The 230686-nt window shown below is 61.0% G+C and carries 198 protein-coding genes, 1 tRNA gene, 1 pseudogene and 1 riboswitch (1 of these 201 cut by a window edge); of the genes and pseudogenes, 96 read left to right on the top strand and 104 right to left on the bottom strand.

What is annotated here, in order from left to right; all coding sequences use genetic code 11:
* From AC1RT4_RS07410 to madM, 8 genes are all read left to right on the top strand, one after another.
* Positions 1-570 carry the 3' portion of a triphosphoribosyl-dephospho-CoA synthase gene (locus AC1RT4_RS07410; protein WP_493084716.1) on the top strand. The gene continues 303 nt to the left of window position 1, outside the view, so the window shows 570 of its 873 coding nt (coding positions 304-873); the start codon falls outside the window, past its left edge; it ends in the stop codon at positions 568-570.
* Positions 570-869 carry a malonate decarboxylase subunit delta gene (locus AC1RT4_RS07405; protein WP_039767948.1) on the top strand — a complete coding sequence of 100 codons (300 nt, stop codon included), beginning with the start codon at positions 570-572 and terminating at the stop codon, positions 867-869. The genes AC1RT4_RS07410 and AC1RT4_RS07405 overlap by 1 nt, the downstream gene beginning before the upstream one ends.
* The gene (locus tag AC1RT4_RS07400) at positions 862-1713 is read left to right on the top strand and encodes a biotin-independent malonate decarboxylase subunit beta (protein WP_493084713.1); all 852 of its coding nucleotides are present in this window, start codon (positions 862-864) and stop codon (positions 1711-1713) included. The genes AC1RT4_RS07405 and AC1RT4_RS07400 overlap by 8 nt, the downstream gene beginning before the upstream one ends.
* On the top strand, positions 1710-2495 hold the full coding sequence (mdcE, locus tag AC1RT4_RS07395) for a biotin-independent malonate decarboxylase subunit gamma (protein WP_493084711.1): 786 nt from the start codon (positions 1710-1712) through the stop codon (positions 2493-2495). Before AC1RT4_RS07400 ends, mdcE begins: the two co-directional genes overlap by 4 nt.
* Positions 2489-3109 (top strand): malonate decarboxylase holo-ACP synthase, encoded by a 621-nt coding sequence (locus AC1RT4_RS07390; protein ID WP_493084709.1) that lies wholly within the window; start codon positions 2489-2491, stop codon positions 3107-3109. Before mdcE ends, AC1RT4_RS07390 begins: the two co-directional genes overlap by 7 nt.
* Positions 3106-4026, top strand: coding sequence for a malonate decarboxylase subunit epsilon (gene mdcH / locus AC1RT4_RS07385; RefSeq protein WP_493084707.1), 921 nt, complete (start codon positions 3106-3108; stop codon positions 4024-4026). The genes AC1RT4_RS07390 and mdcH overlap by 4 nt, the downstream gene beginning before the upstream one ends.
* 64 nt (positions 4027-4090) lie before the next feature.
* A complete protein-coding gene (gene madL / locus AC1RT4_RS07380) occupies positions 4091-4507 on the top strand; it encodes a malonate transporter subunit MadL (RefSeq protein WP_433898640.1) in 417 nt (138 codons plus the stop codon).
* Position 4508: 1 nt separating this feature from the next.
* The gene (gene madM, locus AC1RT4_RS07375; RefSeq protein WP_007953314.1) at positions 4509-5273 is read left to right on the top strand and encodes a malonate transporter subunit MadM; all 765 of its coding nucleotides are present in this window, start codon (positions 4509-4511) and stop codon (positions 5271-5273) included.
* Positions 5274-5391: 118 nt separating this feature from the next.
* On the opposite strand, the gene AC1RT4_RS07370 is transcribed toward madM, so the two are convergent.
* Positions 5392-6312, bottom strand: coding sequence for a LysR family transcriptional regulator (locus AC1RT4_RS07370; RefSeq protein ID WP_493084705.1), 921 nt, complete (start codon positions 6310-6312; stop codon positions 5392-5394).
* A 141-nt stretch (positions 6313-6453) separates the two neighbouring features.
* Between AC1RT4_RS07370 and trhA the strand changes: the two genes are divergently transcribed.
* Positions 6454-7071 carry a PAQR family membrane homeostasis protein TrhA gene (trhA, locus tag AC1RT4_RS07365; RefSeq protein WP_011336351.1) on the top strand — a complete coding sequence of 206 codons (618 nt, stop codon included), beginning with the start codon at positions 6454-6456 and terminating at the stop codon, positions 7069-7071.
* Here the strand turns inward: trhA and AC1RT4_RS07360 are convergent.
* A complete protein-coding gene (locus AC1RT4_RS07360) occupies positions 7068-7979 on the bottom strand; it encodes a LysR family transcriptional regulator (protein ID WP_493084702.1) in 912 nt (303 codons plus the stop codon). The two genes, trhA and AC1RT4_RS07360, sit on opposite strands and share 4 nt — an antisense overlap.
* A gap of 108 nt (positions 7980-8087) precedes the next feature.
* On the opposite strand from AC1RT4_RS07360, the gene AC1RT4_RS07355 reads away from it, so the two are divergent.
* On the top strand, positions 8088-9329 hold the full coding sequence (locus AC1RT4_RS07355; RefSeq protein ID WP_493084700.1) for a D-amino acid dehydrogenase: 1242 nt from the start codon (positions 8088-8090) through the stop codon (positions 9327-9329).
* A gap of 11 nt (positions 9330-9340) precedes the next feature.
* On the opposite strand, the gene AC1RT4_RS07350 is transcribed toward AC1RT4_RS07355, so the two are convergent.
* Both AC1RT4_RS07350 and AC1RT4_RS07345 read right to left on the bottom strand, forming a co-directional pair.
* Entirely contained in the window at positions 9341-10060 is a 720-nt protein-coding gene (locus AC1RT4_RS07350) for a 16S rRNA (uracil(1498)-N(3))-methyltransferase (RefSeq protein ID WP_493084698.1), read from the bottom strand.
* Positions 10061-10211: 151 nt separating this feature from the next.
* Entirely contained in the window at positions 10212-11618 is a 1407-nt protein-coding gene (locus AC1RT4_RS07345) for an adenosylmethionine--8-amino-7-oxononanoate transaminase (protein WP_007953301.1), read from the bottom strand.
* A 223-nt stretch (positions 11619-11841) separates the two neighbouring features.
* On the opposite strand from AC1RT4_RS07345, the gene AC1RT4_RS07340 reads away from it, so the two are divergent.
* Complete coding sequence (locus AC1RT4_RS07340) at positions 11842-13620, top strand: flavin monoamine oxidase family protein (RefSeq protein ID WP_493084695.1); 1779 nt, start codon at positions 11842-11844, stop codon at positions 13618-13620.
* Between the two features lie 121 nt (positions 13621-13741).
* On the opposite strand, the gene AC1RT4_RS07335 is transcribed toward AC1RT4_RS07340, so the two are convergent.
* Together AC1RT4_RS07335 and AC1RT4_RS07330 are read right to left on the bottom strand one after the other, a co-directional pair.
* Positions 13742-13897 carry a hypothetical protein gene (locus AC1RT4_RS07335; protein ID WP_493084693.1) on the bottom strand — a complete coding sequence of 52 codons (156 nt, stop codon included), beginning with the start codon at positions 13895-13897 and terminating at the stop codon, positions 13742-13744.
* Positions 13884-15833 carry an anti-phage dCTP deaminase gene (locus tag AC1RT4_RS07330; protein WP_493084690.1) on the bottom strand — a complete coding sequence of 650 codons (1950 nt, stop codon included), beginning with the start codon at positions 15831-15833 and terminating at the stop codon, positions 13884-13886. Before AC1RT4_RS07330 ends, AC1RT4_RS07335 begins: the two co-directional genes overlap by 14 nt.
* Before the next feature lie 248 nt (positions 15834-16081).
* Between AC1RT4_RS07330 and AC1RT4_RS07325 the strand changes: the two genes are divergently transcribed.
* Positions 16082-16633, top strand: a complete 552-nt coding sequence (locus AC1RT4_RS07325) for a cytochrome b (RefSeq protein WP_166221461.1) — start codon at positions 16082-16084, stop codon at positions 16631-16633.
* Between the two features lie 32 nt (positions 16634-16665).
* Positions 16666-17244, top strand: a complete 579-nt coding sequence (locus AC1RT4_RS07320) for a YceI family protein (RefSeq protein WP_493084687.1) — start codon at positions 16666-16668, stop codon at positions 17242-17244.
* 139 nt (positions 17245-17383) lie between these two features.
* On the opposite strand, the gene rhlE2 is transcribed toward AC1RT4_RS07320, so the two are convergent.
* The 4 genes from rhlE2 to ahcY form a co-directional block, all read right to left on the bottom strand.
* Complete coding sequence (rhlE2, locus tag AC1RT4_RS07315; RefSeq protein WP_493084686.1) at positions 17384-19261, bottom strand: RNA helicase RhlE2; 1878 nt, start codon at positions 19259-19261, stop codon at positions 17384-17386.
* 222 nt (positions 19262-19483) lie between these two features.
* Positions 19484-20296: a substrate-binding periplasmic protein gene (locus AC1RT4_RS07310; RefSeq protein WP_258712487.1), complete on the bottom strand. Its 813-nt coding sequence runs from the start codon at positions 20294-20296 to the stop codon at positions 19484-19486.
* A gap of 147 nt (positions 20297-20443) precedes the next feature.
* Entirely contained in the window at positions 20444-21289 is an 846-nt protein-coding gene (gene metF / locus AC1RT4_RS07305) for a methylenetetrahydrofolate reductase [NAD(P)H] (RefSeq protein WP_114886047.1), read from the bottom strand.
* A gap of 189 nt (positions 21290-21478) precedes the next feature.
* On the bottom strand, positions 21479-22888 hold the full coding sequence (gene ahcY, locus AC1RT4_RS07300) for an adenosylhomocysteinase (RefSeq protein WP_007959684.1): 1410 nt from the start codon (positions 22886-22888) through the stop codon (positions 21479-21481).
* A gap of 23 nt (positions 22889-22911) precedes the next feature.
* Positions 22912-23010, bottom strand: a riboswitch (S-adenosyl-L-homocysteine riboswitch).
* A 197-nt stretch (positions 23011-23207) separates the two neighbouring features.
* Here ahcY and AC1RT4_RS07295 point away from each other — a divergent pair.
* On the top strand, positions 23208-23615 hold the full coding sequence (locus AC1RT4_RS07295) for an acyl-CoA thioesterase (protein WP_007959686.1): 408 nt from the start codon (positions 23208-23210) through the stop codon (positions 23613-23615).
* A gap of 73 nt (positions 23616-23688) precedes the next feature.
* Positions 23689-24594 carry a formate/nitrite transporter family protein gene (locus AC1RT4_RS07290; protein WP_129972224.1) on the top strand — a complete coding sequence of 302 codons (906 nt, stop codon included), beginning with the start codon at positions 23689-23691 and terminating at the stop codon, positions 24592-24594.
* On the opposite strand, the gene AC1RT4_RS07285 is transcribed toward AC1RT4_RS07290, so the two are convergent.
* Positions 24595-25860, bottom strand: a complete 1266-nt coding sequence (locus tag AC1RT4_RS07285) for a cation:proton antiporter (protein ID WP_085611954.1) — start codon at positions 25858-25860, stop codon at positions 24595-24597.
* 106 nt (positions 25861-25966) lie between these two features.
* The gene (locus tag AC1RT4_RS07280) at positions 25967-27136 is read right to left on the bottom strand and encodes an MFS transporter (protein ID WP_007959692.1); all 1170 of its coding nucleotides are present in this window, start codon (positions 27134-27136) and stop codon (positions 25967-25969) included.
* Positions 27137-27355: 219 nt separating this feature from the next.
* Here AC1RT4_RS07280 and AC1RT4_RS07275 point away from each other — a divergent pair, with 219 nt between their 5' ends.
* Together AC1RT4_RS07275 and AC1RT4_RS07270 are read left to right on the top strand one after the other, a co-directional pair.
* Positions 27356-28189, top strand: a complete 834-nt coding sequence (locus AC1RT4_RS07275) for an EamA family transporter (protein ID WP_258712485.1) — start codon at positions 27356-27358, stop codon at positions 28187-28189.
* 37 nt (positions 28190-28226) lie between these two features.
* On the top strand, positions 28227-28610 hold the full coding sequence (locus AC1RT4_RS07270) for an MAPEG family protein (RefSeq protein WP_007959694.1): 384 nt from the start codon (positions 28227-28229) through the stop codon (positions 28608-28610).
* Between the two features lie 49 nt (positions 28611-28659).
* Here the strand turns inward: AC1RT4_RS07270 and mltA are convergent, their stop codons facing one another.
* On the bottom strand, positions 28660-29832 hold the full coding sequence (mltA, locus tag AC1RT4_RS07265) for a murein transglycosylase A (protein ID WP_493084678.1): 1173 nt from the start codon (positions 29830-29832) through the stop codon (positions 28660-28662).
* Between the two features lie 128 nt (positions 29833-29960).
* Between mltA and AC1RT4_RS07260 the strand changes: the two genes are divergently transcribed.
* Positions 29961-30410: a c-type cytochrome gene (locus tag AC1RT4_RS07260; protein WP_007959696.1), complete on the top strand. Its 450-nt coding sequence runs from the start codon at positions 29961-29963 to the stop codon at positions 30408-30410.
* A 43-nt stretch (positions 30411-30453) separates the two neighbouring features.
* Here AC1RT4_RS07260 and AC1RT4_RS07255 read toward each other — a convergent pair whose 3' ends face one another.
* The 4 genes and pseudogenes from AC1RT4_RS07255 to AC1RT4_RS07240 all read right to left on the bottom strand — a co-directional run bounded on the left by AC1RT4_RS07255 (position 30454) and on the right by AC1RT4_RS07240 (position 34712).
* Entirely contained in the window at positions 30454-30849 is a 396-nt protein-coding gene (locus AC1RT4_RS07255) for a DUF1090 domain-containing protein (protein WP_007959697.1), read from the bottom strand.
* Between the two features lie 97 nt (positions 30850-30946).
* Positions 30947-32364, bottom strand: a pseudogene (locus AC1RT4_RS07250) (NAD-dependent DNA ligase LigB).
* Positions 32365-32507: 143 nt separating this feature from the next.
* Positions 32508-33698 carry a methionine adenosyltransferase gene (metK, locus tag AC1RT4_RS07245; RefSeq protein ID WP_011336330.1) on the bottom strand — a complete coding sequence of 397 codons (1191 nt, stop codon included), beginning with the start codon at positions 33696-33698 and terminating at the stop codon, positions 32508-32510.
* An 18-nt stretch (positions 33699-33716) separates the two neighbouring features.
* The gene (locus AC1RT4_RS07240) at positions 33717-34712 is read right to left on the bottom strand and encodes an ArsR/SmtB family transcription factor (RefSeq protein ID WP_007959700.1); all 996 of its coding nucleotides are present in this window, start codon (positions 34710-34712) and stop codon (positions 33717-33719) included.
* A 271-nt stretch (positions 34713-34983) separates the two neighbouring features.
* Between AC1RT4_RS07240 and tkt the strand changes: the two genes are divergently transcribed.
* The 6 genes from tkt (at position 34984) to fba (ending at position 41196) form a co-directional block, all read left to right on the top strand.
* Positions 34984-36981, top strand: a complete 1998-nt coding sequence (tkt, locus tag AC1RT4_RS07235) for a transketolase (protein ID WP_221535732.1) — start codon at positions 34984-34986, stop codon at positions 36979-36981.
* Between the two features lie 151 nt (positions 36982-37132).
* Positions 37133-38185 carry an erythrose-4-phosphate dehydrogenase gene (gene epd, locus AC1RT4_RS07230; protein WP_493084673.1) on the top strand — a complete coding sequence of 351 codons (1053 nt, stop codon included), beginning with the start codon at positions 37133-37135 and terminating at the stop codon, positions 38183-38185.
* Positions 38186-38197: 12 nt separating this feature from the next.
* Positions 38198-39361, top strand: coding sequence for a phosphoglycerate kinase (locus tag AC1RT4_RS07225; RefSeq protein WP_179693423.1), 1164 nt, complete (start codon positions 38198-38200; stop codon positions 39359-39361).
* Between the two features lie 34 nt (positions 39362-39395).
* Positions 39396-39617 (top strand): hypothetical protein, encoded by a 222-nt coding sequence (locus tag AC1RT4_RS07220; protein ID WP_085697808.1) that lies wholly within the window; start codon positions 39396-39398, stop codon positions 39615-39617.
* A gap of 56 nt (positions 39618-39673) precedes the next feature.
* On the top strand, positions 39674-40006 hold the full coding sequence (locus AC1RT4_RS07215; RefSeq protein WP_493084670.1) for an MliC family protein: 333 nt from the start codon (positions 39674-39676) through the stop codon (positions 40004-40006).
* 125 nt (positions 40007-40131) lie between these two features.
* Positions 40132-41196 carry a class II fructose-bisphosphate aldolase gene (gene fba / locus AC1RT4_RS07210; protein WP_007959708.1) on the top strand — a complete coding sequence of 355 codons (1065 nt, stop codon included), beginning with the start codon at positions 40132-40134 and terminating at the stop codon, positions 41194-41196.
* Positions 41197-41295: 99 nt separating this feature from the next.
* On the opposite strand, the gene AC1RT4_RS07205 is transcribed toward fba, so the two are convergent.
* The 3 genes from AC1RT4_RS07205 to AC1RT4_RS07195 form a co-directional block, all read right to left on the bottom strand.
* Entirely contained in the window at positions 41296-41547 is a 252-nt protein-coding gene (locus AC1RT4_RS07205; protein ID WP_493084668.1) for a helix-turn-helix domain-containing protein, read from the bottom strand.
* 95 nt (positions 41548-41642) lie between these two features.
* Complete coding sequence (locus tag AC1RT4_RS07200; protein ID WP_493084666.1) at positions 41643-42002, bottom strand: DUF6124 family protein; 360 nt, start codon at positions 42000-42002, stop codon at positions 41643-41645.
* 416 nt (positions 42003-42418) lie between these two features.
* Positions 42419-43087, bottom strand: coding sequence for a polysaccharide lyase family 7 protein (locus tag AC1RT4_RS07195; protein WP_007959711.1), 669 nt, complete (start codon positions 43085-43087; stop codon positions 42419-42421).
* Between the two features lie 351 nt (positions 43088-43438).
* Between AC1RT4_RS07195 and AC1RT4_RS07190 the strand changes: the two genes are divergently transcribed.
* The 3 genes from AC1RT4_RS07190 to AC1RT4_RS07180 are packed head-to-tail and all read left to right on the top strand — an operon-like array spanning position 43439 to position 46416.
* Positions 43439-45562, top strand: coding sequence for a putative bifunctional diguanylate cyclase/phosphodiesterase (locus tag AC1RT4_RS07190; RefSeq protein ID WP_493084663.1), 2124 nt, complete (start codon positions 43439-43441; stop codon positions 45560-45562).
* Between the two features lie 41 nt (positions 45563-45603).
* Positions 45604-46095 carry a M48 metallopeptidase family protein gene (locus tag AC1RT4_RS07185; protein WP_007959720.1) on the top strand — a complete coding sequence of 164 codons (492 nt, stop codon included), beginning with the start codon at positions 45604-45606 and terminating at the stop codon, positions 46093-46095.
* Between the two features lie 24 nt (positions 46096-46119).
* Positions 46120-46416 carry a winged helix-turn-helix domain-containing protein gene (locus AC1RT4_RS07180; protein ID WP_007894945.1) on the top strand — a complete coding sequence of 99 codons (297 nt, stop codon included), beginning with the start codon at positions 46120-46122 and terminating at the stop codon, positions 46414-46416.
* A gap of 42 nt (positions 46417-46458) precedes the next feature.
* Here the strand turns inward: AC1RT4_RS07180 and AC1RT4_RS07175 are convergent, their stop codons facing one another.
* Positions 46459-46911, bottom strand: a complete 453-nt coding sequence (locus AC1RT4_RS07175; protein WP_011336314.1) for a GNAT family N-acetyltransferase — start codon at positions 46909-46911, stop codon at positions 46459-46461.
* Between the two features lie 256 nt (positions 46912-47167).
* On the opposite strand from AC1RT4_RS07175, the gene AC1RT4_RS07170 reads away from it, so the two are divergent.
* Positions 47168-47905 (top strand): substrate-binding periplasmic protein, encoded by a 738-nt coding sequence (locus tag AC1RT4_RS07170; protein ID WP_064380188.1) that lies wholly within the window; start codon positions 47168-47170, stop codon positions 47903-47905.
* Positions 47906-47911: 6 nt separating this feature from the next.
* Here AC1RT4_RS07170 and yccS read toward each other — a convergent pair whose 3' ends face one another.
* The 9 genes from yccS to betI all read right to left on the bottom strand — a co-directional run bounded on the left by yccS (position 47912) and on the right by betI (position 61510).
* Positions 47912-50095, bottom strand: a complete 2184-nt coding sequence (gene yccS / locus AC1RT4_RS07165; protein WP_007959728.1) for a YccS family putative transporter — start codon at positions 50093-50095, stop codon at positions 47912-47914.
* 110 nt (positions 50096-50205) lie between these two features.
* The gene (locus AC1RT4_RS07160) at positions 50206-51384 is read right to left on the bottom strand and encodes a BaiN/RdsA family NAD(P)/FAD-dependent oxidoreductase (RefSeq protein WP_273904315.1); all 1179 of its coding nucleotides are present in this window, start codon (positions 51382-51384) and stop codon (positions 50206-50208) included.
* Between the two features lie 162 nt (positions 51385-51546).
* A complete protein-coding gene (gene dbpA, locus AC1RT4_RS07155; RefSeq protein ID WP_007959732.1) occupies positions 51547-52932 on the bottom strand; it encodes an ATP-dependent RNA helicase DbpA in 1386 nt (461 codons plus the stop codon).
* A gap of 57 nt (positions 52933-52989) precedes the next feature.
* Complete coding sequence (gene mdtD / locus AC1RT4_RS07150; protein ID WP_007959733.1) at positions 52990-54417, bottom strand: multidrug transporter subunit MdtD; 1428 nt, start codon at positions 54415-54417, stop codon at positions 52990-52992.
* A gap of 64 nt (positions 54418-54481) precedes the next feature.
* On the bottom strand, positions 54482-55819 hold the full coding sequence (locus AC1RT4_RS07145; RefSeq protein WP_007959735.1) for a TldD/PmbA family protein: 1338 nt from the start codon (positions 55817-55819) through the stop codon (positions 54482-54484).
* Complete coding sequence (locus AC1RT4_RS07140) at positions 55819-57261, bottom strand: TldD/PmbA family protein (RefSeq protein ID WP_493084658.1); 1443 nt, start codon at positions 57259-57261, stop codon at positions 55819-55821. The genes AC1RT4_RS07145 and AC1RT4_RS07140 overlap by 1 nt, the downstream gene beginning before the upstream one ends.
* Positions 57262-57524: 263 nt before the next feature.
* A complete protein-coding gene (gene betA, locus AC1RT4_RS07135) occupies positions 57525-59228 on the bottom strand; it encodes a choline dehydrogenase (protein WP_115079462.1) in 1704 nt (567 codons plus the stop codon).
* A gap of 107 nt (positions 59229-59335) precedes the next feature.
* Entirely contained in the window at positions 59336-60808 is a 1473-nt protein-coding gene (gene betB / locus AC1RT4_RS07130; protein ID WP_007959741.1) for a betaine-aldehyde dehydrogenase, read from the bottom strand.
* Positions 60809-60916: 108 nt separating this feature from the next.
* Positions 60917-61510: a transcriptional regulator BetI gene (gene betI / locus AC1RT4_RS07125; protein ID WP_007959743.1), complete on the bottom strand. Its 594-nt coding sequence runs from the start codon at positions 61508-61510 to the stop codon at positions 60917-60919.
* Between the two features lie 482 nt (positions 61511-61992).
* Between betI and AC1RT4_RS07120 the strand changes: the two genes are divergently transcribed.
* A complete protein-coding gene (locus AC1RT4_RS07120; protein WP_223290698.1) occupies positions 61993-63933 on the top strand; it encodes a BCCT family transporter in 1941 nt (646 codons plus the stop codon).
* Positions 63934-64023: 90 nt separating this feature from the next.
* Here the strand turns inward: AC1RT4_RS07120 and choV are convergent, their stop codons facing one another.
* The 3 genes from choV to AC1RT4_RS07105 all read right to left on the bottom strand — a co-directional run bounded on the left by choV (position 64024) and on the right by AC1RT4_RS07105 (position 67058).
* A complete protein-coding gene (choV, locus tag AC1RT4_RS07115; RefSeq protein WP_007959747.1) occupies positions 64024-65202 on the bottom strand; it encodes a choline ABC transporter ATP-binding protein in 1179 nt (392 codons plus the stop codon).
* The gene (gene choW / locus AC1RT4_RS07110) at positions 65199-66044 is read right to left on the bottom strand and encodes a choline ABC transporter permease subunit (RefSeq protein WP_007959749.1); all 846 of its coding nucleotides are present in this window, start codon (positions 66042-66044) and stop codon (positions 65199-65201) included. Before choW ends, choV begins: the two co-directional genes overlap by 4 nt.
* 66 nt (positions 66045-66110) lie before the next feature.
* Positions 66111-67058 (bottom strand): choline ABC transporter substrate-binding protein, encoded by a 948-nt coding sequence (locus AC1RT4_RS07105; protein ID WP_493084654.1) that lies wholly within the window; start codon positions 67056-67058, stop codon positions 66111-66113.
* Between the two features lie 434 nt (positions 67059-67492).
* Between AC1RT4_RS07105 and AC1RT4_RS07100 the strand changes: the two genes are divergently transcribed.
* Together AC1RT4_RS07100 and gbdR are read left to right on the top strand one after the other, a co-directional pair.
* Positions 67493-68869: an L-serine ammonia-lyase gene (locus AC1RT4_RS07100; RefSeq protein WP_007959754.1), complete on the top strand. Its 1377-nt coding sequence runs from the start codon at positions 67493-67495 to the stop codon at positions 68867-68869.
* A gap of 445 nt (positions 68870-69314) precedes the next feature.
* Complete coding sequence (gbdR, locus tag AC1RT4_RS07095; RefSeq protein ID WP_007959756.1) at positions 69315-70418, top strand: choline metabolism transcriptional regulator GbdR; 1104 nt, start codon at positions 69315-69317, stop codon at positions 70416-70418.
* A 78-nt stretch (positions 70419-70496) separates the two neighbouring features.
* Here the strand turns inward: gbdR and AC1RT4_RS07090 are convergent, their stop codons facing one another.
* The 6 genes from AC1RT4_RS07090 to choX form a co-directional block, all read right to left on the bottom strand.
* Entirely contained in the window at positions 70497-70757 is a 261-nt protein-coding gene (locus AC1RT4_RS07090; protein WP_007959758.1) for a hypothetical protein, read from the bottom strand.
* Positions 70758-71030: 273 nt separating this feature from the next.
* On the bottom strand, positions 71031-72194 hold the full coding sequence (locus AC1RT4_RS07085; protein WP_493084651.1) for a gamma-butyrobetaine dioxygenase: 1164 nt from the start codon (positions 72192-72194) through the stop codon (positions 71031-71033).
* Positions 72195-72218: 24 nt separating this feature from the next.
* The gene (locus tag AC1RT4_RS07080; protein ID WP_493084649.1) at positions 72219-72695 is read right to left on the bottom strand and encodes a thioesterase family protein; all 477 of its coding nucleotides are present in this window, start codon (positions 72693-72695) and stop codon (positions 72219-72221) included.
* Between the two features lie 226 nt (positions 72696-72921).
* Entirely contained in the window at positions 72922-73887 is a 966-nt protein-coding gene (locus AC1RT4_RS07075) for an L-carnitine dehydrogenase (RefSeq protein ID WP_493084647.1), read from the bottom strand.
* A gap of 70 nt (positions 73888-73957) precedes the next feature.
* A complete protein-coding gene (cdhC, locus tag AC1RT4_RS07070) occupies positions 73958-74845 on the bottom strand; it encodes a 3-dehydrocarnitine:acetyl-CoA trimethylamine transferase CdhC (RefSeq protein ID WP_064380223.1) in 888 nt (295 codons plus the stop codon).
* A gap of 75 nt (positions 74846-74920) precedes the next feature.
* On the bottom strand, positions 74921-75865 hold the full coding sequence (gene choX, locus AC1RT4_RS07065; protein WP_007959767.1) for a choline ABC transporter substrate-binding protein: 945 nt from the start codon (positions 75863-75865) through the stop codon (positions 74921-74923).
* Between the two features lie 191 nt (positions 75866-76056).
* On the opposite strand from choX, the gene AC1RT4_RS07060 reads away from it, so the two are divergent.
* Complete coding sequence (locus AC1RT4_RS07060) at positions 76057-77022, top strand: GlxA family transcriptional regulator (RefSeq protein WP_493084644.1); 966 nt, start codon at positions 76057-76059, stop codon at positions 77020-77022.
* 56 nt (positions 77023-77078) lie between these two features.
* Here AC1RT4_RS07060 and AC1RT4_RS07055 read toward each other — a convergent pair whose 3' ends face one another.
* The 3 genes from AC1RT4_RS07055 to AC1RT4_RS07045 form a co-directional block, all read right to left on the bottom strand.
* Positions 77079-79883 (bottom strand): RHS repeat domain-containing protein, encoded by a 2805-nt coding sequence (locus AC1RT4_RS07055; RefSeq protein ID WP_493084642.1) that lies wholly within the window; start codon positions 79881-79883, stop codon positions 77079-77081.
* A gap of 95 nt (positions 79884-79978) precedes the next feature.
* A complete protein-coding gene (locus AC1RT4_RS07050; protein ID WP_493084640.1) occupies positions 79979-80395 on the bottom strand; it encodes a DUF3010 family protein in 417 nt (138 codons plus the stop codon).
* Between the two features lie 47 nt (positions 80396-80442).
* The gene (locus AC1RT4_RS07045; RefSeq protein ID WP_007959774.1) at positions 80443-80844 is read right to left on the bottom strand and encodes a lysozyme inhibitor LprI family protein; all 402 of its coding nucleotides are present in this window, start codon (positions 80842-80844) and stop codon (positions 80443-80445) included.
* A 234-nt stretch (positions 80845-81078) separates the two neighbouring features.
* Here AC1RT4_RS07045 and AC1RT4_RS07040 point away from each other — a divergent pair, with 234 nt between their 5' ends.
* The 10 genes from AC1RT4_RS07040 to AC1RT4_RS06995 all read left to right on the top strand — a co-directional run bounded on the left by AC1RT4_RS07040 (position 81079) and on the right by AC1RT4_RS06995 (position 98650).
* Complete coding sequence (locus AC1RT4_RS07040) at positions 81079-82056, top strand: dipeptidase (protein WP_039768004.1); 978 nt, start codon at positions 81079-81081, stop codon at positions 82054-82056.
* 77 nt (positions 82057-82133) lie between these two features.
* Positions 82134-82664 (top strand): DUF5943 domain-containing protein, encoded by a 531-nt coding sequence (locus tag AC1RT4_RS07035; RefSeq protein ID WP_007959778.1) that lies wholly within the window; start codon positions 82134-82136, stop codon positions 82662-82664.
* A gap of 15 nt (positions 82665-82679) precedes the next feature.
* Positions 82680-84740, top strand: a complete 2061-nt coding sequence (gene dgcA / locus AC1RT4_RS07030; protein ID WP_007959780.1) for a dimethylglycine demethylation protein DgcA — start codon at positions 82680-82682, stop codon at positions 84738-84740.
* Between the two features lie 165 nt (positions 84741-84905).
* The gene (gene dgcB / locus AC1RT4_RS07025; protein WP_493084637.1) at positions 84906-86855 is read left to right on the top strand and encodes a dimethylglycine demethylation protein DgcB; all 1950 of its coding nucleotides are present in this window, start codon (positions 84906-84908) and stop codon (positions 86853-86855) included.
* A complete protein-coding gene (gene etfA, locus AC1RT4_RS07020) occupies positions 86855-88075 on the top strand; it encodes an electron transfer flavoprotein subunit alpha (RefSeq protein WP_493084635.1) in 1221 nt (406 codons plus the stop codon). Before dgcB ends, etfA begins: the two co-directional genes overlap by 1 nt.
* A gap of 9 nt (positions 88076-88084) precedes the next feature.
* Positions 88085-88855 (top strand): electron transfer flavoprotein subunit beta, encoded by a 771-nt coding sequence (gene etfB / locus AC1RT4_RS07015; RefSeq protein WP_493084633.1) that lies wholly within the window; start codon positions 88085-88087, stop codon positions 88853-88855.
* Between the two features lie 1230 nt (positions 88856-90085).
* Positions 90086-93538, top strand: a complete 3453-nt coding sequence (locus tag AC1RT4_RS07010; RefSeq protein WP_493084631.1) for a GMC family oxidoreductase N-terminal domain-containing protein — start codon at positions 90086-90088, stop codon at positions 93536-93538.
* Positions 93539-93700: 162 nt separating this feature from the next.
* Positions 93701-95569, top strand: a complete 1869-nt coding sequence (locus AC1RT4_RS07005) for a c-type cytochrome (RefSeq protein ID WP_493084630.1) — start codon at positions 93701-93703, stop codon at positions 95567-95569.
* Positions 95570-95594: 25 nt separating this feature from the next.
* Positions 95595-96839, top strand: a complete 1245-nt coding sequence (locus AC1RT4_RS07000) for a metallophosphoesterase family protein (protein WP_493084628.1) — start codon at positions 95595-95597, stop codon at positions 96837-96839.
* Positions 96840-97000: 161 nt separating this feature from the next.
* Positions 97001-98650 carry a phosphoinositide-specific phospholipase C-related protein gene (locus tag AC1RT4_RS06995; protein WP_493084626.1) on the top strand — a complete coding sequence of 550 codons (1650 nt, stop codon included), beginning with the start codon at positions 97001-97003 and terminating at the stop codon, positions 98648-98650.
* A gap of 65 nt (positions 98651-98715) precedes the next feature.
* On the opposite strand, the gene gbca is transcribed toward AC1RT4_RS06995, so the two are convergent.
* Positions 98716-100008 carry a glycine betaine monooxygenase oxygenase subunit gene (gbca, locus tag AC1RT4_RS06990; RefSeq protein WP_127800304.1) on the bottom strand — a complete coding sequence of 431 codons (1293 nt, stop codon included), beginning with the start codon at positions 100006-100008 and terminating at the stop codon, positions 98716-98718.
* Positions 100009-100289: 281 nt separating this feature from the next.
* Here gbca and gbcB point away from each other — a divergent pair, with 281 nt between their 5' ends.
* A complete protein-coding gene (gbcB, locus tag AC1RT4_RS06985; protein WP_493084624.1) occupies positions 100290-101390 on the top strand; it encodes a glycine betaine monooxygenase reductase subunit in 1101 nt (366 codons plus the stop codon).
* A gap of 450 nt (positions 101391-101840) precedes the next feature.
* On the opposite strand, the gene AC1RT4_RS06980 is transcribed toward gbcB, so the two are convergent.
* The 4 genes from AC1RT4_RS06980 to AC1RT4_RS06965 form a co-directional block, all read right to left on the bottom strand.
* A complete protein-coding gene (locus AC1RT4_RS06980; RefSeq protein ID WP_493084622.1) occupies positions 101841-103289 on the bottom strand; it encodes a hypothetical protein in 1449 nt (482 codons plus the stop codon).
* Positions 103286-103771 carry an Hcp family type VI secretion system effector gene (locus AC1RT4_RS06975; RefSeq protein WP_493084620.1) on the bottom strand — a complete coding sequence of 162 codons (486 nt, stop codon included), beginning with the start codon at positions 103769-103771 and terminating at the stop codon, positions 103286-103288. The genes AC1RT4_RS06980 and AC1RT4_RS06975 overlap by 4 nt, the downstream gene beginning before the upstream one ends.
* Before the next feature lie 87 nt (positions 103772-103858).
* A complete protein-coding gene (locus AC1RT4_RS06970) occupies positions 103859-104683 on the bottom strand; it encodes an SDR family oxidoreductase (protein ID WP_493084618.1) in 825 nt (274 codons plus the stop codon).
* A 121-nt stretch (positions 104684-104804) separates the two neighbouring features.
* On the bottom strand, positions 104805-105845 hold the full coding sequence (locus AC1RT4_RS06965) for a threonine aldolase family protein (RefSeq protein WP_007959802.1): 1041 nt from the start codon (positions 105843-105845) through the stop codon (positions 104805-104807).
* Between the two features lie 128 nt (positions 105846-105973).
* Here AC1RT4_RS06965 and AC1RT4_RS06960 point away from each other — a divergent pair, with 128 nt between their 5' ends.
* The 8 genes from AC1RT4_RS06960 to fdhA all read left to right on the top strand — a co-directional run bounded on the left by AC1RT4_RS06960 (position 105974) and on the right by fdhA (position 115616).
* Positions 105974-106684: a TraX family protein gene (locus tag AC1RT4_RS06960; RefSeq protein ID WP_493084615.1), complete on the top strand. Its 711-nt coding sequence runs from the start codon at positions 105974-105976 to the stop codon at positions 106682-106684.
* Between the two features lie 156 nt (positions 106685-106840).
* The gene (gene glyA, locus AC1RT4_RS06955; RefSeq protein WP_007959804.1) at positions 106841-108094 is read left to right on the top strand and encodes a serine hydroxymethyltransferase; all 1254 of its coding nucleotides are present in this window, start codon (positions 106841-106843) and stop codon (positions 108092-108094) included.
* 20 nt (positions 108095-108114) lie between these two features.
* Positions 108115-109365 (top strand): sarcosine oxidase subunit beta, encoded by a 1251-nt coding sequence (locus tag AC1RT4_RS06950; protein WP_003206307.1) that lies wholly within the window; start codon positions 108115-108117, stop codon positions 109363-109365.
* Positions 109366-109378: 13 nt separating this feature from the next.
* Positions 109379-109708: a sarcosine oxidase subunit delta gene (locus tag AC1RT4_RS06945; protein ID WP_007959805.1), complete on the top strand. Its 330-nt coding sequence runs from the start codon at positions 109379-109381 to the stop codon at positions 109706-109708.
* Entirely contained in the window at positions 109705-112722 is a 3018-nt protein-coding gene (locus AC1RT4_RS06940) for a sarcosine oxidase subunit alpha (protein ID WP_085608922.1), read from the top strand. The genes AC1RT4_RS06945 and AC1RT4_RS06940 overlap by 4 nt, the downstream gene beginning before the upstream one ends.
* A 55-nt stretch (positions 112723-112777) precedes the next feature.
* On the top strand, positions 112778-113410 hold the full coding sequence (locus AC1RT4_RS06935; RefSeq protein ID WP_064599941.1) for a sarcosine oxidase subunit gamma: 633 nt from the start codon (positions 112778-112780) through the stop codon (positions 113408-113410).
* A gap of 49 nt (positions 113411-113459) precedes the next feature.
* Positions 113460-114317: a formyltetrahydrofolate deformylase gene (gene purU, locus AC1RT4_RS06930; RefSeq protein WP_007959808.1), complete on the top strand. Its 858-nt coding sequence runs from the start codon at positions 113460-113462 to the stop codon at positions 114315-114317.
* A gap of 99 nt (positions 114318-114416) precedes the next feature.
* Entirely contained in the window at positions 114417-115616 is a 1200-nt protein-coding gene (gene fdhA, locus AC1RT4_RS06925; protein WP_007959809.1) for a formaldehyde dehydrogenase, glutathione-independent, read from the top strand.
* 54 nt (positions 115617-115670) lie between these two features.
* Here the strand turns inward: fdhA and AC1RT4_RS06920 are convergent, their stop codons facing one another.
* On the bottom strand, positions 115671-115970 hold the full coding sequence (locus AC1RT4_RS06920) for a hypothetical protein (RefSeq protein WP_493084611.1): 300 nt from the start codon (positions 115968-115970) through the stop codon (positions 115671-115673).
* Between the two features lie 266 nt (positions 115971-116236).
* On the opposite strand from AC1RT4_RS06920, the gene AC1RT4_RS06915 reads away from it, so the two are divergent.
* Entirely contained in the window at positions 116237-116794 is a 558-nt protein-coding gene (locus AC1RT4_RS06915) for a DUF2780 domain-containing protein (RefSeq protein WP_007959813.1), read from the top strand.
* A gap of 1 nt (position 116795) precedes the next feature.
* Here the strand turns inward: AC1RT4_RS06915 and yihG are convergent, their stop codons facing one another.
* The gene (gene yihG, locus AC1RT4_RS06910) at positions 116796-117683 is read right to left on the bottom strand and encodes a 1-acylglycerol-3-phosphate O-acyltransferase, YihG family (RefSeq protein ID WP_085608923.1); all 888 of its coding nucleotides are present in this window, start codon (positions 117681-117683) and stop codon (positions 116796-116798) included.
* Positions 117684-117858: 175 nt separating this feature from the next.
* Here yihG and rloA2 point away from each other — a divergent pair, with 175 nt between their 5' ends.
* The 3 genes from rloA2 to creC all read left to right on the top strand — a co-directional run bounded on the left by rloA2 (position 117859) and on the right by creC (position 120534).
* Entirely contained in the window at positions 117859-118362 is a 504-nt protein-coding gene (gene rloA2, locus AC1RT4_RS06905; RefSeq protein WP_007959815.1) for a retropepsin-like aspartic peptidase RloA2, read from the top strand.
* A 73-nt stretch (positions 118363-118435) separates the two neighbouring features.
* Positions 118436-119116, top strand: coding sequence for a two-component system response regulator CreB (gene creB, locus AC1RT4_RS06900; RefSeq protein ID WP_007959816.1), 681 nt, complete (start codon positions 118436-118438; stop codon positions 119114-119116).
* Positions 119116-120534: a two-component system sensor histidine kinase CreC gene (gene creC / locus AC1RT4_RS06895; RefSeq protein ID WP_493084608.1), complete on the top strand. Its 1419-nt coding sequence runs from the start codon at positions 119116-119118 to the stop codon at positions 120532-120534. Before creB ends, creC begins: the two co-directional genes overlap by 1 nt.
* Positions 120535-120558: 24 nt before the next feature.
* Here creC and AC1RT4_RS06890 read toward each other — a convergent pair whose 3' ends face one another.
* On the bottom strand, positions 120559-121569 hold the full coding sequence (locus AC1RT4_RS06890) for an acyltransferase family protein (RefSeq protein WP_493084606.1): 1011 nt from the start codon (positions 121567-121569) through the stop codon (positions 120559-120561).
* A gap of 167 nt (positions 121570-121736) precedes the next feature.
* Here AC1RT4_RS06890 and creD point away from each other — a divergent pair, with 167 nt between their 5' ends.
* Positions 121737-123107: a cell envelope integrity protein CreD gene (creD, locus tag AC1RT4_RS06885; RefSeq protein ID WP_493084604.1), complete on the top strand. Its 1371-nt coding sequence runs from the start codon at positions 121737-121739 to the stop codon at positions 123105-123107.
* An 87-nt stretch (positions 123108-123194) separates the two neighbouring features.
* On the opposite strand, the gene AC1RT4_RS06880 is transcribed toward creD, so the two are convergent.
* The 8 genes from AC1RT4_RS06880 to AC1RT4_RS06845 all read right to left on the bottom strand — a co-directional run bounded on the left by AC1RT4_RS06880 (position 123195) and on the right by AC1RT4_RS06845 (position 132135).
* Positions 123195-123824, bottom strand: a complete 630-nt coding sequence (locus AC1RT4_RS06880) for a glutathione S-transferase (RefSeq protein ID WP_493084602.1) — start codon at positions 123822-123824, stop codon at positions 123195-123197.
* A 64-nt stretch (positions 123825-123888) separates the two neighbouring features.
* On the bottom strand, positions 123889-124068 hold the full coding sequence (locus AC1RT4_RS06875; protein WP_493084600.1) for a hypothetical protein: 180 nt from the start codon (positions 124066-124068) through the stop codon (positions 123889-123891).
* Positions 124065-125195, bottom strand: a complete 1131-nt coding sequence (locus AC1RT4_RS06870) for a PepSY-associated TM helix domain-containing protein (RefSeq protein WP_273904272.1) — start codon at positions 125193-125195, stop codon at positions 124065-124067. The genes AC1RT4_RS06875 and AC1RT4_RS06870 overlap by 4 nt, the downstream gene beginning before the upstream one ends.
* A 74-nt stretch (positions 125196-125269) precedes the next feature.
* A complete protein-coding gene (locus AC1RT4_RS06865) occupies positions 125270-127696 on the bottom strand; it encodes a TonB-dependent siderophore receptor (RefSeq protein WP_493084597.1) in 2427 nt (808 codons plus the stop codon).
* A 197-nt stretch (positions 127697-127893) separates the two neighbouring features.
* Entirely contained in the window at positions 127894-128865 is a 972-nt protein-coding gene (locus AC1RT4_RS06860; protein ID WP_493084595.1) for a FecR domain-containing protein, read from the bottom strand.
* The gene (locus AC1RT4_RS06855; protein ID WP_039768032.1) at positions 128862-129380 is read right to left on the bottom strand and encodes an RNA polymerase sigma factor; all 519 of its coding nucleotides are present in this window, start codon (positions 129378-129380) and stop codon (positions 128862-128864) included. The genes AC1RT4_RS06860 and AC1RT4_RS06855 overlap by 4 nt, the downstream gene beginning before the upstream one ends.
* A 110-nt stretch (positions 129381-129490) precedes the next feature.
* Complete coding sequence (locus AC1RT4_RS06850) at positions 129491-130198, bottom strand: 3'-5' exonuclease (protein ID WP_493084593.1); 708 nt, start codon at positions 130196-130198, stop codon at positions 129491-129493.
* The gene (locus AC1RT4_RS06845) at positions 130195-132135 is read right to left on the bottom strand and encodes a putative nucleotidyltransferase substrate binding domain-containing protein (protein ID WP_493084591.1); all 1941 of its coding nucleotides are present in this window, start codon (positions 132133-132135) and stop codon (positions 130195-130197) included. The genes AC1RT4_RS06850 and AC1RT4_RS06845 overlap by 4 nt, the downstream gene beginning before the upstream one ends.
* Before the next feature lie 253 nt (positions 132136-132388).
* Between AC1RT4_RS06845 and AC1RT4_RS06840 the strand changes: the two genes are divergently transcribed.
* A complete protein-coding gene (locus tag AC1RT4_RS06840; protein ID WP_085609066.1) occupies positions 132389-132835 on the top strand; it encodes a response regulator in 447 nt (148 codons plus the stop codon).
* Positions 132836-132905: 70 nt separating this feature from the next.
* Here the strand turns inward: AC1RT4_RS06840 and AC1RT4_RS06835 are convergent, their stop codons facing one another.
* Positions 132906-135083, bottom strand: a complete 2178-nt coding sequence (locus AC1RT4_RS06835; RefSeq protein WP_493084588.1) for a malate synthase G — start codon at positions 135081-135083, stop codon at positions 132906-132908.
* A 454-nt stretch (positions 135084-135537) separates the two neighbouring features.
* Here AC1RT4_RS06835 and AC1RT4_RS06830 point away from each other — a divergent pair, with 454 nt between their 5' ends.
* Positions 135538-136056: a glycine cleavage system transcriptional repressor gene (locus AC1RT4_RS06830; RefSeq protein ID WP_007959830.1), complete on the top strand. Its 519-nt coding sequence runs from the start codon at positions 135538-135540 to the stop codon at positions 136054-136056.
* Positions 136057-136279: 223 nt separating this feature from the next.
* On the opposite strand, the gene rarD is transcribed toward AC1RT4_RS06830, so the two are convergent.
* From rarD to AC1RT4_RS06805, 5 genes are all read right to left on the bottom strand, one after another.
* Complete coding sequence (gene rarD, locus AC1RT4_RS06825) at positions 136280-137167, bottom strand: EamA family transporter RarD (protein ID WP_007959831.1); 888 nt, start codon at positions 137165-137167, stop codon at positions 136280-136282.
* A gap of 66 nt (positions 137168-137233) precedes the next feature.
* Positions 137234-138208, bottom strand: coding sequence for a serine/threonine protein kinase (locus tag AC1RT4_RS06820; protein WP_007959832.1), 975 nt, complete (start codon positions 138206-138208; stop codon positions 137234-137236).
* Positions 138209-138324: 116 nt separating this feature from the next.
* The gene (locus AC1RT4_RS06815; RefSeq protein ID WP_007959833.1) at positions 138325-140226 is read right to left on the bottom strand and encodes a PhoX family protein; all 1902 of its coding nucleotides are present in this window, start codon (positions 140224-140226) and stop codon (positions 138325-138327) included.
* 69 nt (positions 140227-140295) lie between these two features.
* Positions 140296-141060 carry a TOBE domain-containing protein gene (locus tag AC1RT4_RS06810; protein WP_115079425.1) on the bottom strand — a complete coding sequence of 255 codons (765 nt, stop codon included), beginning with the start codon at positions 141058-141060 and terminating at the stop codon, positions 140296-140298.
* 58 nt (positions 141061-141118) lie between these two features.
* Entirely contained in the window at positions 141119-141859 is a 741-nt protein-coding gene (locus tag AC1RT4_RS06805; RefSeq protein ID WP_493084582.1) for a ComFC family protein, read from the bottom strand.
* Positions 141860-141950: 91 nt separating this feature from the next.
* On the opposite strand from AC1RT4_RS06805, the gene bioB reads away from it, so the two are divergent.
* From bioB to AC1RT4_RS06750, 11 genes are all read left to right on the top strand, one after another.
* Complete coding sequence (gene bioB, locus AC1RT4_RS06800; protein ID WP_007959840.1) at positions 141951-143006, top strand: biotin synthase BioB; 1056 nt, start codon at positions 141951-141953, stop codon at positions 143004-143006.
* Positions 143007-143074: 68 nt separating this feature from the next.
* Positions 143075-144253 (top strand): 8-amino-7-oxononanoate synthase, encoded by a 1179-nt coding sequence (gene bioF, locus AC1RT4_RS06795; RefSeq protein ID WP_493084580.1) that lies wholly within the window; start codon positions 143075-143077, stop codon positions 144251-144253.
* On the top strand, positions 144246-144977 hold the full coding sequence (locus tag AC1RT4_RS06790; RefSeq protein WP_493084578.1) for an alpha/beta fold hydrolase: 732 nt from the start codon (positions 144246-144248) through the stop codon (positions 144975-144977). Before bioF ends, AC1RT4_RS06790 begins: the two co-directional genes overlap by 8 nt.
* Complete coding sequence (bioC, locus tag AC1RT4_RS06785; RefSeq protein WP_493084576.1) at positions 144970-145776, top strand: malonyl-ACP O-methyltransferase BioC; 807 nt, start codon at positions 144970-144972, stop codon at positions 145774-145776. The genes AC1RT4_RS06790 and bioC overlap by 8 nt, the downstream gene beginning before the upstream one ends.
* Positions 145773-146453 carry a dethiobiotin synthase gene (gene bioD, locus AC1RT4_RS06780; protein WP_007959854.1) on the top strand — a complete coding sequence of 227 codons (681 nt, stop codon included), beginning with the start codon at positions 145773-145775 and terminating at the stop codon, positions 146451-146453. The genes bioC and bioD overlap by 4 nt, the downstream gene beginning before the upstream one ends.
* A 106-nt stretch (positions 146454-146559) precedes the next feature.
* A complete protein-coding gene (locus AC1RT4_RS06775; RefSeq protein ID WP_007959856.1) occupies positions 146560-146856 on the top strand; it encodes a hypothetical protein in 297 nt (98 codons plus the stop codon).
* Between the two features lie 275 nt (positions 146857-147131).
* Entirely contained in the window at positions 147132-148937 is a 1806-nt protein-coding gene (locus AC1RT4_RS06770) for a phenylacyl-CoA dehydrogenase (protein WP_085609075.1), read from the top strand.
* Between the two features lie 259 nt (positions 148938-149196).
* The gene (locus AC1RT4_RS06765; RefSeq protein WP_493084573.1) at positions 149197-151311 is read left to right on the top strand and encodes a cytochrome-c peroxidase; all 2115 of its coding nucleotides are present in this window, start codon (positions 149197-149199) and stop codon (positions 151309-151311) included.
* 210 nt (positions 151312-151521) lie between these two features.
* Positions 151522-152811, top strand: coding sequence for a GGDEF domain-containing protein (locus AC1RT4_RS06760; RefSeq protein ID WP_064380305.1), 1290 nt, complete (start codon positions 151522-151524; stop codon positions 152809-152811).
* 90 nt (positions 152812-152901) lie between these two features.
* Positions 152902-154698: an acyl-CoA dehydrogenase C-terminal domain-containing protein gene (locus tag AC1RT4_RS06755; protein ID WP_493084571.1), complete on the top strand. Its 1797-nt coding sequence runs from the start codon at positions 152902-152904 to the stop codon at positions 154696-154698.
* 184 nt (positions 154699-154882) lie between these two features.
* Positions 154883-156661 (top strand): acyl-CoA dehydrogenase C-terminal domain-containing protein, encoded by a 1779-nt coding sequence (locus tag AC1RT4_RS06750; protein WP_102685698.1) that lies wholly within the window; start codon positions 154883-154885, stop codon positions 156659-156661.
* Positions 156662-156888: 227 nt separating this feature from the next.
* Here the strand turns inward: AC1RT4_RS06750 and AC1RT4_RS06745 are convergent, their stop codons facing one another.
* Positions 156889-157818 carry a LysR family transcriptional regulator gene (locus AC1RT4_RS06745; RefSeq protein WP_085609079.1) on the bottom strand — a complete coding sequence of 310 codons (930 nt, stop codon included), beginning with the start codon at positions 157816-157818 and terminating at the stop codon, positions 156889-156891.
* 169 nt (positions 157819-157987) lie between these two features.
* Here AC1RT4_RS06745 and AC1RT4_RS06740 point away from each other — a divergent pair, with 169 nt between their 5' ends.
* Complete coding sequence (locus AC1RT4_RS06740; protein ID WP_493084568.1) at positions 157988-159271, top strand: aspartate aminotransferase family protein; 1284 nt, start codon at positions 157988-157990, stop codon at positions 159269-159271.
* 206 nt (positions 159272-159477) lie between these two features.
* Positions 159478-159636, top strand: a complete 159-nt coding sequence (locus AC1RT4_RS06735; protein WP_003228885.1) for a YqaE/Pmp3 family membrane protein — start codon at positions 159478-159480, stop codon at positions 159634-159636.
* Between the two features lie 3 nt (positions 159637-159639).
* Here AC1RT4_RS06735 and AC1RT4_RS06730 read toward each other — a convergent pair whose 3' ends face one another.
* The 16 genes from AC1RT4_RS06730 to rpsU form a co-directional block, all read right to left on the bottom strand.
* Entirely contained in the window at positions 159640-161448 is a 1809-nt protein-coding gene (locus AC1RT4_RS06730) for a S9 family peptidase (protein WP_493084566.1), read from the bottom strand.
* A complete protein-coding gene (pqqE, locus tag AC1RT4_RS06725) occupies positions 161414-162586 on the bottom strand; it encodes a pyrroloquinoline quinone biosynthesis protein PqqE (protein ID WP_493084564.1) in 1173 nt (390 codons plus the stop codon). The genes AC1RT4_RS06730 and pqqE overlap by 35 nt, the downstream gene beginning before the upstream one ends.
* Complete coding sequence (gene pqqD, locus AC1RT4_RS06720; protein WP_476199381.1) at positions 162558-162833, bottom strand: pyrroloquinoline quinone biosynthesis peptide chaperone PqqD; 276 nt, start codon at positions 162831-162833, stop codon at positions 162558-162560. Before pqqD ends, pqqE begins: the two co-directional genes overlap by 29 nt.
* Positions 162830-163582 (bottom strand): pyrroloquinoline-quinone synthase PqqC, encoded by a 753-nt coding sequence (gene pqqC / locus AC1RT4_RS06715; protein ID WP_192559138.1) that lies wholly within the window; start codon positions 163580-163582, stop codon positions 162830-162832. Before pqqC ends, pqqD begins: the two co-directional genes overlap by 4 nt.
* A 21-nt stretch (positions 163583-163603) precedes the next feature.
* The gene (gene pqqB, locus AC1RT4_RS06710) at positions 163604-164515 is read right to left on the bottom strand and encodes a pyrroloquinoline quinone biosynthesis protein PqqB (protein WP_493084561.1); all 912 of its coding nucleotides are present in this window, start codon (positions 164513-164515) and stop codon (positions 163604-163606) included.
* 84 nt (positions 164516-164599) lie between these two features.
* A complete protein-coding gene (gene pqqA / locus AC1RT4_RS06705; protein WP_003444522.1) occupies positions 164600-164674 on the bottom strand; it encodes a pyrroloquinoline quinone precursor peptide PqqA in 75 nt (24 codons plus the stop codon).
* 159 nt (positions 164675-164833) lie between these two features.
* Positions 164834-167278, bottom strand: a complete 2445-nt coding sequence (pqqF, locus tag AC1RT4_RS06700) for a pyrroloquinoline quinone biosynthesis protein PqqF (RefSeq protein WP_493084559.1) — start codon at positions 167276-167278, stop codon at positions 164834-164836.
* Between the two features lie 38 nt (positions 167279-167316).
* Positions 167317-168111: a carbon-nitrogen hydrolase family protein gene (locus AC1RT4_RS06695; RefSeq protein WP_262159006.1), complete on the bottom strand. Its 795-nt coding sequence runs from the start codon at positions 168109-168111 to the stop codon at positions 167317-167319.
* Positions 168112-168123: 12 nt separating this feature from the next.
* Positions 168124-169806, bottom strand: coding sequence for a flavin monoamine oxidase family protein (locus AC1RT4_RS06690; RefSeq protein ID WP_493084556.1), 1683 nt, complete (start codon positions 169804-169806; stop codon positions 168124-168126).
* 146 nt (positions 169807-169952) lie between these two features.
* Entirely contained in the window at positions 169953-170414 is a 462-nt protein-coding gene (locus tag AC1RT4_RS06685; RefSeq protein ID WP_007959884.1) for an Lrp/AsnC family transcriptional regulator, read from the bottom strand.
* A 293-nt stretch (positions 170415-170707) separates the two neighbouring features.
* Positions 170708-170905 (bottom strand): hypothetical protein, encoded by a 198-nt coding sequence (locus AC1RT4_RS06680; RefSeq protein ID WP_493084554.1) that lies wholly within the window; start codon positions 170903-170905, stop codon positions 170708-170710.
* Positions 170906-170908: 3 nt separating this feature from the next.
* Positions 170909-170985, bottom strand: a tRNA-Ile gene (locus tag AC1RT4_RS06675).
* Between the two features lie 15 nt (positions 170986-171000).
* Positions 171001-174747, bottom strand: a complete 3747-nt coding sequence (locus AC1RT4_RS06670; RefSeq protein ID WP_493084552.1) for a bifunctional diguanylate cyclase/phosphodiesterase — start codon at positions 174745-174747, stop codon at positions 171001-171003.
* A 128-nt stretch (positions 174748-174875) separates the two neighbouring features.
* Positions 174876-176723: an RNA polymerase sigma factor RpoD gene (gene rpoD, locus AC1RT4_RS06665; protein ID WP_011336219.1), complete on the bottom strand. Its 1848-nt coding sequence runs from the start codon at positions 176721-176723 to the stop codon at positions 174876-174878.
* A gap of 67 nt (positions 176724-176790) precedes the next feature.
* Positions 176791-178758: a DNA primase gene (gene dnaG / locus AC1RT4_RS06660; RefSeq protein WP_007959890.1), complete on the bottom strand. Its 1968-nt coding sequence runs from the start codon at positions 178756-178758 to the stop codon at positions 176791-176793.
* A 480-nt stretch (positions 178759-179238) separates the two neighbouring features.
* A complete protein-coding gene (gene rpsU, locus AC1RT4_RS06655) occupies positions 179239-179454 on the bottom strand; it encodes a 30S ribosomal protein S21 (RefSeq protein WP_002551877.1) in 216 nt (71 codons plus the stop codon).
* Positions 179455-179653: 199 nt separating this feature from the next.
* Between rpsU and tsaD the strand changes: the two genes are divergently transcribed.
* Positions 179654-180679, top strand: coding sequence for a tRNA (adenosine(37)-N6)-threonylcarbamoyltransferase complex transferase subunit TsaD (gene tsaD, locus AC1RT4_RS06650; protein WP_039768071.1), 1026 nt, complete (start codon positions 179654-179656; stop codon positions 180677-180679).
* 23 nt (positions 180680-180702) lie between these two features.
* Here the strand turns inward: tsaD and plsY are convergent, their stop codons facing one another.
* Positions 180703-181272 (bottom strand): glycerol-3-phosphate 1-O-acyltransferase PlsY, encoded by a 570-nt coding sequence (plsY, locus tag AC1RT4_RS06645; RefSeq protein ID WP_007959895.1) that lies wholly within the window; start codon positions 181270-181272, stop codon positions 180703-180705.
* A gap of 74 nt (positions 181273-181346) precedes the next feature.
* Between plsY and folB the strand changes: the two genes are divergently transcribed.
* Both folB and folK read left to right on the top strand, forming a co-directional pair.
* Positions 181347-181703: a dihydroneopterin aldolase gene (gene folB / locus AC1RT4_RS06640; RefSeq protein WP_064599849.1), complete on the top strand. Its 357-nt coding sequence runs from the start codon at positions 181347-181349 to the stop codon at positions 181701-181703.
* The gene (gene folK / locus AC1RT4_RS06635) at positions 181694-182212 is read left to right on the top strand and encodes a 2-amino-4-hydroxy-6-hydroxymethyldihydropteridine diphosphokinase (protein WP_433898605.1); all 519 of its coding nucleotides are present in this window, start codon (positions 181694-181696) and stop codon (positions 182210-182212) included. The genes folB and folK overlap by 10 nt, the downstream gene beginning before the upstream one ends.
* Before the next feature lie 39 nt (positions 182213-182251).
* Here the strand turns inward: folK and AC1RT4_RS06630 are convergent, their stop codons facing one another.
* The 11 genes from AC1RT4_RS06630 to AC1RT4_RS06580 all read right to left on the bottom strand — a co-directional run bounded on the left by AC1RT4_RS06630 (position 182252) and on the right by AC1RT4_RS06580 (position 196462).
* Positions 182252-183481 (bottom strand): multifunctional CCA addition/repair protein, encoded by a 1230-nt coding sequence (locus AC1RT4_RS06630; protein WP_493084548.1) that lies wholly within the window; start codon positions 183479-183481, stop codon positions 182252-182254.
* Between the two features lie 63 nt (positions 183482-183544).
* Positions 183545-185116, bottom strand: coding sequence for a SpoVR family protein (locus tag AC1RT4_RS06625; protein WP_007959904.1), 1572 nt, complete (start codon positions 185114-185116; stop codon positions 183545-183547).
* Complete coding sequence (locus AC1RT4_RS06620; RefSeq protein WP_007959907.1) at positions 185113-186384, bottom strand: YeaH/YhbH family protein; 1272 nt, start codon at positions 186382-186384, stop codon at positions 185113-185115. The genes AC1RT4_RS06625 and AC1RT4_RS06620 overlap by 4 nt, the downstream gene beginning before the upstream one ends.
* A 205-nt stretch (positions 186385-186589) precedes the next feature.
* Positions 186590-188512 carry a PrkA family serine protein kinase gene (locus tag AC1RT4_RS06615; protein ID WP_493084545.1) on the bottom strand — a complete coding sequence of 641 codons (1923 nt, stop codon included), beginning with the start codon at positions 188510-188512 and terminating at the stop codon, positions 186590-186592.
* A gap of 297 nt (positions 188513-188809) precedes the next feature.
* Positions 188810-189139, bottom strand: coding sequence for a thiosulfate sulfurtransferase GlpE (gene glpE, locus AC1RT4_RS06610; protein ID WP_007959911.1), 330 nt, complete (start codon positions 189137-189139; stop codon positions 188810-188812).
* A gap of 33 nt (positions 189140-189172) precedes the next feature.
* Positions 189173-190054 (bottom strand): symmetrical bis(5'-nucleosyl)-tetraphosphatase, encoded by an 882-nt coding sequence (locus AC1RT4_RS06605; protein ID WP_493084543.1) that lies wholly within the window; start codon positions 190052-190054, stop codon positions 189173-189175.
* A complete protein-coding gene (gene apaG, locus AC1RT4_RS06600) occupies positions 190054-190434 on the bottom strand; it encodes a Co2+/Mg2+ efflux protein ApaG (protein ID WP_064380341.1) in 381 nt (126 codons plus the stop codon). Before apaG ends, AC1RT4_RS06605 begins: the two co-directional genes overlap by 1 nt.
* A gap of 116 nt (positions 190435-190550) precedes the next feature.
* The gene (gene rsmA / locus AC1RT4_RS06595; protein WP_493084540.1) at positions 190551-191369 is read right to left on the bottom strand and encodes a 16S rRNA (adenine(1518)-N(6)/adenine(1519)-N(6))-dimethyltransferase RsmA; all 819 of its coding nucleotides are present in this window, start codon (positions 191367-191369) and stop codon (positions 190551-190553) included.
* Complete coding sequence (gene pdxA / locus AC1RT4_RS06590) at positions 191366-192355, bottom strand: 4-hydroxythreonine-4-phosphate dehydrogenase PdxA (protein ID WP_102685686.1); 990 nt, start codon at positions 192353-192355, stop codon at positions 191366-191368. Before pdxA ends, rsmA begins: the two co-directional genes overlap by 4 nt.
* Positions 192352-193668 (bottom strand): peptidylprolyl isomerase SurA, encoded by a 1317-nt coding sequence (surA, locus tag AC1RT4_RS06585; protein WP_493084538.1) that lies wholly within the window; start codon positions 193666-193668, stop codon positions 192352-192354. The genes pdxA and surA overlap by 4 nt, the downstream gene beginning before the upstream one ends.
* A complete protein-coding gene (locus tag AC1RT4_RS06580; RefSeq protein ID WP_493084536.1) occupies positions 193649-196462 on the bottom strand; it encodes an LPS-assembly protein LptD in 2814 nt (937 codons plus the stop codon). The genes surA and AC1RT4_RS06580 overlap by 20 nt, the downstream gene beginning before the upstream one ends.
* 130 nt (positions 196463-196592) lie before the next feature.
* Between AC1RT4_RS06580 and AC1RT4_RS06575 the strand changes: the two genes are divergently transcribed.
* From AC1RT4_RS06575 to AC1RT4_RS06565, 3 genes are read left to right on the top strand one after another with little or no spacing between them, the layout of a single operon-like run.
* Positions 196593-197612 carry an aminoglycoside phosphotransferase family protein gene (locus tag AC1RT4_RS06575; RefSeq protein ID WP_493084534.1) on the top strand — a complete coding sequence of 340 codons (1020 nt, stop codon included), beginning with the start codon at positions 196593-196595 and terminating at the stop codon, positions 197610-197612.
* The gene (gene murU / locus AC1RT4_RS06570; RefSeq protein WP_493084532.1) at positions 197609-198280 is read left to right on the top strand and encodes an N-acetylmuramate alpha-1-phosphate uridylyltransferase MurU; all 672 of its coding nucleotides are present in this window, start codon (positions 197609-197611) and stop codon (positions 198278-198280) included. The genes AC1RT4_RS06575 and murU overlap by 4 nt, the downstream gene beginning before the upstream one ends.
* Before the next feature lies 1 nt (position 198281).
* Positions 198282-199049: a TerB family tellurite resistance protein gene (locus tag AC1RT4_RS06565; RefSeq protein WP_007959923.1), complete on the top strand. Its 768-nt coding sequence runs from the start codon at positions 198282-198284 to the stop codon at positions 199047-199049.
* A 60-nt stretch (positions 199050-199109) separates the two neighbouring features.
* On the opposite strand, the gene AC1RT4_RS06560 is transcribed toward AC1RT4_RS06565, so the two are convergent.
* Positions 199110-200099, bottom strand: a complete 990-nt coding sequence (locus AC1RT4_RS06560) for an alpha/beta hydrolase family protein (protein ID WP_273904202.1) — start codon at positions 200097-200099, stop codon at positions 199110-199112.
* 73 nt (positions 200100-200172) lie between these two features.
* Here AC1RT4_RS06560 and AC1RT4_RS06555 point away from each other — a divergent pair, with 73 nt between their 5' ends.
* The 10 genes from AC1RT4_RS06555 (at position 200173) to trpE (ending at position 212199) form a co-directional block, all read left to right on the top strand.
* Positions 200173-202572 carry a PAS domain-containing sensor histidine kinase gene (locus AC1RT4_RS06555; RefSeq protein ID WP_007959927.1) on the top strand — a complete coding sequence of 800 codons (2400 nt, stop codon included), beginning with the start codon at positions 200173-200175 and terminating at the stop codon, positions 202570-202572.
* Complete coding sequence (locus AC1RT4_RS06550) at positions 202573-203202, top strand: response regulator (RefSeq protein WP_179693504.1); 630 nt, start codon at positions 202573-202575, stop codon at positions 203200-203202. It begins immediately after the preceding gene.
* A 218-nt stretch (positions 203203-203420) separates the two neighbouring features.
* Positions 203421-204545, top strand: a complete 1125-nt coding sequence (locus AC1RT4_RS06545; RefSeq protein WP_007959931.1) for an ABC transporter ATP-binding protein — start codon at positions 203421-203423, stop codon at positions 204543-204545.
* 48 nt (positions 204546-204593) lie between these two features.
* Entirely contained in the window at positions 204594-205637 is a 1044-nt protein-coding gene (locus tag AC1RT4_RS06540) for an ABC transporter substrate-binding protein (RefSeq protein ID WP_007959933.1), read from the top strand.
* A gap of 66 nt (positions 205638-205703) precedes the next feature.
* Positions 205704-206951 (top strand): ABC transporter permease, encoded by a 1248-nt coding sequence (locus AC1RT4_RS06535; RefSeq protein ID WP_007959935.1) that lies wholly within the window; start codon positions 205704-205706, stop codon positions 206949-206951.
* 12 nt (positions 206952-206963) lie between these two features.
* On the top strand, positions 206964-207788 hold the full coding sequence (locus AC1RT4_RS06530) for an ABC transporter permease (protein WP_011336198.1): 825 nt from the start codon (positions 206964-206966) through the stop codon (positions 207786-207788).
* A gap of 108 nt (positions 207789-207896) precedes the next feature.
* Positions 207897-209045, top strand: coding sequence for an iron-containing alcohol dehydrogenase (locus AC1RT4_RS06525; protein WP_011336197.1), 1149 nt, complete (start codon positions 207897-207899; stop codon positions 209043-209045).
* Positions 209046-209159: 114 nt separating this feature from the next.
* Positions 209160-209834, top strand: coding sequence for a ribulose-phosphate 3-epimerase (gene rpe, locus AC1RT4_RS06520; RefSeq protein ID WP_007918813.1), 675 nt, complete (start codon positions 209160-209162; stop codon positions 209832-209834).
* Positions 209831-210649 (top strand): phosphoglycolate phosphatase, encoded by an 819-nt coding sequence (locus AC1RT4_RS06515; RefSeq protein ID WP_493084526.1) that lies wholly within the window; start codon positions 209831-209833, stop codon positions 210647-210649. The genes rpe and AC1RT4_RS06515 overlap by 4 nt, the downstream gene beginning before the upstream one ends.
* A 71-nt stretch (positions 210650-210720) precedes the next feature.
* Entirely contained in the window at positions 210721-212199 is a 1479-nt protein-coding gene (trpE, locus tag AC1RT4_RS06510) for an anthranilate synthase component I (RefSeq protein WP_493084524.1), read from the top strand.
* A gap of 69 nt (positions 212200-212268) precedes the next feature.
* On the opposite strand, the gene estP is transcribed toward trpE, so the two are convergent.
* Positions 212269-214179 carry an esterase EstP gene (gene estP / locus AC1RT4_RS06505; RefSeq protein ID WP_493084522.1) on the bottom strand — a complete coding sequence of 637 codons (1911 nt, stop codon included), beginning with the start codon at positions 214177-214179 and terminating at the stop codon, positions 212269-212271.
* 403 nt (positions 214180-214582) lie between these two features.
* On the opposite strand from estP, the gene AC1RT4_RS06500 reads away from it, so the two are divergent.
* The 4 genes from AC1RT4_RS06500 (at position 214583) to AC1RT4_RS06485 (ending at position 217864) form a co-directional block, all read left to right on the top strand.
* Entirely contained in the window at positions 214583-215176 is a 594-nt protein-coding gene (locus tag AC1RT4_RS06500) for an aminodeoxychorismate/anthranilate synthase component II (protein WP_007956309.1), read from the top strand.
* 9 nt (positions 215177-215185) lie between these two features.
* Positions 215186-216235 (top strand): anthranilate phosphoribosyltransferase, encoded by a 1050-nt coding sequence (gene trpD / locus AC1RT4_RS06495; RefSeq protein ID WP_007956310.1) that lies wholly within the window; start codon positions 215186-215188, stop codon positions 216233-216235.
* Entirely contained in the window at positions 216232-217068 is an 837-nt protein-coding gene (trpC, locus tag AC1RT4_RS06490; protein WP_493084520.1) for an indole-3-glycerol phosphate synthase TrpC, read from the top strand. The genes trpD and trpC overlap by 4 nt, the downstream gene beginning before the upstream one ends.
* A gap of 97 nt (positions 217069-217165) precedes the next feature.
* The gene (locus AC1RT4_RS06485) at positions 217166-217864 is read left to right on the top strand and encodes a lipoate--protein ligase family protein (RefSeq protein WP_493084518.1); all 699 of its coding nucleotides are present in this window, start codon (positions 217166-217168) and stop codon (positions 217862-217864) included.
* A 10-nt stretch (positions 217865-217874) separates the two neighbouring features.
* Here the strand turns inward: AC1RT4_RS06485 and crp are convergent, their stop codons facing one another.
* Complete coding sequence (gene crp / locus AC1RT4_RS06480) at positions 217875-218519, bottom strand: cAMP-activated global transcriptional regulator CRP (protein WP_493084516.1); 645 nt, start codon at positions 218517-218519, stop codon at positions 217875-217877.
* Positions 218520-218755: 236 nt separating this feature from the next.
* Here crp and AC1RT4_RS06475 point away from each other — a divergent pair, with 236 nt between their 5' ends.
* Both AC1RT4_RS06475 and speD read left to right on the top strand, forming a co-directional pair.
* On the top strand, positions 218756-219178 hold the full coding sequence (locus AC1RT4_RS06475) for an OsmC family protein (protein ID WP_003228794.1): 423 nt from the start codon (positions 218756-218758) through the stop codon (positions 219176-219178).
* Between the two features lie 237 nt (positions 219179-219415).
* The gene (speD, locus tag AC1RT4_RS06470) at positions 219416-220210 is read left to right on the top strand and encodes an adenosylmethionine decarboxylase (RefSeq protein WP_007956315.1); all 795 of its coding nucleotides are present in this window, start codon (positions 219416-219418) and stop codon (positions 220208-220210) included.
* Between the two features lie 61 nt (positions 220211-220271).
* On the opposite strand, the gene coq7 is transcribed toward speD, so the two are convergent.
* The 6 genes from coq7 to hemJ form a co-directional block, all read right to left on the bottom strand.
* Positions 220272-220919, bottom strand: a complete 648-nt coding sequence (gene coq7, locus AC1RT4_RS06465) for a 2-polyprenyl-3-methyl-6-methoxy-1,4-benzoquinone monooxygenase (protein WP_493084514.1) — start codon at positions 220917-220919, stop codon at positions 220272-220274.
* Between the two features lie 107 nt (positions 220920-221026).
* Positions 221027-221365, bottom strand: a complete 339-nt coding sequence (locus AC1RT4_RS06460) for a histidine triad nucleotide-binding protein (protein WP_003228789.1) — start codon at positions 221363-221365, stop codon at positions 221027-221029.
* A gap of 81 nt (positions 221366-221446) precedes the next feature.
* Positions 221447-222235 carry an SDR family NAD(P)-dependent oxidoreductase gene (locus tag AC1RT4_RS06455; protein WP_085697697.1) on the bottom strand — a complete coding sequence of 263 codons (789 nt, stop codon included), beginning with the start codon at positions 222233-222235 and terminating at the stop codon, positions 221447-221449.
* Between the two features lie 61 nt (positions 222236-222296).
* On the bottom strand, positions 222297-223247 hold the full coding sequence (locus AC1RT4_RS06450; protein ID WP_493084512.1) for a DUF805 domain-containing protein: 951 nt from the start codon (positions 223245-223247) through the stop codon (positions 222297-222299).
* A gap of 70 nt (positions 223248-223317) precedes the next feature.
* A complete protein-coding gene (locus tag AC1RT4_RS06445; RefSeq protein ID WP_192562595.1) occupies positions 223318-224286 on the bottom strand; it encodes an NAD(P)H-dependent flavin oxidoreductase in 969 nt (322 codons plus the stop codon).
* A gap of 33 nt (positions 224287-224319) precedes the next feature.
* Complete coding sequence (gene hemJ / locus AC1RT4_RS06440) at positions 224320-224748, bottom strand: protoporphyrinogen oxidase HemJ (protein ID WP_493084509.1); 429 nt, start codon at positions 224746-224748, stop codon at positions 224320-224322.
* Positions 224749-224883: 135 nt separating this feature from the next.
* On the opposite strand from hemJ, the gene argC reads away from it, so the two are divergent.
* Together argC and erpA are read left to right on the top strand one after the other, a co-directional pair.
* Positions 224884-225918: an N-acetyl-gamma-glutamyl-phosphate reductase gene (gene argC, locus AC1RT4_RS06435; RefSeq protein ID WP_493084507.1), complete on the top strand. Its 1035-nt coding sequence runs from the start codon at positions 224884-224886 to the stop codon at positions 225916-225918.
* A 168-nt stretch (positions 225919-226086) separates the two neighbouring features.
* Positions 226087-226437 carry an iron-sulfur cluster insertion protein ErpA gene (gene erpA, locus AC1RT4_RS06430; protein ID WP_003228776.1) on the top strand — a complete coding sequence of 117 codons (351 nt, stop codon included), beginning with the start codon at positions 226087-226089 and terminating at the stop codon, positions 226435-226437.
* A gap of 72 nt (positions 226438-226509) precedes the next feature.
* Here the strand turns inward: erpA and AC1RT4_RS06425 are convergent, their stop codons facing one another.
* Complete coding sequence (locus AC1RT4_RS06425) at positions 226510-227601, bottom strand: anhydro-N-acetylmuramic acid kinase (RefSeq protein WP_493084505.1); 1092 nt, start codon at positions 227599-227601, stop codon at positions 226510-226512.
* Positions 227602-227604: 3 nt separating this feature from the next.
* Positions 227605-229029 carry a peptidoglycan DD-metalloendopeptidase family protein gene (locus AC1RT4_RS06420; protein ID WP_493084503.1) on the bottom strand — a complete coding sequence of 475 codons (1425 nt, stop codon included), beginning with the start codon at positions 229027-229029 and terminating at the stop codon, positions 227605-227607.
* 210 nt (positions 229030-229239) lie between these two features.
* Between AC1RT4_RS06420 and tyrS the strand changes: the two genes are divergently transcribed.
* Positions 229240-230439 carry a tyrosine--tRNA ligase gene (tyrS, locus tag AC1RT4_RS06415; RefSeq protein WP_493085287.1) on the top strand — a complete coding sequence of 400 codons (1200 nt, stop codon included), beginning with the start codon at positions 229240-229242 and terminating at the stop codon, positions 230437-230439.
* Positions 230440-230686 lie beyond the last annotated feature (247 nt).

Below are 230686 nucleotides of genomic sequence, written 5' to 3'. Positions count from 1 at the left end.
AACGGCGTGAACACCCATCGCGGGGCGATCTGGGCGTTGGGCCTGCTGGTCACGGCTGCTGCGCTGGACACCAAATCGACCAATGCCAGTGCCGTGACCCTGCGCGCTGCGCGTCTGGCATTGCTCGATGACCGTTATGCGCCGCGCCCGCTGAGCCATGGCGCGCAAGTCGCCCAGCGCTACGGCGCTCGCGGTGCCCGGGAAGAAGCGCAACTCGGCTTTCCGTCCGTTGTGCAACGCGGTCTGCCGCAGCTCAAACGCAGCCGCGCCGCCGGCCACGGCGAACAGAACGCCCGGCTCGATGGCTTGCTCGCAATCATGACTGACCTCGCCGACACCTGCGTGCTGTACCGCGCCGGCGAACAGGGTCTGCACGCCATGCAGCACGGCGCCCAGGCAGTGCTCGACGCCGGTGGCAGCGCCAGCCTCACCGGTCGCCGTCGCCTGCACGAACTGGATCAACAACTCATCGCATTGAATGCCTCGCCCGGTGGCGCCGCCGACTTGCTCGCCGCCACGTTGTTGCTCGACCGGATCGAGCGCGACGGCATCCTTCAGGGAGCGTTTTGATGGAAACCTTATCCTTTGAATTCCCCGCCGGGCAGCCGCCGCGCGGTCGGGCGCTGGTCGGTTGTGTCGGCTCGGGCGATCTGGAAGTGCTGATCGAACCGGGCCTGGCCGGCAAGCTGACGATCAATGTGCAGACCTCGGTCAATGGTGCCGAGCAGCGCTGGCAGCATCTGTTTGCGCGGATGTTCGACGGCACCACACCGCCGGCGATGGCCATCGATATCCACGACTTCGGCGCGACCCCGGGCGTGGTGCGTCTGCGTCTGGAGCAAGGCTTCGAGGAGATCGGCCATGACTGACACCTCGGCACTTTTGCACAAACACAGCTTCGTCGAACTCGGCGCCCGGCAGCGGGCGAAAGCCTTGCTCGACGCCGGCACTTTCCGCGAATTGCTCGACCCGTTTCAACGCGTCATGTCGCCATGGCTCGAACGTCAGGGCGTCGTGCCGCAGGCCGATGACGGCGTGGTGATCGCCAAGGGCAGCCTCGATGGTTTGCCGGTGGTGATCGCGGCGATTGAAGGTGCATTTCAGGGCGGCAGTCTTGGTGAAGTCGGCGGCGCCAAAATCGCCGGCGCGCTGGAACTGGCCGCCGAGGACAACCGCAAAGGCATCCCGACCCGCGCCATCCTGCTGCTGGAAACCGGCGGCGTGCGCTTGCAGGAAGCCAACCTCGGACTGGCGGCGATTGCCGACATCCACGCGGCGATTGTCGATTTGCAGCAGTACCAACCGGTGGTCGGCGTGGTGGCCGGCAGTGTCGGTTGTTTTGGCGGCATGTCGATTGCCGTCGCGCTGTGCAGCTACTTGCTGGTGACCCAGGAAGCGCGCCTCGGCCTGAACGGCCCGCAGGTGATCGAGCAGGAAGCCGGGATCGAGGAGTACGACTCTCGCGACCGGCCCTTCATCTGGAGCCTGACCGGTGGCGAGCAACGTTTCGCCAGTGGTCTGGTGGACCGTTACGTTGCCGATGACGTGGCGCAGATTCGCCAGCAGGTCGGCGAGTTGCTGCAACAAGGCTTGCCGGCGCAACCGCGCAGTCAGCGGGCCGAATGGTTCCTGCAACGCCTGACGAGCCTGGACACTGACAAGCAAATCGAGCCTTCGGTGGTTCGCGATCTGTATCAAGGAGAGCGCTCATGAGCGGTTATTCCGTGCGCGGTTTGAACTGGTTCAACGCCTTGAGCGCTGGCGCGATTGCTGTTGAAGGTTTGCCGTCATCGTTGAAGGTCGCCGACGGGCCACTCGGGCGCTTTATTGCGGTGGTCGCCGATCCGCAAAACCGTTTCCCTCGCGCTCGCAACGGCGAAGTCGGTTTGCTCGAAGGCTGGGGCCTGGCGAAAGCGGTGGATGACGCAATCACCGCCGACCGTGACAAAACGCAAAAGCGTCCTTTGATCGCCATCGTCGATGTTCCGAGCCAGGCCTACGGTCGCCGCGAAGAAGCCCTCGGCATTCATCAGGCTTTGGCCGGTGCGGCAGATGCTTATGCCCGCGCCCGTCTGGCCGGGCATCCGGTGATTGCGCTGCTGGTGGGCAAGGCCATGTCCGGGGCGTTCCTCGCTCACGGTTATCAGGCCAATCGCTTGATTGCCCTGCGTGATCCGGGGGTGATGGTGCATGCGATGGGCAAGGCTTCGGCGGCGCGGGTGACCTTGCGCAGTGTCGAAGAACTTGAGGCGCTGGCGTCCAGCGTGCCGCCGATGGCCTATGACATCGACAGCTATGCCAGTCTCGGCTTGCTCTGGGAAACCCTGTCGGTGCAGCAAATCGAACAGCCGACGGCGGAGGATCTGGCGCGGGTGACCGAGTGCCTGACCCAGGCCATCGGCGATATTGGCGCGACGGATTTGAGCAATCGTCTCGGCGCGAAAAATCGCGAAGCCTCCAGCCGCGTGCGTGAACTGCTGAGGGCGCAGTGGTGAGCACGCCTCTGGCCCACGACCTGTTGTGGGGCATGACGCCGGCGCAGTTGCCGGCGGATGCGCCGCAGTGGGCGATTGATTCGCTGGCGGCCGGGCAACCGGTGGTGGTGCGGCGGGCGTTGAGTGAAGACGGGGTCGTGGCAGTGGGCGTGCGCGGTCGGTTGCGCGAGCAGCGGTTGGCGGCGTTCATGGCGATCGATTCGATTGCCTGCCGGGTCAGCCCGGAAGTGCTTTGTCAGGTCGAGAGCGAGCGTGATCTGCCGGTCATGCACGCGCTGCGGCAATTGCGGCCGGTGCTTGATGATTGCGGCTGGATCTGGGGTGTCAGCGGCAGTGCCGGGTTTGAATTGGCGAGTGGATTTATCGCGATGCACGAGCGCAGCGATCTCGATTTGATCCTGCGTACACCGCAACTCATTACCCGAAATCAGGCACGTAAACTGGTCGCGGTTTTCGATCAGGCGATCTGCCGGGTCGACCTGCAATTGCAGACGCCATTCGGTGCCGTCGCCCTGCGCGAATGGGCCGGAAACGCTTCGCGGGTGCTGCTGAAAAACGCCCATGAAGCCTGTCTGGTGTCTGATCCGTGGAATCCGCAGGAGCAGGCAGCGTGAGCAGTCTGCTGGTGTTTCCCGGTCAGGGCGCGCAGCAGCCCGGCATGCTCCAGCGTTTGCCTCGGGAAACGCTGATCGAGGCCAGCGAAAGCCTCGGTGAAGATGTCTTGCGGCTGGATTGCAGCGAAGCGCTGCGCAGCACACGGGCGGTTCAGCTCTGCCTGCTGATCGCTGGAGTCGCAGCCTCACGGCAATTGTTGCAGGACGGACTCACCGCAGATTACGTCGCCGGTCTGTCCATCGGTGCCTACCCGGCAGCGGTGGTTGCCGGGGCGTTGCGCTTCAGCGATGCGTTGCATCTGGTCAGCCTGCGTGGCGAGTTGATGCAGCAGGCTTATCCACAGGGCTTCGGCATGACCGCGATCATCGGCCTGCAATTATCCACAGTCGAAACGCTGCTGGCGCAGGTGCACAGCGCAGAAGCACCGGTGTACCTGGCCAACATCAACGCCGATAACCAGGCGGTTATTGCCGGCAGCGACAAGGCAATGCAAGCGGTCGCCGAGCTGGCGCGCAGTCGTGGCGCCGGGCTGGCAAAACGTCTGGCGGTCAGCGTGCCGTCGCACTGCCCGTTACTGGATGAGCCTGCGCAAACCCTCGCCGAAGCGTTCAAAAAGGTTGAACTGAAAACACCGAAAATCGCTTACCTGAGCGGCAGTCGCGCAAGGCCTGTGACCAACGCCTCCGCGCTGCGCGACGATCTCGCCTTCAACATGTGCCGCGTGGTGGACTGGCGCGGCACCGTGCAAAGCGCCTACGAGCGCGGCGTACGTCTACAGATCGAACTGCCGCCCGGTGCGGTGCTGACCGGGCTGGCGCGCCGGGTGTTCGAGCAGGGCACCGTCACTGCCTTCGACAGTGCCCGGCTCGACACCTTGCAGGCGCTGTTGCGTGAAGAGGAGGGCCGACGACCCTAAATCACCGACTCAGGCTTCGAACAACAAAAACAACATTCGACGATGCACTTTGAGGACTACAACAATGATTATTTACGGTGTGGCGCTGCTGGCGATCTGTACGCTGGCAGGGGTGATCATGGGTGACCTGCTCGGCGTGCTGCTGGGGGTCAAATCCAACGTTGGCGGGGTCGGCATCGCCATGATCCTGTTGATCTGCGCGCGGTTGTGGATGCAGAAACGCGGCGGCATGACCAAGGAGTGCGAGATGGGCGTCGGCTTCTGGGGCGCCATGTACATTCCGGTGGTGGTGGCGATGGCCGCGCAACAGAACGTCGTCACCGCCCTGCACGGCGGCCCGGTGGCGGTGCTGGCGGCGATCGGTTCGGTGGTGGTCTGTGGCTGCACGATTGCCCTGATCAGCCGCACCCACAAGGGCGAGCCTTTGCCCGACGAACCGGCGGAAATCTCCCCGGTCGGCACGCCAGTAGGAGGTCGCTGACATGTGGGATCTCATTGAAAAAGGTCTGGAACACAACGGTCTGATCACCGCGTTCGCTTTCGTCGGCGTGATCATGTGGGTCTCGGTGATCCTCTCCAAACGCCTGACGTTCGGACGGATTCACGGCTCGGCGATTGCCATCGTCATCGGCCTGGTGCTGGCCTGGGTCGGCGGGACGATGACGGGCGGGCAGAAGGGCCTGGCGGACCTGACGCTGTTCTCCGGCATCGGCCTGATGGGTGGCGCGATGCTGCGGGATTTCGCCATTGTCGCTACCGCGTTTGAAGTGCAGGCGACCGAGGCGAAAAAGGCCGGGATGATCGGCGTGATTGCGCTGCTGCTGGGCACGATCCTGCCGTTCATTGTCGGCGCGTGCATGGCTTACGCGTTCGGTTATCGCGATGCCGTGAGCATGACCACCATCGGCGCCGGTGCGGTGACTTACATCGTCGGCCCGGTGACCGGCGCAGCGATTGGCGCGACCTCGGATGTGATGGCGCTGTCGATTGCCACCGGGTTGATCAAGGCGATTCTGGTGATGGTCGGCACGCCGGTGGCGGCGCGCTGGATGGGCCTGGATAACCCGCGTTCGGCGATGGTGTTTGGCGGGCTGGCCGGGACCGTGAGTGGCGTGACGGCGGGGCTGGCGGCGACGGATCGGCGGTTGGTGCCTTATGGCGCTTTGACCGCGACCTTCCACACTGGGCTTGGCTGCCTGCTTGGGCCTTCGCTGCTGTTCTTCATTGTTCGCGGAATCGTTGGCTGACCTCAACCTGACTGATCGTTCCCACGCTCCGCGTGGGAATGCAGCCCGGGACGCTCCGCGCCCCAAAAGCGGACGCAGAGCGTCCATTGAGGCGTTCCCACGCAGAGCGTGGGAACGATCATTGTGAGCCTTGGCGATTCGCATACATCCGACACTCCGCCAGCAACGCCAGCAAATTCGGATCCCGCTCTTTAGCCTTCAAAAACACCACCCCAATGTGCTGCTGCAACCGGTACTTTTCCTGCAACGGAATCAGCTTCACCCGGTTCTCGTACACCGCTGCAATCCTCCCCGGCAGCAACGCATAACCGACCCCGGAACTGACCATGCTCAGCAGGGTGAAGATGTCGTTGACCTGCATCGCCACCTTCGGCTCGAACCCCGCCTGCATGAACACCCGGATGCCGTCCTGATGGGTGGCGAAGCCTTGGGTGAGGGTGATGAAGGTTTCGTCGCGCACCTCCGCCAGATCCACTTCGCTGCGCTGGGCGAAGCGCGAATCGGCCGGGGTGGCGAGGAAGATGTCGTCGGAAAACAGCGGGATCTGTTCGCAGTCCGGATCGTTGACGGTGTCGTCCAGCGACACCAGGATCGCGTCGACTTCCATGTTTTTCAGCTTGTAGAGCAGGTCGATGTTCGAGCCGAGGATCAGGTCGATGTTGAGTTCGCTGCGGCGGATCTTCAAACCCATGATCAGCTGCGGCACGGTTTTCACCGTCAGCGAATACAGCGAGCCGAGCTTGAAGCGCTCGGCCGAGAACCCGGCGGCTTCGCGGGTCAGGCGCACGCTTTCGACCACGTCCTGAATCAGCTTCTGCGCCCGCTCTTCGAGCACGTAGGCGCTTTCCAGCGGCGTCAGGTTGCGCCCTTCATGCTTGAACAGCGGACAGCGCAGGGCGCTCTCGAGCGAATGGATCGCGCGGTGCACGCTGACGTTGCTGGTCTGCAATTCGGCGGCGGCGCGGGCAAGGTTGCCGGTGCGCATGAAGGCGAGGAACACCTCGAGTTTCTTCAGGGTCAATTCTTCGTCGATCAGCATGGCGCGGACTCTTCTTGGTATCGGTCGATTGTGCCCAAATATCAGGACAGGCGCAGGCCTGCGTTGAACGGAAACATTGCGCTTTTACGCTCGAGGCCCGAGCCTTGCGCGCTGCGGTAATGAAATCGAGGTGTGCGACACATGTATCACGGAGAAAAACTGAACGCCTGGACGCATCTGGTCGGGGCGGTAGCGGCGTTTGTCGGGGGCGTCTGGATGCTGGTGATCGCCAGCCTCGACGGTAGCCCGTGGAAGATCGTCAGCGTGGCGATTTACGCCTTTACGTTACTGGTGCTCTACAGCGCATCCACCGTGTACCACAGCGTGCGTGGGCGCAAGAAAGCGATCATGAAGAAGGTCGATCACTTTTCGATCTACCTGCTGATCGCCGGCAGTTACACGCCGTTCTGTCTCGTGACCCTTCGCGGGCCGTGGGGCTGGACGTTGTTCGGGATTGTCTGGGGGCTAGCGCTGATCGGCATCCTGCAAGAGATCAAGCCGCGCTCCGAGGCGCGGATCCTGTCGATCGTGATCTACGCGGTGATGGGCTGGATCGTGCTGGTGGCGGTCAAGCCGCTGATCGCCGCGCTGGGGACGGCGGGGTTTGCCTGGCTGGCGTCAGGTGGCGTGCTGTACACCGTGGGGATTATCTTTTTTGCCCTCGACCATCGGTTGCGTCACGCCCACGGGATCTGGCATCTGTTCGTGATCGCCGGGAGCCTGCTGCATTTTGTGGCGATTCTGTTTTACGTCCTTTAAGTGCCTATCAGTCGGCCGAGTTGTTCGCCGGCGCGCTGACTGAAGATCTCCAGCAAATCATGCAGCGTATGCGGCGGCGGTTCGGTAGCGCGAGTCACCGCGTACAGCGTGATCGGCAAGGGCGGCGCCAACGGGCGAATCACGGTGCTGGTCGGTGAGGCACCGAGGGCGGTGAACGGATCGATCACCGCCACCCCGGCGCCGGACTCCACCATCGCTCGCGCCAGCGAATACGTCTGCACGGCGATCCGCACACGGGGCGGTGGCTCGACCGCTTCGAGATAACTATCGAGGCGCGCGGCCAGTGGATCGGCGCTGGACAGCCCGATCAGCGGCGCCCCGGCCAACGCCATCAGTGGCAACGGCTGACCGGCATCTTCCTGCGGCCAATAACCTTTCGGCGCCAGCGCCACCAGCACCCCCGAGGCCAAAGCCTGGGCCTTCAGCCCCGGATGGTCCGGCAACTGCAACGTCAGGGCCACGTCCACTTCGCGCATCAACAGGTTCTGCATCAGCTCGCGGCTGTGGGCGCTCGACAGTTCGCAGGCGATATCCGGGAATTGCGCCGTCCATTGCTGGATCGCCGGCGGCAGCAACGACAGCGCCAGCGCCGGGGTCGCACCGATCCGCAGGCTGTGGCCGGGTTCGCGGCGCAGGCTCTGGGCCAGACGCCGCACGCCTTGCAGGCTTTCGGTGACCTTGTCCACTTCGCGTTCCAGCTCCAGCGCTTCCGGGGTTGCCTGCAATTTGCCGCGCACCCGCAAAAACAAAGGGAAACCCAATTGCTGCTCGGCGTGCTGCAGCACCTTGGTCACCGCCGGTTGCGAGACGTGCAGCAACTGCGCAGCGGCGCTGACCGAGCCGGTCTGGCGAATGGCCTGGAAAATCTCGATATGACGAAGGCGCATGACGATCCCATAACCTTTGTTTATAGGTTTGGCATCTTTATTCATTGTTCGGCGCCTGTCACCTCAACCTAACCTCGGCCTCGTCTTCAAGAACGGTTAAGGACGGACATGGCTCAGCGTGTGTGCATCATCGGCGGCGGCGTGATCGGGTTGGCAACGGCCTGGGCGCTGGTGCGCGACGGTTTTGAGGTGACGGTGGTCGAGGCGCGGCAGTCGCTGGGCAGCGAAACCAGTTTCGCCAACGGCGGCCAGTTGTCCTACCGCTACGTTGCGCCGCTGGCCGATGCCGGCGTGCCGTTGCAGGCGATCGGCTGGATGCTGCGCGGCGATTCACCGCTCAAGCTGCGCCCGCGCCTGGACCCGACTCAGTGGCGCTGGATGGCCTCGTTTCTCGCTGCGTGCCGCACCTCGGTCAACCGCGAAAATGCCGCGCACCTGTTGCGTCTGGCGCTGTTCAGCCAGAGCACGCTGAAACGCTGGCGCGAGGACGACGGACTGGTCGGTTTCAACTGGCGGCGCAACGGCAAGCTGGTGACCTTCCGCAACGCCGCCAGCTTCGACCATGCACGCAAAGGCCTGGCCGATCCCCAGCAACAGCAGGTGTTGTCTGCCACCGAATGTGCACAACTGGAACCGGCACTGACCAATGCGCCGTTTGTAGGCGCGATCTACACGCCGGATGAAGAAGTCGGCGATTGTCACGGCTTCTGTCAACAGTTGGCGGCGCGATTGAAGGGGTCGGGTCGCTGCGAGTTTCGCCTTGGTCAGGCAGTCACCGGCATTCGCCACAGCCACGGCGCGGTCACGGCCATTGAACTTGGCGACGAAACCCTGCCGGTCGAACAACTGGTAATCGCCGCCGGCCATCGCAGCCCGTTGCTGGCGCTACCCGGCCTGCGCCTGCTGCTGTATCCGCTGAAGGGCTACAGCCTGACCGTGCCGATCGGCAACGAGCATCGAGCGCCAGATGTGAGCATCACCGACTACGACCGCAAGATCGTCTACGCGCGTATCGGCGAACAACTGCGGGTGGCGGCAATGGTCGACATCGTCGGTTTCGACCCGTCGGTGGACCCCGAGCGACTGGCGCTGATCAAGCGTCAGGCCCGCGACACCTTTCCCGACGCCGGCCACTACGACGCGGCCGTCGAATGGGCCGGCATGCGCCCGGCAACGCCGACCGGCGTTCCGCTGCTCGGCGCCACGGCGTATCGCAATCTGTGGCTCAACCTCGGCCACGGCGCGCTCGGTTTCACCCTGGCCTGCGGCAGCGGGCAGTTGCTCAGCGAACTGATCGGCCAGCAGCGCACATCCATTGATCTGCACGGGTTCAATCCCCGTGCGGCGTGAACGCAAAAAGCTTAGAAATCACCCCACAGTTGCTGCGCCACCGCCAGCGCCACAACCGGCGCGGTCTCGGTGCGCAGCACGCGCGGGCCGAGGCGGGCGGCGTGGAAGCCGTTGGCCTTGGCTTGCTCGACTTCGGCGTCGGACAAACCGCCTTCAGGGCCGATCAGGAACGCCAGGGTCGATGGTTTGGCGTGGCTGATCAGCGGCTCGGCCACTGGGTGCAGCACCAGTTTCAGTTCGGCTTCGGTCTGCTTCAGCCAGTCGGCCAGCAGCACCGGTGGATGAATCACCGGTACTCGCGAACGACCGCATTGCTCGCAAGCGCTGATCGCCACCTGACGCCAGTGCAGCAGGCGTTTGTCGGCGCGTTCGTCCTTGAGGCGGACTTCGCAGCGTTCGCTGAAGATCGGGGTGATTTCGTTCACGCCCAGCTCGGTGGCTTTCTGGATCGCCCAGTCCATCCGCTCGCCCCGGGACAGGCCCTGGCCGAGGTGGATTTGCAGCGGCGATTCGACCTGACCGGCGAACTGCTCGTCGATCTGCACCACCACGCGCTTCTTGCCGACTTCCACCAGCGATCCGCGAAACTCGTGGCCGGAACCGTCGAACATCTGCACCGCATCGCCCTCGGCCATGCGCAGCACGCGGCTGATGTAATGCGCCTGGGCTTCCGGCAGTTCGTGTTCGCCGGTGCTGAGCGGGGCGTCGATAAAGAAGCGGGACAGTCTCATGGTGGTTCTCTTTAAGTAGATCGTTCCCACGCTCTGCGTGGGAATGCCTCGTTGGACGCTCTGCGTCCGCTTTTGGGACGCGGAGCGTCCCGGGCTGCATTCCCACGCAGACGGTTCGACGCCTCGACGTGGGAACGAGTACGAGTCGTGCTTAGCCCGGATCACGGAACCCGGGATGGAAATCCTTCGGCACCGCCACACTGACGCTGTCACGGGTGGCGATGTCGATGCCTTCGCTGGCGACTTCGGCGAGGAAGTCGATCTGCTCCGGGGTTATCACGTACGGCGGCAGGAAATACACCACGCTGCCCAACGGACGCAGCAGCGCGCCACGCTCCAGCGCATGCTGGAACACCTTCAGGCCGCGACGTTCCTGCCACGGATAAGCCTCTTTCGTGGCTTTGTCCTTGACCATCTCGATCGCCAGCACCATGCCGGTCTGACGGACTTCCGAGACATTCGGATGATCCACCAGATGCGCTGTCGCCGAGGCCATGCGTTGGGCCAGCGCCCGGTTGTTTTCGATCACGTTGTCCTGCTCGAAAATATCCAGGGTCGCCAGCGCCGCCGCACAGGCCAGCGGGTTGCCGGTGTAGCTGTGCGAATGCAGGAAGGCGCGCAGGGTCGGGTAATCGTCGTAGAACGCGCTGTACACCTCGTCGGTGGTCAGGCAGGCGGCCAACGGCAGATAACCGCCGGTCAAGGCTTTCGACAGGCACAGGAAGTCCGGGCGGATGCCGGCCTGTTCGCAGGCGAACATCGTTCCGGTGCGGCCGAAGCCGACGGCGATTTCGTCGTGAATCAGGTGTACGCCGTAACGATCACAGGCCTCGCGCAGCAGCTTGAGGTAGACCGGGTGGTACATGCGCATGCCGCCGGCGCCCTGGATCAGCGGCTCGACGATCACGGCAGCGACGCTGTCATGATTTTCCGCCAGCGTCTGTTCCATGGCCGCGAACATGTTGCGCGAGTGTTCTTCCCAGCTCATGCCCTGCGGGCGCAGGTAGCAATCCGGGCTCGGCACCTTGATGGTGTCCATCAGCAGGGCTTTATAGGTTTCGGTGAACAACGGCACGTCACCGACCGCCATCGCTGCCATGGTCTCGCCGTGGTAGCTGTTGGTCAGGGTGACAAAGCGCTTCTTGTTCGGCTGGCCCCGGTTGAGCCAGTAGTGAAAGCTCATTTTCAGCGCGACTTCGATGCAGGACGAACCGTTATCGGCGTAGAACACCCGGTTCAGGCCCTCGGGAGTCATCTTCACCAGACGCTCGGACAGCTCGATCACCGGCTGATGGCTGAAACCGGCCAGAATCACGTGTTCCAGCTGATCGACCTGATCCTTGATGCGCTGGTTGATGCGCGGGTTGGCGTGGCCGAACACGTTGACCCACCAGGAGCTGACCGCATCCAGATAACGCTTGCCTTCGAAGTCTTCCAGCCAGACGCCTTCACCGCGCTTGATCGGGATCAGCGGCAGCTGTTCGTGGTCTTTCATCTGGGTGCAGGGATGCCACAGCACCGCGAGATCGCGTTGCATCCACTGGTTGTTCAGGCCCATGTTCAGTCTCCTCGAGGCGGCTCGCGTCAGGCGCGGGCAAACAATCGCGCAAGCCTATGCAATGCGTCGCGCCGGGACAACCCATTGTGTCGATTGAGCTACTTTGTATGGGCCGATAGACGTCGCTGGCGGCGTTTTGATGGCTGACGTATTCTTCGCGGTTCTTTGGGTCGTCTGACCCGCAAAACTGCATTTTCCTACGTGTTTTTCCGGAGTTCGCTGAATGTCTGTCGGTTGGCTGCGCGCCTGTGCGCTAGTGGTGTTGGGGCTGTTTAGCGTTACGGCGCTGGCCAAGGATAAAACCGCAATCGTGATCGGCGGCGGCCTGTCGGGCCTGACGGCGGCTTACGAACTGCAGAACAAGGGCTGGCAGGTCACGCTGCTCGAAGCCAAGCCGAGCCTGGGCGGTCGCTCGGGCATGGCCACCAGCGAGTGGATCGGCAACGACAAGACTCAGCCTGTGCTGAACAAGTACGTGTCGACCTTCAAGCTGAACACCACGCCAGCGCCTGAATTCGTACGGACCCCGGGTTACCTGATCGATGGCGAGTATTTCTCCGCCGCCGACCTGACCACCAAACAGCCTGCCACGGCCGAAGCGCTGAAGCGCTACGAGAAAACCCGTGACGATCTGGCGCGCTCGATCGACGATCCGCAGAACCCGGCGGCGACCAACACCCTGCATGCACTGGACCAGATCAACGTCTCGAGCTGGCTCGACAAGCAGAACCTGCCGGCCACCGCGCGTCAGCTGATCAACCAGGATATCCGCACCCACTACGACGAGCCTTCGCGTCTGTCGCTGCTGTACTTCGCACAGCAAAGCCGGGTCTATCGCGGCGTGTCCGACCGTGACCTGCGCGCTTCGCGTCTGGTCGGTGGCAGCCCGGTGCTGGCCCAGGCTTTCGTCAAGCAGCTGAAAACCATCAAGACCGATTCGCCGGTATCCGCCATCACCCAGGACAAGGACGGCGTGACCGTCAAGGTCGGCAGCGTCGGTTATTCGGCAGATTACGTGGTGCTGGCGGTGCCGTTGCGCGCCCTCAACAAGATCCAGCTGACCCCGGCGCTGGACGCCCAGCACCTGGCCGCGATCAAAGGCACCAACTACGGCTGGCGCGACCAGATCATGCTGAAGTTCAAGACGCCTGTGTGGGAAAGCAAGGCGCGGATGTCCGGCGAGATCTACAGCAACACCGGTCTTGGCATGTTGTGGATCGAGCCAGCCCTGAAGGGCGGCGCGAATGTGGTGATCAACCTGTCCGGCGACAACGCCCGCGTCATGCAGGCCTTCGGCGACAAGCAGATGGTCGATCAGGTGCTGATTCGTCTGCACGCGTTTTATCCACAGGCCCGTGGTTCGTTTACCGGCTATGAAATCCGTCGTTACAGCACCGATCCATCGACCGGCGGTTCTTACCTCGCCTTCGGCCCTGGCCAGATCAGCAAATACTGGCGTCTGTGGGAGCGTCCGCTGCAACGCATCGCGTTTGCCGGCGAACACACCGACACCTTGTACCCGGGCACCCTGGAAGGCGCACTGCGCACCGGCCAGCGTGCGGCCAGTCAGGTTGAAGACCTGGCGGCGGGCAAATCCTTCGAACCGGCCAAGGTCGGCCCGGCAGCAGCCACCGCCGCAGCGGCGGGTGCAGCGGGTGCAGTGGCGGCGAAGAAAGGCAACTTCTTCACCAACCTGTTCGGCGGTTCGGACGACGACAAGAAACCAGAGCCAGTGAAAGCGCCAGAGCCGGCACCTGCTCCAGCCGCTCCAGCGCCTGCACCGACCCCGGCTCCTGCGCCAGCTCCGGTGGAAGCACCGAAGCCAGCAGCTCCGGTAAAAGCCGAGCCAGCCAAGAAAGCGGCTGCCAAACCAGCAGCGAAGAAACCGGCGGCCAAGACCGAAGCGAAAAAAGCTCCGGCCAAACCAGCGGCGAAAAAAGCTGAACCGGCGAAGAAGCCAGCGGCCAAACCGGCGGCAACCACCGAGACCAAAGCGCAGTAAGGCTTTGCGGTGAATGAAAAAGCGCGGCTTTCAGGCCGCGCTTTTTTATGGATCAACCATTTTGGTTAATCTGCCCTAGGTCGGGCTTCAAGCTCTATCGGATAAGAGCCGAGGAGACGGTTCAGCGCTTTTCTTTCTGCTGAGCAGATGGAGCTGATGAAGAAGAATGCTGCTGAGGAGATGCTTTGAGTGCCTCTTGCTTCCAAGAAGGCCATTGCTCAACAGTACGGCGAGATTCCGCTAAATGGTTGAGAAACTCTTCTTTAGTGGGCGTCATTTTGGCTTTCCTCTAGGTACCTTGATAGGAGGGTTGCAGCTATGGTTTCGCGTTCAATGTACGAGCAAGGCAGCATTTGGGTGCGTAATTTAGCATCGGACTCATTCCAGTCAAGAGCCTGACCATCCTCGGATTTTCTGGTTACTGGATAGCCACTACCGAGATTAGTGGAGAATAGGTTGAAAAAGCTTCGTGGGCCAACTCCGATAAACGGTGCAAATACAACGTTGCTGCTTCTCTGATTTAGTGATATGGAATCTGAGTGGAAATCCAGTGCCTTGCTTTTCGGGTATGGCTCAACATATACGACTCTCTTGATTCCAGCCGCAACGATATGTTTTGCGCAATTGTGGCAGGGAAATGTTGTGCAGTATAAGTCGCTGCCTGATGTGCTAATGCCCAATCTTGAGCTTGAAAGAAGTGCCTCCATTTCTGCATGAACAACTCTTCCATATTCGGTGATGTCTTTTATTTTGCTGCCCTTGATCAAGGGCTTTAGTTTTTCTTTGTATTCCTCTGGGATTACTTCAAGAATGCTGTCAATGATCAATTTCTTCTGTGTGGCGTTAGAGTCTTCTCCTCTCATGTAGTCGCGCCCATCCTTTGCGTCAACGATTTCCTGGGTAACGTCGTCCACTTCAGGCCAGTACAGCCCTCCGTGTGCTTTTGGCACATCGTTAGCTCCAGTCGAGACGATACATCTGTCTTTCGTTAGAACTGCACCCACCTGCCGAGAAAGATCAGCAGATCTTAATGAGGCTGAGAAGGCCATGAACATTGCGTATTCATCGAATGTAGGCGTAACGTACGGTTTGCCAAAAAGCAGATCAAAAACTCGCCATATCTGCTTTTTCAGTGAGTCGGAGTTGCCGTTGTAGTCGATGAAGAAGTCGGATAAGTGATAGGTGTCTTTCGTATGCTGCCCATAGTCATCACGTTCATCGGCATCTCTGTCGATTAATTTAGAGGCTTGATCTTCAGGAATCGATTTTTCTTTTGTTAGATAGTCATGCCGTCTTGTATGGTCAGCATGGACGCCAATCAAGAAAAAACCGTTCGAGTATATTTTTCGTAGTCTTTGTACTTCGGCTGGATTTTTCAGTGAATTGATAATAAAAGCTTTTCTGCGCAATGCTTCTTGCTTGCCTCGTAGAAAGTTGATCCTGGCGGCAGCGCCGAGAGCAAGTATTGAGTTATCTTTGCTGTTTTTTCTAAGGTTGTTCCCTTCCTCCATAAAGGAACTGATCCTGCCAAATTCATCTGTGCTTGAAAGTGGAGATCCCAATGTAGAGATTATATCTGTAGATATTTTTATGCTTTCTGTTGTGTAGTTGAATTTAGACAGTCGTTCGTCTATGAGTCTTGCAACTTCGTTTAGGTTGGTGCCGATCGTCCCAACCAGGCCGATAACCAGCTCAGAGTCTGAGTAGGAGTCATCGAGAAAATATGCGCCTGTCTCTGTCGAGCTTGTTGATAACTCAGCGAAGGCAGCCTCTACTTCTATCGAGCTTTGTTCTATGTATGGGTGTTCCGAATCAGTGCTGCTGATCAGCGATCCTTCAACAAGTAGTCTTAATTGTTCGGCGGATCTCGGGTTTCCTTGAAATGTGATGCTCCCTGTTGAGGGGAACCAATTCATGATCCCCTTACTATTGGCTCTGAATTGATATTGGTTTGGGTTGACGACTCGCCATTCTCCAGCATGCTGGAGAGAGTTTAATTTTTGCTTTAGTTCTTCGAGTTGGCCGTCAAAACGCATCTTTTTTCCCTGTGTTGAATTGCGGTCCGTCAGGCATTGTTTCCGACTGCTGGACAATGGACTTACATTTGCCCCACCTGAGAGTAGTAGCCACTCTGTCGCAGGTCCAGATGCGAAATCCCCTTCAAATTTTTGGTTCCGATGGTCAAAAAAATCGCATAGCTCCAGTCCTTCCATCCCACTCAAATCGCCTCGAATTCCTAAATGAATTGAAGATTTTTCTGACGAACGACTACGTCAGTGGGTGGCGGATTTGTATGATTTTTCTCGCTAAGACGTGTGATTCTGCTATGGGTTAATCTTTCCTTAACGCGACGGTCAGAAGCTCTTGATCGTATTTCTCGATATTTCAAAGCGAAATTTTCCGCTTTAATTCGATAGATAACTCGCTAGTCTTGGTTCGCAGTTCTCACAGGATTTGGGCAATGCAGCTACGTAACTCTTCTTCGCGCTACGGTTGGGTCAGCATCTTCATGCACTGGGGCGTGGCGCTGGTGGTCTTCGGGCTGTTCGCGCTGGGTCTGTGGATGGTGGGGCTGGATTACTACAGCACCTGGCGCAAAGACGCGCCGGATCTGCACAAGAGCATCGGTCTGGTGCTGCTGGGTGTGATGGTGTTGAGGGTGTTGTGGCGCTTTATCAGCCCACCACCGCCAACGCTGCAAAGCTACAGCCGCATGACCCGCATCGGCGCCAAATTCGGCCATGGGTTCCTCTACCTTGCGCTGTTCGCCGTGATGATTGCCGGTTACCTGATTTCCACCGCAGACGGTGTCGGGATCCCGGTGTTTGGCCTGTTTGAAGTTCCTGCACTGGTTTCCGGACTACCGGATCAGGCAGATACCGCCGGTGTGATTCATCTCTGGCTGGCGTGGGCGCTGGTAATTTTTTCCGGCCTTCATGCGTTGGCAGCATTGAAGCACCACTTTATCGATCGTGATGCGACCCTGACACGAATGCTGGGACGCAAAGCCTGATGTTCAACCTCGACTCCAAAGGAAAACAAAGCATGTTGAAAAAGACTCTGGCCGCTCTGGCAATCGGCTCTGCCGTCCTGTCCGCCAACGTGATGGCCGCTGACTACGTGGTTGATAAAGAAGGCCAGCACGCCTTCGTCGACTTCAAGATCAACCACCTGGGCTACAGCTTCATCACCGGTACCTTCAAGGACATCGATGGCAAGTTCAGCTTCGACGCTGCCAAGCCTGAAGACAGCAAGATCGAGTTCAACGTGAACACCGCCAGCGTGTTCACCAACCACGCCGAGCGCGACAAGCACATCGCCAGCGCTGACTTCCTCAACGCCAGCAAGTTCGCCAAGGCGACCTTCGTCTCCACCAGCGTCAAGTCCACCGGTGCCAACACCGCTGACGTGACCGGCGACCTGACCATCCTGGGCGTCACCAAGCCAGTGGTCGTGAAAGCGACCTTCCTGGGCGAAGGCAAGGATCCATGGGGCGGCTACCGTGCCGGCTTCGAAGGCACCACCACCATCAAGCGTTCCGATTTCGGCAAGCAGAAAGACCTGGGTCCGAAGTCCGACGCGGTCGAGCTGTACGTTTCGTTTGAAGGTGTGAAAGCGAAGTAATTTTCGCCTGACACACAAAAACGCCCCCGATCTTGCGATCGGGGGCGTTTTTTATGGCCTGCCGTAATTCTCGTCTCGGCGGCGCGCAAAAAAATGCCCCGGTTTTCAGGCCGGGGCATTTTTCATTGCAGTTGAAAACTCAGCGATTGCGGGTCAGCAAGGCCGGTTTTTCACCGCGTGGGCGGCTTGGCAGTTGATCCAGCTGCTCAGGCGTCGGGAAGCGGTCGGCTTTCGATTCCTTGTGCATGATCTTCGGCCCGCTGCTGCGCGGGTTCTGCACGGCCGGTTCAGCGCGTTGCTGATCGTCACGGGCCGGGCGGCGGTTGCGCGGGTTCTCATCGCGACGACCCTGGCCGTCACGCGGAGCACCGTTGCGTGGGCCGCTGCGTTTGCCTGGCGGAGTGCCGGTGCTCGAACCGTTGCTGTTGCGCGGGCCGTTCTGGCGACCTTGCGGCTGACCACCGCGTGGTGCGCCCGAACCTGCGCCTTGCGCCGGAGCGCCCGGGCGACGGTTGCGACCACCGGCCGGAGCCTGCTTCGGCACGTAGTCGACGCGGTTACCGAAGTTATCGATATCGTCGTCGAGGAACTCGTCCGGAGCACGGTCAGCAGCGGCGCGTGGCGGCTGGCTTGGCTGGCGCTGTTCGCGGGCCGGGGTGCCTTCGCGCGGCTTTTGTTGACGGGCTGGACGCTCGCCACGCTCACCGCGTTCGCCGGCCGGTTTTTCCTTGCCCTTGTCTTTGCCTTTGTCTTTACGACCGCCGCCACCGCCGCCGCCATTCGGGCCGTCGCCGCGTGGGCCACGGGCATTGCGCGGGTTGCGCATGTCCGGACGTTCACGGGCTTCCGGCTTCTCGGCCTCGATAGTGCTGGCATCGAAGCCCATCAGGTCGCCGTCGGCGATTTTCTGCTTGGTCATGCGTTCGATGCTTTTCAGCAGTTTTTCTTCGTCCGGTGCGACCAGCGAGATCGCCTCGCCCGAACGACCGGCCCGGCCGGTACGGCCGATACGGTGCACGTAGTCTTCATCGACGTTCGGCAGTTCGAAGTTGACCACGTGTGGCAACTGATCGATGTCCAGACCGCGCGCCGCGATGTCGGTTGCTACCAGGATGCGCACCTGGTTGGCCTTGAAGTCGGCCAGGGCTTTGGTGCGGGCGTTCTGGCTCTTGTTGCCGTGGATCGCCACAGCCGGCAGGCCGTGTTTGTCCAGGTACTCGGCCAGACGGTTGGCGCCGTGCTTGGTGCGGGTGAACACCAGCACCTGTTCCCACGCGCCGGCGGTGATCAGGTGGGCCAGCAGCGCACGTTTGTGGCTGGCCGGCAGACGGAACACGCGTTGTTCGATGCGCTCGACCGTGGTGTTCGGCGGCGTCACTTCGATACGTTCCGGGTTGTGCAGCAGCTTGCCGGCAAGATCAGTGATGTCTTTGGAGAAGGTCGCCGAGAACAGCAGGTTCTGGCGCTTGGCCGGCAGACGCGCGAGGACTTTCTTCACGTCGTGGACGAAGCCCATGTCGAGCATGCGGTCGGCTTCGTCGAGCACGAGGATTTCAACGTGGGACAGATCGACGCTGCCCTGGCCGCACAGGTCGAGCAGACGACCCGGGCAGGCAACGAGGACGTCCACGCCACGGGACATGGCCTGAACCTGTGGGTTCATGCCGACGCCGCCAAAGATGCAGGCGCTGACGAATTTCAGGTCACGGGCGTAGATCTTGAAGCTGTCGTGAACCTGGGCCGCGAGTTCGCGGGTCGGGGTCAGGACCAGCACGCGCGGCTGGCGCGGGCCGTGACGCTGGGATTTGTCCGGGTGGCCGTTGGGGAACAGCCGCTCCAGGATCGGAAGGGCGAAACCGCCGGTTTTACCGGTACCTGTCTGTGCCGCAACCATCAGGTCGCGACCTTGCAACACGGCGGGAATGGCCCGCTGTTGCACCGGAGTAGGCTCGGTATAGCCCGCATCTTCGATAGCGCGGACCAAAGCCTCGGAGAGACCGAGGGAAGCAAAGGACATGAGTAATCCTGTTTCAGTTAGGGCTTGGCCCAATGGGAGTCTTGCCTGGCGCGAATGGCGTTTAAGAGGACGCAATCCCGTCCGGTCCTGCTGCGGTTCCGAAGGCACGTCCGGAGCGCTCGCGCGGGCTGAAAAGCTGCGCTGTAGCGGGTCGGGAGGCCTGTTACGGTTCCGGGCGTCCGGGCGTGAGCCTGGCGGGAACGCCGGAGTATAACAGAGCAATCACTGCGCGCCGCTTTCCTGCTGCTCAACGGTTTTGCCGCTGGCGGTAGCGGTGCCCAGCGGCGCCGTCAAGGCGGGGGCCGCGCCGTAGCGGGCGCTGAGCTCGGCATAGGCCGGTTCGCGCTTGAAACGCTTGAGCTCGGCGCCGAAGCGCTGCACCAGCAAATCCATCCCGGCATTGCGCCGCACGGCCAGAAACTGGCTCTGGCGGCTGATGACCGTGGGGTTTTCCGTGATCTTGTCGCGAATGCCCAGTTCATCGAGCAGATGCTGGCCCACACGGCGATCGGTGATCAGCAGGTCGATGCGCCCGCGCACCAGTTTGCCGAAATTGGCCTCGTGGGTCGGGGCCGGCTCGCGGGTGAACAGGGTCGACTCGCGAAAGTCGGGGCTGTACAAATAGCCCGGCGAGGTGCCGACAGTCAGACCCTTGAGGTCTTCAAGGCTGTGAAAAGGGTGCGGTCGCTCGTTGGCGTAGAACATCACGAACTCGACGTCCGACAACGGTTCGCTCGGATAGAGCAGGGTGGCGTCGCGTTCGTCGCTGTGAAAGATATCCAGCGCGCCGTCGGCCTGGCCGGTTTCGAGCATCGACAGGCAGCGTTTCCACGGCAGGAACTGCCATTCGACTTCGATGCCCAGGCGCTTGAACACGATGGCGGTGGTTTCGTAGTCCAGACCGAGGTTCTTGCCGCCCTGTTCATAGACGTACGGCGCCCACGGTTCGGTGACGATACGCAGCTTCTCGCCCCGAGCCGCGAAGCTCAGGCAAGCAAAAACCAGCACGGCGAATAACTGCGTGATCAAAGGCATGGCTTGAGATTACGACGAGAAACGGCAAAGAGCCAGAAACTGGCCGCAGAAGCTCTGTTTCGGGCGTTAAAAGCAAAAGATCGCAGCGGCGAAAACGCTGTTGGCGCTGTCGCGGCTACGATCTTCTGGTCTTGCGGTGACGTCTTTTTAGCGCGGCAGCTTCAGGTTGTTCCAGATCGCCAGGCTCGGTTCGGCCTGGTTCATGGAATAGAAGTGCAGGCCAGGCGCGCCGCCTTGCAGCAGGCGTTCGCACATCTCGCTGACGACCTGTTCGCCAAAGCGCTGAATGCTTTGGCTGTCATCGCCGTAGGCTTCCAGCTGCTTGCGGATCCAGCGCGGTATTTCCGCACCGCAGGCATCGGAGAAGCGAGCGAGTTTGCTGTAGTTGGTGATCGGCATGATTCCCGGCACGACCGGGATGTCCACGCCCAGCGCCTGCAAACGGTCGACGAAATAGAAGTAGCTGTCGGCGTTAAAGAAGTACTGGGTGATCGCGCTGTCGGCGCCGGCACGGGCCTTGCGCACGAAGTTGGCGAGATCGTCTTCGTAGTTGCGCGCTTGCGGATGCATCTCCGGGTAGGCGGCGACTTCGATATGGAAATGATTGCCGGTTTCTTCACGAATGAATTCAACCAGTTCATTGGCGTGACGCAGCTCGCCGCTGGTCATGCCCATGCCGGATGGCAGGTCACCGCGCAGGGCGACGATGCGCTTGATGCCGGCAGCCTTGTACTCGTTCAGCAGGCCGCGCAGGTCGTCCTTGCTGTCGCCGACGCACGACAGGTGCGGGGCGGCGGGTACTTTGACTTCGCTTTCCAGCTGCAGAACGGTGTTCAGCGTGCGGTCACGGGTCGAACCGCCAGCGCCGTAGGTGCAGGAAAAGAAGTCAGGGTTGTAAGTGGCCAGCTGACGGGCAGTGGCGAGCAGTTTTTCATGCCCAGCATCGGTCTTGGTCGGGAAGAACTCGAAGCTGTAGCGACGGTCTTGGGACATGGAGGGGACCTCCAGCTACAAGCTGCAAGCTTCAAGCTGCAAGAGCAGCGGAGGTGCGCTGGTCTCTTGTGCCTGAAGCTTGCGGCCTGACACTGTTTTGACAAATAGGGGCAGAGCTTTCGGGCTTCGCGCGGCAAGCCCGGCTTGTGGCCTTGCTTGCCGCTTGAAGCTTGAAGCTCGCAGCTGCTCTTAGTAGCGGTAAGCGTGCGGCTTGAACGGACCTTCGACGGTCACGCCGATGTAGTCAGCCTGTTGCTTGGTCAGTTGAGTGACCACGCCGCCGAAGCCGCGAACCATTTCCAGGGCCACTTCTTCGTCGAGTTTCTTCGGCAGTACTTCAACGGTCAGGCGCTCGGCTTTCTGGGCTGGCGACAGGTCGGCGTACTTCTGGCCGAACAGGAAGATCTGCGCCAGAACCTGGTTGGCGAACGAACCGTCCATGATGCGGCTCGGGTGACCGGTGGCGTTGCCCAGGTTCACCAGACGGCCTTCGGCCAGCAGGATCAGGTAGTCGTCGTTCTGAGCGTCGAAAGCGCCCGGGCCGGTACGGTGGATCTTGTGTACCTGTGGCTTCACTTCTTCCCATGCCCAGTTCTTGCGCATGAAAGCGGTGTCGATTTCGTTGTCGAAGTGACCGATGTTGCAGACAACGGCGCGCTTCTTCAGGGCTTTGAGCATGTTTGCGTCGCAAACGTTGACGTTACCGGTGGTGGTCACGATCAGGTCGATCTTGCCCAGCAGCGCTTTGTCGATGCTTGCTTCGGTGCCGTCGTTGATACCGTCGATGAACGGCGAAACCAGTTCGAAACCGTCCATGCAGGCTTGCATGGCGCAGATCGGGTCGACTTCGGACACTTTAACGATCATGCCTTCCTGACGCAGGGACTGGGCCGAGCCCTTGCCCACGTCACCGTAACCGATGACCAGCGCTTGCTTGCCGGACAGCAGGTGGTCGGTACCACGCTTGATGGCATCGTTCAGGCTGTGACGGCAGCCGTACTTGTTGTCGTTCTTGGACTTGGTCACCGAGTCGTTGACGTTGATGGCCGGGATTTTCAGCTCGCCCTTGGCCAGCATGTCCAGCAGACGGTGTACGCCGGTGGTGGTTTCTTCGGTCACGCCGTGAACGCGGTCCAGAACCTGTGGGTATTTGTCGTGCAGCAGCTGGGTCAGGTCGCCGCCGTCGTCGAGGATCATGTTGGCGTCCCATGGCTGGCCATCCTTCAGGATGGTCTGCTCCAGGCACCACTCGTACTCTTCTTCAGTCTCGCCTTTCCAGGCGAAAACCGGGATGCCGGCAGCAGCGATGGAAGCAGCGGCCTGATCCTGAGTCGAGAAGATGTTGCAGGACGACCAGCGCACTTCGGCACCCAGGGCAACCAGGGTTTCGATCAGCACGGCAGTCTGAATGGTCATGTGGATGCAGCCGAGGATTTTTGCGCCTTTCAAAGGCTGCTCGGAAGCGTACTTGCGACGCAGACCCATCAGGGCCGGCATTTCCGACTCGGCGATGATGGTTTCGCGACGGCCCCAGGCAGCCAGGGACATGTCGGCAACTTTGTAATCGTTAAAATCTGCAGGCGTGATAACAGCGCTCATGAAGAGCCTCCATTCGTAATGTATGCGAATGGGCGCCGTTGTGCGTTTAGTGTCCGGCCTGAGCCGGTCAACGCCCCATCCGAGCCTGACAGGTTGAACCTGCTGCAGCGCCCCTCGGACAGGTGGCGGGAAAACGGTATCAAGTGAACGTTACCGTTTTGAAACGGGGGCGATTATAGCCGTCTAGACTGATCTTCCAAAGGGTTTCTGTCGGCCAAATGAAGATCGCCAATCGCGACCATAGTAGAAGCCTCATGGAGCATGACCGCTCAGTCTGCCAAGATGGCGCCATCATTCGGCAAGACGCTCAGGAGTGAAGATGAATTTCCACACCCGCAAGTGGGTAAAACCCGAAGACCTCAACCCCAACGGCACCCTGTTCGGCGGCAGCCTGCTGCGCTGGATCGACGAGGAAGCGGCGATCTACGCCATCGTTCAACTGGGCAACCAGCGCGTGGTGACCAAGTACATTTCCGAGATCAACTTCGTCAGCGCCTCGCGCCAGGGCGACATCATCGAGCTGGGCATCACCGCCACCGAGTTCGGCCGCACCTCGATCACCCTGACCTGCGAAGTGCGCAACAAGATCACCCGCAAGAGCATCCTGACCGTCGAGAAGATGGTCTTCGTCAACCTCGGCGAAGACGGCTTGCCGGCGCCGCACGGGCGGACCGAGATCAAGTACGTCAAAGACCAGTTCAAAGATGAAACACCCGTAACCGAGTAATCGCACCACCCTGGCGAACGGAAGCCGAGCGGCGCGTGTCGTAGCCTTATGACCCCGCCACCGGTTTCCCGCCATGACCACGCCAACAGACGGCAAGACCCCCGACCTCTCGGCCAAGGAACAACACGAAGTCGAGAAAAACCAGCCGCCCCGAGCGGCGGTCCTGCATGAAATCATCCGCAAACAGGGCGACCAGGAACTGGAGCGCAGCATCGCCGCGCTGTGGTGGTCGGCGCTCGCGGCCGGGCTGACCATGGGCCTGTCGCTGATGGGCATGGGCCTGCTCAACTCGCGTCTGCCCGAGGGCGACGAATTCAAGGTGATCGCCAGCTTCGGCTACTGCGCAGGCTTTCTTGCGGTGATCCTCGCCCGCCAGCAACTGTTCACCGAAAACACCCTGACCGCCGTGCTGCCGGTGATGACCAAACCGACCCTGGCCAATTTCGGCCGGCTGATCCGGCTCTGGACGGTGGTGCTGTTCGGCAACCTGTGCGGGACGATTCTGGTGGCGTACGTGATGCTCGAACTGCCGATCTTCGACAGCAAGACCGACGAGGCCTTCCTCGAAATCGGCCGCAAGGTCATGGAGAACCACGCCAGCCAGATGTTCGCCAAGGGCATCGTTTCCGGCTGGATGATCGCCACCATGGTCTGGATGATTCCGTCCATGGAGAGCGCGAAGATGTGGATCATCATCCTCATCACCTACTTAATGGCGCTGGGCGATTTCACCCACATCGTGGTGGGGTCGGCGGAAGTGTCGTATCTGGTGTTTGCCGGCGAGCTGCCGTGGAGTGATTTCTGGGCGGTGTTTGCCGGGCCGACCCTGGCGGGGAACATCATCGGCGGCAGTTTCATCTTCGCCCTGATCAGTCATGCGCAGATCCGCAGCGAAAGCGGCGCGCCAAAAGAAACGGACGGGCCGAAAGAGTCTGCGGATCAGGCCGAAAAGCCCGATCCACAGCAGATCAAAAAATGATCAATGGTGCGCGGGCTCGGCAGCGGTTGCCGGCTCGTCGCGCGTTGCATGCTTGACCAATTTGCCGATGGTCAGGCCCTGCAACAGGATCGATGACAGCACCACGATGTAGGTGATGCTCAGCAGCAGATCGCGCTCCGGGCCCAGCGGCAGGGCCAGGGCCAGTGCCACCGAAACACCGCCGCGCAAACCACCCCAGGTCAGGATCCGGATCGTGCCGCGCGGCACGGTGCGCCAGCGGCGCAGCAAGACGATGGCCGGGGCCACGGTGAGCAGGCGCGACAGTAGAATCGCCAACGCCAGCAGACTCGCTGCCGCCACGTGCAGCCAGTTGAACGGCAGCAGCAACAGCTCCATCCCGATCAGCGCGAACAGCAAGGCGTTGAGCATGTCGTCGAGCAATTCCCAGAAACCGTCCAGGTATTTGCGCGTCATGTCGTTCATCGCCAGGTTGCGACCGAGGTTACCGATGATCAGACCGGCAACCACCATCGCAATCGGCGCCGAGACGTGCAGCTCGGTGGCCATCGCCGAACCACCGATCACCAACGCCAAAGTCAGCATGACTTCGATCTGGTGCTGCTCGATGCTCTTGATCATCAGGTACACCAGATAACCGATCAGCCCGCCGAACAGCACACCGCCCACTGCTTCGTGGACGAACAGCATGGCCGTGGCGCCGACGGTCGGGGTCTCGCCCAGCTGCGCGATGCCCAGCAACACGGTGAACACCACCACGGCGGTGCCGTCGTTGAACAGCGATTCGCCGACGATGGTGGTCTTCAGCGGCTTCGAGGCATTGGCCGTACGCAGCACACCGAGTACCGCGATCGGGTCGGTCGGGGAAATCAACGCGCCGAACAACAGGCAGTAAAGGAAGCTCACGTGCCAGCCGAACAGGGCAAAAATGTAATAGGCGAGGCTGCCGATCACGGCGGTGGCGATCAGTACGCCGAAGGTCGCCAGCAGGCCGATGGGCCAGCGGTAGCTGCGCAGGTCGTTCAGGTTCACGTGCAAGGCGCCGGCGAACAGCAGGAACGAGAGCATCCAGTTCATCAGCAGATCGCCGAAGTCGATCTGGCCGATCAGTTGCTGTACGCGTTCTTCGAGACCGGGGTAACCGAGCAGGCTCAGGCCTTGCAGCAACAGGGAAAACATCAGTGCGGTAACCATCACGCCGATGGTCGGGGGCAGGCCGATGAAGCGGAAATTCACGAAAGTGAGGAGGGTGGTGAGGCAGATGAAAGCGGCGACAAGTTCAAGCATCCGGGGTCCTTTGGATGGGGGGTGGAAAGACAGCGCGCCCGTTCATGGACGCAAGGGTTGGATGGGCTGACGCCGGGTGGGGACACAATTGTGTCCCCCGGGAAAATCAGCCGGACACATTGACCGCAGCGACACCCCGACGTTGCAGGTAGATGAAAAACAGCGCCGTCAGCACGGTCAGCACGCCCACCAGTGCGCCGGTCCAGGGCAAGTCCGCCAGATCCGCGCCGCTGGCCACCACCAATCCGCCGATCCACGCGCCGGCGGCATTGCCGAGGTTGAACGCGCTCTGGTTCAGGGTCGAGCCGAGGTTCGGTGCTTCGTGAGCCTGATCGATGATCAGCAGTTGCAGGATCGGGCACAGGGCGAAGGCAAAAATCCCCCACAGCACCAGCGTGATCGCCGCTGGAACCACCGAGCGGCTGGTCTGGCTGAACGCCGCCAGAATCACCACCACCGCCAGCGCGACACCCACCAGCGACGGCAACAGACGGCTGTCGGCCAGGCGTCCGCCGAGCATGCTGCCGCCGGTCAGGCCGACGCCGAACAACAGCAGCATCACCGTTACGCCGTGAGGGCTGACGCCGGTGATGTCCTGGAGAATCGGCGCGATGTAGGTGAACACGCTGAACAGACTGGTGGATGCCAACACGCTCATGCCCAGCGCCAGCAACACGTTGACCTTGCCCAGCACCTTGAACTCGCTGGCAAGGTTGGCCTTGTCCATCGGGATATGTTTCGGCAACCACAGCCATTGGGCGAGGGCGGCGATCACACCGATCACCGAGACCGCCCAGAAGGTCGAACGCCAGCCGGCGTACTGGCCGAGCGCGGTGCCCAGCGGTACGCCGAGGACGTTGGCCAGGGTCAGGCCGGTGAACATCATCGCAATCGCCTGCGCCCGCTTGTTCGGCGCGACCAGTCCGGCGGCCACCACCGAACCGATGCCGAAGAACGCGCCGTGGCACAGCGCGGTGACCACCCGCGCCGCCATCAGCGTTGCGTAGTTCGGCGCCAGTGCGCACAGCACGTTGCCGAGGATGAACATCAGCGTCATGCCCAGCAGCGTGGCCTTGCGCGGCATGTTGGCGGTGCCGATCGCCAGGATCGGCGCACCGAACACCACGCCGAGGGCGTAGCCGGTGATCAACAGACCGGCGTGGGGAATGCTCACTGCGAGGTCGCGGGCGACATCGGGCAGCAGCCCCATGATGACGAATTCAGTGGTGCCGATGCCGAAAGCGGCAACAGCGAGTGCAAGCAAGGCGAGTGGCATGCGCAAGGTCTCTGTCGGTAGTCTTGACGCTTTGATCAGGCATACGCAGGCCGGCGACCGGTCTCGGACGAGAACGGGGCAGGCAGGAATTATTGGAATTTATCTGTGCGCAACTGAGTGCGGCGTGGTCGCTTGCAGTATAAACAGCTGCTGACACATCGCGAATCAATAATCTGACTAATTGGCTCAGGCTCAACAACAAGAATCAAGGAGTGGCACGTGCTGGCGACAGCTCTGGTGTTGGTGGCGGCGCTGTTGCACGCAGCGTGGAATACGTTGATCAAATTCAGCGCCGAGCGGCTGCTGGTGGTGGCCTGCATGGACACCGTGGCGCTGTTGTTCGTCGCGCTGGCGTTCCCTTTCATCAGCCTGCCGCCGCCGGAAATCTGGCCGTGGATTCTGGCGTCGGCGGCGTTCGAACTGCTCTATCGCTATCTGTTGATTCAGGCTTATCGGGTCGGCGATCTGGGGCTGGTCTATCCGTTGATGCGCGGATTGTCGCCGCTGGTGGTGCTGGCGCTGACCCTGATCTTCGCCGGCGAAGTGCTGACCACCCAGCAGATCTTCGGGATCATGCTGATCCCGCTGGGCATGGCTTGCCTGCTCTGGCAGGGCGGTGGCGGGAAACACTTGCCGTGGTCGATGCTGCCGGTGGTGGCGCTGATCGGCCTGTGCATCGGTTGCTACACCTACATCGATGGCCAGGCCTTGCGGCGCTGGTCGCATCCGCTGGATTACCTGGTCTGGGTCACGCTGCTCAGTGCCTGGCCTTTCCCGATGCTGGCGTGGGTGGCCAAGCGTCCGGCGTTCATGCTGTTCTGGCGCGAGCAATGGAAGCTGGGACTGGCGGTCGGGTTCTGCGTGTTGTTCAGCTACGCTCTGGTGCTGTGGGCGATGCAATTGGGCTCGATTGCCGAAGCGGCGGCGTTGCGTGAAATCAGCGTGATTCTGGTGGTGCTGTTCGGCATGCGTTACCTGAAAGAACCTTTCGGCCGGCCGCGGCTCTTAGCCTGTGGGCTGGTGCTGATCGGCATGCTGGTGATGAAGTTCTGACCCGCCAACACTCTAAAAACTGAAGAAGGACGGCGTTATGACGGTGGCTCTGTGGTGTGTGTTGATTGCGATTTTTCTGCCGTATCTGTGCACGGGCGTGGCCAAGGCTGTCGGTGGTTATCGGCTGAGCGACAATCACGATCCCCGGGATTTTCTCGAAAGCCTGAACGGTGTGGCGCGGCGTGCCCATGCGGCGCAACTGAACAGTTTTGAAGTGACGCCGGCGTTTGCGGCGGCGGTGATCGTTGCGCACCTGGTCGGCACGGCAGAGCTGGTGACGGTCAATGTGCTGGCGGTGCTGTTCATCACCAGTCGCCTGCTCTACATCATTTGCTATCTGGCGGACTGGGCGATTCTGCGGTCGCTGGTGTGGTTTGTCGGGATGGGGCTGATTGCCAGTTTCTTCTTCGTTTCGGTCTGAACCCTGAAAGATCGCAGGCTGACGAGGCCTGCGATCTTTTGCGTTGCGCTTATGGCTTGTCGGCCACCTGGGGCACTTGCGGCAACGCCGCGCCTTTTGGCCAGAGCATCCAGATCTGCCCTTGCTGCTTCATGTCGCCGGCCAGTTGCCCGGCGGCTTCGCCGGTGCCCCAGAACAGATCCGCACGAACTTCACCGGCAATCGCGCCGCCGGTGTCCTGCGCAGCCACCGGGCGTACCAGCGCCGTGCCGTCCGGGCGGGTGGTCGACAGCCACAACAGGCTGCCCAGCGGAATCACCTTGCGATCCACCGCCGCGCTGTAACCGGCGGTCAGCGGTACATTCAGCGAGCCGCGCGGGCCTTCGTTGCTGTCCGGGTTGCGGGTGAAGAACACGTAGCTCGGGTTGCTCGCCAGCAGTTCCGGAATGCGCGACGGGTTGGCCTTGGCCCAGTTGCTGATCGCGCCCATGGTGACTTCTTCTTTTTTCAGCTCGCCCTGTTCCACCAGCCAGCGGCCGATCGGCCGGTACGGGTGACCGTTCTGGTCGGCGTAGGCAATGCGCAGCTGGCGACCGTCATCGGTTTGAATCCGTCCCGAACCCTGAATCTGCAGGAATTGCAGGTTCATCGGGTCGGTCAGCCACGCCACGACCGGCGCCTTGACGCCCTGGCTCTCGATGGTCGCCGCATCGTCGTAAGGCTTGAGCACGCGACCTTCGAGGCGGCCGCGCAGGCGCTTGCCTTTCAGTTCCGGGTAAATGCTGTCCAGCGACACAATGATCATGTCTTCGGGCACGCCGTACACCGGCACGTTGGCGGTGGCGGTTTGCGTCAGGCTGCCGGGATAGACCGGTTCGTAGTAGCCGGTGATCAGACCGTTGGGGTTGTCGTTCTCGGCGCGCAGGCCGAAGACGTCGAGGTTCTGCTTGAGGAACGTGCGAATGTCGCCGGCTTTTTGCGGCACGTTGGCGGCTGCCGCACAGGTCGCGCCCCAGACCGGGTCAGCCTTGAGCCGGGTGCAGGCGCTGCGCCAGGAACCGAAACCGGCCACCAGGTCGCTATCGGACACTGCTGGCAGGGCTTCCCAGGTGGCGCTGGAATACGTGGCCAGGGCGTGGGTTTTCGGCTTGGCGCTGTCGCCACCGGTGCAGCCGGCGAGGATTGCCAGCAGCGGGAGGGTCGCGATAAGCGGATGACGCCAGGCCTTGAAACGGCTGTTCATGGAGAATTTCCTGTGCCGGTTGCAGAAGTGCTCCATGCGCTCAAGCAACCCTTATTGTTAATAGGGCTATTGGTGTTTGGCGGTGACCCGAGGATACTGGCCGCCGATTTCCGTGACCTGAAGCCACCATGACTCTTAAAAGAATTTCTGTTGTATTGCTGGCCTGTCTGACCTTGTCCGCCTGTGGCGGTGTCGACCCGAATTCCCCGCTGGGTCAGCGCAAGGCGATCTTCAAGCAGATGCTCAAGACCGGCGAAGACCTGGGCGGCATGCTGCGTGGACGCATTGCCTTCGACGGGCCGAAATTTGCGGAAGGTGCGGTCAAGCTCGATGCGTTGTCCCATGAGCCGTGGAAACATTTCCCGCAGGTGCGCGAAGAAGATCACACCAGCGCCAAGGATGATGTCTGGCAGAAACAGGCGCGTTTCCAGGAAATGGCCCGCACCCTTGAAGCGGCCACCGGTGAACTGGTGATCGCCAGCAAGGTTCAACCCTACAAGGCCAGCAACCTGGGGCCGGCCGTGCAGAAAGTCGAAGATGCCTGCAGTGCCTGCCATAAAGAGTTTCGCGACCACTGATGTTCAAGGGATCACGGCTTTTGGCTGTGATCCCCCGGCTTTCTTACTTGTCGAGTTCGTCCAGCGCGTCCTGCAATTCCTTGCGCGATTCGGCGAGCTTGTTCTTGCGCTTGTCGATCTTCTCCGGATCGCCTTTCTTCATGGCCTTGTCCAGATCGGCCTGACGCTTGCTCACTTCGTGCTTGGCGTCGAGCACCTTGTTTTCGCGTTCTTTCTTCAGGCCGGCGTCGGTGCAGTGTTCGGTGACTTCGCGCAGGGCGGTTTCGAGGCCGGCCTGCTGGTCAGCGTTGCCGCGGGACTTGGCCTGTTCGATCTGATTGATGATGCCCTGCTTCTTGGCGGCACAACCGGTCAGGCCCGGCGCGTCTTCGTCGGCCATCACGGGGGCGGCGAGGACTGCGCAGAAAGACAGCAGGGCGAGCGGTGCGAGAAATTTCATAAAAGCTCCATGTGCAAAGGCAATCGGTCGGTGAAGCACTGCGCTGTTGGAGCGCTCCGGCGGACATTGGGTTCCCGGCGGGCCGGGGATTGCGTGTTCAGAAGCCGTCGACGCCGGCGGCTTGCAGGGTTTCACTCAGGGCCAGTACCTGCGGGTCGCGAAAAAAGGCGCTCAATTGCGCCGCGCGGCCCGGGCCGATTCCGGCTTCTGCCTGCCATTGTTCGGTATTGCGTTGTGCCAGCGCCTGCCATGAATCGGCGAGTGTTGCCTGACCGGTCGGCGGCAGCCCCAGGGCTTTGAGCCACTGCAGGAACGGCCGTTGGCGGGCGCTGTGAAAGCTGTGCAGCAGGCGGGCACTGCTGCGCTCGCCGAGACCGGCAATGTTAGCAAGCTCCGGCCCGTCGAGGGTCAACCAATCCAGCAGGCTGCTCAGGCGGCCTGTTTCCAGAAGTTTCTCCCAGGTGCCGCGACCGACATGGGGCAGGGCCAGTCCCTGCTTGCCGCTGAGCCAGGTGAGGCGCGCGAGGAACTGGCTTTCGCAGCCTGGCGTCGGTTGCCAGCAGCTCAGGGCGTGAAAATCGCTGGCGAGCGGAACGTTCAGATCCACGCGTTCGGTGCTGCGAAATACCACGCTGTCGAGACGCGGAATCGTCAGCCCGGCCAGGCTGATCGCGACCTGATCGCCGGGGCGAATGTCCAGCTCCTGCCAACGCCTGAGCGAACTGACACTGACCCGTTTGATCTGCCGGTCATCGAGCATCACCGGCGACAGTTCAAGCACTGGCGTGATGCGCCCGGTGCGGCCGATCTTGAAGTTCACCTTGCGCACATCGGCCAGTCCCAGACAAACAGCCCGATGCCGGCGGCCTGTTCCGCGTCGAGATCCTTGCGCCCCAGCAGCCCGGCCACGATGGCGCGGGCGTTGGCGCTGCCGGCACGTGCCTGCATATGCCCCTTCAGGCGCCAGTAGAGTTCGCCTTGCACCAGCAGATCCTGCGGTTGCGTCAGCTGTTGCGGAATGGCTCCGATCTTTTTTGCCGACGCTGTCCAATCCTGCCCGCGAACACCATCCCCGCGACTGATCGCCTGATGCAATCGGCCGTCGCGATAGATCAAGGTCACCGCTACGCCATCGACCTTGGGTTGTACCCAGACGTTTTGGCGGTCGCGCAGCCAGGTCGCGATGTCCGCCGCATCGTGAAGTTTGTCCAGACCGGTGTGTGCGACCGGGTGCGCAACCGGTCCTGATGCGGTGCGCAACGGCTCGGGCGACGAAGGAAGTTTGAAACACCGGCGCCATTGGTTTAGACGCAAGCGTGACTGATCGTAGAGCTCATCGGCGATCACCGAGCGACCTTCGCGATGATAGGCGTCGTCCCAGCGATCGATCTGTTGTTGCAGGGCGGCGACTTCACTCGATGCCCGCGCGGCGGCCCAGTCGGGGCAATCGTCAGCGAAGGCGTTGAGGTGGAAAACCGGCAGGAAAAACAGAAACAGGCGCAGTGTGGCAAGCATCGTGAGCGTCCTTGCTCAGAGAGATACCTGAAGGCTAGCCGGGATTTCGAAGCGGGCCGGGCGGCTGTTTTGCCGGTTGTTTCGCGGCCATGAAAAAGCCCCGCACGGCGAACCGTGCGGGGCTTCTTGTACCGCCAGGGAAATTACAGGCCGGCAGCGGAACGCAGAGCGTCGGCGCGGTCGGTTTTTTCCCAGGTGAACGTGGAGAAAGTGTCTTCTCCAACAGTCTTGGTCTGCGGAGCACGGCCGAAGTGGCCGTAGGCTGCGGTTTCCTGGTACATCGGGTGCAGCAGGTCGAGCATGGTGGTGATCGCGTATGGACGCAGGTCGAACACTTCGCGGACCAGTTTGATGATCTTGTCATCGCTGATCTTGCCGGTGCCGAAGGTGTTCAGCGAGATCGAAGTAGGCTGGGCCACGCCGATCGCGTAGGAAACCTGGATCTCGCAACGCTCGGCCAGGCCGGCAGCCACGATGTTCTTGGCAACATAACGGCCAGCGTAGGCAGCCGAACGGTCAACCTTGGATGGATCTTTACCGGAGAACGCGCCGCCGCCGTGACGGGCCATGCCGCCGTAGCTGTCGACGATGATCTTGCGACCGGTCAGACCGCAGTCACCTACCGGGCCGCCAATGATGAACTGGCCGGTCGGGTTGATGTGGAACTGGGTGTCCTTGCTCAGCAGTTCGGCAGGCAGCACGTGCTTGACGATCAGCTCCATCACGCCTTCGCGCAGGTCGTTGTACGACACTTCAGGGTTGTGCTGGGTCGACAGAACCACGGCGTCGATACCGACAACCTTGCCGCCTTCGTAACGGCAGGTCACTTGGGACTTGGCGTCCGGACGCAGCCAAGGCAGCAGACCCGATTTACGGGCTTCGGCCTGACGCTGCACCAGCTGGTGCGAGAAGGTGATCGGTGCTGGCATCAGCACGTCGGTTTCGTTGCTGGCGTAGCCGAACATCAGGCCCTGGTCGCCGGCGCCCTGATCTTCAGGCTTGGCTCGGTCAACACCCTGGTTGATGTCAGGGGACTGCTTGCCGATGATGTTCATCACGCCGCAGGTCGCGCCGTCGAAGCCAACGTCGGAGCTGGTGTAGCCGATGTCGCAAATCACGTCACGAACGATCTGCTCCAGGTCGACCCAGGCGCTGGTGGTCACTTCACCGGCAACGATGGCCACGCCAGTCTTGACCAGGGTTTCCACCGCAACGCGTGCGTGCTTGTCCTGGGCGATGATGGCGTCCAGCACTGCATCGGAAATCTGGTCGGCGATTTTGTCCGGATGTCCTTCAGACACGGACTCGGAGGTGAAGAGGGAGTATTCGCTCATCTCGATGTTTTCCTGAATTTACCGATGGTGAGTGTCGCCAGCCGGTCGCTGAAAATGGCGGACCTGGATCTGGAAACCATTACGTAAGCCTACATAGAGGCTTTCCCCGGGAACGAGTCCCGCAGCGGTGGCCCAACGGGCCAGATCGTCCTGTTCAAACCCCAACCACAGATCACCGCAGGCCTCCCTGGCCCAACTCTGGTTGTGGCTACATAACTCTGTCACGAGCAGGCTACCGCCCGGTTGCAGCAGGCTGGCCATGTGCTTGAGCGCTTCGGCCGGCGCGGCGAAATGGTGCAACACCATGTTCAACACCACGCAATCGGCCTGAAGGCTCACGCCATTCAATGCATCGGCCAATTGCAGGCTGACGTTAGCCAGCTGTTCACGTTCACACACCTGGCGGGCCAGTTCGAGCATCGCCGCGCTGTTGTCCAGTGCGGTTACGGTGCCGAAGCGACGTGCCAGTTCCGGCAGGAAAGCTCCATCGCCGGGGCCGACTTCAATGGCCGTGGCAGCGCCATTGAAATTCAGTTTGTCGAGCAGGGCCAGCACGCTTTCACGGTACTGCGGCAGGCCGGCAATCAAATCCTGCTGGGCGCGGAATTTCTCCGCGACCCGGGCGAAAAAGTCCTGGCTGTTGGCCGCACGTTGCCCGTGGACCTGTGCGATCCGGGTTTCCACGTCGGCCGGCAGCGCCAGATTGTCGACTTCTTCTAACAATGCCGCGTGCAACTTGCCACCCAGCAACTCGGTGTGGGGCAGGGCGCGGCGATAGAAAACCGCATTGCCTTCGCGGCGAGTCGCCACCAGATCCGCCTGCGCCAGCACTTTAAGGTGATGGCTCATGCCGGACTGGCCGATATCGAAAATCTGCGCCAGTTCCAGTACGCCGAACGAGTCGTTGGCCAAGGCGCGCAATACATTCAGCCGCAGCGGATCGCCGCCGGCCTTGCACAGGGCCGCCAGCTCGTCGCAATCGTCATGGCGAATGGAAGGCACGCGTAAGTTCATAGGGCTGGCAGTCTAGTGACGGGTGGAATCCATCGCAAGGGCTATATCAAAAAGTTTTGATATTGCTCGATGGATGGCGCATTCGATTGCACTTCTCACCGCCCGGTTAACTCTACAAACGAACAGCGGAAAGGTTTCACCAACCGAAACCGATGTTATCCATTGGAAAAACGCCTCCGGATGACTATCTGTCATTGCCCCGAGGCGCTCGGGTGAGGGAAAATGCCCTCCTTTTTTCCGTTTCAATCTATTCACACCCAGGAGATCAGCGATGCCTAGCCGTCGTGAGCGTGCCAACGCCATTCGTGCCCTCAGCATGGATGCCGTGCAAAAAGCCAACAGCGGCCATCCCGGTGCCCCTATGGGTATGGCAGATATCGCCGAAGTGCTTTGGCGCGACTACCTCAAGCACAACCCGAGCAATCCATCGTTCGCCGACCGTGACCGCTTCGTGCTGTCCAACGGCCACGGCTCGATGTTGATCTACTCGCTGCTGCACCTGACCGGCTACGACCTGTCGATCGACGACCTGAAGCAATTCCGTCAACTGCACAGCCGTACCCCGGGCCACCCGGAATTCGGTTACACCCCGGGCGTTGAAACCACCACTGGCCCGCTGGGTCAGGGTCTGGCCAACGCTGTGGGCTTCGCCCTGGCTGAAAAGGTACTGGGCGCGCAGTTCAACCGTCCTGGCCACAACATCGTCGACCACCACACCTACGTGTTCCTGGGCGATGGCTGCATGATGGAAGGCATTTCCCACGAAGTCGCTTCCCTGGCCGGCACGCTGGGCCTGGGCAAGCTGATCGCCTTCTACGATGACAACGGCATCTCCATCGACGGCGAAGTCGAAGGCTGGTTCACCGATGACACGCCGAAGCGTTTCGAATCGTACAACTGGCAAGTGATCCGCAACGTCGACGGTCACGACCCGGAAGAGATCAAGACCGCCATCGAGACCGCTCGCAAGAGCCCGCTGCCGACCCTGATCTGCTGCAAGACCACCATCGGTTTCGGTTCGCCGAACAAGCAAGGCAAGGAAGATTGCCACGGCGCCCCGCTGGGTGACGCGGAAATCGCCCTGACCCGTCAGGCGTTGAACTGGAACCACGGCCCGTTCGAAATCCCGGCCGACATTTATGCCGAGTGGGATGCCAAGGAAAAAGGCCGCGCCGCCGAAGCCGAGTGGGACCAGCGTTTCGCTGCTTACTCCGCCGCTTTCCCGACCGAAGCCAACGAACTGATCCGTCGCCTGAGCGGCGAGCTGCCGGCCGACTTCTCCGAGAAGGCCGATGCCTACATCGCTGAAGTCGCGGCCAAAGGCGAAACCATCGCCAGCCGTAAAGCCAGCCAGAACGCTCTGAACGCGTTCGGCCCGCTGCTGCCGGAAGTGCTGGGCGGTTCGGCTGACCTGGCCGGTTCCAACCTGACCCTGTGGAAAGGCTGCAAAGGCGTCAGCGCCGAAGACGCCAGCGGCAACTACATGTACTACGGCGTGCGCGAATTCGGCATGACCGCCATCATGAACGGCGTTGCCCTGCACGGCGGTCTGGTGCCTTACGGCGCGACCTTCCTGATGTTCATGGAATACGCCCGCAACGCGGTGCGCATGTCCGCTCTGATGAAGCAGCGTGTGATCCACGTCTACACCCACGACTCCATCGGTCTGGGCGAAGACGGCCCGACGCACCAGCCGATCGAGCAACTGACCAGCCTGCGCAGCACGCCGAACCTCGACACCTGGCGTCCAGCCGATGCCGTTGAATCGGCCGTGGCCTGGAAAAACGCTCTGGAACGCAAGGACGGCCCGTCGGCGCTGATCTTCTCGCGTCAGAACCTGCAGCACCAAACCCGTGATGCCGGCCAGATTGCCGACATCCGTCGCGGTGGCTACGTGCTGAAGGACTGCGCAGGCGAGCCTGAGCTGATCCTGATCGCGACCGGTTCGGAAGTCGGTCTGGCCGTTCAGGCCTACGACAAACTGACCGAGCAAGGCCGCAAGGTGCGCGTGGTTTCCATGCCATGCACCAGCGCGTTCGACGCTCAGGACGCCAGCTACAAGCAATCGGTCCTGCCGTTGCAGGTTGGCGCGCGTATCGCGATCGAAGCGGCTCACGCCGACTTCTGGTTCAAGTACGTGGGTCTGGAAGGCCGCGTGATCGGCATGACCACCTACGGCGAATCGGCTCCGGCTTCGGCACTGTTCGAAGAGTTCGGCTTCACCCTGGAAAACATCCTGGGTCAGGCTGAAGAGCTGCTGGAAGACTGATCCAGAAAAGGTGTCGCCTGAACTGACGCCATTGCGGGCAAGCCCGCTCCCACATGGACGATGTAGATCCCTGTGGGAGCGGGCTTGCCCGCGATGGCGGTCGTTCAGGCAACATCGCTCTGACTGATACACCACGGTAATCGAGAACCCCATGCCTCAACCGCGTCCCTACAAAGTTGCACTCAACGGCTACGGCCGGATTGGTCGTTGCGTCTTGCGTGCGTTGTTCGAGCGAGGCTCGGCGGCAGGGTTTGAAATTGTCGCGATCAACGATCTGGCCGACATGGCCAGCATCGAATACCTGACACGCTTCGACTCCACCCACGGCCGGTTCCCGGGCGAAGTGAAGGTCGATGGCGATTGTCTGCATATTAATGGCAACTGCGTGAAGGTCCTGCGCAGTGCCACCCCCGAAGGCATCGATTGGGCGTCGCTGGGCGTCGATCTGGTGCTCGAATGCTCCGGCGCCTACCACACCCGCGCAGACGGCCAGCGTTTCCTCGACGCCGGCGCGCCGCGTGTGCTGTTTTCGCAGCCGATGGCCAGCGAGGCGGATGTCGACGCCACCATCGTTTACGGCGTCAATCAGGATTGCCTGACCGGCGACGAACTGCTGGTGTCCAACGCCTCCTGCACCACCAACTGCGGCGTGCCGCTGTTGCGTCTGCTGGATCAGGCGGTCGGCCTGGATTACGTATCGATCACCACGATTCACTCGGCGATGAACGATCAGCCGGTGATCGACGCCTATCACCACGAAGACCTGCGCCGCACCCGTTCGGCGTTCCAGTCGGTGATCCCGGTGTCCACCGGTCTGGCGCGTGGTATCGAGCGCCTGCTGCCGGAACTTGCCGGGCGAATTCAGGCCAAAGCCGTACGCGTGCCGACGGTCAACGTGTCCTGCCTCGACATCACGATGCAGACCGCGAGCGACACCGACGCCGGTGAGGTCAACCGGATCCTGCGCGACGCCGCCACCAGCGGCCCGCTCAAAGGTCTGTTGGCCTACACCGAATTGCCTCACGCCAGTTGTGATTTCAACCATGACCCACATTCGGCCATCGTCGATGCCAGTCAGACCCGCGTTTCCGGCCCTCGGCTGGTGAACATCCTGGCCTGGTTCGACAACGAATGGGGTTTTGCCAACCGAATGCTGGATGTTGCAGAACACTATCTGCAAACAGCGACTTCAAAAAAACCGTAGGAAGTGCGACCCATGACCGTGTTGAAGATGTCCGACCTCGATCTGCAAGGTAAGCGCGTATTGATCCGCGAAGACCTCAACGTCCCAGTCAAGGACGGTGTTGTCACCAGCGATGCGCGTATCCTGGCTTCGCTGCCGACCATCAAGCTGGCCCTGGAAAAAGGCGCGGCCGTGATGGTCTGCTCGCACCTGGGTCGTCCGACCGAAGGCGAATTCTCCGCCGAGAACAGCCTCAAGCCTGTCGCCGATTACCTGAGCAAGGCCCTGGGCCGCGAAGTGCCGCTGGTGGCTGATTACCTGGGCGGCGTTGACGTCAAGGCCGGCGACATCGTGCTGTTCGAAAACGTGCGCTTCAACAAGGGCGAGAAAAAGAACGCCGACGAACTGGCCCAGCAATACGCTGCCCTGTGCGACGTGTTCGTGATGGACGCTTTCGGTACCGCTCACCGCGCCGAAGGTTCGACGCATGGTGTAGCCAAGTTCGCCAAAGTCGCCGCTGCTGGCCCGCTGCTGGCCGCTGAACTCGACGCACTGGGTAAAGCCCTGGGCGCCCCGGCCAAGCCAATGGCGGCCATCGTTGCCGGTTCCAAGGTCTCGACCAAACTCGACGTACTGAACAGCCTGAGCCAGATCTGCGATCAACTGATCGTCGGCGGCGGCATCGCCAACACCTTCCTCGCTGCTGCCGGTCACCCGGTTGGCAAGTCGCTGTACGAGCCGGACCTGCTGGACACCGCGCGCGCCATCGCCGCCAAGGTCAGCGTGCCGCTGCCGGTCGACGTGGTGGTTGCCAAGGAATTCGCTGAAAGCGCCGAAGCGACCGTGAAACTGATCGCTGACGTCGCTGCCGACGACATGATCCTCGACATCGGCCCGCAAACCGCGGCCAACTTCGCCGAACTTCTGAAGTCGTCGAAAACCATCCTGTGGAACGGCCCAGTCGGCGTGTTCGAATTCGACCAGTTCGGCAACGGCACCAAAGTGCTGGCCCAGGCCATCGCGGAAAGCGCGGCGTTCTCGATTGCCGGTGGTGGCGACACCCTGGCGGCCATCGATAAATATGGCGTGGCTGAAAAGATCTCCTACATTTCCACCGGCGGTGGCGCGTTCCTCGAATTCGTCGAAGGCAAGGTGCTGCCGGCCGTTGAAGTCCTGGAAAGCCGGGCCAAGGCCTGAGGCCGCCCGATTGGCCAGGCAAAGGAGTGTTCAGATGGTCAAGTCGTTAGCGCTGTTGTTGCTGACCGGTACATTGGCAGCCTGCGGGAGTAACCCGAAGGCTGCGCCGGAGCCGGCACCCGGCGAGGCACAGAAAGGCTGCTATCAGGCCGACTGGCAGGCCGAAACCAACCCGGTGCTGAACAAGCGCTCGGGCCCGGACGGTCTGGACAAATACGAGACGCAAACCCCGGCCAAGGAACATGGTTGTCCTTGACCGGTCTGACTCTTTACTCAAGTCCGGCGGCGTGCGCTGCCGGTCGAGGAACACGGATGAAAGGCTTGATCGCCGTTGCGGCGCTGGGATTGTTGGGTGGTTGCGCGCAGTGGAACCCGTTCCAGTCGTCCGCCCCTGTGGATAACTGGACCGCCTGGACCTGCGACAGCCAGGCGAAGGTGCTGTGGCGCTTCACCGATGCCGCCCGCAAGGAAGTCGATGTGCGACTGGGCGGCGGCGATCAGGTCTATCGCCTGAAAGAAGAGCCGGGTGCCTCGGGTGCGCTGTACAGCGACGACATGCTGGCGTTTCACATCAAAGGTGAGGAAGGCCTGGTCTACTGGGTCGCCACCAATGATCTGATCGGTCGGGGCTGCAAAGCCGAATAAAACAGAATTTGCTTTATCGAATCACCAGGCCGGGTCTCAACCCCCGATCTGCAATCACTTGAATAGCCGCCGCCGCTCCGGCAGGCTGGCACGATTAACGACCCAAACCGGGAGAGAGACACACAATGGCACTTATCAGCATGCGCCAGATGCTGGACCACGCAGCCGAGTTCGGCTACGGCGTTCCAGCCTTCAACGTCAACAACCTTGAGCAGATGCGCGCCATCATGGAAGCCGCTGACAAGACTGACTCCCCGGTGATCGTTCAGGCTTCGGCCGGTGCCCGCAAATACGCCGGCGCCCCGTTCCTGCGTCACCTGATCCTGGCGGCAATCGAAGAATTCCCGCACATCCCGGTGTGCATGCACCAGGACCACGGCACCAGCCCTGACGTCTGCCAGCGTTCCATCCAGCTGGGCTTCAGCTCGGTGATGATGGACGGCTCCCTCGGCGAAGACGGCAAAACGCCGACCGACTACGAATACAACGTCCGCGTCACCCAACAAACCGTAGCCATGGCTCACGCCTGCGGCGTTTCGGTTGAAGGCGAGCTGGGCTGCCTGGGTTCGCTGGAAACCGGCATGGCCGGTGAAGAAGACGGCATCGGCGCCGAAGGCGTTCTGGATCACAGCCAGATGCTGACCGACCCGGAAGAAGCTGCTGACTTCGTCAAGAAGACTCAGGTTGATGCCCTGGCCATCGCCATCGGCACCAGCCACGGCGCCTACAAGTTCACCAAGCCACCTACCGGTGACGTGCTGGCGATCGACCGCATCAAGGAAATCCACAAACGCATCCCGAACACCCACCTGGTGATGCACGGTTCCTCGTCGGTGCCACAAGAGTGGCTGGCGATCATCAACCAGTACGGCGGCGACATCAAAGAAACCTACGGCGTACCGGTTGAAGAAATCGTCGAAGGCATCAAGCACGGCGTGCGCAAGGTCAACATCGACACCGACCTGCGTCTGGCATCCACCGGCGCCATGCGTCGCCTGATGGCCACCAACCCGAGCGAGTTCGACCCGCGTAAATTCTTCGGCGAAACCGTGAAGGCGATGCGCGATGTATGTATCGCTCGCTACGAAGCTTTCGGTACCGCTGGCAACGCTTCGAAGATCAAGCCGATCTCGCTGGAAAGCATGTATCAGCGTTATCTGAAGGGTGAGCTGAACGCCAAGGTCAATTGAGACTGGGTGTTGAGCTGATTTGAAAGAAACCCGCCGTGAGGCGGGTTTTTTTTGGGTGGTGATTTTTGCGTGGATTAAGAACTATCCAAAAATCGGAGATCATTTGAATACCTCCGCGAGCTCTTCAAGAGTCGGCATAACCGCTGGAATGACAACAAGCTCACTATCCAGAGCTGCCAGGGTGCGTGCGTAGGCGATCATGCTGACAGATGGAGCGCCTTTCTCCACTGCGATGATTTTGTATCGTGTCAGCCCCGCGAGCTCGGCAAGCTGTGCTTGCGTCAGGCCGCGAGCTATACGTTTTTCGCGTAGTTGATTACCTAGACGGCTGATCAATAGGACGTAGTCCATGTTCGCTACCGTAACATTTGAAGAATCATGTTGTGCAAACACAACATTTCACTTCGAGAAACCCGCCGTGAAGCGGGTTTTTTAGATAGAGCGGATTATTTCGGCTCTACGTGATCCAGCGCCTGATTCACCGCCACTTCCCCTAGCATCACCAGCTGCGCAATGCCTATCGCGGTTTTGCGGTCGGCGGGAGGGAGAGTCGCGGCGAAGTTGTTGAGCATTTCGCTGGCGGAGCCGAGGGTTTCGCTGGCGTTGGCCAGCAGGGATTCGGTGTTGTACGCGGGATTGGCGAAGTACATGCGGTCGGGTTCGTTGACCGTGGCCATGATGCGGGCGCCGGGGCAGAGGTAGTGGTCGAGGGCGCGTTCGGCGGCTTCGTTGAGTTTTTTGGGGTCGAGGGAATCGTAGGGGGAGGCCAGATCGGTGTCTGGCGGGTTTGGCGTAGCTTTGAACATATGCTGAAAACTCCTGTAAGGAGCTGCTTGTCCTTCCCTACTAAAAGAAGGGTGGCAGCTGTGCGCAGGTTAGTAGACCGGGGAGTATTCAGCATTGACCGGCGCGCCGAAGCGCCCTGCGCACAGCCACCATCACAGTCAGACTGGAATGTCTGATGGACAGCGCGTTGCACGTAGCTGAAAACACCACGGGCTACTAAACCCGATCACTGCGAATCAGTGACCGGAATCAAGTTACCGACGGCCCTCCAGGCGCACAAGCCGGCGGATTCTGGCGTACCGGTAGGCAGCGACGCAAGCCGTTGTAGGCTTCGGGAAGTTGCGCCGGGCTGCTTTAAACATGACCGTTTAAACGTCAGCGCTGCCGCAGGCGCCATCGCTGGCAAGTCGAATCGTCGCACCGCAGCTCCCACAGGTTATTTGTCGTGGTCAATGTCCAGTTTTGAGAACGTCACCTGCCCACCCTCGCTGGTGTACCCGGTGTTGTCCTGCACATACACGCCTGCCTTGAAATACAGCGGCTTGTTGCGCCACGTCGCGCTGATCTGCGAATCCCACTGATACCCGGCCGCACTCACACCCAGTGCGCCGCCGGGGCTCAGGTGAATGAGGTAGTTGAATTCGCGATTGAGTTTGATCCCGGTGGCGAGGGTGATGACGCGGCTTTCGTCCTGATCCGGATGGGTGCGCAGTTTGATCACCAGGTTGCCGGTCTCGGTTTTGTCTTTGTACTGGTACTCAAGCTTGAGCATCGGCTTCTGGCTTTCATAGGCGTGGATCTGGCCAATGACAATCTTGCCCGAGCTGGGCACCTTGTTGACCGAGAGGGTCGCGCGCAGCAGGTTGTCGGCGTCCGGGTAGTACCAGTTGCGCAGGGTGCCGTTGCTGTAGGTTTCGCGCAGTTCGGTGCGGGGGTAGATGGCGTTTTCGGTTTTCGAGCCGGTCACCGGGGACCAGAAGAACAGGGTGCCGGTGTCGGAATGGAAGTACTGATCCTTGAAGCCGTTCACCAGTTTGGAGGTTTCGACGGTGTAGGGCGGGCTGCCAACGGGAACGCTGAGGTTCCAGGTTGCGAGGTCGATCATGTCGGTTCTTCCACTCTCTTGCTGTTGCACGCGCGTGCCAGAAGCTCTAGCCCGCGGGTCTTGGGGGCGGCCTTTATAAGCGTAGAGGGATTTTTTGTTAACGGCCGTCTGGCGGATGATTGGCGTCAACATCCTGTCGAAATGCCATCTTTCCCGGTTTTCGGGGGCTACAGCGGTGACCGTTAGTCGGCTACTTACCGGTTTGGTTAAATGATGGCTTGGTGACAGCTACTGCTTTTACAGATCCCGGACTAGAGTGAAGGCTCAGTGACTGTACGGTTTTCACGAGAAACCGCCCGGAACACTGATCCGAAATGCCCCGACACCAGATGTCCCGACAAGAGAAGCAGCATGGAATGCGCGCAACCCCAGCCAGGTGAAGGCAGCTCAGTCCTTTTGATCGTTGATGATTACCCTGAAAATCTGATCAGCATGCGCGCGTTGCTGCAGCGCCAGGACTGGCAGGTGATGACCGCGGCTTCCGGTTTCGAAGCCCTCAGCCTGCTGCTCGAACACGACGTCGATCTGGTGCTGCTGGATGTGCAGATGCCGGGCATGGACGGTTTCGAAGTCGCGCGGCTGATGCGCGGCAGTCAGCGCACGCGCCTGACCCCGATCATTTTCCTCACCGCCAACGAGCAGTCCCAGGACGCCGTGATCAAGGGCTACGCCAGCGGTGCGGTGGATTACCTGTTCAAACCCTTCGATCCGCAAATTCTCAAGCCCAAAGTCCAGGCGTTGCTGGAGCACCAGCGCAATCGCCGGGCGTTGCAGCGCTTGAGTCAGGATCTGGAATCGGCGCGGGCCTTCAATGCGTCGGTGCTGGATAACGCGGCCGAAGGCATTCTGGTGCTGGCCGAGGATGGCTTGATCCGCTTCGCCAATCCGGCGATTTCCCGGTTGCTCAATGCGCCGGTGAAGGAGCTGGAAGGGCAGGAGTTTCTCGATTTCCTGCAGAAACCGCACATTCCGCTGTGGGCCGATTCCGAGTTTTATGCCAGTTACAAACGCGGCGAGACGTTGCGCTTACACGACGCGTTGCTGCGTACCGCGCCGGGCCAGCAAGTGCCGGTGGCCCTGTCCTGCGCGCCGCTGCCGAGCGAACAGCACGCGATGGTGGTGACGGTGCTGGACATGTCGGTGGTGCGCCATCTGCATCAGCAGCTGGAATTTCAGGCTGTCACCGACCCGCTGACCGGGCTGCTCAATCGTCGGGGTTTTTACCAGACTGTGGAAAACCTGCTGTTGCGCGGCGAGCGCACGGACAGCAGTTGGGTGCTGATGTACCTCGATCTCGACGGCTTCAAGAGGGTCAACGATTCCCTCGGCCATGATGCCGGGGACCGAGTGTTGCGCTGGGTCTCCGAACAATTGAAAGCCTGCCTGCGGCCGTTCGACATTCTGGCGCGGATGGGCGGCGATGAATTCACCGCACTGCTGGATCTGGAATTCCCTGAACAAGCGGCGAAGATTGCCGAGAAGCTCATCGAACGGGTTTCGATCTGTCAGCAGATCGAAGGCCTCGATATTGCGCTGGGTGCCAGTATCGGCATCGCCACCTACCCGGATTGCGGTAACAACCTCGACGGTCTGATGCGCGCCTCGGACATCGCCATGTACGAAGCCAAGCGTGCCGGGCGTCAGCAATATCGCTTCTACGATCATGAAATGAACGGCCGTGCGCGCTCACGGCTGATGCTGGAAGAGAGCGTGCGCAACGCCATCGAGAACCGGGATTTCAATCTGGTCTATCAGCCGCAAGTGGCGATTGGCGATGGCAAGATTCGCGGTTTCGAAGCGTTGCTGCGCTGGCAGCACCCGAGTGTCGGTGATGTGCCGCCGGGGCTGTTCCTGCCGTTGCTGGAGGAGGCGACGTTGATCAGCCGGCTCGGCAGCTGGATTTATCATCGCAGCGCCGGACAGCGTAAGGCGTGGGAATCCGAGTTCTCCAAGGATCTGGTGATCGGCGTGAGCCTGAGCAACACCCAGTTCGGCCTGCCGAATCTGGTCACCGAATTGCGCCAGGTACTGGAACGCCATGGTTTGCAGCCGCACCAGATGGAAGTGGAAGTCACCGAAGAGGCGCTGACGATCAACCCGGACGAGACCCGCAAACAGCTGAAGCTGCTGCGCAATCTCGGGGTGCGGGTGGCGCTGGACGATTTCGGTTCCGGGTCCTGCTCGCTGTCGCATCTGCGCGATCTGGAACTGGACACCCTCAAGCTCGATCGCCACCTGATCGCCCGATTGCCGGACTCGTCCCGCGACGCTTCGCTGGTGCGCACGGTCATCGACTTATGTAAGGAATACGGCTTGCTGGTGATTGCCGAAGGCGTGGAAACCGTCGAGCAATACCAGTGGCTGCAAGCTCATGGTTGCGAGTATGTGCAAGGTTTCCTGGTGGCGCGTCCGTTGGTCGCCGAGGACACCGCACGCTTTACCGAGCCGTTCGACTGGAGCGCGTTGGCCGGTTGAATTCGCTACACTGGCGGCCTTTTCATGACCCGTGCCGCCCCATGACTGCGTTGAAATACCTCCAGGCCTATCCCGCGAATCTGCAGGATCAGGTGCGCCAATTGATCGCCGACAACCGCCTCGGTGATTACCTGAGCCAACGTTATCCGGGCCGCCACGATGTGCAGAGCGACAAGGCGTTGTACGGCTACGCGCTGGACTTGAAACAGGAATACCTGCGCAACGCCCCGGCCATCGACAAGGTGCTGTTCGACAACCGCCTCGACCTGACCCATCGCGCCCTCGGTCTGCACACCACGGTGTCGCGGGTGCAGGGCGGCAAGCTCAAGGCCAAGAAAGAGATTCGCATCGCCTCGCTGTTCAAGGACGCCGCGCCGGAGTTTCTGAAGATGATCGTCGTGCACGAGCTGGCGCACTTCAAGGAGTCGGATCACAACAAGGCGTTCTATAAGTTATGCGAGCACATGCTGCCGGGCTACCACCAGGTCGAGTTCGACCTGCGGGTGTATCTGACGTGGCGGGACATGCAATAAGACATCAAACAACGGAGCGCATGCATGGACGTAAGCAAGACCAAGAGCAGTTTCTACCGGCGCTTGTATGTGGCGTACCTGATCGACAGCGGCCTGGCGAGCAGCGTGCCCGCGCTGACCGAGGTCACCGGCATGCCCCGGCGCACGGCGCAGGACACGATTGCGGCGCTGGCGGATCTGGATATCGTCTGTGAGTTCGAGCAGGAAGAGGGCGCGCGCAATCATGCGGGGCGTTATCGGATTCGGGAGTGGGGGGCGATTGATCGGGGGTGGATTGAGCGGAATTTGCGGCAGATCAAGGCTGTTCTCGAGTATCCCTGACCTGAGCAGTCCCTTCGCGGGCAAGCCCGCGAAGGGGAAATCTCAAGACCGCCGCATACCAATATGCGGAATGTCATCCTCAAGATATTCCTCACCCGCCACCACAAACCCGTACCGCCCGTAATACCCCTGCAAATGCGCCTGGGCCGACAGATAGATCGGCACTTCAGGCCAACGCTTTTCGGCCTGTTTCAGCGCCTGCTCCATCATTTCATGCCCCAGCCCTTTGCCACGCCCGGCCGGTGCGGTCAGCACGCGGCCGATCACCACGTCGCCACCCTGGGATTCCGGATCCAGCAGGCGCAGGTACGCCACCAGCTGATCACCGTCCCAGCCCATCAAATGGCAGGTGTCACCGTCCAGATCCTGACCGTCCGGATCCAGATACGCGCAGCGCTGTTCGACCACGAACACTTCCGAGCGCAATTTCAAAATGGCGTACAGCTGCTCCAGTCCCAGATCGCTGTGATGTTTGCAGACCCACTCGATTGTCATCTTCCGATTCCTTGAACTACGTCGCCCGATACTAAGCGCAGCGCCGAAATATGTCTGTATGGCTGAGAAATCTGTGACAAAGGCCAAAATGCCATCATTCCAATATCGCGGCCCGCCGTACTTTGTGTAATCTGCTGGGAAGCGCTGTGCGATGGCTTCAATGAGCTAATGTTAGGGCCTGGGATTCGCCGGTAAGGGGCCTTGGGGTTTTGACTGAAAACACGTCGGGCGGCCCGCCCGCTAAGGATTTTCAAGCATGCCGCGATTGCATCGAGCCTTTGCTTTGATCGGATTGCTGTTGCTGGGTCAAAGCGCTGCAGCGGAGAAATTGCGTCTGGTGTTCGACGTCTGGCCGCCCTTTACCGATGACACGCTGGTCAACGGTGGGCTGGCGACCGACATCGTGAGCACGGCCCTGGCCCGTGCCGGTTATGCCAGCGGTTATGAGCAGGTGCCGTGGGCGCGGGCGTTGATGGGTGTTGGCGAAGGACGTTACGACGTGCTGGTCAACGCCTGGTACAACGACGAGCGCACGAAGCTGGGGCAGTTTTCTGCCGAGTACCTGCTCAATCGCGTGCGTTTTCTCAAGCGCAAAGACGCGCCCATCGAATACAACAACCTGCAGGAACTGCACACCTATCCGATTGCGGTAGTGCGCGGCTATGCCTATTCGGCGCCGTTCGATGCCGACACCGCGTTGCAGAAAGTCCCTGTGCATAACTTCGCCATGGCCGTGCGCATGCTGGCGGCGGACCGGGTCAAGCTGACCCTGGAAGACGAATACGTCGCCCGCTATTACCTGGCCCGGGAGTCACCGAAAGTGCGCAACGCGGTGGAGTTTCTGCCCAAGCCGCTGAGCGAGAACAGCTTGCACATTCTTGTCAGCCTGAAGAACCCGCAGCACGAGCAGATCGTGGCCGGGTTCGACAAGGCGATTGCGTCGATGAAGGCCGATGGCAGCTATGACAAGCTGCTGAGGCAGCATGGGATGTGAGGCGGCTCAATCTTCGGCTGTGTCTTTGATCAGGTGCGCCGCCAGCGTGCGCAACGGTCCGAGTTGACGGCAAATCAGCGCCAGTTGTGTCTGCACCAGCCGCTGGCCTTCGTCGATTTCGTCCGGCATCTGCTCAAGCTCGTTGGCCAGCGCCTCTTCCTCATCGCTCTGAATCGCGATTGGCTGTTTGCTCGCCAGCCCCTGGGCAATTTCATCGATGCTCGCCGCCAGACTCACCCCGGCGCCGTCGATCAGGTGCTCGCGCACCTCGGCCGGCAGCTGGGTTTCCCGGTGTGCGCCGAGGCCTGACAGATAGCTGAGCAAGGTGTGCGACAGCACCAGGAAGCGGAAACCGACGTCGGCTTCCTTCCGGAAATGCCCCGGCTCCATCAGCATGTTCGCCAGCGTCGTGGAGAGTGCGGCGTCGGCGTTGTGCGCATTGCGTCGGGCCAGGCGATAAGCGAGGTCGTCGCTCTTGCCGGCGGCGTATTGCTGCATGATCTGGCGCAAATAGATGCTATTGCAGGTGAGGGTGTTGGCCAGCACTTTGTTCAGGCGCCGACCCTGCCAGTCCGGCAGGAACAGGAACACCGCAAGTCCGGCGATCAAGCTGCCGAGCAAGGTATCGAACAGCCTTGGCACAAACAGACCATAGCCATCGCCGACCTGGTTGAAGCAGAACAGCACCATGATCGTGATCGCGGCGGTGGCCACGGTGTAGCGGGTGGTGCGGTTGGTAAAGAACACCACGCCGGCGGCGATGGCGAAGCACGACTGCACCAGCGGGTTCGGGAACAGATCGAACAGCGCCCAGGCAATCGTCAGGCCGATCGCCGTGCCGAAAATCCGTTGGCCGAGTTTGCGCCGGGTGGCGCCGTAGTTCGGCTGGCAGACGAACAGCGTGGTGAGGATGATCCAGTAGCCTTGCGACGGGTGAATCAGGTGCACCATGCCGTAGCCGATGCTCAGCGCCAGCGGCAAACGCAGGGCGTGGCGGAACAGCAGCGAGGTTGGCGTCAGCTGCGTGCGCAGACGAATCCACACGTCCTTGAAGTTACGCGGCGAGCGGTCGAGCAGGCTGCTGTCGGTGGCATCGGCCAGGGCGTCGGGGTTGCTGGCGTCGCTGAGCAAACGGTCGAGGGTACCGAGGTTGGCCGCCAGTGCCCGCAACGAACGGAGCAGTCCGCGCCAGGCCGGGTTGCTCTGGATGCGCAGGTGTTCGAGGGAAGCGTGCAGGTCGCTCAGGGCTTCGGCGAAACTCGCGTCGTAGATGAACGGTTGGCGCATCTGGATCGATTCGGCCAGCGCCCGGCAGGCTTTGCCTTGCTGGCGCAGCAGGCGCTGGCAGCGGAACAAGACATCGCTGTGGAAAAAAGCATCGGCCAGGGCGTTGTAGGGGTAATGCGAAGAGCTGGCGCGTTCGTGAATGTCTTGCGCCAGGAAGTACAGCTTCAGGTAGCGGCTGACTTTCGAGCCGGGACGACCGTTGCCGACCCGGTGCAGGATGATTTCCTTGGCGCTGTTCAATGCGGCGACGACGCGGCCGTTCTGCTGGGCCAGTTCCAAACGCCGGGCTTCGACGTCCATCTGACGGATCGGCTCGAACAGCGAGGATTTCAGCTTCAGGTAATAGCCCAGTTCGCGAAACAGCCGCGCCAGACTTTGCTGCACCGGCTGATTGGAAAACATCGCCTGCCACAGCACCGACAGCAGGCCGTACCACGCAGCGCCGGCAACCAGCAGCATCGGCTCGTGCCAGAAGTCCGTGACCGCGCCACCGCGCTGATCCACGCCGATCATGGTGTAGACGGAAAGAATCAGCGTCGCCGAAGCAATCGCGCCATAACGCTCGCCGAGCGCACCGAGCATGGTCAGGCCGAAGCTGGCCAGTGCCAAAGCGATGACGAAAACGATGGGGTAGGGGAAGAGCAATTCCACGGACAGCGCCGCGACGCTGAAACACACCAGCGTCACCGCCAGTGCGTTGAGGCGGCCCTGCCAACTGTCGTCGGTCTCGGCCAGGGCGCTGGCGATGATCCCGAGGAACAGCGGGATCAGCAGCCCCATTTCATCCTGATACCAGCACAGCGCCATGCTGCCGGTCAGGGCGATGAACACCCGCACGCTGTAGCTGAATTTATCCAGCGCCCACAGGCGCCGCAAAGACTGACGAAACGAGGTCGAGGACATGAAGTGCGAAGGCCTTCCGAGGCGATGCCGCTAAATTGAGCCAGTAATGACGCCGACGCAATGGCGCCGATCACATCTGACAGCAAAAAGTGTTCCGCACGGCCTTCGAATCAGACGTATTGCGCCGCCGCGTAACCCGATGCCCACGCCCACTGGAAGTTGAATCCGCCCAGATGCCCGGTGACATCCAGCACTTCACCAACGAAGTAGAGGCCCGGGCTTTTCAGCGATTCCATGGTCTTGGACGAGACTTCTCGGGTGTCGACGCCGCCCAGCGTCACTTCGGCGGTGCGGTAGCCTTCGGTGCCGGCCGGGACAACCTTCCAGCTGCCCAGCTTCTCGGCGATGTCCGCTAGTTCGGCGTGGGTGTATTGCTTCATCGGTTTGGAGACGAACCAGTTGTCCGCCAGCAGGTTGGCCATCTTCTTGGTGAAGATTTCGCCGAGCAGGGTTTTCAGTTCGCTGTTCGGGCGCTCGGCGGTCTGCTGTTGCAGCCAGCTCGCGGCGTCGTGATCGGGCAGCAGGTTGATCTCGACCGTGTCGCCCGGCTCCCAGAACGAGGAAATCTGCAGAATCGCCGGACCGCTCAGACCACGGTGAGTGAACAGGATGTTCTCGCGAAAGCTCTGGTCGTTGCAGCTGACCAGACAATCCACCGAGGTGCCGGACAGTTCGGTGCACAGCTCCTTGAGCTGATCGGTGATGGTGAACGGCACCAGACCGGCGCGGGTCGGCAGCAGGTCGTGGCCGAACTGCTTGGCGACCTGATAACCGAAACCGGTGGCGCCCAACGTCGGGATCGACAGCCCGCCAGTGGCGATCACCAGCGACTGGCACTGGATCTGGCCGAGGGTGGTGTCGAGCAGGTAACCGCCCTCGACCTTCTCGATGGTCTGGATCGAAGTGTCGAGGTGCAGGTTGACGCCGACCTGATCGCACTCGTCCAGCAGCATGCCGAGGATGTCGCTGGATTTGTTATCGCAGAACAGTTGGCCGAGTTTTTTCTCGTGATACGGCACGCCGTGCTTGGCGACCATGCCGATGAAATCCCACTGGGTGTAGCGGGCCAGCGCGGATTTGCAGAAGTGCGCATTCTGCGAGAGAAAATTGCTCGGTTCGGTGTACATGTTGGTGAAGTTGCAGCGCCCACCGCCGGACATCAGAATTTTCTTGCCGGCCTTGTTCGCGTGGTCGAGCAGCAATACCTGACGTCCGCGCCCGGCGGCGGTCAGTGCACACATCAACCCTGCGGCGCCAGCGCCAATGATCACGACTTCGGTAGAGCGCAAAACGGTGTCCTCACACAATGACCACGCAGATCGTTCCCACGTCGAGGCGTCGAACCGTCTGCGTGGGAATGCATCCTGTGACGCTCTGCGTCACGATTTAAAAGCGGACGCAGAGCGTCCATGGCGGCATTCCCACGCGGAGCGTGGGAACGATCAGCGTTCTTACAAGACGCGAACGCGCAGCGAACGACCCTTGATCTTGCCGTTGTTCAAACGCTGCAGCGCCTGCATGACCACGGTGCGTTCAACAGCCACATAGGACTGGAAGTCGAAGATCGCGATCTTGCCGACCTGGGCGCCCGGAATGCCGGCTTCACCGGTCAGTGCACCAAGAATGTCGCCCGGACGCACCTTGTCCTTGCGCCCGCCAGCGATGCACAGCGTGCTCATCGGCGGTTGCAGCGGGGCACCGCCCTGGGATTTGAGGTTGTCTACCTGATCCCAGTTCAGCGGGGTTTTCTGCAGTTGTTCGATGGCTTGCGCGCGGTGCGCTTCGGACGGCGCAACGAGGCTGACCGCGATGCCTTTCTCGCCGGCACGACCGGTACGGCCGACGCGGTGAATGTGGATTTCCGAGTCGCGGGCCAGTTCGACGTTGATCACCATGTCCAGCGCATCGATGTCCAGACCACGGGCGGCAACGTCGGTGGCAACCAGCACCGAAGTACTGCGGTTGGCGAACATCGCCAGCACCTGATCGCGGTCACGCTGCTCCAGATCGCCGTGCAGGCCGACGGCGGAAATGCCTTTGGACGTCAGGTGATCGACGGTTTCCTGCACTTGCTGCTTGGTGAAGCAGAACGCCACGGTGGACGCTGGGCGGAAGTGATGTAGGACCTTGGTCACCGCGCTCATGCGCTCTTCCGGGGAAATCTCGTAGAAGCGCTGTTCGATCTGGGTGTCGTCGTGGAACGCTTCGGCTTTCACCGTTTGCGGATCACGCATGAACTTCGACGCCAGTTGCTTGATGCCCACCGGGTAGGTGGCCGAGAACAGCAGGGTCTGACGGCGGGCCGGGGTCTGCTCAATGATGTCTTCGATGGCGTCGTAGAAACCCATGTCGAGCATGCGGTCGGCTTCGTCGAGGATCAGCGTGTTCAAGCCGTCGAGAACCAGCGAACCCTTGCGCAGGTGCTGCTGGATGCGGCCCGGGGTGCCGACGATGATGTGCGCGCCGTGTTCCAGCGAGCCGATCTGCGGGCCGAAGGATACGCCGCCGCACAGGGTCAGGACCTTGATGTTGTCTTCGGCACGGGCCAGACGACGGATTTCCTTGGCGACCTGGTCGGCCAGCTCGCGGGTCGGGCAAATCACCAGCGCCTGGCAACCGAAGTAGCGCGGATTGATCGGGTTCAGCAGGCCGATGCCGAACGCGGCAGTCTTGCCGCTGCCGGTCTTGGCCTGGGCGATCAGGTCCATCCCCTTGAGGATCACCGGCAAGCTCTGCGCCTGGATCGGCGTCATCTGGGCATAACCGAGGGAGTCGAGGTTAGCCAGCATGGCGGCGGACAGCGGCAAAGTATTAAAAGCGGTGGCGATGGTGGTCACGGGACTGGCCTGCAAAACAAAATGTCGCGCAGTGTACCAGCCCGGTGGCCAATAGCCCTAAGACTCGATGTGTTCTTCCGGACGCCTGACTCGCCGTCCGTCATTCTTTGAAAGTTGAGAAAAAATGGTCGCGGCGAGCATCGCCATGATCCCAACAGTCACGAACGTGAGCTGAAACGCGCCCAACACGGTCTCAACGCCGTCGTTGCCGATCTCTGCCGTGAAGCCGCCGAGCAGCGCACCGGCGCACGCCACGCCGAGGCTCAGCGACAACTGCGCCACCACCGACAGCAAACTGTTGCCGCTGCTGGCGCTGGCGTCGTCGAGGTCGATCAGGGTCACGGTGTTCATCGCGGTGAATTGCAGCGAGTTGATCGCCCCGAGAATCGCCAGCAGGCACAGCAGCAGCCAGTACGGCGTCTGCTCGCTGACCAGGCCCATGCTCGCCAGCATGATCCCCAGAAACAGCGTGTTGCCGGTCAGCACGATGCGATAGCCCAGACGTTCGATCAGCGGCCGCGCGCCCCACTTGGCGACCATCGCGGCAGCGGCCAGCGGCAGCATGCTCATCCCCGCCTGGGACGGCGAATAACCCAGCGCCACTTGCAGCAGCAACGGCACCAGAAACGGCAGGGCGCCGCTGCCCAGCCGGGCGAACAGGTTGCCGAGAATACCGACCGCGAAGGTGCGGGTCTTGAACAGCGATGGCGCGAACAGCGGGTTTTCAATGTGCCCGGCGCGCAACCAGTACGCCGCCAGACACGCCATGCCGCCGAACAGCAACAGCATCACCCGCAGGTGCGGCAGGTGCAGTTCGCCGAGGCCTTCCATGGCGATGGTGATCAGCACCATCGCCGCGCCGAACAGCAGGAAACCCAGGCTATCGAAACGCGTTCGCTCGGTGCCGCGCAGGTCGGGGATGAATTTCCACACCGCGTAGCAACCGATGACGCCGACCGGCAGGTTGATCAGGAAGATCCAGTGCCACGTCAGGTATTCCACCATCCAGCCGCCCATGGTCGGGCCGATCAGCGGGCCGAGCAGGCCGGGAATGGTGATGAAACCCATGATCCGCACCAGTTCCGAGCGCGGGTAGGCGCGCAGCACCACCAAACGCCCGACCGGCAGCATCAGCGCACCGCCGAGGCCCTGGATCACGCGCGCGCCGATCAGCATGCTCAGGCTGCTCGACAAGGCGCACAGCAGGGAGCCGAGGCTGAACAGCAGGATTGCGCCGAAGAAGATTTTCTTGGTGCCGAAGCGGTCGGCGATCCAGCCCGAGGCCGGAATCAGCAGGGCCACGGTGAGCATGTAGGCGATGATCACGCCCTGCATGCGCAGCGGGTCTTCGGCCAGATCCCTGGCCATGGCCGGCAGGGCGGTGTTGAGGATGGTCCCGTCGAGGGACTGCATGAAGAAAGCGATGGCGACGACCCACGGCAACCAGCGGGCGGTGATGGCGTCGAGAGGCGGGCGGTTGGGCATGGAACCTCTTGTGGTGTGGGGCGGTGGATGATCGTTCCCGCGCAAGGCGCGGGAACGATTTGTATCAGAGGGTCAGGGTCAATCGGCTCACCAGCGCTCCCGGCAACAACGCCGATGAGGTATTGCGCTGGCTGTAGGTGCTCGCCGAGAGCAGCAACTCCCGCTCGGCAGTCAACGCTTCCAGCTGCGAACCCAGCAGGCTGTAGGCACTGTCGTCGAAACGCATGGTGCTGACCGGCGCCTGAATCTCGCCATTCTCGACCCAGAACGTGGCAAACCGGGTCATGCCGGTCAGTCGTGCCGCCGGTTGATCGGAGAAGTTCAGGTACCACAGATTGCTGATGTACAACCCGGTGCCCAACTGCTTGAGGATCTCGGCCTGCGGCAGATCGCCTGCGCCCATGTTCAGCGCGCTCGGTGACTCGCCACCGCCGGCACCGTTGGCTGTCAGACCATATTCGGCAGCACTGCGCGAACCTACCAACTGATCACCCGCCTTGCCTTCGATGATCAACCGCAGATCACTGCGCGGATAACCTTCGCCGGAAAACGCCGGGCTCAGCGAATCGCTGACTTTCTCGTCAAGGGACACCAGCGGACTGAACGCCTGATCGCCTGCATACAGCTTCTGCAGCGGGCTGCTTTTGCTGGCAATCGACTGCGCCGAGAAACCGCCCCAGCACAGCATGCCCATGATTTCTTCCAGGGCTGCCGGTGCCAGATAGGCGCGGTATTGGCCGGGCGGCAAGGTGCGCAGCGGGCGACCGAGAAACTCGAGTTGTTCGCGAGCCTGCTGGATACGTTTGGCGAAGTCTTCGCTGTTCCAGTCATGCCCGGCGTAGCTGGCCTTCACTGCTTCGCCGTTCTCGTGGAACAGGCTGAAGTCGAAGTTGAAACTGTTGGCCTGATGCCAGCCGAACGCACCGGAAGAACTGGCGAAACCACGGCTGATCGGACCGGCGGCGTAGAAACCGACCAGATCCAGACCTTCGGCCGCCTGGGCGATTTCAGCCACGACCTGCTCGGTGTCCGGCAGCGGATGTTCCTGCACATTCTTGCTCTGCCAGCCGTTGTGGTTGAGCAACAGGTACGGATCCTGCGGCAGCAGCGGCAGGGTTTCGCGCAGTTGCTGCAAACCTTCGGCGAGGCGTTGCAGGTCGGTGGCCTGCTCACCGGACAGGGTGATGTGCAGGTCGGCATGGCGACCGTCATCGATCAGTTTCAGACCGATACCGGCTTGTTGCACTTGCCCGGCCTGACGCACCTTGGCGTGGTTGAAACGGACGAAGGCCGACGATTCGGCGTCGTAACTCAGGGTGAACTGTTCCGGCTCGCGCACCGCATCGCGCAGCCAGTTGACCAGCACCTTGAACGCCTCGGACGGGTTCTTGGAAATACTCATCAGGCGTCTCCCCCAAACACATCAACATTGCTGAACACGCAGGCCGGCGACGCATGGCCGACGCGGATCACCTGGTTCGGTTCGCCCTTGCCGCAGTTCGGCGTGCCCAGCACCTGGGTGGTGCCGGCGTTGCCGACGGCGCGCAGGCTCTTCCAGAAGTGCGCGGAAATGCCCCGGTAGTTCGGGTTTTTCACCACGCCCTTGAGTTCGCCGTTTTCGATCAGCTGGCCCCATTCGCAGCCGAACTGGAATTTGTTGCGTGCATCGTCGATAGACCATGAGCGGTTGGTGCTCATCAGGATGCCGTTTTCGATGCCGCCGATCAGTTGCTCCAGCGGCTGGTCACCCGGCTCGATGTTGAGGTTGGCCATGCGATCGATCGGTGGGCGGTTCCAGCCACAGGCGCGGCTGTTGGCGACGCCGTCCAGGCCCGCGCGGAACTGAGACAGTGCGCCGCCCAACGGACGGACCAGCAGGCCTTCGCGAATCAGGAATTGTTTGCTGGCAGCTGTGCCGTCGTCGTCATGGCCGTAGCTGGCGAGTTCTTCCGGGATGCCCGGATCGAACGTCACGTTGAGCAGTTTCGAGCCGTATTGCAGGCTGCCGAAATCCGAGGCTTTGACAAAACTGGTGCCGGCGTAATTGCGCTCGTCACCGAGGATCCGGTCGAGCTCCAGCGGGTGGCCGATGGATTCGTGGATCTGCAGCATCATCTGGTCGGGCATCAGCAGCAGGTCGCGCGGGCCTTGCGGGGTGTTCGGCGCGAGCAGCAGTTGCAGCGCCTGATCGGCGACTTGCGGGCCGGCACCGATCAAACCGCAGCGGCTGATCACGTCGGCGCCGCCCTGCTGGCCGAAGTTCTCGCGGCCGAGGCTGCGGGTCTGGCTGTCGTTGCCGTCGTAGGCGGTGACGTCCAGGCCTGGATAGACGAAACGCTGGGCCTGACGCAATTCGGCGCCAGCGCTGCTCAGGTAGATCTGTTCGACGTGGGTGATGCCGATGCTCACTTCCCAATTCACCAGGCGCTCATCCTTGGGCACCGAGGCGGATTCCGCGCCGAGCAGCTCGAAGCATTCGCTCAGGGACGGAAAGGGTTGTTCGAGATTGGGTGAAAAGTAGTCGGCGCGGTCGCTGGACACCGGCTGCTTGCTCAGGTCGAGCAGGGCGTGGGGCTTGATCCGCCGGGCCTGTTGCTCGGCACGCTCAAGGGCGGCTTGCAGGCCTTGTTGCGACAGATCATTGGTCGCGGCGTAGGCTTCGACGCCGTTGACCCGGACGGTGAGCATCGCGCCTTCGTCGCGGCTCAGGCTCGGCGGCTCGGCGACGTTCTTGCGCACCGACAGGTACTGGCCGGACTCGCGGACATACCGCAAGGAAAAAAACTCGGCGCCCGTGCGCAAGGCAGCGAAGCGCTGCTTGAGCTGGGGGTGGAAATCGAACATCAGGGAAACCTCCTTGTTATGGGAGAAACGGCGAAGCGGATTCGGCGGGGAGGGGGTGAAACGATTGGGCGAGGACTAGAGTAGGCCTGCGAGGGGGTAGGATCAAGTGAAGAGGGGGTGTAGGGGGATTTACTGTAGGAAGCAGAGAGATAGGTGGTGATCAGTAGGGCCCCATCGCGAGCAAGCTCGCTCCCACAGTTGAAATGCATTCCAAATGTGGGAGCGAGCCTGCTCGCGATTAGCCTTGATGCGGTGTAGCTGAATTACTGAGCAACAGCGCTCACATCACGCAGTGCCTTGCCTTTCACCGGCGCATCGCCAGCGACGTAGTACGGCGCCTTGCTGCGCGGCAGCGGCTGGCGGCCACGGATCTTGTCGGCGATTTTCTCGGCCATCATGATCGTCGGCGCGTTCAGGTTGCCGGTGGTGATGATTGGCATGATCGAGGCATCGACCACACGCAGACCCTGCATGCCGTGCACGCGGCCTTCGCCATCCACTACGGCCATGTCGTCGGTGCCCATCTTGCACGAGCAGGATGGGTGGAACGCAGTTTCGGCGTGCTCGCGGATGAACTTGTCCAGTTGCTCATCGGTTTGCACTTCGATGCCCGGGCTGATTTCGCGGCCACGGAAGGCGTCCAGTGCAGGCTGTTGCATGATTTCACGGGTCAGGCGGATGCCGTCGCGGAATTCCTGCCAGTCCTGCTCGGTGGCCATGTAGTTGAACAGGATGCTCGGGTGCTGGCGCGGATCCTTGGATTTGACCTGGATGCGACCGCGGCTCGGCGAGCGCATGGAACCCATGTGTGCCTGGAAGCCGTGCTCTTTCACACCGTTGCTGCCGTTGTAGTTAATCGCGACCGGCAGGAAGTGGTACTGGATGTTCGGCCATTCGAACTCTTCGCGAGTACGGATGAAACCGCCGGCTTCGAACTGGTTGCTGGCGCCGATGCCGGTGCCGTTGAACAGCCATTCGGCACCGATGGCCGGCTGGTTGTACCAGAGCAGCGACGGGTACAGCGAGACCGGTTGGGTGCAAGCGTATTGCAGGTACAGCTCAAGGTGATCCTGCAGGTTTTCGCCGACGCCCGGCAGATCGTGAACGACCGGGATGTCGAGGCTTTCCAGCAGTTTCGCCGGGCCGACGCCGGAGCGTTGCAGCAGTTGCGGCGAAGCGATCGCGCCGGAGCAGACGATGACTTCTTTGCGGGCGCGGGCTTCAACGCGCTCTTCAGCGGCGCCGACCAGGTAACGCACGCCAACGGCACGCTTGCCTTCGAACAGAACCTTGTCGGTCAGGGCGTGAGTGACGATGGTCAGGGTCGAACGCTTCTTGGCCACGTCCAGATAACCACGGGCGGTGGAAGCACGACGGCCTTTCGGCGTCACGGTGCGGTCCATCGGGCCGAAGCCTTCCTGCTGGTAGCCGTTCAGGTCTTCGGTGCGCGGGTAACCGGCTTGCACGCCGGCTTCAACCATGGCGTGGAACAGCGGGTTGTTGCCCGCCTTCGGCGTGGTCACGCTGACCGGGCCTTCGCCACCGTGGTAGTCGTTCGGGCCGATGTCGCGGGTTTCCGCTTTGCGGAAGTACGGCAGGCAGTCGAGGTAGGTCCAGTCTTCCAGGCCTGGCAGTTTCGCCCAGCCGTCGTAGTCCATCGCGTTGCCACGGATGTAGCACATGCCGTTGATCAGCGAGGAGCCGCCGAGGCCCTTGCCGCGACCGCATTCCATCCGGCGACCGTCCATGTGTGGCTCTGGATCGGTTTCGTACGCCCAGTTGTAGCGACGGCCTTGCAGCGGGAATGCCAGAGCGGCCGGCATTTGCGTGCGGAAGTCGAAACGGTAGTCCGGGCCGCCCGCTTCGAGCAGCAGGACGGTGACGCCTTCGTCTTCAGTCAGACGGGTCGCCAGGGTGTTACCGGCAGAGCCGGCACCGACGATGATGTAATCGAATTCTTGGGACATTGAATGCACCCTCTTTGAAGTTGGTCAGGTCAGACAGCCAGCGCTTCCCTTGTGGGAGCGGGCTTGCCCGCGAAGGCGGCTTCGCGGGCAGCACACAATGGCGGGTCTTAGAACACCGAGACGTAATCGCCCAGCTCGACCTGTACCGATTTGATGCGAGTGAAGTTGTTCAGCGAGCTGATGCCGTTCTCACGGCCGACGCCCGACTGCTTGTAACCGCCAACCGGCATTTTTGCGTCGGACTCGCCCCAGGCGTTGATCCAGCAGATACCGGCTTCCAGTTGATGAATCACGCGGTGGGCGCGGTTCAGGTCGCGGGTGACGATACCGGCGGCCAGGCCGAAGTCGGTGTCGTTGGCGCGACGGATCACTTCTTCTTCGGTTTCGTAGGTCAGGATCGCCATCACCGGGCCGAAGATTTCTTCACGGACGATGGTCATGTCGTCGGTGCAGTCGGTGAACACGGTCGGAGCCACGAACGCGCCCTTGGCGAATTCGCCGTCGGTCAGACGTTCGCCGCCGCACAGAACGCGGGCGCCTTCTTCTTTACCCTTGGCGATGTAACCCAGCACGCTTTCCATGTGCGGGAAGCTGACCAGCGGGCCGAAGTTGGTGTTTTCGTCTTCCGGGTTGCCAACACGGATGCGGGCAACGCGCTCGACGATCTTGGCTTCGAAAGCGGCTTTCAGGTGGCTCGGTACGAAGACGCGAGTGCCGTTGGTGCAGACCTGACCGGAGCTGTAGAAGTTGGCCATCATGGCGGTGTCGGCGGCGCGATCCAGGTCGGCGTCGTCGCAGATGATCAGCGGGGACTTGCCGCCCAGTTCCATGGTCACGTCTTTGAGCGACGAAGCCGAAGCGCTGGCCATTACCTTCTTGCCGGTGTCGGTGCCGCCGGTGAAGGAGATCTTCTCGATGCGCGGGTGCTCGGTCAGCCAGGTGCCGACTTCACGGCCGCTGCCGGTCAGCACGTTGAACACACCGTTCGGAACGCCGGCTTCGGTGTAGATCTCGGCCAGTTTCAGGGTGGTCAGCGAGGTGACTTCGCTTGGCTTGAAGATCATCGCGTTACCGGCCGCCAGGGCTGGAGCGGATTTCCACAGAGCGATCTGGATCGGGTAGTTCCACGCGCCGATACCGGCGACAACGCCCAGCGGCTCGCGACGGGTGTAGACGAATGCGGTGTCACGCAGCGGGATCTGCTCGCCTTCGATGGCGGGTACCAGGCCTGCGTAGTATTCCAGCACGTCGGCGCCGGTGACGATGTCGACGTACTTGGTTTCGGAGAAGGCTTTACCGGTGTCCAGGGTTTCCAGGGCAGCCAGTTCATCGTTGCGCTCGCGCAGGATGTCGACGGCGCGACGCAGGATGCGCGAACGCTCCATGGCGGTCATCGCGGCCCAGATTTTCTGGCCCTTTTCGGCGCTGACCACAGCGCGCTCGACGTCTTCCTTGGTCGCACGTTGCACTTGTGCGAGGACTTCACCGTTAGCCGGGTTGATGGCTTCGAAGGTGGCATCGCTGCCGGCGTCGGAGTACGCGCCATCGATGTAGAGTTTTTGCAGTTCGAAACGGGCCATAGTGTCCTCGCAAGTGCATTAGTGGTTGGCGTTGATCACCGGGTGAGCCATGTAGCTGTGGCATCACTGGTCGGTGACAGTTCAGGGGCCGAGCGTTTTCTCTGTGCTCTAGCTCACCTGCTTGGCCAATTGGAAATCCATGTATTCGTAAGCGATCTGTTGCGCCTGCGCAGTGTCGAAAGCGTCTCCCGACAGCGCGCCGCGCAACCACAAGCCGTCGATCAGAGCTGCCAGTCCACGGGCGGCGGTGCGCGCATCTTCGAGCGGCAACACACGGCGGAACTCGCAGCACAGGTTGGAATACAGACGGTGATCGTTGATCCGCTGCAACCTGTGCAAAGACGGCTGGTGCATGCTGGTGGCCCAGAAGGCCAGCCAGGTTTTCATTGCCGGGCCATTGACCTGGCTGGCGTCGAAGTTGCCTTCGATGATCACCTGCAGATGCGCCCGGGGGCTGCTGTCTGCCAGCGCCTGACGGCGCGCGGTGACGCTCTCGCTGAGGGCGGTCATCAGATACCGCATCGTGGCGGCGATCAGGCCATTCTTGTCCTGAAAATAGTGACTGATGATGCCATTCGAGACACCGGCCAAACGGGCGATCAGCGCAATGCTGGCGTCCCCCATTCCGACCTGATCAACCGCCTGCAAAGTGGCTTCGATCAGTTGTTGGCGGCGGATGGGTTGCATACCGACCTTGGGCATCTTGCACATCTCCTTAGGCCTTCCGACGGGCGAATGACGCCTATCGGATTGAGGGCCAGTCTATTTTGTTTTGATTGAACGTTCAATCAACAAAGAATAAGATCTGCGACAAATCGTCGCTGCCTACAGATTTTTCCTACGTGTAAGTGGCGATAAACCGACATCCGAAAATGCTCGAAACCTGCGCGGGGCAAGGCGCGGTTCGACGTTCGATGGACGTGTTGAATGGGCAAGACGCTCAAGACCAGGTTTCGGATGAACGTCCATGCCTCGGCCACGACGGCGATTCGCGATGCCATCTCTGCAGGTTCGGGCTTTTTTCGGGGTGTCTTTATATCACCCGCCGGTCGGCTGCCAACTAACCGATTGGTCGGGTTCCGTGTTGCCTTGTGTTCTTCTCTCGCACTGCCTGGAGCATTTGTGCCATGAGTTCTGCCTCGCTTATAAAGACCCCGCCCGAGAAGGTGACGGTCAACGGTTGGGTGTTCTACACCTCTACCGCGCTGATTCTGTTGTTGACCGCCATTCTGATCATCGCCCCGCAAGAGGCCGGCAGAATGCTGGGAGTGGCTCAGGCCTGGCTGTCCCGCAGCTTCGGCTGGTACTACATGGTGGTGATCGCCGCTTACCTGGTTTTCGTGGTGGGCCTGGCGTTTTCTTCCTACGGCAAACTCAAACTGGGTAGCAAGGACGACACCCCGGATTTCAGCTACGGCGCCTGGGCGGGGATGCTGTTCTCGTCGGGTATCGGTATTTCGCTGCTGTACTTCGGCGCCTCCGAGCCGCTGGATCACTACTTCAATCCACCGGAAGGCGCGTCGGCCACCAACATGGCGGCACGTCAGGCTGTACAGCTGACCTTCCTGCACTGGGGCCTGCACGGCTGGGCGATCTACGCGCTGGTCGGTCTGGCCGTGGCCTATTTCGCTTACCGTCATAACCAGCCGCTTGCACTGCGTTCGGCGCTGTACCCGCTGGTGGGCGAGCGTTGGGTCAAGGGCGCTGCCGGTCATGCGGTAGACGGCTTCGGCATGTTCGTGACCCTGCTGGGTCTGGTGACCAACCTGGGGATCGGCTCGCTGCAAGTGTCCTCGGGCCTGGAAAACCTGTTCGGCATGGAACACAGCAACACCAACCTGCTGATCGTGATCATCGTGATGAGCACCGTGGCGACCATCGCTGCCGTGTCCGGTGTGGAAAACGGCATCCGTCGTCTGTCCAACCTCAACATCATCCTGTTCAGCGGCCTGCTGATTTTCGTCCTGCTGTTCGGCCCGACCCTGCACCTGCTCAACGGCTTCGTGCAGAACATCGGTGACTACCTCAACGGCGTGGTGCTGAAGACTTTCGACCTGTACGTCTATGAAGGCGACAGCGAGAAGTCCGACCGCTGGCTGGGCCTGTGGACTCTGTTCTACTGGGCGTGGTGGATTTCCTGGGCCCCATTCGTCGGCATGTTCATCGCGCGTATTTCCCGTGGTCGTACCGTGCGTGAACTGGTGGCTGGCGTGCTGCTGATTCCGCTGGGTTTCACCCTGGCGTGGCTGTCGATCTTCGGTAACTCGGCGCTGGATCTGGTGATGAACCAGGGCGCGGTGGAACTCGGCAAGACGGCGCTGGAACAGCCGTCGATGGCGATCTATCAGTTGCTTGAACACTACCCGGCGTCGAAAGTCGTGATCGGTGTGTCGATCTTTGTTGGTTTCGTGCTGTTCCTGACCCCGGCCGACTCCGGCGCGGTGATGATGGCGAACCTGTCCTGCAAGGGCGGCAACGTCGACGAAGACGCCCCGCACTGGCTGCGGATCTTCTGGTCGGTCGTGATCACGCTGGTGACCATCGGCCTGCTGTTCGCCGGTAACTTCGAAGCCATGCAGACCATGGTGGTGCTGGCCGGTCTGCCGTTCTCGGTGGTGCTGGTGTGCTTCATGTTCGGCCTGCACAAGGCGATGCGCCAGGACATGCAGATCGAACAGGAGCAGGCGCAACTGGCTGAACGCGGTCGTCGTGGTTTCAGCGAGCGCCTGACCCAGCTGGACCTGCAACCGAGCCAGTCGGTGGTTCAGCGCTTCATGGACAAACACGTCAGCCCGGCGCTGGAAGATGCTGCTGCGCAAATGCGTGCACAGGGTCTGGAAGTGCAGACGCTGCTGGGCAAGTCCAAGCGCTGCATGGGCGTGCGGGTCGAGATGGAAGAGGGCAACCCTTTTGTCTACGAAGTGAGCCTGGACGGCTACCTGGCGACTCCGAGCGAGTCGGTCCAGTCCGATGAAGCGCGCCAGCGTTTCTACCGCGCCGAGGTGTACCTGCACAACGGCAGCCAGGACTACGACCTGATGGGCTTCACACAGGATCAGATCACACGCGATGTGCTCGATCAGTTTGAAAGCCATCGGCAGCTCCTTGGCCGGGTCTATAGCTAAGTTGTGAAGTGATCAATCCCACGGGATGCGTGGGATTGATGAAAACAAAAACGCCGCGATCCTCTCGCGGCGTTTTTGTGTCTGCTCTCTTTATCCCAGGTTCTTGCCGAGCAGCGCGTGATACAGCTCGCTGTCCCCGAGAATCCCCACCACATGGTTGTTGTCGTGCAGCACGAGTTTATTGCCGGTCTGGTAACGGATCTGCAACGCGTCGCGCATGCCGATGTTCGAGTCCACCAGCGTCGGTTTGCGCTCCAGCCCTTCCACGGCTTGCCCCGGTGCCCAGTTCTGCAGGTTCAGCACCGAACCGTTCTGCCGCGCCCCTTTGATGGTGTTGCCTTCGGCCAGGTCCAGCCACGAGTCGCCGCCCGGATCCAGGCACACCGAACCGTTGATGCGTTTGCAGTTGTCGAGGGTGCGCATCAGGCTGCGACCGCACAGCACGTTCAGCGGATTGGTGTGAGCAACGAAGGTGCGCACGTAATCGTCCGCCGGGTTGAGCACGATCTCTTCCGGCACGCTGTACTGGATGATCCGGCCGTCTTTCATGATTGCGATTCGGCTGCCAAGTTTCAGCGCCTCGTCGAGGTCGTGGCTCACGAACACGATGGTCTTGCTCAGCTTGCGTTGCAGTTCCAGCAGTTCATCCTGCAGGCCCTGGCGGATCAGCGGGTCGAGGGCCGAGAACGGTTCGTCCATCAGCAGAATGTCGGCGTCCATCGCCAGCGCGCGGGCCAGGCCGACACGCTGCTGCATGCCGCCGGACAGCTCGTCGGGCTTCTTGTTGCGCCATTGGGTCAGGCCCACCAGTTCGAGTTTTTCATCGACCAGCTTGCGCCGTTCCTTCTCCGGGCGACCCTGCATTTCCAGACCGAAACTGATGTTCTCGCGCACCGTCAGCCAAGGCATCAGGGCGAATTTCTGGAACACCATCGCGATGCGTTTGGTGCGCATCATTTTCAGCTCGGCCGGGGTGCAGGACGCGATGTCGATCTGCTTGCCTTCGTGTTCGACGAACAGCTTGCCGCGGCTCACGGTGTTGAGGCCGTTGATGCAGCGCAGCAGGCTCGACTTGCCGGAGCCGGACAGGCCCATCAGCACGCAGATCTCGCCTTTGTTGATGTCCAGGCTGGCCTTTTCAACGCCGACGATCTGCCCGGTCTTTTTCAGGATCTCACTGCGGGTCAGGCCTTGATCGAGAAGTTTCAGTGCTTCGCGCGGATCCTTGGTGAAGATCACGTCAACGTTATCGAAGCGAATTATGCTCATGCGTCACCCCCTACTTTGGCGTCGGGTTGTTTGCAGATACGGTCGAGCATGATCGCCAGCAGTACGATCGCCAGGCCCGCTTCGAAGCCCAAGGCGATATCAGCAGTGTTCAGTGCGTTGACCACCGGTTTGCCGAGTCCGTCGGCGCCCACCAGTGCCGCGATCACCACCATCGACAGCGACAGCATGATGCACTGGGTGATGCCGGCCGCGATGCTCGGCATGGCGTGAGGCAGTTCGATCCGTGAAAGCAGTTGGCGACGCGAGCAGCCGAAGGCCTTGCCGGCGTCCATCAGTTCTTGCGGGACATCGCGGATGCCCAGGTAGGTCAGGCGGATCGGTGCGGCGATGGCGAACACCACCGTCGAGATCAGGCCCGGTACCACGCCCAGCCCGAAGAGGGTCAGGGTAGGAATGAGGTAAACGAAGGTCGGTACGGTCTGCATCAGATCGAGTACCGGCCTCATCAAAGTGTAGAACATCGGTTTGTGCGCGGCGACGATGCCCAGTGGCACGCCGATGACCACGCAGACCAGGGTCGCGAACATGACCTGGGCGAGGGTTTCCATGGTTTCCTGCCAGTACCCCAGGTTGAGGATCAGCAGGAAGGAGGCGACCACGAACGCGGTCAGGCCCCATTTGCGTTGAATGAAGTGGGCCAGCAGGGCGATGAGGCCGATCAGCACCAGCGGGTTGAACCAGGTCAGCGCAAACGTCACGCCGTGGATCATCGTTTCCAGGGTCACGGCGATTGCGTCGAAGGTGTTGGCGCCGTGTTGCGTCAACCATTCAACGAAGCCCGCGATGTACTGGCCTAAAGGGATTTTCTGATCAATCAGCATGGTAGTGAACGTCCGCATGCAAGGAAATAAACAGCCCGGACGGCGTGAGCCGTCCGGCATAAGCGATTACTGGGCAATCTTGGCTTTCACGGCCTCCAGGCCAGGTTTACCGTCAATGGTGGTCACGCCAGCGAGCCAGGTATCGAGCACCTGTGGATTCTTTTTCAGCCAGGCCTTGGCGGCCGCGTCAGGCTTCATCTTGTCGTCCAGGATGTTGCCCATCAGTTCGCTTTCCATGTCGACGGTGAACTCCAGGTTTTTCAGCAGTTGGCCAACGTTGCTGCATTCCTCGGCGTAGCCCTTGCGGGTGTTGGTCGCCACGGTGGCGGCGCCGAAATCCGGGCCGAAGAAATCGTCACCACCGGTCAGGTACTGAATCTTGAAGCGCTTGTTCATCGGGTGCGGCGCCCAGCCGAGGAACACCACGGCGGTGTCGCGTTTCTGTGCGCGGTCGACCTGCGACAGCATGCCCGCTTCGCTGGACTCGACGACCTTGAAGCCGGCGGTCTTGAGGCCGAAGGCGTCCTTGTCGATCATGCTCTGGATCAGGCGGTTGCCGTCGTTGCCCGGCTCGATCCCGTAGATCTTGCCGTCGAGTTCCTTCTTGAATTTGGCGATGTCGGCGAAGTCGTGCAGACCCTTGTCATACAAGGCTTGCGGAACGGCGAGGGTGTACTTGGCGCCCTTGAGGTTGGTGCGCACGGTTTCCACGGTGCCGGCGTCGCGGTAGGCCTTGATGTCGTTTTCCATGGTCGGCATCCAGTTGCCGAGGAACACGTCCATGTTCTTGCCGTCGGCCAGCGACTTGTAGGTCACGGGTACGGAAATCATGGTGGTCTTGGTCTTGTAGCCGAGGGCCTGAAGCACGACGGAGGTGGTGGCGGTTGTTGCGGTGATGTCGGTCCAGCCGACATCGGAGAAGTTCACGGTACTGCACTGCGCCGGTTCTGCGGCTTGAGCCAGTAACGGCAGACTCAGCATGGCGGCCAACAACAACGACGGGGAACCTTTCATGAATGGACTCCTTGGTGTTTTTTTTGGCAGTGTTCCGATTGGACCACCGCACTTATGGGTTGCGGTTGGATGGCGTTCTGGAGACAGCTCTACCGCAGCGCCTTGCAATCGAGTCGATACGATCATGTACCAGTGAAAATCTGACGCCTACAGGGTGCGTCGTATCCAGTACAGGGATGGTCGCATCCAGTGTCAGTGACGTCGTTTACAGCTTTTTTCTGCCCTGTCTGGCCATCTGAACCGCATAAAAACGGCGAAAACACGGGCTGAAACCGGCACGGCGTTAGTGGGCATGAGTGCGTCGGTGTCAGACGCCGAGCAACCCGGGAAAAGCCCGATGATGCGGGCATTCCGGCGGATCGCAGCTTGAGCGTAGCAGCTCCGCCAGCGGGCGCTTCACGCCCCGGACCGGCACTCTCAGGAGCTCTGCAGCAATGGCTATCAGCGTTTTCGACCTGTTCAAAATCGGCATTGGCCCTTCCAGTTCCCACACCGTCGGGCCCATGCGCGCCGCCGCCCTGTTCGTCGAGTCGTTGCGCGACAAACACTTGCTGGAGCAGGTGCGTCGCATCGAGGTGCAATTGTTCGGTTCGCTGTCGGCCACCGGTGTCGGTCACGGCAGCGACAACGCGGTGATCATGGGTCTGATGGGCGAGTGGCCGGACGCGATCGACCCGTCGCAGATCGGCCCGCGGATTCAGGCCTTGCGTGAAACCCACACGCTGTTGCTCGACGGTCGTTTGTCGGTGCCCTTTATATGGGGCCGCGACATGCGCCTGATCGACGAGAACCTGCCGTTCCATCCCAACGCCATGACCCTGGTTGCCGAAGGCGATCACGGCGAGCTGCATCGCGACACCTACTATTCGGTCGGCGGCGGTTTTGTGGTGGACGAGGCGCAGGCCTCCAGCGGCGTGGTGGACCTGGACCGCACCGAATTGCCTTACGACTTTTCCAGCGCGGTGGAGCTGCTGGAACTGTGCAAGACCCACAACTTGCGCGTGGCCGAATTGATGATGGCCAACGAGAAGGTCTGGCGCAGCGAAGAAGAAATCCGCGCCGGCCTGATGAAACTCTGGCGGGCGATGCAGGATTGCGTCGAACAGGGCCTCAAGCACGAAGGCATCCTGCCTGGCGGCCTCAACGTGCGCCGCCGCGCGGCGAAGTTGCACCGCAGTCTTCAGGAACTGAACAAGCCCAACGTGATCGGCTCGACCCTCAGCGCGATGGAGTGGGTCAACCTGTTCGCCCTCGCAGTGAACGAGGAAAACGCCGCCGGCGGACGCATGGTCACGGCACCTACCAACGGCGCGGCGGGGATCATTCCGGCGGTGCTGCATTACTTCATGAAATTCAGCGAGGCGGTGACTGACGCCAACGTGGTCGATTACTTCCTCGGCGCCGCAGCGGTGGGAATTCTGTGCAAAAAGAACGCTTCGATTTCCGGCGCTGAAGTCGGGTGTCAGGGTGAAGTCGGTTCGGCCTGTGCAATGGCGGCGGCAGGGCTGGCGGAAATCCTTGGCGCAAGCCCCGAGCAATTGTGCAACGCGGCGGAAATCGGCCTGGAACACAATCTGGGCCTGACCTGTGATCCGGTGGGTGGCCTGGTGCAAGTGCCGTGCATCGAGCGCAATGCGATTGCGGCGGTGAAGGCGATCAACGCGGCGCAGATGGCCTTGCGTGGGGACGGCCAGCATTTTATTTCGCTGGACCGGGTGATCCGTACCATGCGCGATACCGGCGCCGACATGCATGACAAATATAAAGAGACTTCTCGAGGCGGGCTGGCGGTCAGCGCGGTTGAATGCTGATTCCTTCGATAACCTCGGACCAGTCAAAACTGCGCACCAAGTGAGCATCGGCAATAAAACGCGCCACCTTTTGGCGCGTCGCTATCAGATAAGAGTCTTTCCCACCTCCAGCGCCTGATTCGCAGGCGCTACCGTCCGTCACCCGTGCTTGCGGTGACACTGTAGGACAATCGCGCGCAGGCCAGTTCCCACAAGTGCTACCGATTTGCTCACACGCTTCGGAGCAGGGCATTCGCGGCCGCTGATGGCACTTCGAATTACCTTTCGTCGGAGCGCTTGTATAGACGCGTCGCGACGTCGTTTTCAGGAGTTATTGAACAGCCATTCAAATTTAGGCATGGCAATTGCTCTGTCATAACAAAGCCCGTCTCACGCAAGAGAACGATGGCAATAACAAGAGCCTCCGCCTGAGGCCATCACCCGCTTTGTGTGAGGAGATACCGCGATGACGTCGTTCAACTCCGGGGCTCAACCCCAGAACCGTGCGCCTCAATCCATCGGCTTTCTGCTGCTGGACAATTTCACGCTGATTTCCCTGGCTTCCGCAGTCGAACCGCTGCGCATGGCCAACCAGTTGTCCGGTCGCGAGCTGTATCGCTGGACCACCCTCACCGTTGATGGCGGCCAGGTCTGGGCCAGTGACGGTCTGCAGATCACCCCCGACGCCTCCATGCACAAAGCCCCGGCCCTCGACACCATCATCGTGTGCGGCGGGATCGGCATTCAACGCACCGTTACCCGTGAACACGTCTCGTGGCTGCAAAGCCAGGCGCGTCAGTCGCGCCGCCTCGGCGCCGTGTGCACTGGCAGTTGGGCCCTGGCCTGCGCCGGCCTGCTCGACGGTTTTGATTGCAGCGTGCACTGGGAATGTCTGGCGGCGATGCAGGAAGCTTTCCCGCGCGTCGCGATGAGCACCCGCCTGTTCACCCTCGACCGTAACCGTTTCACCAGCTCCGGCGGCACCGCGCCGCTGGACATGATGCTGCACCTGATCAGCCGCGATCACGGCCGTGAACTGTCCGCCGCGATCTCGGAAATGTTCGTCTACGAACGCATCCGCAACGAGCAGGATCACCAGCGTGTGCCGCTCAAGCACATGCTCGGCACCAACCAGCCGAAACTGCAGGAAATCGTCGCGCTGATGGAAGCCAACCTGGAAGAGCCGATCGACCTCGACGAACTGGCGGTGTACGTCGCCGTGTCCCGTCGTCAGCTCGAGCGCCTGTTCCAGAAATACCTGCACTGCTCGCCGTCGCGCTACTACCTCAAGCTGCGTCTGATCCGTGCCCGGCAACTGCTCAAGCAGACGCCGATGTCGATCATCGAAGTGGCGTCGGTCTGCGGCTTCGTGTCGACGCCGCACTTCTCCAAGTGCTACCGCGAATACTTCGGCATTCCGCCGCGTGACGAGCGCGTCGGCTCCAACACCACCCAGCAGGTGGCGATGATGCCGCTGCCGCAGGCCATCGTGATGTCGCCGCTGTCCGGGCCGATGTCGGCGCTGAGCCAGGCACGCAACGAGTCGACCTTCGCCAGCGTGCGCCTCTAAAACGAAAGATCGCAGCCTGCGACAGCGCCTTCAGGAAAAGCGCTGTCGCAGGCTGCGATCTTTTTTTTCGGTCAGGTATCAGGCGCGGGTTTGCTGGTACTGCGCCAGGGCCGGCAGCAACTGCTTGTCGATGGCTTCGCGCACTGTCGGCTGAATGCTCGCGCTGCTGGTGTACATCTGCTTGACCATGGTGCGCAGCGTGTTGGCCCGCACATCGTCCAGACCCCGCACCGCGCACTCGCAGGCCTGCTGGGCGGTGGAGCCCGACGGTACTTCGAATCCCAACGACTTGAGCTGGCCCAACAGGTCTTCCTGATCGATCAAATCGGCATACATCATGACGCGAATCCTTCTTCGGCAACGGAGGTCGTGGCTCGATTCTGGTAGGCATGCCCAGGCACGGCAAGGGCGATTTGTCGCAGTGTCCACATTGGCTATGAGCATGTCGTTTTCGGCTAACTTGCCGGCGAGGGGAGTGGGCACACTGGACTCAGCTCGCTTCACGAAGGTTTGGTCACCCTCGCCACGGCAGCTCCTCAACAGTACCCTCGCCCCGATCCTGTCACGGCTTGTATCGGGGCTTTTTTTGCCTGCGAATAACGCTGACGCGGCCTAGCGTTGCAATACCAGAATCCGCGACAGCAACTCGTCCCGGTCGATGTAGCAGCCCTGGAAATGCCGGGCCCCGGTGGTCGGGTCGAACGCATTGCGCGCGTGCAGGGTGCGGCGGTTGTCGAAGCACCACAGCTCGCCCGGATTGAGCCGCTGCATCACCCGGAAGCGTGGCTCGCGGGTCATGGCGATGAAGCGCCGGTAAGCGCGATACAGCATGGGCATCTGCTCGACGGACGTGTCGAACGCGCCGCGCAGGAAATTGGCCATGCGGATTTCCGCGACCCGGCCCAACGCATCCAGGGCGATGATCGGCGCCAGGCAGCGATAGTCGCTGTGGCGGTCCTTGTTGCGAAACTCCACCGGGATCTCGCACAGCGCCTGAAACGACGCGGGGTCCTCCTGACGCAACGCTTCGGCAATCGCAAAACCGTCGACGAAAATGCTCTCGCCACCCTCGGCGTCGTTCACCAGACAATGCAGAAATTGCAGCCCCGGTTGCAGCTCGCGGGTTGGCAGATCTGTGTGCAATGGCAGGTTGAAAGCGGTGTAGGCATTGCTGTCGGCGTCGGCCTTGGATTGCACGTTGAACAGCACGCCGAAATTGCTCTCGCGGATGAACGAAATGCGCTGGGCGATCAGCTTCAGTGAACCGGGTTCGGTGGGTACGCCGCGCACCTGGGTCAGGCCGATATCGCGTACCGCCAGCAACCATTGCAGCAGCGCGGCGTTGTCGTTCATCAGGGCTGAATAGTCGAACACCGGCAACTGCAAATCGCTGCGCCACAGGAAGGGTTTCGGCTTGGCGGCGAGGCGTTCGGCGCGGGATTCGTCGTCGTAGGCGTGGGCCCGCAGCCAACCGGCGTCGAAGCGGCTGAGGTGGCCGTCCTGCCAGTCGATGCGCAGGCAGCCATCGGTGTCGATGTGCGCGGCGGAGGGCGACAGATCCTGCGCCGCGTCGACGATCTCGAACACCTGCTCGCGGGTGACGCTGTAGACGCAGTGCGGACACGGACAGTTGTCGCGCAGCCACACGTGGTGGAACGGGCTGACGCGCCCATCGGCCCATTCGATCAGGACGCGATCCGCCAGGTTCTGCACGCCGTTCAGCGCGCTGATCAACGGATAAGTACGGAAATCGGCAACTGCGGCGGCGGTGTGCATGGCGGCTCCTTGCGATGGATGGTTTTACCGGGCTGGGGGCAGGGCGATGACCCGGCCGATGTAAGCAGGGGCGGGCAGGTCGGCCTGCTCGGCGACAAGGGCTTGCAGACGGCCCAGGGTGTCCGGGGTAAACGGTGCGGAGCGCGGCCCTGCGAGGTCGACGTGCAGCAGCATCTGTTCGTTGCCGGCCAGTTCCTTGTCACCGCCGGCCAGGTGCAGGCTGTGATAGAGGTGCAGGCGTTTCTGGTCGTGGCCGATGATCTGCGTGCGCACTTCGACTTCGGCGTCGAGCTTCACTTCGTGCAGGTAGTTGAGGTGCAGTTCGAGGGTGAACAGTGAGTTTCCGCTGGCTTCGCGGTTGTTGCTGTCCATGCCGAGACGATCCATCAGGGCGTCGGTGGCGTAGCTGAAAATCAGCAGATAGAAGGCGTCGCGCAGGTGGCCGTTGTAGTCCACCCAGTCGGGGATGATGCGGGTTTGGTAGGTGGTTAGGGTGGGCATGATTGGGTTCCGCTGGAAGTTGGTGTTCAAGATCAAAAGCTACCCCCTCACCCCAGCCCTCTCCCCCAAGGGGGCGAGGGGGAAAGGGAGCCGATCTTCAAGCTTTTCGAGAGCTGAGTTCGACTCGGGACTTTCAGGTCGGTGTAGCTCTTACATTCACCGCGGTCAGTCCCCTCTCCCTCCGGGAGAGGGTTAGGGTGAGGGCAGCGGTTTCAAGCCAGACACATCACTCGCTGAAACTCATTCCATGCTTTTCTTTGGTGGTCTTCACCGCCTCGAGCACCGCCAGCAAGCAATCATCACGATAGCGCTCCAGCGCCGAAATGCTGTGGCGGCCCAGTTGATCGCTGGTGCCTTCCACCACATCGTCGATCAACTTGTCGGTCAGTTCCGGCGCCGGCAGGTACGTCCACGGCAACTGCAACGCCGGGCCGAACTGCGACATGAAGTGGCGCATACCGGCATCGCCACCGGCCAGGGTGTAAGTCAAAAACGTACCCATGAACGACCAGCGCAGGCCTGCGCCAAAGCGGATCGCATCGTCGATTTCACCGGTGGTCGCCACCCCGTCGTTGACCAGGTGCAGCGCCTCGCGCCACAGCGCTTCGAGCAGGCGGTCGGCGATGAAGCCCGGCACTTCCTTGCGCACATGCAGCGGGCGCATGCCGAGGGATTCGTAGACTTTCATCGCCGCTTGAACCGCTTCCGGCGCGGTGTTCTTGCCACCGACCACTTCCACCAATGGCAGCAGGTAAACCGGGTTGAACGGGTGACCGACCACGCAGCGTTCCGGGTGGGTCGAACTCTCGTAGAACTCGCTCGGCAACAGGCCGGAAGTGCTGGAACCGATCAATGCATTCGGCTTGGCCGCTGCACTGATTTTGCTGTGCAGCTCCAGTTTCAGTTCGAGGCGTTCCGGGGCGCTTTCCTGGATGAAGTCCGCATCGCGCACGCATTCTTCAATGGTCGCGACAAAGCGCAGGCGATCCTGCGAAGCGCCCGGCGCCAGACCGTTTTTCTCCAGTGCGCCCCAGGCGTTGGCCACGCGTTTACGCAGCGCCGCTTCGGCACCCGGCGCCGGGTCCCAGGCCACCACGTCGAGGCCGTGGGCGAGGGCGCGGGCGACCCAGCCGCTGCCGATGACGCCGCTGCCCAGTGCTGCGAAGGTTTTGATTTCGGTGATAAAGCTCATGGTCACTTCCTGGAATGAGGCAAAAAAACGGTGGGCGTCAATGGCCCGCCCACCGGGGGAAAGGGGGATTTCAGCCGCGCTGGGTCAGGCCCATTTTCTTGCGACCTTCAGCCGGGGTCAGCACGCGGGCGCCGAGGCGGCTGAGGATTTCAGTGGCGCGTTCGACCAGTTGGCCGTTGGTCGCGAGCACGCCTTTGTCCAGCCACAGGTTGTCTTCCAGGCCGACCCGCACGTTGCCGCCGAGCAGCACCGCTTGCGCCGCCATCGGCATCTGCATCCGGCCGATGCCGAAACCCGCCCACACCGCGTCGGCCGGCAGGTTGTCGACCATGGCTTTCATGGTGGTGGTGTCGGCCGGCGCGCCCCACGGGATGCCCAGGCACAGCTGGAACAGCGGGTTATCGAGCAGGCCTTCCTTGATCATCTGTTTGGCGAACCACAGGTGACCGGTGTCGAAAATCTCCAGCTCCGCCTTCACGCCCAGCTCGGTGATGCGTTTGGCGCCGGCCCGCAGTTGGGCTGGGGTGGAAACGTAAATGGTGTCGCCGTCGCCGAAGTTCAGGGTGCCGCAATCCAGGGTGCAGATTTCCGGCAGCAGTTCTTCAACGTGGGCCAGACGGGTCAGCGGGCCGACCAGATCGGTGTTCGGGCCGAACTCCATCGGGTTCTCGCCGGGGCCGATTTCCAGGTCACCGCCCATGCCGGCGGTGAGGTTGACGATGATGTCGACGTCGGCTTCGCGGATGCGCTCCATGACTTCGCGGTACAGCGCCACGTCACGGCTGAACTTGCCGGTCTGTGGGTCACGGACGTGGCAGTGCACGACCGTGGCGCCGGCCTTGGCCGCTTCTACTGCGGCTGCGGCGATCTGTTTCGGGGTGACCGGCACGTGAGGGCTCTTGGCGGTCGTGTCGCCAGCACCGGTGAGTGCGCAGGTGATGATGACGTCGTGGTTCATGGTGCGTTTTCCTTCAGGCGTGATGGGTCTGTTCGCAGCCCGTGGCGGGCTGCGAAGTGGTTCGTTCGTTGCGATTTATTTGCTGGTGAGCTGGAGGTTTTCAGCCGCCGGTTTGCCATCGAAAGTGGTGACGCCTTCGAGCCAGCGCTGTTTGTCCTGCGGGTGATCCTTGAGCCATTGCTTGGCCGACTCAAAAGCGTCTTTGTGATCGAGCAGCGGCTGCATCATCCGGCTCTCGTCTTCGGCGGTGAACGTCAGGTTGCTCAGCAGGCGACTGACGTTCGGGCATTGTTCGGCGTATTTCGGCGCGGTCACGGTCCACACGGTGGCCATGCCTTCATTCGGGCCGAGGGCGTCGTCGCTGCCGGTCAGATAAGTCATCTGCACGTTGACGTTCATCGGGTGCGGCGCCCAGCCGAAGAACACCACGGCTTCCTTGCGGCGCACCGCGCGATCAACGGCGGCGAGCATGCCGGCCTCGCTGGATTCGACGAGCTGGAATTTGCCGAGGCCAAACTGATTCTTGGCGATCATCGCCTTGATCTGGGTGTTGGCGCCCGAGCCTGGCTCGATGCCGTAGATCTTGCCGCCCAGTTCCTTCTCGAACTTGGCGATGTCGGCGAAGGTTTTCAGGCCCTTGTCCGCCAGATAGGTCGGCACGGCGAGGGTGGCGCGGGCGTCCTTGAGGCTTGGCGCTTCGAGCACCTTGACCTGGTTGGCGTCGACGAACGGGGTGATGGTCTGGGTCATCAGCGGGTTCCAGTAGCCGAGGAACAGATCCAGACGCTGGTCGCGGATGCCGGCGAAGACGATTTGCTGAGAGGCGCTGGTCTGTTTGGTGCTGTAGCCGAGGCCGTCGAGCAGAACCTGGGCCATCGCACTGGTGGCGATCACGTCGGTCCAGTTCACCACGCCCATGCGCACGTTCTGACACGATGCGGAATCGGCCGCCATGACACTGGCGCTTAAAAACGCGGTACCACTGAGTGCGAGAACACAGCTGCTGATCAGTCGTTTCATGTCGGGTTCCTCGGCAGGTCGTTATTGTGGGTTCCGGCGTCTGTGCGCCGGTGATGCCAAATTACGCAGCAATGCCCCCGCAAAAGCGCACTGCGGCGACCAGCTCTTGCACTGCAGCGACCTGTGCTCTTGAATGCCGCCGACAACTGGCGTATCAACGTTGCACGCTACCCGCGAATCGAGTGCGCGCCATGTCCCAGGATTTCTACTTTCTGTTGATGCCGGGTTTTTCCGCCATCGGTTTCATCTCTGCGATCGAACCGCTGCGGGTGGCCAACCGCTTTCGCGGCGAGCTGTACCGCTGGCACGTCTTGAGCGCCGATGGCGGGGCGGTGCTGGCGAGCAACGGGATGTCGGTCAACGCCGATGCGGCGCTGGAGCCGCTGAAGAAAGGGGCGACGCTACTGGTGGTCGCCGGTTTCGAACCTCTGAAGTTCGCCACTCCGGCGCTGGAGCACTGGCTGCGACGGCTGGACAACGAAGGCGTGACCCTCGGCGCCATCGACACCGGCAGTTTCGTCCTCGCCGAGGCCGGCCTGCTCGATGGTCATCGCCTGACGCTGCACTGGGAAGCCATCGACGCCTTCAAGGAATCTTATCCACAGCTCAGCGTCACTCAGGAGCTGTTCGAGATCGACCGTCGGCGCATCACATCTGCCGGCGGCACCGCGTCCATCGACCTGATGCTCGACCTGATCGCCCAGGCCCACGGCCCGCAACTGGCGATCCAGGTCAGCGAGCAGTTTGTATTGGGGCGGATTCGTCCGCGCAAGGACCACCAGCGCATGGAAGTCGCCACGCGCTACGGCATCAGCAACAAGAAGCTGGTGCATGTGATTGGCGAGATGGAGCAGCACAGCGAACCGCCGCTGACCACCTTGGAACTGGCAGAATCGATCAAGGTGACGCGGCGGCAACTGGAGCGCCTGTTTCGCCTGCACCTGAACGACACCCCGAGCAATTTCTATCTGCGCTTGAGACTTGAGAAGGCCCGGCAGCTGTTGCGCCAGACCGACATGAGCGTGCTGGAAGTCAGCATCGCCTGCGGGTTTGAATCACCGTCGTATTTCACTCGCAGCTATCGGGCGAAGTTTGCCCGGTGTCCACGGGAGGATCGTAGGGGGGCGGCAGTGCAAGACAACATCTCAGTGAAGTGATCAGTGTTTTACGTGCAGAAGAGCGGTTTGGCGGGATCCCGCTCGAGAACATATTTTTAATGTACGACATTTTGGCGCCGGGGCTGACTGGCCACGTTTGGCATCATCATGGGCGGTGGTGGGGGTGGCGGAGGCGGCGCGACAACCGATGGGGACCGAGGCGGCTTGCGGGCAAATACATTGGGGTTTTGATCATGACTGTCTTCACCCAGTTCTGCGGATAAAAAGTCATAAAGAGCATTTGCCCAGACGGGTGGTAACAGGCCGACCTGGTGTGTGCGGGTTCTTTCTCCGCCAGCTCCTTGCGTCACGAATTTGTACTGTTGCAAATCGGTTTGATCGCTATAGTTCAGTCGGGTATCCGAGTCAGTATCAACAAGTGGGGTGTTCTGACTGGACCGTGACATGAAATTCATGTTGTAGATGCCACGGTTCCGCCCGCTGCTCAAGGCAAATCCGACTACGTCTTTCTGGTCCAGCCCCACCCGTTGGGACAACTGTGCGTGGCTGGGGTTTTCTCCACCGCCCTGATGTGCAATTGGCGGGTTGGGTACTTTGCCCAACTGGGTGTGGGTGACGAAGGAGTCGGTTCGCGTTCGATTGGTGGGTGGCATGCTACGCGCATTTGACTCTAACGGCGCAAGGTAAATGTCGCCCTTGTAGACATCGGCGATTGCCGTGAATGCGGTTCCAGGACCGGCGGATTTAAAGGTTTGGCGGCTCAGGTCATCAAGTCTGAATTTGTTGGGCAGCCCAATCTGATGCACGATCGTTCCCGATAACATTGGCCCTTTGCCTATGGATAGTTCAATCGTCTCAATTTGTTCAAGGGTGAGGTTGTCCGGCAGTCTGATATCGTCAGGCTCGCTGCCATTGATGTGCCCCGTTATGGCCCCCATGATGTCTTTGTAGGTAATGGGGTTGTTTTTACAGAACCTGAAGAGGTTCAGGCCGTCGACCGGCCCGGCAGGGTCGGGATTGATCCAGCGAAACAGCCAGTGGGCATAATACCGATATCCGTAGTAGATCAGTCCGCTGGCATCTCGTGCTTTACCGCTGTAGTGGATGCTCTTGTGCCAAGCGTCGACTTCACTGCGCGCCGCCCACCATGCCGTACTGCCAAAGGGGTAGTAACCTTCTTGGGTAAGTAAGCCTGCATCTTCACCCAGTTCTACCGTGCAAGAAGCTTGATGATCGACCAGGTTATAGCGAATCTGATTGTTCTCCATGCCTTCCGGTGGATCTGCAAGCCAGTGCAGAGATTGTACCCGGATATGGCTCGCCTCTATATTGACGACATGACGTGTTTCTCCGTCAGGAGCGTGGTGAATCTCCAGCCCCGGCAAATAGCGAACTTCGGATGTTCGCATCAAGGCATTGGTCTTGGCGCAAGTGACCTTGCGAACGCGTTGGCCATTGCCGTCGTATCGATAGGATTCGCTGTCGCTGGTTTCCTTCCGACGGACGACGCGAACGATTTCAGTCAGTTGGTTTCGGGAATCCCAGCGCATTGTTGTTTCCCCGGCCACTAACCTCAGCAGGTTACCGTTTGCATCGAAGTTATCCGTGAAGTCAGGTTCACCTGTCTCAGGTTTCTTCAGGCAACGATTGCTTGTCGAGTGCACCACCATTTCGATGCTGTAGGCGTTAGCTCCTGCATGAGTAAGGGTTGTCAGATTGCCCGCCGAGTCGTAGGTGAATGTCTGTTTGTAGTTGTCCATTCGACTGGGGTCGATAGCCGGAATGTGCACTTCGGGAAGGAGCGGCCCCTGAACGGCAGGTATGGATTCGCGTCCGGTGGCCTCGATCAATTGATAGAGAGCATCGTATTTGAACGTGCTGATAGCGTCAGTCCGGTGGTTTCGAAAGTATCGCGTGGGTTGCACCATGTCCTGGATCTTGCAGATGTTGCCGACTGGGTCGTAGTCATAAAGGCATTTCTGAATGTCGTGATCGGGAGTCGCAATGGTGTATTGAATCAATCGGTCCGTTTCAGCTGAATATCGGCGAGTTGTCATGACCCCGTTATTGAGTGCCTCGCGTTCTACCTTGCCTGTTGAACTGTACGTGACGTTATAAAGCAGGTTTTTGACGGGTAGGCTTTCGCGTTCCAACTGCACCTGTTGGAGTTGTCCAGCGATATCATAGAACCGCAATTGCCGATTGTTTCGTGCATCGGTTTGAGTGAGTGTTGCGCCCAGCGCGTTGTAGCTCCATCGAGTGATATACGAATCGACCTCCAGCTTCTCAATGTTTTCCTGCGGATTGTCGGACCAGTCAGGCGTCAGCAACTCCTTTGAAAAATGCCGAATTTCGCTCAGCCTTTGGCCTTGTATGTTGAACTCCATCGTTGCCATATGTCCTGCGGAATCAAAATGGCTGATTAACCGCCCGCATCGATTATGAATAGAGTGTTCGAAAGCGTTATCGGCATAGATCAATCGCTCTGTCACGCAGGGCACCTCATTTTTAAGGTGCTCCGTCACGTCGGTACGACGCAACTGTGTGTCGTACCCGATATGTTGGTGACTGTGGCGGCCATCCCATGAATGGAGCAGTTGATTGGCAGTACCCAAGAGGACAAGCCGTTCTCCGCAGTCAACATTCTTTGTGCATATCGGTTGAGCGGACAGCGTGAAAATGATCGAGACGTTCGGTCCCTTTGCATTCTCCAGAAGCCTGGGATCCCATTGCGAAGTAAGACGTCCATTAGCATCGAACGCCTGTCGTGAAATGCGTGCCTGAAGGAGACCGGCGTTGTCACGCAGATAGGCAACGGTTCTGATGGTCAGACCACGGGGGTCGACCCCTCGAAGCAGAGGGGTATTGTGATGGGGATTGGCTATCGGAGCAGTGGCCATCAATTAACATTTTCAGCGATCGATTGATGCTGCAATGTTGAGCTCTTATCAAATTCATTCCAACTGTCAGAAATTACAGGTAGAAGAACCACTCATCATTTTTTCATCAACATTGAACAGGCCGTTTTGTAAGCCTCATGCTGATACTTGTTCAGCGTCCCCGGCAGCTCGAAATTGTGCTTCTTGGCCTGGGCATTGATCGTCTGTGGCGACAACAACGTCACCTCGCAACCGTCCAGCAACTGAAACACGCCCTCGATCTTGAACGTGGTCGGCCCACCGGCAAACTCGCCCTTCTTGCTGCGCTTCTTGATCGCGATGCGATCAATCGAGTTCTCGCGCACGAACGACGCCACTTGTGCGGCGAACAGCTTCACGTTGGCCGCCTCGTCGTCATCGTCCAGCGCGATTTTCTTGGTGTTCAGCGCGATATGGCTCAACACCGAACCGTCGAGGGACGCCACGGCGATGATCGCTTCACTGCCTTTGATTTCGATACCGCAGATGTTCATGTGAATCCCTTGATTGGCTGAAGAGGTGCAGCTTACAGCTCAAGCCCTCACTCCTGCCCAATCGACTCCAAAAACTCCGACCGCTCGTCACTCATCCGCGCCACGCAGTCATTCTGCGCAATCTTGAACGCCTTGCTGCCGTCTGTCGCCGGGAACGCTTCGACGGCGCAGTCGGCGTCGCGGGTTTTCAGCCATTGTTGCTGGGCGGCCTTGAGTTTGGCGGTGATGTCGGCCAGTTGCGCCGGGTTCTTGCCGTAGGTGGTCTGCATGCGCTCGTTCAGGCTGGCGTAGTTGTCCTTTAGCAGATCCTCGGCGGTGGTGCGGCTGTAGGTCGAGCATTCCAGGGTCTGGATGTCGTTTTCCACCGCGTCGCATGGGTTGTTGTCGGACTCTTCGGCGGCGTGTACGCCGGTCGCAATCAGGGCCAGGGCCAGGAAGATCGATTTCATTGATGTCGCCGCTCTAATCCAGTGGTGTTTCCGGGATGCGGCAGATTCTGGCTCAAGCTCGCGGGCTTGAACAGGTGGCCGGTCGGACCGGTTGGCGACCCTTTGTCGCGGATTGACGCTTTCGGCAATTCCCCTGTCGTTTTTGCACCCGGCTGGTCGCGCACCGAGGCATATGCTGGCCCCAAAGCGCCGGCAGACGATTCGGCGCATGAATCGCCAATAAGGGGACGCCTGATGAGCCCAGCCGAATTACACGCCGACAGCATCGTTATCGACGGTCTGATCATTGCCAAATGGAACCGCGAGCTGTTCGAAGACATGCGCAAGGGCGGTCTGACGGCGGCCAACTGCACCGTGTCGGTGTGGGAGGGCTTTCAGGCCACGGTCAATAACATCGCTGCCAGCCAGAAACTGATTCGTGAAAACAGCGACCTGGTGATCCCCGTCCGCACCACCGCCGACATCCGCAAGGCCAAGGAGCAGGGCAAGACCGGCATCCTCTTCGGCTTCCAGAACGCCCATGCGTTCGAAGACCAGATCGGCTATGTCGAGGTGTTCAAGCAGCTCGGCGTCGGCATCGTGCAGATGTGCTACAACACCCAGAACCTGGTGGGCACCGGTTGCTACGAGCGTGACGGGGGCCTGTCGGGTTTCGGTCGCGAAATCGTCGCCGAGATGAACCGTGTCGGCGTCATGTGCGACCTGTCCCACGTCGGCTCCAAGACTTCCGAAGAAGTCATCCTCGAATCGAAAAAACCGGTCTGCTATTCCCACTGCCTGCCGTCGGGGCTGAAAGAGCACCCGCGCAACAAGTCCGATGAAGAGCTTAAGTTTATTGCTGACCACGGCGGTTTCGTCGGCGTGACCATGTTCGCGCCGTTCCTCGCCAAGGGCATCGATTCGACCATCGACGACTACGCCGAAGCCATCGAATACACCATGAACCTGGTCGGCGAAGACGCCATCGGCATCGGCACCGACTTCACCCAGGGTCACGGTCAGGACTTCTTCGAATACCTGACCCACGACAAGGGCTACGCCCGCCGTCTGACCAACTTCGGCAAGATCATCAACCCGCTGGGCATCCGCACCGTCGGCGAGTTCCCGAACCTGACCGAAACCCTGCTCAAGCGCGGCCACTCCGAACGAGTCGTGCGCAAGATCATGGGCGAAAACTGGGTCAACGTCCTGAAAGACGTCTGGGGCGAGTAAGCCGCCGCTTCCCGAATACTTTCCCCCGGCCGTCCGCGCCGGGGGCAACACCAAAATTTTTCTGGAGTTAAGTTTCCATGGCCAAGATCGCCCCGCAATTGCCAATCGAAGTCGACAGCGAGACCGGTGTCTGGACCTCCGACGCCTTGCCGATGCTGTACGTGCCACGGCATTTCTTCGTCAACAACCACATGGGCATCGAGGAAGTGCTGGGCGCCGACGCCTATGCCGAAATCCTCTACAAGGCCGGCTACAAATCCGCCTGGCACTGGTGTGAAAAAGAAGCCGAATGCCACGGCCTGGAAGGCGTGGCGGTGTTCGAGCATTACATGAAGCGCCTGTCGCAGCGCGGCTGGGGCCTGTTCAAGATCCAGGACATCGATCTCGACAAAGGCACCTGCAGCGTCAAGCTCGAACACTCGGCGTTCGTCTACGTCTACGGCAAGGTCGGGCGCAAGGTCGACTACATGTTCACCGGCTGGTTTGCCGGTGCCATGGACCAGATCCTCGCCGCTCGCGGCAGCAAGATCCGCACCGTGGCCGAGCAGGTTTACGGTGGCTCCGAAGAAGGCCACGACGACGGCCTGTTCACCGTCAAGCCGTTGTAAGTCGAGGAACCCGCCATGGCTTTCGAAGCAATGTTCCAGCCGATCCAGATCGGCAAACTGACCATCCGCAACCGCGTGCTCAGCACCGCGCACGCCGAGGTCTACGCGACCGACGGCGGCATGACCACCGAGCGGTACGTCAAATATTACGAAGAGAAAGCCAAGGGCGGCATCGGCCTGGCGATCTGTGGCGGTTCGTCCGTGGTGGCGATCGACAGCCCGCAGCAATGGTGGAGTTCGGTGAACCTGTCCACCGACCGGATCATCCCGCACTTCCAGAACCTCGCCGACGCCATGCACAAGCACGGCGCCAAGATCATGATCCAGATTACCCACATGGGCCGTCGCTCCCGTTGGGACGGTTTCCACTGGCCGACCCTGATGTCGCCGTCGGGCATCCGCGAACCGGTGCACCGCGCCACCTGCAAAACCATCGAGCCGGAAGAAATCTGGCGGGTGATCGGCAACTACGCGCAAGCCGCGCGCCGCGCCAAGGCCGGCGGCCTGGACGGTGTTGAACTGTCGGCCGTGCACCAGCACATGATCGACCAGTTCTGGAGCCCACGGGTCAACAAACGTACCGACGAATGGGGCGGCACTTTCGAGGGCCGCATGAAGTTCGGTCTGGAAGTCCTGAAAGCCGTGCGCGCCGAAGTGGGTGACGACTTCTGCGTCGGCATGCGTATCTGCGGCGACGAGTTCCACCCGGACGGTCTGTCCCACGAAGACATGAAGCAGATCGCCAAGTATTACGACGACACCGGCATGCTCGATTTCATCGGCGTCGTCGGCTCGGGTTGCGACACCCACAACACCTTGGCCAACGTGATTCCGAACATGAGTTATCCGCCGGAGCCATTCCTGCACCTGGCGGCCGGGATCAAGGAAGTGGTCAAGGTTCCGGTGCTGCACGCGCAGAACATCAAGGATCCGAACCAGGCCACGCGGATTCTGGAGGGCGGTTACGTCGACATGGTCGGCATGACCCGCGCCCACATCGCCGACCCGCACCTGATCGCCAAGATCAAGATGGGTCAGATCGACCAGATCAAACAATGCGTCGGCGCCAACTACTGCATCGACCGTCAGTATCAAGGTCTGGACGTGCTGTGCATCCAGAACGCCGCGACTTCCCGTGAATACATGGGCGTGCCGCACATCATCGAGAAATCCACCGGGCCGAAGCGCAAGGTGGTGATCGTCGGTGCCGGTCCGGCGGGGATGGAAGCTGCTCGCGTGGCGGCCGAACGTGGCCACGACGTGACCCTGTTCGAGAAGAAAGAATTCATCGGTGGGCAAATCACCACGGCATCGAAAGCACCGCAGCGTGACCAGATTGCCGGTATCACTCGCTGGTTCCAGCTGGAGCTGGCGCGGCTGAAAGTCGATCTGCGTCTGGGCACTGCGGCGGACGCCGACACCATCATGGACCTGCGCCCGGACATCGTGGTGCTGGCCGTCGGCGGTCACCCGTACCTGGAACAGAACGAACACTGGGGCGCCGCCGAAGGGCTGGTGGTCAGCAGCTGGGACGTGCTCGACGGCAAGGTCGCGCCGGGCAAGAACGTGCTGGTCTACGACACCATTTGCGAGTTCACCGGGATGTCGGTGGCCGACTTCCTCGCCGACAAGGGCAGCCAGGTCGAGATCGTCACCGACGATATCAAGCCGGGCGTGGCCATCGGCGGTACGTCGTTCCCGACCTACTACCGCAGCATGTACCCGAAAGAAGTGATCATGACCGGCGACATGATGCTGGAGAAGGTCTACCGCGAAGGCGACAAGCTCGTCGCCGTGCTGGAGAACGAATACACCGGCGCCAAAGAGGAGCGGGTGGTGGATCAGGTGGTCGTCGAGAACGGCGTGCGCCCGGACGAAGAAATCTACTACGCCCTCAAGGACGGCTCGCGCAACAAGGGCCAGATCGACGTCGAGGCGCTGTTCGCGATCCAGCCGCAACCTTCGTTGAGCAGCAATGGCGACGGTTACTTGCTGTTCCGCATCGGTGACTGCGTGGCGCAGCGTAATACCCACGCCGCTATCTACGACGCCCTGCGGTTGTGCAAAGACTTCTAAACGCTCTAGGCCTGATCGTTCCCACGTCGAGGCGTCGAACCGTCCGCGTGGGAACGCATCAATGGACGCTCTGCGTCCGCTCTTGGGACGCAGAGCGTCCCGGGCTGCATTCCCACGCAGAGCGTGGGAACGATCACTGACCTTGCGGTCTTTGGGAGCTTCACCATGTTGAACACCCTTCTTCCAATCCTGTTGTTCGCAGCCCTGGCCCTCGCGGTGCTGGGGGCGTTGCGGCGGGTGGCCATGTGGCGCCGGGGCCGGGCCTCGAAGGTCGATCTGATCGGCGGCCTGTTCGCCATGCCCAAGCGTTACATGGTCGATCTGCACCACGTGGTGGCGCGGGACAAATACATCGCCAACACCCACGTCGCCACGGCGGGCGGGGCGGTGGCGTCGATCGTGCTGGCGATTCTGGTTCACGGTTTCGGCCTGCATAACCGCATCCTCGGCTACGCGTTGCTGCTGATGACGGCGGTGATGTTCGTCGGGGCGATCTTCGTTTATCGGCGTCGCCTCAACCCGCCGTCGCGGCTGTCGAAAGGCCCGTGGATGCGCCTGCCGAAAAGCCTGCTGGCGTTCTCGGCTTCGTTCTTCCTGGTGACCTTGCCGGTGGCCGGGATCCTGCCGGAGAACTTCGGCGGCTGGGTGCTCGCAGTGATTCTCGGGATCGGCGTGCTGTGGGGCGTGTCGGAGCTGTTTTTCGGCATGACCTGGGGCGGCCCGATGAAACACGCCTTCGCCGGTGCGTTGCACCTGGCCTGGCACCGTCGCGCCGAACGTTTTGGCGGCGGCCGCTCCACCGGTTTGAAACCGCTGGACCTGAATGATCCGACCGCGCCGCTGGGCGTGGAGAAACCCAAGGATTTCACCTGGAACCAGTTGCTCGGTTTCGACGCCTGCGTGCAGTGCGGCAAGTGCGAAGCCGCGTGCCCGGCGTTCGCCGCCGGCCAGCCGCTGAACCCGAAAAAACTGATTCAGGACATGGTCGTCGGCCTCGCCGGCGGCACCGATGCCAAGTTCGCCGGCAGCCCGTATCCGGGCAAACCAGTGGGCGAACACAGCGGCAATCCGCACCAACCGATCGTCAACGGTCTGGTCGATGCCGAAACCCTGTGGTCGTGTACCACTTGCCGCGCCTGCGTCGAGGAATGCCCGATGATGATCGAGCACGTCGATGCCATCGTCGACATGCGCCGGCACCTGACCCTGGAAAAAGGCGCGACCCCGAACAAGGGCGCCGAAGTCTTGGAAAACCTGATTGCCACCGACAACCCCGGCGGTTTCGCCCCGGGCGGACGGATGAACTGGGCGGCGGACCTGAACCTCAATCTGCTCAGCGAGAAGAAGTCCACCGATGTGCTGTTTTGGGTCGGCGACGGTGCCTTCGACATGCGCAATCAGCGCACTCTGCGTGCGTTCGTCAAAGTGCTGAAAGCGGCCAAGGTCGACTTCGCGGTGCTGGGTCTGGAAGAACGCGACAGCGGCGACGTGGCCCGACGTCTGGGTGACGAAGCGACCTTCCAGCTGCTCGCCAAACGCAATATCCAGACCCTGGCCAAATACAGCTTCAATCGCATCGTTACCTGCGATCCGCACAGCTTCCATGTGCTGAAAAACGAGTACGGCGCGTTCGATGGCAACTACCTCGTGCAGCACCACAGCACTTACCTGGCGGAAATCATCCAGGCCGGCGCGCTGAACCTCGGTCAGCACAAAGGCAACAGCGTGACCTATCACGATCCGTGCTACCTCGGTCGCTACAACGGCGAGTACGAGGCGCCGCGCGAAGTGCTGCGCGCTCTCGGCATCGAGATCAAGGAAATGCAACGTTCCGGCTTCCGTTCACGCTGCTGCGGCGGCGGTGGCGGAGCGCCGATCACCGACATTCCGGGCAAGCAGCGGATCCCCGACATGCGCATGGAAGACATCCGCGAGACCGGCGCCGAGCTGGTGGCGGTGGGTTGTCCACAGTGCACGGCGATGCTCGAAGGCGTGGTCGAACCGCGTCCGCTGATCAAGGACATCGCCGAACTGGTGGCCGACGCGCTGCTCGAAGACGCCGCGCCGAACAAGCCGGCCACCCCGGCCAAACGTGAACCTGCGGAGGCCCACTGATGAGTGACATTATCCGCCGCGACCCCCGCGCCGAATGGATCGCACGCAACCGCCTGCACCCGCTGCACGCGGCCATGCAACCGGCGCAACACAGCTGGATGGGCCCCAACGGGATCATCCGCAAGAACCTGCACGGCATCGGCTTCATCGGGCCGAACGGCATCAAGCGCATCGATCGCAGCGGCGCCCAGCAGGGCGGGGCGGTCAAGCGTTCGGCAGCGGTCGAGGTGCAATTGCCGCTGCATCAGGTGCCGGCCCCGGCGTTCTACATCAGCGTGGTGCCGGACATGGTCGGCGGCCGCTTGAGCAGCCACGACCGCGACCTGCTCGGCCTGGCTCATCAACTGGCCGGCAGCGACGGTGCGGTGCTGGCCGTGGTGTTCGGCGAGCACAAGGAAAACGCTTTCGCCACGGCGGGCGTTGACCGCTTGCTGGTGTTGGAAGGTGAAGAATTCAGCGGTTATGCACCGGAGCAACGGATCCAGGGCCTGCGGGCTGTGGATAACCAGTTCAACCCGCGTCACTGGCTGCTGCCGGACAGCCGCAGCGGTGGCGGCGAACTCGGTCGGCGCTTTGCTGCTGCACTGGGTGAACGCCCGGCGACACGGGTGTGGCAGGTCAAGGATCAGGAGTGCATCGGCCGCGCCGGTGCCGGGTTGCAGGATCTTGCCCGTCCAGTCGCGCGGCTGATTCTGGCGTCCGCCGAATGTGCCGAACCGGTCAGCGAAACCCGTCACGAAGCGCTGCCGGTGGAGTTATCCACACCCGTCGCGCGCAGCCTCTCGCGGATCGAGGATCTGGGTGCGGTGGCGGTGGATCCGGCAGCGATTCCGATGGCCGAAGCGGAGTTCATCTTCTCCGGCGGCAACGGGGTCAAGGACTGGGATCTTTTCCACAGGACCGCCGCGGCCCTCGGTGCCACCGAAGGCGCTTCGCGGGTGGCAGTGGACGATGGCTTCATGGCCCGCGACCGTCAGGTCGGCGCGTCCGGCACCTGGGTCACCGCGCGGGTTTACGTGGCCGTGGGGATTTCCGGGGCGATCCAGCACCTGCAAGGTATCGGTGCCTGCGACAAGGTGGTGGCGATCAACCTCGATCCGGGTTGCGACATGATCAAGCGTGCCGACCTGTCGGTGATCGGCGAAAGCGCGGAAATTCTTCAGGCCTTGATCGCGGCGGTAGAGGCTTACCGCAACGAAGCCAAGCGCGATGCGGCTTAAGGAACGGTTATGAGCACAAAGATCATCAGTCTGGTTTCAATCGGCGCCCACCCGACCTCCGGCCGCCCGCGCCGCGCCGATCAGGACGCCCGCGCGGTGGAGCTCGGCCTGCAACTGGCGGGGGACAGCCTGCAAGTGCTGCATGCCGGCGACATCGCGGAACCGGCGCTGCGCGCCTATCTGGGCATGGGGCTTGCGCAGATGCATGTGCTGGAACAACCGGCCGGTGCCGACGCGTTGCCGGCGTTGACCGACTATCTGCGTGATGCCGGTGCCCAAGTGGTGTTGACCGGCAGCCAGGCGGAAACCGGTGAAGGTTCGGGGATGCTGCCGTTCCTGCTGGCCGAAGGCTTGGGCTGGCCGCTGGTGGTGGGGTTGGCGCAGGTCGAGTCGATCAACGATGGCTCGGCGCTGGTGCTGCAAGCGTTGCCCCGTGGGCAGCGCCGCCGGTTGAAGGTGCGCCTGCCGTTTCTGGCGACTGTGGATAACGCTGCGCCCAAGCCTCGGCAAAGTGCTTACGGCCCGGCGCGGCGTGGCGCTCTCCAGGCTAAAGATGTGGAAGTGGTGGATGACGAATTGCTGGCGGTGGCGACCCTGCAACCGGCCAAGCCCCGGCCGAAACGGTTGAAGGTGATCAAGGCCAAGAGCGGGGCTGACCGGATGAAGGCGGCGACGGCGAAGGCCAGTGGGGGTGGGGGGCAGGTGCTCAAGGGTGTGACTGCTGAGGCCGGAGCTGAAGCGATTTTGAAGTTGTTGATCGAAGAAGGTGTTGTCCGCTAGAAGCCCCTCACCCTAGCCCTCCCGAAACGTCGGACCGCCCGGAGGGAGAGGGGACTGACCGAGGTGTATAGGCCATTTACATCGACCTGCGACCAGAGCGGTGACCTTGGTTCGCCAAGCCTCGATCACTCTCTCACCTGATTCGAGAAAACCTGAGGTCACGATGAAGGCTCAGGTCGATGTACCTCGCGAGATCACCACCGTAGGCTCCCTCTCCCCCCGGGAGAGGGCTGGGGTGAGGGCAGCGGTCACAAGCCACCCACTCACTGGAAATTACACACAATCCCTGTTAACCACTCTGTGGATAACATGTTCACCCCTCTCCAAACCCCATACAAACCAAGCCCTCCAGCACCAAGATCAAAAAACAACCAGCCTAACTCGCGGTTTTTTCTGAGTTTTTCCCCAGAACAACTCCCAGACTTGCCCCCAATCTCTGTTGGCGCTTCTGTGGATAAGATGTTCGCTATCCGCTGCAAGCCATATAAACCGTGGCTTACAAGGATCTGATCAAAAAACGTTCAATTCAGCGTTTTAACCCACCAACCTCCACGCAAACCCCGATTTATCAACGCCTCCAGCGCTTTTCCACAGCACCCGACAAGTTACCCCCGAACTCTGTTGGCGCTTCTGTGGATAAGGTGTTCGCCATCCTCTGCAAGCCACGTAATCCGTGCCATGTGGTGGATTGGTCATAAAATGCTCAATCGCTAATGCAAACCCTGCTTCTGGATAAGTCACGAATTTTCTTCACAAAACCCCGATTATTTTTCCAGGTCATCCACAGTTGTCCCCATTAGCTGTGGGTGTCTATGTGGATAACTTGTTCGCCAAACCCTGCAACCCCCGGCGGGCTTAGTCCAAAAGGCAATTGATCAGATTTCATACAGTTCTAAGAGGCTGCCTTGACTTCGATCCGGTGCCTGTCTTCACTGCAATGGCACAAGGACAGCCGTCACTTATCCACATCTGGTTCAGGGAGAACGCGTGATGGATACCCAGCCACACCGCTTACCCCTCAATCCCTGCACGCTCCGCGCGCTGCCGGCACCTTCGCCGCGAAAGCGCACGTTGCGTCGTGCCGCCAATCAGCACGCCCGTCTGTAGCGCCTGATTCCTGCCCAAACCGCTGTACTGCCGTCGGGATTCCCCGAAGGCCAGGTGCCCGTTCGCCCATTGATTGCAGGCAACCGCAGAGTTGCCCCATCTGCCTGAGAGAGGAACCACCTCATGACACGGATCGCAACGCCCATCAGCGAAATCAAGGAACACTACGACGTGATCGTCATCGGCTCCGGGTACGGCGGCGGCATTGCCGCGTCGCGCCTGTCCCGGGCCGGTAAAAAGGTCTGTCTGCTGGAACGCGGTCGGGAAATCCAGCCCGGCGAATACCCCAACACCATGATCGCCGCGACCGAGGAATTGCAGGTACACGATCCGGACGGCCACATCGGCTCGCGCACCGGTCTGTTCGACCTGCACGTCAACGCTCAGCAGAACGTGGTGGTCGGTTGCGGCCTCGGCGGCACATCGCTGATCAATGCCAACGTTTCCCTGGAGCCGACCGTTGATGTGTTCCAGGATCCGCGCTGGCCATTGGCGGTGCGCGAGGACCACGACGGCTTGCTCCAGTTGGGTTACCAAAAGGCCCGGGAGATGCTCAAGCCCAATCCCTACCCGAGCACCTCGCCGAACCTGCCGAAGCTTGATGCCAACAAAAAATCCGCAGACTTCCTCAAGCAAGGTGCGCACTTCTACAAGCCGCCGATCAACGTGACCTTCGACAAACTGCCCAACAACCTCAACCACGTCGGCGTCGAGCAACTGCCGTGCAACCACTGCGGCGACTGCGTTTCGGGCTGTAACAACAAGGCCAAGAACACCACGCTGATGAACTACCTGCCGGACGCCACCAATCACGGCGCGGAGATTTTCTGCCAGGCGCAGGTGCGGCATCTGGAGCGCGACGGAAACGGTTGGATCGTGCACTTCCAGTACCTCGACAGTGGTCGCGAGAAATTCGACGCACCGACCTTGTTCGTGAAGGCCGACATTGTTGTGGTCTCCGCGGGCACCCTCGGCTCCACCGAAATTCTGCTGCGCTCGCGGGATAAGGGCCTGGTGATGTCCGGCCAGCTCGGCGAAAACATGAGCGGCAATGGCGACATCCTCGGCTTCGGCCATAACTGCGAGCAGACCATCAACGGCATCGGCTTCGGCGCGCACTCGGCCAAGGAAATGCAACCGGTCGGCCCGTGCATCACCTCGATCATCGACATGCGCACCGAGGGTGACCGCAGCAGTCGCATGGTCATCGAGGAAGGTTCGATCCCCGGCGCGCTTGGCCGGCCGATGGTGCCGGCGATGGCCGGGTTCGCCGAGATGATCGGCAAGCCCACCGACGACAGCTTCAGCGGAAAAGTGAAGTACAAGGAGCGCGAAGCCGAAAGCTTCCTGCGTGGCCCGTATCACGGCGCGCTGCACAACATGCAGACTTACCTGATCATGAGCCACGACAGCGGCCAGGGACGCATGGTCCTCGACAGCAAGGATCAACTGCGCATCGACTGGCCGGGTGTCGGCGAGCAGGAAAACTTCAAGATCGGCAACGAACGGCTGTACCAGAGCACCAAGGCCCTGGGCGGAATCTGGGTCGAGAATCCGATCTGGACCAAACTGCTCAAGCACAGCATCGTCTCGGTGCATCCGCTGGGCGGTTGCGTGATGGGCGAAGACGCCGGACAAGGCGTGGTCAACCACAAGGGGCAGGTGTTCAGTGGCGCCAGTGGCACCGATGTCTACGTCAACCTGTACGTGACCGACGGCGCGGTGATCCCGACCTCACTGGCAGTCAATCCGCTGCTGACCATCTCCGCCGTGAGCGAGCGGAACATGGGCCTGCTGGCCGCCGATCGTGGCTGGACGATCGACTACACGCTGCCATCGGCGCCGCGCAAACAGACCGCGCCGCCGACCCTCGGCGTGCAGTTCACCGAAACCATGAAGGGCTACTTCTCTCGCGCTTTCACCGCCGCGCAAAGCACCGACTTGAAGGTTTATGAGGCGGCAGCCAAACGCGGCGAAGCGGACAACTCGCCGATCGACTTCACCCTGACCATCACCGCCAATGACCTCAACCGGATGATCAAGGAACCGGAACACGCCGCGACCATCGTCGGCACGGTGATCGCCCCGGCGCTGTCGCCGGAACCGCTGACCGCCAGCAACGGCGTGTTCAACCTGTTCGAGCAGTTCGAGCAGCAGGTCGATACGCGCCACATGAAGTACGACATGAAGCTGACCGCCGAGGACGGCCGCGATTATTTCTTCAGCGCCTTCAAGACCGTGCCGGAAGACAACGGCGTGCTGAATATCTGGCACGACACCAGCACCCTCTACGTGACGCTGTATCGCGGGCCGGACAAGACCGGCGAAGTGATCGGCTCCGGGGTGATGCACATCAAACCGACCGATTTCGCCAAGCAGATGACCACCATGAAAGTCCTCAATGCGCGCAACGAGCGTGAGCGCATCGAAGGGCTGGCGCGGTTCGGCAAGTTCTTCGCCGGGATTCTCTGGGAGAGTTATGGCGGGGTGTTTGCCGGTGACAAATACTTCAACCCCGACGCGCCGCCACGGCTGAAACGGCCACTGGATGCGCCGACGCCGGCCGTGCATTTCTTCTCCACCGAAGACGGCGTGCAGTTGCGCCTGAGCCGCTATCAGGCCGGCAGCAAAGGCCCGGTGATGCTGGTGCACGGGTTGGGTGTGGGCTCGAACATCTTTTCTACCGATACGATCCAGACCAACCTGCTGGAGTTTCTCTGCAAACATGACTACGACGTGTGGCTGCTGGACTTCCGGGTGAGCATCCTGCTGCCGGCAAGCAAGAAGGAGTGGAACGGCGACCAGATTGCCCAGTACGACTTCAAGGCCGCCATCGCACAGATCCAGCAGGAAACCCAAGCCAAGGACGTGCAGTGCGTGGTGCATTGTTACGGCGCCACGACCTTCTTCATGTCGCTGCTCGCCGGTTTGCAGGGCGTGCGTTCGGTGGTCTGCTCGCAGATTGCCGCCGACACGGTGGTCGCGACGGCAACGGGGCTGAAGGCCGGTCTGCACCTGCCGGGGATGCTCGATGCGATCGGTATCAAATCGATGACCGCCTATGCCGACAGCAAGGAGAACTGGTTCAACCGGCTCTACGACAAGGCGCTCAACGGCTACGCGCGGATCGAAGCCCAGGGCTATTGCACCAACCCGGTGTGCCACCGCATCACCTTCATGTATGCCTCGCTGTACCGCCACGACACCCTCAACGAAACCCTGCACGACAACCTGCACGAACTGTTCGGCGAGTCGAACATCGAGACCTTCGAACACCTGGCGCTGATCGTGCGCAAAGGGCATCTGGTGGATTTCAAAGGGCACGACGTGTACATGCCGCACTTTGATCGGCTGACCATGCCGATCTGCTTCATCAGCGGTGCCGACAACCAGTGTTATCTGCCGGAAAGCACGCTCAAGACTTATCAGCGGGTTTGCGAGCAGCACGGGCCGGAACGCTACAGCCGGCATGTGGTGCCGGGTTACGGCCACATCGATTGCATGTTCGGCAAGAACGCGGTGGTCGATGTGTATCCGATCATCCTTGAACACCTGGAGAAAACAGCCCTCGGTTGATCTCGGACCGAGTCGTCCGCTTCGCGGGCAAGCCCGCTCCCACAGGTTTTGTGCCAGACACAAAATCAGCAGACACCCCAGTCCAATGTGGGAGCGGGCTTGCTCGCGAAGGCGGTAGGTCAGGCAATACATCTCTCGGGTTTGCACAAGGAAATGGATGACATGGACAGCTACATCCGCTGGTTTCAACGCTTCATCTGGCTCGGCATTGCGATGAACATGGTGTTCGCGATCCCGGCGCTGTTCGCGCCGGGGTTGCTGACATCGGTGGTCGGCCTGCCGCCGCAACTCTCCGACCCGTGGCTGGAAAACGCCGGGATGCTGCTGGTCGGCATCAGCGTGTTCTACATGCCGTCGGGCTTCAACGCGCCGCGCTACGTGGTGCATTCCTGGCTGTGCGTGCTGACGCGGCTGATCGCCGTGGCGTTCTGGATCTACCTGATCAACACCAGCAGCCAGGGCTCGGTGTTCGTGCCGATGCTGATGGGCGACCTGAGTTTCTTCCTGATCCTCGGCATCCTGCTGTACCTCGGCACCACGCCTGAAAACCGGCCACTGGCGCTGCTCTGTGACGGCTGGCGCGAATGGCGGGCGGCGTGGGCGCGGCAGTGGCAGAGTCACGCGTTCAAGGTCGGCACGCTGGTCGTCGTGGCGCTGCTGGCGTTCATCGGTTACCAGACTTGGTACCAGATGCTGCGCGTGGTGCCGGAGCAGGATTACGCCTCCGACGAAGATCACTACAAATACGCCGCGATTGGCCTGGGTATCGAAGCGCGGATTCCCTATTACCTGTTCTCGGTATTGCCGCAGATGTGCCCGGAAAAACTGCCGAAACCCGGCGGCTGGGAAGTCTTCGGTTTCCTGTTCGAGAACGGCAAGGACCTGCCGATCGGCATGGCCAAGCGACAGATCGGCTACCCGACCGTCGAGCCGAACTGCGCGCTTTGCCACACGGGTTCCTACCGGGCGAATGCCAGCGACGTCGCGGTGAATGTACCGAGCGCCCCGGCCAACACTCTGCAACTGCAAGCTTTCCAGTGGTTCGCCTACGATTGCGCCAGCGATCCGAAATTCACCACTGACGCGGTGATGGCGGCGATCAACAGCAAGTTCCAGCTCGGCTTTTTCGAGCGGATCTACAACCGCTACCTGATCATCCCGATGGCCAAGACCGCGCTGCTCAAACAGAAGCAGGCCTACGCCTGGCAGAAGCTGCGCCCGCAACAGGGGCCGGGGCGCACCGACACTTTCAACCCGACGAAAATGGTGGTGTTCGGCTTCCCGGATGACTCGACCATCGGCACCGTCGACCTGCCGCAAGTGTGGAACCAGAAACCCCGGGAATCGATGTACCTGCACTGGGACGGCAATAACAACAAGATCCACGAGCGCAACTACGCCGCCGCGATGGCCGTGGGCGCGACGCCGGAATCGGTGCTGCCGCCGAGTTTCAACCGGGTGACCAACTGGCTGCTCGGACACAAGGCGCCGGCGTGGCCGTGGGCACTGGATCAGGCAAAAGTCGCCCGAGGCAAACCGGTGTGGGAGGCTAACTGCGCGGGTTGTCACGATTTCGGTCGCGTCGACACCGGGCAAGTCACCACCAACATCGACCAGCTCGGCACCGATCCGCACCGGCTGAACTCGTTCACCACCGGCCTGGTGGCAGCGTTCCACACCTTCAAGAAACCGCCGTTCGATTTCGGCGCCTATCGCAAGACCCAGAGCTACAGCAACACGCCCACCGACGGCATCTGGCTGCGTGCGCCGTACCTGCACAACGGTTCGGTGCCGACCCTGTGGGACTTGCTGCAACCGCCGGAAAAACGTCCGCAGGTGTTCATCACCGGCTCCGATGTCTACGACCCGGTCAACGTCGGCTTCGTCACCAGCGGCGCCCAGGCCAAAGCCTCGGCGGATTTCACCTACGACACGCGCCTGGAAGGCAATCACAACAGCGGTCACCTGTACGGCACGACGCTGTCGGACGACGACAAGCGTGCGCTGATCGAATTCATGAAAACCCTGTGAACCCTTACGGATAGAGGATTACGTCATGTCAGCGGTCGGTCATCTGAAACACGAATACGACAAGGTCAAGGTGCGCCTGCACGGCTTGTTCACGCGCATCGAAATGGCCTGGATGAAGCTCATCAGCGAGCTCGAACCCAAGGAATTCGAGGCCATCATCAAGTTGCTCCAGCGCGGTCACGATCAGGCGCAATACGTGCTCAAGCACGGCGAGCTGCCGGACGACGAGCCGGCGGTGCCGTGGGAGTTGTCCCATGGCCTGTCGATCCTGCGCATCGGCAACGCGACGCCGCTGCCGCAATCGCCCGATCAACTGCAAACCAAGGTGCTCAAGGACGGCACGCTGCTGGGCTGTCGCAAGTGGGAGCTGCTGGATCTGCTGTGGAGCGAGGCGCTGCTCAAGTGGATCGAAAACCTGCGCCATCACGCAACCTTCGGCACCGATCCGGCGCTGGTGAAAATGGAACGCGAAGTGACGCTGGCAATTGCCGGCGACTGGGGCACGGGGCCGTTCAACAGCCATGCGCCGGCGGTGTCGGTGGCCAACCAGATGCAACTGGCCAATGCCGATTTCACCATTCACCTGGGGGATGTCTATTACGCCGGTACCCACTCCCAGGAAGACACCGACATGGCGGGCTGGCCGATGGGCACCCACGGCTCGTTCACCCTCAATTCCAACCACGAGATGTACAGCGGCGCCCACGGCTATTTCAAGGAGCTGGCCGCGCGTTTTCCGGGGCAGCAGGGCACCAGCTACTTTGCCCTGATCAACGACGACTGGCTGATTGTCGGGCTGGACACGGCGTACGCCTCGGACGTCATGAACCTGTACATGGACGGCACGCTGAACAAGCCGCAGATCGAGTGGATGAAGGGCTTGCCGAAACGCAAGAAACTCATGGTGCTCAGCCACCATCAGGGCTTCGACATCACCGGGCACAACAAGACCGCGCTGTATCAACCGGTGTGCGATGCACTGGGGCGCGAGCCGGATTACTGGTACTGGGGGCACCTGCACAACGGTATCGTCTACGCGCCGCAAGGTGGACTGCATGCGCGTTGTGCCGGCCACGGAGCGATTCCTTACGGCACCACCAGCGAGCTGAACGGACATTCGCGGGTGCTGTTTTCGGAGACGAAGGATGCAAACGATCCGGACTATCCGCTGCGGGTGTTGAACGGCTACGCGAAAATTCGACTGGATGGGGAAAACATTGTTGAAGAGTTTATCGCCGAGAATGGAGAAGTTCGCTGGCGATCGATCTAGTGTATTTAACTAAAGTGCGCCCGATTGGGCGCATTTTTGTTTTTCAAACTGATAACAACATTCTGAACGATATATTCGATATACGGCTCGTTTAATTTTTCGGTTAATAAGTTGCCGGCAGTCATTCGATTGTCGGGACTTGTATCATGGAAGATTGAACGATGTTTACTATCAAGAAAACAGTGTTGTTGCTGGGGCTCTTGTGTACCCAGCTTGGTTCTTTGTCGTTAGTGTCCGCCGCTGAAACTGCGCCGGGTATCAATAACTTCAAGAAGCCATTTAACGAATATTCGTGGGTCACTGCTCACAATGGTTATCTGGATGACATGCGCACTCAGCTCAATCGGGGCGTTCGTGGTTTCATGCTGGACTTGCACCCCGGTACTGTTGGGGGCGTGACGGATGCCTATCTGTGCCATACCGGTGATACGGGCACTTGCAGTTTCACTGACCCGAAGTTTGCCGATACGTTGAACAATGTGTTCCTGCCTTTCCTGCGCGGTAATCCCAATGCCGTGGTAACGCTGTTGCTCGAAACCCGGGTGGAAAAGGCCAGCCTGACTCGCGCGATCAGTCAGGTACCGGGATTGGCGGACTGGGTATTTGATCCTGCGGCCTACAGGAACTCGGCCACCTGGCCGACTCTGGAACAAATGATCGGCAGCGGAAAGCGTTTGGTGATTCTCACCGACAGACATGAAGGCGCGTATCCGGTCAATGGCAAAACCGTCAATGTACTGCTCGATAACCAGTGGGAAAGCCAGAACCACTGGGACTTGGGCGTTACTTCGCTCAATCATGATTGGAGCTGCCCGTCGCGCTGGACGAATTACTATCCGACGGTCGCGGCGAGTGGCTTTGAAAGATGGCCCCGACTGTTCGTGATGAACCAGTTTCATTCCTGGGGCGCGACATCGCTGCATGCGGGCAGCACCGACAACAACCTGACCTGGCTTGAGCGCCGTGTGGATAACCATTGTGCAAGCGCACTGGGCAAACGCACCGCGCCCAACTTCATGACGATTGATTTCAATCAGGCGGGCGATGCATTTCCCTATTCAGCCGCATTGACCCAGGGTGGTTTCTACTTCTACTCGAAAAACAACGTGGACAAGACCGGTGACAGTGTCTGTGTGGTTCCGGCGGGGCAGGATCTTGATTTCAGCTTGCCTGCACGGGGCTGTGAGAGAGATGAAGCGCGCTCGCTTGAGTTGCGCGGGATCGCCAAAGGTACGCGTCTCAGTGTCTATGACTCGACCGGTGGCAATACCAGTGATGATTACACTTATGTAGATGTGAAGCGTGATATCGGAATCAATGAGTCAGTGAAACTCGGCAGTTTCGAATCCAACTTTGAAAATGCCGATATCAAAGTGACCCATGTTCATAATAACGGTCTGGATGGAAAAATCTCGCGTATCTCGATAGGGAAAACGCCTGCACCAGGAGACTTTCGTGACGCGAGCGTAGTGTTCTACGAGGGGAATTCCGCCACTCAGAATGTTGTGTGTACGGTAAACCTTGCGACTACCCGGGCATTCAACTTCAGTGGTGACTGTGATAACGATGAAGCGCGCTCCGCGAAGGTTCTGAAAGCCAAGGCAGGCTCCAGTTTCATGGTCTATGGAAATAAAAACATGAATGAAAACCAGGGTTACGCACGGGTTGATTTTTTAAGCGACATTACTACACCAGTGGTTATTGGCAGCTTCGAGAGGAGTTATAACGCGGGTGCCTATCGCGTTACTCGGGGCGGTCCAAGCAATACGCTGGATGGCCAGGTTTCGAGCATGAGAATCATGGCGCCGTAAGGCATGAAAAAAGAAACCCGCAGCGTCGGACGACGTCTGCGGGTTTTTTGTTCAACGGCGCGGGCTTAACCCTGAACCGGAACCCCCTTGAGGTACGGCGCAGGCTCGGCCCCCAGGTTGCTCAGCATCCGCTCGCTGTACCAATCCACGAAGTTGACCACGCCGAACTCATAGGTCTTGGAGTACGGGCCCGGCTGGTATGCGGTGGAGTTGATCCCGCGTTGGTTCTCTTCAGCCAGACGACGGTCCTGATCGTTGGTCGCGTCCCACACCTGGCGCATGCGCTCGACGTCGTAGTCCACGCCTTCGACCGCATCCTTGTGCACCAGCCATTTGGTGGTGACCATGGTTTCCTGGGCGCTGATCGGCCACACGGTGAACACGATGATGTGGTCGCCCATGCAGTGGTTCCACGAGTGCGGCAGGTGCAGGATGCGCATCGAGCCCAGGTCCGGGTTCTTGATCCGGCCCATCAGCTTGGCGCAGCCCTGTTTGCCGTCCATGGTCATCGACACGGTGCCCTTGAGCAGCGGCATGCGCACGATGCGGTTGCGCAGGCCGAAACTGGCGTGGGCGTAAGGGATCTTCTCGGCTTCCCAGGCAGCAGCGGAGGCGGCGACGTGATCCTTGAACGCCTGATCGGCGCGCGGGTCGGTGACGTCGTCCCACTCCAGCAGGGTTTTCAGCAATTCAGGGTGCGAGCCGCCGCAGTGGTAGCACTCGCGGTTGTTTTCCAGCACCAGTTTCCAGTTGGCCTTCTCCATCAAGGTGGTGGTAATCGCCACCTTGGTGTTCTCCATGTCGTACGGTTCCATGTAGTGGTTCAGCGTCGACAGGAAGTCATCGATGGCCGGCGGGTTCTCCGCCAGGCTGATGAAGATGTAGCCGCCGGCGGTCTTCACGTTCACCGGTTTGAGGCCGTACTGCTTCATGTCGAAATCGGCGCCCATCTCGGTGCCGGCGAACAGCAGGCGACCGTCCAGCTCATACGTCCACTGGTGGTAGTGGCAGACCAGTTTGGCGACCTTGCCCTTGTCGCTGGTGCACAGGCGCGAGCCACGGTGGCGGCAGACGTTGTGGAACGCATGCACCACGCCTTCGGCGCCGCGAATGACGATGATCGGGTTCTTGCCGATCTGCAGGGTGATGTAGTTGCCCTTGGCCGGGATCTCGCAGGTCATGCCGGCGATCAACCACTCTTTCTGGAAGATCTCCTGCATGTCGATATCGAACAGCCGCTCGTCACTGTAGAACGGCTGCGGCAGGGAGTAGGTGCGCTCGCGTTCCTGCAGCATTTGTGCGGTGGCCTTGCGTGCGGGTTCCAGCGGGTCGCCCAGGCTGATTTTTGCGGTGTCCATCGATGTAATCCTCAAGGCCATCTGCGTGGCCGCGAAAGTGGCTGATCAGGGTTGCAGCGCAAGGTGTAAAGAATCTGTTTGTGTTGGGGGCGAGTGTGGGGCCGCCGCTGCCCGGAACCTTATCCATGGGCGACATGGTGCAATCTGTTCCCGACGCGCAACCCCCGGTGGTTGGGGGCTGGTCGCGATAAGTATGTCAATGTCGCGGATAGGTAAACGGGGCGTTCGCGCTATACGCAGAATCGCCACATGAAGGCCGACAGTCGGCCGTGGAGAACAGCATGTCGAACAGCTTCCTGAATCCGGTCACCACCCAGACCTGGGCCAATGGCCGACACATCGTCCGTTGCGTCAAAGTCATCCAGGAAACCTGGGATGTGCGCACTTTCTGCTTCATGGCCGACCAGCCGATCCTGTTCTTCTTCAAGCCCGGGCAGTTCGTGACCCTGGAACTGGAGATCGAAGGGCAGCCGATCATGCGTTCGTACACCATTTCCAGTTCGCCGTCGGTGCCGTACAGCTTTTCGGTGACCATCAAGCGGGTGCCGGGGGGCAAGGTATCCAACTGGCTGCACGACACCCTGCATGAAGGCCAGGAGCTGGCGGTGCACGGGCCGGTCGGGCTGTTCAACGCCATCGACTTTCCGAGCCCGAAAGTGCTGTACCTGAGCGGCGGTGTCGGCATCACACCGTGCATGTCCATGGCGCGCTGGTTCTATGACACCAACGGCAACGTCGACATGACGTTCATCCATAGCGCCCGCTCGCCGAAAGACATCATTTACCACCGCGAGCTGGAACACATGGCGTCGCGGATCGACAACTTCAGTCTGCATCTGATCTGCGAGAAACACGGGCTGGGCGAGCCGTGGGCCGGCTATCGCGGCTACCTCAACCACAAGATGCTGGAACTGATGGTGCCGGACTTCCTCGAACGCGAAGTCTTCTGCTGCGGCCCGACGCCGTACATGACGGCGGTCAAGCGCCTGCTGGAAAACGCCGGCTACGACATGAAGCGCTATCACGAGGAATCCTTCGGCGCCACGCCACCGGAAGCCCGCGCCGACGCGGTGGAACAGGCCGAACAGGCAGCGGAAGCACCGGAAGTGCCGGTGGCGGATCTGCACCTGGTGGAATTCACCTCGTCGGACAAGAGCATCCGCGTGGCCCCGGGCGAGACCGTTCATGCGGCGGCTGCCAAGGTCGGCCTGATGATCCCGAAAGCCTGCGGCATGGGGATCTGCGGGACGTGCAAGGTGCTCAAGCTGGGCGGCGAAGTGGAGATGGATCACAACGGCGGGATCACCGAGGACGACGAGGCGGAGGGGTACATTCTTTCTTGCTGCAGTGTGCCGAAGGGGGATGTGCGGATCGAATATTAAATTCAGTTTGGAGGCTTGGGGGCGATCTCCCATACGGGAGATCGTATGGGAATTATTAGTTGCTGTTTTAAATGATTTCGAGTACGGCGAGAAGCCCGAAGAACACAAACATGAATCCGGAAATTCGCTGATATTTATATAGTGTCAGCAGCGTGCGTTTAAAGTCTGGTGGGAAATTTATAATATCTGTTGCACTCACTTTTCCTTGGTAAATGTAGACTTCTGGGCGTTTCAAGAAACCGAAAATTTCTCCCATCATGTAGATTCGACCATGTATCCCGCCATGCCATAGCATCATGAGACCGCTTAAAATTGAGCTGTTCTGAAGGCTGCTGATTATTAGCTCTATTTTTGTTTTTGCGATATATAGCGATATGCAGTTAATTATTATGAGTATGGCGAAATTTATGATGTTTAGAATAATGAATGCATCTCTTGCAGTTTCATAACTCATCGGGTTTTCTCGTAAATCAATTCACCGGCGATTTCGCCGCCTTTTTCGCTCATATAGCCGACCGTAAAGGATCCGGCTCCCGCAACCAGTACCCCACACAGCACCCCGGCGATTCCTGCGGTGGATACCCCGATTGCTACGCAAATGGTGGAGGCCGCACTTGTACCCACAGCAGAACCGACAGCTCCACCCAGAAAGCTTCCGGCTTCGGTGTATTTCATCTTTTCGCATGCCTCGGCGCTCCCGTTCGTACAGACATCCTGAACCTTCATTGCCGAAGCTCCGCCACCTACGGCCGTACCAATCCAGCCACCATATTTGACGTATTGCGAGGCTTTCACTACGCCTTGAATGTGAGTGGCATATCCGGGTGCCTGGCCGATGCCGCCAGCCTTCCTCCAGCGGTGCACCAGGTGTGGATGCTCGATACCTAAAGCGATTTTGAGGTTTGGGTAATCAGGGAGGCCGATGACTTTCTTCGTCAATCCGGTGAGCTGTCCGTCCAGCCGTTGAAGTAATTCGGCGCGCCGCTTTTTGAATACCTTTGAATTCAGCCTTCCATTGGCCTTCATAGTGCTGTTATGCAAAGCCTCAATGTCGTTCAAGGCGGCTTTTATACCGTCCAGATGGTTGGCGGCCATAGCAGTACCAACACCAATAACTTTCGACCCATCGGAAAGCGTCCGTCTGATGACTTCATAGTGCTGCGCAAAAAAGTCCGCCTCCTCCATCGTCAACGGCTCAAGCGCCATGCTGACGATGTGCGCGGTTTCCATCAGCAGTGATTCTTCATAGGTGCATTGCTGATTGTTTGGGTCGCTCAGGACAATCAACGATCCGGCTTTCACAACGTCTTCCAGCGAATTCAGGCTTCTGAATTTGGCGATGACACTCGGGTTTGGCGACGGAAACAGCTGCGCCTGAAGGTCCTCGGTGGACACGCTTTTCGGCACGATATAGAACCCCGGCTCTTCGGGCGCCGGCAATTCCTGTGGCCAGTGCTCGCGGGGGACGATTCGCAGGTCGTTGACCGGACGCGGAGAGGAGAGCGGGGCTGAGTTCAGGCGTGTCACTTTCATGTTCTGCTGGTGAACGGCCCGCAGCAAACGTTCCGGATCGGGAATGGCTGCAGGCTGCGGGACCATCGACAAGCGTCGTGTCTTGGTCGTGCCGGTGATCGCTCCGTGCCTGTTTTGCTGCAGGACCCGAGACTGGTTCAGCAGGTTTTGTTGTTCCTGCACAAGCGCATGAACTCCCTGTTCCGGGGGCAGGCGTCCGGCAGCAACCTCCTCGGTGATGCGCTTGGCGAAATAGGCGACTCGTTGATTGAACTGCACCCGCGCGATGCCGAACGCCAGATGGCGAGCACTGGCGGTCAGCGCCTGTCCGAGCAAGTTGCCGGCGGCATCCTCAACGTCGCAGAGATCATGTGGTCGAGGGTTCAATCCTGGCTGCCCCACGAGGTATAGCCGGTGGTGCCCGCAATGTGGTGTACCCAACTGATCCCGCGGTAACGAATGGCCAGTTGTTCTTGAGGCTGGGCGTCGTTCTGCAGAATGACGTGGGGCACTTCCTGCGAGAGTTCAGCCAGAACGGCCCCATCGAGGGAGATTGAATAAAACTTCTCCTGCTGACCTTGAGGCGAGGTTCGGTAAAGGCTGATTGTGCATTCGAGTTCTTCGCTGTTCGAATGCGCCTGGGCCAGCAATGGGGAGGATTTGTCGACCGCTTTGGTGATGATGACCGGTTGGTGGATGGCTTTGCCGAGGTTGTTGTCGCGGCGCATTTCATGGCTCAAGGCGAACACCATGATTTCATCGGTATGGGCTTTCTGGTATTTGTTGCCGACCGATTCCGGGGTGGAACACCCGGCTGAAATAAGGCCTTGAGTCTTGCCGGTAATGGTCATGTAGGCAGGGTTCGCCATAGTCAGCACTCCTCGAAAAAGGAGGAAGTCTATGGCGAAGCCTGTTTGGTTTATGTAGGTCCTGGTGTAGGTCGATTCTGAAAATGCTCAGTCGATAAACAGGTCGGTCATCAACTTTGCATCACTCCCCGGTTCAAAACGGTAATGATCGAATCCGGTCACGCCGCTTTCGCGCAAAATCTCTTCATCAATCAACAACCGCCCGGTAATCCGCCGTCCGCTGCTGCCCAGAATCACATGCGCCGCATCCGCCATGATCGCCGGCGTCCGCGCATGCTTGAACGACTCCCGGTTGCCCAGCTGAAACTCGATCGCCGCCGTGGCAATCATGGTCTGCGGCCACAGCGAATTGACACTGATCCCGTAGTTGGCGAATTCCTCGCTCATGCCCACCGTCAGCATGCTCATGCCGTACTTGGTCACGGTGTAGGGGCTGTATTGCGCGAACCATTTGCTGGCCAGGTTCAGCGGCGGTGACAGGTTGAGAATGTGTCCGGAGGACTTCTTCAGATAGGGCAGGGCCGCCTGGCTGCACAGCAACACCGCGCGGGTGTTGATCTGGTGCATCAGGTCGAAACGCTTGAGTTCGATGTGCTGCACACCGGTCAACTTGATCGCCCCGGCGTTGTTCACCAGCGCATCGATCCCACCGAAATGTTCATTGGCCTGGGCCAGCGCCTGACGCACCGCGTCTTCATCCCGCACATCCAGTTGCAGCGCCAAAGCCTTGCCACCGGCCGCTTCGACTTCAGCGGCGACGCTGTGGATGGTGCCGGGCAACTTGGCGTGCAGCTCGGCGCTCTTGGCCGCGATCACGATATTGGCCCCGTCCTGTGCAGCCCGCAGCGCAATCTCGCGCCCGATGCCACGGCTGGCGCCGGTGATGAACAAGGTTTTGCCTTTTAGCGACATGCGCAAGCTCCTGCTTATTGTTATGTGAGCGATGGCTCGACAGACAATGTAGACGATGGAGCTGAAACGGGAGGGGAGGAGCGGTGGCGGGGGAGCAGGCTCCCGCGCCACGGGGAGGGAATCAGGCCGACATGACTTCGCGGATGTCGCGTGCCAGTTCACGCACGCGCTCTTCCTCGGTATCCCACGAGCACATGAAGCGTGCACCGCCCTTGCCGATGAAGGTGTAGAAGCGCCAGCCGCGCGCGGTCAGGGCGGCGATGGCCGGTTCCGAGAGTTGCAGGAACACGCCGTTGGCCTGGACCGGGAACATCAGTTCCACGCCCGGGATGTCGCTGACCAGTTCGGCCAGCAGTTGCGCGCAGTGGTTGGCGTGGCGGGCGTATTTGAGCCAGGCATCGTTTTCCAGAATGCCGACCCACGGCGCCGACAGAAAGCGCATCTTCGAGGCCAGTTGCCCGGCCTGTTTGCAGCGATAGTCGAAGTCTTCGGCCAGTTTGTGGTTGAAGAACAGGATCGCCTCACCCACCGCCATGCCGTTTTTCGTGCCGCCGAAGCACAGCACGTCGACGCCGGCCTTCCAGGTCAGGTCCGCCGGCGAGCAGCCGAGGAATGCGCAGGCGTTGGAGAAGCGCGCGCCGTCCATGTGCAGGTTCAGGCCCAGTTCCTTGCAGGTGTCGCTGATGGCGCGGACTTCTTCGGGGGTGTAGACGCTGCCGACTTCGGTGGCCTGGGTCAGGGTCACGACGCGCGGTTTCGGGTAGTGAATGTCCTGGCGCTTGAGCGCGACTTCGCGGATCGAGGCCGGGGTGATCTTGCCGTTTTCAGTACCGGCGATCAGCAGTTTCGAACCGTTGGAGAAGAATTCCGGTGCGCCGCATTCGTCGGTTTCGACGTGGGCGGTTTCCGAGCAGATCACGCTGTGGTAACTCTGGCACAGCGACGACAGCGCCAGCGAGTTGGCGGCGGTGCCGTTGAACGCGAAGAACACTTCGCAGTCGGTCTCGAACAGCTTGCGGAAATAATCGGAGGCGCGTGCTGTCCACTCATCGTCGCCATAGGCGCGCTGGTGGCCGTGGTTGGCCTGTTCCATGGCAGCCCAGGCTTCGGGGCAGATACCGGAGTAGTTGTCGCTGGCGAATTGTTGGCTCTTGTCGGTCATGGCCGGCTTCCGTGATCGAGGCGCTTGTGGCGCTTCGTGGGGTCAATGATGGTGCGCACTGTACCGAAGATCATCCGGGGAGCACACGGGATGTCGCTGTCAGAACATTACAGGGATGCGAGCCGATTATGCACCTGAGCCAGCGCGACGGCGCACTCGATCTGCTCAAGTGGCTGGCGCTGTTGAGCATGCTGCTCGATCACCTGCGATATGTCGGGATCAGCGCCGATTGGCTGTATGTGTCGGGACGGCTGGCGTTCCCATGGTTCTGCCTGGCGATGGCGGCGAATCTGGCCCGGGACGGCGCGCGCAAGACCGAATGGCGCTATCTGGGCTGGCTGCTTCTGTTCAGTCTGCTCAGCGAAATTCCCTACCGTTTGTACATTCCCGAGCCCGACACGTTGAATGTGATGCCCACGCTGGCGCTGGGCTTGCTGGTGGCGCGGGGCTGGCAGGATCCAACGCTGATTTCGCGACTGCTGGGCGTCAGCGCCTTGCTGTTGGCGGCGATGTTCCCGGAGCGACTGATGTTCGGTCTGTTCGGCGCTCTGCTGCCGCTGGCGATGTTGCTGGTGTTTCGCAAACCCTGGTATTTCAGCCTGCTGCCGGGTCTGCTGTGTCTGGCCGCGAATCAATGGCGGGTGCTCTACGAATCCGCGCAGTTCGGCAACATCGTCGCCATCCTCGGCATTGCGACCTGCCTGATCGCACCACTGCTCGGAATGTTCCTGTTGCGACACGCCACTTACCTCCACGCGCCACCCATGCGGCGCTGGGCGTATGCGCTCTATCCCGCGCATTTCATGGTTCTTCTGGCCTTGCGCCAGCTGCTTGTTTGAGTCCGTCGTCCCCACCATGTCGTAAACGCACCTTTGCGTGGCGTCCGTAGGCATTTGACCTCCCTGCGCCGGCCATACCATCGCATCAAAGGGCACTGGCTGAACGCCGTGCCTTACCGAGACGAATGGCGCACAGATGCCGCTGGGAGAGACGCGATGTTCAGCAAGCAAGACCAGATCCAGGGTTACGACGATGCACTGCTGGCGGCGATGAATGCCGAGGAGCAACGTCAGGAAGATCACATCGAGCTGATCGCGTCGGAGAACTACACCAGCAAACGCGTCATGGAAGCTCAGGGCAGCGGCCTGACCAACAAATACGCCGAAGGCTATCCGGGCAAGCGTTACTACGGTGGCTGCGAGCACGTCGACAAGGTCGAAGCGCTGGCCATCGAACGCGCCAAGCAACTGTTCGGTGCCGATTACGCCAACGTCCAGCCGCACTCCGGTTCTTCGGCCAACAGCGCCGTGTACCTGGCCCTGCTGCAAGCCGGCGACACCATCCTCGGCATGAGCCTGGCCCACGGCGGTCACCTGACCCACGGCGCCAAGGTGTCGTCCTCGGGCAAGCTGTACAACGCCGTGCAGTACGGCATCGACACCAAGACCGGCCTGATCGATTACGACGAAGTCGAGCGTCTGGCCGTCGAGTGCAAACCGAAAATGATCGTCGCCGGTTTCTCGGCCTACTCGAAAACCCTCGACTTCCCGCGCTTCCGTCAGATCGCCGACAAGGTCGGTGCGCTGCTGTTCGTCGACATGGCTCACGTCGCCGGTCTGGTGGCTGCCGGTCTGTACCCGAACCCGCTGCCGTACGCCGACGTGGTCACCACCACCACCCACAAGACCTTGCGCGGTCCGCGTGGCGGCCTGATCCTGGCCAAGTCCAACGAAGAAATCGAGAAGAAACTCAACGCCGCCGTATTCCCCGGCGCCCAGGGCGGCCCGCTGATGCACGTTATCGCCGGCAAGGCCGTGTGCTTCAAGGAAGCGCTGGAGCCGGGCTTCAAGGCCTATCAGCAACAAGTGATCGACAACGCCCAGGCGATGGCGAGCGTATTTATCAAACGTGGCTACGATGTAGTGTCCGGCGGCACCGACAACCACCTGTTCCTGGTCAGCCTGATCCGTCAGGGCCTCACCGGTAAGGACGCCGACGCCGCCCTCGGTCGCGCGCACATCACCGTCAACAAGAACGCCGTACCGAACGACCCGCAGTCGCCGTTCGTGACCTCCGGCCTGCGCATCGGCACCCCGGCGGTGACCACCCGCGGCTTCAAGGTGACCCAGTGCGTGACGCTGGCCGGCTGGATCTGCGACATCCTCGACAACCTCGGCGATGCCGATGTCGAGGCCAACGTCGCCCAGCAGGTTTCGGCCCTGTGCGCTGACTTCCCGGTTTATCGCTGAGCGTTCTGGAGTACATGACTATGCAACGCTATTCGGGCTTCGGCCTCTTCAAACACTCCCTCAGCCACCACGAAAACTGGCAGCGCATGTGGCGCACGCCGACCCCGAAAAAGGTCTACGACGTGGTCATCGTCGGCGGCGGCGGGCACGGTCTGGCGACGGCTTACTATCTGGCGAAAGAGCACGGCATCACCAACGTGGCCGTGGTCGAGAAGGGCTGGCTGGGCGGCGGTAACACCGCGCGCAACACCACCATCGTTCGCTCCAACTACCTGTGGGACGAGTCGGCGCACCTGTACGAACACGCGATGAAACTGTGGGAGGGCCTTTCGCAAGACCTGAACTACAACGTGATGTTCTCCCAGCGCGGCGTCTACAACCTGTGCCACACGCTGCAGGACATTCGTGATTCCGAGCGTCGGGTCAGCGCCAACCGCCTCAACGGCGTGGACGGCGAACTGCTCAACGCCAAGCAAGTCGCGGACGAAATTCCGTACCTCGATTGCTCGAAAAACACCCGCTACCCGGTGATGGGCGCAACCGTTCAGCGTCGCGGCGGCGTGGCCCGTCACGATGCCGTGGCGTGGGGCTTTGCCCGTGCCGCCGACGCCTTGGGCGTGGACCTGATCCAGCAGACCGAAGTGATCGGTTTCCGCAAGGAAAACGGCGTGTGCATCGGCGTTGAAACCAACAAGGGCTTCATCGGCGCCAAGCGCGTCGGCGTGGTCACCGCCGGTAACTCCGGGCACATGGCCAAGCTCGCCGGTTTCCGTCTGCCGATCGAATCGCACCCGCTGCAGGCGCTGGTGTCCGAGCCGATCAAGCCGATTATCGACAGCGTGATCATGTCCAACGCCGTGCACGGTTACATCAGCCAGTCCGACAAGGGCGACCTGGTGATCGGCGCCGGTATCGACGGCTACAACGGCTACGGCCAGCGCGGTTCGTACCCGGTGATCGAACACACCATCCAGGCCATCGTCGAGATGTTCCCGGTGCTGTCGCGGGTGCGCATGAACCGTCAATGGGGCGGCATCGTCGATACCACGCCGGACGCCTGCCCGATCATTTCGAAAACTCCGGTACCGAACATGTTCTTCAACTGCGGTTGGGGCACCGGCGGCTTCAAGGCCACACCTGGCTCGGGCAACGTGTTTGCCGCGAGTCTGGCCAAGGGTGAAATGCACCCGCTGGCCGCACCTTTCTCCATCGACCGTTTCCACAACGGTGCGTTGATCGACGAACACGGCGCTGCGGCTGTCGCCCACTAACAGGAGAAATCCCATGTTGCATATCTTCTGTCCTCACTGCGGCGAACTGCGCTCCGAAGAGGAATTCCACGCATCCGGCCAGGCGCACATCCCGCGTCCTCTGGACCCTGCAAGCTGCACCGACGAGGAGTGGGGCGACTACATGTTCTTCCGCGACAACCCGCGCGGTCTGCACCACGAGTTGTGGGATCACGTCGCCGGTTGCCGCCAGTACTTCAACGTCACCCGCGACACCGTGACCTACGAGATTCTCGAAACCTACAAGATCGGCACCAAGCCGCAATTCACCGACAAGGCTGACACTGCGAAAACAGCCACGACGGCGCTGGGAGAGAAGGTATGAGCCAGACCAATCGCCTGTCCAACGGTGGACGGATCGACCGCAACAAAGTGCTGAGCTTCACCTTCAACGGCCAGACCTACAAAGGGTTTGAAGGCGACTCGCTGGCCGCTGCATTGCTGGCCAACGGCGTCGACATCATTGGCCGCAGCTTCAAGTATTCGCGTCCGCGCGGCATCTTCGCCGCCGGTGCCGAAGAGCCGAACGCGGTGCTGCAGATCGGTGCCACCGAAGCCACCCAGATCCCTAACGTGCGCGCCACGCAACAGGCGTTGTACCAAGGCCTGGTCGCCACCAGCACCAACGGCTGGCCGAGCGTCAACAACGACATGATGGGGATTCTCGGCAAGGTCGGCGGCAAGCTGATGCCGCCGGGTTTCTACTACAAAACCTTCATGTACCCGCAATCGTTCTGGATGACTTACGAGAAGTACATTCGTAAGGCTGCCGGCCTTGGCCGCTCGCCGACCGAGAACGATCCGGACACCTACGACTACATGAACCAGCACTGCGACGTGCTGATCGTCGGCGCCGGCCCGGCCGGTCTGGCCGCAGCACTGGCTGCTGCCCGCAGCGGTGCCCGCGTGATCATCGCCGATGAACAGGAAGAGTTCGGCGGCAGCCTGCTCGACTCCCGCGAAAGCCTCGACGGCAAGCCAGCCGTGGAGTGGGTTGCCAGCGTCGTTGCCGAATTGAAGAACACCCCGGACGTGCTGCTGTTGCCGCGCGCCACGGTCAACGGTTACCACGACCACAACTTCCTGACCATTCACGAACGCCTCACCGATCACCTCGGCGACCGCGCTCCGATCGGCCAGGTGCGTCAGCGCATCCACCGCGTCCGCGCCAAGCGCGTGGTGCTGGCGACCGGCGCTCACGAGCGTCCGCTGGTCTACGGCAACAACGACGTGCCGGGCAACATGCTCGCCGGTGCCGTCTCGACTTACGTGCGCCGTTACGGCGTGGCACCAGGCAAGAAACTGGTGCTGTCGACCAACAACGATCACGCCTACCGCGTGGCGCTGGACTGGCTCGACGCCAGCCTGCAAGTGGTCGCCATCGCCGATGCCCGCAGCAATCCGCGCGGCGCACTGGTGGAAGAAGCGCGCGCCAAAGGCATTCGCATCCTCACCGGCAGCGCCGTGATCGAAGCCCGTGGCAGCAAGCACGTGACCGCTGCCCGCGTGGCGGCGATCGATGTCAAAGGCCACAAGGTCACTAGCCCGGGCGAATGGCTCGACTGCGACCTGATCGCCAGCTCCGGCGGTTACAGCCCAGTGGTTCACCTGGCATCGCACCTCGGCGGCAAGCCGATCTGGCGCGAAGACATCCTCGGTTTCGTACCGGGCGAAGCACCGCAGAAACGCGTGTGTGTCGGTGGCATCAACGGCGTCTACGGTCTCGGCGATTCCCTGGCCGACGGTTTTGAAGGCGGCGTGCGCGCTGCGTCCGAAGCCGGGTTCCAGAGCGTCGAAGCGGTCCTGCCGAAAGCCCTGAGCCGTCTGGAAGAACCGACGCTGGCGCTGTTCCAGGTGCCTCATGAAAAAGCCACTGCACGGGCGCCGAAGCAATTCGTCGACCTGCAGAACGACGTGACCGCCGCCGCCATCGAACTGGCGACCCGCGAAGGTTTCGAGTCGGTCGAGCACGTCAAACGCTACACCGCGCTGGGCTTCGGCACCGATCAGGGCAAGCTCGGCAACGTCAACGGTCTGGCGATTGCCGCCCGTTCGCTGAACGTGACCATCCCGCAGATGGGCACCACGATGTTCCGTCCGAACTACACGCCGGTCACTTTCGGCGCGGTAGCCGGTCGTCACTGCGGGCACATCTTCGAACCTGTGCGTTACACCGCACTGCATCAATGGCACCTGAAAAACGGCGCCGAGTTCGAAGACGTTGGCCAGTGGAAACGTCCGTGGTACTTCCCGAAAAACGGCGAAGACATGCATGCCGCCGTCAAACGCGAATGCAAGGCTGTGCGCGACAGCGTCGGTCTGCTGGACGCGTCGACCCTGGGCAAGATCGACATCCAGGGCCCGGACGCCCGTGAGTTCCTCAACCGCGTGTACACCAACGCCTGGACCAAGCTCGACGTGGGCAAGGCCCGTTACGGCCTGATGTGCAAGGAAGACGGCATGGTCTTCGACGACGGTGTGACGGCGTGTCTGGCCGACAACCATTTCGTCATGACCACCACCACCGGCGGCGCGGCTCGCGTACTGCAGTGGCTGGAGCTGTACCACCAGACCGAATGGCCAGAGATGAAGGTGTACTTCACCTCCGTCACCGACCACTGGGCGACCATGACCCTGTCCGGCCCGAACAGCCGCAAGCTGCTCAGCGCCGTGACCGACATCGACCTGGCCAATGAAGCGTTCCCGTTCATGACCTGGAAAGAAGGTCTGGTCGGCGGTGTGCCGGCGCGGGTGTTCCGCATCTCGTTCACCGGCGAGCTGTCATACGAAGTCAACGTCCAGGCCGACTACGCGATGGGCGTGCTGGAAAAAATCGTCGAGGCCGGCAAGCAGTACAACCTGACGCCGTACGGCACCGAGACCATGCACGTTTTGCGGGCCGAGAAGGGCTTCATCATCGTCGGCCAGGACACCGACGGCTCGATGACCCCGGACGACCTGAACATGGGCTGGTGCGTCGGTCGCACCAAACCGTTCTCGTGGATCGGCCAGCGCGGCATGAACCGTGAAGACTGCGTGCGTGACCAGCGTAAGCAGCTGGTGGGCCTGAAGCCGATCGATCCAAACGTATGGCTGCCGGAAGGTGCACAGCTGGTGTTCAACACCAAGCAGTCGATCCCGATGACCATGGTCGGCCACGTGACCTCCAGCTACGCGCACAACTCCCTCGGCTATTCGTTTGCCATGGGCGTGGTGAAGGGCGGTCTGAAGCGTCTGGGCGAGCGGGTGTTCGCACCGCTGGCGGATGGCAGCGTGATCGAGGCGGAAATCGTTTCTTCGGTGTTCTTCGATCCGAAAGGCGATCGCCAGAACATCTAATTGATCGCTCCCGCGCCTGGCGCGGGAGCGACACCGAATTCAGGAAGGGTGCTTTATGACCGCAGCCAACGTTTACCAACAACGCCCGACCACCGGGGCCAAGGCCGAGTCGTCGCTGCATCACGCCGACCTCGCCAGCCTGGTCGGCAAGGGCCGCAAGACCGCCGGCGTGACCGTGCGCGAGAAGAAACTCCTCGGCCATCTGACCATCCGTGGCGACGGCCACGATGCCGCGTTCGCGGCCGGCGTGCACAAGGCGCTGGGCATCGAGTTGCCGGGCGCCCTGAGCGTGATCGTCAAAGGTGAAACCAGCCTGCAATGGATGGGCCCGGACGAGTGGCTGCTGATCGTGCCGAGCGGTGAAGAGTTCGCCGCCGAGCAGAAACTGCGCGAAGCGCTGGGGGATCTGCACATCGCAATCGTCAACGTCAGCGGCGGCCAGCAAGTGCTGGAATTGAGCGGCCCGAACGTGCGTCAGGTGCTGATGAAATCCACCAGCTACGACGTGCACCCGAACAACTTCCCGGTCGGCAAGGCTGTGGGCACGGTGTTCGCCAAGTCGCAGCTGATGATTCGCCACACCGCCGAAGACACCTGGGAACTGCTGATCCGTCGCAGCTTCTCGGATTACTGGTGGTTGTGGTTGCAGGATGCGTCCGCCGAATACGGCCTTAGCGTTCAGGCGTAATGATCGTTCCCACGCTGTGCGTGGGGACGAGTAGAGGAGAAAAACGACAATGAGCCGCGCCCCGGATACATGGATTCTGACCGCCGACTGCCCCAGCGTTCTCGGCACCGTGGACGCGGTGACGCGTTTTCTGTTCGAGCAGGGTTGCTACGTGACCGAGCACCACTCGTTCGATGATCGCCTCTCGGGGCGTTTCTTCATTCGTGTGGAATTCCGTCAGCCCGACGGCTTCGACGAGCAATCCTTCCGCGCCGGCCTCGCCGAACGCGGTCAGGCGTTCGGCATGATCTTCGAGCTGACCGCGCCGAACTACCGGCCGAAAGTGGTGATCATGGTCTCCAAGGCCGATCACTGCCTCAACGACTTGCTCTATCGCCAGCGCATCGGCCAGTTGTCGATGGACGTGGCGGCGGTGGTGTCGAACCACCCGGACCTAAAGCCGCTGGCCGACTGGCACCAGATTCCCTACTACCATTTCCCCCTCGACCCGAACGACAAACCGGCCCAGGAGCGGCAGGTGTGGCAGGTGATCGAGGAGGCCGGCGCCGAACTGGTGATCCTCGCCCGCTACATGCAGGTGCTGTCACCGGAGCTGTGCCGCAAGCTCGATGGCAAGGCGATCAACATTCATCACTCGCTGCTGCCGGGCTTCAAGGGCGCCAAGCCGTATCACCAGGCCTACAACAAGGGCGTGAAACTGGTGGGCGCCACCGCGCACTACATCAACAACGACCTCGACGAGGGGCCGATCATCGCCCAGGGCGTCGAGGCGGTAGATCACAGTCATTACCCCGAAGACCTGATCGCCAAGGGCCGCGACATCGAAGGCCTGACCCTGGCCCGGGCCGTCGGGTATCACATTGAGCGGAGGGTGTTTTTGAACGCCAATCGCACCGTCGTTCTTTGAGTCACAAGCAACGCAAAACCAACAAGCAATAACCCGAGCACTTAACGCGCTGCCTGCCTGGGCGGCGCGGTTCCATAAAAACAACAGCGAGGTGAAAGCATGTCTGGCAATCGTGGTGTGGTGTATCTCGGCGCTGGCAAGGTCGAAGTACAGAAAATCGACTATCCGAAAATGCAGGATCCGCGCGGCAGGAAGATCGAGCACGGTGTCATCCTGCGTGTGGTTTCAACCAACATTTGCGGCTCCGACCAGCACATGGTGCGCGGCCGGACCACGGCGCAGACCGGTCTGGTGCTGGGCCACGAGATCACTGGTGAAGTGATCGAAAAAGGCTCCGACGTCGAGAACCTGAAAATCGGCGACCTGGTCTCCGTTCCATTCAACGTGGCTTGCGGGCGCTGCCGTTCCTGCAAGGAGCAACACACCGGCGTCTGCCTGACCGTCAACCCGGCCCGTGCCGGCGGTGCCTACGGTTACGTCGACATGGGCGACTGGACCGGTGGCCAGGCCGAATACGTGCTGGTGCCGTATGCCGACTTCAACCTGCTGAAACTGCCGGACCGCGACAAGGCCATGGAGAAAATCCGTGACCTGACCTGCCTCTCCGACATTCTGCCTACCGGTTACCACGGCGCCGTTACTGCTGGCGTTGGTCCGGGCAGCACTGTTTACATCGCGGGCGCTGGTCCCGTTGGTCTGGCCGCTGCCGCCTCCGCCCGTTTGCTCGGCGCTGCGGTGGTGATCATCGGCGACGTCAACACCATCCGCCTGGCTCACGCCAAGGCTCAGGGTTTTGAAGTGGTCGACCTGTCGAAAGACACCCCGCTGCACGAACAGATCGCCGCGCTGCTGGGCGAGCCTGAAGTGGATTGCGCGGTGGACTGCGTTGGTTTCGAAGCTCGTGGTCATGGTCATGACGGCGTCAAATCCGAAGCCCCGGCCACCGTGCTCAACTCGCTGATGGGCGTGGTGCGCGTAGCTGGCAAGATCGGTATTCCGGGCCTGTACGTGACTGAAGATCCGGGCGCTGTCGATGCCGCCGCAAAAATGGGCAGCCTGAGCATCCGTTTCGGCCTCGGCTGGGCCAAATCCCACAGCTTCCACACCGGGCAAACCCCGGTGATGAAATACAACCGTCAGCTGATGCAGGCGATCATGTGGGACCGCATCAACATCGCCGAAGTGGTGGGCGTGCAGGTCATCAGCCTCGACCAGGCGCCGGAAGGTTACGGCGAGTTCGATGCCGGCGTGCCGAAGAAGTTTGTGATTGATCCGCACAAGTTGTTCAGTGCGGCGTAAGTTTCAGCCATGAAAAAGAGCAACCTATGGTTGCTCTTTTTTTTGCAACCTGACTCACAATTTAACTGAGCACTTTTTGGCATCACCGTCGGTGACGGTACATTCATTGTTGTTCCAGTTTGGTCCTGTGGGCTTGATCTTTTTTTCTGATCTTAAAACAGTAGTGGCGCCGAGATTGTTTGTGCCGTCCTGCTGGCAGATGAGATTTTTCCCGTCTTTAATGCGCGCACCAGTGAATTTCAGGTCTTCCGCGCCGCCCGTATCGGTCACCGAGACCTCCGGGCAAGTGACTGCCTGAGCAGTGCTCATCATTGCCAGACAAACCAAGGTACCTGCGAAAAGTTGAAGTTTCATTGTCCGTACTCCATTACATGATTGGAGCTCCGATCTTCCATTTTCCCCGTTGTATTTCCTACTGTCAGAAATGACAGGTTCTAAGTTGTCTTTGTAATAATGCTCGCCGGATTAAGAAGAAAGTGAACTGACGAAGAGCTGTTTCCAGGCGTACGGTTCGAAGAAACATGCTTTTTCCTGGGGGAACATGACGACGTAATCCCGGTCAAACCGGCAGTTTGATCGCCTGTATCCGGGCGGTCTTCACGCCACAAGAGGATGTCTGAATGAAGATTTCACGCGGTTTTGCCCTGGCATCGCTCCTGACCCTGGCGGCAGGGCCGGTGTTTGCCGGTTTCAGTTTGAATGACGTGGCCGGTGCGGTATCGGGCATGCAGGGCGGGGACAAGGCCGCCGCCGCAGCGCCGACGTCGGAAACCGCCGGTCTGTTGAGTGCCTTGAGCGCGCTGAACGTCACGCCGCAGCAAGCGGTCGGCGGCACCAGTGCCATGCTGGGGCTGGCGAAGAATCAGCTCAGCAACACGGATTATTCCGAGCTGGCCAAGGAAGTGCCGGGCATCGACAAGCTGTCGGGCGGCAGCGGTAATCTGGCGGCGTTGAGCGGCTTGCTCGGCTCTTCGGGCAAGTCCGCCGGGCTGGAAAATGCGCTGGGCAACGTCAAGGACACCAATGACCTGAACAACGCCTTCGGTGCGTTGGGCATGGACAGCGGGATGGTCGGCCAGTTTGCCCCTATCCTCCTGCAATACCTCGGTCAGCAGGGTGTCGGCGGTTCGTTGCTGCAAAGTCTGGGCAGCATCTGGGGCACCGGCACCAACGGTTGACTCAGCGGCGCTCGCCCTTGAGTTCGGCGATGCGCTGATCCTTGAGCGTCCAGAGCTGGTTGACCCAGTTCTGGACCTTCTCGCGAAACACCGGATCGTTTTCGTAATCGCCCTGCCACAGGGCCGGATCCAGCTCGCGGGTCTGGATATCGATGATCACGCGCGGCACGTTGCCGCTGATCAGGTCCCAGAACCCCGGAATCTTCTGCTGTGGATAAACCACGGTCACATCGAGAATCGCGTCCAGCTGTTCGCCCATCGCCGCCAGTACGAACGCCACGCCGCCGGCCTTGGGCTTGAGCAGGTGGCTGAACGGTGACTGCTGCTGAGTGCTTTTGGCAGCGGTGTAACGCGTGCCTTCCAGATAATTCACCACCGTCACCGGCTGACGCTTGAACAGCTCGCAGGCGGCCTTGGTGATTTCCAGATCCTTGCCGGCCAGCTCCGGGTTCTTCGCCAGGAACGCCTTGGTGTAGCGCTTCATGAACGGGTAATCCAGCGCCCACCAGGCCAGGCCCAGGAACGGCACCCAGATCAGCTCCTTCTTGAGGAAGAACTTGAAGAACGGCGTGCGCCGGTTGAGAGTCTGGATCAACGCCGGGATATCGACCCAGGATTGATGGTTGCTGATCACCAGATAGGAAGTGTCGCTGCGCAGGTCTTCGCCGCCGCGAATATCCCATTGGGTGGGGATGCACAGGCGAAAGATCAGCTTGTCGATTTCCGCCCAGGTTTCGGCGATCCACATCACCGCCCATGAGGCGTAGTCGCGAAAGCGCCCCGGCAGGATCAGCTTGAGCAGGGCGAACACCATCAGCGGGCCAAAGAGCACGAGGGTGTTGGACAACAGCAGCAGGGTGACGAAACAGCCGGTGAGCAGGCGGCGCATAAGCAACTCTTGGAAAACGGATGGGCGCGCCATGATAAGTGGCTTCGGTCGGCAGGCCAAATCCGCCGGTGACGAATGTTTCACCTGTGGGGCGATAACCTGCCGGGAACGATCAAGTAAACAACGGTCTAAAATCTCGCGTCTGACGCCCCCATTTCCCAAGGAAGCCCCTTACGTGAAATCCCTCCTTGCACTGCTTTCCCTCGTCGCCCTGCCGGTGCTCGCCGCCGAACCGACCTTGTACGGTCGTTACGAATACATCGCGCTGCCGGAAATCGGCGGCGAAGTGCTCAAGGCCAAGATGGACACCGGCGCACTGACCGCCTCGCTGTCGGCCAAGGACATCGAGACGTTCAAACGCGACGGCGAAGACTGGGTGCGTTTCCGTCTGGCTACCAAGGACGCCAGCAACAAGGTGTACGAGCACAAGGTCGCGCGGATCAGCAAGATCAAGAGCCGCTCGGATGAAGAAGACGAGGGCGAAAGCACCGAAGTGGCCAAGCGTCCGGTGGTCGATCTGGAGCTGTGCCTGGGCGACGTCAAGCGTACCGTGGAGGTCAACCTGACCGACCGCAGCAACTTCAACTACCCGTTGCTGATCGGTGCCAAGGCCCTGCGCGAGTTCGGCGCGGCGGTGAACCCGGCACGACGCTTCACGGCGGACAAGCCGGACTGCTAAACCAAGTGGTCTCATTGACGTAACGCCGGGCTTGGGGCACCGTTCGCGCACTTAACCCACAGGCTCGGACGCCATGCCTCATATCCTGATTGTCGAAGACGAAGCGGCGATTGCCGACACGCTGATTTTTGCCTTGCAGGGCGAGGGCTTCACCACGACCTGGCTGAGCCTGGGTGCAGCGGCGCTGGAGCATCAGCGCCAGACCCCGGCGGATCTGATCATCCTCGACATCGGCCTGCCGGACATCAGCGGCTTCGAAACCTGCAAGCAATTGCGTCGCTTCAGCGAGGTGCCGGTGCTGTTCCTCAGCGCGCGCAATGCCGAGATCGACCGCGTGGTGGGCCTGGAAATCGGCGCCGATGATTACGTGGTCAAACCGTTTTCACCTCGAGAAGTGGCGGCGCGGGTCCGGGCAATCCTCAAGCGCATGGCGCCACGCCCGGTCATTGAAGCGTCCTCAGCGCTGTTTCGCATCGATCCCGAACGCGTACAGATCAGCTACCGCGGCCAGCCCCTGAGCCTGACCCGCCACGAATTCCGTCTGCTGCAATGCCTGCTCGAACAACCCGAACGGGTGTTCAGCCGCGAGCAACTGCTCGATGCGCTGGGCGTGGCGGCGGATGCCGGTTACGAGCGCAGTATCGACAGCCACATCAAAAGTGTGCGCGCCAAGTTGCGTCTGGTGCGCGCCGAGGCCGAGCCGATCCAGACCCATCGCGGCCTTGGCTACAGCTACAGCCCGGGGCACAGCTGATGTCGCTGGGGCTGCGGATTTTCCTGGTGTACGTGCTGTTCATCGGCCTCACCGGGTATTTCGTGCTCAACACGGTGATGGAAGAAATCCGCCCCGGCGTGCGCCAGTCCACCGAAGAAACCCTGGTCGACACCGCCAACCTGATGGCGGAAATCTTGCGGGACGACTTCAAGGCCGGCACCCTCAACCAGAATCGCTGGCCGGAACTGCTCCGCGCTTATGGCGAACGTCAGCCGAAGGCGACGATCTGGGGCCTGGCGAAAAACCAGGTCAACCACCGCATCTACGTCACTGACGCCAAGGGCATCGTGGTGCTGGATTCCAGCGGTGTCGCGGTCGGCCAGGACTACTCGCGCTGGAACGACGTCTACCTGACCCTGCGCGGCGAATACGGCGCACGCTCCAGCCGCAGTGACCCGAATGATCCGAGTTCTTCAGTGATGCACGTCGGTGCGCCGATCCGCGACAACGGCGCGATCATCGGCGTGGTCACCGTGGCCAAACCCAACAGTTCACTGCAACCCTACGTCGATCGCACCGAACGCCGTTTGCTCGGTTACGGCGCCGGATTGATTGGCCTCGGCCTGGTGCTCGGCGCCGTGCTGTCGTGGTGGCTGAGCCGCGCGTTGCACCGCTTGACCGTCTACGCCCAGGCCGTGAGCGAGGGCCGGCGGGTGGCGGTGCCGCACTATCGCGGCGGCGAACTGGAGCAGTTGGCGACCGCCGTGGAACAGATGCGCACCCAGCTCGAAGGCAAGGCCTACGTCGAGCGCTATGTGCACACCCTGACCCATGAATTGAAGAGCCCGCTGGCGGCGATCCGCGGTGCCGCCGAGTTGTTGCAGGGCGAGATGCCGGCGGATCAGCGAATGCGCTTTGTCGGCAACATCGACAGTGAAAGTGCCCGGATGCAGCAGTTGATCGAGCGCCTGCTCGATCTGGCTCAGGTGGAGCAGCGTCAGGGTCTGGAAGAACGTGTCGCCGTGCCGCTCGCGGCGTTGATCGATGAAGTCTTGCAGGCACAGACCGCACGGATTGAAGGGCGGCAACTGAGAATCGAACGGGCCATCCCCGCCGATCTGGCGTTGCTCGGCGAGCCGTTTCTGCTGCGCCAGGCCTTGGGCAATCTGCTGGAGAACGCGCTGGACTTCACGCCGCCCAAGGGCTTGTTGAGATTTGATGCCGAGCGGGTTGGCGGCCAGATTGTGTTTCGCCTGTTCAACGAGGCCGCGCCTATCCCCGATTACGCGCTGACGCGTCTGACCGAGCGTTTTTATTCATTGCCGCGTCCTGACAGCGGGCGCAAAAGCACGGGGCTTGGACTGAACTTCGTCGAGGAAGTGATCAAGCTGCACGGTGGTTCTCTGCGCATCGAGAACCTGGCAGGGGGCGTGCAGGTGCAATTGCACCTGCCGTGATCCGCCCGGCAAACCGTCGCCCGCTCAGGACGGCGTTGCTGCCTCGTTGATTCGAGCCTTGTTTCGGCGATGCGCCCATCGCAGCGCCGGTCGCTCGACCCAGTGCCAGGAGGCGATGGCCAGCACGATCACGATCAGCGCCGACAGCAGCATGGACGGCACGAACGTCAGCGATGTCTTGTTGGTCACCAACTGCTGTACGGGAAACGCGTACAGGTAGATGCCGTAGGACAGGTCGAATCGACCCCGGATGGTGCGATCGACGTAGAGCAGGCCGACACTCAGGGTGGCCAGGCAGATGCACAGGGTGACAATCACCCCGGCCATCGGTGTCCCGATCGCCAGAAAAGCAACCGCGACACAGGCCACCAGCATGATTGCCAATCGGCGTCTGTCGCTCAGCAATTGCTTGTAGAAGGCCAGCAGCGATCCGGCAAAAAACGCGATGCCGGCACATCCATACACCGCCAGCTTCTGAGTCAGCGCTGTGGCAGGACCGTTGCCCAGCACAACGGTCGCCACACAGAACAATGCCAGCAACGCGCCCGCTGCCGTCGCCCGTCGGTGCAGACTCAGCACCACCGCCACCAGCAGATAAAAAGCGAATTCGATTTTTAGCGTCCAGAGGCTGCCGTTGAAAGACTCGCTGAAGATAAACCCGTCAGTGACGGGCTCGATGTTCGCCCGACCGAACAGCGAGATGCGCAGAAAGTCGATCAGGACGGCGGGGCTCGTCACATAGCCCTCGGCAAACAGCGCGCCGGCCACAAATGTCATGAGAAAGGCGCAAACGATCAGCGCTGGAAAGATCCGCGCGACACGTTTGCCCAGATAGTCAGTGAGGCCCTTGGCATTGAGGAAACTGTGGGTAATCAGCAAGCCGGAAATCGAAAAGAAGGCGATGACTGCAATCCCGCCCAGCGAGTTGTAGCCAGTGATGCCCGGCTCCTGCAAACCGCTCAGTGCGAAGTGGTGGCTGACCAGCACCAATAACGCGGCCACGTGCCTGATCAGATCGAAAGAGTTGTTGCGCAATCCAATAGTCCTTTATTCCAGTCTTGTCCGTTGGTGCCCGGAAGGGCGGGTGGTGTCTTTCGTGGAACAGCGTTTTACAGGTATTTCCACGTAAAGCCCACACAACCTCCATAACAAATCCACACGGCGTTTGCAGACTCGCTCCATTCCAACAAGGGAGCGTTCCGATGAACCGAAATCTGACATTCAAACTCGGGGCCATTGCCCTGCTGATCCTGGTGTTGCTGGTGCCGCTGTTGATGATCGACGGCATCATCGACGATCGCCAGCAACTGCGTGACGGTGTGCTGGAAGACATTGCCAGAAGCTCAAGCTACAGCCAGCAACTCAGCGGGCCGGTGATGGTTGTGCCGTATCGCAAGGTGGTACGCACCTGGAAGACCAAAGAGAAGAGCGACGAGCGCTACCAGGAAATCGGCGAAGAGCGCGGACGCCTGTATTTCCTCCCGGAGCGTTTTGAACTCGACGGCCAGGTGCAGACCGAGCTGCGCGCCCGGGGCATTTACGAGGCGCGGCTGTTCCATGCCGACAACCGTATCAGTGGCCATTTCTCGGTGCCGGCGCAGTTGGGGATCAAGGAGGATTTTTCCGATTACACGTTCGATGCGCCGTTCCTGGCGGTCGGTATCAGCGACATTCGCGGTATCGAAAACGCGCTGAAGCTGGAAGTGGGTGCGCAGCGCCTGGACTTCGTGCCCGGCACTCAGGTTGGCTGGCTGGGCGAGGGTGTACGAGTGACGTTGCCGGCGCTGGACACCAGCAAGACCACGGAACTGGCCTTCGGCTTCGACCTGCGCCTGCAAGGCACCGGCTCGTTGCAGGTGCTGCCGGTGGGCAAGACCAGCCGCGTGAACCTCGCTGCCAACTGGCCGCACCCAAGCTTCATCGGCAACTTCCTGCCGGCCAAACGCGAGATCAACGATCAGGGTTTCACCGCCGATTGGCAGACTTCGTTTTTCTCCACCAACCTGCAAGAAGCGATGAGCCGCTGCGTGTCGGGCAATGATTGCGAGGCGTTCAACGGGCGCAGTTTCGGCGTGAGCTTCATCGATCCGGTGGATCAGTATCTGAAGAGCGACCGGGCGATCAAATATGCGCTGCTGTTCATTGTCCTGACGTTCGCCGGTTTCTTCCTGTTCGAAGTGCTGAAAAGCCTGGCGGTGCACCCGGTGCAATACGCGCTGGTGGGTGTGGCGCTGGCGTTCTTTTATCTGTTGCTGCTGTCGTTGTCGGAGCACATCGGTTTTGCCCTGGCGTATCTGTTGTCGGCCAGCAGTTGTGTGCTGTTGATCGGATTCTACGTCTGCCACGTGCTGCGCAGCGTGCGGCATGGCTTGAGTTTTTCGGCGGGGCTGGCGGCGTTGTACGGCTTGCTCTACGGCTTGCTGAGTGCCGAGGATTACGCGCTGCTGATGGGCTCGTTGCTGCTGTTCGGTCTGCTCGGTGTGTTCATGGTGCTGACCCGCAATCTGGACTGGTACGGGATCGGGCAGAAACCGGCCAAACCGCTGGAGTTCGATATCGGAGCGGTGCAATGAGCCGGTTCGTGGGGTTGCGTGAGGAGCAGCGGGAGGCAGAGGTGTTGATGACGCTGATCTTTGCGTCGTTGCCTCCCGCCCGGTGCGTCAAGCCTTCGGCATCGTCGCAATCATCGACGGTCGCTGGCTCACTTCAAAGAACCAGTTGGCCAGTTGCGGGTTGGCGTCCCGCCAGCCCAGATCCGGGAAGCGCAGATCCAGATAACCCAGCGCACAGGCCACGCTGATCGAAGCAACGTCGAAGTGGCAGGTCAGTTCGGCGATCGCGTCGCGCTCCAGCAGGGCGAGGGCGCGGCGGATCTTTTCGCGCTGGGCTTCGAGCCATTCTTCCCAGTGTTTTTCCGGGGCGCGCAGCACTTGCTCGTAACGCACCATGACCGAGGCGTCCATGATCCCGTCGGCCATCGAGGCCAGGGTCAGGCGCCGCCAGCGGGCCGAGCCGTCGCGGGGGATCAGCGGATTGCCGACGTGCTGGTGGTCGAGGTAATCGAGAATCACCCGGCTGTCATGGATGACATTGCCGTCGGCCAGGCGCAGGGCCGGGATCTTGCCCAGCGGGTTGTCTGCGTTGAGGGCGGCGTCCGGGCTGACAGGACTGAGCACGCAGTCCTGCAGCGCGACGCGATCCTGCTGGCCGGTCTCGTGCAGCAGCACCATGACTTTGCGCACGAACGGGGACAGGGTGTTGTGAAACAGGGTCATGCTGGGAGCGGACATTGGCAGGGTCTCGGTCAAGGGCAAGACGGGCAGCATAGCGCGTTGCCCGTCAGGCTCAAGCCGTTCAGCGACGTTGCAGCAGTCCGCGCAGGGCAAGGGCTGCCGGAATGCCCAGACCAATCCAGCTCAAACCGTCCCATATCCCGTCGCCCAGCAGCGCCGCGAACAGGCCCGCCGCACTCAGCAGCGCGATCACCAGCGGTGTGCTGAAGACCTTCCAGAAATTCGACTGACGCGGCTTCATGCAGAGGCCTCCGCCGGTTCCAGTACCGGTTTCGCGGCCTTGCGCCGCACCACCCACAGGTAAACGCCGCTGGCGAGGACGATGATGGTCAGCACGTCCAGCGTGGCCCAGAGGATTTTCATCGGCATGCCGCCGTAGTCACCGAAGTGCAGCGGCTGCGACATGCCCATGGCGTCCATGTACCACGGTCGTTCTGCCACCGCCGTGACTTGCAGGGTGCTGGCGTCGATCAGCACCGGGGTCAGCAGGTGCGAGGTCAGGTGGGTGCCGCCCTTCATGAACACCGAGTAATGGTGTTCGCTGGAGAAGCGGGTGCCGGGGAAGGCAATGAAGTCCGGCTTCATACCCGGTGTGACGGTTGCGGCGATGTCCAGTACCCGGGTGGCCGGGGCCAGCTGCGTCAGCGGCGGGGCATCGCGGTAGGGCGCGATCAGGGTGGTCAGGGCTTCGGCCCGCCACGCGGCGATCAGCAGATCCGCGCAGGCACTGATGACGCCGGTCACGCCAACCACCAACGCCCAGGTCAGGGTGACCACGCCGATCAGGTTATGCAGGTCGAGCCAGCGCAGGCGGGTGGATTTGTCCTGGCGCACGGTGCCGAACTTCAAGCGACGCATGAACGGCAGGTACAACACCGTGCCGGACACGATCGCGACCACGAACAGCAAACCCATGAACGCCAGCAGCAATTTGCCCGGCAGGTCGGCGAACATGTCGACGTGCAGGCGCAGGATGAACAGCATCAGGCCGCCGTTGGCCGAAGGCATTTCCAGGGCTTCGCCGGTGCGCGCGTCGAGCATGAAGGTGTGCGAGGAGTTGGGTTCGGTGCCGGCGGTCTTGGCCATGATCGTCAGCACGGCATTCGGCTCGTCGTCTTCGAAGCCGAAGTACTGCACGACTTCGCCGGGCCGATGTTTTTCCGCCGCCTCGACCAGTTGCGCCAGGTTCAGATGCGGCGTGTCCGCCGGCATCACCCGCAACTCGGGCGCATCGCCCAGCAGGTGGTCGATCTCGTGATGGAAAATCAGCGGCAGGCCGGTCAGGGCCAGCAGCAGCAAAAACACGGTGCAGATCAGGCTGGTCCAGGTGTGGACGAAGGACCAGCGGCGAATTGTTTTACTTTTCATTTCATGACCTTCAAAAACACCAAAGCCGTCCACGAGGGACGGCCTGGTTGCAGGGCCTGTTTCAGCTCAGGCGCTTACCACTTGTAGGTGGCGCTGGCGACGACACTGCGCTGGTCGCCGTAGTAGCAATAGAAGCTGTCGCAGGTGGAAATGTAGTCCTTGTCCAGCAGGTTGGTGGCGTTGAGTGCCAGCGACGCGCCTTTGAGGCTGTTGTCCAGACGGCCGAGGTCGTAATGCACGGCGGCGTCGAACACGGTGTAGGCGTCCGCCTTGCCCAGCCAGGTGTTGGCTTTGTCGCCGTAAGTGTTGCCGGTGTAGCGCGCGCCGGCGCCGATGCCGAAGCCGTCGAGCACACCGCTGTGCCAGGTGTAATCGGCCCAAAGCGAGGCTTGCTGATTCGGCATCAGTTGCAGGCGGTTGCCCTTGTCGGCGCCGTTCTGCACTTCGGACTTGGCCAGGGTGTAGGCGGCGATGACCTTCAGGTTGTCGGTGACGTCGGAGACGGCTTCCAGCTCCAGGCCTTTGACCTTCACTTCGCCGGTCTGGCTGGTGATCGATACGCCGTTGACGAACGAGCTCACCGAAACGTTTTTCTGGGTCAGGTCATACACCGCGGCCGTCAGCAGGGTCTTGCTGCCCGGTGGCTGGTATTTGATGCCCAGTTCCCACTGCTTGCCTTCGGTCGGTTTGAGCGATTCGGTCGAAGAGGCGTCGGCGCCGCTGGTCGGCTGGAAGGATTCGGCGTACGACAGGTACGGCACGAAACCGGAGTCGAACACGTAGCTGATTGCTGCGTTACCGCTGAAGGCCTTGTCGCGGTCGGTGTTGGTCGCATCGGCCTTGTTGATGAACTTCGTACCGGTGTGCACCCAGTCTTCACGCCCGCCCAAGGTCAGGCGCCATTGGTCCAGGGCCATTTGGTCCTGCACGTAGAGGCCGGTCTGGTAGGTTTTCTGGTTGTAATCGTAGAACGCGGTGGAGCGCGCCGGACGCACGATCGGCTGACCATGGATCGGGTTGTTCACGTTGATGTCCGGCGCACTGCCGAAGATCGAGGTGTAGTTGGTGTTGCTGCGCTGGTGATCCAGACCCAGCAGCAGGGTATGGCGGATGTCGCCGGTGGCGAAGTCGGCCTGGAAGTTGTTGTCCACGGCGAACTGGCTGATGTCTTCGTCGACGATGGTGGTGGTGCGGCCAACGTTGCCGTCATTGTCCACTTGAGTGAATGGATACGAGCCGACGGTAATGCCCTGGAACGACAGATCCGACTTGGTGTAGCGCAGGTTCTGCTTGAACTGCCACACATCGTTCAGACGATGTTCGAAGGCATAGCCCAGCGCATAGTAGGTGCGGTCGTAGTATTCCCAGTCCGGATCGCCCAGATTCTTGTGGTGGGAAACCTTGCCGAACGGCATGTCGATCTTGGTGCCCTGCACCGGCAGGAACTGGCTGGTGATGCCGGTATCGTCACGGGTGAACTGGGTCAGCAGGGTGAACTTGGTGTCCTCGTCGATGTTCCAGGTCAGGCTCGGCGCGATGTTGTAGCGCTTGTTGTCGACGTGGTCGACCTGGGTGCCGCTGTCACGCACCACACCGCTGAGGCCGTAGAGAAACTGGCCGGCGTCGTCGATCTTGCCGGTGCTGGCGAAGTTGATCTGACGGTGGTTGTCGCTGCCGTATTGCAGCTGGATTTCGCTGCTCTGCACATCGCTCGGACGACGGCTGACCATGTCCAGCAGGCCGCCCGGCGGGGTCTGGCCGTAGACGGACGAGGCCGGGCCGCGCAGCAGGGCGAGACGGTCGAGGTTCCAGGTTTCCTGTTTCGGGTTGGCGTACACGCCTTTTGGCAGCGGCAGGCCGTCGAGGAACTGGGTCGGTTCGAAACCGCGCACGCGCAGCCAGTCGGCGCGGGTGTCGCTGCCGTAGCTGCTGGCGGTGATGCCCGGCATGTAGCGCACGGCGTCATCGAGGCTGTGCACGCCGCGGTCTTCCATTTGCTGGCGAGTGGCGACCGAAATCGAACGCGGTGCTTCGACCAGTGCGGTGTCGGTCTTGGTGCCGGCGGCGGTGCGGGTGGCGGTGTAGCCTTCGACCGGGCCCCAGGCGCTTTCATAGTTTTCCACGCCGATCACCGAAGTTTCCGGCAGGGCCATCACGCCTTCGGGCAGGGCGACCAGGGTGTAGGTGCCGGCACTGCTCTGTTCCAGTTGCAGACCGGTGCCACGCAGGGCCGCGCGCAGGGCGCCGGCCGCGTCGTATTGGCCGTTGACCGGTGCCGAGGTCTTGCCCGCCGCCAGCGACGGGTTCAGCGACAGCGTGAGGCCGCCCTGGCTGGCGATCTGGTTCAGGGTGGTCGACAACGGAGCCGCCGGCAGGTTGTAGGCGCGGACGCTCGACGCCTGTTCAGCGGCGATCAGTTGGCTGCTGGCCAGCGGGGTGCAGAGGGCAATGGCGACCGCCAGCAAACTGGGGCGCAACAAGGTGTCTAGCGAACGGGACATACGGCGGCTCCTGAATGGAAATATTTCTCAATTGCCTGTGTGCCGGACGAGATTCGAAAAGTGATAGGGCTGGATGAAAATAATTTCGATTAACGAACGACATTGCTGCGAAAGTCAGCAGAAAGTCCGTTTTCATGGGGTGTGAAGGTTCTGTCGCGACCTGCTCGCGACAGCGATTGTTCAGGCAGCGCTGAATGTCAGGGCTTCGGATCCGCCTTGGCCACGGTCACCCACCATGGCGTGTGCTGCTCGATCTGCACCGGCAGGGTCGGCAGCAGGGCGTTCAGCGCCTTGTCGGTGTCGTGCAGCGGGAAGCTGCCGGTGATGCGCAGGTCGGCGACTTCCGGCGCAATGCCCAGATGGCCGCGACGATAGCGACCGAGTTCATGCACCAGGTCTTCCAGGCGTGCGTTGTCCACCACCAGCATGCCGCGGGTCCAGGCATCGGCGCCGGGGGTGAGTGCCACCACCGAATCCAGACCGTTGTGGCGGATCAGCACTTGCTGGCCTTCGCGCAGGATCTGTTCCTGCGGATCGGATTGCGGATGCGCCGCCACTGCCGACTGCAACACGCTAAGGCGGGTGCCGGCGTCTTCGCGCTTGACCAGGAACCGCGTGCCCAGAGCGCGCATGCTGCCCTCAGCGGTTTCGACGATGAACGGCCGCGCATCGCCGTGACCGGTTTCGACGAGGATTTCGCCGTCCTGCAACACGATCAGCCGTTGCTTCTCATCGAAGCGGACATCCACCGCGCTGTGGGTATTGAGGTTGAGCACGGTGCCGTCGGCCAGGCGCACGGTGCGCTGTTCGCCGGTGGCGGTGCGTTGATCGGCGAGCCAGTAATCCAGCGGCAGATAACGTTCGCTGGCAAACAACGCCAGACCGACCACCGCCACGACACTGGCCAGCCCGCTGCCCAGCTTGCGCACCCGACGGCGGATGCCTTCGCGCGATTGCAGCAACGCGGTGCGTGCCGGGCCGTTGGCCACGCTGAAACGCTGGTCGAGCATGCCCAACTGACGCCAGGCGCGAGCGTGTTCTTCGTTGGCCGCGTGCCATTTGGCGAACTCTTCGCGCTCCAGTGGCGTGCTGGAATCGAGGGTCAACTGCCAGGCAATCGCCGCATCCAGCACATGAGCCGGGACCGGTCGAGAACTGGCCGGGCTCATGTCGGCTCACCGTACAGCGCGATGTAGCACTGGCGGATGCCCTGGGCCAGATACTGGCGCACGCGTGGGACAGACACGCCGAGTTTGTCGGCGATCTCGGCGTGGGTCAGACCGTCGAGACGGTTATAGAGGAAAGCGGCGCGAGCCTTGGTCGACAGCTTGCCGAGCATGCGGTCGATGGCCTTGAGGTCTTCGAGGATCAGTTGCTGTTCTTCGACCGAGGGCTGTTCGCCCTCGGGGATCAGCATCAGTTCGGTCAGATACGCCTGTTCCAGCGCTGCACGGCGGAAGTAGTCGAACAACAAGCCTTTGGCGATGGCTACCAGAAACGCCCGGGGTTCGCGGGGTGTCAGTAGCTCATCGCGGCCGAGCAGGCGGACGAAGGTGTCCTGGCTCAGGTCTTCGGCACGTTGCGGGCAAGCCACATTGCGGCGCAGCCAGGCCAGCAGCCAGCCGCGGTGGTCGCGATACAACGCACCGACGAGCTCACTGTGAGGGCTTTGGGCTGAAGACACGACGACACCGACTGGGAAGTTTTAACTAACGAGAATTGTTCGCGATTGTGGCAGAGGTGGGAATGGTTAGCAATTGGCCACCGGTCGGGTTGTCGGGCGACAACCCGAATTCAGAACGAATGCGTCTGCTGGCGGCGTTTCCACTGACTCAGGCGTTGCTGCAGATTCAGCGGGCTGTGGATCTGCTGCTGGCGTGCCCGGCTGAACAGAATCAGCGCCAGTTCCGCCGTGGCCAGAGCGTCGGCGCTCGCATGGTGGCGCTCGAAGACTTCGAGCTTGAACCAGTCGATCCACTCGTCCAGCCCCGCCTCGCGAATCTGCGCCTGCGGGCAAACCAGCGGGGCGATCTGCGCCACATCGAGAAACACCGTCTGCAACTTGTGCCCCAGATGTTCCTTCAGTGCGCGGCCGAGCATGTGCTGGTCGAACGAAGCGTGAAACGCTAGCACCGGACTGTCGCCGATAAACTCCAGCAGTTCGACCAGCGCTTCCGTGGGCTCGCTGCCGGCGGCAATCGCGCTCGGGGCCAGACCGTGAATCAACACGCTCGGGCCGAGTTTCAACTCCCGGCATTGCAGGGTGCGTTCGAATTGCTGGCTGAAGTCGATCGCACCGTCCTCGATCACCACCGCGCCGATCGACAGCACCCGATCCTTGCTCAGGTTCAGCCCGGTGGTTTCCAGATCCAGCACCACCCAACGCTGTTCGCGCAGGCTGCATTCGCGCAGTTCGCCGATGGTCGGCAGTTTCGTCAGGCGCTGTTGCAGGTCGTCCGGCACAACGGGGCTGGCCGGGCGCAGCCACGAAAACAGGCTCATAGCTGATACCGCAAGGTCAGGCTGCTTTGCAGGCGCTGGGCCTGGCGCAGGGACTCACGCAGGATGCGCCGGTCCAGATGATTGAGGCTGTCGGGATCGACCCGGTTCGAATAGGGCAGGTTTTCCCGGGTCTGCAGTTGATGCTGCTGCATGCGCGTCTGCTGAATGAAGTGATAGGCCTCTTCGTACGCGGCGCCATCCAGTCGGTCGATGACTTCTTTATCCACAAGCTGGCGGAAGCGTTCGAGGGTGTTGTTGGCATCGATGCCATGGGCCAGCGCCAGCAGGCGGGCACCGTCGACAAACGGGGTCAGGCCCTGGATTTTCAGGTCCAGCGTGGCTTTCTCGCCGTTCTTTTTCGTCAGCACGAACTCGCGGAAACGTCCTACTGGTGGACGGTTGCGCAAGGCGTTCTCGGCCATCATCCGTTGGAACAGCCGGTTGTCTGCGACCTGATCAAGAATCCCCCGGCGCAATTGCTCGCAACCCTGTTCATCACCCCACACCACCCGCAGGTCGAAATAAATGCTTGAGCCCAACAGGTTCTCCGGCGTCGCCTCGCGAATGAACGCGGCAAAGCGTCGGGCCCATTCGGCGCGGGACAGGCACAACTGCGGATTGCCGGCCATGACGTTGCCCTTGCACAGGGTGAAGCCGCACTGCGCCAGGCTGTTGTTGATCTGCTGGGCGATGGGCAGCAGCTTGCCGCGAATCTCCGCCGCATGGGCCGCATCCCGTGCGTCGAACAGAATGCCGTTGTCCTGATCGGTGTGCAGCGTCTGCTCGCGCCGTCCTTCGCTGCCGAAGCACAGCCAGCTGAATGGCACGCCGGGGTCGCCTTTTTCGGCGAGGGTCAGTTCGATTACCCGGCACACGGTGTGATCGTTGAGCAGGGTGATGATGTGAGTAATCTGGGTCGATGAGGCGCCGTGAGCCAACATGCGCTCTACCAGTTGGCCGATCTCGCCGCGCAGAGTCACCAGTTGTTCGACCCGCTGGGCGCTGCGGATGGTGCGCGCCAAATGCACCAGATCGACCCGTTGCAGCGAGAACAGATCCCGCTCGGAAACCACACCGCACAGGCGTCGATCCTTGACCAGACACACATGGGCGATGTGCCGTTCGGTCATGGCAATCGCCGCGTCGAAGGCGCTGTGATCCGGCGACAGATAGAACGGCGAGTGCGTCATGTGGCGTTCGATCGGCTCGCTGAAATCGCCAACCCCTTCAGCCACTACATGCCGGAGATCGCGCAGGGTGAAAATCCCCAGCGGCGCCTTTTGCTCATCCACCGCGACGATGCTGCCGACCTGTTGTTCGTGCATCAGCTTCACCGCTTCGCGCAGTGGGGTGGAGGGGCTGCAGGTCACCGGATGGCGCATGGCCAATTCGCCCAGGCGAGTGTTCAGCGAATACTGGGTGCCGAGGGTTTCCACGGCTTTCTGCTGGACTTGCTGATTGACCTGATCGAGCAGGCTGCTGACCCCGCGCAGGGCGAAATCGCGGAAGGTGTTGGAGAGGGCGAACAGCTTGATGAACGCCAGTTTGTTCAGTTGCAGGCAGAAGGTGTCTTCGCCGGCCAGGTGTTCGGTGCGGGTCGCCCGTTCGCCGAGCAGCGCGGCAAGGGGAAAACACTCGCCGGTGGTGATTTCAAACGTGGTTTCGGTGCCGCCCTTGGCCGTGTGCGGACGCTCGCCGACCACCCGGCCCTGCTTGACGATGTAGAAGTGTTCGACCGGCCCGTCGGCGGGTTTGATGATGCTTTCGCCCTGACCGTAGAAACGCAGCTGGCATTGCTCCACCAGATAGGCCAGGTGGGCATGTTCCATTTGATTGAAAGGGGGGAAGCGCTGGAGGAATTGCAAAGTGCCTTGAATGTTCTGCAACACCGCGGTTTTCCCTGCCTGGGTGAAGGCGTCCGCTTTACTCATAACCATTACCGCAGTCTTTTTCGAATTGTTGTTGTCGGATCGTTGCAGCCATGGTCGACCCCATCGCGCGGGGTGCCCATTGGACGTAAGTCTAGGTTGGGCATGCCGTTGGGGAGTTTTCGGATATGCCCTACAAAATCAGTCGGAAATTCTTCGATTCGCCCCTTGGAAAAAAATCCGACGAAGTGCACATTGAAGCTCTGCCCAGCGATGTCTGACCACTGTGCCAGGGGATCGATTTGAAAACGTAGAGAACGCCATGTCCGACCACGATATTTTGAGCGACGCCGAGCGGGAAGCGCTCAGCGCCGTCATGCTGGAACCCGACCTGCCGCCGCAGCGGGTACTGATCGTCGACGACGACAAGGATGCCCGCGAGTTGTTGTCGGAGATCCTGGCACTGGATGGCATTCGCTGCCTGACCGCGGCCAGCGGCGAGTCCGCCCTGAAGATGCTCGAAGAGAAACCTTCCATTGGCCTGGTGATCACCGATCTGCGGATGGGCAATGTAGGCGGGCTGGACCTGATCCGGCAGGTGCGCGAGTCGGTACGGGCGGCAATGCCGATCATCATTGTCTCGGGCGATGCCGACGTGAAGGACGCGATTGCGGCGATGCATTTGAGTGTGGTGGACTTTTTGCTCAAGCCGATTGATACCGCCAAGTTGCTCGGTCTCGTCAGGCATGAGCTGGGCATCGAGCCCTAGCCAATCCGGCGCAAACAAAAAAGCCCTGATCGATAGATCAGGGCTTTTTCATGTCCGGCATCAGCGCAGGTTACAGGCCGTTGGCAGCCTTGAACTCGCGACGACGACGGTGCAGGACCGGCTCGGTGTAGCCGTTCGGCTGTTTGGTGCCCTCGATCACCAGTTCGACCGCCGCCTGGAAGGCGATGTTGCTGTCGAAGTTCGGGGCCAGCGGACGGTACAGCGGGTCGTTGGCATTCTGACGGTCAACCACCGGCGCCATGCGCTTGAGGCTTTCCATCACTTGCGCTTCGGTCACCACGCCGTGGCGCAGCCAGTTGGCGATGTGCTGGCTGGAGATACGCAGCGTTGCACGGTCTTCCATCAGGCCGACGTCGTTGATGTCCGGCACTTTCGAGCAACCCACGCCCTGGTCGATCCAGCGCACCACGTAACCGAGAATGCCCTGGGCGTTGTTGTCCAGTTCGTTCTTGATCTGCTCCGGCGTCCAGTTCGGGTTGACCGCCAGCGGGATGGTCAGGATGTCATCGACCGAAGCGCGGGCACGTTTGGCCAGCTCGGCCTGACGGGCGAACACGTCGACCTTGTGGTACTGCAGCGCGTGCAGCGCAGCGGCGGTCGGCGAAGGAACCCAGGCAGTGTTGGCGCCGGCCAGCGGGTGAGCGATTTTCTGTTCGAGCATCGCTGCCATCAGGTCGGGCATTGCCCACATGCCTTTACCGATTTGCGCACGACCTTGCAGGCCGGTGCTCAGACCGATATCGACGTTCCAGTTCTCGTAGGCGCCGATCCACTTCTCGGCCTTCATGTCAGCCTTGCGCACCATCGGGCCGGCTTCCATGGAAGTGTGGATTTCGTCGCCGGTGCGGTCGAGGAAACCGGTGTTGATGAACACCACGCGCTCGCTGGCAGCCTGGATGCACGCTTTCAGGTTGACCGTGGTACGACGCTCCTCGTCCATGATCCCGACTTTCAGGGTGTTGCGCTTGAGGCCCAGGACGTCTTCGATGCGACCGAACAGCTCGTTGGTGAACGCCGCTTCTTCCGGGCCGTGCATCTTCGGTTTAACGATGTAGACGGAACCGGTGCGGGTGTTCTTGCGCGAAGTGTTGCCGCTCAGGTTGTGCATTGCCGCCAGGCAAGTCACCAGACCGTCGAGGATGCCTTCCGGCACTTCGTTGCCATGCTTGTCGAGGATCGCGTCGATGGTCATCAGGTGGCCGACGTTACGCACGAACAACAGCGAGCGGCCGTGCAGGGTCAGTTCGCTGCCGTCGACCTTGGTGTAGGTGCGATCCGGGTTCATGGTACGGGTGAAGGTCTGGCCGCCCTTGGACACGGATTCCGCCAGATCGCCCTTCATCAGGCCGAGCCAGTTGCGGTAGATCACCACTTTGTCGTCGGCATCGACGGCAGCGACGGAGTCTTCGCAGTCCATGATGGTGGTCAGCGCCGCTTCCATCAGGATGTCTTTGACGCCGGCGGCATCGGTCTGGCCGACCGGGGTGCTGGCATCGATCTGGATTTCGAAATGCAGGCCGTTGTTTTTCAGCAGGATCGCGATCGGCGCGTTGGCGTCGCCCTGGAAGCCGATCAGCTGTGCGTCGTTGCGCAGGCCGCTGGTGCTGCCGCCCTTGAGGGCGACCACCAGTTTGCCGTCAGCGATTCTGTAGCCGGTGGAATCGACGTGGGAGCCGGTCGCCAGTGGCGCGGCTTCGTCGAGGAACGCACGGGCGAAGGCGATGACTTTGTCGCCACGCACCTTGTTGTAGCCTTTGCCTTTTTCCGCGCCGCCGGCTTCGCTGATGGCGTCGGTGCCATACAGGGCGTCGTACAGCGAACCCCAGCGGGCGTTCGAGGCGTTGAGGGCGAAGCGGGCGTTCATCACCGGAACCACGAGTTGCGGGCCGGCGGTACGGGCGATTTCGTCATCGACGTTTTGCGTCGTTGCCTGGAAATCAGCCGCTTCTGGCAGCAGATAACCGATCTCTTGCAGGAAGGCTTTATAGGCCACGGCGTCGTGCGGCTGACCGGCACGGCTCTGGTGCCAGCCATCGATACGAGCCTGGAAGTCATCGCGTTTGGCGAGTAGGGCTTTGTTCTTCGGCGCCAGGTCGTGAATGACCTTGTCGGCACCTTCCCAGAATTTGTCGGCGGTGAGGCCGGTACCGGGAATGGCTTCGTTGTTCACGAAGTCGAACAGGACTTTGGCGACCTGCAGGCCACCGACTTGAACGTGTTCAGTCATTGCTTGCCTCACTCTGCTCAGCTATTTCGCTTTTCAGCTCTTCAATTTAACAATGAAGCCTCTGGCCATTTAAACCACAAACCCCTCGACCAGTACATGCCATCGCTGGCGGCTGGGCTGGGACCAATCAACGGCTTGGGGGCCTTGCTGACGGGGCTTTCAGGGTTGCGAACGTGCCTTGGGCAGACATCGATCCAGCGTTATGTAGTGCGCGCTGCGGCATACTACATGATGAGTTGCGGTTGTGAAAATCAGACTAATTACGTCGTTCTGCGACCCCATGACGCATTGCGGTCACGGCGCGGAACGGGATGTTCTCAAAAAACCAATGGATTGTTCCAGTTAAATATAAAAAGTTGTACACGATTTGTGATTTCGAGCGTCTGAGGCGTCTGTCGAACGCTTGCCTATACTTGCTTTTCTATAACAAAAGTCATGACAAGAGGGCTGCGCCATGGATCACCTCGTACTCACCGTCTTCGCTCCGGACAAGCCCGGGCAGGTCGAGCGCATCGCCCAATGCATCGCTGAACACGGCGGTAACTGGCTGGAAAGCCGCATGTCACGCATGGCCGGGCAGTTCGCCGGGATCCTGCGGGTGGGCGTGCCGGCGGAGGCTTACGACGAATTAGTCGATGCCCTACAAGCTTTGTCGGCTCAGGGGATTCGCGTGCTGGTGGCCGAAAGCGGTATCGAGCAGGCCTGCACCTGGAAACCGATCGCCATGGAGCTGGTGGGCAATGATCGTCCGGGCATCGTGCGCGACATCACCCGGTTGCTGAGCGAGCAAGGCGTCAATCTCGAAAGGTTGGTGACCGAAGTGCGCCCGGCGCCGATGAGCAGCGAGCCGTTGTTCCACGCCGAGGCGATTCTGGCGGTGCCACTGACTCTGTCGCTGGATGTGCTGCAATCGCGCCTGGAAACCCTGGCCGATGACCTGATGGTGGAACTGGTGCTGCGCACTGATCCATAAGAGGGGAACGGGTTATCCAGTTTTAGCGTGCACCTGCCTGTGGATAACCTGTAGAGACTGAGCGCCAGGCCACGTCCGCCGTGGCTTGGCGAAGATTGATCAAAAAACCGCCAGCATTCAGTGACTTGCGCACAAACGGCGGGGATCACGCTGTGGATAACCTTGGGAAGGAACGATACAGGCCACGAGAACCGTGGCCTGTGGAGGTTTGTGCGTTTTTTGATCAGCTGCGCCGGCGCAGGCTCAGCCACGCATCGACGCTGTACACCGCCAGACCGGCCCAGATAAACATGAAGGCAATCAGCGTGCTGGACGACAGGTGCTCGCCGAACAGCAGCACGGCCTGCAGCAGCACCAGCGTCGGCGCCAGGTATTGCAGGAAACCGAGGGTGGTGTAGGGCAGGTGCCGTGCCGCCGCGTTGAAGCAGACCAGCGGCACCAGCGTCACCGGACCGGCCGCCACCAGCCACCAGGCTTCGGAAGTGGTCCAGAACTCGGCCTGGGCACTGGTCGCGGTCGGATTGAACAGCAGCCACGCGAGGGCGATCGGCACCAGCATCCAGGTTTCCACCACTAGCCCCGGCAGCGCCTTGACCGGCGCCTGCTTGCGGATCAGCCCGTAGAAACCGAAGGTCAGCGCCAGCACCAGCGACACCCACGGCAGACTGCCGACCTGCCACACCTGCTGCGCAACGCCGACCGCCGCCAGACCGACCGCCAACCACTGCATGCGCCGCAGGCGTTCGCCGAGGATCAGCATGCCCAGCAGCACGTTCACCAGCGGGTTGATGTAGTAACCGAGGCTCGCTTCCAGCATCCGGCCGTTGTTCACCGACCAGACATAGGTCAGCCAGTTGGCCGCGATCAAGGTGCCGCTGAGCGCGAGAATCGCCAGGCGTTTCGGGTTGTCGCGCAGCTCCTGCCACCAGCCGGGATGCTTCCACACCATCAACAGCAGCGCGCCGAACAGTGCCGACCACAGCACCCGGTGAATGATGATTTCCACCGCCGGCACTTCGGCGATGGCTTTGAAATAGAGCGGGAACAGTCCCCAGATGATGTAGGCGCTAAGGCCCAGAATGTACCCGCGACGCGGGTTGGCGGCTTGCATGCAGAATCCTTGCTTAGGCAGCTAACAAAGCAGCGATTGTACGGGCAGTTGTATAGACGTGTCGTGTCAGAAAAGCTTCAACGGCTCTTCGTTCAACGCCGCCAGTTGCTCGCGCAACGCCAGCACCTGATCGCCCCAATACCGCTCGCTGCCGAACCATGGAAAGCTGCGGGGGAACGCCGGGTCGTCCCAGCGCCGGGCCAGCCACGCGCTGTAATGCATCAGTCGCAGGGCGCGCAGCGGTTCGATCAGCGCCAGCTCGCGCGGGTCGAAGTCATGAAATTCGTTGTAGCCGTCCATCAATTCCGACAACTGCCCCAGACAATCCTGACGATCGCCGGCGAGCATCATCCAGATGTCCTGCACCGCCGGGCCCATGCGGCAGTCGTCGAGGTCGACGATGTGGAACATCTCGTCGCGGCACATCATGTTGCCGGGGTGGCAGTCGCCGTGCATGCGGATGTTCTGGTGCGGCGTGTTGGCGTAGACGTCTTCCACACGCTTGAGCAGGTCGCGGGCGACGGACTCGTAGGCCGGCAGCAGGCTCTTGGGAATGAAGTTGCCTTCCAGCAACGTGGTCAGCGAGTCATGGCCGAAGTTCTTCACCGCCAGTGCTTCGCGGTGTTCGAACGGTTTGGTCCCGCCGACCGCGTGCATGCGCCCGAGCAACTGGCCGAGGCGATACAACTGGTCGAGATTGCCCGGCTCCGGCGCCCGGCCACCGCGACGGGGAAACAGGGTGAAACGAAAACCGGCGTGTTCGTGCAGGGTTTCGCCGTTGTGGATCAACGGCGCCACCACCGGGATCTCGACGTCGGCCAGTTCGAAGGTGAACTGGTGCTCTTCCAGAATCGCTTCGTTGGTCCAGCGCTGCGGGCGATAGAACTTGGCGATCAGCGGTTCCGAGTCTTCGATGCCGACCTGATAGACGCGGTTTTCATAACTGTTGAGCGCCAGAATGCGCGCGTCGCTCAGGAAGCCGATGCTTTCGACAGCGTCGAGCACGAGGTCTGGGGTGAGGGTTTCAAACGGGTGGGCCATGCTGACTCCTGCGCGCAGCAGGCTGCCGCGTCCGGCTCAGCATGGTAGCGCAGACGGGCTGTCTTGAGTGGGATCGTTCCCGTGCAGTGCACGGGAACGATCAGAGCGTCGCCCGATCAGGCGCCGACGATCCCGCCATCCTCACGGGTAATCGCCATCACCGATGACCGCGGCTTGCCGTTCGGCAGGTGCTCGGGGAAGGTCGAACCGCCGTTCTCGCCCGGGTGCTGAATCCCGACGAACAGGGTTTTCTGATCCGGCGAGAAACTGATCCCGGTGACTTCGCAACCGATCGGCCCGACCATGAACCGGCGAATCTCACCGGTCGCAGGATCGGCGCAGAGCATCTGGTTGTTGCCCATCCCGGCGAAATCACCAGCGTTGCTCGAGTCGCCGTCGGTGAGAATCCACAACCGTCCGGCCTTGTCGAAGCCGAGGCCGTCCGGGCTGTTGAACATGTTCTGCGGGGTGATATTCGACGAGCCGCCCTTCGGCGTACCGGCATGGACGCCCGGGTTGCCGGCGACCACGAACAGATCCCAGGCGAAGGTCTTCGCTGCGTGATCGTCGCGGTCGGTGCGCCAGCGCAGGATCTGGCCGTAGACGTTCTTCTCGCGCGGGTTCGGCCCGCCCACCGGTTGGCCGTCTTCGCCGCGCTTGGCGTTGTTGGTCAGGGTGCAATAAACCTGGCCGTCTTTCGGGCTGACCACGATCCATTCAGGGCGGTCCATGCGCGTGGCGCCGACCACGCTGGCGGCGAGACGCGCGTGAATCAGCACTTCAGCCTGATCGGCGAAACCGCTGCTGGCGTCGATGCCGTTCTTGCCGTGGGTCAGTTCGATCCACTGGCCTTGGCCTTTCGGGTGATCCGGGTTGCCGTCGCCCGCATCGAACTTGGCCACGTACAGCGTGCCGTGATCGAGGATGTCGCGGTTGGCCTTGGCGTTGCGGTGGTTGATCTTGTCGCGGCTGACGAATTTGTAGATGAACTCGCCGCGTTCGTCGTCGCCCATGTACACCACGGCGCGACCGTCGTCGGTCTCGGCCAGTGCGGCGTTTTCATGTTTGAAGCGGCCCAGCGCGGTGCGTTTGACCGGGGTCGATTGCGGGTCGAACGGATCGATCTCCACGACCCAGCCGTGACGGTTGAGCTCGTTGGGGTTCTTCGCCATGTCGAAGCGCGGATCGAACGGATGCCAGTTGATCTCACGGCTGGCGGCCGACACGCCGTAGCGCTTCTGCGCCGGGTCGAACTGTTGCTGGGCGTTGCTGCTGCCGAAGCAGTCGGTGAAGTTCTCTTCGCAGGTCAGATAGGTGCCCCACGGCGTCTTGCCGTTGGCGCAGTTCTGGAAGGTGCCGAGGACTTTTTTGCCGTGCTTGTCGGCGCTGGTTTTCATCAGCTCGTGACCGGCGGCCGGGCCGCTGATGCGCAGCGGCGAGTTACCGTGAATGCGCCGGTTGTAGCGCGAGCCCTGGACGAACTGCCACTGGCCGTTCTTGCGCTGGACTTCGATCACCGACACGCCTTCGCAGGCCAGGGCCTTGCGCACGTCTTCGGCCGACTGCGGCATGCCGCCGTGCGGATAGAGGTAGCGGTAGTTGGTGTATTCGTTGTTGATCGCCATCAACGCGCGGTTTTTCTCGCCCGGGAATTCAAACAGGCTCATGCCGTCGTTGTTGTCGCCGAACTGCACTTCCTGCGCAGCCGCGGTGCCATTGCCGCTCGGGTCGAAGGCCGGGCCGTTCTTTTGCAACGGCTGGCCCCAGCTGATCAGCACCGACGACTTGTAGCCTTTGGGCAGGCTGATGACGTCGGTGGTGGCAGCCGGAATGCTGTCGAAGCCGAGCAGACGGCTGTTGCCGGCGCTGACACTGGCGGCCAGTACGCTGCGGCTCAGCAGGTTGCCGCCGAGGAACATCGCCGCGCCGCACAGCGCGCCGGCGCTGATGAAACCGCGACGGCTCAGGCCGACCATTTTTTCCAGGTCTGTGGATTGGTTTTCTTCTAATAGGCTCACATCAGGCTCCCTGCATGGTTTTGGCAGCCACCTTAATGCGGGTCGATGACGCTTTCGTTGCAGCGCCGTTTAGAGCGGTGTTCCGAGCAGCACATTGGACGGGGAAAACTGCACCTGCACTGGTTGCTCGACCGTCAGGCCACGAGTGCGCAAGTCCAGCGGTTCCGCCAGCGCACACAGGGTCTGGCCGTTGGGCAGGGCGATGCGCACTTCGCTCGGGCCGTCCTCGGCGTCGAGAATCGCCTCGATCCGACCGCTCAAAAGGTTGTGGCCGACGGCAGGCGTGGCCTCTGGCGCAAGCAGTTCGAGCCAGCCGGCCTTGATCAGCGCCACCACCTCGGTGCCCGGTTGCAGCTCCAGGTGCACGGTGCTGTCGTGGGTGATCTGCGCGTCGATCGACAGCCCTTCGGCCAGTTCGAGGCGGATCAGGTCATTGCGGCCCTGGCCTTCGATCAGCACGACTTTGCCGTGCAACTGATTGCGCGCACTGGTCCTGAGCATCAGCCGACCGAGCAGGTCCAGATCGCTGGCGTCCTCGGCCGCTTCCAGCACCTGGGCCTGCAAGGCTTGCAGCTTTTGATAGAGGCGCAGCACCCGCTCGCCCTCGCTCGACAGTTTGGCGCCACCGCCACCCTTGCCGCCGACCGCGCGCTCGACCAGAGGCTTTTGCGCAAGGTTGTTCAGCTCATCGATGGCATCCCACGCCGCCTTGTAACTCAGGCCGGCGCTCTTCGCGGCGCGGGTGATCGAACCCTGTTCGGCGATGTGTTGCAGCAAGGCGATGCGCTGCGGACGGCGGACGATGTGCTGGGACAACAGAGAGGGCAGGGACATGGCGGACGCTTTGTGCTGAAAGGTTGAAGGAGGACGTTGGCGGCTTGAGGCGTATCCGTCAAGCCGCGTCGCCGGGTTTTGGCGTGCGGGCCAGGCAGTACACATCCACCCGCGCGGCGCCGGCGTCCATCAGCAAACGGGCCAGCGCCTGGGTGGTGGCGCCGGTGGTCAGCACGTCGTCGACCAGGGCCAGGTGCCGGCCTTGCACCTGGGCATCGGGGCTCAAGGCGAAGGCGTGACGCAGATTGCGTTTACGCGCTTTGGCGTTCAGGGCCTGCTGGGCGTCGGTGTCCTGCACGCGCAACAGGCTGTGCTCCTCGCAAGGCAGGTCGAGTGACTTGCCCAGCCACTGCGCCAGCATCGCCGCTTGATTGAAGCCGCGCTGGCGCAGGCGTTTCGGTGCAAGCGGCACCGGCAGCAGGGCGTCCGGGCGAGGCAGGTCTTCTTCGAAGCGATGTTGCAGGAACTCGCCGAGAACGTCGGCGAGCAAGTGGCCAAGCGGCCATTTGGCGTTGTGCTTGAAGCGGGTGATCAGCGTGTCCACCGGAAAGCCATAAATCCAGGGCACGGCCACCTGCTCGAAGGCCGGTGGATCCTGCAGGCAGCCCCCACAGGTCAGGCCGACAGCGGGCAAGGGCAGGGCGCAGGTCAGGCACTGATCGCCCAGCCACGGCAGATCGGTTTCGCAGGCGGTGCAGATCGGGATTAGCGCGTCTGCCGGTTCATTGCACAATAAGCAGTTCTGTTTGTTTTTTAACCAGATGTAAACCGGCCTTTCGTAGCGTGGTTGACAGCGCATGACTCTTCCTTAAATATGCCGAACACCCGTGTCGTGCCTGTGGGTATTCCGTTTCCCCAGGCGCCAGCCAAGCATAACCAAGGAAACGCCCATGAGCGCCAGCACCACTGCCACCCTGCGTCACGACTGGACTTTGGCCGAAGTCAAAGCACTCTTCGTTCAGCCATTCAACGACTTGCTGTTCCAGGCGCAGACGGTGCACCGCGCGCATTTCGACGCCAACCGCGTCCAGGTTTCCACCCTGCTGTCGATCAAGACCGGCGCCTGCCCGGAAGATTGCAAATATTGTCCGCAGTCCGGTCACTACAACACCGGGCTGGAAAAAGAAAAGCTGATGGAAGTGCAGAAAGTCCTCGAAGAGGCTGCCCGCGCCAAGGCCATCGGTTCGACCCGTTTCTGCATGGGGGCGGCGTGGAAACACCCGTCGGCCAAGGACATGCCTTACGTGCTGAAGATGGTCGAAGGCGTAAAGGCCATGGGCCTGGAAACCTGCATGACCCTCGGTCGCCTCGATCAGGATCAGACCGAAGCACTGGCCAAGGCCGGGCTCGACTACTACAACCATAACCTCGACACCTCGCCGGAGTTCTACGGCAGCATCATCACTACCCGCACCTACAGCGAGCGCCTGCAAACCCTGGCCTACGTGCGCGATGCGGGGATGAAAATCTGCTCCGGCGGCATTCTCGGCATGGGCGAGTCCCTCGATGACCGCGCGAACCTGCTGATCCAGCTGGCCAACCTGCCGGAGCATCCGGAATCGGTGCCGATCAACATGCTGGTGAAAGTCGCCGGCACGCCGCTGGAAAACGCCGACGACGTCGATCCGTTCGACTTCATCCGTATGCTCGCTGTGGCGCGCATCCTCATGCCGCAATCCCACGTGCGCCTGTCCGCCGGCCGCGAAGCGATGAACGAGCAGATGCAGGCCCTGGCGTTCTTCGCCGGCGCCAACTCGATCTTCTACGGCGACAAACTGCTGACCACCGCCAACCCGCAGGCCGACAAGGACATGCAACTGTTTGCGCGTCTGGGCATTCAGCCGGAAGCCCGCGAAGAGCATGCCGACGAAGTGCATCAGGCTGCCATCGAGCAGGCGCTGGTGGAGCAGAAGAGCAGCGAGCAGTTCTACAACGCGGCGGTCTGATCGCCCGTTCTTCTCAGGCGCTGCCTTGGGCGGCGCCTGCTGATTCATTTGCCACCCGTGAGGCTTGCATGTCTTTCGATCTCGCCGCACGCCTTGCTGCTCGTCGTGCCGAAAATCTCTATCGCCAGCGCCCGCTGCTTGAAAGCCCGCAAGGGCCGGAAGTGGTGGTCGACGGTCAGCCGTTGCTGGCGTTCTGCAACAACGATTACCTGGGCCTGGCCAATCATCCGCAAGTGATCGAAGCCTGGCGCGCCGGTGCCTCGAAGTGGGGCGTCGGCGGCGGTGCCTCGCATCTGGTGATCGGCCACAGCGGCCCGCATCACGCGCTTGAAGAGGCTTTGGCGGATCTCACCGGACGGCCGCGTGCGCTGTTGTTCACCACCGGTTACATGGCCAACCTTGGCGCGGTCACCGCATTGGTCGGGCAGGGCGATACGGTGCTGGAAGACCGGCTCAATCATGCCTCGTTGCTGGATGCCGGCCTGTTGTCCGGGGCGCGCTTCAATCGTTATCTGCACAACGACGCCGACAGCCTCGCCAAGCGTCTGGAGAAAGCCACCGGCAATACGCTGGTGGTCACTGACGGCGTATTCAGCATGGACGGCGACCTTGCCGATCTGCCGGCGCTGGCCCGGGAAACCAAGGCCAAAGGCGCGTGGCTGATGGTCGACGACGCTCACGGTTTCGGCCCGCTTGGGGCGAACGGTGGCGGCATCGTCGAGCATTTCGGTTTGAGCCAGGAAGACGTGCCGGTGCTGGTCGGCACGCTCGGCAAAGCGTTCGGTACGGCTGGCGCCTTTGTGGCCGGCAGTGAAGAGCTGATCGAAAGTTTGATCCAGTTCGCCCGGCCTTACATCTACACCACCAGCCAACCGCCGGCGCTGGCCTGCGCAACGTTGAAAAGTCTGGAACTGCTGCGCAGCGAGCACTGGCGTCGCGAGCATCTGCAAACGCTGATCCGCCAGTTCCGCCACGGCGCCGAGCAGATCGGTCTGGAACTGATGGACAGCTTCACGCCGATCCAGCCGATCCTGATCGGCGATACCGGTCGCGCCGTGCGTCTGTCGCAGATGCTGCGCGAGCGTGGGCTGATGGTCACCGCGATCCGCCCGCCGACCGTGCCTGCCGGCAGCGCGCGGTTGCGGGTGACGCTGACCGCCGCCCACAGCGAGGCGCAGGTGCAGCTATTGTTAGAAGGACTGGCCGATTGCTTTGCGCAACTCAAGTCGGAGCCAAGCCATGCGTGATCGCCTGATTCTGCTACCGGGTTGGGGGCTCGGCGTTTCGCCGCTGGAGCCGCTGGCCGCTGCGTTGCGCGGACTCGACGAACACCTGCAGGTCGACATCGAGCCGTTGCCGGAGCTGGACTCCAGCGATCTGGACGACTGGCTCGACGAACTCGATGAGCGCATCCCCGAAGATGCCTGGCTCGGCGGCTGGTCGCTGGGCGGCATGCTCGCTTCCGAGCTGGCGGCGCGGCGTGGCGAACATTGCTGCGGCTTGCTGACCCTGGCGAGCAATCCTTCGTTTGTCGCCCATGAACAGTGGCCGAGCGCGATGCCCGGCGAGACCTTCGATGCGTTTCTGGCCGGCTGCAGCGCCGACCCGCGCACGACCCTCAAGCGATTCTCTCTGCTGTGCGCCCAGGGCGCGCAAGACGCGCGCGGCTTGTCGCGGCTGTTGCTTGGCGGCGCACCGAATACCTCGCCGGCCGCGTTGATGGCCGGTCTGGAATTGTTGGCGCAGATCGATACGCGTGAAGCCTTGCAGGCGTTTCGTGGCCCGCAATTGCATCTGTTCAGCGGGCTGGACGGGTTGGTGCCGGCGGAGGCCGCGGGTGAGTTGTTCGCGTTGCTGGCAGATGTCGAAGTTGGTCTGATCGAGCAGGCCAGCCATGCGTTTCTTCTGGAAGATCCCCACGGTGTAGCGGGTGCGATCCAGGCGTTTTTAAGTGAGTGCGGTGATGACTGATTTGTCTGTTGCGGCGTTGCCCGGCGGCTTGCCTGACAAGCGCCAGGTCGCAGCTTCTTTTTCTCGCGCAGCGGCCAGCTATGACAGCGTCGCCGAGTTGCAGCGCGATGTCGGTACGCAGTTGATGAATCGCTTGCCGGTGGATTTTCGGCCGGCATGCTGGCTGGATCTGGGTTGTGGCACCGGGTATTTCACTCGGGCACTGGCCGAGCGATTTGGTGAGGGGCTGGCGCTGGATATCGCGGAGGGCATGCTCAATCACGCGCGGCCGTTGGGCGGGGCCACACACTTCATTGCTGGCGATGCCGAACGTTTGCCGTTGCAGGATTTGACGTGTGATCTGATCTTCTCCAGCCTCGCCGTGCAGTGGTGCGCGGACTTCGAAGCAGTGCTCGGCGAAGCGTTTCGGGTGCTGAAACCGGGGGGGATTTTCGCGTTTGCTAGTCTTTGTGTAGGGACGCTGTACGAATTGCGTGACAGCTGGCGTCAGGTCGATGGCCTGGTGCACGTCAACCGCTTCCGCGAATTCGCCCGCTACGAGCAATTGTGCGCGGCCAGTGGTTTGCGCAGTGTTTGTCTCGAGAACCGGCCACATGTGCTGCATTACCCGGATGTGCGCAGCCTGACCCATGAACTCAAGGCCTTGGGCGCGCATAACCTGAACCCTGGCCGGCCCGGTGGTTTGACCGGACGGGCGCGGATTCTGGGGCTGGTCGAAGCCTACGAGCAGTTCCGTCAGCCGCAGGGCTTGCCGGCGACTTATCAGGTGGTCTACGCCGTGTTGGAGAAACCCTTATGAGCGCAGCCTATTTCATCACCGGAACCGACACTGACGTTGGCAAGACCACCGTCGCCGCCGGATTGCTGCATGCTGCGCGCTCGGCGGGGCTGAGTACGGCGGCGGGCAAACCGGTGGCGTCCGGCTGTGTGGTGACGCCCAGAGGTTTGCGCAATTCCGATGCGCTGGCGTTGCAGGCCGAATGCTCGTTACCGCTGACGTATCAACAGGTCAATCCGGTGGCGTTCGAACCGGCGATCGCGCCGCATCTGGCAGCGCGCGAGGCGGGTGTGGCGCTGACCGTGCAATCGTTGCTGGCGCCGATGCGCGAGATTCTGGCCATGAATGCCGACTTCACGCTGATCGAAGGCGCGGGTGGCTGGCGGGTGCCGTTGGCGGATCAGGACAATCTGTCGGATCTGGCGATTGCGCTGAAGTTGCCGGTGATTCTGGTGGTCGGTGTGCGTCTGGGATGCATCAGTCATGCGTTGCTGACGGCCGAGGCGATTGCCCGGGACGGGCTGCAACTGGCGGGATGGGTGGCGAACATCATTGATCCGAAGACGTCGCGGCTAGAGGAAAACCTGGCGACTCTGGCCGAGCGGATTCCTGCCCCGTGCCTGGGGCGGGTGCCGAAACTCAAGGCGGTCAGCGCCGAAGCGGTTGCCGATCACTTGCAACTGGATCTGCTCGACTGATTTTGGCTATGACAAGGCACTGTGCCATTAGTGTTTTTGACGGGTGTTTTTCTGACGCCTCTGTTTCAATGGCACCCATTGATCCTTCCCAAGGATGAGAGCTCCCATGGAAATCTCCGGAAACACAGCTTTTTATGCAGGTCTGAGCACCATTCAGACCGGGCAGAACCGCGTCGATCAGGCCGCCAGCCAGATCGCCAGCAGCACCATCGAGCGTTCGGTCACCAGCCAGTCTTCGGAGGTGCAGGTCGATCGTCTGCGTTCCGTGGATCGCGCCCAGCAATCGGACCTGGCGAGCAACATGGTCGAGATGGCCCAAGGCAAGTTTCAGGCGGAACTGGGCGTGAAAGTCGCCAAGGCTTCCGATGAAATGCTCGGTACGATCATCGATACCTTCGCCTGATTTTTTGATCTGCGCTTTGCCAGACGCCGCGACTGTTCGCGGCGTTTTTCGTTGTAAGTCCTTCTCCCTCAACTAATCTTTTTTCAGTGCACATGGCTCGGTCGGGCGCATGTCGCGCTGCTGTGTCCGGCGTTCGGAAAATGTGATGACGAATGGCAAAAGAACGACGCTTGACAAGATTTCGGCGTAAACGTATGTTTCAAACAACTGTTTGACCGTCACAACAAATCAACGCGGTCGTTCATTCCCGGTTACATCAGCAGAGGTTTATCGCTATGCCTGACTACAAGGCCCCCTTGCGTGATATTCGCTTCGTTCGTGACGAACTGCTCGGCTACGAAGCGCACTATCAGAGCCTTCCAGCGTGCGCAGACGCAACGCCGGACATGGTTGACGCCATTCTCGAAGAGGGCGCCAAGTTTTGTGAGCAGGTGCTGGCACCGCTGAACCGCGTGGGTGACACCGAAGGCTGCACCTGGAGCGAGTCCGGCGTGAAAACCCCGGCCGGCTTCAAAGAAGCCTACAAGCAATTCGTGGAAGGCGGCTGGCCAAGCCTGGCCCATGATGTCGAGCACGGCGGTCAGGGTCTGCCTGAGTCGCTGGGTCTGGCTGTCAGCGAGATGGTCGGCGAAGCCAACTGGTCGTGGGGCATGTACCCGGGCCTGTCGCACGGCGCGATGAACACCATCTCCGAGCACGGTACCCCAGAGCAGCAAGAAGCCTATCTGACCAAACTGGTCTCCGGCGAATGGACCGGCACCATGTGCCTGACCGAGCCGCACTGCGGCACCGACCTGGGCATGTTGCGTACCAAGGCCGAACCTCAGGCCGACGGTTCCTACAAAGTTTCCGGCACCAAGATCTTCATCTCGGCCGGTGAACACGACATGGCCGACAACATCGTCCACATCGTGCTGGCCCGCCTGCCGGACGCACCGGCCGGCACCAAAGGCATCTCGCTGTTCATCGTTCCCAAGTTCATGCCGAATGCTGATGGCACCGTCGGTGCACGCAACGCCGTGACCTGCGGTTCGATCGAACACAAGATGGGCATCCACGGCAACGCGACCTGCGTGATGAACTTCGACGGCGCGACCGGTTTCCTGATCGGCCCGGCGAACAAAGGCCTGAACTGCATGTTCACCTTCATGAACACCGCACGTCTGGGTACCGCGCTGCAAGGTCTGGCCCACGCTGAAATCGGCTTCCAGGGCGGCCTGAAATACGCTCGCGATCGCCTGCAAATGCGTTCCCTGACTGGCCCGAAAGCGCCGGACAAGGCTGCTGACCCGATCATCGTTCACCCAGACGTACGCCGCATGCTGTTGACCATGAAGGCATTCGCCGAAGGCAACCGTGCGATGGTGTACTTCACCGCCAAACAGGTCGACATCGTCAAATACGGCGTGGACGAAGAAGAGAAGAAGAAAGCCGACGCACTGCTGGCCTTCATGACTCCGATCGCCAAAGCGTTCATGACCGAAGTCGGTTTCGAATCCGCCAACCACGGTGTACAAATCTACGGCGGCCACGGCTTCATCGCCGAGTGGGGCATGGAGCAGAACGTTCGCGACAGCCGCATCTCGATGCTGTACGAAGGCACCACCGGCATCCAGGCTCTCGACCTGCTGGGCCGTAAAGTACTGATGACTCAAGGCGAGGCTCTCAAAGGCTTTACCAAGATCGTCCACAAGTTCTGCCAGAACAACGAAGGCAACGAAGCCGTCAAAGAATTCGTCGCACCGTTGGCTGCACTGAACAAAGAGTGGGGCGAGCTGACCATGAAGGTCGGTATGGCCGCCATGAAAGATCGCGAAGAAGTCGGCGCGGCCTCCGTGGACTACCTGATGTACTCCGGTTACGCCTGCCTGGCCTACTTCTGGGCCGACATGGCGCGTCTGGCTGCTGAAAAACTGGCTGCCGGCACCACCGACGAGGCGTTCTACACCGCCAAGCTGCAAACCGCGCGCTTCTACTTCCAGCGCATCCTGCCGCGTACCCGTACGCACGTGGCCACCATGCTGTCGGGCGCCAACAACCTGATGGACATGAAAGAAGAAGACTTCGCACTGGGCTACTAAGCCTTAACGCAGTCCTTCAAAAAACCGCTGCTCCTTCGGGGGCAGCGGTTTTTTGTGCCCGGATTTCCCCAATCCCGGGGCTGATTCCCCAGCATTGATGATGGCGCTGCTCGGCCGAACCCCTGCGCTTATTGATTCAAAATGTTTCCAGAAGAGTGGCCAATTAATTGCACTGCCCGATTTACCGGTGCTAACCAGAACTGCCTGCTCAAAGAAGCAAGACGCCCGGCACTTAACAACAACAGTCAGGGTGAAGCCTATGAACATCAGTCGACTCGCTCGTTTGACCTTCTGGTTACCCGTTGCGCTATCAGTCCACAGCGCATGGGCCGCCGACCCCGCTGAAGTCGATCCCCCGGTGCCGGAAGTCCCTTCGCTGCAATCGTTGCGCGGGATGGTGCCCCCCGATCCGTCCGGGACCGAAGGCGGACGCAAGGTCGACCTGATGACCGACTACGTGCTCAATCGCCAGGCCGCAATCCTGCTGGGCAAGGCGCTGTTCTGGGACATGGAGATCGGCAGCGATGGCTCCACGGCCTGTGCGTCCTGCCACTACCACGCCGGCGTCGACCACCGCATCACCAACCAGCTCAACCCCGGCCAGGCGCACACCAACGCCAACGTTGCGTCGATCTTCAACAAACCGTTTGTGGCGTCGGACATTCCCGGTGATGTGGCGTCCTACGCGACGTTGTCCGGCGGCAAGGGCGGCCCGAACTACACGCTGAAGAAAACCGACTTCCCGACCCACGTGCTGAGCAATCCTCTGGAACGCAACTCGCCCATCGTGTACTCGACGGACGATGTGGTCGGCTCGCAAGGCGTGTTCGACGCCAACTTCGTCAAACCCAACCAGCCGCGTTTCGACAAATGCACCCAGCAGCCGGACGGCCTGTTTCAGGTCGGCGGCATCAACGTTCGACGCAGCACCGGGCGCAATGCGCCGTCGGTGATCAACGCCGCGTTCAACGTGCGCAACTTCTGGGACGGTCGGGCCAACAACGTCTTCAACGGTTTCTCGCCGTTCGGCAATCGCGACCCGGATGCCGGGATTTACGTGACCAGTGAACGCAGCACGGTCGCCACCAAAGTGCGGCTGGCGCTCAACGACGCCTCTGCCGCCTCGCAAGCCGTCGGCCCGCCCGGCAGTCCGGTGGAAATGTCTTGCGGTGGCCGCACCTTTGCCGACATCGGCCGCAGGATGCTCGACACGTTGATGCTCAAGCAGCAACGGATCTCATCCACCGACTCGGTGCTGGCTCCGGTATCCGGCGCGCGGCGGCCAACCTATCGCGAACTGATCAAGAACGCCTTCCAGCCCCGGCTGTGGAACGCCACGCAAAATGTTCTGGTGGGCGGTGCGCCGTACACCCAGATGGAGGCCAACTTCCCGCTATTCTTCGGTCTGGCGATCCAGATGTATGAGGCGACGCTGGTGTCCGATCAGGCGCCGATCGATGCCTACCTGCAAGGCGATCACACGGCAATGAACGCGCAACAGGTCGAAGGCATGAACCTGTTTCTCGGCAAGGGCAAATGCGTCAATTGCCACGGCGGACCGGAGCTGACCAACGCCGCCAGCCGCCTGCTGATGCATCCGCGCGAACGCATCGAGCGTATGGTGATGGCCGACAACCTCACCACCCTTTACGACAACGGCTTCTACAACACCGGTGTGCGCCCGACTTCGGAAGACCTCGCCCTCGGCGGCGCGGATGCGTGGGGCAATCCATGGTCGTTCACTCGTCAGTACAACGCTGTGTTGCAGGGCGGCCGTTCGGTGGATCCGCTGGACGTCGATGTCTGCACGTTCGAGGCACCGTTGAGCGCGGCGATTCCGTGCGATGCCACGCTCAAGCCGAATGTCGGTTTCCGCGACTCGGTCGACGGCGCATTCAAGACCCCGACCCTGCGCAACATCGCCCTGACCGGGCCGTACTTCCACAACGGTAGCCGCTCGACGCTCAAGCAGGTGATGGAGTTCTACAACCGTGGCGGTGACCGGCGCGGTGAAGACGCCAACAACACCAGCGGCTTCGAGCATCCGGCGGTGAACCAGCACAACACTTCCAACCTCGATCCGGACATGACGGCGCTGAACCTGACGCCTGCCGAAGTCGATGCCGTGGTGAAATTCATGGAAGTCGGCCTGACCGATCCGCGCGTGGCCTGGGAGCGAGCACCGTTCGATCATCCATCGCTGGTGATCCCGCAGGGCCATATCGGCGACGAGAATGCCGTGACCCAACGCCCCGCCAGTCCGAAAGTCACGACCCGCCAGGCGATGGACGCATCGCTCAATCTCAAGCCTTACGGTGCTGAAGGCCGGCCGGCGGCAGAAGGGCCATTGCAGCCGTTCTACAACGATCTCTGAGCAGAAAAGCACACCATGGCCATCACGAATGATAGCCATGGTGGCCGTCTAGCGGCCATTGCGCAAAAAACCTTACTGAATTACTCAGCAACCGCCGATTTCGGCCGTTAAAGAGACAGCCTGTGATCTGGATCACATTGTGTGTGATTAACTGGCCACATTGCAGGCACAATGCCATCTCTTTGCCATGACGGGTCGGAGCTTTTACCCTTGCCGCGTTCTTCCGCTGTACGTTTCAGTCATTTCCTGCCTTCACTGCTGTTGTTGCTCGCGGGGTTGGCGGCTGCGTACGTCAAAGACCTCAACGTGTTCTTCACCTCGCTGTTTAACGTGTTGCCGACCTTGGTACTGCTGTTGGGCGGTTCGTACTGTGCGGTTTACCGACGCCAGCGCGAGCTGTTTCTGATGGTCACGGTGTACATCGCCTACTTCCTGCTCGATACCCAGACCGACTATTACCGCGACAACGGTAAGGTGCGCGAAGACGCGGCCGTGGTGTTCCACCTGGTCTGTCTGCTGTTGCCGCTGTTGTTCGGACTATTCGCTGCGTGGCAAGAGCGCACACACCTGTTTCAGGACATGGTCGCGCGTTTCGCCGTGCTGCTGGCCTTTGGCAGCGTGGCGCTGGGGCTCGAGCAAAGTTATCCGCAGGCGTTGCTGATGTGGCTTTCCGAGATCCGCTGGCCGGCGCTGCACGGCGCGTGGATGAGCCTGATCCAGTTGTCGTATCCGGTGTTCATCTCGGCGTTTCTGCTGCTGGCCTGGCAGTACTGGCGTAACCCGCGTCCGCTGCACGCGGCGCAACTGGTGGGGTTGCTCGGGGTGTTCTGGATGCTGCCGAAAACCTTCATCCTGCCGTTCACCCTGAACATCATGTGCAGCCAGGTGATGTTGATGATTGCTGCAGCGGTAGCGCATGAGGCTTATCAAATGGCCTTCCGCGACGAACTCACCGGCCTGCCGGGCCGCCGCGCACTCAACGAGCGCATGCAGCGACTGGGTCGCAACTATGTGCTGGCGATGAGCGACGTCGATCACTTCAAGAAATTCAACGACACCCACGGCCACGACGTGGGGGATCAGGTCTTGCGTCTGGTCGCCAGCAAGCTGTCCAAAATCAGCGGCGGCGGTAGGGCGTATCGCTATGGCGGTGAGGAATTCGCGTTGGTGTTTGCGGGCAAGACTCTTGAAGAGTGCATGCCGCACCTGGAAGTCATCCGCGAGTCGATTGCGTCCTACAACATTCAGCTGCGAAATCAGGAAAGTCGCCCGCAGGATGATCAGCAGGGGCGTCAGCGTCGTTCAGGTTCGGGCGCGTCCAGCGTGTCGGTCACGGTCAGCATCGGCGTGGCCGAACGTCTGGAACAGCGCACCCCGGAAGAAGTGTTGAAATCTGCCGACCAGGCTCTCTACAGCGCCAAGGGCGCGGGGCGAAACTGCGTGATGGCATTCGGTCAGAACCGCCGTGGCGCGGTGCGCATGGACAGCGCCGCAGGTTGAGTGATGACGGCGCATTCAGCGTCTGGACAGTGATTGTGGGGCAGGGTGGCCGGCAGTAGGTTGAAGCAATCTGCTGAAGGAGAAGCCACCATGCCCGAGTACAAAGCTCCCCTGCGCGACATGCGCTTTCTGATCGACCACGTCTTTGACTTCCACACTCAGTACGCGGCCCTCGGCGCCCACGACGCCAGCCCGGACATGATCAACGCGATCCTCGACGAGGGCGCGAAGTTCTGTGAGAACGTTCTGGCACCGCTCAATCGCAGCGGCGACGAAGAGGGCTGCCATTTCGACAACGGCGTGGTGACAACGCCTACAGGCTTCAAGCAAGCCTTCGCACAATACGTGGAAGGTGGCTGGCACGGTCTGGCGGCAGATCCAACCTACGGCGGCCAGGGCCTGCCGAGTTCGCTGGGGCTGGTGATCAGCGAAATGGTCGCCTCCAGCAACACTTCCTGGGGTATGTACCCGGGCCTGACCCACGGCGCCATGTCGGCGATCCACGCCCACGGCACCGAGGAACAGAAAAACACTTATCTGCGCAAACTCACTGCGGGCCAGTGGACCGGCACCATGTGCCTGACCGAAGCCCACTGCGGCACCGACCTGGGCATCATCAAGACCCGCGCCGTACCCCAGGCCGACGGCAGTTATGCGGTCACCGGCAGCAAGATTTTCATCTCCGCCGGCGAGCACGACATGAGTGACAACATCATTCATCTGGTGCTGGCCAAACTGCCGGACGCACCGGCGGGTACCAAAGGCATTTCGCTGTTCATCGTGCCGAAATTCCTCCCGGACACAGCCGGCGAGGCGGGGGAGCGCAACGGCGTTTCCTGCGGTTCGATCGAGCACAAGATGGGCATCAAGGCCTCGGCCACCTGCGTTTTGAACTTCGACGACGCCAAAGGCTTCCTGATCGGCGAGCCGAACAAAGGCCTGAACTGCATGTTCACCATGATGAACCACGCGCGCCTCGGCACCGGGATGCAGGGCCTGTGTCTGGGCGAAGCGAGTTTCCAGGGTGCAATCAAATACGCCAACGACCGCCTGCAGATGCGTGCCCTGACCGGCGCCAAAGCCCCGGACAAACCGGCCGACCCGATCATCGTCCACCCGGACGTGCGACGCATGTTGCTGACCATGAAAGCCTTCAACGAAGGCAACCGCGCGCTGACCTATTTCACCGCGCAAATGCTCGATGTTGCACACCTTAGCCCGGATGCCGAGGCGCGTCAGGAGGCCGAGGATCTGTTGGCGTTCCTGACGCCGATCTGCAAAGCGTTCATGACCGACACCGGGCTGGAGGTGACCAACCACGGCATGCAGGTGTTCGGCGGTCACGGCTTCATTCGCGAGTGGGGCATGGAGCAATTGGTTCGCGATTGCCGGATCGCGCCGATCTACGAAGGCACCAACGGCATTCAGGCGCTGGATCTGCTCGGGCGCAAAGTGCTGGGCAGTCAGGGCAAGCTGCTGCGCAACTTCACCAAAATCGTCCACAAGTTCTGCGCCGCCAATGCCGGGCATGCGCAACTGGGCGGGTTTGTCGCGCAGCTCGATGGCCTCAATCAACAGTGGGGCGAGCTGACCATGAAGGTCGGCATGGCCGCGATGAAGAACCCGGATGAAGTCGGCGCCGCGTCGGTGGATTACCTGATGTACAGCGGTTACATCGTTCTCGGCTACCTGTGGCTGCGCATGGCGCTGGTTGCTCAGGCGCAGCTGGAGTCGGGCGAGGAGGATGGCGATTTCTGCCAGGGCAAACTGGCGACGTGCGAGTTTTACTTCAAGCGTCTGTTGCCGCGCACCGCGGCGCATCGTTCGGCGATCGAGGCGGGTAGCGATTGCCTGATGAAACTTCCGGCGCAGTTGTTTGCGCTGTAACACGCCCCTGTTAAACAAAAGAGCCCGCTGATTGCGGGCTTCTTTATGGTTGATTGCTGGTGACTAAAAATAACAAATCAGTCACCGCCTGACCCTATGTGTCGCAAAAGTTGTTGGGTTACACTCCAGCTCAACGAAATCACCCTTCCACGAATCACCTGTTTAGATCTTTGCGAGGTTTGCCATGGCTGACTACAAAGCGCCGCTGCGCGATATGCGCTTCGTCCTCAATGAAGTGTTCGAAGTCGCCAAACTCTGGGCCGAACTGCCGGCCCTGGCCGAGACCGTGGACGCGGAAACCGTTGAAGCCATTCTCGAAGAGGCCGGCAAGGTCACCAGCAAAAGCATCGCGCCCCTGAGCCGTGCCGCCGACGAAGAAGGCTGCCACTGGGCCGACGGTGCCGTCACCACGCCGGCCGGTTTCCCACAGGCCTATCAGACTTATGCCGAGGGCGGCTGGGTCGGTGTTGGCGGTGATCCGGCTTACGGCGGCATGGGCATGCCAAAAGCCGTTTCCGCTCAAGTTGAAGAAATGGTCAACTCCGCCAGCCTGTCCTTCGGTCTGTACCCGATGCTGACCGCCGGCGCGTGCCTGTCGATCAACGCCCACGCCAGCGAAGAGTTGAAAGCCGCGTACCTGCCGAACATGTACGCCGGTGTCTGGGCCGGTTCCATGTGCTTGACCGAGCCGCATGCCGGCACCGACCTGGGCATCATCCGCACCAAGGCCGAACCTCAGGCCGACGGTTCCTACAAGGTCAGCGGCACCAAGATCTTCATCACCGGCGGTGAGCACGACCTGACCGAAAACATCATCCACCTGGTGCTGGCCAAACTGCCGGACGCACCGGCGGGGCCGAAGGGCATTTCGCTGTTCCTGGTGCCGAAGTTCATGGTCAATGCAGATGGCAGCCTGGGCGCGCGCAACCCGGCGAACTGCGGTTCGATCGAACACAAGATGGGCATCCAGGCGTCCGCCACTTGCGTGATGAACTTCGACGAAGCCGTGGGTTACCTGGTCGGTGAGCCGAACAAGGGCCTGGCCGCGATGTTCACCATGATGAACTACGAGCGTCTGGGCGTCGGCATCCAAGGCCTGGCCACCGGCGAGCGCTCGTACCAGAACGCCATCGAATACGCCCGCGACCGCCTGCAAAGCCGTTCGCCGACCGGCGCGCAGAACAAGGACAAGGTCGCAGACCCGATCATCGTTCACCCGGACGTGCGTCGCATGCTGCTGACCATGAAAGCCTCGAACGAAGGCGGCCGTGCGTTCTCCACCTACGTGGCGATGCAGCTCGATACCGCCAAGTTCAGCGAAGACGCCGCCACCCGCAAACGTGCGGAAGATCTGGTGGCCTTGCTGACGCCAGTGGCCAAGGCGTTCCTGACCGATCTGGGTCTGGAAACCACCGTCCACGGTCAGCAGATTTTCGGCGGCCACGGCTACATCCGCGAATGGGGCCAGGAGCAACTGGTGCGTGACGTGCGCATCACCCAGATCTACGAAGGCACCAACGGCATTCAGGCGCTGGACCTGGTGGGTCGCAAGATCGTCGGCAGCGGCGGCGCGTTCTACAAACTGTTCGCCGACGAGATCCGCCATTTCACTGCAACCGCCAGTGCCGATCTGGGCGAGTTCACCAAGCCGCTGAATGACGCCGTCGACACCCTCGACGAACTGACCTCGTGGCTGCTGGACCGGGCGAAAACCAACCCGAACGAAATCGGCGCGGCATCGGTCGAGTATCTGCAAGCGTTCGGCTACACCGCTTACGCCTACATGTGGGCACTGATGGCCAAGGCATCACTGGGCAAAGAAGCGCAGGACGATTTCTATGCGAGCAAGCTCGGCACGGCGCGGTTCTATTTCGCCCGTCTGTTGCCGCGGATTCACTCGCTGAGCGCGTCGGTCAAGGCCGGCAGCGAGTCGCTGTTCCTGCTGGACGCTGCGCAGTTCTGATGATGTAACGTCATGTAAGCGATCTCTTACATGACGTGCTGCTGTTCTCCCATAGGCGTAGATTGGATCCAGAGCTAATCTACTTTCCATGGACGTCGCGCAGGAAGCGCAAAGCAACAACACGGACACGTAGGATTCTGCCAGGGTGGCGGAGTGAAATGGATGTCAGGGAAACAGTCTGCAAAGCCCCGCTTCGGCGGGGTTTTCTTATGCCCGCAGAAAAGTTTTCAGCTCAGCGCGTCCAGTGGCGGCGCACCTTTCAGCGGTTTTTCCTCACGCTGCATCACCTCCTCCAGCAACGTTCGCAGCAAGGCCAATGGCGCCTGCTGGCGCTGCACATCGCGACACACCAGCCCGACCTTCAACGGTACACGCGGCTCACTCAACGGTTTCCACAGCAGATCCTGATCGTCGTACTCCTTTTGCGAACGACCGGGCAGCACCGTCGCCAGACGGGTGTGCGGCAGGCTGTCGAGAATCCCCACCATATTGTTCAATTCTGCCTGTACTTGCGGGCGTCGTCCGAGGCTGGCCAGTTGCGCCTGCCAGATCTGGCGGATCTGAAATTCTTCGCCCAATAGCAACATCGGCAATTCGGCCGCCTGACTCATCGAGACTTTCTTGAATTCCCGCAGCGGATGATCCGCCGGGATCACCAGCGTCAGTTCATCTTCGTACAGCATCACGCCGTGCAGGCCCGGCTGGCGTGGCGGCAGATAACTGATGCCGATATCCAAAGAGCCGTTGAGCAGCCGCCGCTCGATCTCAAGCCCCGTCAGTTCATAAATCTGCACCACCAGATGCGGTTGAGCCTTGCGCACTCGCTCCAGCATTTGCGGCACCAGACTGGTGTGCACGGTTTGCAGCACACCAATCGCCAATGTGCGCAGTGCCTGACCCTTGAAGTTACCCAGCGCCTCACGCGCCCGCTGCATGCCGTCGAGCAGTGGCAAGGCGTGGTTGTATAGCGTGTGGGCGGCGAGGGTCGGCAGCAGGCGTTTGCTGCTGCGTTCGAACAGGGTGACGTCGAGGTTCTGTTCCAGGTGGCGAATCTGCTGGGACAGCGCGGGCTGAGAGATAGACAGGCGCTCGGCGGCACGTCCGACATGACCTTCTTCGTAGACCGCGACGAAATAACGCAGTTGTTTGAAATCCATAAGTAACACTTATCGAAAATGCTGAGAAATCGAAATGGCTCGACGCCGTGAACCGGCCTAGTCTAACCGCATTCACAAGGCTTACAGGGCCGGAAAGCGCAATGACCAGCGTTTGTTTTGAAAGTGTTTACATAGGCAGTTCAAAAAACCTCGATCGAGGTTTTTCTCAATGAATCTGTTCAGTTTGCGGCGCCAGACGCCGAGCCTCGATGACCTGGCTTTTGAAACCCAAGAATCGGATGCCGCTGATGGCCTGAATGCCGAACGTCTGATGCCCAGCGTCGAGCGCCCACAGCAGGTATTCGTTCGCGGCCAGGGCTCCTGGCTATGGGACAGCAATGACCGCGCCTACCTGGACTTTTCCCAGGCCGGAGGCGCCAACAGCCTCGGCCACAGCCCTTCGGCGCTGGTCAAAGCCATTGCCAACCAGGCTCAAGCGTTAATCAATCCCGGCTTCAATCTGCACAACCGCGGCATGCTCAGCCTTGCCGAGCGCCTGTGTGCCGGTACTTCCAGCGATCAGGCGTATCTGCTCAATAGTGGCAGTGAGGCCTGCGAAGCGGCGATCAAACTGGCGCGCAAATGGGGCCAGCTGCATCGCGGCGGCGCCTCGCGGATCATTGTCGCCAGACAAGGCTGTCACGGACGTAGTCTGGCGACGATTTCGGCGTCGGACAGTTGCAACCTGCACAACCGCTTCGCGCCGTTGCTGCCGGGTTTCGATCCGGTGCCGTTCAATGACCTGCCGGCGCTGCATGCAGCGGTCGATGCACAGACCGTGGCCATCATGCTCGAACCGATCCAGAGCGATGCCGGAGTAATCCCGGCGACCGAGCATTACCTCAAGGGTGTCGAACGCTTGTGCCGTGAGCTGGGGATTCTGCTGATTCTCGACGAAGTTCAGACCGGCATCGGCCGCTGCGGCACCTTGCTCGCCGAACAATCCTACGGCGTGCGCGCCGATATCGTCGTGCTCGGCAAAGGCCTCGGCGGTGGTGTGCCACTGGCGGCGCTGCTGGCGCGAGGCAAGGCCTGCTGTTTCGACTCCGGCGAGCTGGGCGGTACTCATCACGGCAACGCGCTGATGACCGCCGCAGGACTGGTGGTGCTCGATAGCGTGCAGGACCGCGCCTTCCTCGAACAGATCCGGGACAACGGCCAGCATCTGCGCGAAGGGCTCGCCCGTCTGGCCCATCGTTATGAGCATGGCGAGTTGCGCGGACAAGGGCTGTTCTGGGGACTGACCCTGTCGGAAGACTCCGCCGAGGCCGTGGTCAAAGCCGCGCTTCACGAGGGCTTGCTGCTCAACGCCCCGCAAGCCGACTGCCTGCGCTTCACCCCGGCGCTCAATGTCAGCAAGGCCAACATCGACGAAATGCTCCTGCGCCTGGCCCGTGCCTTCTCCCGGGTACGCACCGCGCAGCTGCAATGCCGCAAAGGGATTGCCGTCTGAGCTGAAGTTTCCCACCCGAATTCAAGAACCGTCTCGCGGTATAACGCACGCCCCACGCCTGATTCTTTTGGCGTGGGGCGTTTTTTTGTGGCCGGGTAATGGCGATCAGATGGCGAGATTGTGGTTTGCACTGAACCCTGACAAACGGCACAGGTCGATTAGCTTGTATGGCTCAGGTGAGCCAACCCCCAATCAGGAGCTGCCCCATGGACTTTATCCGCATCATCATCGCCATTCTGTTGCCGCCACTGGGTGTGTTTCTGCAGGTCGGGTTCGGCGGCGCGTTCTGGCTGAACATTCTGCTGACGTTGTGCGGTTATATCCCGGGGATCGTGCACGCGGTGTACATCATCGCCAAGCGCTGAGTCTCAGTCTGTCAAACCCATCACTCGCTGGTAGAACCGCCATTCCTGCTCCAGCGCATGGGCCTGATTGGCGGCCCGGCGGAAGCCGTGGCGTTCGTCGGCGTAGTAATGCGCTTCGACCTCAATGCCGTTTTGCTCCAGGGCCGCGACCATGTCGCGGGTCTGTTGCGGCACGACCACGGCGTCCAGCTCACCTTGGAAGAAGATCACCGGTACGCGAATGTTCCCTGCGTGCAGCAACGGCGTCCGGGCGGCGTAGCGTTCGGCATCTTTCTCGGGATCGCCGATCAGCCAGTCCAGATAATCGCCTTCAAACTTGTGCGTCGCGCGGCCGAGGGCTACCGGGTCACTGACGCCGTACAGACTGGCACCGGCGCGGAACACTTGATGGAATGCCAGTGCGCACAACGTCGTGTAACCACCGGCGCTGCCGCCACGGATGAATGCACGCTCGCCGTCGATCATCCCGCGATCATTTAGGTAAGCCACCACCGCACAGGCATCCTCGACATCCACTGCGCCCCAACTCAGATGCAGGGCTTGTCGATACTCCCGGCCATAACCGCTGCTGCCTCGGTAGTTGAGATCGGCGACGGCGAAGCCGCGTTGCGTCCAGTACTGAATACGTGGGTCGAGCATCGGGTAGCAGGCCGACGTCGGGCCGCCGTGGATGAACACCACCAACGGCGGTTTCACATCGCCATTGGTGGCCGGGTAAAAGAAGCCGTGGGCTTCACCCGAACCACTGGGATAGCGCAGGGTTTGCGGGCGGCTGATGCGCTCGGCTGGCAGCGGTGCGACACCGCCGGCCAGGACATTCACTTCACGCGATTTGCGATCAATGGCGATCACCGCTGAAGGGCTGATCGGTGAAGCCGCGATGCAGTAAATGAATTGATCGTCGACAGCCAGATGACGGAAGCGGCTGTAATCGCCGGTGAAGTCTTCGCCGTTAAGCGCCAGGCGGCCGAAGCCGCCTTCGCTCCAGCTCGCCAAAAAGCCTTCGTCGGTGGGCAGCCATGTGCAACCGCCAAGTTGCCATGGAGCCGGCGCGTGATCGGCTTCGGCGCTAGCTAACGGTTGCAAGCCGTTTACTGACTCGACCCACGGTTGCCAATACCCACCACGATCGGTCAGGCAGCCCAGTCGGCCATGGGCATCGAAGCGCGGCTGCTGGATCGACTCTTCAAACGCTTCACCCGCCACACAACGCGGGGCGGAAAATCCATTGGACGAGCGCTCGGCGAGCATCAAACGCGTGGACGTCCAAGGCTGATGCGGACGGCTCCACTCGATCCACGCCAGGCGTTGGCCGTCCGGGCTGATGATTGGCGATGCATAAAAATCCGCGCCTTCAACCAACAAATGGCGGTCGCCATTCGCCAGATCGATAGCCACCAGCCGATGGCAATCACCGTTCTCTTCAACAGCCAGCACCTGCCCTTCGGCAAAGTGCAGATCACCATATCGGCATTCCCCGGACGTCAATGCCACGGGCTCGCCGTCCAGCGTCTGTCGGTACAGCTGCTGGTCCGACTCGTTAACGAAAACCACCCCGTCAGGCGTCAGACAAAACGCCCCACCGCCATATTCGTACACCCGACTGCGGACGCTGAAACCCGTGGGTGTCAGACATTTCGCCGCGCCATCGTGCCAGTGCCAGATCCGGCAGGCGGCGTCCGTAGGGCGATATTCATTCCAGAACAAACCATGGGTGCCAAGTTGCAGCTCGGCGAAATCCACGCCGGCAGCAACCGCAGCAGTGGCGCTGAAAGGCTCAGCCTTTGGCGATGAGGCGCGAGTTTCGTTCATTGCGAAAGGCCAGTTGTTCAATGGTCTGGGTGGCGTGCTCGGCTTCTTCGCGGGCCTTGAGAATCACGCCGTGATGTTCGGATTTGCTGCACACCGGGTCGGCATTGCTCGCATCGCCGGTGAGCATGAAGGCCTGGCAGCGGCAGCCGCCGAAGTCCTGCTCTTTTTCGTCGCAGGAGCGGCACGGCTCGGGCATCCAGTCATAGCCGCGGAAACGGTTGAAGCCGAACGAGTCGTACCAGATGTGCTGCATGCTGTGGTCGCGCACATTGGGAAATTGTACCGGCAGCTGGCGCGCGCCGTGACAGGGCAGGGCGGTGCCGTCCGGCGTGACCGTCAGAAAGATGCTGCCCCAGCCGTTCATGCAGGCTTTCGGGCGTTCTTCGTAATAGTCCGGGGTGACGAAAATCAGTTTGCACGGATGCCCTTCCGCTTCCAGCTTGGCGCGGTATTCGTTGGTGATGCGTTCGGCGCGGACCAGTTGCTCTTTGGTCGGCAACAGGCCGACACGATTGAGCTGCGCCCAACCGTAGAACTGGCAGGTGGCGAGTTCGACGAAGTCGGCCTCCAGCGCAATGCACAGCTCGATGATGCGGTCGATCTTGTCGATGTTGTGCCGATGGGTGACGAAGTTCAGCACCATCGGATAGCCGTGGGCCTTCACGGCGCGGGCCATTTCCAGTTTCTTCGCGAAGGCTTTTTTCGAGCCCGCGAGCAGGTTGTTCACTTGCTCGTCGCTGGCCTGAAAACTGATCTGGATGTGATCGAGACCGGCCTTTTTGAAGTCGCTGATCTTCTGTTCCGTCAGGCCGATGCCGGAGGTAATCAGATTGGTGTAAAAACCCAACTGGCGCGCTTCATGAATCAGCTCGGCGAGGTCTTGGCGCACCAACGGTTCGCCGCCGGAAAAGCCCAGTTGCGCCGCGCCCATCTCCCGCGCCTCGCGGAACACCTTGATCCACTGCTCGGTGCTCAGCTCTTTGCCCTGCTCGGCGAAATCCAGCGGATTGGAGCAGTACGGGCATTGCAGCGGGCAGCGGTAAGTCAGCTCGGCGAGCAGCCACAGCGGCAGGCCGACTTCCGGTTTGGCCGGGACTTGCGCCGATGACTCAGGCAAGTTCGATCCAGTGCTGCGCACGGGCAACCTCCATGAATTGCTCGATGTCGTCACCGAGCTCGGGCACGCCGGGGAACTGCTGGTCGAGTTCGGCGATGATCGCCGCGACATTCCGTTCACCGTCGATCAGGCCGCCAATCAGCGCGGCACTTTCATTGAGTTTGATCATGCCTTCCGGGTACAGCAGCACGTGGCCTTTCTGGGCCGGTTCGTACTGGAAACGGTAGCCGGGACGCCAGGTCGGGGTCTTGCTGCGGTCGAAACTCATAAGGCGATTCCTTTATGCCAGACCCGTTGATCGGTGACGCTGTGATACGGCGGGCGGTTCAGTTCGTAGGCCATGCTCATGGCATCGAGCATGCTCCAAAGAATGTCCAGTTTGAACTGGAGAATTTCCAGCATGCGCTCCTGACCCTCGCGGGTCTTGTAGTGCTCAAGCGTAATCGCCAGGCCATGCTCGACATCGCGTCGGGCCTGACCGAGACGGGTGCGGAAATACTCGTAGCCGGCCGGGTCGATCCACGGGTAATGCTGTGGCCAGCTGTCGAGCCGCGACTGGTGAATCTGCGGCGCGAACAGCTCGGTCAGCGAGCTGCTGGCGGCTTCCTGCCAACTGGCGCGGCGGGCGAAGTTGACGTAGGCGTCGACGGCGAAACGCACGCCGGGCAGCACCAGTTCCTGGGAACGCAATTGATCCGGGTCGAGACCGACGGCCTGGCCGAGACGCAGCCAGGCTTCGATGCCGCCGTCTTCACCGGGAGCGCCGTCGTGGTCGAGCAGGCGCTGAATCCACTCGCGGCGAATTTCGCGATCCGGGCAGTTCGCCAGAATTGCTGCGTCTTTCAGGGGGATATTCACCTGATAGTAGAAACGGTTGGCGACCCAGCCCTGGATCTGCTCGCGGGTGGCCCGGCCTTCATACATCGCCACGTGATACGGGTGATGAATGTGGTAATACGCGCCCTTGGCGCGCAAGGCCGCTTCGAATTCGGCGTGGGACAGCGGGGTGTCGGTCATTGCGGTTCTCCGGGCCATTCGTTACAGGACGATGCTCATGCCGTCATACGCCACTTCTACATTGCGCCGAACCAGTTCCGCGCGCTCCGGGGAGTCTTCGTCGAGAATCGGGTTGGTGTTGTTGATGTGGATAAGCACCTTGCGCTGCTCGGGAAGCTGCTCCAGCACTTCGAGCATGCCGCCGGGGCCGTTCTGGGCCAGGTGGCCCATTTCGCGGCCGGTGCGGGTGCCGACGCCACGACGCTGCATTTCATCGTCGTCCCACATTGTCCCGTCCACCAGCACGCAGTTGCTGCCGGCCATGATTTCCAGCAGCGGCGCGTCGACTTTGCCCAGGCCCGGCGCGTAGAACAGCTTGCCGCCGGTGCCGAGGTCTTCGACGATCAGGCCGATGTTGTCGCCCGGGTGCGGGTCGAAGCGGTGCGGCGAGTAGGGCGGTGCGGCGCTGCGCAGCGGCAGCGGGGTGAAGCGCAGGTTCGGGCACGCGGCGACGGTGAAGCTCTGGTCGAGTTCGATGCGGTTCCAGTCCAGCCCGCCGTTCCAGTGCTTGAGCATGGTGAACAGCGGGAAACCGGTGCTCAGGTCTTCGTGGACCATGTCCGTGCACCAGACCTGATGCGGGCAGCCTTCGCGCAGGCTGAGCAGACCGGTGGTGTGGTCGATCTGGCTGTCCATCAGGATGATCGCGCTGATGCCGGTGTCACGCAGGGCACGGCCCGGTTGCATCGGGGCGAAGCTCTGAAGCTGCGCGCGGATGTCCGGCGAGGCGTTGCACAGCACCCAGTTCACGCCGTCATCGGAAATCGCGATGGACGATTGGGTACGGGCCTGGGCATTCAGGCTGCCGTCGCGAAAACCGGCGCAATTGACGCAGTTGCAGTTCCACTGCGGAAAACCGCCACCGGCGGCCGAACCCAGAATCTGGACGAACATGAACGCTCCATCATTTCAACGCTGAAAATAAAACGCCCCGGCGAGCCGAGGCGTTGCACTGCAGTGTTCTGCTTGAGGCAGGACTCAGCGGCTGGCGAAGTACATGGTGACTTCGAAGCCGATGCGCAGGTCGGTGTAAGCAGGTTTGGTCCAAGCCATCGGGTGACTCCTTTTTCAGGTGGGTGAGATAGCGCTATCCATAGGTATAGTCCACAGCAGCGCAGGGATGTTCCAAATAGTTAGGTGGCTATGTTACTCAAAATTTCAGGGGCTTTGCCCGTGAATCTTTGAGAAAGCTCCTTGCAGCCCCGGTAATGATCATTTTGCCGCTTGCCATGGCGCGCCCGGCGAAGGGCTGTTGGCCAAGCCGTGCCAGCCGCCCTCGGCGCGGATCAGACGTTGTGCGGCGGCCAGCAATGCCGCGCGATCCAGTTGAACGATGGCGGTGCGTAATTGCAGCAGATAATCCGACGAGTGGCCGGCGAGTTGGGCCTGCCACAGCAGTTCGGCAGCGTCCTTGCCGGACAGGACGCTGTCATCGAACTGATCGGCAAGCGTCTGGCGTTGCTGGGCGAGGCTGGCGTCATCGAGTTGTTCGACAAGGGCTGGCAGTCCATCGAGAAACTGCTGAATGTGGCCCAGCAATTGCGCGGCGGTGGCCGTGGGCGATTGCACACCGAACAGCAAGCCGGTCTGGCCGTGGAGCTGACGCAGGCCGCTGAACACCGCATAACCGAGTTGCAGTTCAACGCGCAGGCGTTGGTAGAACGGTGTCTGGCACAAGTGGGCGAGCAGGCGCCATGCGGCTTCGTCGGCGATTTCACGGCTGGCGGTCGGGCAGAACAGCAACAAGGCGTGTTCGCTGGAATTGCTGCCGATCTGACTCCACCGGAATCCGGCGTTGATGATCGAAGGTGGGGGAATTTGATTGTCCGGGATGCCGGGGATGCGACTCAGGGCCAAGCCCATGGCTGACTGGATTTGTGGGCTTAACCCCAAAGCCAGACCGTCCCAGCGGGAAGTTGTCCACAGGTGCGCAGCGTCATCGGATTCGCTTACCGCTGGCAGGCACTTTTCGGGCAATGCCTTGAGCAGCTGGCGGATCGGTATCAGCGCAGGTTGCGGCTCGCCTTTTGCGGAATCGGCGCCCACTTGTGTCAGAGATTTCAGCGCGTGCTCCAGCACAACGGGCAGCGTGTCCTGCAGGCCAGTGAGTTTCAGCAGCCACTGATTACCCGAGGTGCTGAAAGATAACTCGACCCCCGCCTGACGTGCGTCGTCAGACACTTCCCGCAGACTGCGTTGCAGTTTCGCTTGCAGCTCGGCCGTGGCCGCTGCTTCCGTCTGCCAGCGCACATACACCGCACCTTCGTCACCGTTATCCGGCAGCGCCTGGCTGAATTGCATCGGCGAGCGTTCGCGGCGGGTGCGTGAGCGATCCTGAGCGAACGTGCGCAGGCCTCGGTGGGCGCTGGTCTGGCCGCGGATCAGGCCGGCGTTGGCCAGCGGCTCGGTTGCGCGCAGGAACGGATTGGCAGCGGGCAGATGCCAGTGGCTGCTGAAGTTATCCACAGTGCCGATTTTGCCGAGAATCACTTTGAGCGCTGCAACGGCCGATTCGGAGAGGCCGCTTTCGAGTTGTTCGCTGTCGAGTCGGGCCAGTTGCAACGCACCGCTGACTTGCTGCTGACGTTCAAGCAGCGTTGCATACTCCTGACGCAACGCCGGCCAGTCCTGCTGCGCTGAGAAGTAGCTCAACCAGTCGAGAAACAGTGCGCGGATGGCGTCGAGTGACCCGGATTCCGCAGTGAACTGAAGATGTAGCAAAGCCTGCCCAGCAAATTGATAAGGCACACAGGCCTGCAAACCCTCCGCCTGCCCCTGCCCCTGCCCCTGCCCCTGCTGCTGCAAATGCGCGAGCAACCCACCGGGCTTGGCGCTGTTCAACCAGTGACAGAGAAACGCCAGCGCCTCGGCCGACGACTCCGGCAAATTCTCCAGCGCAAATAGCAGATCACCGCGCTGCTCGCCGATCTGTTGATAACTTTCCTGTGCGTTGTCCATCAAGCGAACGGGGGAAGCCTGTGCAGTTTTATCCCCAGCCGTCAGCGCGGCGGCAAACTGCTCCGCCAGCGCTCGCAGTTCTTCCACGCTTTGCGGCCCGACCAGACTCAGGATCATCTGCCCGGTGCGGTAAAACTGCTGATGGAAGTCTTTCAATGCCTGCTGAAAGTCTGCTTGCTCAACCGGCAGACTGTCGCGATTCCCGGCATGAAAACCGCGCAATGGATGCACCGCCGACAATCCCTCGGACAGCGCCTCTTGCTGCTGAGCCGCCGCATCCTGCGACCACGCGACAAACTCCGCCTGCAACACTTCCCGTTCCCGCAACTGATCGTCCGGCTTCATACGTGGGTGGGCGAGCATGTCTGACAGACGCTCCAGTCCACCGCTGAAGGACGCTGGCGGCAACTCAAAGAAGAAATCGGTGGTGCGCTCGCGGGTGCTGGCATTCACTTGGCCGCCGTGACTTTGCACGTAGGCCATCAGCCCTTGCTGTGCAGGAAAACGCTCGGTGCCGAGAAACAGCAAATGCTCAAGGAAATGCGCCAGCCCCGGCCACGCCAACGGCACGTCATGACTGCCGGCAGCCACCCGCAACGCAGCGGCACTGCGCTTCAGGCCGGGCACGTGACGCAGGGTCACGCGCAGGCCGTTGGCCAGGGTTTCGGTGTGGGGGCGGGGGGGATTCGGCGCAGGCATGGGCACTTCCAGAACAGTGAAGTGCCAATGCTAGCGGATTAGCGCTTGTTGAGCGCGTCGTAAAGTTCGGGGCGGCGGTCGTTGAAGTAGCGATTGGCGCTGCGGGAGTCGACCATCAACTGACGATCCAGCTCACCGACGATCAAGGCCTCGTCCAGTCCGGCCTGGGCGATGCGGCTGCCATCCGGCGCGGCGATGCTGCTTTGCCCGCAGTAATGGATGTCGCCTTCGTGGCCGCAGTAGTTGGCGTAAGCCACGTAGCACTGGTTTTCGAAGGCGCGGGAGCGCACGGAAACATCGGCAATGAAATCGAAAGGAATCATGTTTGCGGTCGGCACCAGAATCAGCTCGGCACCTTCAAGGGCCAGGCGCCGGGCGTTTTCCGGGAACTCCAGGTCGTAGCAGATCAGGAAACCGAGCTTCCAGCCGTTGAGCTCGACGATGGGAAACTCGCCATCGCCGGGGCTGAACATCGAACGATCCAGATCGCCGAACAGATGCGTCTTGCGGTAATTGCACAGGCGTTCACCGTTCGAATCGATCAACTGCACGGCGTTGTAGATCTGTCCTTCGGCGGTGCGCTCCGGGTAACCGTAGAGAATCGCCAGACCGGCAGCCTTGGCGATACGACCGACTTGCTGCGCCCACTCACCGTTGTAGACCTCGGCCAATGTCGCAACCGCCTCCTTGCCGATGTTGTAGCCGGTCAGGAACATTTCCGGCACCACCAGCAGGTCGGCACCTTTGGCCTCCATCGCCAGTTGTTGCAGGCGCTGAAGGTTAGCGGCAGGTTCCAGTGGCAGCGGTGGACATTGGTAAAGGGCTACACGCATCAGGGATTCCTCTTACTCGGGCAGGGCGATCGGGCCGATGTCGTTGAACACATCACCCGGGCCGGGGTTCTCTGTATGTGTGGACCCGCCGAAGTGCTTCATGATTCCCCACACTGCGTTGAGTGATGTCTGTACCGCGCCTTCGACCCACGCTGGCGTCCACGACACGTCGTCGCCGGCGATGAAAATCCCGCGCTGCTCCGGCGGCATGTCGTCCTGCATGAAGTGCGCGTACATGCGCTGGTTGTAGCGATAGTGGCCGGGCAGGGCGCCCTTGAACGCGCCGAGGAAGTGCGGGTCGGCTTCCCACGACACGGTGATCGGATCACCGATGATCCGCGCGGCGATGTCGACTTTCGGGTAGATCTTCTTCAATGCATCCAGCGCCAGCTTCACGCGTTTTTCCACCGGGTGCGGAAGCATCTTCAACGCGTCACTCATCCACGAGTACGACAGGCAGATCACGCCCGGCTTGTCGTCGCCGTTGTCGAACAGATAGGTGCCACGGGTCAGGCGATCGGTGAGGGTCATGCTCATCAGGTCACGGCCGGTTTCCGGGTCCTTGTCCTTCCAGAACGGGCGGTCGACCATCACGAAGGTCTTCGACGATTGCATGTAGCGAGTACGGTCCAGAGCCATCCACATCTTCTGCGAGAACAGGCTCTCGTCGCATTCGATCTGGGTGGTCAGCAGCCAGCTCTGGCAGGTGGTCAGTACGGCAGCGTATTCGCGGGTGTCGCCGTTGTTGTCGGTGACCGCGAAACGTCCGTCAGGCGCGTGGGCGATTTTCTTCACCCCGGAGCGCGGGGCGCCGTGGTGCAGCGATTTCAGGCTGGTGCCTTTCGGCCAGTGTACGCAGCGTTCCGGCGCATGACGCCAGATGCCTTGCGGCACTTGTTCCACGCCGCCGACCACCAGATGCTGGTGATCGTCGCAGTTGGTCATCACGACGCGGAAGATTTCCAGCATCGAGTTGGGGAAGTCCGAGTCCCAGCCACCGGTACCGAAGCCGACCTGACCGAACACTTCGCGGTGATGGAACGACAGCTTGGCGAAGGCTTTCGAGGTGGCGACGAAGTCGTAGAACGTGCGGTCGTCCCACAGCGGCACGAGGGTGTTCCACAGTTCTTTGAGGCGTGGCACGTCGCGGTCGCGGATCGCTTGCTGGATATCGGCGAACTGCGAGCCGGCCTCCAGAGCATCAGCCCATGCGTCAGCCACTTCCTGGAACAGTGCAGGAAGATCCTTCAGGCTCTGTGCGTAATGGGTTTTGCCTTCCAGGTCGATCACGGTGCTGCCGGAGGCCGGCGTCAGCGGGTTGGGGAAAGGCTTGGTTTCCAGGCCGAGTTTGTCGACGTAGTGATAGAACGCGGTGGACGACACCGGGAAGCGCATGCCGCCGAGTTCGGCGACGATACCGTCAGTGCCGTTGAACGCTTGCGAACGCAGACGGCCGCCGAGCTTCGAAGCCTCATAAACGACGGGTTTCAAGCCGAGTTTCATCAGCTCATAAGCCGCCACCAGACCGGCGATGCCGGCCCCGACGATTGCCACTTCGGCACCGTGGTTGTGCTCGGGGATGCTGCCCAGACCGGCCGGGTGTTCGATCCAGTCGTCGAAGGCGAAGGGAAAGTCCGGGCCAAAAATGGTGATCGGTTTCTTACCGTCTGCAGGATGGCGATTGTTCTTGTTCATGGCTGACCTTGCTGGCGACCCGACGCTGGATGCGCGTCTGAGTATAGGAAAAGATGCCAGCCATTCTAGGGAGCGTAGAACACGTTAATAAGACGCAAAGTGTCGTCGTTTTGAGCGTTAGTGCTGCAATCTGACGATCTTTTTGGTCAGACTGGATGTCCGCGATCAATCTTGCTGCTGAGGATGATCGACGTTGTGGTCTTCTCCACGCCGTCTACGCTGCCGATTTGATCGAGAAGCTGATCGAGCTGCTCCGGTGAATCGGTCCGCAACCACGCCACATAATCAAACTCGCCACTTACCGCGCACAGCTGCTGTACCTGAGCCATCGCGCTCAACCGCCGCAACACTTCTTTACCAGAGCGCGGCTGCACCTTGATCCCGACGTAAGCCTGCAAGCCGCCATCCACTACACGCTGACCCAGTCGCACGCCGTAGCCGGTGATGACCTTGGCCTTTTCCAGCCGCGCCAGTCGCGAAGTCACGGTCGTGCGTGCGATCCCCAATTGCCGGGCCAGCATCGCCACGCTTTCGCGGGCGTTGATTTGCAGGGCAGCGATCAGTTGGCGGTCGATTTCATCGAGCACGGGTGGGCGGATGTCGGGCAAGGGCAGGCTCCAGCGGTACGGATCAATGGGCTGCATGTTACAGGCTCGCCACGCGAGGCGCTTGTGAGCGCTGATTGAGCGGCGGGGGATTAGTCAGTCATCGGATCGGGGGATTTTGCTGAAACAAAAGAACAGACAAATGATTTGACTTGCCTGCTGCCTTTATCAAAAATGGCCTCAAGAGCGCGAAATCTGCTGCCTTGCAGGGCTTCAGCAGACGTAGGTACCTCAGCGATGCTGCAACATCGGTGTAAGGTGAGACCTCTTCATCCCATTTCCTGAGGATGCCAATATCAGGATTCAAATTTTCGAGGGGAGCCAACAGGCTCCCCTTTTTGTTTGTCCTGAAGAACGTATCTCTTGTAGAGAAGTTCGCCCTGGCGGTGCTTGTTCATGGCTCTTGCCGGCGCATGTCCAACGTAGCGCTTGTGAAGACCGAAATCGCCAAACGACAGGCGAAAAAAAGCCGCACATAAGCGCGGCTTTTTCATGTTTGGTGGGCCCACACGGACTTGAACCGTGGACCAAAGGATTATGAGTCCTCTGCTCTAACCAACTGAGCTATAGGCCCTCAGTAGGCCGCGGATTATAGCGACGGTTTCTCGGCTGTGCTATCCGAAAAATCTGATACGGCTATACGAAGAAACGTCGCGGCAAACTCTTCTGGTGGCAGCGGCAGGCTGACGATGTAGCCCTGGATCTGTTCGCAACCTTCGGCGGCGAGGAATTGTTGCTGGGCCTGGGTTTCCACGCCTTCGGCGATCACGGTGAATTGCATGCTGCGGCCCAGGGCGATGATGGCGCGGACAATTGCCGCGTCGTGCGGGTCGTCGGGCAGGCCGCGGACGAAAGACTGGTCGATCTTGAGGATGTCCAGTGGCAGACGCTTGAGATAACTAAGCGAGGAATAACCGGTGCCGAAGTCGTCGATGGCCAGCTGTACGCCGAGGTGTTTGAGCTGGTGCAGCACCGCCAGCGCTTCTTCAGCCTGGCTCATGATGAAGTTTTCGGTAATTTCCAGTTGCAGTAATTCCGGCCGCAGGCGGTTGTCCTTGAGCAGTTGCTCGATGCGTCCCAGCAGGTTCGGTTGGCGTAGTTGCGCGCCCGCGAGGTTTACCGACAGCGGGCCGAGGGGTTCGTAAATCTGACCCCATTCGAACATTTGCCGGCAGGCGGTTTCCAGTACCCAGTCGCCGATTTGCAGAATCATGCCATTCTCTTCCGCCAGCGGGATGAAATGCTCTGGCGGTACTTCGCCGAAGTTCGGATGGCGCCAGCGGATCAAGGCTTCGGCGCCGACCAGGCTGTGATCGTCGAGGCTGATTTTCGGTTGGTAATAGAGGTACAGCTCCTCGCGCTCGATGGCCCGGCGAAGCTCGTGCTCCAGTGCCACACGTTCGCTGGCCTGGGCGGTGAGATCGCGGGTGTAGCTTTCGACGCGGTTGCGGCCCTTGGCCTTGGAGCGGTACATCGCCGCGTCCGCGTTCTTGATCAGGGTCGCGACATCGCAGCCGTCGCGCGGGTAAAGGCTGGTGCCGATGCTGGCGCTGATGAAGAACTCATGCTCGCCAGCCTGGAATGGCGCGCCAAAGCAGTTCAGCAGTTTGGTGGCGATGTTGTCGGCATCGCCGGGCTGCTGCAGGCCGGGCAGCAGAATGATGAATTCGTCGCCACCCAGCCGCGCCACGGTGTCGATATCACGCAGTTGCTCCTTGAGGCGCACGGCGATGCCCTTGAGCAGCAGGTCGCCGACCGGGTGACCGAGGCTGTCGTTGATGTGCTTGAAACGGTCGAGGTCGAGGAACAGCACTGCGCCCTGACCGCCGTTCTCCTGCTGGCTGTTGAGTGCCATCAACAGGCGACTTTCGAACAGCGTGCGGTTTGGCAGGCCGGTGAGCGGGTCGTGATGCGCCTGATAGTCGAGTTTGGCCTGGGCATGCTTCAGGCTGGAAATATCGGCGAACACTGCAACGAAGTGGGTGATGAACTTGTCGCGGTTGCGCACGGCGCTGATGGTCAGCCAGCTCGGGTACAACTCGCCATTTTTGCGCCGGTTGGAGATTTCGCCCTGCCAGTGACCTTCGTCGGTCAATTGATGCCACATCGCCGCGTAGAACGCGCTGTCGTGCAACCCGGAGGCCAGCAGGCGCGGGGTGTGACCCAGTGCTTCGCTTTCGCTGTAACCGGTGATTTCGGTGAAGGCGCGGTTCACGGCGCTGATGTGTTGTTGGGTGTCGGTGATCAGCACGCCTTCGGCAGTACTTTCGAACACGGTCGCAGCCTGTTGCAGTTTTTCCTGCATCAGGTGGCGCTCGGTGATGTCCCGGGCGATGGTCAGCATGCAGTCTTCGTCGCCGATCGGCAGCGGGCGGCTGGACACCTCGCAGAGCCGGATCTGCCCGTCGCTGCGGCGGATGTGGCAGCTGAAATCGCGCACGAACCCGTCGCGGTGCAGCAGGTCGAGCATTTGCTTGCGTTCGTTGAGGTTGACCCAGATTCCCAGGTCCAGCGCCGAGCGATCCACCGACATGGCGCTGTTGAAACCGGTGATACGACTGAAACCTTCGTTGACCTCCAGCAGCAGACCATCGCTCTGGCGCGACAGCAGCAGACCGTCCGGCGAGGCGTGGAAGGCCTTGGCGAACTTCTCTTCGGAGGTTTGCAGTTGCTGTTGGGTTTCCTTGAGCTGGGTAATGTCGCGCACCACCACGACCAGCGCCGGTGTGGTGTCGAGTTCGAAGGGTTCGGCGGAAATCAGTCCGGTGAATACCTGGCCATTGTTGCGACGAAAGGGCATCTCCAGGTTGCGAATACTGCCGGCTTGCAGGCGCTGAAGCAGGCCCGGGCCAACCCCGGGAATGCCCCAGATGTTGAGTTCGGTGGCAGTCTGGCCAATAACTTCTTCGGCCTTGAGCCCGATCTGTTCCTCAAAGGCTTCGTTGACCTCCAGCAGGCAACCGTCGGATAACCGGGCGATGACCAGGATGTCCGGGCATTGCTGGAATACCGAAGCGAATTTCTGTTCCGACAGGCGCAACGCCTCTTCGGTGCGCTTGGTTTCGCTGATGTCGATCATCAGGCCGCGCATTACCGGTTCGTGGCCGTGTTCGATCAGGCTGACGATGTCACGTACCCACAAGCAACGGCCGTCAGCGGTGATCACCCGGTAATCGAGGCTGTGATCGCGGCCGGCCAGCACTTCGTGATCGCAGAAGCTCTGGGCACGTGTCAGATCCGCCGGGTGAATGATGTTGTGCCAGAAGCCCGGAATCAGCCAGTGAGACAGGGGATAACCGAGCAGATCTTCGGCGTGGGGCGAAACATAGCTGTAGGTGAAATCGCTGATGCGCGCTTCCCACGCGATCGCCGAGAGACTCTCCACCAGTCCGCGATAGTGGTATTCGCTGCTGCGCAGCTCCTGTTCGAGGTCGATGCGTCGGGCGATTTCCGAACTCAGGCGACGGTTGATGCGGATCACCACCGCCAGGACGATGACCAGAAGCGATAGACCTGGTAAGCCGTAAACCAGCAGATCCGACCAGAATGTCCGGTGATCGAGGACGTTGCCGACCCAGTGCTCTTGGATGCTGCTGATTTCCTCCGGGGACATGTCGGCCAGCACCTTGTCCAGAATTCCCACCAGCATTTTGTTGTCGCGAGGGACGCCCATTGCCAGTTGGTAGCGGTAAGGGGTCTCGCCGCTGACGTATAAGCCGTCGAGCTTAAGCTGGCGCAGGCTCCAGACGCTGGAGGCCAGATCGCCGACCACGGCGTCGACTTCATCGGTGGCCAGGGCCTGCAACGCGGAGCTGACGTTGGGCATTGCCACCAGGTTCAGGTCGGGATGATGGGTGCGCAGAAGTTCGTGGGGGGCGTAGTTTTCGACCACGGCGATTTTCAAGCCGTAAAGATCCTCGAGCTTGCGCGGTTGCGGGCCGCCGACGTGGGCGAGGATGACGATCGGAAAGTCGAGATAAGGGCGGGTGAACGACAGGTAGCTCTGGCGCTCCGGGGTGGACATGATGCCGGGCAGCAAGTCGATCGTGCCGTTTTTCGCCTGTTCGAGCACGACCGTCCAGCTCACCGGCTCGATGGGGGTGAGCTTGATCGCCAGGCGTTGGCGAATCACATCGATATAGTCCGCCGCCAGGCCCTGATAGCGGTTCTGGTCGTCGCGGAACTCGAAGGGCGGCCACGACGCGTCCACACCCAGGCGCAAGTCCGGGTGAGCCGCCAGCCAGCTACGTTCTTCATCGGTCAGAGTCAGCGCGTCAGCCGTTGCGGTCCAGATCATCAGTGACAGCAAAAAAAGCACGGACGCCAGTCTGGGCATAACGGTCTCGTTATGGCTCGGGGGAATGTTTCGAGTGTAGACGGGCTGTGCGCGGGGGGAGGGCGGAGCGAGGTATTTAATCTGCCGTAAAAAAACAAAACCCCCGGCCTGGGCCGGGGGTTCTGGTGTCACTCGTCGAGGAAGGAGCGCAGATGCTCGCTTCGCGTCGGGTGGCGCAGCTTGCGCAGCGCCTTGGCTTCGATCTGACGGATCCGCTCACGGGTCACGTCAAACTGTTTGCCGACTTCTTCGAGCGTATGGTCGGTGTTCATGTCGATACCGAAACGCATGCGCAGTACCTTGGCTTCACGGGCAGTAAGGCCGGACAGCACTTCGCGGGTCGCTTCTTTCAGGCTCTCAACAGTGGCGACATCGATTGGCGACTGCATGGTCGAGTCTTCGATGAAGTCACCCAGATGGGAGTCTTCGTCATCACCGATCGGGGTTTCCATGGAGATCGGCTCTTTGGCGATCTTCAATACCTTGCGGATCTTGTCCTCAGGCATTTCCATGCGTTCACCCAGCTCTTCCGGGGTCGGTTCGCGACCCATTTCCTGCAACATCTGGCGGGAAATTCGGTTGAGCTTGTTGATCGTCTCGATCATGTGCACCGGAATACGGATGGTGCGGGCCTGGTCGGCGATCGAGCGAGTGATCGCCTGACGGATCCACCAGGTGGCATAAGTCGAGAACTTGTAACCACGACGGTATTCGAACTTGTCCACCGCTTTCATCAGACCGATGTTGCCTTCCTGGATCAGATCGAGGAATTGCAGACCACGGTTGGTGTACTTCTTGGCGATGGAGATCACCAGACGCAAGTTCGCTTCAACCATCTCTTTCTTCGCACGGCGGGCTTTCGCCTCACCGATCGACATGCGACGGTTGATGTCCTTGATCTCGGCGATGGTCAGGCCGGTCTCGGTTTCCAGCGCGGTCAGCTTCTGCTGGCAACGGATGATGTCCGGTTGCACACGGGCAATGGCTTCGGCGTACTTGCTCTTGCCTTTGGCCAGGGCGTCGGACCAGCTTTCGTCGACTTCGTTGCCAGGGAACTGACGCAGGAAGTCGGCCCGTGGCATACGTGCATCACGTACGCACAGTTGCATGATCGCGCGCTCTTGCTGACGCAGACGATCCAAGGCACTGCGAACACGCTCGACCAGGGCTTCGAATTGCTTCGGCACCAGTTTGATCGGCATGAACAACTCGGCCAGGGCCAACAGTTCGGCAATCGCCGCCTTGTTGTGACGACCGTGCTTTTTCAGGGCCTTGCGGGTGATTTCCATCTGGTCGGCCACGGCGCCGAAGCGCTGCGCGGCAATGACCGGATCCGGACCGCTTTCGGCTTCTTCTTCGTCATCGGAAGCTTCGGCGTCATCGTCCTCGGAGTCGTCATCCGCTTTCGCCGCTTTCGCGTCGATCGGCGGCGGTACTTCGGCGGCAGGCGGCGTAATGCCGTCGTCCGGGTCGATGTAACCGCTCAGAACGTCGGACAGGCGACCACCTTCGGTGGTGACGCGAGTGTACTCGGAGAGAATATGGTCAACCGTGCCAGGGAAGTGCGCGATGGCGCTCATCACTTCACGGATGCCTTCTTCGATACGCTTGGCGATTTCGATTTCGCCTTCACGAGTCAGAAGCTCGACCGTACCCATTTCACGCATGTACATGCGCACCGGGTCAGTGGTGCGACCGATATCGGTCTCCACTGCCGCCAACGCAGCGGCTGCTTCTTCCGCAGCGGCCTCGTCGGTATCGGCGTCGGCCAGCATAAGGGCGTCCGCATCCGGAGCACTCTCGTGTACGGGGATCCCCATGTCGTTAATCATGCGGATGATGTCTTCCACCTGCTCCGGATCTGAAATATCCTCGGGCAGGTGGTCGTTGACCTCGGCGTAAGTCAGATACTTCTGCTCACGACCCAGTTTGATCAACTCAATAATACGAGACTGCTGTTGCGCTTTTCCGGACATAACACCCTATCCACTGAAGGTCTTGGCGGGCAAAAAACAAGCCGAGGATTATACCTGAGCTATGACCTCACGCGCCAGTTGAGGTCGGGTTTGATGCGGAAACATTGCGACTTAAAAGGTCGCGCAGTTGATTTTTCTCATCGGTGCTCAGTTCGCTTTGACGTGCTTTCCTGAGCAGTTGTTCCAGATTTCGCTCGCGTTGGCGGGCTGACAAGCTAGTAATGGTGTCGAAAAACTGTTGTTCAAGGTTGTCTCCGTCAATCAGCCATTCCTTTTCCGCCAGCGCCTTGAGCAGGCGACCCTGTTCGGTTCCGTGCCATCGCGCGATCAACTGAAATGAGTTTAGCTTGGGATTCTTCTGTACGGCTTCGAGCAGTGCCACCAGCAGCTGTGCGTTGGTCTGGTTCTCGTCCGCGAAGTGTCCGGCATCCTCGACTTTTTCCGCCAGTTGCGGGTGATGCAGCAAGGTTCTCAGCGCGGCCAGGGTCGGTGGTTCGACGGCGGCCGGCACGCGTGGGGCACGGGGCTGGTCGCGATCACCGCCACGCTTGCCATTCTTGTCCCACGGTTTCTTGTCCCATTTCTTGCCGCCGGCGCCGGATTTCTTCGGCGTCCATTCCTGCTGCGGCACATACATGTCCTGTGCCTGCGGCTGATGGTAGTCGCTGTAGTCCGGCATGGCGTCGTAATCGATGCCCGGGTCGTAGGCCGGCGGCGCTTCCTGTGGAGCGCTTTGGGCCAGTTGGCTGACGCTTTCGCTGCTCAGGCCGGTGATCTCGGTCAGGCGCTGGCGCATCAGGATGCGCAGATTGGCGCCGGGGACCTTGTCGATCAGCGGTGCCGCGAGCGTGGCCATATGGGCCTTGCCCTCCAGCGAACGCGGGTCGGCCTCTTCGGTCAGTTGCTGGAAGAAGTAGTCCGCCAGCGGCTGTGCGTGCTGATTGATCCGGGCGCGGAAGGCGTCAGTGCCCTCGGCGCGAATCAGCGTATCCGGGTCTTCGCCTTCGGGCAGAAACAGGAAGCGTGCACGACGCCCGTCCTGCAGGCTGGACAGTGTCGCTTCCAGCGCACGCCAGGCGGCGTTGCGACCGGCCTGGTCGCCGTCGAAGCAAAACAATACGTTCGGCACGACGCGAAACAGACGCTTGAGGTGCTCTTCGCTGGTCGCGGTGCCGAGTGTCGCGACGGCATTGCGCAGGCCTTGCTGGGCGAGGGCGATGACGTCCATATAGCCCTCGACGACGATGATTTCGTCGAGGTTGCGATTGTTCTTGCGGGCTTCATAGAGGCCGTAGAGTTCCTGGCCTTTATGAAAGACCGGGGTTTCTGGCGAGTTAAGGTACTTTGGCTTGTCGTCGCCGAGTACTCGGCCGCCGAAAGCGATGATCCGTCCACGGGTGTCGCGGATCGGGAACATCACGCGATCGCGGAAGCGGTCATAGCGTTTGCCGGTTTCGGCGTTCTCGATCAGCAGGCCGGCGTCGATCATGGCTTTCTGCTGCAAGGTGTCGCTGCTCAAGTGTTTGAACAGGTTGTCCCAGCCCGGCGGTGCGAATCCGAGTCCAAAGTCCCGGGCGATCTCGCCAGTCAGGCCACGACCCTTGAGATAATCCACTGCTGCCTTGCGTGCCGGATGGCTCTTGAGTGCCTGCCGGTAAAAGTCGGCAGCGGCGGTGAGCAGCGGGTATAGCGGTGAGTCGGTCGGCTGGCGCGGTTTGTTCGAGCGGCCGCCTTCTTCACGTGGCACTTCCATGCCGGCGGCTTTGGCCAGGTCTTCGACAGCCTGAGGGAAGTCCAGGTTGTCGTGGTCCATGAGAAAGCCGAGGGCATTGCCACCGGCGCCGCAGCCGAAGCAGTAATAGAACTGCTTGTCGGGACTGACGCTGAACGACGGGGTTTTCTCTTTATGGAACGGGCAGCAGGCGGTGTAGTTCTTGCCGGCCTTCTTCAGTTGCACGCGCGAGCTGACCACATCGACGATGTCGGTGCGGTTCAGAAGGTCGTCAATGAAGCTCTGGGGAATCAGCCCGGCCATGGCGTTCTCGTCTGCGCTGTAATGGATCCGATGCGAAAGGCAGCCGGACGCGGGTCATTGAGTGATGCGCGCACGTGGGGCGGCTCGACCGGTGTCGTTTGCGTAATCGCTGTCGGGAAGTGTATCTGCCGAAAATCCACTGACGTTAGTACTCATCAGTCTTCGACTATTCGAAAATGTTGCGCTGAATCCGCTGACGGCCGGTAATCGGCCTCGGATAGCTCATGAAGCGGGCACGCAAGCAGGTGCCTTGGGCTGATCGTCGTAAGAGGAATCAGTGGGTGTGCTCGTCAGTAGCCTTGAAAGGCTCGTCAGAAAAGACGTGCACCGCTGGCAAAAGAGCCAGGCCTGACGCGGTGAAGCGGGTTTGTCTCGGTCGCATCTGCGGCTTCGACGGTGAAGCATCAAGCGTTTTACGCAAATGCCATTAGCCCGGCTGAGGGCCGGGCTTGGCAGAAGCTTGCTACGATCGTCTGTGTATTAGTACAGACGAACGGCGCGGCGCTGTTCGCGCTGAACTTTCTTGGCGTGACGCTTAACAGCAGCAGCTGCCTTGCGCTTACGCTCAGAAGTTGGCTTCTCGTAAAATTCGCGGCTACGAACTTCAGCCAGTACACCGGCTTTTTCGCAGGAGCGCTTGAAACGACGCAGAGCTACGTCGAAGGGTTCGTTCTCTTTAACTTTGACGGCTGGCATCCAGAGCTACCTTCATTCATTACCGGGGTCAACATCCTCGCGGCAAAAGAGCACTTGAAGACGTCGGTTTTTAAGGGTTGCGGATGTTAACCCCTCATCGCTCGGAATGCAAAGCCTCTGATCGAAAACCGCTGGTCGGGGCATCACGCGGCGACTATTATGCGCGCCTTCGAATTCAGCCTAAACAAGGCGCAAACCCATGCTAGTACTGGGATTAGAAACGTCCTGCGACGAAACCGGCGTCGCTTTGTACGACAGTGAACGCGGCCTGCTGGCCGACGCGCTGTTCAGTCAGATCGACCTGCACCGCGTCTATGGCGGCGTGGTGCCGGAGCTCGCCTCGCGCGACCACGTCAAGCGCATGCTGCCCCTGATCCGTCAGGTGTTGGCCGAGGCTGACTGCGTACCGACCGAGATCGACGCCATCGCCTACACCGCGGGTCCCGGCCTGGTCGGTGCGCTGCTGGTGGGGGCGTCCTGTGCTCAGGCGCTGGCGTTTGCCTGGGGTATTCCGGCGCTCGGCGTGCATCACATGGAAGGCCACTTGCTGGCGCCGATGCTGGAGCCAAAACCGCCGGAGTTCCCGTTCGTCGCTTTGTTGGTCTCCGGTGGTCATACGCAGCTGGTTCAGGTCGATGGCATCGGCCAATACAGCCTGCTCGGCGAGACGCTGGACGATGCGGCGGGCGAAGCTTTCGACAAGACTGCAAAAATGATGGGCCTGAATTATCCGGGCGGGCCGGAAATCGCCAAGCTGGCAGAGAAGGGCGTTGCAGGACGTTTCACTTTCCCGCGTCCGATGTGTGATCGCCCGGGCCTGGATTTCAGCTTCAGCGGCCTGAAGACCTTCGCCCTCAACACCTGGCAGCAATGCGTTAGCGCCGGGGACGACAGCGAGCAAGCCCGTTGCGACATCGCTCTGGCGTTCCAGCAGGCCGTGGTGGAGACTTTGACCATCAAGTGCAAGCGTGCCCTCAAGCAGGCCGGCATGAAGCGTCTGGTGATCGCCGGCGGTGTGAGTGCCAACAAGGCGTTGCGTGTTTCGCTGGAGAAAATGCTCGGCGACATGAAGGGCGATGTGTTCTATGCCCGTCCCGAGTTTTGCACCGATAACGGCGCGATGATCGCGTTTGCCGGTTGCCAGCGTTTGCAGGCCGGCCAGCAGGAAAGCCTGGCGATCAGCGTGCAGGCGCGCTGGCCGATGGAGCAACTGTCGGCGCTGTGATGAGCGGCGCTCACGTGCGGTATTTAAAAATGCCGTTCGCGCCCAGCGAACAGGTCGCGTAGATTGCCCCGGTGGCGCCAGACGATCAGCAGTGTCAGCGTGCTCATCGGCAACAGCGCTGCCGGTTCCTGCCAGGCCAGCAACGGCAGGGTCAGTGGAGTGGCGATCAGCGCCGCCAGCGAGCTGGTGCGGGTCAGGTAGAACGTCAGCAGCCAGGCGCACACGGCCAGCAGCGCAGCGGGTGGATACAGCCCCAGCAGCATGCCGGCCGCCGTGGCGACGCCCTTGCCGCCGCGAAAGCGGAAGTACAACGGGAACAGGTGACCGATCACGGCGCAGACGCCGATCCACGCCTGATCCTGCAGCGAAAGGCCCATTGCCGAAGCGATCAGCACCGGCAGCAGGCCTTTGCACAGATCACCCAGCAGGGTCAGGATCGCGAGTTTGCGTCCGGCCAGGCGCAGCATGTTGGTGGCGCCGGCATTACCCGAGCCACTCATTCGCGGATCCGGATTTCCGGTCAGGCGGCTGAGCAAAATGGCGAAGGACAGAGAGCCGAGCAGGTAGGCGAGGATCGCCAGTAACCAAAACATGCTAACTATTCCGGGCGAGGACGCCCTGATTCTAACGGCGCATTGCGCCCTTGTCGTGCAGCGGAGAAAAGTGCTTGGACAGAGTGTTTATCGAGGGCCTGGAAGTCGACACCGTGATCGGTGCCTACGACTGGGAGCGCGGCATCCGACAGTGTCTGCGCCTTGATTTGAGCTTCGCCTGGGACAATCGCCCGGCCGCCGCCGGTGACGACCTGACCCTGGCGCTCGATTACGCCAGTGTGTCCACACGGATCCAGGCCTTTGCCGAGCAATCCCAGTATCAACTGGTCGAGACTTTCGCCGAGCGTTTGGTTGAAGTGCTGATGAGCGAATTCAAGATCACCTGGGTGCGCCTGAAGCTGACCAAGCCAGGTGCCGTACCGGCCGCCAAGGGTGGCGTGGGTGTGGAGATCGAGCGCGGATGCCGCTGACCCAGGTTTATCTCGGGCTCGGTAGCAATATCGAGCGCGAAACCCATTTGCAGGCCGGTCTGGATGCCTTGTCCACGTTTCTGGTGGATATCCGCTGTTCGCCTGTGTTCGAAAGCCAGCCGGTGGGAATCAAGAGCGGGCCGTTCTTCAACTTCGTGGTGTCGGCGTTCACCGATCTGCCGTTGATCGAGCTGGATCGCCGCTTGAAGTTCATTGAAGCGGACAATGGTCGCTATGCGCCGGATCGCAAGGGCTTGCCGCTGGATATCGACGTGTTGCTCTACGGCGATCTGGCCGGCAACTTCGACGGGCTGATCCTGCCTCGGGCGGAAATTCTGAAAAATGCCTTTGTGCTATGGCCGCTGTCGCTGATTGCGCCGGATCGGGTGCATCCCGGTGCAGGAAAAAGCTTTGCCACATTGTGGGCCGAAGCGCAGATCGATCAGGTGCTGGCACCGGTCGGATTTGAGTGGCGCGGTACTCAGCTCACGCCTTCAGACCTGTCTTGAACAGTTTGATCCGCCCTCGCGAGGGCGGATCAGATGTTTTCAGGACGCCGCCGATTCCTTGTAAGCCTTCAACGCCTTGAGTCGTTCGCGCTTGAGTGCCTCGCCCAGTTCCGGGCCTTTGAATCCCTTTTCCAGCAACGGCTGCACCGCCACACCGCGCGCCACATTGGCCGCACCTCGCAGATAATCCGCTTGTGGATAACTGCGTTGCTCGAGACCTTTGCGGCCTCGGGCGTCCATCTCGCACGCGACGATGAATTCTTCGAAACGCTGAGGCCGACGGTAAACGTCAAAGCTTTGCAGCAACTCAAGCAAGGTCGAAGCCTTCAACTCCAGGGCGCGATGCCCATGGGTGTGATATTGGCCGACCAGCAAGGCCAGCTCCTGACAGTCCTTCGGTGCCTTGAAGCGCTCGTTGACCGCTTTGATCAACTTCAGGCCTTTGTGCTCATGGGCGATGTGCCGTGGCCATTCCTCTTGCGGGGTCAGGCCTTTGCCGAGGTCGTGCAGCAGGCAGGCCCAGCGCACGGTCAGCGGTTGTTTGTGCAGGGCTGACTGCTCAAGCACGCTCAGGGTATGAATGCCGCTGTCGATTTCCGGATGATGGGCTTCCGGCTGCGGTACGCCGAACAAAGCATCGACCTCTGGCATCAGTACTTTCAAGGCGCCGCAATCGCGCAACACCTGAATGAACACTTGGGGCTGATCTTCCATCAGTGCGCGGGAAATCTCTTTCCAGCTGCGTTCGGCCGTAAGGGCTTCCAGTTCACCCGATTCGCTGAGCTGACGCATCAGCTCCAATGTCTCGGGCGCCACCTTGAAGCCAAGTTCCGCGTAGCGGGCAGCAAAGCGCGCAACGCGCAGAACCCTGAGCGGATCTTCGGCAAACGCGGGGGAAACGTGGCGCAGAATCCGCTCTTCGAGATCGCGCTGGCCGTGGTAGGGATCCGTCAGATTTTGCTGATCGTCTTCGGCCATGGCGTTGATCGTAAGGTCACGGCGGATCAGGTCTTCTTCAAGCGTGACCTCGGGGCTGGCGTGAAAGGTGAAGCCACCATAACCGCGACCGCTCTTGCGCTCGGTGCGGGCGAGGGCGTATTCCTCGCCGCTTTTCGGGTGAAGAAACACCGGGAAATCCGCGCCGACCGGGCGAAACCCCTTGGCGAGCATTTCTTCTGTGGTCGCGCCGACCACCACCCAATCGATGTCGGTAACCGGTTTGCCCAGCAGGCGATCACGTACCGCACCGCCGACCTTGTAAATCTGCATAAAAAACCTCCGTTGGCCCGACAGGATAACCCTTGCGCCGGACTTTCGGAGGCCTGAACGGGATCAAAGATGAATGACGGCCAGGTCGAGTCGACCGTAATCCCCCTCGCTGTGTTCGCTGCGGGGCGGAACATGATGGGTCTTCATGATCTGGTCGCCTTGCAGGGTTTCCAGATGAATGTCGAAGCCCCACAGCCGATGCAGGTGTTTGAGAACCTCCTCGGTGGAATCGCCCAGCGGTTTGCGGTCATGTTGCTGGTGGCGCAGGGTCAGCGAGCGGTCGCCGCGGCGGTCGATGCTGTAGATCTGCACGTTCGGTTCGCGGTTGCCCAGGTTGTATTGTGCTGCGAGCGTTTCGCGAATGATCCGGTAGCCGCCCTCGTCATGGATCGCAGGCACCAGCAGATCGTCCTTCTGATCGTCATCGAGGATGCTGAACAGCTTAAGGTCGCGGATCACCTTGGGTGACAGGTACTGCAGGATGAAACTCTCATCCTTGAAGCTGCTCATGGCGAACTTGATGGTCGACAGCCAGTCGCTGCCGGCGATTTCCGGGAACCAGCGGCGGTCTTCTTCCGTGGGCTCTTCGCACATGCGGCGGATGTCGCGATACATCGCAAAACCCAGCGCATACGGGTTGATGCCGTTGTAATACGGGCTGTCGAACCCCGGCTGGAACACCACGCTGGTGTGGGACGTCAGGAACTCCATCATGAAGCCGTCCGTCACCAGGCCTTCGTCGTACAGGTCGTTCATCAGCGTGTAGTGCCAGAACGTCGCCCAGCCTTCGTTCATCACCTGGGTCTGGCGCTGTGGATAGAAATACTGGGCGATCTTGCGCACGATCCGCACGATCTCGCGTTGCCAGGGTTCCAGCAGCGGGGCGTGTTTCTCGATGAAATACAGGATGTTTTCCTGCGGTTCGGCCGGGAAGCGCGCGTTGTCCTTGTCGCTGTACTTGTCCGCGCCTTTGGGAATGGTGCGCCACAGGTCGTTGATCTGTTTCTGCAGATGCTCTTCGCGATCCTTCTGCCGACGCCGCTCTTCCTCGGCGGAAATCGGGTACGGACGTTTGTAGCGGTCGACACCGTAGTTCATCAGGGCGTGGCAGGAATCGAGCAGATCCTCCACGGCATCAATCCCGTGGCGCTCCTCGCACTGCATGATGTACTGCTTGGCGAACACCAGGTAATCGATGATCGAACTGGCATCGGTCCAGGTGCGGAACAGATAGTTGCCCTTGAAGAAGCTGTTGTGGCCGTAGCAGGCATGCGCAACCACCAGTGCCTGCATGCAGATGGTGTTTTCTTCCATCAGGTACGCGATGCACGGGTCCGAGTTGATCACGATCTCGTATGCCAGCCCCATCTGCCCGCGGCTGTAGGATTTCTCGGTGCTGAGGAAGTGCTTGCCGTAGGACCAATGGTGATAGCCCAGCGGCATGCCGACCGAAGCGTAGGCGTCCATCATCTGTTCGGCGGTGATCACTTCGATCTGGTTGGGGTAGGTGTCCAGGGCGTAGCCGGCCGCGATACGGGCGATTTCGCGGTCGTACGTCTGGATCAGCTCGAATGTCCATTCCGAGCCGGTGGAAATGGGTTGGCGCTTCTGCTCTTTGGCGGTCTTGGCGGTCATGTCACTAACCTGCGCTGGAAGAGTTCACGGAAGACCGGATAGATATCCCCGGCCGAGACCAGTTGCTGCTGGGCAAAAGTGTCGGAAAAGGCTTCGGCGATGCGTTCGTACTCGTACCACAAGGCCTGATGTTCGCGCGGGGTGATCTCCACGTAAGTGTAGTACTGCACAAAAGGCATGATCTGGTTGATCAGGATGTCGCGGCAGATCGGCGAGTCGTCATTCCAGTTGTCGCCGTCGGAAGCCTGGGCGGCGTAGATGTTCCATTCATTGCTCGGATAGCGCTCGGCCATGATTTCCTGCATCAGTTTCAGGGCGCTGGAAACGATGGTGCCGCCGGTCTCGCGAGAATAGAAAAACTCCTCTTCGTCCACTTCGCGGGCGCTGGTGTGGTGGCGGATGAACACCACGTCGATCTTGTCGTAGTTCCGCTTGAGGAACAGGTACAACAGGATGAAAAACCGTTTGGCGATGTCCTTGGTCGCCTGGGTCATGGAGCCGGAAACGTCCATCAGGCAGAACATCACGGCCTTCGAGCTGGGGTTCGGCTGCTTGATCAGCAGGTTGTATTTGAGGTCGAAAGTATCGAGGAACGGCACCCGATGGATGCGTGCACTGAGTTTCTCGATTTCCGCCTCAAGATCCTGAATATCGCCGAAGTTGTCCGGTTCTTCGCGTTTGAGTCGCGCCAGTTCCTCTTTGACCTCGCGCAGTTTGGCGCGGCTGCTGCCCGATAGCGCAATACGCCGAGCGTGGGCCGAGCGCAGGGTGCGGATGATGTTGATCCGCGACGGGTTGCCCTCGTTGCTGATCCCCGCACGCACAGTCTTGAAGGTGTCGGTGCCGGTCAGGTTACGCTTGACCAGGTTGGGCAGCTCAAGATCCTCGAACATGAATTCGAGGAATTCTTCCTGGGTGATCTGGAAGACGAACTCGTCCATGCCTTCGCCGGAGTTGCCGGCCTTGCCCGGCCCACGGCCGCCGCCACCTCCCGGCGGACGGGCGATGTGTTCGCCTGCGGTGAATTCCTTGTTGCCGGGGTGAACCACGGTCTGCTTGCCGCCGCGACCATGGTGAAGCACCGGTTCGTCGATATCGCGACCGGGGATGCTGATCTGCTCGCCGTGCTCCATATCGGTGATGGAACGCCGGCTGACCGCCTCTTCGACAGCCTTCTTGATGTGGTCACGGTAACGCCGCAGGAAGCGCTGACGGTTCACCGTGCTCTTGTTCTTGCCATTGAGACGTCGGTCGATCACATAGCTCATGACTGCTCCTTAGAAGCTGTCCTGCAAAGGGGCGAGCGGTCATGCAGCATTGAACCGAATGCCAAGGGACGTACACGCTCCCCCAAGCGCTTTGGGTGCTGCCTGAACCTCGCTACCGCCTTTCGAACACCTTCCAGAGGCCTGTGTAGCAGAAATTGCGCGCACAGGCCTCGGGCTGACGACAACCGGTCTGACCGGCCGCGGTTTACTGTGATTTTCTGACCCGCAGATACCACTCGGAGAGCAGTCGTACCTGTTTGTCGGTGTAGCCGCGTTCGACCATTCGTGTAACGAAGTCGTTGTGTTTCTGTTGATCCTCTTTGCTGGCCTTGGCGTTGAAGCTGATGACTGGCAGCAGGTCCTCGGTGTTCGAGAACATTTTCTTCTCGATGACCACCCGCAGTTTTTCGTAGCTGAGCCAGGTCGGGTTCTTGCCGTTGTTGTTGGCTCGGGCGCGCAACACGAAGTTGACGATTTCGTTGCGGAAATCCTTCGGATTGCTGATACCGGCCGGTTTCTCGATTTTTTCCAGCTCCTCGTTGAGGGCGACGCGGTTGAGGATCTCGCCGGTTTCCGGATCGCGGTATTCCTGATCCTGAATCCAGAAGTCCGCATACAGCACGTAGCGGTCGAAGATGTTCTGGCCGTACTCGCTGTAAGACTCGAGGTAGGCGGTCTGGATCTCCTTGCCGATGAATTCGATATAACGCGGTGCCAGGTACTCTTTCAGGTAACGCAGATAGCGTTCGCGGGTCTCGGCCTGGAACTGTTCCTGTTCGATCTGCTGTTCCAGCACATAGAGCAGGTGTACCGGGTTGGCAGCGATTTCGTGCGGGTCGAAGTTGAAGACCTTGGACAGGATCTTGAACGCGAACCGGGTCGACAGACCGTTCATGCCTTCGTCGACGCCCGCGGCATCGCGGTATTCCTGGATCGACTTGGCCTTCGGATCGGTGTCCTTGAGGTTTTCGCCGTCATACACCCGCATCTTGGAGTAAATGTTGGAGTTTTCCGGCTCCTTCAGGCGTGACAGCACGGTGAACTGCGCCAGCATCTTCAGGGTGTCCGGAGCGCAATGCGCCTTGGCCAGGGAGCTGTTGAACAGCAGTTTGTCGTAGATCTTCACCTCGTCGCTCACACGCAGGCAGTACGGCACCTTGACGATGTAGATCCGGTCGATGAAGGCTTCGTTGTTCTTGTTGTTGCGGAAGGTGTGCCACTCCGATTCGTTGGAGTGGGCCAGCAGGATCCCGGTGAACGGAATCGCCCCGAGGCCTTCGGTACTGTTGTAGTTGCCTTCCTGAGTGGCGGTCAGCAACGGGTGGAGCACCTTGATCGGTGCCTTGAACATTTCGACGAATTCCATCAGGCCCTGGTTGGCCCGGCACAGCGCGCCGGAGTAACTGTAGGCGTCGGCGTCGTTCTGCGGGAATTCTTCAAGTTTGCGGATATCGACCTTGCCCACCAGCGCGGAGATGTCCTGGTTGTTCTCGTCACCCGGTTCGGTCTTGGCCACGGCGATCTGGTTGAGGATCGACGGGTACAGTTTGACCACGCGGAACTGGCTGATGTCGCCGCCGAATTCGGCCAGGCGCTTGGTGGCCCATGGCGACATGATGGTGTTCAGGTAGCGCCGTGGAATGCCGAAGTCTTCCTCGAGGATCGCGCCATCTTCGGTGGCGTTGAACAGACCCAGAGGCGATTCGAACACCGGCGAGCCCTTGATCGCGTAGAAGGGCACTTTTTCGATGAGCTGTTTCAGCTTCTCGGCCAGAGACGACTTACCGCCGCCGACAGGGCCGAGCAGATAGAGGATCTGTTTCTTCTCTTCCAGACCCTGAGCGGCATGGCGGAAATACGACACGATCTGGTCGATGCATTCTTCCATCCCGTGGAAGTCTTCAAAGGCCGGATAGCGGCGGATCACCTTGTTGGAAAAGATGCGCGACAGCCTCGAATTGGTCGAGGTGTCGAGTAGCTCCGGTTCGCCGATGGCCAGCAATAGACGCTCGGCGGCGGAAACGTAGGCGCTACGGTCGTTCTTGCACAGCTCCAGGTACTCTTGCAGCGAGAGTTCTTCCTGGCGTGTGGACTCGAAGCGTTGTTGGAAGTGGCTAAAGATACTCATGACGTCACCTCGCTCGATACGTGGAGCCGACGCCGGATCACTCAGTCGATGCTGGCAAGCAGCTGCGATGGCAGCTGTTGTTTACCCCCCAGAACACTTTCGCGATCGACAATCGCGAAAGTCACTCCCGATGACCCGTGCGCCGGTGTACCGGCTCTCCCCTGTTTTGGATGGCCTGGGCTTAAGGATAGTTGGGAATTCAGGAGGTAAAGGCGAGATACGTAATTAGTTGTGGCAGACCGTTCGTCTGCCACTGCGCAAGCCCGCGGGAGCCGGGGCCTGCACGTTACAAAAAAATTATTCGGAGGTGCCTTGCGCGGTTTCCGAAGGAAAAGTCGTACGCCACAGTTCGAAGCCGCCATCCATGCTGTAGACGTCGGAGAAGCCCTGGCTCACGAGGTACGCCGCAGCACCCTGGCTCGAGTTGCCGTGGTAGCAGACCACGACGGTGGGGGCATCGAGGTCAGCGCCCTGGATGAAAGCATGGAGGGAATGATTATCCAGATGCTTCGAGCCGCTGATGTGCAGTGCGGCAAATGTTGCCGGGTCACGGACGTCGACGACCACAGCACCTTGCTCGCGCAGGGCCTGGGCCTGTTCCGGGGGGATACGTTTGAATTCGCTCATGGCGGGCTCCTGTGGCTCGGCTGAAAACGCAGTCTAGCGCGGGGCGCTGACGGGAGAAGATTCGGTGATCAGTGGCGCGACGGTGGGCAGGACGGCCCCGTGTTCGTCGCATTTGCATGACAGGCGTTCGCCGCTGTCGACATTCATCAGGGTCAGGCTGCCGCCCCATACGCAACCGGTGTCGAGGGCCGAGATGCCAGGCTCGTGAACGTTGCCTTCCAGTGCCGCCCAGTGACCGAAAATGATCCGCAGGCCACGGGTCTTGCGTTCCTTGTGCTGGAACCAGGGCTTGTAGCCCGGCGGCGCGGTGTCGAGGCCTTCTTTGCTCTTGAGGTCGAGCTTGCCTTCGGCGGTGCAGAAACGCATGCGGGTGAAGTAATTGGTGATGACTCGCAGGCGTGTCACGCCTTTGAGATCGCTGTCCCATTTCGCCGGCTCGTTGCCGTACATGCCGTCGAGAAAGGGTGGAAGCAGGTTGTCGTCACGCAGCGCGGTCTCGACTTCTTCAGCGTACTTGAGTGCTTTGCGCAGTGACCATTGCGGCGGGATGCCCGCGTGCACCATGGCCACTTCGCGTTGTTCGTCGTAGTGCATGAGTTGCTGCTGGCGCAGCCATTCCATCAGTTCGGCGCAGTCGGGCGCTTCAAGGATTTCACGCAGCGTGTCGGACTTTTTCATGCGCTCGATGTTCTTCGCCGCTGCCAGCAAGTGCAGGTCGTGATTACCGAGTACGCAGACCAGCGAGTCGCGCATGCCATAAAGGAAGCGCAGGGTTTCCAGCGACTGCGGGCCCCGGTTCACCAGATCGCCCACCAGCCACAGGCGATCCAGAGCCGGGTCGAACGCGACCTGCTTCAGCAGGCATTTGAGCGGTTCGAGGCAGCCTTGCAGGTCGCCGACGGCATACGTCGCCATCAGTGCAGGGCTCCGGGAACGGCGAGGCGGAAGGGCTTGATGATCGCATCGAAATGCTTGCCGTCGTCGGCGACCATTTCGTAAGTGCCCTGCATGGTGCCGACCTTGGTGGTCATCACCGTGCCGCTGCTGTAGGTGTGGCTTTTGCCCGCACCGATCAACGGTTGCTGGCCGACCACGCCGGCGCCGCGCACTTCTTCGACATGCCCGTCGCCATCGGTGATCACCCAGTGACGCGACATCAGGCGGGCCGGTTGCTCGCCATTGTTCTGCACGGTGATGGTGTAGGCGAAGGCAAAGCGCTCGTGCTCGGGTTGCGATTGGTCTGCCAGATAGTGGGTAACGACACTGACATCGACCTGGTAGCGAGGATCGGACATGCAAAAGGCCTTAAAAACGAAGCGGGACGCGGGGCGTAGCTGATTGGGATTCAGTCTAGGCAAGTATCGGGCAGTAGACCAGAGTTGGCGTCCCGCCCGATAGCGATCATTGCCGGTCAGTCGGCTTCAGGTGCTTTCGCCGGCTGTTCGGCGAGCTTGTCGGCCAGGCGCACGAACGCGGCCAGATCGAGTTGCTCCGGTCGCAGGCTGCCATCGACGCCGGCGGCTTCGATTTCGGCGTTGCTCAGCAACTGTTTGAGGGTGTTGCGCAGGGTCTTGCGACGCTGGTTGAAGGCTTCACGCACTACACGCTCGAGCAGGCGATGATCCTTGGCCGGATGCGGCAGTACTGCGTGCGGTACCAGGCGGACGATCGCCGAGTCGACTTTCGGCGGCGGATTGAATGCGCCCGGGCCGACGTTGAACAGGTGTTCGACCCGGCAGTGGTATTGAACCATGATCGACAGGCGGCCCCAGTCACCACCACCCGGACCTGCGGCCAGACGCTCGACCACTTCCTTCTGCAGCATGAAGTGCATGTCGCGGATGATGCCGGCGTTGTTCAGCAGGTGGAAAATCAGCGGCGTGGAGATGTTGTACGGCAGGTTGCCGACCACGCGCAGGCTGTTCGGCGCAGCGTTCAAGCTGTTGAAGTCGAACTTCAGCGCATCGCCCTGATGCAGGCTGAAATTGCTCTTGCCGGCAAACTGCTGGTTGAGTATCGGGATCAGATCCTTGTCCAGCTCCACCACGTCCAGCTGTGCGCCGGAGTTGAGGATGCCGGCAGTCAATGCACCCTGGCCCGGCCCGATTTCCAGCATGCGGTCGCCGGCCTTGGCACTGATGGAGCGCAGGATGCGGTCGATGACGCCGGCATCGTGCAGGAAGTTCTGGCCAAAGCGTTTGCGCGCCTTGTGTTGGTATTGCTCGGTCATAAACGGGTCTCGGCCATCTGGTAGGCGGTTTCCAGGGCGACTTGCAGGCTGCCGGTGTCGATCTTGCCGCTGCCGGCCAGATCCAGGGCGGTGCCATGGTCGACCGACGTGCGGATGATCGGCAGACCCAGGGTCACGTTGACCGCAGCGCCGAAGCCTTTGTATTTCAGCACGGGCAGGCCCTGATCGTGGTACATCGCCAGCACTGCGTCGCAGTGCTCCAGATATTTGGGGGTAAACAGAGTGTCGGCAGGCAGCGGGCCACGAAGGTCCATGCCCTCGCCGCGCAGGCGCTCCAATGTGGGTTCGATGATGTCGATTTCTTCATGGCCCAGGTGTCCGCCTTCACCAGCGTGCGGGTTGAGCCCGCAGACCAGGATGCGCGGCTGGGCGATGCCGAATTTTTGTTGCAGATCAGCGTGCAGAATCCGCGTGACCCGTTCCAGACGCTCCGGCGTGATCGCATCGGCGATGTCGCGCAAGGGCAGGTGAGTGGTGACCAGCGCCACGCGCAAACCGCGGGTCGCGAGCATCATTACCACCTGGGCGGTGTGGGTCAGGTCGGCGAGAAATTCGGTGTGACCGGAAAACGCGATGCCCGATTCGTTGATCACGCCCTTGTGCACCGGGGCGGTAATCATCCCGGCGAAGTCGCCGTTCAGACAGCCATTGCCGGCGCGGGTCAGGGTTTCGAGGACGAATGCGGCGTTGGCCTTGTCCAGTTGCCCGGCGACGACGGGGGCACTGAGCGGGGTGTCCCAGACGTACAGGCTGTTGGCGGGCGCCGGAGCGTCCGGCCAGTGGTCAGGCGCCACTTCCAGCAAGCTGACGGCCAGCCCCAGCTGCGCGGCCCGCTCTTGGAGCAGGTCGCGGCTGGTGATGGCAATCAGGGGGTGTGGCTGGGCTTGCGAGGCGAGCAGCAGGCAAAGGTCGGGACCGATGCCGGCCGGTTCGCCGGGTGTCAGCGCGAAACGCTTGGGTTTCACTGCGCTGCCTGGTCTGCACCAGGGAGTTTGATCTCTACGTACGCTTCGTCACGGATCTGACGCAGCCAGGTTTGCAGCTCTTCGTCGTATTTGCGGTTACGCAGTACGGTCATCGCTTGCTGCTCACGGGCCTGTTCGGTGCTGTCGGTGGCGCGACGGCCAAGGACTTCCAGAACGTGCCAGCCGTACTGGGTCTGGAACGGCTTGGACAGCTGACCCTGCGGGGACTTGGCCATCACAGCGCGGAATTCCGGTACCAGTGCGTTCGGGTCGATCCAGTTCAGGTCGCCGCCGTTGAGAGCGGAGCCCGGGTCTTCCGAATACTTCTTGGCCAGTTCGGCGAAATCTTCACCGGCTTCGATGCGGTTGTAGAGCGACTGAGCCAGTTCCTTGGTCTTGGCTTCGTCGCGAACCGGACTTGGCTTGACCAGAATGTGGCGTACATGCACTTCGTCGCGCATCTGGCTCTCGCCACCGCGCTTTTCCAGCAGCTTCAGGATGATGAAACCACCCGGAGTGCGTGCCGGTTGAGTGATGTCGCCCGGTGTCATGCTGCTCAGCTCACGGTCGAACGGCGGTGGCAGTTGAGCGGCTTTGCGCCAGCCCATGTCGCCGCCTTCCAGAGCGTTGTCACTGGCGGAGTTGGCCACGGCCATCTGGCCGAAGTCAGCACCTTGCTTGAGCTGCTGGTAAACCTCCATCGCCTTGCGTGCAGCACTCTGAATCGCTTCGGAGTTGGCGCTTTCCGGGGTCGGAATCAGGATGTTGGCCAGGTGCAGTTCTTCGGACAGTTGCATCTTGCCCAGGTCGGAGGCGAGGAAGTTCTTCACTTCCTGTTCCGATACCTGAATGCGTTCGGCCACGCGACGCTGACGCACGCGGCTGATGACCATTTCGCGGCGGATCTGCTCGCGAGCGTCATCATAGGAAAGGCCATCACGGGACAGGGCGATGCGGAACTGTTCCGGGGTCATGTTGTTGCGCTGGGCAATGGTGCCGACAGCCTGGTTCAGTTCTTCATCGGTGATGCGGATACCGGAACGTTCGCCGATCTGCAATTGCAGGTTTTCGACGATCAGGCGCTCGAGCACCTGTTGATCCAGTACGCCCGGAGGCGGCAAACCGCCGCCACGCTTGGCGATGGTTTGCTGAACTTCGTGGACGCGTTGATCCAGCTGGCTCTGCATGACCACGTCGTTGTCGACGATGGCCACCACTTTATCGATGGACTGCACCGCGGCGTTGGCCGCGGTACCCAGGAACAGCGCGCCCAGCATCAGCGGGCGCAGACAATCAGAAAGCTTGGTCTTCACGTTGACGATAACCTTGGATGCCTTTGTCGAGGAAGCTCTCTACCTTGGCGCCGGTGAGGCCGCCGAGTCCCTTCAGAACAATTTGGAGGAAGACGCCGTGGTCGCCTTTTTCGTTTTCCGGGGCGTTCTGACTGAATTCGTCATAGCTGACCCAGTAACGGTTGATCAGGCGCAGTTTCCAGCAGCAGTTGTCATATTCGAAACCACCGAAGGCTTCCAGCGTGCGATTGCGGTTGTAGTCGTACTGCCAGCGGCTGATCGCGCTCCACTGCGGAACGATCGGCCAGATGACCGAGAAGTCATGCTGCTGGATTTTGTAGTAGTCCTTCACGTAGCCAGGCTGGCCCGGGGTGCCGTAGTCACCGCCGCCGACCGACCATTTACCGGTGTTCTGGTCGTAACGAACCTGGTCGTTGCGATAGCGATAACCGACGTTGACCACCTTGTTCGGGTTGTCTTCAGGCTGGTAGTGGAGCATCGCACTGCCGGAGCGCGGGCTGCGGCTGTCCGGATCCCAGTTGTAATCGGCAGTGGTGCGCCAGTCGCGGTTCCAGCGGTATTCGTATTCCAGAGCGTACGGCGAAACATTGGAATGCGCGTCGTCGCGAGTCTTCGGATCAATACCCGGCAACTGGACTTCACGATCCTTGAAGTAGAGTGCCTGACCGATACTGATGCGTTGACGCTCGAAGCCGTCTTCCTCGATCCAGCGGTTGTCGATGCCCAGCGACAGTTTGTTCTCGTCACCGACGCGGTCGGAGCCGGAGAAACGGTTGTCACGGAACAGCGACGCATAGTTGAAGGTGTATTCGCTGGTATCGAAGACTGGAATGTCTTCCTGGTCTTTCTCGGGTACATAGAGATAGAACAGGCGAGGTTCCAGGGTCTGGCGATAGTTCTTGCCGAACCAGGTGGTGTTGCGGTCGAAGTACAGGCCGCCATCGATGCTGGCGATCGGTACGCCACGGTTCTGGCTGCTGCCGAATTCACCGCCGACGTATCGGGTGCCGGTCGCGGCTGCCGCATTCTGTTGAGCGACGATCTGGCTCTTGCCGGTACCGTCCAGGTCCAGCTGGTACTGGGTGTACTGGTACTTGAGCGATGGCTTGAGGAAACCGTAGGTCCAGTTGAGCGGCAGGCTGACGCTTGGCTTCAGGTTCAGACGGTCGCCGTTGGCACGGGCCAGGCCGATGACGTTATTGTCCAGACGGCGCTCCACGGTGCCATCTTCATTAACGAAGTTGCCATTCTGCAGGTCGCGGTCAAAGCGAACGACTTCGGTCTCGTAATCGAAATTCAGGCCTTCCGGATGATATGGCAGACGACCATTGAAGGTGATCTGCGGCAGGCGATCATACGGGGTGATGTTCGATACGGTTGCCAGCTGGTAGGCCTGGGCATTCAGGCGCGCGGTGTAGTTGTCGCCACGATAGGCCACCGAGCCTTGCTGGTTCACGAAGTCGGCGCTCTTCACACCGATCTGATCGGTCTGCAGATCCTGGAAGTAGTACGGATCGCTGATCTTGGTGTAGTCCACCTGGGTGAACACGCGGGAGTCGAGACCACCCTTGTGTTGCCAGTTGTACATGTAGCGATTCTTCTGGTAGTCGGTCTGTTTGCTGCGCTCGGTTTCCTCGTCGTTGAGGAACGCCGCACCGAACTGACCTTCGCTGGACTTGGTGAGGTAGCGGAATTCGCCTTCCATCAACAGACCGCGTTTAGCCATGTAGCGTGGATACAACGTGGCATCGTAGTTCGGCGCCAGGTTGAAGTAGTACGGGGTGACCAGCATGAAGCCGGTGTCGCTGCCGGTGCCGATGGTCGGCGGCAGGAAACCCGACTGACGACGATCGTCGATCGGGAAGTAGATGTACGGCGTGTACAGGACAGGGATGTCCTTGACCCGCAGCGTCACGTTGGTCGCGGTACCGAAGCCGGTGGCCGGGTTCAGGGTGATGTTGTTGCCCTTGAGCTGCCACGCGTTGCTGTTCGGTTCGCACGTGGTGTACGTGCCGTCCTTCAGACGGATGATCGCGTTTTCGGCACGCTTGGCGTACAGCGCGTTACCGCGGATGCGCGACTTGTGCATCACGTATTCGGCGTTGTCGACCTTGGCTTCACCGGTGTCCAGCTGCACATCGGCATGGTCGCCGACGATCAGTGCGCCGTTGTCGCGAATGCGCACGTTACCGGCCAGTTCGCCACGGCTTTCGGCCTGGTACAGGTTGGCCTCGTCGGCTTCGACCTGCATGCTGCCCTGACGCATGACCACGTCACCGGCCAGACTCGCGACCTGCGAATCCTGCTGATAACGCGACGCCTTGGCGCCGATGAAGGTCGGGGCGTCACTTTTATTCGTCTTGTCATTCATGCCAGGACGAATCGGTTCGATATAGGAACCAGAGCAGTAAGGACCGGTCTCGGCCAGTTGGGCGGCAGTGAGCTTCTCGCGCGGAACCCAGTCGAGGTGACTGTAGTCTTCGCTACGGGATTTCAGGCCGCGGCCCTTGGACTCGGTAACCAGTGCCGGCTTGGGCCCGGACTCCGCGGTGGAGCCGCTCTCGGCCGGGGCTTCGCCAGCGGCGCTGACGGCACTGCCGTCATGCACGGGACGCGGCGGCAAGGCAGCGGCCGGCGTCTTCGGCGAGCAGGCCCAGCCTCCCGTTGCCGAGACGGCGCAGTCATACTGCTCGGCGGCAACAACGAATGAACTGGCCAGAGGTTGCATAGCCAGCAGACTGCCGGTTACCAACAACGGAAATTTTTTACGAAACGCGGGGGATTTCAATGCCATCTTATTAGTCCGGGCTTCCTGCGTGCCATCTGCCCGCGGTGTGGGCCGCACGCCTCTCGATGGTCTGAAAAAGATGCTGGATAATAAAGCATGACCCGCTTGACGGCTAGCGCCGTCGGAGACCCTTGCAATGCCTGATCAAGATGTACGCTTGCAACACCTGAAAGTTTGGCTCGATGAACAGTTGGCAACCCTTTTTGCAGATCAGGGCTGGGGAGCCGTACCCCCGGCCACGTTGACCGCGGCCAGCAGCGACGCGAGTTTCCGCCGGTATTTCCGTTGGGAAGGCGCGGGTCGCAGCTTCGTCGTGATGGACGCGCCGCCGCCTCAGGAAAACTGCAAACCGTTCGTGGATATCGCCTTTTTGCTGGCGAAATCCGGCATCAACGTGCCGAAAATTTATGCCGAGGACCTCGAACGCGGGTTTCTTTTGCTCAATGACCTGGGCAACAAGACCTATCTGGACGTGATCGACAGCGAAAATGCCGACGCGTTATTCAGCGATGCCCTGCAAGCGCTGCTGGCTTTTCAGCAGCTGCCGATGGTGGCGCCGCTGCCGAGCTATGACGTCGCGTTGTTGCGCCGCGAGCTGGAGCTGTTCCCCGAGTGGTACGTGAAACGCGAGCTGGGCGTCGAGTTCGATGCCACCCAACAGCAGCAGTGGCAAAAGGTCAGCGAGCTGCTGATCGACAGCGCCCTGGCCCAGCCGAAGGTGCTGGTGCACCGCGACTACATGCCGCGCAACCTGATGCTCAGTGAGCCGAATCCCGGCGTACTGGATTTCCAGGACGCCGTGTATGGCCCGGTGACCTACGACGTGACCTGCCTGTTCAAGGACGCGTTCCTCAGCTGGCCTGAAGAGCGTGTGCGCGGCTGGCTGGAAAGCTACTGGCAGCAGGCGTCGGCGCTGAACATCCCGGTGCAGCCGGACTTCGAAGAGTTCCTGCGTGCCAGCGACCTGATGGGTGTGCAGCGCCATCTGAAAGTCATCGGCATCTTCGCCCGCATCTGCCACCGCGATGGCAAACCGCGTTACCTCGCGGATGTGCCGCGTTTCTTCTCTTATATAGAAGCGGTCATCGCGCGCCGTCCCGAGCTGGCGGATCTGCAGGCACTGCTCGCCAGCCTGCGTGGCGGAGTGACGGCATGAAGGCAATGATTCTGGCGGCGGGCAAAGGCGAGCGCATGCGCCCGCTGACCCTGACCACCCCGAAACCGCTGGTGCGAGCTGGCGGCGTGCCGCTGATTGAATATCACCTGCGTGCCCTCGCGGCGGCAGGTTTCAATGAGATCGTGATCAATCACGCCTGGCTCGGACAGCAGATTGAAGATCACTTGGGCGATGGCTCGCAGTTCGGCGTGTCGATCCAGTATTCGCCGGAGGGCGAGCCACTGGAAACCGGCGGCGGCATTTTCCGCGCCTTGCCGCTGTTGGGCGACGACGCGTTTCTGGTAGTCAACGGTGACATCTGGACCGATTACGACTTCAGCGTGCTGCATCAGCCGATCACCGGCCTGGCGCATCTGGTGCTGGCGGACAATCCGGCCCATCACCCGACAGGCGATTTCACCCTGACCGACGGCCAGGTGCGTGATGGCCAGGCCGACGCGGCGACCCTGACCTACAGCGGCATCGCCGTGCTGCATCCGCAGTTGTTCGACGGCTGCACCGACGGTGCCTTCAAACTGGCGCCGCTGTTGCGTAAAGCCATGGCGGACGGGCAAGTGACCGGCGAGCGGTTGAAAGGTCACTGGGTCGATGTCGGTACGCACGAGCGTCTGGCCGAAGCTGAAGCCTTGATAGAAGCGAGTCGCTGATATGTTGTGGCCAGGGACTCTGATTGGAGCCGGAGCGGGTTTTGCTATCGCCAGCATTCCGGGGGCCATGCTTGGTGCTTTGTTGGGACAGGCGCTGGATCGGCGCCTGCATTTGCAGAGCTGGGGGCATTTGCGGGAAAAACTCGGCGGCCGGCCGATGCTGCGCAACGACGAACTGTTGTTCGTGTTGCTCGGGCGTCTGGCCAAGAGCGACGGGCGGGTCACGGACGGTCACATCCAGCAGGCGCGTCAGGAGATGCGCGCGCTGGAAATGAGCGAGCCGGCACAGCGCCGGGCGATTGCCGCGTTCAATCGCGGCAAGTCCGGCAACGACAATCTGCGCGGTTATCTGCGTCGCTTGAGTGCTCAACCCCATGCGGCCGAAGGCGTGTTGCGCGCCTGCTGGCGAATGGTCTGGGCCGATGGCCGGGCCGGCGTCAGCGAGCGTGAATTGCTGGCGCAGTGGGGCAAGTGGCTGGGCTGGACGACGCACCAGATTCAGGCGCTGGCGGCGGACTACGAGCCGCACAAGCGCCCGATCGTCAGCGCGGCGGTGAGCTATCAGGAGGCGATGCGCCTGCTCGGCGTATCGGCCACCAGTGAACCGGCGCAGATCAAACGCGCCTATCGACGCCTGCTCAGCCGGCATCACCCGGACAAGGTGGCCGGGACGGGTGCCACGCCGGCGCAGGTGCGCGAGGCCACCGAGAGGACCCGCGAATTGCACAATGCCTACACGTTGATTCGTGAACGGCGGGATTTTCGCTAGGCATAAAAAATCGCAGCGTCGGGCTGCGATTTTTTTGTCTGCGTTTTCAGTCCGGGCTCTTCAGTCCGGGCTTTGCGGATTCAACCAGCCACGCACCCGGCGGAACAATTGCTCCTGCTCGGCCTTGTTGTCCGGCAGGGCCTTGAGTGCGACCTGACTGAACGCTGACGTCTTCAGCCGCTTGCTCGCCTGCATGCGCTCCAGTGCCGCGTTGCGATCCAGCGGTTTATCCATGTAGAAAATATCCGCTGTCGGCAGCTTCAGGGTCGGCGTCAGTTCCACCAGTTCCGGCTTGGCCTTGGCCGGCGTTTGCGCGGCCACCAGCAGCAGCTTCTCGACCTGCGAGCTTTGCCGCTCGCTCATGTAGCGCGCCGCCCAGTAGGCGCCGGTGCCATGACCGAGGACGACGATGCTGCGCGCGCTCTGTTGTTCGGCGTAGGCCAGTGCTGCGTCGATGCGAGCGAAGATTCGTTCGGCGTCGGCCTTGGACTGTTCCTCGGTGGATTCAGCAACGACCTTGTCGGCCACATCGGCTTCGCCGCCGGCGGCTTGTTCGATCGGCTCGGCGGTGGTCGAATCCTTGCTGCCCGGGTCGGCGGTTTTCGGTGCGGCGGGGGCTTCGGCCACGCGCGGTGCAATGGCATCGCTTTGCAGATCGGGCAGGGTGATACTCAGGCTGCTCCACTCGACGTCCGGCAACTTGCGGCGCAACGGGCCGATCGCCTGGGGCCAGTCAGCGGTTTCGCCGGCACCGGGAATTAGGATTACTGCGCCTTTGGGTTCGGCGGTGTTGGCGGGTTTCCACAAGGCGAGGAAGGTGTCGCTGCCGGCTTGCAGTTGCTGTTGTTCCTGGGCCGGAACCTTGCGTTCGAGTGCCGCGGCTTCTTCCTGACTACGCTCAAGCAGTGGCTGGCGTTCGACCGGTTTTTCTTCGGCGGTTTTTTCTGCGGCGGGGGCGGGTGCCGGATCCGCGGCTTCGACGGAAAACGCACAAGGCAGGATCAGCGACAGGCACAATGCTGGCATTGCCAGGCGATAGACAGGGGGCATCGGTTATTCCAGGCCAGAAGTTATCCCGGCAGCCTAATGGGTTGGTCAGAATTTGTCAGTGTATGAGACTTCAATGATGCGTTTTTGCTGCCTGTGGGTTATCGGCTGTCTGGCGTTTCCCTTGATGGGCTGGGCGGCGCCTGCGCCACCGAGCCACCTCGCGCGTTTGTCGGCGAGCGAACAACAGTGGCTCGCACAGCACAATGAATTGCGCGTGGGCCTGGTGTTGCAGGCGCCGTACGCGCAATACGACCGGCGCTTGCAGCGGCTGTCAGGGGCCAACGTCGAAGTGATGAAGGCATTGGCCAGGGCGCTGAATGTCGAGCTGAGCTGGCGCAATTTTCAGGATCTGGCCCAACTCGAGGCCGCCGCCCGGGACGGCGAAATCGACATCGCTCCGGGCCTGACCCAGACCCCGGGCGGGCTGCGTCTGTGGCAGTTTTCCGACCCGTACATGCGCGTGCCGCAATTGGTAGTCAGCGACCAGAAAAGCAGCGCGACCGTGGAGCTGGAAAAGCTCGACAGCCAGACCCGCGTCGCCGTGCGCATGCCCGGCGTCACCGCCGATTACCTGCGCGGCAACTATCCCCACCTGAATCTGCAAGGCGTACCGATGGAGCGTCAGGCGCTGCAATTGTTGCTGAGTCAGCAGGCGTCCTACGCGGTGGTCGATGAAGCGCAGCTCGGTCGGCTGTCGGCAGAACCGGAGTTCGCCGGGCTGGTGGTGGTCGGTGACATCGGTTTGCCGCAACTGCTGCGCATCGGCACCCGCCGCGACTGGCCGGAGCTGGCCGGGATCGTCGAGAGTGCCTTGCGTGCAATTCCGGCCAAGGATCTGGAACGCCTGCATGCGCAATGGCTGCAACCCAAGTACCCACGGCTTTCCGAATCGCCGGGCTTCTGGCAGAACCTGAGTCTGTTGTTCGCGGTGTTGCTGCTCAGTTGCGTGGCGATTGTGTTCTGGCAACGCCGTCAGCAACGCAGCCTTGAGCAACGCCTGTTCGACGCGCGCGAAGACATCGCCCTGCGTGCTGCCAGCGAAGAGGCCTTGCGCCTTACCCAGTTTTCCATCGATCAGAGCACCGTCGGCATTCTCTGGGTCAATTGGGACAGCCATGTGCGCTACGCCAATCGCGCGGCAGAAAACATGCTCGGTTATCCACAGGGCGCCATCATCGACCGGCCGTTGATCGACTTCGAACCGGGCCTGCACATGGATCGCTGGCTCAACCTGTGGAAACGCGCCCGGGCCAGCGAAGAAGGGCCGCTGAGTTTTGAAACCAACTGTGTGCGCGCCGATGGCAGCGTGCTTCCGGCGGACGTGTCGCTGAGCTTCCTGCGTTTTCGCGATGGCGAGTACCTGGTGGTTTATCTCACCGATGTCACCGAGCGCCGTCGTGCCCTGGCTGCGTTGCAGGAAAGCGAGGCGCGGCTACAGGGCATCGCGGCCAATGTGCCGGGGCTGGTGTTCCGTCTCGAGCGCGCACCGGTGACCGGGCAGATCGACTTTGCCTACATCAGTGAGGGCAGCGAAAGTCTGGTCGGCTACGCGCCGGCCGCCATCGCCCATCGCGACATGGGCCTGCGCAGCCTGGTGCATCCGGATGACCGGGCCGCTTATCACCAGACTCAGGATCAGGCGCTGGACACCGACAGCGACTGGTCGTGGCAGGGCCGGATTCTTACGCGCCAAGGCGAGCAGCGCTGGGCCGAAATCAAGGCCATCACCCGTCAGCTGGAAGGTGGTTCTTACGTCTGGGACGGCATTGTCTGGGACATCACCGAAAGCAAACGCATCGAACTGGAGCTGGCGGCCTCCCGCGAGCAACTGCGCGAACTGTCGGCGCACCTGGAAAGCGTGCGCGAAGAGGAAAAGGCGCGCATCGCCCGCGAGGTTCACGATGAGCTGGGGCAGATGCTGACGGTGCTGAAACTGGAGACGTCGATGTGCGAATTGGCCTACGCGCAACTCGACCCGGGTCTGAACGAACGGCTGAACAGCATGAAGCGCCTGATCGCCCAGTTGTTCCAGCTGGTGCGCGATGTGGCGACGGCGCTGCGCCCGCCGATCCTCGATGCCGGGATCGCCTCGGCGATCGAGTGGCAGGCGCGGCGGTTCGAGGCGCGCACGCAGATTCCGTGTCTGGTGCAGGTGCCGGACAACCTTGCGCCACTCAGCGACGCCAAGGCCATCGGCCTGTTCCGCATTCTTCAGGAGGCGCTGACCAACGTCATGCGCCATGCCCAGGCGCATACTGTGGAACTGACGCTGGCGCAGGAAGGCGACGAATTGTGTCTGACGGTCAGCGATGATGGCGTAGGATTTGTCGCCGCTGCCGGCAGGCCGACGTCCTTTGGACTGGTGGGCATGCGCGAGCGGGTGTTGATCATGGGCGGGCAGCTGTCACTCGACAGCGAGCCGGGCGAGGGCACCACGCTGAGCGTGCGGGTGCCACTGGATGAGGAGAAGTAAGTGATCCGTGTATTGGTAGCCGAAGACCACACCATCGTTCGCGAAGGCATCAAGCAATTGATCGGCCTGGCCAAGGATCTGCAAGTGGTGGGGGAGGCGAGCAATGGCGAGCAGTTGCTGGAAACCCTGCGCAACGTGCCCTGCGAAGTGGTGCTGCTGGACATCTCGATGCCTGGCGTCAACGGGCTCGAAGCGATTCCGCGGATCCGCGCGCTGAACCATCCGCCGGCGATTCTGGTGCTGTCGATGCACGACGAAGCGCAGATGGCCGCCCGGGCGCTGAAGGTCGGCGCCGCCGGGTATGCAACCAAGGACAGCGATCCGGCGCTGCTGCTGACGGCGATTCGCAAGGTCGCGGCAGGCGGGCGCTACATCGATCCGGAGCTGGCCGACCGCATGGTCTTCGAAGTCGGCCTGACCGATACGCGACCGCTGCACTCGTTGCTGTCGGAGCGCGAGTTCTCGGTGTTCGAACGCCTGGCCCAGGGCGCCAACGTCAACGACATCGCCCAGCAACTGGCCCTGAGCAGCAAGACCATCAGTACCCACAAGGCGCGGCTGATGCAGAAACTCAACATCACTTCGCTCGCCGAGCTGGTGAAGTACGCGATGGAACACAAGCTCCTCTGAGCGACATATCCAATAGCGACAGGCGTTTTTGCCGGTTCTGGCGGCTTGAGCCCCGACTCATGCGTCGGGTTTGCCAAAACGCGCCATCCTTGTAGGGCAATCCCTACCCCCGGCCTTCCATCCGGCTGAGGCGATTCTCTCCTGCGCCCCGATTTGCGTGACTGCGAGCAGCCACTAGGCTTAATCCCACAGCAGTCATCAATAACAAAGGTGTGGGTATGAGCCAGGTCGAATCAAACGCAGGGGCCAGCGATGTGCTGGTCAGCTTTCGTGGAGTGCAGAAGAGCTACGACGGCGAGAACCTGATCGTCAAAGACCTCAACCTGGACATCCGCAAGGGCGAATTCCTCACCTTGCTCGGGCCGTCCGGCTCGGGCAAGACCACCAGCCTGATGATGCTCGCCGGTTTCGAAACCCCGACTGCCGGTGAAATCCTCCTGGCCGGGCGGGCGATCAACAACGTGCCGCCGCACAAGCGCGACATCGGCATGGTGTTCCAGAACTACGCGCTGTTCCCGCACATGACCGTCGCCGAAAACCTGGCGTTTCCGCTGACCGTGCGTGGCCTGAACAAGAGCGACGTCAGCGACAAGGTCAAGAAAGTCCTGAGCATGGTCCAGCTCGATGCGTTCGCATCGCGCTATCCGGCGCAACTTTCCGGCGGTCAGCAACAGCGTGTGGCTTTGGCCCGTGCGCTGGTGTTCGAGCCACAGCTGGTGCTGATGGACGAACCGCTCGGCGCTCTCGACAAACAGCTGCGCGAACACATGCAGATGGAAATCAAACACCTGCATCAGCGGCTCGGCGTGACCGTGGTCTACGTGACCCACGACCAGGGCGAAGCCCTGACCATGTCCGACCGCGTGGCCGTATTCCACCAGGGCGAGATCCAGCAGATCGCCCCGCCGCGCACCCTCTACGAAGAACCGAAAAACACCTTCGTCGCCAACTTCATCGGCGAGAACAACCGCCTCAACGGTCGCCTGCTCAGCCAGAACGGCGAGCGCTGCGTGGTCGAGCTGGGGCGTGGCGAAAAAGTCGAGGCACTGGCAGTCAACATCGGCCAGACCGGCGAGCCGGTCACCCTGTCGATCCGTCCGGAGCGCGTCAGCCTCAACGGTTCGAGCGACCAATGCGTCAACCGCTTCTCCGGGCGGGTGGCCGAATTCATCTATCTGGGCGACCACGTCCGGGTGCGCCTGGAAGTCTGCGGCAAGACCGACTTCTTCGTGAAACAACCGATTGCCGAGCTCGATCCAGCGCTCGCGGTCGGCGACGTGGTTCCGCTTGGCTGGCAGGTCGAGCACGTTCGCGCGCTCGATCCTCTTCTAGAGGCGCATTAAGCGCCCCGGCAATACCAACACCAACCCTGCACGTGGAGAGAACAATAAATGTTGAGATCCCTGAAGTTCACAGCCCTGACCCTGGGCCTGATGGGTGCGGCAAGCGCAATGGCCGCTGGGCCGGATCTGACCGTGGTGTCGTTTGGCGGGGCGAACAAGGCGGCGCAAGTCAAAGCCTTCTACGCACCGTGGGAAGCGGCGGGCAACGGCAAGATCGTCGCCGGCGAGTACAACGGTGAGATGGCCAAGGTCAAAGCCATGGTCGACACCAAGAGCGTGTCCTGGGATCTGGTAGAGGTTGAATCGCCGGAACTGTCCCGTGGCTGCGACGAAGACATGTTCGAACAGCTTGATCCTGCGCTGTTCGGCAAGTCCGAAGACTACGTCAAAGGCGCGATCCAGCCGTGCGGCGTGGGTTTCTTCGTGTGGTCGACCGTGCTGGCCTACAACGCCGACAAGCTGAAAACCGCACCGACCAGCTGGGCGGATTTCTGGGACACCAAAAAATTCCCGGGCAAGCGCGGCCTGCGTAAAGGCGCCAAGTACACCCTCGAATTCGCACTGATGGCCGACGGCGTTGCGCCGAAAGACGTCTACAAGGAACTGGCCAGCAAGGGCGGTCAGGATCGCGCGTTCAAGAAACTCGACGAGCTGAAACCGAACATCCAGTGGTGGGAAGCCGGCGCCCAGCCGCCGCAATACCTCGCTTCCGGTGACGTGGTCATGAGCTCGGCCTACAACGGTCGTATTGCTGCCGTGCAGAAAGAATCCAACCTGAAAGTGGTGTGGAACGGCGGCATCTACGACTTCGACGCCTGGGCCATCCCGAAAGGCCTGGACGCCAAGCGTGCCGAAGCGGCGAAGAAATTCATCGCGTTCTCGGTGCAGCCGCAACAGCAGAAGACCTACTCGGAAAACATCGCCTACGGCCCGGCCAACTCACAGGCAGTGCCATTGCTGGACAAGGCGATCCTGAAAGACATGCCGACCACCCCGGAAAACATCGCCAACCAGGTGCAGATCGACGTCAGCTTCTGGGCTGACAACGGCGAGCAACTGGAGCAGCGCTTCAATTCCTGGGCTGCGAAGTAAGGCTGATGCATACGCGGCGTCACCCTCAGGGTGACGCCGTCATTTAAAAGATTTGCGGAGTACGTCATGGCCATCGCCGTTCCCCTGAACGAGGGCAACAGCCCCACCTTGAAGCAGCGGCTCAAGCACGCCGAGCGGGTCAACCGCTGGAAGGCCCAGGCGCTGATCGCGCCGCTGGTGCTGTTTCTGTTGCTGGTGTTCCTGGTGCCGATCGTGGCGCTGCTCTATAAAAGCGTCGGCAACCCGGAAGTGGTCGGCGGCATGCCGCGCACCGTGACCGCGATTGCTGCGTGGGACGGCCGCGGCCTGCCCGCAGAACCGGTTTACAAAGCCGCCAGCGAAGACCTCGCCGAAGCGCGCAAAAACCAGACTCTGGGCGATCTGTCCAAGCGCCTGAACATGGAGTTGGCCGGCTATCGCAGCCTGCTGACCAAAACCGCCCGCTCGCTGCCATTCGCCAGCGAACCGGCTTCTTATAAAGAAGCGCTGGAGGGCCTCGACGAGCGTTGGGGCGATCCGGCCTACTGGCAAGCGGTGAAGCGCAACACCAGCAGCATCACCCCGTTCTATCTGTTGGCGGCGGTGGATCACCGCATCGACGACCTCGGCGAAATTGCCCCGGCCACCCCGGATCAGGCGATCTACCTCGACATCTTCGCCCGGACCTTCTGGATGGGCCTGATCATTACCGTGATCTGCCTGGTGCTCGCTTATCCGCTGGCGTACCTGCTGGCCAACCTGCCGTCGCGTCAAAGCAACCTGCTGATGATTCTGGTGCTGCTGCCGTTCTGGACGTCGATTCTGGTGCGGGTCGCCGCGTGGATCGTGTTGCTGCAATCCGGCGGTTTGATCAACAGCGCGCTGATGGCGATGGGCATCATCGATAAACCGCTGGAGCTGGTGTTCAACCGCACCGGGGTCTACATCTCGATGGTGCACATCCTGCTGCCGTTCATGATCCTGCCGATCTACAGCGTGATGAAAGGCATCTCGCCGACCTACATGCGCGCCGCGATTTCCCTCGGCTGCCATCCGTTCGCCAGTTTCTGGCGGGTGTACTTCCCGCAGACCTACGCCGGTGTCGGCGCCGGTTGCCTGTTGGTGTTCATCCTCGCCATCGGCTACTACATCACCCCGGCGCTGCTGGGCAGCCCGAACGATCAGATGGTCAGCTACTTCGTCGCGTTCTACACCAACACCAGCATCAACTGGGGCATGGCCACTGCGCTCGGCGGGCTGTTGCTGCTGGCGACCGTGGTGCTTTATCTGATCTACAGCTGGCTGGTGGGCGCCAGTCGCCTGCGCCTGAGCTAAGGGGAATTTGAAATGCTGAGTCCTTATATGTCGCCCGTCGAGCGGGTGTGGTTCTACAGCTTGCGGATCCTCTGCGGCTTGATCCTGTTGTTTCTGATCCTGCCGGTGCTGGTGATCGTGCCGCTGTCGTTCAACTCGGGCAGTTTTCTGGTGTATCCGCTGCAGGGCTTTTCGCTGCACTGGTATCAGGACTTCTTCGCTTCGGCGGAATGGATGCGTTCGCTGAAGAACAGCATCATCGTCGCCCCGGCCGCGACCGTGCTGGCAATGGTGTTCGGCACGCTGGCGGCCATCGGCCTGACCCGTGGCGACTTCCCCGGCAAGCCGCTGGTGATGGCGCTGGTGATTTCGCCGATGGTGGTGCCGGTGGTGATCATCGGTGTGGCCAGTTACCTGTTCTTCGCGCCGCTGGGCCTGGGCAACAGTTTCTTTTCGCTGATCGTGGTGCACGCGGTGCTGGGTGTGCCGTTCGTGATCATTACGGTGTCGGCGACGTTGCAGGGGTTCAACCACAACCTGGTGCGGGCGGCGGCCAGCCTAGGCGCCTCGCCGCTGACCACGTTCCGTCGGGTGACCTTGCCGCTGATTGCGCCGGGGGTGATTTCCGGGGCGCTGTTTGCCTTTGCGACCTCGTTCGATGAAGTGGTGGTGACGCTGTTTCTTGCAGGTCCCGAGCAGGCGACGTTGCCTCGGCAGATGTTCAGCGGGATTCGCGAAAACCTGAGTCCGACGATTGCGGCGGCTGCAACGCTGCTGATTGCCTTCTCGGTGATCTTGTTGCTGACGCTGGAGTGGTTGCGTGGGCGGAGTGAGAAGCTGCGTACTGCCCAGGTCTGACGACTGCACGATCCGGGTTGTCTGCCATTCATGCGCTGAATGACAGACAACCCGAATTCCCCAGCTACGCTTGTGCTCAGCTCCCACATCTATAAGAGGCTGCGCACGATGAGTCTTTCCTCGTTCAAGATTGCTCACAAACTGATCACCGGCGCCGGGGCCATCGAGCAACTGGCGGCCGAACTCACGCGGCTGGACATCGACAACCCGCTGATCGTCACCGATGCCGCGCTGGTCAAGTCCGGCACGGTGGAGCTGGCGCTGGCGCAGATCGGTGAGCGCGAGTACGAAATCTTCGACCGGGTACTGCCGGATCCGGAGATCGCCATCGTCGAGGATTGCATGCGTGTCTACCGCGAGGGCGGGCATGACGGTCTGATCGGCCTCGGTGGCGGCAGTGCCATCGACATCGCCAAGAGTGTTGCCGCCTATGCCGGTTATCACGGTGCGCTGGAGGATTTGTTCGGCGTCGACCAGGTCCCGCGCAAAGGCCCGCCGCTGATCGCCATCCCGACCACGGCCGGCACCGGTTCCGAGGTGACCAACGTGGCGATTCTTTCGGACAAGGTCGCCCAATTGAAGAAAGGCATCGTCAGCGATTACCTGCTGCCGGACGTAGCGCTGGTCAGTCCGCAGATGACCCTGACCTGCCCGCGCAGTGTCACCGCCGCCAGTGGTGTCGATGCGCTGGTGCACGCCATCGAGTCCTATCTGTCGCTGAATGCCTCGCCGATCACAGATTCACTGGCCATCGGCGCAATCAAATTGATCGCCCGGTCATTGCCCAAGGCCTACGCCAACCCATCCAACCTGCAAGCCCGGGAAGACATGGCCACCGCCAGCCTGATGGCCGGCATGGCGTTCGGCAATGCCGGGGTCGGCGCGGTGCATGCGCTGGCGTATCCGCTGGGCGGGCGTTTCAACATTGCCCACGGCGTCAGCAACGCCTTGCTGCTGCCGTATGTCATGACCTGGAACAAGATGGCCTGCGTCGAGCGGATGCAGGATATCGCCGAAGCCATGGGGGTGAAGACCGCTCATCTGAGCCTCAATGAAGCGGCCGACAGCGCCGTCGCGGCGATGACCGAACTGTGCGCGGCGGTAGAAATCCCGCTGGGTCTGCGCAGTTTCGGGGTGCCCGAAGAGGCGATCCCGGCCATGGCGGTAGAGGCCGCGGGAATCGAGCGCCTGATGCGCAACAACCCGCGCAAGCTCAGCGCCGCCGACATCGAGAAGATCTACCGGGCGGCCTACTGAGAAACTGCCGGCCGCCGGTCATGGCACAACCCAATCATCGCGGTCACGGTGCGCGCGCGGAAACTTGAGGTATACAATGCGCGCCATCGTGATTTAGCTCAGAAAAGGTGCGTCATGCAGCCCTTCGTTATTGCTCCGTCGATTCTCTCCGCCGACTTCGCCCGCCTGGGCGAGGAAGTGGACAACGTTCTGGCCGCCGGTGCCGACTTCGTTCACTTCGATGTCATGGACAACCACTACGTGCCGAACCTGACCATCGGCCCGATGGTCTGCGCCGCGCTGCGCAAGTACGGCGTGACCGCGCCGATCGATGCGCACCTGATGGTCAGCCCGGTGGATCGCATTGTCGGCGACTTCATCGAGGCCGGTGCCACCTACATCACCTTCCACCCGGAAGCCACGCTGCACGTCGATCGTTCCCTGCAACTGATCCGTGAAGGCGGCTGCAAATCCGGCCTGGTGTTCAACCCGGCGACCCCGCTGGACGTGCTCAAGTACGTGATCGACAAGGTCGACATGGTCCTGCTGATGAGCGTCAACCCGGGCTTCGGCGGGCAGAAATTCATTCCCGGCACACTCGACAAGCTGCGCGAAGCGCGGGCGATCATCGATGCCTCGGGCCGAGACATCCGTCTGGAAATCGACGGCGGCGTCAACGTCAACAACATCCGTGAAATCGCTGCCGCCGGCGCCGACACCTTCGTGGCCGGCTCGGCGATCTTCAATGCGCCGAACTATCAGGAAGTCATCGACAAGATGCGTTCCGAACTGGCGCTGGCTCGCCCATGAGCGGTTTTGAGCAGCTGTTCCCGGGGCAACTGCCGCGGTTGGTGATGTTCGATCTGGATGGCACGCTGATCGACTCGGTACCCGACCTGGCGGCGGCTGTGGATAACATGCTGCTCTCCCTCGGGCGCAAGCCTGCCGGTATCGACTCGGTGCGCGAGTGGGTCGGCAACGGTGCGCCGGTACTGGTGCGCCGCGCCTTGGCCGGCGGCATCGATCATTCCGCCGTGGATGACGTCGAAGCCGAGCATGCGCTGGAGGTGTTCATGGAAGCCTACGGCGCCAGCCATGAGCTGACCGTGGTCTATCCCGGCGTGCGCGACACTCTGAAATGGCTGCACAAGCAGGGCGTGGTCATGGCGCTGATCACCAACAAGCCGGAGCGCTTCGTCGCGCCGCTGCTGGATCAGATGAAGATCGGCCGCTACTTCAAGTGGATCATCGGCGGCGACACCCTGCCGCAGAAGAAGCCCGATCCGGCGGCGCTGTTCTTCGTCATGAAGATGTCCGGCATTCCGGCCTCGCAATCGCTGTTCGTCGGTGATTCGCGCAGCGACGTGCTGGCGGCAAAAGCGGCGGGGGTCAAATGTGTCGGGCTGAGTTATGGCTACAACCATGGCCGGCCGATTGCCGAGGAATCCCCGGCGCTGGTGATCGACGATCTGCGCAAGCTAATTCCCGGTTGCCTGGATACGGCCGCTGAGATAACGTTGCCCGACGCTTCTCAATCCCCTTCTGGAAACGCCATCGTGGTGGTCACCCGCAAACTCTGGATGAAAGTCATCAAGGCCCTGGCCCGCTGGCGTTGGCGCGCCTGACTTGTTCCTGGCCGGCCTGCCGGCGCGTTTGCACACCTGACTGATTTGCACCTCACACCACGAGGCACCCTATGATCCGCGAAGAATTCCTGCGTCTGGCCGCTGACGGCTACAACCGCATCCCGCTGGCCTGCGAAACCCTGGCCGACTTCGACACGCCGCTGTCGATCTACCTGAAACTGGCCGACCAGCCCAACTCCTACCTGCTCGAATCGGTGCAGGGCGGCGAGAAATGGGGCCGTTACTCGATCATCGGCCTGCCGTGCCGCACCGTACTGCGGGTTCACGACCATCACGTGAGTATCACCGTCGATGGTGTCGAAACTGAAAGCCATGACGTTGAAGACCCGCTGGCCTTCGTCGAAACCTTCAAGGCCCGCTACAACGTGCCGACCATTGCCGGTCTGCCGCGCTTCAACGGCGGTCTGGTGGGTTACTTCGGTTACGACTGCGTGCGTTATGTAGAGAAGCGCCTCGGCAAATGCCCGAACCCGGATCCGCTGGGTGTGCCGGACATTCTGCTGATGGTTTCCGATGCGGTGGTGGTGTTCGACAACCTCGCCGGCAAGATGCACGCGATTGTGCTGGCCGACCCGGCGCAGTCCGATGCCTACGAGCAAGGCCAGGCGCAATTGCAGCAACTGCTGGAAAAACTGCGTCAGCCCATCACCCCGCGCCGTGGCCTGGATTTCAGCAAGCAGCAGGCGGCCGAGCCGGTGTTCCGCTCCAGTTTCACCCAGGACGACTACGAAAAAGCCGTCGACACCATCAAGGAATACATCCTCGCCGGTGACTGCATGCAGGTCGTGCCGTCCCAGCGCATGTCGATCGACTTCAAGGCGGCACCGATCGATCTGTACCGCGCACTGCGTTGCTTCAACCCGACGCCGTACATGTACTTCTTCAACTTCGGCGACTTCCACGTCGTCGGCAGTTCGCCGGAAGTGCTGGTGCGGGTCGAAGACAACCTGATCACCGTGCGCCCGATTGCCGGCACCCGTCCTCGCGGGGCTACCGAAGAGGCGGACGTGGCGCTGGAAGAAGACCTGCTGTCCGACGACAAGGAAATCGCCGAGCACCTGATGCTGATCGACCTCGGTCGCAACGACACCGGGCGCGTATCGGAAATCGGTTCGGTGAAACTCACCGAGAAGATGGTCATTGAGCGCTATTCCAACGTGATGCACATCGTCTCCAACGTGACCGGCCAGTTGAAAGCCGGGCTGACGGCGATGGACGCGTTGCGGGCGATCCTGCCGGCGGGCACCTTGTCCGGCGCGCCGAAGATCCGCGCGATGGAAATCATCGACGAGCTGGAACCGGTCAAGCGTGGCGTGTATGGCGGCGCGGTCGGTTACTTCGCCTGGAACGGCAACATGGACACCGCGATTGCGATCCGCACCGCCGTGATCAAGAACGGCGAGCTGCACGTGCAGGCTGGTGGCGGCATCGTCGCCGACTCGGTGCCGGCGCTGGAATGGGAAGAAACCATCAACAAGCGCCGGGCGATGTTCCGCGCTGTTGCGCTCGCCGAGCAAACCCCGGACTGAGTGATTGATGACTCAGCCATAAAAAACGCGGCGCCTGTGAGGGCGCCGCGTTTTTTTATGGCCTGCGAATCAGAAGTCGAGCGCTACGCCGACGTTGATCCCTTGCTGGGTAAAGTCGTCATCCTTGCGGATGTCGTAGCTGGCGCGCAATGCCAGATCCTTGGTGAGATTGTGGCTCACACCCAGGTTCAGGCGGTTCAGGTTGGTCTGAGGGGCATAGCCGGCCAGGGTGTAGCGGTTGTTCGGCAGGCTGTTGAGGTTCATCGTCACATTCTGGGTGTCGTCGTTGTACTCGCGCTCATGAGCCAGTTCGCCGAACACCTGAGTCTGCGAGGTGATCTGGTACTTGCCCTGGATCCCGAGGCCGAGACGCCGGGAAATGCGCGACTGGTCATCGAACGTCAGCGCGGTGGAGTCGGCGCCGTTTTCCGAATAGCCATCGACTTCAACTTTGGCGAAATCGGCGCTGACGAATGGCGACAGGTGCCATGGGCTGCTCGCTTCTGGCGCAATGTCGTAGCCCACGCGTCCGCTGAAGGCCAGAACGTAGCCGTCGGTATCGCCTTTCTCGCCGCGTTCGTTGACCCCCAGCTGGAATTTGCGTTTGAGGCTGTCGTAATCCAGATGCCCGGCGGTCACGGCGGCATCACCCCACCAGCGGTTCTGCTGGTACTGGGCGAACGCGGTGCCGAGGTAGGTGTTCAGCTTGTAGTCCGAGTCGTTGTCGCCGGCCTCGAGTTTCTGGTTGTAGAAACCGGCCGCCACACCCACACGCCAGGCGTCGTTGAGACGGTAGCTGCCGCCGATGTTCAGGTTGTAACCGTTGCCGTCGGCGCTGGCGCCGCTACGCTGGCTGTCGAAGTCCTGATGCTGGCCGCCACCGGCGACAATCGCCCGCCATTGGCCAACGGCCTGCCAGTTTTCCCAATCTGCCAGCCACTGGTTGCGCAGTTCATCCTGATGCGAGCGCAGGGTGCCTTGAGCCATTTGCGGCAGCAGAGTTGCTTCCCATGGCGCGGCCAGCAGCGAGTAAGCGTAATCGGCAATCAGGCGCTGTCCGGCTTCGGTCGGGTGGACGGAGTCGTTGTAGATCAGTTTGGTCGGATCCGGGGTGGCGCTGTTGATCCCGTATCGGGCGTTCTCGGTGCAGCCGCTGCCGCTGAAGCAGGTGCCAACCAGATTCTGGTCAGTCGCCAGGCCAAATTGCGCCGGATTGGCGAATGCCTCTTTGAGCAATACCGGAACGTTCAGCGGGATGACGTTGGCGTTGACGCTCTGCAACTGGCTGACCAGTTCGGTATTGAACTGGGCGCTGAGTTGCGAGGTGAAGGCTTGCAGCGGCGAGCCGTTGATGGCCGGGGTCAGGCCGATGTCCGGCAACAGCCAGACCATGATGTAGCGGGCGCCGGCACCTTGCAGTGTGCGTACGCTGTCGACCAGTCGATCGGCGGCGGCATTCGCCTGAGGAAGACTGGTGACGCGGCCCTGGAGGAAGTCGTTGCCACCCCCGGTCAGGTAATACAGGGCATTCGGATCGGCACGGAAACCGTTCGACGGCAGATAACCGGAGCGGGTGCGTTCGCCGGTGGCGGACTGGCTGGTGATCGAGTCGAGAATCTGGTCGGTGCGGTAACCGCCGACGGCCCAGTTGTTGCCGTCCGGCAAGCCTTGATCGGGGCGTACTGTCGAAGACGAGGCGGCGGTCTGGTCCGGGGTGAAGCCGAGACGGCCGCCGAGCAGTTGTGTGGCGTTGAGGGAGTAGAACTCACCGCTGCCGTCCCGATAGTTCGGGCCCGTGCGGTTGGTGAAACGTTCGCCCGACCCGGCGGGACCGCCGCTGTCGGAGAAGGTCCCCGCGTCGCTGAGGCTGTCGCCGAAGACCACGAAATTCGAATAAGGATTGGGTGCGGCGTTCGCCTGGGCGCAGGCCATTGCGAGCAGGCATCCGGCGAGCGGTACAAACAACGTCTGTTTGATCATGAGCAAGTCCGTTTATTTATTGTTGTAGTGAACGAAACGACAGTACCAAAAACTTCCGGCGTTTTGCCATCGGTCGTCAACCCTCCCATTGTTTTATCCCCCGCGGCCCCGGCCATATTGCACGCTCCGCCCAGCTAAGTTACTGTGCCGAAACGTATGAACGAGACCTTCCCCGTGTTGATCACCAGCAAACTTCTGGATCAAGTCATCAAGGCACACGCCCGCTGGCGTTGGCGCGCCTGAATCTTTTCTGCCGGCCCTGCCGGATCTGTATCGCTTTGCCTTCCTTGCCCGTTTGAAATGCCGCTGTGCCGATGCGACCTGCGCGTCCGACAGTGTGCAGCGCCCTGGCAAGTCATCCGAAGGCTGTCTTCAAGTCAGAATTCAAGAGGTTCGAAACGCCATGTTGCTGATGATCGACAACTACGACTCCTTTACTTACAACGTTGTGCAATACCTCGGCGAGCTGGGTGCCGAGGTCAAGGTGGTGCGCAACGACGAACTGACCATCGCCGAAATCGAAGCGCTCAACCCTGAGCGGATCGTGGTATCCCCGGGTCCGTGCACGCCGACCGAAGCCGGTATCTCCATCGAAGCCATCAAGCATTTCGCCGGCAAGCTGCCGATCCTCGGCGTCTGCCTTGGTCACCAGTCCATCGGCCAGGCTTTTGGCGGCGATGTCGTCCGCGCCCGCCAGGTGATGCACGGTAAGACTAGCCCGGTATTCCACGAGGACAAGGGCGTGTTTGCCGGTCTGAACCGTCCGCTGACCGTCACCCGCTATCATTCCCTGATCGTCAAACACGAAACGTTGCCCGATTGCCTGGAGCTGACGGCGTGGACTCAACACGATGACGGTTCGGTCGATGAAATCATGGGCCTGCGTCACAAGACCCTGAACATCGAGGGCGTACAGTTCCACCCGGAATCGATCCTCACCGAGCAGGGCCATGAACTGTTCGCCAACTTCCTCAAACAAACCGGCGGCACGCGCTAAGGACTTTCCATGAATATCAAGACAGCCCTGAGCCGTATCGTCGATCACCTCGACCTCAGCACCGATGAAATGCGCGACGTGATGCGCGAAATCATGACCGGCCAATGCACTGACGCGCAGATTGGCGCGTTCATGATGGCCATGCGCATGAAGAGCGAAAGCATCGACGAAATCGTCGGCGCCGTGTCGGTGATGCGTGAGCTGGCGGACAAGGTCGAACTCCAGACCCTCGACCGCGTGGTCGACGTGGTCGGCACCGGCGGTGACGGCGCGAACATTTTCAACGTGTCGACCGCGTCTTCCTTTGTGGTCGCCGCGGCTGGCTGCACCGTGGCCAAACACGGCAACCGTGCGGTATCGGGCAAGAGCGGCAGTGCCGATCTGCTGGAAGCCGCCGGCATCTACCTCAACCTGACCCCGGTTCAGGTGGCGCGCTGCATCGACAACGTCGGCATCGGTTTCATGTTTGCCCAGACTCACCACAAAGCCATGAAATACGCCGCCGGCCCGCGCCGCGATCTCGGCCTGCGCACCCTGTTCAACATGCTCGGCCCGCTTACGAATCCGGCCGGTGTGAAACATCAGGTGGTGGGCGTGTTTACCCCGGCGCTGTGCCGGCCGTTGGCTGAAGTCTTGCAGCGTCTGGGCAGCAAGCACGTGCTGGTGGTGCATTCGAAGGACGGCCTGGACGAGTTCAGCCTGGCGGCGCCGACCTTTGTTGCCGAGCTGAAAGACGATCAGATCACCGAATATTGGGTCGAGCCGGAAGATCTGGGCATGAAGAGCCAGAGCCTGCACGGCCTGTCGGTCGAAGGCCCGGAAGCGTCGCTGGCGCTGATCCGCGATGCACTGGGCAAGCGCAAGACCGAGAACGGTCAGAAGGCTGCCGAGATGATCGTGCTCAATGCCGGTGCGGCGCTGTACGCCGCCGACCTGGCGACAAGTCTGAAAGAGGGCGTGGCACTGGCCCACGACGCTCTGCACACCGGTCTTGCTCGGGAAAAACTCGAGGAGTTGGGTGCCTTTACCGCGGTATTCAAAGTGGAGAATGAGGGATGAGTGTACCGACGGTTCTGGAAAACATTCTGGCCCGCAAGGTTCAGGAAGTCGCCGAGCGTAGCGCCCGTGTGAGCCTGAGCGAGCTGGAGAGTCTGGCCAAGGCGGCCGATGCACCCCGTGGTTTTGCCCAGGCATTGCTGGCGCAGGCCAAGAAGAAACAACCGGCAGTGATCGCCGAAATCAAGAAGGCGTCGCCGAGCAAAGGCGTGATCCGCGAGAACTTCGTTCCCGCCGACATCGCCAAAAGCTACGAGAAGGGTGGGGCGACCTGCCTGTCGGTGCTGACCGACATCGACTACTTCCAGGGCGCCGATGCCTACCTGCAACAGGCCCGCGCGGCGTGCTCGCTGCCGGTGATCCGCAAGGACTTCATGATCGATCCGTACCAGATCGTCGAAGCCCGTGCCCTGGGCGCCGATTGCGTGCTGTTGATCGTCTCCGCGCTGGATGACATGAAAATGGCCGAACTGGCTTCGGTGGCCAAAGACGTCGGCCTCGATGTGCTGGTGGAAGTGCATGACGGCGATGAGCTGGAGCGCGCGTTGAAAACCCTCGACACGCCGCTGGTCGGGGTCAACAACCGCAATCTGCACACCTTCGACGTGAGCCTGGAAACCACCCTCGACCTGCTGCCGCGCATTCCGCGCGATCGTCTGGTGATCACCGAGAGCGGCATCCTCAACCGTGCCGATGTCGAGCTGATGGAGATCAGCGACGTTTACGCGTTCCTGGTCGGCGAAGCGTTCATGCGCGCCGAAAGCCCGGGCATCGAACTGCAGCGTCTGTTCTTCCCGGAGCGCGGCGTTCCGGTGAGCGGTTCGACCCTCGACTGATCGAGTCTTCGCACGGGCCCGTTCCCCCTGTGGGAGCGGGCTTGCCCGCGAAGGCGGCATAAGATTCACCTCAGACTCAACGTCCTATGGAAACCTTATGATCCCCACGTCCCTGACCATCGAAGCCGGCCTGCAAGCCGAACAGGATCTGCTGGCCTCGGTCTGCGCTGGTGATGCCGAATTCGGCTTGCTGTTCTGGCAGCCCAGCGATCGCGCTTTGGTCATGCCTCGCCGTTTAAATCGCTTGCCCGGATTCGATCACGCCTGCGAAGTCTCCGCTGCTGCCGGCTGGCCGGTGCTGCTGCGTGAAACCGGTGGTGAACCTGTTCCGCAATCCGCTTCGACCATCAATATTGCACTGGTCTACGCGCCGCCTCGCAGCGAGGGTGATCTGAACCGCATCGAAACCGGTTACCGGCGTCTGTGTGATCCGATCTGTGAGTTGCTGGATGAATTGGGTGGCACTTCGTCGTTGGGTGAAATCGACGGTGCGTTCTGCGATGGGCGCTTCAACGTCAATCTCGACGGTCGCAAGATGGTCGGCACCGCTCAGCGCTGGCGCCAGAGTCAGGGCGGTCAGCGTCCGGTGGGGTTGGTGCACGGAGCGATGCTGGTGGATGACGAACGTGAGTCGATGGTCGCGGCGGTCAACCGCTTCAACGAAGCGTGTGGTCTGGAGCAACGAGTACGTGCCGCCAGCCACATCGCTCTGCATGAGAAATTCCCGGCGCCCCATGCACTGGCGCGTCTCGATGAACTCTTTCGTTTGATGCAGGCGCAGATCTACGCCGGTTGAGCTTTGGAGCTCAGCGAGTGCCGAAGACCACCATGGTCTTGCCTTTTACATCCACCAGGTTGCGTTCCTCAAGATCCTTGAGCACGCGACCGACCATCTCTCGTGAACAACCGACAATCCGGCCGATTTCCTGACGGGTCACCTTGATCTGCATGCCGTCCGGGTGGGTCATCGCATCCGGCTGTTTGCAAAGCTCCAGCAAACAGCGAGCGACACGACCGGTGACGTCGAAGAACGCCAGGTCGCCGACTTTGCGCGTGGTGTTGCGCAGACGTTGCGCGATTTGTCCGCTGAGCACGTAAAGAATGTCCGGATCCTGTTGCGACAATTCGCGGAACTTGGCGTAGCTGATTTCCGCGACCTCGCATTCAACCTTGGCCCGCACCCAGGCGCTTCGCTGTTGCTCCTGGCCGGCTTCTTCGAAAAGACCCAGCTCGCCGAAGAAGTCCCCGGCATTCAGGTACGCGATGATCATCTCGCGGCCGTCGTCGTCTTCGATCAGGATCGTGACCGAACCGCGGACGATGAAGTACAGCGTGTCGGAGCGATCCCCGGCGCAGATGATGTTGCTCTTGGCCGCGTGACGCCGGCGTTGGCAATGCATCAGCAGCTTGTCGAGGTTCTTGATTTTGGGTGTGGGGGTAATACCAACCATGGTTGTATCCCGAAAAGACTGCACGGTTATATTTGGTTTTTATATGAGGCGCTGAGGCGGTCGCTACACAGTCTGGCGAAGGCGCCAGTGAATTGGCGCCAGCTTAACAGACACTTCGTCGAAATTTCGAGAAATCACCTACGTTAAAGGTGCATTCGTCCCAGGAACGTGCTCGCTGTCCGGGCGGGGCCCTGTGCTAAGCTGGCGACCCTTTTTTCTACAGTGGAGTCTTGGCGATGAAGGCACGCATCCAATGGGCTGGCGAAGCCATGTTCCTCGGCGAATCCGGCAGCGGTCATGTCGTGGTCATGGACGGTCCGCCGGACGCCGGTGGTCGTAATCTGGGTGTCCGCCCGATGGAAATGCTCCTGCTGGGCGTCGGTGGTTGCAGCAATTTCGACGTGGTCAGCATCTTGAAGAAGTCCCGTCAGGCCGTTGAAAGCTGCGAAGCCTTTCTGGAAGCCGAGCGCGCGACCGAAGATCCGAAAGTATTCACCAAGATCCACATGCACTTCGTGGTCAAGGGTCGTGGCCTGAAAGAAGCCCAGGTCAAACGCGCCATCGAACTGTCTGCCGAGAAGTATTGCTCGGCCTCGATCATGCTCGGCGCCGCCGGCGTAGCGATCACCCACGACTACGAAATCGTCGAACTCGGCTGAGCCGACATTCAACTATCATAAAAGCAGTGCAGACTCTGGCGATCCCCCGCTGACGTCTGCATAATGCGCCACTTTTTTCAGGGCCGTGATCAGTCAACCGACGGGTCATCCGCCTGAACAGATAACCAAAATCGCCATCGCGAAGAGGTGTTAACCGTCCTACGCAGGTGCGTTGTTCGCACTTGACGGGCATGCTTGATCACGCGGCCGTGCCGCATACATAGAGAGTTTTTAACGGTGAAAAGCAAACTCAAGCTCCACGGGTTCAATAACCTGACAAAGACCTTGAGCTTCAACATCTATGACATCTGCTACGCGGAAACCCCGCAAGACCAGCAGGCTTACGTCGAGTACATCAATCAAGAGTACAACGCCGAACGCCTGACGCAGATCCTCACGGAAGTTGTCGAAATCATTGGTGCCAACATTCTGAACATTGCGAGTCAGAACTATGAGCCTCAGGGTGCCAGCGTCACGATTCTGATCTCGGAAGAGCCGGTGACCCCGACCGAAAGCCAGATCGAAGAGTCCCCGGGCCCGTTGCCCGAAATCATCCTGGCCCACCTCGACAAGAGCCACATCACGGTGCACACCTACCCGGAAATCCATCCGGACGCCGGTATCGCGACCTTCCGTGTGGACATCGACGTGTCGACCTGTGGTGTCATTTCACCGCTCAAAGCGCTCAACTTCCTCATTCACCAGTTCGATTCGGACATCGTGACCGTGGATTACCGTGTGCGCGGCTTCACCCGTGACGTTGAAGGCAACAAGCACTTCATCGACCACGAGATCAACTCGATCCAGAACTACCTCTCCGAAGACACCCGCGACGCGTACCAGATGACCGACGTGAACGTGTACCAGGAAAACCTGTTCCACACCAAAATGCTGCTGAAGAACTTCGAACTGGACAACTACCTGTTCGGCGACGCCACCAGCAACCTGTCTTCCGAGCAACGCGCTCAGGTGACCGAGCGTGTGAAACACGAAATGCTGGAAATCTTCTACGCGCGCAATATGCCGAGCTAAGAAATCCGGGCACAAAAAAAGGTGACTGCTTTGCGGCAGTCGCCTTTTTTGTGGGCGTCTTTCAGATCCGGTAAGTGCTTTTGGTCATCACTTTGGCCAACAGGCTCATGCCGAATTTCACCGGCGCCGGGAAGCGGAAACCACCGGCCTCCAGTGCGCTTTCCGCGTGATGTTCTTCATCTATGCGCATCTGTTTCAGGATTGCCCGGGATTTTTCATCCTCGGCCGGCAATTGCTCCAGATGCTCGTTCAGGTGCTTGCAGACCTGATGCTCGGTGGCGGCAACAAACCCGAGGCTGACCTTGTCGCTGATCAGACCGGCGACTGCGCCGATCCCGAACGACATACCGTAGAACAGTGGGTTGAGCACGCTGGTGTGGCTGCCCAACTGGTGAATGCGCTGTTCGCACCAGACCAGATGATCGATCTCTTCTTCGGCCGCATGCTCCATGGCCTCGCGCACCTGCGGCAGCTTGGCGGTCAGCGCCTGGCCCTGATACAGCGCCTGGGCGCAGACTTCACCGGTGTGGTTGATGCGCATCAGGCCGGCGACGTGGCGGGTGTCCTCATCGCTCATCTGCACATCGGGCTGCACGATTGCCGGCGACGGACGGTACGGCTGGCCGCTGAAGGGCAGCAAGGTACGCATCGCGGCATCGGCTTGCAGCAGAAGACGATCAATGGGCGAGTAGTGACGTTGGGTAGTCATGCTGACCTCCGGGAAGAATCTCGGCGGCCAGTTTAACCGAATCGGCCGGGGAAGGTTTGCGCTGGGTCATGTGGGAGCAGGGCGCTCCCACCGACTTCTGGGTTCAATCAGCCTGGAGGCCAGTTCATCTGGCGTTGACCGAGAACGTGCATGTGAATGTGGTAGACGGTCTGCCCACCCTTTTCATTGCAGTTCATCACCACCCGGAAACCTTCCTCGCAACCCAGCTCCAGCGCCAGACGCTGAGCGGTGAACAGGATGTGCCCGGCCAGTGCCTTGTCGTCTTCGGTCAGGTCGTTGAGGGTGCGCACCGGTTTCTTCGGGATCACCAGAAAATGCACCGGTGCCTGTGGGGCGATGTCGTGGAACGCCAGAACCTGGTCGTCCTCGTAGATGATCTTCGCCGGAATTTCCCGGTTGATGATCTTGGTGAACAGAGTATCCACTGCTGTTTTCTCCGTTGTTTGGGCTGGCCTGAGTGTACTCATAGGGGGATTGACCCGCCCAGTGTTTTACCGTAGGACTTTTCAGCGCGGGCAGTAAGCCTTGTTGACCATGCCGACAATCGTGCGATTGAGCCAACGCGAACCGAGCCGTGGCAGAAAGGCGAACCAGCGGTTTCGGCGTCCGGGAATGATGATCGCGCGGTTTTTCTCCAGGGCGCGCACGGTATACAGCGCGACTTCTTCGGGGCTCATCAGAAGTTTGCTGGCGTTGAGCTTGTCGTTGTTCAGTTGCGCGGTGCTGAAGAACGCGGTGCGGGTCGGGCCAGGACAGAGCACCGACACTTTCACGGCACATTTCTTCAATTCCACCCGCAGTGCTTCCGAGAAATGCAGTACATACGCCTTGCTGGCGTAGTAGGTGCTCATCCAGGGCCCGGGGTTGAAGGCTGCCACCGACGCGACGTTGAGAATCTGCCCGCCACCCTGCAACGCCATGCTGTTGCCGATGGCATGGCAGAGGCGGGTGAGGGCGAGGATGTTCACTTCGATCAGATCCTGTTCGGTCATCCAGTCCTGGGCCAGGAACGGGCCGCAAGTACCGATGCCGGCGCAATTGACCAACAGATCGATCTGCCGGTCGCCTTCTTCAAGCTCCAGCAGAAAACCGGACAGGCGCAGCGGCTCACCCAAGTCACAGGCGCGGAACAGCACTTCAACGCCGAAGCGCTGGGTCAGTTCAATCGCAATGCTTTCCAGCTGATCACGCTGGCGAGCCACCAGAATCAGGCTGCGGCCACGGCGCGCCAGGGCTTCGGCCATGGCCAGGCCGATGCCGCTGGAGGCGCCGGTGATCAGAGCGTAACGGGTCATGCAAATCTCCATCGCAACAGCCCCGCGCCGCGGACTCAGGTGTCACGGCGGGGAGCGTTGTTCATTCTTTCGCAGAGTCTACAGGGGCGAGGGCGGCTTCGGCTGCATCGTCTGCCGAATTCGCGGCGGGCTCGACTTCGACATCGATTTCATCGGTGGTCACCGAACCGCTCTCATAGCTGCTTTCAAGACTGCTTTCGTATTCCTGCTGGATGGCGGTGATTCCGCCCAGCATGCCACCCATGAAAAACAGCCCGATAAATACGATCCACAGTGAGCACAGCACTTTGACTGCCGTACTGTTTGGCGGAGGCGGTGGGCCATAGCGATTGGCGCCGGTATTGCCCGGCACGACCATGATCACCAGCGGGAAGAAACTGCCCACGAACGGCACCAGCGTCAGCAGCCAGAGCCACCCGGACCAGCCGATATCGTGCAGGCGCTGAATGCTGAACAGGATCCCGACGATCGCGAAGGCCAGAAACAGGAAGAAGGCGAGGAGACCGCCGATGATCAGGCCGGTGGTCGAGTCGGCGCTCACCAGGCCCAGGCCGATCAGCGCGAACACGCTGACGATTGGCAGGGCTACCAGGCTCAATACCATCGACCATGCCAGGTAACGCAAGCGGCCGATCCGGCCTTCAACGCTGAGCGGCTTGAGAGGCGCGAATGCCGGCAGGTTTTCACCGACGGCGGCGCGAGGGGGCGCATAAGGCGAGTCAGGCTCCGCGACGGCGGCGCTTTGCTCGTGGACATCCGACAGGTTCAGCTCGATGGGCGTTTCGGTTTCGATCCGTGCATCGATCCCGGTCTTGCCCAGCGCTTGCAGATAAGTCTGCGCATCGCTGTGGGACAAATCACGCTTGAGCGCGACGGTGCGGCCATTGAACAGACGCTCGATGGCGGCAACATCGCTTTTGAACAGATCGGCCAGGTTGAGCTTGGCGGTGGTGATATCGACGCCGGGCTGGAGCGCACCGTCGAAAACGATCTTGTAACGGGGTTCGCTCATGGCCGAGGCATCCTTGTCGCGAGATAAATTGAGTCTAAGGCCAGTCAGACAGCGACTGGCGGGGTTTCATTCAACGTGGCCAGCGTTTCGGCAGTTGCGCTGCGTGCTCCAGGGCCTGGCGGTATTCGGCATCGAGGCGCGCCACCAGTTGATCCACGCTTGGCAGATCGTCGATCTGCCCCACGCCCTGGCCCGCAGACCACACGGTTTTCCAGGCCTTGGCTTCGTCGTTGATCGGCTTGAGCTTGTCGCCGAAATTCACTTCGCCCTTGCCTTGCAGGGCGGCCATGTCGAAACCGGCAGCCTCCAGGCTTTGACGCATGAAACTGGCCGGTACACCGGACACGGCAGGAGTATGAATGATGTCGGCGGCTTTGGCAGTCAGCAGCATCTCCTTATAGGCGTCAGGCGCATGACTTTCAGTGGTGCCGATAAATCGCGTACCGAAGTAGGCCAGATCCGCGCCGAGCAGTTGTGCGGCGAGAATCTCATGCCCATGGTTCAAACATCCTGCAAGCAACAGGGTTTTGTCGAAGAACTCGCGGATCTCGGCGATCAGCGAAAACGGACTCCAGGTCCCTGCGTGCCCGCCGGCACCCGCAGCGACGGCGATCAAACCATCGACACCGGCCTCGGCGGCTTTCTCGGCATGGCGGCGGGTCGTCACGTCATGGAAGACCAGGCCGCCGTAACTGTGCACGGCGTCTACCAGCTCTTTGACGGCACCGAGGCTGGTGATGACGATGGGGACTTTGTGCTCGACGCAGATGTTCAGGTCAGCCTGCAGGCGCGGGTTGCTGTGGTGGACGATCAGGTTCACCGCGTACGGCGCCGGGTTCTCCAATGTCGCCAGTCCCGCTTCGATCTGCTCCAGCCAGGCCTTGAATCCGCTGCTTTCGCGTTGGTTCAGCGCCGGGAAGCTGCCAACCACGCCGTTGCGGCAGCAAGCCAGCACCAGTTCAGGATTGGAGATCAGGAACATCGGCGCCGCCACCACAGGCAGGCGCAGACGTTGTTCGAGCAGAGCGGGCAGCGACATCGGAAGTACCCCGGAAAGTTGTATTTGTTGAAGTTAGAACGGCTTGACCACGACCAGAATTACGATAGCCAGCAATATCAGAACCGGCACTTCATTGAACCAGCGATAAAAGACATGGCTGCGGGTGTTCTCGCCACGGGAAAAACGTTTCACCTGCGCGCCGCACATGTGGTGGTAACCGATCAACAGCACGACCAGGGTCAGTTTGGCGTGGATCCAGCCACCGCTGCTGAAGATGCCCGGGTTCAGGTAGATCAGCCAGCCGCCGAAGATCAGCGCGGCGATCATCGCCGGGCCCATGATGCCGCGATACAGCTTGCGCTCCATGATGCTGAAGCGTTCCTTGCTGATCGTGTCTTCACTTTGCGCGTGATAAACGAACAGTCGCGGCAGATAGAAGAGGCCGGCAAACCAGCACACGATGCTGACGATATGTAGCGCTTTGATCCACAGATAGAGCATTTTTGGTTATTCCCTAATTCACGGTAGGCCGGATAGTAGAGGCTTGAGCGTCCGCACGTCACCTTGACGGTTGTCGCAGGGGCGCGCGGCCCCTATTATCGACGGCTTTCCAGTGGGTTCGTTGAGGGCAGGTTTATGGTCAAGGTCGGTATCGTCGGCGGCACGGGTTACACCGGTGTCGAACTGCTGCGTCTGTTGGCACAGCATCCGCAGGCAGAAGTGGTAGTGATCACTTCCCGATCCGAGGCCGGTCTGGCCGTGGCTGATATGTACCCGAACCTGCGCGGTCACTACGACGGTCTGGCATTCAGCGTGCCGGACATCAAGACCCTGGGCGCTTGCGACGTGGTGTTCTTCGCTACTCCGCACGGCGTCGCCCACGCACTGGCCGGCGAGTTGCTGGCGGCCGGCACCAAGGTCATCGACCTGTCGGCAGACTTCCGTCTGCAGGACGCCGATGAATGGGCCAAGTGGTACGGCCAGCCGCACGGCGCGCCAGAGCTGCTGGACGAGGCGGTTTACGGCTTGCCGGAAGTCAATCGTGAGCAGATCAGGAAAGCACGCCTGATCGCGGTGCCGGGTTGCTATCCGACCGCGACGCAGCTGGGTTTCCTTCCGTTGCTTGAAGCGGGCATTGCCGACGCTTCGCACCTGATCGCCGACTGCAAATCCGGCGTCAGCGGTGCTGGCCGTGGTGCTGCCGTAGGCTCGCTGTACTCCGAGACGTCGGAAAGCATGAGGGCCTATGCGGTGAAAGGTCACCGTCATCTGCCGGAAATTCGTCAGGGGCTGCGTCGTGCGGCAGGCAAGGATGTCGGTCTGACTTTCGTGCCGCACCTGACGCCGATGATCCGTGGCATTCACTCCACGCTCTATGCAACCGTGGTGGATCGCTCGGTGGATCTGCAGGCGCTGTTCGAGAAACGTTATGCCAATGAGCCGTTCGTCGATGTGATGCCGGCCGGCAGCCATCCGGAAACCCGCAGCGTGCGTGGCGCGAATGTCTGCCGCATCGCGGTTCACCGCCCGCAGGATGGTGATCTGGTGGTAGTGCTTTCGGTGATCGACAACCTGGTCAAAGGCGCGTCGGGTCAGGCGGTGCAGAACATGAACATTCTGTTCGGGCTGGATGAGCGCTTTGGTCTGTCCCACGCGGGCATGCTGCCGTAACGACTGATCTTGCTTGGTAAAAAGGCCCGTCTGACGGGCCTTTTTGCATTCTGGTCGGTTGATCAGCTTTATTGATATACCGTAACAATAGTTGACCGATTTTCTAGGACAAGCGGATAATGCGCGTCATCACGCATTATGGCGGCGTAACGCCGGGAGATAGTCAGCATGAGCGTCGAATCCTTCACCCCCACGGCTTTGCAATTCACTCAAGGTGCCGCGCACAAGGTGAAGAGCCTGGTCGATGAAGAGGGGAATGATCGCTTGAAGCTGCGCGTATTCGTTACGGGCGGCGGTTGTTCAGGGTTTCAGTACGGCTTCACCTTCGATGAAGATGTGGCCGAGGACGACACCATCGTCGAGCGCGAAGGCGTCAGTCTGGTGGTCGATCCGATGAGCTTCCAGTACCTGGCAGGTGCCGAGGTGGATTATCAGGAAGGTCTGGAAGGTTCGCGTTTTGTGATCAAGAACCCGAATGCCACCACCACTTGTGGTTGCGGCTCCTCGTTCTCGATCTGATCGCGCTTCACCGTACACAATAAAACGCCGCAGAACCTCACGGTTCTGCGGCGTTTTGTTATCTGCGATTTGTCAGTTGGGGTAGATGGCGCCGAGTACTCGCAAGCCTTTGGCGCCGGTGACGCTCGGGCGGTTGGCGGCAATGCCTTCCAGACAGCAGTGGGCCAGCCAGGCGAAGGCCATGGCCTCGACCCAGTCCGGATCGACGCCGTGGGTCGATGTGCTGGCGACCTTGGCGTTGGGTAGCAGGTCGGCCAAGCGCTTCATCAGCGTGGCGTTGTGGGCACCGCCCCCGCAGACCAGGAGCTCTTCGGTATTCGATTGAGCGCTTTGCAGCGATTCGACGATGGTCAGCGCCGTCAGTTCGAGCAGTGTTGCCTGTACGTTTTCGGGTGCGAGACCTGGCTGGCGCGACAGTTGCTGCTCCAGCCAGGGCAGGTTGAAGACTTCGCGGCCGGTGCTCTTCGGGCCTTGGGTCACAAAAAACGGATCGCTGAGCAGGGCTTTCAGCAGGGTCGGTTCAACCTTGCCGCTGGCAGCCCACTGCCCGTTACGGTCGTAGTTCTCGCCCCGTTGCTGATGAATCCAGGCATCCATCAGCACATTCCCCGGCCCGCAGTCGAAACCGGCTACAGGCTTGTTCGGCTCAATCAGACTGAGATTGCTGAAACCGCCGACATTCAAGACCGCGCGGTTGCCGGTATGCTCTTCGAATAGCGCTTCATGAAAGGCAGGAACCAGCGGAGCGCCTTGGCCGCCGGCGGCTACATCGCGACTGCGGAAGTCACTGACGACTGTAATGCCGGTCAGCTCGGTCAGCAGAGCAGGGTTGCCGATCTGCACAGTGAAACCGCGTGCGGGCTCGTGGCGAATGGTCTGGCCGTGGCTGCCGATCGCGCGAATGGCTTCAGGCTTGAGCTGTTGCTGTTCGAGGAGGGTATGAATCCCTTGCGCGGCGAGCTTCACCCAGTTCTGCTGGGCAATCGCTGAACGGGCGATTTCGTCAGGGCCGCTGGCGCACAAGCCAAGCAGCTCGGCGCGCAGGGTTTCAGGCATGGGGATGTAATGTGTGGCGACCAGATTGATCGCCGAGGATTGCTCGATCAGGGCGATGTCCAGCCCGTCGAGACTGGTGCCGGACATCACGCCGATATAAAGAGCCATGGCTTAACGTTTGCTCGAAGCCAGCATGGTGGCTTTTTCCTGGTCCATACGAGCCATCAGTGGCTGGCTCTGCGCCAGGAAGCGGGCGCGTTCGGATTTGGCGATCGGGTCGGCCATCGGCAGCTTCTGGCCCAATGGGTCGACGTGAACACCGTTGACCTGGAACTCATAGTGCAAATGCGGGCCGGTGGACAGGCCGGTGGTGCCGATATAGCCGATCACCTGGCCCTGTTTGACGGTGCCGCCTGTCTTCACGCCCTTGGCGAAGCCCTGCATGTGGCCATACAGCGTACGGTAAGTGTTGCCGTGCTGGATGATCACGGTGTTGCCGTAACCGCCGCGACGGCCGGCCAACAGCACTTTGCCGTCGCCGGCAGCCTTGATTGGCGTACCGCGTGGGGCGGCGTAGTCGACGCCTTTGTGGGCGCGGATCTTGTTGAGGATCGGGTGTTTGCGGCCCATGGAGAATTTCGAGCTGATGCGGGCGAAGTCCACCGGGGTACGGATGAACGCCTTGCGCATGCTGTTGCCATCGGCGGTGTAGTAGCTGCTGTTGCCCTGCTTGTTGGTGTAACGCACGGCGGTGTAAGTCTTGCCGCGGTTGGTGAAGCGGGCGGACAGGATCGGACCGTTGCCAACGGCTTTGCCGTTGACCACTTTCTGTTCATAGATCACATCGAACTCGTCACCCTGGCGGATATCCTGGGCGAAGTCGACGTCGTAGCCAAACACACTGGCCATGTCCATGGTCAGGCTGTGAGACAGGCCTGCGCGGGCGGCGGATTGCGACAGCGAGCTGTTGATCACACCGTGTACATAAGCGGTGCGAACAGTCGGTTTGGCGGTAACACGGTTGAACACATAACCCTTGTCGTTCTTGGTCAGAGTGATGGTTTCAACGTCGCTGACCTTGCTGTGCAGGTTGGTCAGCTGGCCTTGTGGATTCAATTCGAATTCGAGTTTCTGGCCATGTTTGAGCTGACTGAACTGCTTGGCTTGTTTGTCGCTGGCCAGCACTTCATGGACGGCTGCGGCCGGGAGACCGACTTTCTCGAACAGTGTAGAAAGCGTATCGCCCTTGGAGACGATCACTTCCCTGTGATTTGGGGCCTTCTTTTCTTCAGCTACCGGTGTCGGCGCTGGTGCAGCCTGAGCGGTTTCCTGCGGCTCTTCGGCACTGTTTTCGATCTGCGCGAAAGGAGAGGCTACGGATTCGTTTGTGGCTTGAGCCGCGTCGGCAGCGTCTTGATCTTGTGTCAGTTGTTCAGCAGGACTTTCCAGTTCAAGGCTCAGCGTTGTCTTTTTGGCTTCAACATCACTGGATGGAAACACCAGGAGCGCCAGGCTGAGAAGGGCGGCGATCCCACTTGCGGCGAGCAGGTGGGTCTTCGGGTAAAGCGGTGGCGCTTTAGACGGTTCAGTGGTCATAAGTAATTTGACTTTGAAAAAGATGAATTGGAAAAGATGAATGACATGATGAAGATGAAATAACTGTATAAAATATAACCAAATCATCCCTGAAGCAAGTCTGTGGACGCCCTGTCTGTGGATTGGCGTCCGTGCGCCGGGCAAAACTTGTATTTGGTGCGCGATCTTGTATGGTTGGTTCCCTTTGAATCTGAGCCTTGCGGGTCTGTTATGAAGTCGGTTGAAGAGCAGCTAGCGCTGATTAAACGTGGTGCGGAAGAACTGTTGGTCGAGTCCGAGCTGATCGAAAAGCTCAAGCGTGGCCAGCCGCTGCGAATCAAGGCCGGCTTCGATCCAACTGCGCCGGATCTGCACCTTGGTCACACGGTGCTTATTAATAAGCTGCGTCAGTTCCAGGAACTGGGGCATCAAGTGATCTTCCTTATTGGTGATTTCACCGGAATGATCGGTGATCCGAGTGGCAAGAGCGCCACGCGTCCTCCTTTGACCCGTGAGCAGGTTCTGGAAAACGCCGAGACCTACAAGACTCAGGTGTTCAAGATTCTTGATCCGGCGAAAACCGAAGTCGCGTTCAACTCCACCTGGATGGATCAGATGGGGCCTGCGGACTTTATTCGTCTGACTTCGCAGTACACCGTTGCTCGTATGCTCGAGCGTGATGACTTCGACAAGCGCTACACCACCAATCAGCCGATCGCCATTCACGAATTCCTGTATCCGCTGGTGCAGGGTTATGACTCGGTTGCTTTGCGCGCTGACGTTGAACTGGGTGGTACCGATCAGAAGTTCAACCTGCTGATGGGGCGTGAGCTGCAGCGTGGTTATGGCCAGGAAGCGCAGTGCATCCTGACGATGCCGTTGCTTGAAGGTCTGGATGGCGTGAAGAAGATGTCCAAGTCGCTGGGCAACTACGTCGGTATCCAGGAAGCACCGGGTGTCATGTACAGCAAGCTGGTTTCGATTCCCGATGCGTTGATGTGGCGCTACTTCGAGTTGCTCAGCTTCCGCTCGATGGATGAGATCAATGCGTTCCGTGCTGATGTGGAGGCGGGCGCTAATCCTCGCGATATCAAGATCAAGCTGGCCGAAGAGATTGTTGCGCGCTTCCATGGTGAAGAGGCTGCGGCCAATGCTCACCGTGGTGCGGGTAACCGTATGAAGGATGGCGAGCTGCCAGATGATCTGCCAGAGGTCGAACTGACTGCTGCCGAGGATATGCCGATTGCTGCTGTCCTTAATAAGGCAGGCTTGGTGAAGAACTCGGCGGCTGCTCGTGATCTGCTGGCTTCCGGCGGTGTGCGTGTAGATGGTGAGGTGGTTGATCGTTCCTTTATATACGCACTGGGCGCGACTCACGTTTGTCAGGCCGGCAAGAAGGCTTTTGCACGGATTACGCTGAAATCCGAATAAAGTTGAAATAAGGGGTTGACGGCGAATTCTAGAGGTCTATAATTCGCCCCACTTCCGGCGCAGTCGAAACGGAAAACTCCTTGGGATTCAATGAGTTAAGTAGGTTTCGAAGGCGGGTAGCTTCAGTTCATCGAAGCCTGGAAGGAGTTGGAAATGCCGGCTTGTTCGGTGCTTTCAACGGTTCGATCTTCTCGGTCGAAAGCGGAGAAAAAGAGGTGTTGACAGCAGCGTGTAACGCTGTAGAATT

This window comes from Pseudomonas sp. GW821-FHT11D10 (assembly GCF_058808435.1).
The sequence above is the reverse complement of the archived record's forward strand: the minus strand, read 5'-3'. Positions and strand labels throughout refer to the sequence as shown.

Excerpts from the sequence above, each read along its gene's own strand:
- AC1RT4_RS07405 (WP_039767948.1), top strand. The coding sequence starts at position 570 with ATGGAAACCTTATCCTTTGAATTCCCCGCCGGGCAGCCGCCGCGCGGT.
- AC1RT4_RS07400 (WP_493084713.1), top strand. The coding sequence starts at position 862 with ATGACTGACACCTCGGCACTTTTGCACAAACACAGCTTCGTCGAACTC.
- mdcE (WP_493084711.1), top strand. The coding sequence starts at position 1,710 with ATGAGCGGTTATTCCGTGCGCGGTTTGAACTGGTTCAACGCCTTGAGC.
- madL (WP_433898640.1), top strand. The coding sequence starts at position 4,091 with ATGATTATTTACGGTGTGGCGCTGCTGGCGATCTGTACGCTGGCAGGG.
- madM (WP_007953314.1), top strand. The coding sequence starts at position 4,509 with ATGTGGGATCTCATTGAAAAAGGTCTGGAACACAACGGTCTGATCACC.
- AC1RT4_RS07370 (WP_493084705.1), bottom strand. The coding sequence starts at position 6,312 with ATGCTGATCGACGAAGAATTGACCCTGAAGAAACTCGAGGTGTTCCTC.
- trhA (WP_011336351.1), top strand. The coding sequence starts at position 6,454 with ATGTATCACGGAGAAAAACTGAACGCCTGGACGCATCTGGTCGGGGCG.
- AC1RT4_RS07360 (WP_493084702.1), bottom strand. The coding sequence starts at position 7,979 with ATGCGCCTTCGTCATATCGAGATTTTCCAGGCCATTCGCCAGACCGGC.
- AC1RT4_RS07355 (WP_493084700.1), top strand. The coding sequence starts at position 8,088 with ATGGCTCAGCGTGTGTGCATCATCGGCGGCGGCGTGATCGGGTTGGCA.
- AC1RT4_RS07350 (WP_493084698.1), bottom strand. The coding sequence starts at position 10,060 with ATGAGACTGTCCCGCTTCTTTATCGACGCCCCGCTCAGCACCGGCGAA.
- AC1RT4_RS07345 (WP_007953301.1), bottom strand. The coding sequence starts at position 11,618 with ATGGGCCTGAACAACCAGTGGATGCAACGCGATCTCGCGGTGCTGTGG.
- AC1RT4_RS07340 (WP_493084695.1), top strand. The coding sequence starts at position 11,842 with ATGTCTGTCGGTTGGCTGCGCGCCTGTGCGCTAGTGGTGTTGGGGCTG.
- AC1RT4_RS07335 (WP_493084693.1), bottom strand. The coding sequence starts at position 13,897 with ATGACGCCCACTAAAGAAGAGTTTCTCAACCATTTAGCGGAATCTCGC.
- AC1RT4_RS07330 (WP_493084690.1), bottom strand. The coding sequence starts at position 15,833 with ATGGAAGGACTGGAGCTATGCGATTTTTTTGACCATCGGAACCAAAAA.
- AC1RT4_RS07325 (WP_166221461.1), top strand. The coding sequence starts at position 16,082 with ATGCAGCTACGTAACTCTTCTTCGCGCTACGGTTGGGTCAGCATCTTC.
- AC1RT4_RS07320 (WP_493084687.1), top strand. The coding sequence starts at position 16,666 with ATGTTGAAAAAGACTCTGGCCGCTCTGGCAATCGGCTCTGCCGTCCTG.
- rhlE2 (WP_493084686.1), bottom strand. The coding sequence starts at position 19,261 with ATGTCCTTTGCTTCCCTCGGTCTCTCCGAGGCTTTGGTCCGCGCTATC.
- AC1RT4_RS07310 (WP_258712487.1), bottom strand. The coding sequence starts at position 20,296 with ATGCCTTTGATCACGCAGTTATTCGCCGTGCTGGTTTTTGCTTGCCTG.
- metF (WP_114886047.1), bottom strand. The coding sequence starts at position 21,289 with ATGTCCCAAGACCGTCGCTACAGCTTCGAGTTCTTCCCGACCAAGACC.
- ahcY (WP_007959684.1), bottom strand. The coding sequence starts at position 22,888 with ATGAGCGCTGTTATCACGCCTGCAGATTTTAACGATTACAAAGTTGCC.
- AC1RT4_RS07295 (WP_007959686.1), top strand. The coding sequence starts at position 23,208 with ATGAATTTCCACACCCGCAAGTGGGTAAAACCCGAAGACCTCAACCCC.
- AC1RT4_RS07290 (WP_129972224.1), top strand. The coding sequence starts at position 23,689 with ATGACCACGCCAACAGACGGCAAGACCCCCGACCTCTCGGCCAAGGAA.
- AC1RT4_RS07285 (WP_085611954.1), bottom strand. The coding sequence starts at position 25,860 with ATGCTTGAACTTGTCGCCGCTTTCATCTGCCTCACCACCCTCCTCACT.
- AC1RT4_RS07280 (WP_007959692.1), bottom strand. The coding sequence starts at position 27,136 with ATGCCACTCGCCTTGCTTGCACTCGCTGTTGCCGCTTTCGGCATCGGC.
- AC1RT4_RS07270 (WP_007959694.1), top strand. The coding sequence starts at position 28,227 with ATGACGGTGGCTCTGTGGTGTGTGTTGATTGCGATTTTTCTGCCGTAT.
- mltA (WP_493084678.1), bottom strand. The coding sequence starts at position 29,832 with ATGAACAGCCGTTTCAAGGCCTGGCGTCATCCGCTTATCGCGACCCTC.
- AC1RT4_RS07260 (WP_007959696.1), top strand. The coding sequence starts at position 29,961 with ATGACTCTTAAAAGAATTTCTGTTGTATTGCTGGCCTGTCTGACCTTG.
- AC1RT4_RS07255 (WP_007959697.1), bottom strand. The coding sequence starts at position 30,849 with ATGAAATTTCTCGCACCGCTCGCCCTGCTGTCTTTCTGCGCAGTCCTC.
- metK (WP_011336330.1), bottom strand. The coding sequence starts at position 33,698 with ATGAGCGAATACTCCCTCTTCACCTCCGAGTCCGTGTCTGAAGGACAT.
- AC1RT4_RS07240 (WP_007959700.1), bottom strand. The coding sequence starts at position 34,712 with ATGAACTTACGCGTGCCTTCCATTCGCCATGACGATTGCGACGAGCTG.
- tkt (WP_221535732.1), top strand. The coding sequence starts at position 34,984 with ATGCCTAGCCGTCGTGAGCGTGCCAACGCCATTCGTGCCCTCAGCATG.
- epd (WP_493084673.1), top strand. The coding sequence starts at position 37,133 with ATGCCTCAACCGCGTCCCTACAAAGTTGCACTCAACGGCTACGGCCGG.
- AC1RT4_RS07225 (WP_179693423.1), top strand. The coding sequence starts at position 38,198 with ATGACCGTGTTGAAGATGTCCGACCTCGATCTGCAAGGTAAGCGCGTA.
- AC1RT4_RS07220 (WP_085697808.1), top strand. The coding sequence starts at position 39,396 with ATGGTCAAGTCGTTAGCGCTGTTGTTGCTGACCGGTACATTGGCAGCC.
- AC1RT4_RS07215 (WP_493084670.1), top strand. The coding sequence starts at position 39,674 with ATGAAAGGCTTGATCGCCGTTGCGGCGCTGGGATTGTTGGGTGGTTGC.
- fba (WP_007959708.1), top strand. The coding sequence starts at position 40,132 with ATGGCACTTATCAGCATGCGCCAGATGCTGGACCACGCAGCCGAGTTC.
- AC1RT4_RS07205 (WP_493084668.1), bottom strand. The coding sequence starts at position 41,547 with ATGGACTACGTCCTATTGATCAGCCGTCTAGGTAATCAACTACGCGAA.
- AC1RT4_RS07200 (WP_493084666.1), bottom strand. The coding sequence starts at position 42,002 with ATGTTCAAAGCTACGCCAAACCCGCCAGACACCGATCTGGCCTCCCCC.
- AC1RT4_RS07195 (WP_007959711.1), bottom strand. The coding sequence starts at position 43,087 with ATGATCGACCTCGCAACCTGGAACCTCAGCGTTCCCGTTGGCAGCCCG.
- AC1RT4_RS07190 (WP_493084663.1), top strand. The coding sequence starts at position 43,439 with ATGGAATGCGCGCAACCCCAGCCAGGTGAAGGCAGCTCAGTCCTTTTG.
- AC1RT4_RS07185 (WP_007959720.1), top strand. The coding sequence starts at position 45,604 with ATGACTGCGTTGAAATACCTCCAGGCCTATCCCGCGAATCTGCAGGAT.
- AC1RT4_RS07180 (WP_007894945.1), top strand. The coding sequence starts at position 46,120 with ATGGACGTAAGCAAGACCAAGAGCAGTTTCTACCGGCGCTTGTATGTG.
- AC1RT4_RS07175 (WP_011336314.1), bottom strand. The coding sequence starts at position 46,911 with ATGACAATCGAGTGGGTCTGCAAACATCACAGCGATCTGGGACTGGAG.
- AC1RT4_RS07170 (WP_064380188.1), top strand. The coding sequence starts at position 47,168 with ATGCCGCGATTGCATCGAGCCTTTGCTTTGATCGGATTGCTGTTGCTG.
- yccS (WP_007959728.1), bottom strand. The coding sequence starts at position 50,095 with ATGTCCTCGACCTCGTTTCGTCAGTCTTTGCGGCGCCTGTGGGCGCTG.
- mdtD (WP_007959733.1), bottom strand. The coding sequence starts at position 54,417 with ATGCCCAACCGCCCGCCTCTCGACGCCATCACCGCCCGCTGGTTGCCG.
- AC1RT4_RS07145 (WP_007959735.1), bottom strand. The coding sequence starts at position 55,819 with ATGAGTATTTCCAAGAACCCGTCCGAGGCGTTCAAGGTGCTGGTCAAC.
- AC1RT4_RS07140 (WP_493084658.1), bottom strand. The coding sequence starts at position 57,261 with ATGTTCGATTTCCACCCCCAGCTCAAGCAGCGCTTCGCTGCCTTGCGC.
- betA (WP_115079462.1), bottom strand. The coding sequence starts at position 59,228 with ATGTCCCAAGAATTCGATTACATCATCGTCGGTGCCGGCTCTGCCGGT.
- betB (WP_007959741.1), bottom strand. The coding sequence starts at position 60,808 with ATGGCCCGTTTCGAACTGCAAAAACTCTACATCGATGGCGCGTACTCC.
- betI (WP_007959743.1), bottom strand. The coding sequence starts at position 61,510 with ATGCCCAAGGTCGGTATGCAACCCATCCGCCGCCAACAACTGATCGAA.
- choV (WP_007959747.1), bottom strand. The coding sequence starts at position 65,202 with ATGAGCATAATTCGCTTCGATAACGTTGACGTGATCTTCACCAAGGAT.
- choW (WP_007959749.1), bottom strand. The coding sequence starts at position 66,044 with ATGCTGATTGATCAGAAAATCCCTTTAGGCCAGTACATCGCGGGCTTC.
- AC1RT4_RS07105 (WP_493084654.1), bottom strand. The coding sequence starts at position 67,058 with ATGAAAGGTTCCCCGTCGTTGTTGTTGGCCGCCATGCTGAGTCTGCCG.
- AC1RT4_RS07100 (WP_007959754.1), top strand. The coding sequence starts at position 67,493 with ATGGCTATCAGCGTTTTCGACCTGTTCAAAATCGGCATTGGCCCTTCC.
- gbdR (WP_007959756.1), top strand. The coding sequence starts at position 69,315 with ATGACGTCGTTCAACTCCGGGGCTCAACCCCAGAACCGTGCGCCTCAA.
- AC1RT4_RS07090 (WP_007959758.1), bottom strand. The coding sequence starts at position 70,757 with ATGATGTATGCCGATTTGATCGATCAGGAAGACCTGTTGGGCCAGCTC.
- AC1RT4_RS07085 (WP_493084651.1), bottom strand. The coding sequence starts at position 72,194 with ATGCACACCGCCGCCGCAGTTGCCGATTTCCGTACTTATCCGTTGATC.
- AC1RT4_RS07080 (WP_493084649.1), bottom strand. The coding sequence starts at position 72,695 with ATGCCCACCCTAACCACCTACCAAACCCGCATCATCCCCGACTGGGTG.
- AC1RT4_RS07075 (WP_493084647.1), bottom strand. The coding sequence starts at position 73,887 with ATGAGCTTTATCACCGAAATCAAAACCTTCGCAGCACTGGGCAGCGGC.
- cdhC (WP_064380223.1), bottom strand. The coding sequence starts at position 74,845 with ATGAACCACGACGTCATCATCACCTGCGCACTCACCGGTGCTGGCGAC.
- choX (WP_007959767.1), bottom strand. The coding sequence starts at position 75,865 with ATGAAACGACTGATCAGCAGCTGTGTTCTCGCACTCAGTGGTACCGCG.
- AC1RT4_RS07060 (WP_493084644.1), top strand. The coding sequence starts at position 76,057 with ATGTCCCAGGATTTCTACTTTCTGTTGATGCCGGGTTTTTCCGCCATC.
- AC1RT4_RS07055 (WP_493084642.1), bottom strand. The coding sequence starts at position 79,883 with ATGGCCACTGCTCCGATAGCCAATCCCCATCACAATACCCCTCTGCTT.
- AC1RT4_RS07050 (WP_493084640.1), bottom strand. The coding sequence starts at position 80,395 with ATGAACATCTGCGGTATCGAAATCAAAGGCAGTGAAGCGATCATCGCC.
- AC1RT4_RS07045 (WP_007959774.1), bottom strand. The coding sequence starts at position 80,844 with ATGAAATCGATCTTCCTGGCCCTGGCCCTGATTGCGACCGGCGTACAC.
- AC1RT4_RS07040 (WP_039768004.1), top strand. The coding sequence starts at position 81,079 with ATGAGCCCAGCCGAATTACACGCCGACAGCATCGTTATCGACGGTCTG.
- AC1RT4_RS07035 (WP_007959778.1), top strand. The coding sequence starts at position 82,134 with ATGGCCAAGATCGCCCCGCAATTGCCAATCGAAGTCGACAGCGAGACC.
- dgcA (WP_007959780.1), top strand. The coding sequence starts at position 82,680 with ATGGCTTTCGAAGCAATGTTCCAGCCGATCCAGATCGGCAAACTGACC.
- dgcB (WP_493084637.1), top strand. The coding sequence starts at position 84,906 with ATGTTGAACACCCTTCTTCCAATCCTGTTGTTCGCAGCCCTGGCCCTC.
- etfA (WP_493084635.1), top strand. The coding sequence starts at position 86,855 with ATGAGTGACATTATCCGCCGCGACCCCCGCGCCGAATGGATCGCACGC.
- etfB (WP_493084633.1), top strand. The coding sequence starts at position 88,085 with ATGAGCACAAAGATCATCAGTCTGGTTTCAATCGGCGCCCACCCGACC.
- AC1RT4_RS07010 (WP_493084631.1), top strand. The coding sequence starts at position 90,086 with ATGACACGGATCGCAACGCCCATCAGCGAAATCAAGGAACACTACGAC.
- AC1RT4_RS07005 (WP_493084630.1), top strand. The coding sequence starts at position 93,701 with ATGGACAGCTACATCCGCTGGTTTCAACGCTTCATCTGGCTCGGCATT.
- AC1RT4_RS07000 (WP_493084628.1), top strand. The coding sequence starts at position 95,595 with ATGTCAGCGGTCGGTCATCTGAAACACGAATACGACAAGGTCAAGGTG.
- AC1RT4_RS06995 (WP_493084626.1), top strand. The coding sequence starts at position 97,001 with ATGTTTACTATCAAGAAAACAGTGTTGTTGCTGGGGCTCTTGTGTACC.
- gbca (WP_127800304.1), bottom strand. The coding sequence starts at position 100,008 with ATGGACACCGCAAAAATCAGCCTGGGCGACCCGCTGGAACCCGCACGC.
- gbcB (WP_493084624.1), top strand. The coding sequence starts at position 100,290 with ATGTCGAACAGCTTCCTGAATCCGGTCACCACCCAGACCTGGGCCAAT.
- AC1RT4_RS06975 (WP_493084620.1), bottom strand. The coding sequence starts at position 103,771 with ATGGCGAACCCTGCCTACATGACCATTACCGGCAAGACTCAAGGCCTT.
- AC1RT4_RS06970 (WP_493084618.1), bottom strand. The coding sequence starts at position 104,683 with ATGTCGCTAAAAGGCAAAACCTTGTTCATCACCGGCGCCAGCCGTGGC.
- AC1RT4_RS06965 (WP_007959802.1), bottom strand. The coding sequence starts at position 105,845 with ATGACCGACAAGAGCCAACAATTCGCCAGCGACAACTACTCCGGTATC.
- AC1RT4_RS06960 (WP_493084615.1), top strand. The coding sequence starts at position 105,974 with ATGCACCTGAGCCAGCGCGACGGCGCACTCGATCTGCTCAAGTGGCTG.
- glyA (WP_007959804.1), top strand. The coding sequence starts at position 106,841 with ATGTTCAGCAAGCAAGACCAGATCCAGGGTTACGACGATGCACTGCTG.
- AC1RT4_RS06950 (WP_003206307.1), top strand. The coding sequence starts at position 108,115 with ATGCAACGCTATTCGGGCTTCGGCCTCTTCAAACACTCCCTCAGCCAC.
- AC1RT4_RS06945 (WP_007959805.1), top strand. The coding sequence starts at position 109,379 with ATGTTGCATATCTTCTGTCCTCACTGCGGCGAACTGCGCTCCGAAGAG.
- AC1RT4_RS06940 (WP_085608922.1), top strand. The coding sequence starts at position 109,705 with ATGAGCCAGACCAATCGCCTGTCCAACGGTGGACGGATCGACCGCAAC.
- AC1RT4_RS06935 (WP_064599941.1), top strand. The coding sequence starts at position 112,778 with ATGACCGCAGCCAACGTTTACCAACAACGCCCGACCACCGGGGCCAAG.
- purU (WP_007959808.1), top strand. The coding sequence starts at position 113,460 with ATGAGCCGCGCCCCGGATACATGGATTCTGACCGCCGACTGCCCCAGC.
- fdhA (WP_007959809.1), top strand. The coding sequence starts at position 114,417 with ATGTCTGGCAATCGTGGTGTGGTGTATCTCGGCGCTGGCAAGGTCGAA.
- AC1RT4_RS06920 (WP_493084611.1), bottom strand. The coding sequence starts at position 115,970 with ATGAAACTTCAACTTTTCGCAGGTACCTTGGTTTGTCTGGCAATGATG.
- AC1RT4_RS06915 (WP_007959813.1), top strand. The coding sequence starts at position 116,237 with ATGAAGATTTCACGCGGTTTTGCCCTGGCATCGCTCCTGACCCTGGCG.
- yihG (WP_085608923.1), bottom strand. The coding sequence starts at position 117,683 with ATGCGCCGCCTGCTCACCGGCTGTTTCGTCACCCTGCTGCTGTTGTCC.
- creB (WP_007959816.1), top strand. The coding sequence starts at position 118,436 with ATGCCTCATATCCTGATTGTCGAAGACGAAGCGGCGATTGCCGACACG.
- creC (WP_493084608.1), top strand. The coding sequence starts at position 119,116 with ATGTCGCTGGGGCTGCGGATTTTCCTGGTGTACGTGCTGTTCATCGGC.
- creD (WP_493084604.1), top strand. The coding sequence starts at position 121,737 with ATGAACCGAAATCTGACATTCAAACTCGGGGCCATTGCCCTGCTGATC.
- AC1RT4_RS06880 (WP_493084602.1), bottom strand. The coding sequence starts at position 123,824 with ATGTCCGCTCCCAGCATGACCCTGTTTCACAACACCCTGTCCCCGTTC.
- AC1RT4_RS06875 (WP_493084600.1), bottom strand. The coding sequence starts at position 124,068 with ATGAAGCCGCGTCAGTCGAATTTCTGGAAGGTCTTCAGCACACCGCTG.
- AC1RT4_RS06870 (WP_273904272.1), bottom strand. The coding sequence starts at position 125,195 with ATGAAAAGTAAAACAATTCGCCGCTGGTCCTTCGTCCACACCTGGACC.
- AC1RT4_RS06865 (WP_493084597.1), bottom strand. The coding sequence starts at position 127,696 with ATGTCCCGTTCGCTAGACACCTTGTTGCGCCCCAGTTTGCTGGCGGTC.
- AC1RT4_RS06860 (WP_493084595.1), bottom strand. The coding sequence starts at position 128,865 with ATGAGCCCGGCCAGTTCTCGACCGGTCCCGGCTCATGTGCTGGATGCG.
- AC1RT4_RS06850 (WP_493084593.1), bottom strand. The coding sequence starts at position 130,198 with ATGAGCCTGTTTTCGTGGCTGCGCCCGGCCAGCCCCGTTGTGCCGGAC.
- AC1RT4_RS06845 (WP_493084591.1), bottom strand. The coding sequence starts at position 132,135 with ATGGTTATGAGTAAAGCGGACGCCTTCACCCAGGCAGGGAAAACCGCG.
- AC1RT4_RS06840 (WP_085609066.1), top strand. The coding sequence starts at position 132,389 with ATGTCCGACCACGATATTTTGAGCGACGCCGAGCGGGAAGCGCTCAGC.
- AC1RT4_RS06835 (WP_493084588.1), bottom strand. The coding sequence starts at position 135,083 with ATGACTGAACACGTTCAAGTCGGTGGCCTGCAGGTCGCCAAAGTCCTG.
- AC1RT4_RS06830 (WP_007959830.1), top strand. The coding sequence starts at position 135,538 with ATGGATCACCTCGTACTCACCGTCTTCGCTCCGGACAAGCCCGGGCAG.
- rarD (WP_007959831.1), bottom strand. The coding sequence starts at position 137,167 with ATGCAAGCCGCCAACCCGCGTCGCGGGTACATTCTGGGCCTTAGCGCC.
- AC1RT4_RS06820 (WP_007959832.1), bottom strand. The coding sequence starts at position 138,208 with ATGGCCCACCCGTTTGAAACCCTCACCCCAGACCTCGTGCTCGACGCT.
- AC1RT4_RS06810 (WP_115079425.1), bottom strand. The coding sequence starts at position 141,060 with ATGTCCCTGCCCTCTCTGTTGTCCCAGCACATCGTCCGCCGTCCGCAG.
- AC1RT4_RS06805 (WP_493084582.1), bottom strand. The coding sequence starts at position 141,859 with ATGCGCTGTCAACCACGCTACGAAAGGCCGGTTTACATCTGGTTAAAA.
- bioB (WP_007959840.1), top strand. The coding sequence starts at position 141,951 with ATGAGCGCCAGCACCACTGCCACCCTGCGTCACGACTGGACTTTGGCC.
- bioF (WP_493084580.1), top strand. The coding sequence starts at position 143,075 with ATGTCTTTCGATCTCGCCGCACGCCTTGCTGCTCGTCGTGCCGAAAAT.
- AC1RT4_RS06790 (WP_493084578.1), top strand. The coding sequence starts at position 144,246 with ATGCGTGATCGCCTGATTCTGCTACCGGGTTGGGGGCTCGGCGTTTCG.
- bioC (WP_493084576.1), top strand. The coding sequence starts at position 144,970 with ATGACTGATTTGTCTGTTGCGGCGTTGCCCGGCGGCTTGCCTGACAAG.
- bioD (WP_007959854.1), top strand. The coding sequence starts at position 145,773 with ATGAGCGCAGCCTATTTCATCACCGGAACCGACACTGACGTTGGCAAG.
- AC1RT4_RS06775 (WP_007959856.1), top strand. The coding sequence starts at position 146,560 with ATGGAAATCTCCGGAAACACAGCTTTTTATGCAGGTCTGAGCACCATT.
- AC1RT4_RS06770 (WP_085609075.1), top strand. The coding sequence starts at position 147,132 with ATGCCTGACTACAAGGCCCCCTTGCGTGATATTCGCTTCGTTCGTGAC.
- AC1RT4_RS06765 (WP_493084573.1), top strand. The coding sequence starts at position 149,197 with ATGAACATCAGTCGACTCGCTCGTTTGACCTTCTGGTTACCCGTTGCG.
- AC1RT4_RS06755 (WP_493084571.1), top strand. The coding sequence starts at position 152,902 with ATGCCCGAGTACAAAGCTCCCCTGCGCGACATGCGCTTTCTGATCGAC.
- AC1RT4_RS06750 (WP_102685698.1), top strand. The coding sequence starts at position 154,883 with ATGGCTGACTACAAAGCGCCGCTGCGCGATATGCGCTTCGTCCTCAAT.
- AC1RT4_RS06745 (WP_085609079.1), bottom strand. The coding sequence starts at position 157,818 with ATGGATTTCAAACAACTGCGTTATTTCGTCGCGGTCTACGAAGAAGGT.
- AC1RT4_RS06740 (WP_493084568.1), top strand. The coding sequence starts at position 157,988 with ATGAATCTGTTCAGTTTGCGGCGCCAGACGCCGAGCCTCGATGACCTG.
- AC1RT4_RS06735 (WP_003228885.1), top strand. The coding sequence starts at position 159,478 with ATGGACTTTATCCGCATCATCATCGCCATTCTGTTGCCGCCACTGGGT.
- AC1RT4_RS06730 (WP_493084566.1), bottom strand. The coding sequence starts at position 161,448 with ATGAACGAAACTCGCGCCTCATCGCCAAAGGCTGAGCCTTTCAGCGCC.
- pqqD (WP_476199381.1), bottom strand. The coding sequence starts at position 162,833 with ATGAGTTTCGACCGCAGCAAGACCCCGACCTGGCGTCCCGGCTACCGT.
- pqqC (WP_192559138.1), bottom strand. The coding sequence starts at position 163,582 with ATGACCGACACCCCGCTGTCCCACGCCGAATTCGAAGCGGCCTTGCGC.
- pqqB (WP_493084561.1), bottom strand. The coding sequence starts at position 164,515 with ATGTTCGTCCAGATTCTGGGTTCGGCCGCCGGTGGCGGTTTTCCGCAG.
- pqqF (WP_493084559.1), bottom strand. The coding sequence starts at position 167,278 with ATGCCTGCGCCGAATCCCCCCCGCCCCCACACCGAAACCCTGGCCAAC.
- AC1RT4_RS06695 (WP_262159006.1), bottom strand. The coding sequence starts at position 168,111 with ATGCGTGTAGCCCTTTACCAATGTCCACCGCTGCCACTGGAACCTGCC.
- AC1RT4_RS06690 (WP_493084556.1), bottom strand. The coding sequence starts at position 169,806 with ATGAACAAGAACAATCGCCATCCTGCAGACGGTAAGAAACCGATCACC.
- AC1RT4_RS06680 (WP_493084554.1), bottom strand. The coding sequence starts at position 170,905 with ATGAAAAAGCCGCGCTTATGTGCGGCTTTTTTTCGCCTGTCGTTTGGC.
- AC1RT4_RS06670 (WP_493084552.1), bottom strand. The coding sequence starts at position 174,747 with ATGCCCAGACTGGCGTCCGTGCTTTTTTTGCTGTCACTGATGATCTGG.
- rpoD (WP_011336219.1), bottom strand. The coding sequence starts at position 176,723 with ATGTCCGGAAAAGCGCAACAGCAGTCTCGTATTATTGAGTTGATCAAA.
- dnaG (WP_007959890.1), bottom strand. The coding sequence starts at position 178,758 with ATGGCCGGGCTGATTCCCCAGAGCTTCATTGACGACCTTCTGAACCGC.
- rpsU (WP_002551877.1), bottom strand. The coding sequence starts at position 179,454 with ATGCCAGCCGTCAAAGTTAAAGAGAACGAACCCTTCGACGTAGCTCTG.
- tsaD (WP_039768071.1), top strand. The coding sequence starts at position 179,654 with ATGCTAGTACTGGGATTAGAAACGTCCTGCGACGAAACCGGCGTCGCT.
- plsY (WP_007959895.1), bottom strand. The coding sequence starts at position 181,272 with ATGTTTTGGTTACTGGCGATCCTCGCCTACCTGCTCGGCTCTCTGTCC.
- folK (WP_433898605.1), top strand. The coding sequence starts at position 181,694 with ATGCCGCTGACCCAGGTTTATCTCGGGCTCGGTAGCAATATCGAGCGC.
- AC1RT4_RS06630 (WP_493084548.1), bottom strand. The coding sequence starts at position 183,481 with ATGCAGATTTACAAGGTCGGCGGTGCGGTACGTGATCGCCTGCTGGGC.
- AC1RT4_RS06625 (WP_007959904.1), bottom strand. The coding sequence starts at position 185,116 with ATGACCGCCAAGACCGCCAAAGAGCAGAAGCGCCAACCCATTTCCACC.
- AC1RT4_RS06620 (WP_007959907.1), bottom strand. The coding sequence starts at position 186,384 with ATGAGCTATGTGATCGACCGACGTCTCAATGGCAAGAACAAGAGCACG.
- AC1RT4_RS06615 (WP_493084545.1), bottom strand. The coding sequence starts at position 188,512 with ATGAGTATCTTTAGCCACTTCCAACAACGCTTCGAGTCCACACGCCAG.
- glpE (WP_007959911.1), bottom strand. The coding sequence starts at position 189,139 with ATGAGCGAATTCAAACGTATCCCCCCGGAACAGGCCCAGGCCCTGCGC.
- AC1RT4_RS06605 (WP_493084543.1), bottom strand. The coding sequence starts at position 190,054 with ATGGCGACGTATGCCGTCGGCGACCTGCAAGGCTGCCTCGAACCGCTC.
- apaG (WP_064380341.1), bottom strand. The coding sequence starts at position 190,434 with ATGTCCGATCCTCGCTACCAGGTCGATGTCAGTGTCGTTACCCACTAT.
- rsmA (WP_493084540.1), bottom strand. The coding sequence starts at position 191,369 with ATGACCGAGCAATACCAACACAAGGCGCGCAAACGCTTTGGCCAGAAC.
- AC1RT4_RS06580 (WP_493084536.1), bottom strand. The coding sequence starts at position 196,462 with ATGGCATTGAAATCCCCCGCGTTTCGTAAAAAATTTCCGTTGTTGGTA.
- AC1RT4_RS06575 (WP_493084534.1), top strand. The coding sequence starts at position 196,593 with ATGCCTGATCAAGATGTACGCTTGCAACACCTGAAAGTTTGGCTCGAT.
- murU (WP_493084532.1), top strand. The coding sequence starts at position 197,609 with ATGAAGGCAATGATTCTGGCGGCGGGCAAAGGCGAGCGCATGCGCCCG.
- AC1RT4_RS06565 (WP_007959923.1), top strand. The coding sequence starts at position 198,282 with ATGTTGTGGCCAGGGACTCTGATTGGAGCCGGAGCGGGTTTTGCTATC.
- AC1RT4_RS06560 (WP_273904202.1), bottom strand. The coding sequence starts at position 200,099 with ATGCCCCCTGTCTATCGCCTGGCAATGCCAGCATTGTGCCTGTCGCTG.
- AC1RT4_RS06555 (WP_007959927.1), top strand. The coding sequence starts at position 200,173 with ATGATGCGTTTTTGCTGCCTGTGGGTTATCGGCTGTCTGGCGTTTCCC.
- AC1RT4_RS06545 (WP_007959931.1), top strand. The coding sequence starts at position 203,421 with ATGAGCCAGGTCGAATCAAACGCAGGGGCCAGCGATGTGCTGGTCAGC.
- AC1RT4_RS06540 (WP_007959933.1), top strand. The coding sequence starts at position 204,594 with ATGTTGAGATCCCTGAAGTTCACAGCCCTGACCCTGGGCCTGATGGGT.
- AC1RT4_RS06535 (WP_007959935.1), top strand. The coding sequence starts at position 205,704 with ATGGCCATCGCCGTTCCCCTGAACGAGGGCAACAGCCCCACCTTGAAG.
- AC1RT4_RS06530 (WP_011336198.1), top strand. The coding sequence starts at position 206,964 with ATGCTGAGTCCTTATATGTCGCCCGTCGAGCGGGTGTGGTTCTACAGC.
- AC1RT4_RS06525 (WP_011336197.1), top strand. The coding sequence starts at position 207,897 with ATGAGTCTTTCCTCGTTCAAGATTGCTCACAAACTGATCACCGGCGCC.
- rpe (WP_007918813.1), top strand. The coding sequence starts at position 209,160 with ATGCAGCCCTTCGTTATTGCTCCGTCGATTCTCTCCGCCGACTTCGCC.
- AC1RT4_RS06515 (WP_493084526.1), top strand. The coding sequence starts at position 209,831 with ATGAGCGGTTTTGAGCAGCTGTTCCCGGGGCAACTGCCGCGGTTGGTG.
- trpE (WP_493084524.1), top strand. The coding sequence starts at position 210,721 with ATGATCCGCGAAGAATTCCTGCGTCTGGCCGCTGACGGCTACAACCGC.
- estP (WP_493084522.1), bottom strand. The coding sequence starts at position 214,179 with ATGATCAAACAGACGTTGTTTGTACCGCTCGCCGGATGCCTGCTCGCA.
- AC1RT4_RS06500 (WP_007956309.1), top strand. The coding sequence starts at position 214,583 with ATGTTGCTGATGATCGACAACTACGACTCCTTTACTTACAACGTTGTG.
- trpD (WP_007956310.1), top strand. The coding sequence starts at position 215,186 with ATGAATATCAAGACAGCCCTGAGCCGTATCGTCGATCACCTCGACCTC.
- trpC (WP_493084520.1), top strand. The coding sequence starts at position 216,232 with ATGAGTGTACCGACGGTTCTGGAAAACATTCTGGCCCGCAAGGTTCAG.
- AC1RT4_RS06485 (WP_493084518.1), top strand. The coding sequence starts at position 217,166 with ATGATCCCCACGTCCCTGACCATCGAAGCCGGCCTGCAAGCCGAACAG.
- crp (WP_493084516.1), bottom strand. The coding sequence starts at position 218,519 with ATGGTTGGTATTACCCCCACACCCAAAATCAAGAACCTCGACAAGCTG.
- AC1RT4_RS06475 (WP_003228794.1), top strand. The coding sequence starts at position 218,756 with ATGAAGGCACGCATCCAATGGGCTGGCGAAGCCATGTTCCTCGGCGAA.
- coq7 (WP_493084514.1), bottom strand. The coding sequence starts at position 220,919 with ATGACTACCCAACGTCACTACTCGCCCATTGATCGTCTTCTGCTGCAA.
- AC1RT4_RS06455 (WP_085697697.1), bottom strand. The coding sequence starts at position 222,235 with ATGACCCGTTACGCTCTGATCACCGGCGCCTCCAGCGGCATCGGCCTG.
- AC1RT4_RS06450 (WP_493084512.1), bottom strand. The coding sequence starts at position 223,247 with ATGAGCGAACCCCGTTACAAGATCGTTTTCGACGGTGCGCTCCAGCCC.
- AC1RT4_RS06445 (WP_192562595.1), bottom strand. The coding sequence starts at position 224,286 with ATGTCGCTGCCCGCTCTGCTCGAACAACGTCTGCGCCTGCCTGTGGTG.
- hemJ (WP_493084509.1), bottom strand. The coding sequence starts at position 224,748 with ATGCTCTATCTGTGGATCAAAGCGCTACATATCGTCAGCATCGTGTGC.
- argC (WP_493084507.1), top strand. The coding sequence starts at position 224,884 with ATGGTCAAGGTCGGTATCGTCGGCGGCACGGGTTACACCGGTGTCGAA.
- erpA (WP_003228776.1), top strand. The coding sequence starts at position 226,087 with ATGAGCGTCGAATCCTTCACCCCCACGGCTTTGCAATTCACTCAAGGT.
- AC1RT4_RS06425 (WP_493084505.1), bottom strand. The coding sequence starts at position 227,601 with ATGGCTCTTTATATCGGCGTGATGTCCGGCACCAGTCTCGACGGGCTG.
- AC1RT4_RS06420 (WP_493084503.1), bottom strand. The coding sequence starts at position 229,029 with ATGACCACTGAACCGTCTAAAGCGCCACCGCTTTACCCGAAGACCCAC.
- tyrS (WP_493085287.1), top strand. The coding sequence starts at position 229,240 with ATGAAGTCGGTTGAAGAGCAGCTAGCGCTGATTAAACGTGGTGCGGAA.